This is a genomic window from Paenibacillus sp. FSL W8-0186 (assembly GCF_037969765.1).
Classification (GTDB): domain Bacteria; phylum Bacillota; class Bacilli; order Paenibacillales; family Paenibacillaceae; genus Fontibacillus; species Fontibacillus woosongensis.
Genome location: NZ_CP150207.1, coordinates 2,193,013 through 2,423,698, shown reverse-complemented (window position 1 = coordinate 2,423,698; position 230,686 = coordinate 2,193,013). Strand labels below are relative to the sequence as shown.

The window sequence follows — 230,686 nt, the reverse complement described above, 5'->3', positions numbered from 1 at the left end:
GCCTGCCGGACTCCGCTGTGCGAGAGGCTGTTGAACGGGTGAGAGCCGCGATCAAAAATTGCGGCTATGCCTTTCCCCTTCAGCGGGTAACGATCAATCTGGCGCCAGCCGACCTGCGCAAAGAAGGCTCCGCTTTTGATCTAGCGATCGCGCTTGGCATACTATCTGCGAGCAAGCAGGTTGTATTGCCTGCAAACGAACGGCTCCTCATGATCGGAGAGCTCTCTCTCGATGGCCTGCTTCGCCCCGTCTCCGGCGTCATTTCCATGGTTGACTTGGCCAAACGGCAAGGCTTTGATGCCGTGCTTCTTCCCTGGGAAAATACGGAGGAAGCCATGCTGCTAGACGGAATTTCCATTTACGGCTTGAAACATTTAAACGAATTATCGCCTACTGAAAATGGGCGCTCCAAACCGCATAGTCCTTCGGCCCAGACGAAGGAAGGCCCGCTTGTTATATCATCGTTTGCCCACTTAAAATGCTCCAGCAACGAGACAAGCCGTCCGTCCCATACACCGGGCCTCTTGACGGAGGACTACAGCGATGTCTTGGGACAACTGCACGCTAAGCGGGCCATGACGATTGCGGCCGCGGGAAAGCATAATATTATGCTCATCGGACCGCCAGGCACCGGCAAAACGATGCTAATCCGCCGTCTCCCCTCCATTCTCCCTGAGTTAAGCCAAGATGAAGCGCTGGAAGTGACGAAAATCTACAGCTCCGCAGGGAAATTCAAAGGAGCGGAATCCACACTAATACGCAGCAGACCTTTTCGCTCGCCTCATCATACGATTTCGGCGGCGGGACTCGTCGGCGGCGGCGGCATCCCGCGGGCTGGGGAGGTCAGTCTGGCTCATCACGGGGTTCTGTTTCTCGACGAGCTGCCGGAGTTTGCCCGCAATGCTCTGGAGGTACTGCGCCAGCCGCTGGAGGAACGAAAAGTTACGATAAGCCGGAGCCGGGCCGCCTTCACTTTCCCAGCAAGTTTTCAGCTGGCGGTTTCTCTAAATCCTTGTCCGTGCGGATTTTTTGGCGGCCAGCCGCCGCTCCCGCGCTGCACCTGCAGCCCCTATCGGGTAGCTCAATACCGGGAGCGCATTTCCGGTCCTCTGCTGGATCGTATCGACATGCATGTTGAAGTTCCACTGCCGGCAAATTGGCTGAACGATAAACAGCCCCTTAGCTCGGATGAAATGAGAAAGGCAGTGCTTAATGCACAGGAGCTGCAGCAGCAGCGTTACAAAGGGCTGGAGATCTCCAGCAATAGCGAGCTAAGCGGCAAACTGCTGCGGAAATATGCGCGGTTGAACCGGGAAGCAGCGCAGCTGCTGGAAGCTACTTTTCAATCAATCGGCCTCAGTATGCGCGCCTACGACCGTATCATCAAGCTGTCCCGCACGATCGCGGATTTGGAAGGGGCAGACTGCGTTTCTGCAGGTCATGTTGCCGAAGCGATTCAGTACCGCCAGCTTGATCATAGAATCGCCGATGCGAATGGATAAATCGGTTTATCTATAAATAAAACATAGCCTTGCCGTCTTCAGAAGGGTTCGAGGAATCTGATCTCTCCACCGATGCTGTGACAGCAAGGCTATATGGTTTTCATTCTGTAAGACAAAGCAAACTGCCGTTTAATGCATTCTAGCTTCATAGATGTTTAAGGGGCCCGAAAGGCGGTTTTATTAGAAAGCAGCGGGGATGTGCTCAATGGAAATCATCTCGTCCCCTCTCATCTGCACGGCCAGAACGTCGAAGCGAACCTGCTCGTTATATTGCTGTGTCCTGTGCAGATATACGGCAGCAGTCTCTCTGATTTGCTTCATTTTACGAGGTGTGATAGATTCCGCCGGCGTCCCGAACTGTTCATTATGTACGCTTCTGCTTCTCACTTCTATGATGACAATTACACCCTCTTGTCTTGCGATGATGTCGATTTCTCCTGAACGGCAGCGCCAATTGCGCTCAAGCAGCTCGTAACCTTGTTCCTGCAAATAGCGGGCTCCGGCTTCTTCGGCCAATCGGCCTCTTGCCTTTCTTCCATCCAAAGGGCGTATGCGCTTGCCATTTGGGTCAATATTCATGGGAAATCCCCTTCTCCGCCATTTTATCTGAACGGTATATAAAGCTAAGTATTTCGGCTACCAGCGTGTACAGCTCTGGAGGAATCTGCTGATCCAGATCCAGTTTGGAGAGCACTTCTACAAGTGCGGCATCCTCCTGTACGGGCACGCCGTGCTCTTTGGCCTTCTCCAGTATTTGATCGGCCAGATAGCCGCTCCCTTTGGCCGCAACGACCGGCGCGTCGCTTTGGGATGGATCGTATTTGAGGGCGACGGCTTTTCTGATTTGGTAGGGGCGCTGATCTTCGCTGCTCTCACTCATATCCGATAATCCACCCCTTTATAGGTCGTCGGCGTATACGAAAACGGGGAACCCGGCTCATTTGCGCCCATCGTTTCAGGTTCTACGGAAGGCAGAAGGCCGCTTTTCAGGGATACCAGCTGGTAACCGGCTGTTTGCAGCGCCTCCTGAACCTCCTCCTCCCTGGATTCGAGGAACTGGGCCGTCGTCTCCGCTTCGGTATAAATTTTCAGCATGACCTTCTTGTCCAGCACCTGGACGTCCAGCATGATCAAGCCAAGCGATTTCATTTGCAGATCGAACCAGAGCCGGCAATTGGCCGCATCCAGCTCCCCTTTGCGGCCGCGGCGGGATTCGATATGAACGGCCGCTGTCTGTTCGCCGTCCTCCCCTATGAAGGGAAGGAACAGCGTCACCTGTGCAAAAGGCGCAGTACGGTCCGTATTCAGCAGCAACTGCTGTCCAGTCAGCTGATGAACGAGCTGGCGTGCGGCCTCCTGCAGCGGTGCCGGCACGTCGTCCGCAGCGAGCAATTGCAGCAGTACGCCCTTCAGCGTCTCGCGGGCTGCCGCCTCTGGCAACACGCCGGCCTGCTGCGCAACGGCGCTTGCCGCGGCAGCGCCATGCGCCTGCGCCCCGGGCGCGGCCTGGCCTGCGCCGCCCGCGGCTGCGCCCGTGCTGGCGGCCTGCTGCGTGCCGCTGGCCGCCTCGCCGCGCAGCGCCGCCGCAGGCGCTTGGTCCGGCGCGGCCGCAGGCGCGCTGCCGGCCTGCCCGCTGCCGCCTGGCGCCTCCGGGCCTCCGGCGGCAGCCCGCTGCGCCGCGCCTGCGGCTGGCGGCGCCTCCTGCGCGCTGCTTGGCGCAGCGCGCAGCACTTGCTGCTCGTGCTCCGCACCGAGCAGCTTGAGCATGCGTCCCACCCACGGCTCCGCCTCGGGGGCGGGACGCGTCAGCAGCGCGGGCGAAGGCCCTGCGGGCACTTCGCCTTGCGCTTGCGCCTGCGCTGCAGGCGCTGCTGCCGCAGGCATAGCCGCAGCCGTGCCGGCTGCGGCGGCCGGGCTCTGCTGCGGCGCGCTGCTTGCCGTTGCGCGCTCCGCCGCAGCTGCTCCGCCTGGCAGCGATATCGCGGCGCGCAGCTCCTGCAGCACCTGCTGCAGCTTGCCTGCCAGCGCTTCAGCAGATGGTCCTGCGCTTTGCATTGCAGCCTGCCCGCCCTGCGCCGCTTGCCCGGATGGCAATCCGCCTGCCGGACTGGCAGCAGTTGCCGCCGCATGAGCCGAAGGCGAAGAAGCACTGCCAGCATGAGCCTGGCCTGACACAGCATTGCCTGTTTGAGCGGACGGTGGGCCAGCCCACGCCTGCCCCTGCGCTTGAGCCGGTACCGCCCGATTTCCAGCAGCCTCCTTGGCCCCATTCCCTTCCGCCGAACGCACTAAATTACTTAGCAATTCCTCCAGCGTGGTTAACAGCTCGTGCAGCGGCGGGCCGAAAACAGCCTGGTGCAGCCCCGCCACTGCCTCTCCGGTCAATGGAAGTCCCCGCCCCAGCGCAATCCCAGCTGCTTGAATCCATTCCGACATCGGCACGGCTTGCGGTTTATGTAAAGTTAACTGCTGAAGCGTGTGCAGGCTCTCTTTGGTTAAAGGCAGGCCGCTAGCCCGCATCATCTGCACCAGCTCGCGGTTTGCGGCCGTATCCTCCAGGCCCATAGCGGCCAGGGCGTTCGCTAAAGAAGCAGCGGACATCGGTGCCGCCGTGTTGGAGCCGACAGGTTTTAATACGGCCAACCCGTCAGCTGACGGCTGCTGAACCTGCAGCAGCGTCGTTTCTCCCTGGCGAAGCGGCGTCTCCAGAGCGGCGTGAAGCTTCACGCCCTGCACCTGTATGACCGCTTCCTGTCCATCCTCCGAGACACTTAGCACTGTCCCTCTTACGATTTGCCCCGTTTTAAGTTCTAACGCCCGCGGTTCTCCCGGCCGGGAATCTCCCATAAGACTGCGCATCAGCGGTCCGATATTCATGAGCATCCTCCTGTATTCACATCAATGATACGGAAAACCCGCCTTACTCAAGACGGGTCTAGTAAGAAGCGAAAAACGTTGTGCAATTCGCTTGCTTTTAGAGAAGCTTACTTGCCTTTAAAACAACGTCTGTTCCTGTACGAATAAATTGCGCATAAAGCTCTTGCGATGCATAGGTGTCGGGCCAAGAGCCTGTATCCGCTCCCGATGCAGCTTAGTCGCATAACCTTTATGCGCAGCAATGCCGTATTCCGGATACCGAACATCCCACTCGCCTTCGCATAGTCGATCTCGAGTTACCTTGGCCACGATCGAGGCTGCGGCGATAGACTGGCTTACCGCATCCCCTTTGATCACCGCCAGCTGCTCTATATCGACGTCGACCTTCTCCGCATCGATGAGAAGAAAATCCGGCTTAATTGCAAGCTGCTCTACCGCTTGTTTCATTGCCAGGCGCGTTGCCTGTTTGATATTAAGACGGTCGATAGTTTCCGCATCAATGAATCCCGTGCCTACGGCTAGCGCTTCTTTCATAATCACATCGAATAATTTCTCGCGCTTTTTTGCAGTCAGCTTCTTGGAATCATTAACTTCTTCTAATATTAATCCATGCGGTAAAATAACTGCCGCAGCGACGACATCACCGAACAGACAGCCCCGGCCAACTTCGTCGATTCCCGCAATATACTGGAACGAGCGCTGCCAATATTCTTTTTCATAAGTTAGTAAGTCACTCATTATGCCTCCTTGTATTTGCAAACCCACCGTCCCAACAATACAACAAATCACACAAGCAAATTCCGTTCCCGTGTAAGGTTATATCAGTAATATCGGAAATTGCGCTTCAATTATATAGACTTTAGGCAAAATAAAAGGCCGGGGCGCTTCTCCCGGCCTGACATAAATTTAAGTTTGGATAAGGAGCAGGATTATCGATGAAAGGCAAAGACAAGTGCTAATCAGCATTAAGAACATGACCGTTTGCCGGTGGGTGAGACCCGCCCGCAGCAAGCGATAATGCACCTGGCTCGCATCCGCCTCGTAAATGGACTTTCCTTGCAGGAACCGTTTGATCACAACAAAGATATTGTCGAATATCGGCACGCCAAGCGCCAATACAGGTATAAAGAGCGATAGTACCGTAGCTTGCTTAAATGCCCCATCCAGCGCGATTACCGCTAATATGAAGCCAAGAAACGTCGCCCCGGCATCCCCCATGAAGATTTTGGCCGGTGGCTTGTTGTAGCGCAGATAAGCCAGTGTTACTCCGACAAGGGTGATTGCCATGATGGCAGAAGTCGACTGTCCTTTGGTTAAAGCAACGATAAACAGGGTAATGGCAGAAATGGCCGATAGCCCGCCGGCCAGCCCGTCCAGGCCATCCGAGAAATTAATGACCGTCGTTACTCCGAAAATCCATAGAATCGTCAGAAGAAACTGCAATATGCCCGGCAGCACCACATATTCCCCGGAAAAAGGGTTGAAAAAACCTGTAAACGAAATGCCTGACGCATATACGATCACGGCTGCCGATACTTGAACGATCAGCTTGGGAAGAGCCGGAAAATCCTTGCCTTTCGTCTTGTACCAATCATCGAGCGTGCCGATGATCAGCAGCAAGACTCCGCCGATAAATATCGCCAGTGTCTCCATGTTGAACTCTCTGCCGACAGCTAAATATGTAACAAAAAAGCCAATGAAAATAACATAGCTTGCCGTAAGCGGAATCGGCTCCCGGTGCAGCTTGCGCTCCACATCCTTCCGGGGTTTATCTACGAAATCGAGCCGAAAAGCCAATCTCCCAAACGGAGGAATAAGCAAATATACGATAAGAAACGACATGATTAACGAAATTACGTATATAATGATCAACACCACCATCAAGTATAATCAACAAGATTATACAATCTTAACGGAGGATTGTCGATATTTCTAGGTAACTCGCTGCCCCGGCAGACCCTACTGCGCATCTAATAAAATAACCGCCTTCCCTTGTTGGAAGACGGTCTAAGCATGGATTCAGTATGGGGACTCGAGGGAATATCTTCCTAGCTTCCCGGCCCGAAGCTCGCGCAATAACACGCTGGAAGCTTTCTCAAGATCCACCCTTCCGCCGCTGACCAGACAGCCGCGCTTGCGTCCTACGGCTTCCATCACGGCTACGATTTCATCCGGATTCTCAAAATCCTGCGGGGCCTCTTCGAGTTCGAATCGTTCAGCGAGCGGCTCCCAGTAATACTTCGCTAAATATTTTACCGCAAAAAAGGCAATATCCTCAATGTTCAGAATTTCTTCACGGATCGCTCCAGTCATTGCCAAACGGTAACCCACGTTCTGATCCTCAAATTTCGGCCACAGTATCCCCGGCGTATCCAGCAGTTCCATCTCCGAGCCTACCTTGATCCACTGCTGTCCCTTGGTAATACCCGGCCGATCCCCGGTCGCCGCAATATTTCGCCCGGCCATCCGGTTGATCAGCGTAGATTTGCCGACGTTTGGTATTCCAACGATCAGCGCCCGGATCGCTCGCGGATTTACGCCCTTAGCCAGCTGCTTCTCGATCTTATCCTGAAGCAATTCCCTGGCCATGGCCGGAATTTCCTTGACGCCCTGGCCTGTGGAAGCATCTATAGCCACAGCGGCATAGCCTTCTTGCTTGAAATAATCAATCCATTCGCGCGTAACCGCCGGGTCTGCCAAATCCGCTTTGTTGAGCAGGATCATCCGCGGCTTGCCCTGCAGTATGTCGTCAATCATCGGATTGCGGCTAGACAAAGGCAGTCTCGCATCCACCAGTTCTATTGCGACATCGATCAGCTTCAGCTTCTCCTGAATCTGACGGCGCGCTCTTGTCATATGTCCGGGAAACCACTGTATCGTCATGTCATCACCTCAGTTCCCGTTGCTCCCGCTTTCGGGGATTCATTTATGCTTAATCACTTTAATATCCTTCAAAGGCCAGAACACGAGATCCGCTCTCCCTACAATATCCTTGTAGGGTACGAAGCCGATTCGGCGGCTATCCGTACTGTTGGAGCGGTTATCTCCAAGCACGAAGATATGACCCTCCGGAACCGTGCTTTCTGGAACGAATTCATTCGGGAAATTTCCTTCTGTATTATAAAGCTGATTATTGTTATGCTTCTCATTTACGACATCTTTAATGTAAGTTTCGTCTACGACTTCCCCGTTCACCATAACCGTATCGCCTTCAACCTGAACCGTATCGCCAGGAACGCCGATGACCCGTTTAATGAAATCACGGCCCTGCGAAGGTACATGGAATACGACAACCTCGCCGTGCTTTGGTCCACGGATGTCATAAAGAATTTTGTTAACGATGATTCTCTCGCTTGTATGAAAGTTGGGCTGCATCGACTCTCCATCCACAATAAAAGGAGCAAACAACAGCCAACGGATGACAAGAACCAGTACGACAGCAATTACTATCGCTTTCAGCCACTCTAAAGCCTCGTTTTTTTCTTTACTTGGCGGATCCTGCGCAGCGCCCGATTGACCCGTTTCCGATTGAAATTGCTGTTCCATAGTTCGCAACCTCACTTTGTCATGGAATATGTAGCGTGACGACAGTCAGAAGAAATAGTAAAGGGGCTTGAATAATACAAGCCCCCCTTGATCGTTAACGAATTAACGACGCACTTCTTTAATTCTAGCTGCTTTACCGCGCAGTTCACGAAGATAGTATAGCTTCGCACGACGCACTTTACCACGGCGAGCCACTTCGATTTTATCGAGTTTCGGGGAATGAAGCGGGAAAGTTCTTTCCACGCCAACACCGTTAGAAATTTTACGAACTGTAAAAGTTTCACTGATTCCGCCGCCACGACGCTTAATTACAACACCTTCAAACAGCTGGATACGCTCACGAGATCCCTCGATAACCTTAACGAACACTTTCAAAGTGTCACCGGAACGAAAGCTCGGAATATCTTTGCGAAGTTGTTCTTGCGTAATCGCTTGTACGATATTCATCTATGACTCCCTCCTTCCACTCAGGTGTTCTTGCCTCTTCCGGAGAACCCATTGTTCTCCCTCATCATCCGCAGAGGACCACCGAATTCACAACAAGAAAAATTTTATCACATTTAACCAGCGTTAGCAAGTGAAATTAAAAGCTTCTGACACCTTAATCAATAAGGATAGTTTCTGCATTTTTAAGAAGGGCAAGCCACTAGATTGTTTTGGACTTAGGTTTCACTAAAGACCGGATAGGCATAAATGATATAGCGATCCGGTGCGTGGCCTATAAAATTGAACGGATAGCATGTAGACAACGTAAGTACTTCTTCCCCCATGGATCGGATGACCGTAGTATCATCGGCTTTCACAATTTCACTCTTCTTTATCTCGTATTCGAATTTCCCGTAGGACAATTCGACAATAAAACGATCACCATTCTCCAGCTCACCTATCTTACGAAAGACGGTATCTCGATGGCCTGAAAGCAGGATTTGTTCTCCATCACCAGGAAAAACCGTTGTGCTATAGTGCCCAACGCCTTTAGCCAACATTTCCTCATCCGTTCCTTCAATGATCGGCAGTTTTGCTTTTATTTTCGGTATATGCAGCAGTCCAATTGCGTCTCCCTCTTCAGGAGAAAACTGCCGTCGCAGCTCCGCCTGATGTTGTATTTTCTGAGACTCATCGTTTTTTGTCTTGTCGGTATTACGGAGATAAGTTGCTTCACTCATACTTGTCGAAGGGAATAAGCTCGATTCAACTTCTTGTAAAGATTGTGCGATAGCGAACTCATGTTTATAAATCAGGTATAAGGAACTGACAACGAGTAGCCCTCCGACGATGATAAAAAAGTAGCCTAGCCATTTTCTCATGTACTCGTCACCCCTTGCCAGATGATTTGTCTCCTAATTCGGCTCCAACCAAATATATTAAGCCAAAAAAGCCCTCCTGTTTCCCAAAAAGGAGGAAAACAGGAGGGTAACAGTGCTGTATTCCCATCACCTGAATTCACTAAGGAAAACAATGGCTAGAGACTATTGCATCGCCTTGTCTTTTCTTCTAAGGAGTAACAGGCCTGCAAATAGAATTATAGCTCCGAATAACCCTAAATTATACATGTTTGTAGATGTTTTCGGTAATCTGTTAAGTTCTGAATCCGATGATTCTGCCGAAAGTGTATTTTCTCTAGATTCAACCGGTATATTAACAAGCATAGCTTCATCAGAGCCACTTGCGCCTTCGGATTGGCTCGAGTCTGGCGATGCGGCATTGGAGTTTTCTTCTGAATTGCTGGAAGAAGAGCTATCATTTGTATCTCCTGGGACACCTGGATCGCTTCCACCACCAATGATGATGTCTTCATAAGGATGATACGGTTCGTCCAGGTTGTCCGCGGTTACTTCACCTGTGTTGCGGATCGTCTGGCCAGCTTGTCCTGCTATCACTTCAGCTTGGAACACGATAGTATGCCAATTTGTATCTGTTACATTGCCGAGCTGTCCGCTGACAATGCCGCCTGCGTGGAATCCTTTATCGCTATCTTGCGCATCCGTTACCGATTGACCGTCCACTTTTAAACTACCTGGTACATATTTCAGCCCTGCTGGCAGTTCGTCGGAGATCACCATGTTAGTTACTTGGCTGCCAGAAACCGTGTTACGAGCCCGAATCGTATACTCGATCGTATCCCCGACTTCAATGCTGCCCCCATTCAGATCCTGGGCGAATTTCTCGGATTCAACTACCGGGAAACGCGTAAGATCGTCTGAGCCGCCTCTATTACCATCAACCGGTTCTACTGGATCAACGGGCGGGCCTACTGGCGGATCAACTGGATCAACGGGTGGGCCTACTGGCGGATCAACTGGATCAACCGGCGGGTCTACTGGCGGATCAACTGGATCAACCGGCGGGTCTACTGGTGGATCAACTGGATCAACCGGCGGGTCTACTGGTGGATCAACTGGTGGTTCTGGCTCAACGATAAATTTTTCCGTTGGTGTGCCAGGTTGATTAATGTTGTCACCAGTCACTTGCGCAGTATTTTGGATCATCTGACCACCTTGTCCTGCTTGAATGACGGCCTGGAACTCCAGCGTATGCCAATTCATATCCGTTACATTTCCAAACCAACCGTATACTTCCCCAGTAACAGAATAACCAGCATCGCCGTCTTTTTCATCAGTGACAGATTTTCCATCCACCTTTAAGCTACCCGGAACATATTCCAGCCCTGCTGGCAAGTCGTCCGTTATCACCATATTAGTTACTAGACTGCCAGAAAGCTTGTTGCGGGCACGGATTGTATACTCGATCGTATCCCCGACTTCATACGTGTCCGTGGTTACAGTGTTCGATACAAATTTCTCCGATTCAATTAGTGGATTTCTTGGGTACACCTTCACAACTTCTCTGGGTCTATCCGGCGTTTTAATATTGTTACCATGGACAGAAGCGATATTGATTATATCCTTGCCGGCTTGTCCAGATTGTACAATCGCTTCGAATTGAACCGTATGCCAATCCGTATCCGTGATGTTGCCAAAGCTGCCAACCACTTGACCCGATGCATAATGTCCCTTGTCATCTCCCTCAGCATCTGTTACAGCTTGTCCATCTACTTTTAATGTATCTGGTACGTATTGTAATCCTTCTGGAATGATGTCGCTGATAATAAGATTTTCAACGAAACTGTTTTCGGTCGTATTTCGAGCCTGAATGGTGTAAATAAGCTTATCCCCTACTTCCGGATTGGCCATATCCGTATTTCCAACCGCTTTTTCTTGAATCTTTGCTGTTTTCTCAGATTCAAGTACAGGAGGGTTGGGTTCGAATTTTGATGTTACCCGCGACGCTAAGTCATAAATTAAATCCCCTGTCATAGCGCCTAGGTAAGTGGTACTTTTAGTATCCGGGTCAAGTATATAGAATTTGGGACTAGGATTACCGCCGACCAGCAGCATTTTTCCGCTAGGCAAAAGGCTGATTCCTCTAACCCCCCACTCTATAGCTACACCATCTGAATTAGTTATAGGGACTTTGCGCAAAACGTTCGCAGTCTCTCGATCCAACTGCATAACTAAGCCAACTCTATAAAACCAGAGGTGACCGTCATCATCGGCAACAATATCGCCTCCTAAGTCTACAGCAGAGGTGTCAAGGCCCTTTATTTCGATAGAACTCTTATTGCCGGTACTTAGATCATAAGAACCTAGGAATGGTTTGCCGCCACTTCCATAAGAATAATAATATTTTCCATCATAAATTACAGCATTACCCGCGACACCTTCTAACGTTGTTATAAATTCGGCTTGCCCATCAGCAGCGATTCTGTAAAAGTTAGCTGTTCCAAGGGTACTGGCATAGAAAGTATTTTCTGTCAAAGATAACGCTAATCCGTTTAAAGCCCTCCCAGAGATGCCTGTTATAGAAACGCTTGCCTTAGGAATAGTTGTTGGATTAGTTCCATCAAATTGAAGAAGGGTCAAACCCTGGGCACCATATGAGTCAATATCATTAATCGAAAAAGGTTGCGCAGCTTGGATTTGCGATAGAGAAACAAAGGGCAGCACCATCCCGCTGACGAGTACAAATAAAGATAATTTCACTAGAAAGTGCCTTAAACTGTTTGCAGAGCGAATTTTACTCAAGTGTTTCCCTCCATTTCTTTAGTATTAAATCATCCAAAAATTGGACACCCCCCTTTTCGGATCGATTCAACACGTTATCCACACCTGTAAAATATAGATTGCTTAAAAACTTAATAACGTGTTTTTTAATAAATACGACATATATCTACAAAACTCCTCCTAAATAACTTAAAATGAACATTCATTCCTAATTGACACCACTATTTATTTTTCAAGGCGATATTTTTTAAGTTCCCGATCTTCAATAAAATCTTTAATTGCAAATTTTAACAACAAAAAGACCACCTCCCATGATTTTGAGGAATCCATAGGATTGTGGTCTATAAGTTTAAATTCGTTTTTTACTGTGACTACATTCTTTTCCATCGTGTTTAAAACGCTGGAATCCCTTAATGCATAAGGCTTAATCGGAGTAGCGGGATTCGAACCCACGGCCTCACCCACCCCAAGGGTGCGCGCTACCTGACTGCGCCATACCCCGATTTGTTTAAATATATGTATTTAACCCTTCATATATGAGAAATAATAGCATATTTCATAGGATGATGTCCAATACGCCACCCAACAGGAAGACAAAGAGCGTTCACAATGTCAACTCACTGTAAACGCTCTTATTATGGTCGGACTTATCACCCTATCATCAATCATATGGCAAGTTCTCGTTCAACAATTCAAATTCCGCGTCTATGGGGTCAATTAAGTATTCACTTAACATTCAAGTACCTCCTTCGCTGCAAAAGCTAATTCCGGCGGCCGGCGTAAAATTCAAGGATATCGTCTACCGTCAGCATACGATCGTCTTCTCTTCTTCCATGATCTTGAGACTGCTGTTGCTCATTCTGCTCTGTCTGTTCCATGAAGCTCTGCCTCCCAAACGAATAAACGTGATTAGGTGCCTCTAGTTATTTAACCAGAAGCTTCAACCCTGAAACAGTACTGCCCATCTTATGATTTGTTTTCCAGCAAGAAATATACGTGCATATTCATCATATTCGGCATTCGGCAAACAAGTGTCAGTCCTGCACAAAAAATTATTGAATTGTTTACTTTTTCTAAACCTTTTCCATACCTGGTTTCATATACAATAGAGTGGTAAGTTATTGAAAAAGGAGAGTCACTATGCATCGGTTTAAGAAATATGCTTTGATTTCGCTAGCTTTCATCATCATCCTTTACGCTGTGGCTGTAGCCAATCCCGGTACCGTTCTCTCGCGCAAAGCCTGCAGCTCTTGGAGCTTGGTCAAGGATCAAGCTTTTGTAATGACTCATCCTCGTCAGGACGGCAGCCAGAAGCTTCCGGACAATTTCTTAATCCAGCCCGGCACCGCCGAGCAGGTTCCTGTTCTTATGTATCATTACATTACGCCACAGGCCAACAACGATCAACCGGACAATAATTCGATCATCACCCTGGAAGCCTTCGAGGAAAATATGAATTACTTGCACGAGCAAGGTTACTATACAGCGACTATGGAGGAATTGGAGCAGTATGTGCTTGGCAAAACGTCCCTGCCTGCCAAAACCGTAGTAATTACGTTCGACGATGGCTACCAGAACAACTATATTTATGCTTATCCTATTTTGAAAAAATACGGCTTCCAAGCGACCATCTTCGTCATCGGCAGCAGAATACAGCAAGAGACATCGCCATTTGATCCGGCCAAAAAGAGCTTCCTCTCCTTTGAGGAAATCAAGGCCTCTTCTGATGTATTTGAATACCACAGCCACACGTATGACCTGCATCAAAAAGGGTTTAAGAAATGCGGGCTGGATTATGCCACGGGATTCGATACAAAAAGCCTGACGGCCGATATCGCCAAAATGAAGGAACTTGGCATCGACAGCCCGTATTTTGCCTACCCTTTCGGCGAGAAAAGCACGCAAATGGTTTATTCGCTGCAAGAAAACAATTACCGGATGGCCTTTACCGTCCTCCAGGGCTTCGTTAAACCCGGCGATTCTCTCATGAGGCTCAATCGCCTTACGGTGACCACGGCAACCGATTTTGCGGAGCTGTTGCAAGGCGGGCATTAAGAGACAATTTTGATCAGCGTTCTTCCCAAGAATACAAAACCACGATCAACCGCCAATTTACTATACAAAATGACCCTCGCCGCTGGCGAGGGTCATTTTCGGATCTTTTCTCCATTAAATTTCTATTCCTCATGCTCCGCTCGGATTTCATCCAGCCATTTCTGATCCTTTGGCGTAAGCTCGGCATACTCCAGTAAATCAGGACGGCGCAGCCATGTTCTGCGCAGCGCTTCTTTCCGGCGCCAATCCGCTACGTTCGCATGATGTCCGCTAAGCAGAATATCCGGCACCTTCCAGCCCCTGAACTCCACCGGCCGGGTATAATGCGGATATTCCAGCAGCCCCGTGCTGAAGGAGTCGGTGACTGCGCTGGTCTCGTTTCCAAGCACGCCCGGCAGCAATCGGACGACACTGTCGACGACAACCATCGCTGGCAGCTCCCCGCCCGTTAGAACGTAGTCCCCGACTGACAGCTCGTCCGTGACCAGGTGCTCCCTGATCCGTTCGTCATACCCTTCATAATGTCCGCAAATAAAGATGAGATGCTCCTCCTCGGCCAGCTCCTCCGCTTTGCGCTGCGTGAAGCTCTCGCCCTGCGGACACATCAGGATAATTCGGGGAGCCGGGGCATTCGCTGGCTTGCCGGACAACAAATCTTCGACCGCCCGAAAAATCGGATCAGGCTTCAGCACCATTCCTCCGCCTCCACCGTACGGCGTATCGTCCACCGTACCGTGTTTATTTCCGGCATAATCACGAAAATTAACCGGATTTAAAGAAACGATTCCCTTGTCCTGAGCTTTGCCGAGAATGCTTGTTCCAAACACGCCTGTGAACATCTCCGGAAACAATGTCAATACATCCACTCTCATGCTTACAGCAGTCCCTCCATAAGATGAACTTTAACCAGCTTCGCCTTTACGTCCACGTCAAGCACGACATCATCTATAACAGGAAGCAGGAGCTCCTTGCGCGAAGGCATTTTGACCACCCATACATCATTTGCACCCGGGCGAAGAATCTCTTCTATGACGCCAAGCTCTTCCCCTTCTTCATCAATGACACGGCAGCCGATGATTTCATAAAAATAATACTCGTTATCCGGCAGTTCAATGGACTCCTCTTTGCTGACCTTCACATCAAACCCCTTGAATTTTTCAACCTGATTGATATTGTCGTATGCTGTAAAACGAATGATGAACGTCCCTTTATTAGGGCGTGCAGAAGCCACAGTGACTTGAACCTGTTCCCCGGTTTCCGGATGAACCAGGATCAGCTGGCTGTTCGGGGCGAAGCGCACCTCCGGGAAATCCGTGCTGGAAATCACCTTCAGTTCTCCGCGGATGCCGTGTGTATTAACTATTTTGCCAACTGACAGCAATGAATCCGACATAACGTCCTCCTTGATAAAAAATTTATCGCTTATTTCCTCATAACTCTATTTCCGGCTTCAGCTTCAGCATGTACGAAAAAGGGCTAGGACAGTCATCCTAACCCTCTTTCGTATATTTTTAAGATATGATATCCACGGTGACCCGCTTATCCATCTTAACGGCTGCCGATGCCACAACCGTGCGGAGCGCCTTAGCGATTCTGCCCTGCTTGCCGATCACTTTCCCCACATCGTCAGGATGCACGGACAGTTCGTACACAATCAGGTGTTCCTTCTCTACGACCTCCACACGGACATCGTCCGGATGATCAACAAGAGCCTTCGCAATAACGCCGACTAATTGTTCCATAAAGGGACCCTCCGAATCAGCAATTATTTCTGCTGCTTAAGCTCATGAAATTTCTTCATTACGCCTGCTTTGCTCAGCAAGTTGCGAACAGTATCAGATGCTTGCGCACCGTTTTGAAGCCATTTCAACGCTTTTTCTTCGTCAATGTTTACTGCTGCCGGTTCAGCGACCGGGTTGTAGTAACCAATTTCCTCGATAAAGCGGCCGTCACGCGGGGAACGGGAATCCGAAACCACGATACGGTAGAAAGGAGCTTTATGAGCACCCATGCGTTTCAAACGAATACGAGCTGCCATGAAAATTCACCTCCTTCAAAGAATCAAATCAATCCTATCCTAGCGGCTTAACGGAATGGAAAACGCATTCCTTTACCGGCTTTGGCCTGCATTTGCTTCATCATTTTGGAGCCCTTGCCTTTCGGCCCCATCATGTCGGAGAACTGCTTCATCATCCGGCGCATTTCATCGAACTGCTTGATCAGCCGGTTCACGTCGGCAAGCGTTGTGCCGCTGCCTGCAGCGATACGCTTGCGTCTGCTGTGGTTGATCATATCCGGATTCTGCTTCTCTTCCTTGGTCATGGAGCGGACGATCGCCTCAACACGGCCCATCTGCTTCTCATCGACCTTGATATCTTTCATCTGCTTCATCTTGCCCATGCCGGGAATCATGTCCATAATCTGGTCCAGAGGCCCCAGCTTCTTGACCTGTTCCATCTGCTCCAGGAAATCATCGAACGTAAACTCTGCATTGCGCATTTTGCGTTCCATTTCCTTCGCTTTCTCAGCGTCGATATTCGACTGAGCCTTTTCAATCAGCGAGAGCATATCGCCCATGCCGAGAATCCGTGAAGCCATCCGTTCTGGATGAAACGGCTCAAGCGCGTCGATCTTCTCGCCAAGCGCCGCAAATTTGATCGGGCAGCCGGTAACGGCTTTGACCGATAATGCCGCACCGCCGCGGGTATCGCCGTCCAGCTTGGTCAGCACAACACCTGTCAGCTCAAGCTGCTGGTTGAAGCTCTCGGCCACGTTAACGGCATCCTGACCGGTCATCGCGTCAACGACAAGCAGCACTTCATCCGGCTGTGTCACCTCATGAATCTGGCGGAGCTCTTCCATCAATTCCTCATCAACATGCAGGCGTCCCGCTGTATCGATGAGCAGGTAATCATTGCCGTTGTCCTTCGCATGCTGCAGCGCCTGACGGGCGATTTCCACCGGGCTGTTGCCTTCCGGGAGCGTGAATACCGGCACCTTGATCTGTTCGCCAAGCACCTGCAGCTGCTTAATGGCAGCTGGGCGGTAAATGTCCCCGGCCACAAGCAGTGGGCGATGGTTGCCCTTCAGCAACAGCTTGGCCAGCTTGGCCGAGGTTGTCGTCTTCCCCGCACCCTGCAGGCCCGCCATCATCACGACGGTCGGCGGACGGTTGCTCTTCGCCAGCTTCGCTTGACTGCCGCCCATCAGCTCGGTCAGCTCTTTGTTAACAATATCAATAATGACCATACCCGGCGTGAAGCTGTCCATCACTTCCTTGCCGACGGCCTTCTCCTTCACCTTGGAGATAAATTCCTTGACCACTTTGAAGTTGACGTCCGCTTCTAGCAACGCGAGCCGCACTTCTCTCATAGCTTCGTTGACATCGTCCTCCGATACCTTGCCTTTGCCGCGCAGCTTGCTGAATACGCTCTGCAATCGGTTCGTTAAACCTTCAAAAGCCATCTTCGGTCACCTCCGCTTCAAGGATTAAATACTTTCAAAATGAATACTTCCGGCAAGCCGACAGAAGTCGGCTTATCTTATCATAATTGCTCAGCCTGGTCGAGCAAGTTCCTTGCTTCTTCTTTATGTACGGCGGGCAGCTCGCTACCTGCGATAATTTCTCCCAGCCGGACAAGCACGGCGCTTCGTTCCTCATGCCTATGGAGCAGCCTAAGCTTCTCCTCATAAGCTTCCAGCATGCCTTCAGCCCGTTTGATATGCTCATAAACAGCCTGTCTGCTGATTCCGAACTCGGCGGCAATTTCGCCAAGCGAGAAGTCATCGTGGAAATAATATTTAAGGAACGTCTGCTGCTTCTCTGTCAGCAGCTTCTCATAGAAATCAAACAAAAGGTTGATCCGATTCGTCTTCTCAAGCCTATTCTCCTGACTCATATGGGCACTCCCTCCGTCAAGGAAAAACACTTTACAGCGCGCATCAACGTTCTTTATGATACATAATCAAAAGTGGGATGTCAAGTACTTTCCCTTAACATATGATCAACGCTTTGACTGCGAGCATTTTTCCTCTGAAAAACGTACAAGGCCGCTGTCGTTCAAACGGACAGCGACCTTGCTGGAATAGGGATTTTATTACGATTCGCTGCTATTTAGACCTTACCATTTCGGCAGCAGATACAGTAAAATAGCGAAGAAATGCGTCACACTGCCCCCGAGCACGAACAGATGCCAAATCGCATGATGGTAAGGAAAAGCTCGCCACACATAGAATATCGTGCCCAGCGAATATAGAACGCCCCCGGCTACCAGCAGCACGATCCCTTGCGAAGGCACCGCAGCCGTAAGCGGTCCCCAGGCGATAACGATCAGCCAGCCCATGATCAAATAGAAAAATGTGGACATGAACAAAAATCGTTTGACGAAGAATGCCTTAAACAGCACGCCGAGTATGGCAATGCCCCAAATTACCCCGAACAGGCTCCATCCAAGCGGTCCGCGAATCGCCACAAGCAAAAATGGCGTATACGTCCCGGCGATATAAAGGTAAATCGAGGAATGGTCGAAAAATTCGAACAAATCCTTCACTTTGCCTTCCTTGAAGCTGTGTACGAGAGTAGAGCAAACGTACAGCAGAAGCATGGTAACCCCATAAATTGTAAAGCTGACTACATGCCAGGCCGTCCCCTTCAAGCTCGAGAATACGATGAGCAGAACGAGCGCAGCCACGCTAAGTACAGATCCAATCCCATGGGTGATGGCATTGGCGATTTCCTCCCTGCGCGGATAAGTATGCGTATTAGCCATACTGTATCGCCTCCTATCTTTTTAATATGCTTCTCTCTAGTCTGCCGTTACTCGCCGCTGGTTTCCGCGGCTTCTTCCTCTTCCTGAATCAGGCCGGCAAACAGGCCGTGGACGAATTGCTCAGAATCGAATTTCTGTAAATCCTCCATCTTCTCTCCAAGACCAACGAACTTCACCGGAAGGCTCAGCTCTTGACGAATCGCGACAACGATGCCGCCTTTGGCCGTGCCATCAAGCTTCGTCAGCACAAGCCCGGTCACGCCGCTCTTCTCGCCGAACAGCTTCGCCTGGCTGAGCGCGTTCTGTCCGGTCGTGGCGTCCAGCACCATCAGCACTTCATGAGGGGCATCGGGAATCTCCCGCTGAATGACCCGGTAGATTTTGTTCAGCTCCTCCATCAAATTCGACTTGTTCTGCAGGCGTCCTGCCGTATCGCACAGAAGAATGTCCACGCCGCGCTGTTTCGCCGCCTGCACGGCATCATACATAACCGCCGCCGGGTCGGAGCCGGGCTGCTGCTTGACCACGTCTACGCCGACGCGCTCGCCCCATACCTCTAGCTGCTCGATCGCACCTGCACGGAACGTGTCTCCCGCAGCGAGGAGCACTTTCTTGCCCTGCTGCTTGTAATGGTGTGCCAGCTTGCCGATCGTAGTCGTTTTTCCAACGCCGTTGACGCCAACGAACAGGAATACGCTGATTCCGTCAGGATTCAGCCTCATCTCATTGTCCTCATCGCCGCGCAGCAGCTCCGTGAGCTTCTCGGACAGAATCGGCTGCAGCTCCGCCGCGTCCTCGATCCGCCGTTTCTTCACTTCACTGCGCAGTTCGTCAATCAAGGTCATCACGGTATTTACGCCGACATCCGCCCCGATTAATATTTCTTCCAATTCTTCGAAAAATTCCTCATCGATTTTCTTGCGCCGGATGACGAGATCGGCTACTTTCTCGACGAAGCCTTTGCGGCTTTTCTCAAGCCCGTCCTTAAACTGCTTCGTCACCGCCTCCGTCTTGGAGGCGATGCTATCTTTTAATTTTTTAAAGAAACTCATGAGGTTCCTCCTTAAGTAATCATCCCTGATCCAATATCAAGCTATACTCTCGCTGCTCTAATTATGCCACGGCTAGGCCGCTCAAGCAATTTCCACCGTTTCCTCATCCTCCAGCTTGACGGAGACGAGCTTAGACACCCCGCCTTCCTCCATCGTGACCCCATAGAGCACATCCGCCTCTTCCATCGTCCCTTTGCGGTGCGTCACGACGATGAACTGGGTTTGCTCGGAGAATTCGCGCAAGTACTGGGCGAATCTTGCCACGTTCGCTTCATCCAGAGCCGCTTCTACCTCGTCAAGCACGCAGAACGGCACCGGCTTGACGTGCAGGATGGCAAAGAGAAGGGCCATTGCCGTCAAAGCCCGCTCTCCCCCGGATAGCAGCTGCAGGTTCTGCAATTTCTTGCCCGGCGGCTGGGCGACAACGTCAATCCCGGTCTCAAGCAGGTTATCCGGATCAATAAGGACCAGATCCGCACGGCCGCCTCCGAACAACTTGGTGAATACCGTGCCGAATTCGCGGCGAATCGCATCGAAGGTCGTTTTGAAGCGCTTGGACATTTCGTCATCCATTTCCTTGATGACCTGGTACAGCGTCGCCTTGGCTTCCACAAGGTCATCCTTCTGCTCGCTGAGGAACTGGTAGCGCTCAGAGACACGCTCATACTCGTCAATCGCTCCCAAATTCACTTCTCCCAGAAGCGTAATTTGGCGTTTCAGCTCCTTGACTTCCGCCTGTGTCTGCGGCACATCCTCTGGAACGGCGTAACGCTGCTTCGCAAGCTCAAAGCTGAGCTCATATTCATCGCTCAGCTTGTGCAGAATGTTGTCGAGCTCCACATCCAGCCGGTTCGCTTGAATCTCAGTCTGGCGAAGCTGCTCCTCGACTGCCTTAAGACCAACTCTCTGCTCCTTGGTTTCACTCTCGCCATCTTCCAGCTTCTTCACCAGCACGCTCCGCGAAGCGCGCTCCATATCAAGCTGCTCGCTAGCTCGCTCCTTCTTCAGCTTGAAGTCGTTCAGCTCTTCCCGCTGCTTGACGCTTTGCAGCTCATTTTGCTTCAAGTCGGCCTCGATCGCTTGTAATATGCTGCGGTTCTGCTCCAGTTCCTTCTTCTGAATCTCAAACTCTTCCTGCGAACGCTGCAGCTGTTCGCGGAGGGAATGACACTCCTGATCGAGCTTGCCCTCGCGTACTTTAAGTCCAGTCAATTGATGCTGCAGCTCTTCCTTGACGGATTCATTCGCTTTGCGGGCAAACTCGGCAGCTTGAATCGACTGCCGGATCGTCTGTTCTTCCTTTTCCAGGTCCTTCAGTCTCGTTTCCGCAGAGGCTTTGCTCTTCTCCAGCTCCCCGAGCTCCTGAACATAGTGCCCTTTCTCCTGCCCGTAGAGCTCGAACTGCTCGGAGACGTGCCTCCATTCATGCTCTACTTGCTTAAGTTCACTCGTTTGCGACTGCTCTTCGGTACGCTTACTGTCGCCAGCTTCGCGCAGCTTCTCCAGCTCCTGCTCGCACTGCTTCATTTGACCGCGCACATCATTGAGTCCGCTTCTTAGCTTCTCCAGCATATCCTCGCTTTCGCGAATATCTGCGGCGAGCTGTTCGAGCTGGCGCTTCCGCCCTAACAGATTGCTATTCTTGCGATGCTGGCTTCCCCCGGTCATCGAACCGCCGGCATTAACGACGTCTCCCTCCAGCGTAACGATCCGGAAACGGTATTGGCAGCGCGCCGCCATCTTGTTCGCCCGTTCCAGGTCGCTTGCGAACACGACATTGCCCAGCAGGCTGCCGACGATGTTCGCATAGCGGGGGTCGTGGCCGACAAGCTCAGCGCCGATGCCGATGAAGCCCTCGGCTTCTTCCATCGTTCTCTTGTCTGCCGCGGACATCTGCCGGGGACGTATGACATCGAGCGGCAGGAAAGTAGCCCGTCCAAGCTGGCGCTGCTTCAAGAACGCGATCGCTTGTCGGGAGACAGCTTCATTCTCCATGACGATATGCTGCATCGCGGCTCCAAGCGCAGTCTCGACAGCAAGCTCCAGCTTCTCCGGCACCTGGATCAGCTCGGCTACGGCGCCGTGGACGCCGCCTAGCAGCGATTTACGCGAGGCCTTCAGCACTTCCTTTACCCCCAGGGCAAAGCCGTCGAAGTCCTCCTCCATCTCCTTCATCGTATCCCGGCGAGAAATCAGCGCTTCCCGCCGCTGCTCCCATTTACGTATGTTCGCAGAGCTTTCCTCGGCCAGCTTCTGCAGAGACTGCTGCCGCTCACTCTCCGTAATGTAACGGCTGCGCAGGTCGGAGATTTCCTTGGCAAGACGCTCCAGCACCTTCTCAAGCTCGGTTTTTCTACCTTTGAGCCGCTCCAGCTCATCCCGCCATTTTGCGCCTTCTTCCTCCGACCGGTCCATCCGGCGCTGGACGCTTTCCTTCTGTTGATCGGCATAGCGGATTTCATTGCGTGCTTCGGCCATTTGATTCATCGTTTCGAGCAATTGCCCCTTGAGCGCTTCCTCCTGAGCCTGGCTGATCCCGCCGGTAACACCTACGAGCTTCACTTCCTCGGCCGACAGCTCGGTTCTGAGCTCGTTCAGCTGCTTCTCGGCCTCCGCAAACTTCGCAGACAGGGCATTCAGTTCTTCCGCACGCTGTGCATAGCGCTCTTCATTGACAGCAAGCGACTGGCGCAGTTGCTCCCGGTTCTGAATCAGGTTCTTCTCGCGCTCCCGCAGCACCTCGCCGAAGCCTTCGCTCTTCTCAAAGCTCTCGCTGTACTCCAGAAGCTGCCCCTGCAGCTCATCGATATGCTCCTCCAGTTGGCGAAGCGCCAGCCGGTCGCTCTCCAGCTTAGCATCATGAGCGGATACGATAGTCGATAGCGCAAGCTGCTCCTCCTGCAGTTTGGCCAGCTTGTCGTTCGCCTCGCTCCAGTTCTCGTGGATTTTCTCAATTTGGTGGACATAGAGCGATATTTCCTTATGCTTCAGCTCCTCGCGGAGCTCTTTATAACGGAGCGCTTTCTCAGACTGCTCCTTCAAAGGGCCGATTTGGTCCTCAAGTTCACTGACAAGATCGTGAATACGCAGCAGGTTTTGTTCCGTATCATCGAGTTTGCGCCGTGCATCCCGTTTGCGGCTTTTATATTTCACAATCCCGGAGGCTTCCTCAAAAATCCCTCTTCGATCCTCGGAACGCGTACTTAAAATTTCTTCAATCCGCCCTTGCCCGATAATCGAATAAGCTTCCTTCCCGATCCCCGTATCCATGAACAGCTCGGTAATATCCTTCAAACGGCAGGATTGCTTGTTGATCATATATTCGCTGTCCCCGCTGCGATGAACCCGGCGGGTTACGGTAACTTCGCTGAAGTCGAGCGGAAGAGCTTGGTCCGTATTGTCGAGGGTTAATGAGACTTCTCCATAATTCACCGCTTTACGCGCGTCGCTGCCCGCAAAAATAATATCCTCCATCTTGCCGCCGCGGAGCGATTTGGCACTCTGCTCGCCCAGCACCCAGCGTATGCCGTCGGAGATGTTGCTCTTTCCGCTGCCGTTGGGGCCAACTACAGCCGTAATGCCGCGCACGAATTCCATTTCCGTTTTGTCGGCAAATGATTTAAATCCTGATAACTCGATTCGTTTCAAAAACATACCTTCACGATCACCTCTACCAACTATTGTAACATACAAAAAAGCTTATGGGGACAAGCAAAAAGCCCCCGTGCAGCAAGCAGCGGGGACGATCCTTAAAACATCATATGACTGTCATTCATTCAAAGATTTCAAACGTTCTAGCGCCACTGCGGCAGCCTGCTGTTCAGCTTCCTTCTTGGAACGTCCAGTTCCCTGCCCCAGCGCCCGGCCATCCATGGATACCTCGGAGACGAACTCCCGTTCATGGGCCGGTCCACGCTCCTCAATGATACGGTACTCCAGCACGCCCATGTTGTGATGCTGGGTAAGCTCCTGCAGCTCTGTCTTGAAATCCGTCGTCTGCAGCTTCCCGTTAAGCATGAACTGCGTGAATACATGCTGATGAAGGAAAGCATTAACAGCCTTCAATCCCTGATCCAGATAGAGGGCGCCGATGAACGACTCGAACACATCAGCCAGCAGCGCCGGACGAGTACGTCCGCCGGTTAATTCCTCACCCTTCCCCAGCAATACGTATTTGCCGAACTCCAGGCTTTCGGCAAACTTCACAAGCGATGGCTCGCATACGATGGCTGCGCGAAGCTTGGTCAGTTCTCCCTCTGGACGATCCGGAAACATCCGATACAAATGCTCGGATACTGTCAGCTCCAGGACAGCGTCGCCCAGAAATTCCAGGCGCTCGTTATCCTGATGCTGGCTGAACCGATGTTCATTCACATATGATGCATGGGTAAAGGCCTGTTTCAACAGCTGTCGGTTTTGGAATACAATTTGAAGTTTGTGCTGTAACTGCTTCAGATCTCCACTCAACAGACTGACCCCTTATGCTTCAAATTTCTTCAGAACGATAGTGGCATTGTGACCGCCGAACCCGAAGGAGTTGGACATAGCTACATTGACATCTGCGGCTCTCGCTACATTGGGCACGTAATCCAAATCGCATTCCGGATCCTGGTTCTCCAGATTGATCGTTGGTGCAATTTTGCTGTTCTTGATCGTTAGACCGCAAATCACGGCCTCCACGCCACCCGCTGCGCCTAGCAAATGACCTGTCATCGATTTCGTCGAGCTGACGGCCACTTTGCGCGCGTGCTCTCCCAGCGCCCCTTTGATTGCGATCGTCTCGGAGCGGTCGCCTGCAGGAGTTGACGTACCGTGGGCATTGATATAATCAACCTCACTTACATTAATGCCCGCTTCGCGAATCGCCATCTCCATGCATCGGCGCGCTCCGTTTGGATCCGGATCGGTCATATGATGCGCATCAGCGCTTAACCCGTAACCGATCACTTCCGCATAAATTTTCGCTCCGCGCTTCTGCGCGTGCTCCAAGGACTCCAGCACGAGAACCCCCGAGCCTTCGCCCATAACAAAGCCGTCGCGTCCCGTATCGAACGGGCGGCTTGCTCTCTCAGGCTCATCATTACGGGTCGACATCGCCCGCATCGAGCAGAATCCGGCGAGACCGGTAGGTCTGATCGTTGCTTCTGCGCCGCCGCAAATCATGACATCGGCATCGCCACGCTGAATTAGTTTATACGAATCGCCAATGGAATGAGTTCCGGTCGCGCACGCCGTTACAGCTGTACTGTTTGGTCCTTTCGCACCGAACAGTATTGACACGTGGCCGGAAGCCATGTTCGCAATCATCATCGGAATGAAGAAAGGGCTTACGCGTTTTGGGCCTTTTTGCAGCAAAATGTTATGCTGATCTTCCCAGGTTCCCAGTCCGCCAATTCCCGAACCGATAATAACGCCGACGCGCTCAGGATCAACCTGCTCACCAATCACGAGGCCGCTGTCTTTAATAGCACTCGTAGCCGCCGCCGCTGCAAATTGAACGAAACGGTCCATCTTGCGCGCTTCCTTGCGGTCTACGTAATCTTCGGCATTGAAGTCTTTCACCGAAGCGGCGATCCGGGTCGGATATTCGCTAACGTCGAACGATTCAATCGCGGATACCCCCGATTTTCCCGCCATGAGATTATTCCAGAACGTATCCAAGTCTTGACCGAGGGATGTAACGACTCCCATACCGGTTATTACCACTCTATGCTTCAAACACACTCACCTCGTCTAGATCGCATGTGCAATACAGTAATGTAAATAACTAATGTAAATCTGATGATTTGCTAAGATGAGGAGAAGTCCCGCCTACAAAGGAGGTACGGGACTTTGAATGACATTAGGTATGAGATTGTATGTAGTTTACAACTTCACCTACGGTCGTAATCTTCTCAGCATCTTCATCTGAAATTTCCAAATCGAATTCATCTTCGAGTTCCATGACCAATTCGACTACATCCAGCGAATCAGCACCCAGGTCATCTTTGAAAGACGCTTCAAGCGTCACTTCAGCTTCATCTGCGCCGAGGCGATCCACTACAATGCGTTTTACGCGCTCCAATACATCGGACATCCGGTTCACCTCCTCCTTCGTATTATACGAAAATTAAAATCAAAATGCCATAGAAGCGAGACTCGAAATCACATATACATCCCGCCGTCTACATGCAGGGTCTGCCCCGTCATATAAGACGCTGCGTCGGAAGCCAGGAATACCGCGACTTTCGCGATTTCTTCCGGCTGCCCAAGACGTGCGAGCGGAATATCGCTGAGCAGATTCTGCCGCAAATCTTCCGGCAGCTGATCTGTCATATCCGTCGCAATGAATCCCGGCGCAATGCAGTTCACCGTAATGTTCCGGCTAGCCAGCTCGCGGGCGGACGATTTCGTAAGGCCGATTACACCCGCCTTGGCCGCCACGTAGTTGGCCTGTCCGGCATTTCCTAGCACGCCCACTACAGACGAAATGTTGATGATACGGCCGGAGCGCTGCTTCATCATTGGACGGGTAACCGCTTTGATGCCGTTGAATACGCCTTTGAGATTCGTCTCGATGACGGCGTCGAACTCTTCTTCTTTCATCCGCATAATTAGATTATCTCTAGTAATTCCAGCGTTATTCACCAGAATATCGATTCGGCCCCAAGTATCCAAGGTCTGCTTGACGATCGCCTCGAATTGAGCGCTATCTCCGACATGCCCTTTGACAGCGAACGCCTGAACGCCAAGAGCCTCGATTTCGGCGACGACGCGAGCCGCCGCTTCCTCATTGCCCGCATAATTGACGGCCACGTTCGCCCCTGCTTCCGCAAGCGCCAGCGCAATAGCGCGTCCAATGCCGCGAGAGGCCCCCGTAACCAGAGCTGCCTGACCACTAAGCAATTTCGTCATTGTACTCTCTCCTTTCCTAGGATATACTGAGCCGTTACAGTACTAGACCGTCTATCGCAAGCTACAGCAGCGCGGCTGCCGTCTGCTCCAAGCTCTCCAGGCTATTTACGTTATACGTTGTTACGCCTCGGTTAATTTTCTTGATCAGCCCGGTTAATACGCTGCCGGGGCCGATTTCCACGAAGGTATCTACGCCCTGATCGATCAGCCAAGCAACGCTGTCCTCCCATAGAACCGGCGAATACACCTGTTCCACAAGCAGACGGGAAATCCCCTCCCCCCGCTGCACTGCGCCTGCCGTAACATTGGCTACGACAGGGATCGAAGCGTCGCCAATGGCAATCTGTTCCAGCTTGCCGGCCAGTTTCTCCGCTGCCGATTTCATGAGCGACGAGTGGAACGGGCCGCTAACTTCAAGCGGAATCGCCCGCTTGGCGCCAATTTCCTTGACACGCTGGACGACGGCGTCTACGCCTGCTTTGCTGCCGGAAACTACGATTTGGCCGGGGCAATTGACGTTCGCCAGCTCAACCAGGCTTCCGCCAGCTGTAATGTCAGCGCATAAGGCGGCTAGTGCCTCGCGCTCTCCGCCAAGCACTGCAGCCATTGCGCCTTGGCCGCCTGGAACGGCTTGCTCCATGAACTCGCCCCGCGCCCGTACGGTTGCAACGGCGTCACTGAAACTGAGCGCTCCAGCTGCCGTAAGCGCGCTGTATTCCCCGAGACTGTGTCCCGCTACGAAGTCCGGCTTGATTCCTTTAGCCGCAAGAGCCTGATATAACGCTGCGCTAGTCGTCAGCAGCGCAGGCTGCGTATTCGCCGTCTGCTTCAATTCCGTATCCGGGCCTTCAAAAATAAGGCGAGTCAACGGAAAGCCAAGAATCTCATCCGCCTGCTCGAACAACTGCCGGGATTCCGGCACAGATTCATAGATGTCCTGACCCATTCCTACGCTTTGCGAACCTTGACCCGGAAATACAAATGCCAGCTTACCCATAAATTCGTCAGCACTCCTTCACTCTATAAAGCATGCAAAGAACGTAGTTACGCTCTCTCGCATCATAATCCATAGTATGATTACCAGACAAGCACGGATGCGCCCCAAGTGAGGCCGCCGCCAAAGCCAACGAGAAGCAAGGTGTCGCCTTCCTTCACACGGCCTTCCTCCACGGCTTCCACAAGTGCAAGAGGAATCGATGCCGCCGAGGTATTCGCATATTTATCCACGTTTATGACGCATTTCTCCTCCGGTAGATCAAGCCGCTGCATAGCGGATTGAATAATGCGGATGTTCGCCTGATGCGGAACGAACAGATCGATTTCGCTCTTATCCTTGCCGGCTTTGCGGAGCACTTCCTCCGTCGCCGTTCCCATGACGCGAACGGCAAATTTGAACACTTCCCGGCCGTTCATGTAGATGAAATGCTTGCCGCTGCGTACCGTCTCTTCAGACGCCGGGCAGCGCGATCCGCCGCCTTCAAGCTTGAGCAGCTCTCCCCCCGCTCCTTCGGCCCCCAGATCAAAAGACAGGAAACCTCTGCCTTCCGGAACCTCGCCGAGCACAACCGCTCCGGCCCCGTCTCCGAACAAGACGCAGGTGTTGCGATCCGTGTAGTCCGTTATGCGGGATAAGGCATCCGCCCCAATAATCAGGGCATTGTTGTACATCCCGGTCTGAATGAAGCCGTTGGCCGTAGCGAGGCTGTACACAAATCCGGAGCAGGCTGCGGACAAATCAAAAGCTGCCGCTTTCTTCGCTCCGAGCTTCTCCTGCAAAATGCAGGCCGTGGACGGAAACGTCATATCCGGTGTGATCGTCGCCACAATGATCAACTCGATATCTTCAGCGGCGAGTCCTGCCGATTTCAAAGCCTGAACTGCCGCCTCGTAAGCCAAATCCGAAGTCGCCTGATCCGGAGCCGCAATGTGACGCTCGCGGATTCCCGTCCGCGAAACGATCCATTCGTCGTTAGTCTCTACCATCGTCTCCAGTTCGGCGTTCGTTAACACCCGTTCAGGCACGTATTTACCTGTTCCGATAATGCCTACTGAACGTGATTTCATCATTCTACCACTCGCTTCCCGCTGATTTCCTGTGCTATGCTCTCCGTCAGTCGACTCTGAATTGCTGTTCTGGCCTGCCTTACCGCATTCTTGATCGCTTCGCCATCGGAGGAACCATGCCCCTTAACCACAAGTCCACTAAGACCAAGGAGCGGAGCTCCGCCGTGTTCCTTGTAGTCGAGCGTCTTCTTCATTCCCCGAAGAGAAGGCATTAACATAGCAGCGGCCAGTTTGTTCTTCAGCGATTTGGAGAACTCCTGCTTCAAAATCGAGAATATCGTGCCCGCCGTGCCTTCCAGCGACTTCAGCAAAATATTGCCCGCGAACCCGTCGCAAACCAGCACATCGCAAGCGCCCGTCAGAATATCGCGAGCCTCTACATTGCCGACGAAATGAATTGGAAGCTGCTGAATGAGCGGATAAGCCGCCTTCGTCAGCTCATTGCCCTTCATTTCCTCTGTGCCGACATTCAGGAGACCGACGCGCGGACGGCTGATGCCGTGCACCTTCTCCCGGTAAATGCTGCCCATCAGGGCGTACTGAGCCAGATGCTCCGGCTTCGCGTCCATGTTAGCGCCCAGATCAAGCGCCAGCACCCCCCGCTCGTCCACCGTCGGAATCATCGGAGCCAGCGCTGGGCGCTCGATTCCGTCCATCCGTCCTACGACGAGCAGACCTGTCGTCATCAGCGCGCCCGTGTTGCCAGCGGAGATCATCGCTTCGGCTTCGCCTTCGCGCACAAGCCGGCCCGCCACAACCATAGAGGCGTCTTTCTTGCGGCGCACCGCGCGCACAGGCTCATCATCCGCCTCAATGACCTCTGAAGCATGATGAATCTTCAAATTGGCAGGCACAGCCGAATCCTTCAGCAGCGGTTCGAGCTGCGCCTGGTCACCGACGAGAATAATTTCGATATCATTCCATTCCTTCGCTGCGGCAAGAGCACCTTCGAGCGTACTCTTCGGCGCGTGGTCTCCACCCATGGCATCAATGGCGATTCTCATGCTGACTTCCTCCTTCGTTATTGTCCTCTACCGCGGAGCGGTAAATGACGAAGTTCCCTTGGAACACCATCTCTTCGCCAACGTAGGTGAACACTTCGACCTTGGCCTTGCCCTTGTTGCCGGAAACTGGACGGACATATGCTTTGGCGATGCACTTCTCGCCCAAATGAACCGGACGGATAAACCGGATATCCGCCGAGAATGTGAGCGCAATCTCATCGTTAATGACCGCTACAGCCAATGAGTTGGCCTGCGCAAAAATATGATGTCCCCGCGCGATGCCCGTCCGTGAAAAGACATGTTCCTTGCTTATTTCAAAAATAGATATTCCGCTCTTATCCAACTGCAAATCGACGATTTCACCAATAACCTCATGCAGCGGCAATGAACGCACCTGGTCATAGGATCGTTCCGCCATCAGCTTCATCCGTTCGCGCAGCTCAGGAATACCGAGCTCCATCCGGTCTAGCCGGATCGTCTGGATGCTCACCTTCAGCTGCCGGGTCAGCTCCTGATCTGTGACGAAAGGATTCTCTTCGATCAGTTTGACGAGCTGCTGCTGCCTCGCCCTCTTGGGCAAACGTTCGATGGGTAACACCCCCGAGTGATCACTTTTTTTATGTAAAACGAACCTCTTCGGTTTAGAACCTGGTACTAAGATAGAGTATAAAACATCTCCCTGCAAAAATAAAGAGAATTCATAATCCGCCCTGCAATTTCCATATCCAGCAATAAAAAACAGCACTCCGTGGAGTGCTGTTTAGGAGATATTATCTGGAATTAACCTTTGATAACTTCTCTTGCTTTGTATGTTCCGCATACTTTACATACGTGGTGAGCAAGCTTCAATTCTCCGCATTGTTCACATTTTACCATGCCCGGCACAGCCAATTTGAAGTGCGTGCGGCGTTTGTCGCGGCGCGTCTTGGACGTTCTCCGTTGAGGTACTGCCATGGTTCCCACCTCCTTAATGAAGTCAACCTTATTACGGTGTCACATTGTAATCTCATTTTTTGAAAAAGTCACCTAGCGCTGCCAGCCGCGGATCGATCCGCTCGTTCTTGCAGCCGCAATCCCGTTCGTTCAAGTCCGTTCCGCAGCTGGGACAAAGTCCCTTGCAGTCTTCCTTGCAAACGGCAGCATATGGAAGATTGAGAAGCAATGCCTCTTCAATATATGGATTCAAATCCACCTGATCATCGGCAATCAGCCGGATGTCATCTTCTTCTTCATTCTGCCCTTCTTCTACGGGGGTGTCAATGCGTTTGAAGGTTTCCTCAAATTCGATATCGACTTTATGCTTCAAAGGCTTAAGGCAGCGGGAGCAGGACATGTCCATTTCCGCGGACAGCGTGCCTGTCACCTCAACTACGTTCCCTTCCGCGTACACAGCTGTCAAGTCGCATACAAGCGGACTCATGCCGTGAATGTCATTGCGCCCTTTGACGACATGACTCATATCCAGAGCATCATGCAGCTGCTTCGGCCCGTCGTGAGAGGCCATTTGGCGAAATCTAAAATCCATGAGTATCACTCCAAACAAACAAAAATTATTATACCGATTTTAAGTAAGTTTTGTCAACAGCAAAGCGGGAAACAATAGCTGCCGTCCCATTAATATTACACATACCCGCACAAAACGTCCATGCACATGCTGCCAGAAACGCAAATCGCGTTTTTTAGCGGCCGTTATCGGCCGTCCATAACGAAATTGCCCGGCGCAGCAAAAGCCAAAAAGCTCTATTTTCTTCAAAATGCCCTGGCGAACATGGTATAGTCATAAATTATAAGCCTGTAAAGGTGGTATGCAGCATTGAACGTCGTTGGATTAATCGTTGAATACAACCCGTTTCACAACGGGCACGCCTATCATTTGGCTGAGGCGAAGCGGCTTGCCGAAGCGGAAGCGGTCGTCGCCGTCATGAGCGGCGACTTCCTGCAGCGGGGCGAGCCCGCGATCGTAAGCAAGTGGGCGCGCGCTGAAATGGCGCTGCATGCCGGCGCCGACCTCGTGCTGGAGCTGCCGATCGCCTATGCGGCACAGCCTGCCGAGTGGTTCGCGCACGGCGCCGCAGCGCTGCTGGATGCGACGGGCATCGTGTCGCATCTGTGCTTCGGCAGCGAGGCGGGCACGCTCGCCGAGCTGCAGCCGCTCGCCCGCCAGCTGTCGGGCGAGAGCGGCGCGCTCAAGGCGGCGATCGCGGAGGAGCTCGCCACCGGGGCGAGCTACCCCGCGGCTTACGCCGCCGCTGCCGCGCGCAGCGTGGGCGCCCCGCCGGGGGGCGGCCCTGGCTCCGCTGCCAGCGCAGCTGCAGCGCGAGCGCTGCTGGAGCAGCCCAACAACAGCCTTGGGCTGCACTACCTCATCGCGCTGCAACGGCTCGGCAGCGGGATCGCGCCGCTCACGGTGCGGCGCGAGGGCGCCGGCTACCGCGACGCCGTGCCCGGCTCCGCGAGCATCGCCAGCGCCACCGCCATACGCAGGCTCATTGCGGGGGAAGGCGGCCTTAGCGCCTCCGCTCCCTACATCCCGCCCTATACGGCGGAAATTCTCGCCCGGGAATTCCGCGCCGGGCGGGGCCCTGTCACTTGGGAGAGCTTCGCCGCTCCCTTGTTCCATCGCCTGCTGACGAGCTCACGGGAGACGCTGGCTGAGCATCACGAGGTGACCGAGGGACTGGAATTCCGCATCAAAAAAATACTGCCCCAGCTTCAACAGCTGACCGTCGAAGAGCTTCTAGAGAAGCTCAAGACTAAGAGGTATACGTATACGAAATTGCAGCGTATGATGCTCCATATTTTGCTGCAGCACGGCAAGCTTGCCATGGCCCCGGAGGCGCTGGCCCAAGGCCCAGGTTATTTGCGGGTACTTGCCTTCAGCAGAAAAGGCCGCGAGCTGCTCAAACGAATGAAGGCCAGCGCATCCCTGCCTATCGTGACCAGGGCCGCCGCCTTCTCCCATCCTGGCCTGGAGCTCGACATTCAAGCTGCTGCAGCATATGCGAACGCCATGCCTAACCGGAATGATTCCGAAATATTCCAGGACTTCCGCCAGCCGCCGATCACGATCTAGTTACGTGACCGGCGGCGTTTTTGCGGGCAAATCCTGTAAATACCGCAGCGCATCCTGAACATGCTTGACCGGAACCAGCTTCATCGACGTGCCGATTTCATCCGCCTTAGCCTTGGCATCCTTATAATTCGCTTCCGGCACAAAAAATATTTCCGCCTTCTCCCGGTGAGAGGCGACGATCTTGAACTGCACCCCGCCGATCGAGCCGATTGTCCCGTCCTCGGCAATCGTTCCGGTTCCAGCGACCCGGTAGCCTTTGCTAAGGTCGCCCGGGGTCAGCTGGTTATATATTTCGAGCGTAAACATGAGCCCCGCAGACGGGCCGCCGATCCGGGTGTCGGCAAATTTGACTTCCTTGCTCTTATCCGCGGGCATGACCTTGCGGACCTCGCCAACGCTCACGCCGAGACCGGCCTTGGGCAGGGCCTCATCCTGCCCGATTTCGACGAGCTCCACCTGCTGGCGGATTTCTTTGCCCTCGCGGCTCAGCACGACCTCTGCCTGATCGCCTGCTTTCTTGCCCTGAAGCAGCGCCGGGAGATCCTCAAACCGCTTTACCTTATGCCCCTCAAGCTCGGAAATAATATCCCCGGATTGAAAATCCCCCTTCGGAGCAAGTGTCTTGGACAATCCCACGACGAACACATACTCAGGCACGATTTCATACTTTACGTTTGCCAAGTTGTAGGCCGCCATAATGGCATTCGATTGCGAATTGCTCATATAGAACTGCTGCTGCGTTGCATACTCCTTTTCGTTGCGGTCCGGCTCTTTGCGTACGACCTCAGTGTGGGCTTGAAACTGCGAGGTTGCCAGCATCGCCAGATTAGCATAACTTACGGATACGGTCGTCAGCATGAACGTCCCCTTCTCCTCTGGATCCCCGGAAGGAATCGTTACCATCGGCTTGATTTCCTCCGCCGTGCCCGGCTGATTGATCATATATGGCGTAGGCATATAAACAACTACATACACCACAATGGCAAGCGTAATTAGGTATAACCCCGCTTTTATGACTGCTGATCTGGATTGACGCATCTCTTTGCTCCCTCTCTTTTCACCAAGCGGTGTAACTGATGGTCTTTCAACGGACAGACGAGCATAGACATGTACTAGCCTTTCATATGCTCATAAAGAGGTGAATTCGCCCGATGAATCACGAAAGTTCTCAAAACGGCGGCTTGCTCTCTACGATTCTGCTGGGAATGACCGCCGTCTTGCTAGTTATCTGTATTATTTATGCTCCTAGTCAAGCTTTTGAAGCTTCGAGTCAAGGGCTCGCTCTTTGGTGGAGAATCGTCTTTCCCGCCTTACTGCCTTTTCTCGTGCTTTCGCAGATCCTCATGGCAACGGGATACGCCCACGGGCTCGGCTCATTTATCGATCCGTTCACCCGCCGGATCCTCGGCCTGCCGGGCACACTGGGCTGGGTGCTTCCTCTTGGCATGACTGCGGGATTTCCTGCAGCCGCAGAAGCTGCAGCCGCTTTATATAAACAAGGCAAGATCACCGCATATGAAGCGGAGAGATTGGCGAGCTTTTCGCATTACTGCAGCCCCGTGCTCATCGTCATCGTCGTAGGCACCGCTTATATGAAGCAGCCTGAACTGGGGCTGTTTCTGCTCGGCATACACTGGGCATCGGGCCTAAGCGCCGCAGTCACTATGAACTGGCTCTCTTTTGGCCTTAAGCGCAAGCAAGCAGGCACGGGCTCGGATTCAGAACAAACGGGCAGCCGTTCGGCTGAATCGCGGTGGAAGCTCGCTATGCGCCAAATTGAAGAAGCGCGGCGCGAAGACGGCCGCAGCTTCGGTAAGCTTCTTGGCGATTCTGTTGGCTCGGCCGTGCAAACATTGATGGCGACAGGCGGATATATGCTCATTTTTGCCGTCATTATACAAATCGCTTCCTCTTGGCTGGCGCCGCTCCTATCGCCATCCCTGACATCTAAGCCGATCGCCGCCCTGCTTGAAGTGCATCTTGGATCGTACGCTTTAGCCACGACCGGCTTATCCTCTCCTCTGCCGGCAGCCCTTACAGGCGCCTTGCTCGGCTGGAGCGGGCTAAGCGCCTACTTGCAGGCACGAGCAGCGCTGAAGCCGACCGGGCTTAGCGGCGTTTTTTTTCTGATCAACCGAATCGTTCACGGCATCTATGCCTATGTATTAACCCTCTTGCTTTGGAAACCGATCGCTGCGATGATACCGCTGTCCTTCCCCGCCAACGGCAGCCTGAACGGAACCGCAGCATGGGTACCGGGGGAAGGCCTGCCGCTGATGAAATGGAGAGTCTTCTCCAGCGTCGTCTCCTGGCAGCTGTGCATGCTTGGACTGCTGATCATGCTCGTTTTGTTTGCCGCTTTTCTATGGTCAAAGCATTTCAGGACAAAACGCACTTCCTGACAAGACCTTGACGTTAGCACGGGCGCTGGCCTCAAGAAAATTTATGCTTTAGCAGGCTTGGACTGAAACTTAGTCTTGAGCGCCTCTTCAACTACCTGCGGCACGAGGTCTGACACATCTCCTTGGAAGGCAGCGATCTCTTTGACCACACTGGAGCTTAAGTAGGAATATTTGGGATTGGTCATCATAAAAATTGTCTCTACCTGGCTGTTCAGCTTGTGGTTGGTCGATGCCAGCTGCAGCTCATATTCAAAGTCCGTTACGGATCTAATGCCGCGTACAATGACATGGGCTTGCTTATAGTCCATATAGTTGACGAGCAGATCCCGGAAGCTGTCGATTTCCACGTTAGGCACATGCTGCGTCGCCTTTAGAAGAAGCTCTTTTCTCTCCTCGACCGTAAATAGGGGATTTTTGCTTGTATTGTTCAGTACGGCCACAATCAGCCTGTCGAACTGGCGGGCGGCACGCTGAATAATATCCATATGCCCTTTCGTTACCGGATCGAAGCTGCCAGGGTAGACCGCGATCCGAAGCTCATGTTGTTTCTCCATGGTGATGCTGCTCCTCCTTCTCCATCAAATCCGATTCCGCCCTGTTAGCTTTATCATAGACGTAAATCGTAATTCCCGTCTCTCCATAATCTGTTTTGCGAATCGTTCTAAAATGGCCGAAATGATCCTGATATTCGAAGGAAGATTCGTACTCGAGTACGAGGATCGCCTGATCCTCCAGCAAGTTGAGCTCGTCCATTCGCTCCATCAGCTTGTCCCCATGCTTCAGCCGATATGGCGGATCGAGGAACACAAGATCAAAAGACGCCCCCCGTTTGGCCAGCGTCTTAAGTGCTCTTTCCGCGTCATTCTTGTACACTTCCGCCTGCTCAGCGAATCCCGCGGCCTTTAAGTTTGCTTTCACCGTTTCTACGCTTTTGTAGTCCAAATCCACGAAGATTGCTCTATCCATGCCCCGGCTCAAGGCCTCGATTCCCAGCCCGCCTGTGCCGGCGAATAAATCAAGCACAGTGCCGCCCTCGAAATAAGGGCCAATCATGCTGAATAGAGCCTCCTTGACCTTGTCTGTGGTTGGTCTAGTGCCCATGCCGGGAACAGCCTTTAGCGGCCTGCCCTTCGCGCTTCCCGAAATTACTCTCATCGATATTCACACCTTATTCGGATTACCTGTTGCCCATGCTTTTTACATGGTATGTCGATATCGTACCACAATCAATGGCAGATTGAAATTTGCAAAAACACTGCTGCTATACCAGCCTGTTTTCTTGAAAGAAGACGATAAAAGCTTTCTTAACATTTTTTTCATCCCCCAGGTATAAATCGAACGAACCGGGACAAACTTTAAATATCGACATCACAAATGTCGTAGACAACCGCGGAGAAGACTTACGTTTCCCCATAAGCTCTTCGTCCGGTTTCTCCTCTCCCATGATGGGCGTCCCGCGAGGGGCGCCCGGACAAAAGCCTTCGTAGCGTAGAATTCTACGAGGGCTTTTGTCTTTTTTTTTATGGATAGGGACGTCAAAACCTTGAATGACCCTACGAGAAAATCCGAAGCTATTTTTCGGACTCTTATCGGGCTCTAGGGTGCTTCCGAGTCAAATAGCTGCACTCTAAAATCGCCAGACCCTGGCATATCGTGAAATTTCAAACGCTGATCTCCAGTACCTTTGCTTCGATTAATTTAATAATTTCTGTATGCGTAACATCAGGAACAAAATCACCGTTTAACAAACCCTCTGCAGCCTGCATAAGTACAGAAAGGGATTGTTGTCCAAGGGAATCACTGCTTGCGGCGATGCGTTGATTCAAGACTGGTATGTAAGTGTTCTTGTAATAATCGGGGTCATTGGCGCTAGCAAGCACGAACTCCTCTTTATTTATGTCGAACTCGTAAACATCGTCCCAGCTTAACGTTGGTGGATGGCTATTACTCAGGAAAATCCAAACCGCCTGCAATGAATGGTAGTGATTGTTTTATTTTTTTCGCTATTTTTTGTTTATTAACGTTGATTCCAGCTCTCTTTTCTTTTGTGACTTTCTGTCTTCCTCGATCCGCTCTTCGTTAAAAGCGTTCAAACGGCGTATAATCGTTTCTTCATTATGACCCTCCGAATTAATCATTTAACAATATAAGCTCATCATCTTCAGGTTCTTTATTGGGTTTCATATTTAATTTGTGCAGCTGCTCGATAATTTCCGATAAAGCGATGAAGAATAGTCCGGATAGAAACCCTGAGACCCAATACACAAATGTCACTAGCCATAACCGTTCATAATCGTCGTCACCAATTATAATACCTGCAATTATCCCTGCTGCTATAACCGAAAAGCCAGTCCAAAGCAGTACAACGGCGATCTTATTGTTTTTACTAAACAAAGTTCTCACCACCCTATTACAATATTTTCTTGGTTCTAATCTTCTTAAAACAGCCTTACCAGCAGAACAACAATTGCAATGATAGCTGCCAGGATCAACAAATTGCTAATTTGCCGCCAGAGCCCCAGAACACCGGTGGAATGAAGCTTTTGCTGGTCAGCGTCAAACTTAAGCTTAGCAGCGTTAGGGTTCGTATAAGCCTGAAAATTCTGATGGTGCTCATTTCCATTCATATCCTATCTTCACTCCTTTTAAGAGCTTCCTTTATGGAATATTGTACCACACGCCGCCTTTTTGCCCCTTGTGAATGCAGCATCAAACAATAATCCGCCGGGCAATGCCCGGCGGACCTGCGTTACTAATACTTCAGCTGCAAGATTAGATCCAAGCGCGGGAAACGATAACCAACAGAATGAACAGTACGAGTATTACCCCAGTTGAAGTCCACAGTCCTGCTCCTCCAATTTCGCCCATAGGGATACCTCCTTTGCCTCTGAATAATATAAATATATTCATAGGCGTGATAGGAGGTTTGGGCAAGCTGTAAAACTGTATGCTTATCCTGCATCCGGCTTGTTGAACAATCCTCTGCGGTACATGATCGTAATTAATCGGTAGAAATCATAGCTGCCTTGCTCGGGAGACTGGATCAGCGGATGCTTCTTGTCGTAATTTACGGCGGCCTTCACCGCTTCTTTGGCCCAATCCGGCGTCTTCAAATTGGCCCGCTTCTCAAGCTCCGCGATTCGAACCGCCTGCTGCTGTACCGTCTGTTGGAGTGCTTCAAACTGCTTTTTCTCCTCCGCCGTCATCGGCTCCTCTCCCCCTTCTGCGTCATAATGGTACAAATCGTATTTGTCCATCAAGGCAATCAGCTTCTTCGCGTAATTCGGGTCAGTGGCATAACCTGCTGCCGCAACGTAGCGGGCGGCCTCTTTGCCTGGGCGGCGGAGAATCTGCTGATAGCGTTGGTTCAACAGCAGTCTGGTATGGTCGGCAACGGACTCTTCCCATGATTTGTATTTCCGAAAGGCTGCCTGGATTGTATAGGGTACCCCTGCGCGATATTCAGTCGTAGGCAGGGTAATACTCCCCGCAGAACCTGTCCCTTTCATTCCAAACAGATTGTTTGCCCGCACGGCCAGCGCGCTCGTTCCCCAATTCGATTCGAGAATCGCCTGGGCGATGGTCAGCGCTGCCGATACCCCGCTGCCGCGCCAATCCCTGAGCGCCGCAGGGGCGATTTTTGCGATAAACTCCTCAGGATTCATGCGGATCCCACCCTTGCTATACAATAGAATAAGTTTCTTTCTACAGTACATGATGCTGCAAAGAGGAGCGCTTGGACATCACGGCCTATTTTACTCCATAACCCGGTCAGGGTCGGCTGCTTTTTCAATTTTATGTTCGATTCTCGTGTCGCTGCCGAGATAATATTTCTCCACAGGCAAAAGCTGCTCATCCAGCGAATAGACGAGCGGAGTTCCTGTCGGAATGTTAACCTGCATGATCTCGGTCGCGCTCAGGTTGTCCAAATATTTGACGAGCGCCCGCAAACTGTTCCCGTGAGCCGCGATAATCACTCTTTTGCCTGCCAGAATTTGCGGTTTGATCTCGCGCAGCCAATAATCTTCTACCCGCACAATTGTCTCCTTCAGGCTCTCCGTTACTGGAATGAACTGGTCCGGCACATCCTTATATTTCGGGTCATTTCGCGGATATCTCTCATCATCTTTGGTCAATGCGGGAGGAAGCACATCATAGCTTCTGCGCCATAGCTGGACCTGTTGCTCCCCGTATTTCTGAGCAGTCGTCAGCTTGCTGAGGCCTTGCAGCGCACCATAATGCCGTTCGTTTAGCTGCCATGTTTTATAAGTTGGAATCCACAGCAAATTCATCTCGTCTTGAATAAAATACAACGTCTTGATCGCCCTTCTCAAATAAGAGGTGTATGCAATATCAAAATCGAATTTATGTTCTTTCAGCAGCTTCCCCGCCTCTTTAGCTTCATCGACCCCTTTGCTCGACAAGTCCACGTCCGTCCAGCCGGTAAATAAATTTGATTTATTCCACTCGCTCTCGCCATGCCGCACAAGCACAAGCCTATGCATGGTCTATCTCTCCTTTCCAGGTTATGTTCTACGAATATCTTTACCCTATCTGGGAAACCTAACCCTGTTTCTACTTACCATAACCTATGAGGAGGATGTACCAGCATGAACCAAAACGTAAACCAGCAAATTCGTCAAATCGAACAGACCATTCAGCAATTGGAACAACAAACCCGCCAAGCCTCGGCTATGTATCAGCAGCTTCTCGAGCAGGAGCAGCAAAACGCGATGCAGCTTGAAGAAATCGCCCAACGCGAGCGTAAAACTGCTCAAACGATTCAGTCTGCACTGCAAGGTCATCAAACGGCAATGCATCAATACCAGCAAATTTCGCAGCTGGCTGGGCAGCTCGAGAACATCGTAGGTTCCGGCGTGTCCCATTTCAGCAATCCTTCCAGCTTTGGTCAAACTGGAATCGGCCAACGTTCCATTGGCGGACAGAGCTTTGGCCAGCCTAGCTTTGGACAGCAAGGCCTTGGTCAGCATAACTACGGACAGCAAAGCTACGGGCAGCAAGGCAGCTTCGGTCAAGGAAATCTCAGTTCATCCCCCTCCGGTTCTTCCATGGGCCAAGTCGGACAAATGGGACAAGGGCAAGGCTCCCAAACGCGCAGCTACCAATAATAATAAGATTCAAAAAGGCAGACCAAGAAATCTTGATCTGCCTTTTTCTATTCTTTCTCCCGCCTGCTGCCTCACCAACTACCGCTGCACATCTTTCGTGGTATAATTGGAAAATAATCTTACCCACGGAGGAGAACATGAAATTTCTAATTCTCATCATTCTTTCCTGGTTGACAGGAAATGTATTCCTTTCTTTGCTTATATTTCTGGGCATTTTGTACTTTCTGGACAGGCGCTTCGTCGGCATTTTCCCCAGCTTTACCAAGCCGTTTCGCAGATCGCGCCAAATTGCCCGCTTGAAGCAGCAGCTAACCGTTAACGCCTTTGACATTTCTTCAAAACGGGAGCTGGCCCGGCTTCTGCTGGATCAAAGAAAGTTCAAAGAAGCCTATAATCTTCTTCAAGAAGCCAAATCCTCATCCGAATCCTCAGCAGAGTTCTGGAGTGATTTGGGCGAGGCCCAGTTGGGAATGGGCCAATTGGAAGAAGGAGAACAGCATGTTCTTCAGGCTCTAGCCATCAATGAACGCGTCAAATACGGGCAGCCCTACCTTAGTCTGGCCTTCGCTTTCCGTGAGGAAAACCCGGAAAAAGCACTGCAGTACGCCAAGCAGTTCGGCGAACATTATTCCTCTTCCAGTGAAGCGTATTATTTGCTAGGCAGCCTATACCAATCCTTGAACCGGACGGAAGAAGCCAAGCGCTCCTGGGAGGAAGCGATTGCGATTTACCGGTCTCTGCCCAGATACAAGAAACGCAACGAACGGAAATGGGCCTGGAGAAGCTATTTTAAAAAACTGACCCGATAATCAGAATGTCCTGGCCTCAATTTATATTTTTCATAGCTTCTTCATCTGAAATAGGCATACACGGGATTTCGCCCATGTATGCCTATGATTTGTTGTCCAATTACATGAAATCTTCTTCGTTCTCTTCCGTCTCGTAGGTGCAGCGAAAATATTCCGGTCCTCCGGGATACTTCGTAAATCCCGTTACCTGAAAGCCGATGCTGCGGAAGAAATCAGCGCTGTCCTCATCGGTCTCTGCCAAAACGACAGCAGGCCGTTCAAGCACCATAGCATCAAGAATGATCCCCCGGCCGTACCCCATTCCCCGGTCCTCCGGATGAACGGCGAGATGCAGCAGCTCCAGCACGCCGTTGTCCCCGCTGCGGTAGCCGATGATGCCGATGTACTGTTCTTCTTCTTCGTAGGCAAGCAGCTTGCAATTGCTGTCCGCTGCATACTGCTTCACCGCTTGGCTCAGCTCCTCCTCATCGCCATGAACCGCATATTCAAGCAGCTCCCGAACTTCTTCGCTGGCGATTCGCGGTTTAACGTCTATAAGCATGCCAAGCACCTTCCTTCCTACTTCTCAATAATCTCCGTACGTCCGTCGTCATAGCCAATAATGACCGTGCTAGCGATGCCCACAAACAAGCCGTGCTCTACGACCCCGGTCGTTGCCTTCAGCTCATCGCTCAGCTTGCCCGGATACTCGATCTTGCCGAAAGCCGCATCGGCGATATAGTTGCCGTTATCCGTAACATATAGCTTGTCGCCGTTCATCCGCATTTCAATCGGCACATTATAACGGCTCTGCAGCAGGCGAAGTGTCCATTCGTAACAAAAAGGCACGATTTCAATCGGCAGCTTGAATTGCCCCAAGTGCTCCACCCTCTTAATGCTGTCGGCAATAACGACGAACCGGTCGCTTTGAAGCGCTACCAGTTTCTCCCTCAGCAAAGCGCCGCCGCCACCCTTAATAAGGGCCATATCCGGGTCTGCCTCGTCCGCGCCGTCAATCGCGATATCTAGCCGGTCAACTTCGGCCGCAGGAATAAGCGGAATATTATATTTAGCAGCGAGTTCTTCCGAAGCTTTGGATGTAGCGATCGCCCGAATGCGAAGCCCGGCTGCGACCATTTCGCCGATTTTCTCGATCGCGTAATATGCCGTCGATCCCGTCCCGAGTCCAACCGTCATCCCTTCCTTTACCAATTCTGCTGCACGGTAGCCCGCCGCTTGTTTTGCATTCATGGTTACCCCTCCTGGTCATGTCCCTGTCTATGATATAGCCTGTTCGATAAAAATCACGATTACATCATACCAAACTATGAGGCAAAAAAGAACAGCAAGTCCATGATGAACCTGCTGTTCCGCAATAAAAGCTCTCAGTTCTCGATCGCGGCTTGGATGCCGGAAAAAGAAGCATCCTCGACCTCTTTTCCGTTGACGAACACTGTCGGCGTACCACTGACCTGATAATGCTCGACGATCATGAGGTCTTTTTTGACATTCGCGCTGTATGTCCGGTTGTCCAAATCCTGCTCGAATTTCTCCATGTCCGCTTCGGGAATATAGGTGCGCACCAAATCGAGAATGAACGACTTCGTTGCCCAAATGTCGTCCTTTTTTCCTTGCAGCTCGCTCATTTTCGCATGATACGTCCAGAAATATGTTTGGTTCTGCTGATAGAGCGTCTCACCAGCTAATGCTGCGAGATTGGAGTCCGGCGCCAAAAAAGGATAGTCGATCATATATAATACAGCTTTGCCCGTATCCAGGTATTCCCGCTTCAGCTCGGGAAGAACCTCCTCATTCCATCTTTTGCAGGCCGGGCATTTGTAGTCAGAAAATTCAACAATCGTCACCGGAGCGTTCCTGTCGCCGATGTAGGGCTGTTCCGCTTCATTAAACCCAGCTGGGTTAAATTCAACCGAAACCTGGTCGAAATCAGGAAACTCCGTTGTCGGTCTGCTATCCTTCAGGCTAGTGAAGATTACGATTGCTACGGCCAGCACAGCTATTGCACCAAGCGTTACAAGGCCAAGCTGCCGATTGTTCTTCTTCATCGCTATTCCCCCTCGCTTTATCATCGAATAATCATGGATTGTTCGATTGTACAAGGATTGTACACAGCTTAACGAGGCGGATATATGATAATTCTAACAATAGGCAAGTCTATTTATTGATAAAATGTGAATATTTTGCATTTTAAGGCTGGTGAGCGGGACGAGGCGCTTTTTTCATTTTGCCTTGTTCATTATCTGCTTCCGGTTTGACCAGCGTCATCAGCAGAATTACCGCCACAAGCGACACGCCGGCGATCACAAAGAACAGCGTCATATGCCCTGCTTTTATGAGCAGCGAAACGATCGGCGGCCCTAATGATACACCGATGAAACGCATGCTTCCATAGATAGACGTAATTGTGCCGCGCAGGGACTTCTCTATCCCTTCCGTGATGAGAGCATCGGAGCTCGGAAGAACTATGCCGATGCCAGCGCCGCACACGATCAGACAAGCGATAACAAAATATATATTGTTAAAAAAGCCAATGCCAAAAAGAGCACCTGTGGACAAAACCAATCCTGCAACCCCGCACCACTTCATCAACGTCTTGTCATTGCCGATTTTCTTCCCCGTAAAGTAGGCGGCAAGGCACAGCGCAGCAAGCGGGATCGCCAGCACCAGTCCCTTCAATACCCCCTCCAGTCTATGCTTGGTCTCAAGCTGCTCGGATAGGTAGAAGAGCACGCCAAACACCAGGAACATGCAAATACAGCCAATGGCAAAAATAGCGTAAAGCCAGCGCCCCTTCTCATGGAACAGCTTCTTCACCGTCTTCAAGAATTCGCCCATCGGCATGGCCTCTTCCTTCCGTTCCGGTTCCTTAACCAGGAAAATGACGAGCAGCAGGGAAGCGAGACACAATACAGGAATCGCCAAAAACGGCACGTACCAAATCCAGGCGCCAAGTAATGCCCCAAGAATCGGACTGAGCACCTTGCCAAACGTATTGGACGTCTCAATGATTCCAAGGCTATGACTGACTTGTTCGTCATCGTCAAACATATCGCCAACAAGGGGGAGAACAATGGGAAAAGCACCCGCCGCGCCGATACCCTGCAGCAAGCGGCCGCCCAGAATAATCCAGTAAACCGTCGTCCCCTCCGCAAGCCAACTGGCCACTCCAGATAACGCACCGCCGATACCGGCGATGATCAGGCTTGGAATGATGATCACTTTCCTGCCGAATTTGTCGGATAGATAGCCGGCGATCGGCACGAGCAAAATCGCGACAACCGCATATACCGTAATGAGCATGCTGACCTGGAACGATGAAACCTGCAGCTTGCGGGAAATTTGGGGCAATATCGGAATAATCATTGAACTGCCTAAAGTCATGATCAACGGTATGGAAGCTAGGGCGAACAAATCGCCTTTTTTGTTATCCATCCTTACTTGGCCACCTTTCAACACACGATATACAATGTTAGTGTGGTTGAAAAGTGAAAATATATTCGGACTGTCCTGCCTAAGCCTGGATATAGGCCGACGGGTCGCTCTCCGTAATGAATCGGCTTGGCTCGCCCGCCGAATACACATGCAGCAAATGCATCGCTCTCGTACAAGCGGTATAGAACAATTTGCGCTCTGCTTCTTTGGTGTAGTTGCGGTTTGAACCGTCATAAATGAGTACAGCGTCAAATTCCACGCCCTTTGCCAGATATGCAGGTATAATATGGATCCCCTTCTCGAACGAGAGCGTCGTTTTTTTGATCAGCTTGGCGGGCAGAGCCTGGGCCAGCATTTCATGCACCTGCTCGCTCTGCTCAGCCGTTTTGCAGATGACCGCGATCGTCTCGTAGCCGTCAGCCCGCAAAGACAGAAGATCCCGCTGGATCTCGCGATCCATGTCCTCCCGGTTCTGAAGCACTCTTACGAGCGGCTTCTCGCCTTCGCGGTTGAAGGGGACAATCTCCTCGCCTCCAGCGATCATTCGTTTCGTAAATTCGACGATTTCGCGAGTGGACCGGTAGCTCTGCTTCAGCACGATAAGCTCGCTTTCCGCCGTGCCGTACAGATCGGTCAGCGTTGCCGACTGCTGCAGCACCGAGGCATGGGCATAAATCGCCTGATTCAGGTCCCCGAGCGCCGTCATGCGCGCCCGCGGGAACAGCCTTTTGAGGAAGAACAGCTGAAACGGCGAATAATCCTGGGCTTCATCAATGATAACGTGACGAATATCCGTATTCGAGTGAAAGCCTAATACAAGCTCCTTTAAATAAAGAAATGGCGTAATATCCTCATAGAACATTTCACCCGCCCGGATTTTGTCCACGGTCTGCCGTCCGATCTCGCGCCAATCCTCCGGCAAATCTTCCAGCCCCAGCTCAGCTGCAATTTCCGAATGATCGAACAGCTGCGTATACAGCGTCGTAACGTCGACAAATCGCAATGTCTTCACCCATCTGCGCAGCGGCTTCAATCGATCGCTAACGACCATCCGCCCGAGAATTTCCTTCTCGTCCTCATAGTCGTTAAACGAAGTACCGGCCCCCCGCTGTTTCCGGCGCATTCTCTGATAGGCCCGCTGATAGTCCTCCGCATCAAGAAGCTGGATCTGCTCCTCGACCCAAGGGGCATCCAGCTGGCTTTTCCCGAACGCGGCAAGCTCCTTCAGCAGCCATTCCTTCAACAGTTCACAACGGTTCGCCAAGGTTATCGCCGGATCGTAATCATAGAATTTCCGGGCAATCTCCTCGGCATCTACGACGGTCTGGCCTTGAAAGCGGATCGGGCGGAATTTCATCCCCTTCTTCTCGAGCCATTGTTTGTAGCGATTCACCGCATCCAGATACAGCGAGGACGATTTATAACGTATGCCGCTGATTCTATGCTTGTAATCCTCATCCTCCGTCCCGGTCAGCACGTATTCGATTTGCACGAACGGGTCCTCCAGCTGAAACTCCCGGCCCAACCGATGCTCCAGATATTCCTGAAACGTTGTCTGCTGCATATTCTCTTCGCCGAGCTCCGGGAGCACGGTAGAGACATAGCTGTTGAACATCGGATTGGGGGAGAAAAGAATCATTTGGTCGGCGTTCAAACGCTCCCGATGCTTATACAGCAAATAAGCAACCCGCTGCAGCGCGGCCGAAGTCTTTCCGCTCCCCGCCGCTCCCTGAACGATCAGCATCCGGCTGTGATCGTTGCGGATAATCCGGTTCTGCTCCTTCTGAATCGTCGCCACAATGCTCTTCATCTGTGCGTCCGAGCTTCGGCTCAGCACCTGCTGCAGCATTTCGTCGCCAATCGTGACTCCCGTATCGAACATAAGCTTAATGACTCGCCCATGAATGACGAATTGGCGTTTCAGCGACATCGTGCCTTCGATTTGCCCGGAGGGAGTCATATAAGAAGCAGGACCCGGCACACCGTCATAATACAAATTGGAGATCGGCGCGCGCCAATCATATACGAGAAACTCTTCGTCCCCCTCCTCCAGCAGGGAGGCAATTCCTAGATAAATCGCTTCTTCCTCGCCGCCTTCCTCAGCAAAATCGATGCGGCCGAAATATGGGGACTGCTTGAGACGCTTCATTTTTCCCAAAGCCGCCGAAGCATGAAGATGACTTCTCTCCCGGTCGGATAGAACCTGCGATTGCTGACGCAAGCTCGTCGAAGTCTCGCCAACATCATCCGCTTCACTGAAGTTGACGGTAACTTCGTCCCAGAAGTCCCGGCGCATGCCGACCACATCCTCCCGGACCACCGTCACTTCCGACTCCAGCCTGCGAATGCGCTTCTCAATTTGATCGGCAACGTATTCTACTCGCTTCTGCTCTTCCTGCCAAGCCTTATCCGTTCTATCCAAAGATGATCGCTCCTCTACATTAACTTAATAACAACGGCCCTGCCTATGATGCCGGCTTCGGCATATCGGAATGATCCGCCAGGCGGTTCAGGCGCTGCAATTGGTGCCCATATTCATATATTTGCGCCGAAACGATGGATAATCGAAGAATGCCCTCCCGCTGCTCTGCATAACAATCCAGCATACTCCGCTGGAACTTGTCATTCTCCTGTTCGAACAGCTCCGCTTCTCGGGTATTCGGTTTCAGCTTCCCCTCAAACTTCAGCATAATATGCTCATGGAATTTGATAAGCCTCTCTAGATGCAAATCGAAGGCTTCGTTGTCCTCCGGCGAACGTTCCGCCTGAAAGTAATGCTGTTCGATGGCGTTCAGCACCTCATAGCCTTTGCGAAGCGTCCGTAATATTTGTTTATATACGACGAGCTGGCGGCTGTTGCTGAATTTGGGAGCTTTCAGTTTCTTCTGGTCTTCCTCCATCATTTTATACGTATCACCAATCGAATTTATATTGTCTTCAAGCTCGCGCTTCTGATTGCGGAACACGCTTTCCTTCATTTCACTGGATATCGCCGTGCGAAGCAGAATGGATAATTGCTCAAACGTCTTCTTGGTCTGGCTATCGTACTGCACCCTTGGTTTTGGCGGAAATACGAGAATATTAATGAGGAATGCGGAGACGATGCCGATCAATATAAGCGTAAACCGGGTAATCGCGAATTCCCATTGACCTGACGCCTCCATAACCGCAACAACCGTTACGAGCGTAACCCCGATCGTCTCGTTCATCTTCAGGCGAATACAGATCATAATGACAAGGATGCACACAAGTCCGACCGCAATCGGTTCATTCGAGAACATGGCTCCTCCTGCCATAGCGAGCACCGCGCCAAGCGTATTCGTCTGCAATTGATCGAGCAAATACCGCCAGGAGCGGTATATCGTCGGCTGCATCGCAAAAATAGCAGCAACCGCAGCGATAACGGGCGACGACAGGCCAAACCAGAAAACTACATATAGCGCTAATGTTACGGCAAGTCCGGTTTTGAGCATTCTGGGTCCAAACGTCACACAAACTCCTCCTGTTCCCTTTCCGTTCCTTAATTCATTTTACCCAATTCCTCGTTGGATTCAATTTTTAGGTAATTTTAAGATAAGCTTTCGTTTTTTGGTCAAAACTACATGAGAGAAAGACCCAATCATTCTATACGATGAGGTGAAAAATGTCTATGAGACACATACGCAAACTACTGGAGAAAGGTTTCCTGGCGGCCATCTTAGCGATTGGCGGATATGCCGCTGCCGCTGAAACCACGGTGGCCTATCAGGAACCAACGCCGATTCCCCAAGCTTCACCAGAAGGCGGAAAGGAGCAGCAACAGCCTCGCCATCATCACAAAGGCCATTTCCGGGGCGGGCATATCGTCAAGGATACGGCTGAACTGCTGGGCGTTGAGCCAAAGGTGCTTATCGAAGATCTGAAGCAAGGCAAATCCCTGCTCCAAGTCGTCCAAGCCCGCAAGGGCTGGAGCGAGGCTGAATACGTACAGAAGCTGACGGCAGTCGTTACGGGCCATATCGATAAAGCCGCAGCCGAAGGCAGGCTTAGCCCGGAAAAGGCGGCAACAATGAAAATGGAGCTCCCTGTCAAGCTAAAGAAAATCGTTAACCGTACTTGGAAAAGCTCAAGCAAAGAACATCCCGTGACAGATTATCGCAGCAATAACACGATTCTATGGCACAAAGCAGATTAGCTTAGAACAGAAAAGGCGGGCCAGAAAGTGATATGCTCCCCAAAAAGATTAAGCCTGTTACTGAAAGGGGAGCATTAGCCTAAAAAAGAACATAGCTAAACGGCCTTTAGTCCGATGAAATCAGGACAAAGGCCGCTTAATTAACTTTATGATTTGTAAATGTCTAACGGACCTTGGTTCCGCTATTCGGTGCAAACACCTGCAAAATCGAGGTTAACGGACATAGGTTCCGCTATATCGCTAAAGTGAGTGAAAGTGAGTGGATTGACTCAGAATAAAGTGGTGCTTCTCTGTCCCTTAACCATGTAAAAATGGAGTATTCCCCCTAAATAGCGGATCTCATGTCCGTTAGCAGCTTCTAAGCTCTCGGCACCACGCAATTATCCAGCTTCTTGGCACATCAAGCCCCGCAGCAACATTGTTGCCTAGCTCTTTAGCGTTCAGTTCCCCAATACCGCGGCTGGACCAAGCTGCTTTTCCCATAATTGCTCAGCCATTGAGCACAAGAGACGCTTTATTATGACGTCCTCGTTTTGCAAATCACGTTCCAGTTCCGATTGCAAGTTAACCGTCCTGGACTAGCGCCCCGCTCCTTTGACGGCGGCTTTCTTCCGCTTTTTCGGTTTGGCGGCTCCACTTCCCACCGGAACCTCTAATATATCCAGGAGGAAGATGAACACCGGCACGCCGACGATTAGCCCCCAAACGCCAAAGAAATGCTCCGATACGAGCAATATCATGAACGTGTAGAATATCGGCAAATGCGTCTTGTTCGACATAAATTTCGGATTGAGGAAGTAAGCCTCAAAAGCATGGACAACCGCGATCATGACAAGGACATAGACGATTTTGACCAGCCCGCCGATTTTGAAGGCAATCGCACAAAGCGGAATCAAGGAAATAATAACGCCCATCACCGGAATCAGCCCGAGGATGAAAATCATGATGCCGATGGCCACCAGATTCGGAAATCCGAAAATCCACAGAAAGATCGTGGACAGGATGGCATTCACGGTAGCAATCAAGAACTGAACCTCGATCACTTTGCCAAAGGAAGCGACGAATTTTTTGCCGAAATACTCCAGCTCATTAAACAGGAACCCCGCACGGCTCTCTTTAAATCTGGCCGTAAAGTTCGTGACTTTCTCCTTCTCCAGCAGGAAGAACAAGCTGAGTATGATCGCAATGAAAAGATTCAGGCTCCACTTCCCGATATCAGATACGGTCTTAAGCAGGAAGTTAAAGCCGTTGCCAACATACTTGGACAGATCAATCTCTCTTAACGAATCTACTAGGAAATTCAGCAGGACGTTGTCAGGCAAATTCGTTGGGGGATTATCATAGAACGAAATGACCTGATTGACGAGATCGTTGAACTCATCCAAAAATACAGGCAAATAGTGATACACGGTCGTGACAAGCAAGGTTAAAATTACGGCATATATAAATAGAATCGTAATGCTCCGGTTGATTTTGACGACTTTATCAACATTGCGCGTAATGAAATTATGCAGACGGTTGATCAGATAGGTTAGGATGAAGGTGATCAGCAGCATGTTCAGCATGCTTCGCGAAAAGTAGAGGACTAGAATGACGAAAAGCAAAGCAAGAAACCTGCGGAAACCCGCAATTTGAAATAGCTCTCTAAAAAAAGTCATTATAAGCGACCTGCTCCTTTGATATAGACTATCTAACGACGTATCAGGAATTACGGCATCTTCCGAACGAACTTCCTTGAATTAATCTTAAGTCAGCATACCATTGAAAGCAAGTAAGCGAGAACTGTTTTTACGTAAAATTACTGTTAACAATGCAAACAGTCCTGTCCACATGAAGCTGGACAGGACTGAAACAGATGATTACTTGAACAAAACGGGCTGCACGCAGACCGGCTTCGATACATTCGCGGATTGTCCCGTAAATTCCAACTTGCCTGTACTCTTGTCTATACGGAATACGGCCAAATTATTCGAATCGCGGTTAGCCGCTACGAGATAATCGCCTGCAGGGGTCAAAGCGAAGTGACGCGGATGCCCGCCTTCGCTGGAAATATGCTGAACCAGGCTCAGCTTGCCGCTGCCTTGATCGATGGCAAATACGACGATGCTGTCATGGCCCCGGTTGGAGCCGTACAGGAATTTTCCGTCTGGGGAAATGGCCACCTCCGCCGTCGTGTTCTCCCCGGCGTAGCCTTCCGGCAAAGTCGGCACCGCGTCGATCGCCTCAAGCGTTCCTGCGTCCGCATCAAAGGCGAACAGCGTAAGCGAGGAATTGACTTCATTGATCGAATACAGCCACTTGCCGTTCGGGTGGAACGCAAGATGGCGTGGTCCCGCGCCCGGCGCCGTTTTCGCTTCGCTGTGAAGCACCAGCTTGTCGCTTTGCTCATCAAGCCGGTACACGAATACTTTGTCGAGCCCCAGGTCGGCGACGAGAACATAACGGCTGTCCGGCGTGAACAGTGCGGAGTGCGGATGCGGCCGATCCTGCCGCACCGGGTCTGCGCCTTTTCCTTCATGCTGCCGCTCGTCCGTTTGCTCACCGGCTAGCCCGTCACTCAGCAGGCGAACGAGGCCTACATTGCCCCCATGATACCCGGAGACGACGACATAGCGTCTCTGCGGTTCAAGCTCGATATGCGATGTAGACGGCTGCAGCGTAAGTATCCGGTTCAATTCCGTCAGAGTGCCCGCAGCCGGATCAACCGCAAAGCTCGCGACCTCGCCGATCCGCTCATCGCTAGACGTCTTCGTCTCCGAAATGGCATACAGCTTCCTGCCGGCGGCATCCACTTTTAGAAAGGTCGGGTTCTTCAGTCCGGCAGCCTCGCCAAGACGAGTCAGCTCGCCCGTTGCCGGATTCATCTCCACCACGTAAAGCCCCGGATCAGCGGCTTCGGCATAGGATCCTATGTATAACAATAGTCGTTGTTGTTCTGACACGATGGTCACACTCCTTCTCTATAACATCTTGTCTTCCTATTCTTCCGTACTTTCAGGCAAATGTCCAGTCCGGCAATTGCTGGAAACATTTAAAATTTAAGCCTAAGTACTACACAAACCGCGAAAAATATGTTATACTGCAAGCGCTTCCACAACATCATCTAAAGGGGGATTTTGGAATGATGAATGTCGGACTAGAGGAGAAGAACGTCTACGAGGCCCTCGATCCACATGACGCTTATTTCTTCAAAGTAGGAGGTCATGGCTTAGTTTGTTTCCACGGCAGAAACTACAGTATAAAAAAGAGACTATCTGCTGACCAAACCTCAAAACTAATCTCAGACCCCTCTTTCTACCGCGTAAGCACCAACTGTTATGTCAACCTGAACAAGGTGACGGACATCCAGGACAACGTACTGCTATTTAGGGATCAGATTCATGGCATCAAGACGATCAATGTACCAAGAAGAAATTTGGAGCAGATCAAGCGCCTTCTTCCCGAGCGGAACGAAAGTGTAGCTGAAGTCGGGTAAACTGCCGCCGTTCCATCAGACCAAACAAAAAAGCAGCGCTGTTCCCGCGTCAAAGCGGGAACAGCGCTGCTTTTTTGCTATGCTATATAGTTTCCATAAGCCTTGCGGCCTGCTGCTAGATGATTACTTCGCCGCCTGCTTCACATACAATCTTGCGGATTCCTCCCAAATTTCGCCTGGCGCCAGGCTGAACAGCCCGATCTCATCGGCCGGCAGGCCAACATGAGGCGCATTCACCAAATTGATCTGGGGTTCAGGGCAGAAGAAGCCTTCCTGGCCTCCGTTGTTCCAGATCATCCACTGCTTATAGGATGTTCCAACGTCGTACACGAGCGTCAGACCCAACTTGGAATCCGTCAGCTCCATGCGGTTTCTGCCGTTTTGCGGCACTGCGGTATAATGATTGTCCAGCGAAGTAAAGAAAGGATACACCCCTTCCTTCTTCATCGCTTCTTCCTCAGCGCTCAGCGGCATATGCTTCCCTGTCGGCAGCATCCGTTCGTTCAGCTCCCACCGCTCGCCAATCGTGAATTTCATCCTGTAATCACTGGCCTTGCTTTCCGCTGCGAACGGAGCGTTAACAGCAGTATGGAAGGCCAGCAGACAAGGCATCTCGTTCCCGCCGTCATTGCGTAAGAACACATGCTGCGCCAACCCATGCTCACCCAGCGTATATTTCAGGCGAACGGTAAATTTGAACGGCAAATAACGATAGACCTCGTGCGCTTCATCTACGCTAACCTTGGCGACAACGTAGCTTTCCTGCTGGGTGCTGCCGAACTCTTCTACCTCCCAGGGAATTGTATGTAGGAACCCGTGCAGATGGTTGCCCGTAGCCTCCTCGTTGACTGGGAATTGGTAGGTCGTGCCTTTCCAAGGAAATTTGCCGTCTTCATAACGGTTTGGCGGGAAAAGAACCGGAATCCCGTATACTCCCGGATTGCCGCGGAATTCATCCATCTCCGATTCAGCCGGCTCACGCAGAAAGCGGAAACCGCTTTCGTTATCACGAAAAGCGATCAGGTTCCCGCCTACATTTGGAACAAGCGCCGCTTCGTATTTTCCAGCCTGCAGCCATATGGCCTTTTCGCCTTGATACATGCCTTCATAAGCTTTGAGTTGCGTCATTTAATTACTCTCCCTTCAATAATTAAGCAGGTAATAACAGTATCTATCAAACCGTGGTTCACATCAAGCATCGCGCAGAATTCGCCGGCCAAGCACGAGTGCCAGGACGATCATCGCCGCAGCGACACCTAGCTGCATCCCGAATACCTGAATCCAACGCGGCCAATCCGCGATCCATTCATAAACCTTGCCTCCGAGCAGCGGTCCGAAAAAAGCGGCAACCCCCGTAATCGCCGAATACATGGCCATATACATGGGCCGTTCGCTTTTCGGCGTATCCCCAATCATGAAATTGAACGCCAGCTGGTTAAACCCACCGACACCAACGCCGAACAGCATATGGGCCGCAAACAGCACCGGCAGCTGCGGCAATACCGACAGCATGCCCCAGCTCATGATCGAGACTGCAATAATCGGCAGCGTCCAATACAGCAAGCGCTTGTTGCTGTATCTTGCATTCAGATTTCCCCAAATATAGAAGCTCGACATCATCATCAGTGTTTGTGAGACGTTAAGCAGGGATATCGTCTGATAGTTAATTTTCAGCAGCTCGAGCATCACGTAGGAGTAAAGCGGTACCACCAGGTTTTGCAAGAACAGGAAGCTGGCCAGGAACAGGGTTGCTTTAATAAATGAATTATCCTGCAGCGGCTTGCGCAGCATCGGCAGAAATTTGCTCTCGGCGGAGCGCTCGAACGTCACATCCGGATAGAACATGAACATAATGATATTGGCGATAATGCATACCCAAACGATGATATACAAATACAGAAAGCCCTGGCTTTCCGGGAACCGGTCCAGAATCAGGCCGCCAGTGAACATCGTAAGGGTTCCAACTGCATTCAGGAGCGTATTCCTGATGCCGAAATACCGGCCCCGCACACGTGCGGGCACAATGTCACTGATCAGCGAATTCCACAGCATCCCTCCAACTGTGTTAAACAGGCATGCCGTGACATAAAATGCGATAAATGCGCTAACCCAGTACGGTTTAGGGAACAGAAACGGGACAAGCCCCGTAAACGCCCATAAAATCCGGTGTATGGCAATGAATAATACCAAAGCCCATTTCCGGCTCGTCAGCCGCTGAATTAGAAACGCCACAGCGATTTGAGCAATATTCACAAAGGTCGTAATAGCCAACACGAACCCCAGTTGGCCGGACGTAGCTCCTAAATAAAGCAAATAACCCGTCAAAAATTGACCGCCCAGCAGGGTTTGAAATATGACAGCGGGAAAACCTTCCCAGGTCGCAATAGCTAGGTTTCTACGCTGGAGAGACGTTTTGCGTCGCGTATAAAACTTCAGTTTCAAGCTCTCCCTCAATGATGACACTCCTTCTAATTCCTATTCCCCAACCGCGGACCCATCCAAATATTCGGCAAATCACTCCCTTTTACCGTGTTAGCAGCCAAATTTCCATTCGTTCCAAATTAACAGTATAATAAATACATGGGTTTCTTTCCATACACTTTCTATACATAATGAGAGGAAACAGAGGAGATTTTGGCATGGACGATTTGAAAAAGGCATACGAACAGCTCGGCCTGTCCGAGAACGCTTCCAGAGAAGAAGTAGAACAAGCTTTCGACATGGTGCTGCGCAAATCTCGTTCCCGTAAGGGAGGCGATGAAGCGAACAGCGAATACGAGCGTTCGCTGCGGGCCTACAAGCTGATTACCGAGCATGAGGATCAGCGCAAAATTGAGCAAATGAGCCGGGACAGATTCGCCAAATGGGGAAAATTCGCAGGAACGGCAGAGAAAATCGACGACTTCTTCCGTGTTTATAGAACGCATGTCATCGTTGGGATCATTGCGGTCGTCGTGCTGATTTTTGGTATTAACGCCTTCGCGGATTACCGCGCAGAGCAGAAACGAATCGCGGCACTGCCCCCTCTTGATCTATCCATCTTGTTGATTGGCAATTTCGCGGTGGATGAAGCGAATAACGAAGAAGAAGTGCTGGAGCAAGCGATTCTCAAGCAGTTTCCCGAATGGAACCGTGTAGATTTGCAAATCACTTACGTCCCTGAACAGGGCGAAATGGTCTACCGGCAAAAGGCAATGGCCGTTATCGCTACTGAAAAACCTGACTTATATGTTATTGATAAGCCGACCTTTGATTGGATTTCCGGCGGCGGCGGTTTCAAGAACCTCCAAGCGGAAAGCGAAGGTGTACTAAGCCCCGTGCTGCCTGATCATGCTGCGCTTCGCGCGCAGGCAGAAGAGGATCCGGAGCCCCAAGTATATGCCATTGACCTGACATCCAGCGAGCTGGCAGACCAGCTCCCGCTCTTCAAGAAAGAAATGATCGCAGCGGTAGGCTGGAATGAGGAACGGTATGACAATGTGATATTATTCATCAAGCGTTATCTGGAACATATGAAATAGCAGGAATCATCAGCACGGGGCTGCTTCACGCTTCGTGCTTTTTTGTCATGCTTTTTACGATTGATTTATCTTTGGGCTTCATTTATGATAGGGTCATAAACGCGCGTTTACAGAAAGAGTGATGAATATGCGCAGCGAAGATATCGCTAAGTTGGCCGGGGTATCGCGCAGCACCGTATCCCGCGTCATCAACAATTATCCAAACGTCCCGGAGGCTACCCGGGCCAAGGTGCTTGAGGTCATTGAACGGCATCATTACGAGCCGAACAGCTTTGCCCGCGCCCTCGCCGGCAAACGTACCGATACGATCGGCCTGTTTGCAATCAGCATGAACGAGAAAGAAAATGCCCGTCGAATATACCAGAACAGCTACTTCGCCCCTATCGTCGACTTGGTGGTCGACACGGCGAACGCCCGGGGGTTTTACGTGCTGATTCATACGGTCTATTCACGGAACGACTTTCAAAAAGTAAAGCAGGCCTTCCAGCAGAAACGAATCGACGGCGGCATTCTCGTCGGCACCCAGAAGGACATCGAGCTCGTGCGGGAAATGGTCGGGCAAGGCGCCCCGCTCGTCCTCATCGATTACGACATTGCGGAAATTACGGCTGAACGTCTCGACAAGCATCATTTAGCCATTATCAATTCGAACGACTACGAGGGCACGGTGGAGGCGATGGAATATCTCATTGGACTCGGCCACCGGCATATCGGCATCATTCAGGGACGGATGAATACTTACTCCGGCCGCGAGCGCTACATGGCCTACGAGGATACGCTGCGCAAGCATGATCTGCCAATCGTGAAGAGCAGCATCCTGCAAGGAGATTTCCTGAAGGAGCAAGCGTATGCGGCTGTAATGGATCTGCTGGATTCCGGGGTAGAGCTGCCAACCGCCCTGTTCAGCTCGAACGACGACATGGCGATTTCAGCGATGGAGGCCTTTGCAGAGCGGGGCATCTCGGTTCCTGACGACCTGTCCATCATCGGCTTCGACGATGTGCAGCTGGCCTCCCGCGTCCATCCCAAGCTGACTTCGGTCAGTCTGCCGATCGAGGAAATGTCCAAAGCCGCGGTGGATTTAATAATCCGTATTTGCAGCGGCGAGCAGACGGGCTTCAGCACACTGAGCTTTCCGACCCGGCTGGTAACGAGGGATTCTTGCAGACCGCTGGCGCCCTAGCGCAGCTTTATCAAAGTAACACAGACTCCTCTCCATCCTTAGAGTTAGAGAGGACGTCTTTTGCAATAAAATAAACGCGCGTTCACAAATGAAAGGAGCCATTATTTATGAAATTCGGAACATTTGACGATCAACGCAAGGAATATGTCATTAACACCCCGCAAACTCCTTATCCCTGGATCAACTACCTTGGCAACGAGGAATTTTTCGGACTGATCTCCAATACGGCCGGAGGGTACACGTTCTACCGTGACGCCCGGCTGCGCCGGATTACCCGCTACCGCTACAACAACATTCCGCTGGATACAGGCGGACGCTACTACTATCTGTACGATAACGGCGATTTCTGGACGCCGGGCTGGATGCCGGTCAAGCGCGAGCTTGACTTCTATGAATGCCGCCATGGACTTGGTTATACCTCTATTACCGGGGAGCGGGGCGGCATCTCGGTGACACAGCTGGCTTTCGTTCCGCTTGGCTACCAGGGCGAGGTGCACCGCCTTACCGTCAAGAACACGGGGACCGAAGCCAAAGACGTATCCCTCTTCTCCTTTGCCGAATTCTGTCTCTGGAACGCCCAGGACGACATGACGAACTTCCAGCGCAACTTAAGCACTGGGGAAGTCGAAGTGAAGGATTCCGTCATTTATCATAAAACCGAATATCGCGAACGCAGAAACCATTATGCCTTCTACTCTGTCAACCGCCGCATCGACGGCTTCGATACGGACCGTGAATCGTTCGTAGGCCTGTACAACGGCCTTCATGAACCTCAGGCCGTCACTGCAGGCAAAGCAACGAATTCGATCGCCAGCGGCTGGTCGCCGATCGGCTCCCATGAAGTGAAGCTGTCCCTCGCTCCAGGCGAAGAGCAGAGTCTCATCTTCATTCTTGGCTACGTCGAAAACGAAGAGGATGAGAAATGGGAAGCTCCGGGCATCATCAACAAGAAACCGGCGCTGGCGATGATCGAGCAGTTTGCGACTGACGAGGATGTCGATCGTGCCATGCAGGAGCTTGCTTCCTATTGGGACGGCCTGCTGTCCAAATATCAAATTCAAAGCGACGACGATAAGCTGAACCGGATGGTGAACATCTGGAATCCGTATCAGTGCATGGTTACGTTCAACATGTCCCGTTCCGCCTCCTATTTTGAATCCGGCATCGGACGCGGCATGGGCTTCCGGGATTCGAACCAGGATTTGCTCGGCTTTGTTCATCAAATTCCGGAAAGAGCCCGGGAACGGATTCTCGATATCGCGGCCACCCAATTCGAGGACGGCAGCGCTTATCACCAGTACCAGCCGCTTACGAAAAAGGGCAACAACGAAATCGGCAGCGGCTTCAACGACGATCCGCTATGGCTGATCCTTGGCACGTCCGCCTATATTAAAGAAACCGGGGACATGAGCATTCTTAACGAGCAGGTTCCGTTCGACAGCAATCCGGACAATACGGCCACCTTGTTCGAGCATTTGAAGCGCTCTTATTACCATGTCATCAACAACCTAGGTCCTCACGGCCTGCCGCTGATCGGCCGCGCCGACTGGAACGACTGCCTCAACCTGAACTGCTTCTCCAAGGAGCCCGGTGAATCGTTCCAGACGACGGCCAATATTGAAGGACGTGTGGCGGAATCCGTCTTTATTGCCGGACTGTTCGTCTTCGTCGCTCCCGATTTCGTGAAGCTGTGCCGTCTACGCGGCTTGGAAGAAGAAGCTGCCACAGCTGCAGCCCACATGGAGGCGATGCGTAAAACTACGCTGGAGCATGGTTTCGACGGCGACTGGTTCCTGCGGGCATATGACCACTACGGCCAGAAAATCGGCAGCAAGGAGAACGAGGAAGGCCAAATCTTCATTGAGCCGCAAGGCATTTGCGTCATGGCCGGCATCGGCGTCGAGGAAGGTCTGGCTCAGAAGGCGATGACTTCCGTTGAGGAGCGCTTGGATACAAAATACGGCATCGTTCTGCAGCAGCCGCCGTATTCCAAGTACTACCTGAACCTGGGCGAGATTTCATCCTATCCGCCTGGATATAAAGAAAATGCCGGTATTTTCTGTCACAACAATCCTTGGATCATGATTGCGGAAACAGTACTGGGCAACGGAGACCGCGCATTTGAAGTTTACTCCAAAATTGCTCCGGCTTACCTCGAGGAGATCAGCGATATTCACCGGACGGAGCCTTACGTATATTCGCAAATGATCGCAGGAAAAGACGCGGTGAATCACGGGGAAGCGAAGAACTCTTGGCTGACCGGAACGGCAGCATGGAACTATGTGGCGATTACGCAGGCCATCCTAGGCATTCAGCCAGAGTTTGACGGCCTGAAGCTTGATCCGTGCATTCCTTCTTCTTGGAATGGCTTGCAGGTTACCCGCGTATTCCGCGGAGATACGTTTGAAATCTCCATCAAAAACCCAAGCCATGTGTCCAAAGGCGTGAAGAGCATCACGGTTGACGGCAAAGCTATTGAAGGCAATATTATCGCTCCAATCGGCGATGGCCGCACGCATCAGGTTGAGGTTGTGCTTGGCTAAGCTTACAGCTCTTATCGTTGTATAATCGATAAATATTAAACAGCCCTCCATCCTGTCAAAGGATAGAGGGCTGTTGCTTGTTCCTCTCAGCTGCTATTAAAATTTAGGACTTGGCCGCAACCACTTCAATTTCAACCAGGCCGTCCTTCGGCAGGCGTGCCACCTCAACGGCGCTGCGCGCCGGATATGGCTCGGCAAAGAATTCCGCATAGACTGCGTTAACGGCACCGAAATCGTTCATGTCTTTCAAAAATACAGTTGTCTTCACGACATCCTTCATCCCGTATCCCGCCGCTTCCAGAATCGCCTTCACATTAAGCAAAGAACGCTTCGTCTGCTCTTCTACCGTTGCCGGAAATACGCCGGACGCATCCATGCCGAGTTGTCCCGACGTGAATAGCAGATGCCCGAAACGGACCGCTTGTGAATACGGCCCGATCGCTCCTGGCGCCTCTGTGGTCGCTACTACTTGTTTGTCTTGTTGTTCCATTGGTCTTCTCTCTCCTCTTCTCCATTTGTTTATTTCGCTGTCTCTTCTTCATACTCCCGCAGCATTTCTTGCTGCTGTTCCGGCGTCAGCTTGGCAATGCCGATGCCCGTAAAACCTAAAATTGTGGCGAAGAAAATCCCCGTCCAGCACAGGACCGCCCAAGGCAAATAGTCCAGTGTCGCGACGCCCAGTGTTCCTGCCATATAGGCACCTGCAGCCGTCCACGGCAGTATTGGTTCGATGATAGTCGCAGAGTCTTCAATCGTCCGCCCCAGGTTCTTCGGATGCAGGCCGCGGCGGATATAAGCTTCCCGCAGCATTTCGCCCGGCATCAGGATGGATACTTGACCGTTGCTGGTTACACCGATCATCGTCAAACCGGTGATGATGGTCGTAACGATCAGCGAACCTGTCTTATGCACAAATTTGAGCAGCTTGTTGACGATGAGCTCCAGGGACTTCGTCAAGCTAATCGTCCCGGCGAACGTAATCGCGCTAAAGCAGATAAGCAGCGTCCCCATCATCGAATTCATCCCGCCGCGGTTCAGAAGACGCGGAATATCGGCAATAACGGTGTCAGGATTAAAACCGGCAGCATGCACCATCGTAACATCAAAGCCGTTGATCACGGAAGATACAACATCATGCAGGGTAAAGCCTTGGAAGATCATCGCATTGGCCATCGCGAAAAAGGATGAAAACAGCATGACCGGAATCGTAGGCTTCTTCGTGATCGATCCGTATAAAACAATGAGTACAGGAACCAGAAGCAGCAGATTCCAGTCAAAAATCGTATCCAAGGTCGACATGATCGTACCAACCTTCTCCGGCACTACAGCACCTGCAGCGTTCGCGTTAAGCCCGGTAATGACGTAGACGATGCTGGCAACGACAAACGATGGCAGCGTCGTATACAGCAAATGGCCTATATGCTCGTACAAATTAACGCCTGTGGATAGTGCAGCAATATTCGTCGTGTCGGAAAGCGGAGACAGCTTGTCGCCAAAATACGCGCCTGCGACTACTGCACCTGCCACAGCCGCCAAGTTGACATCCATCCCGGCACCTACGCCCATAAAGGCTACCCCGATCGTTCCCGCGGAGCCCCAGGAGGTACCCGTACAAATCGAAACTACGGAAGTTACGAGAAACGCTGTAATCAATAGAAATTGCGGATTAATAATTTTCAAGCCATAGTATATCATCATCGGAATCGTACCGCCGGCCATCCATGCCCCGATCATAAAACCAACTGTAATCAAGATCAGGATCGCTGGCATCGTCTTGGCTATTTTTTGCGCGATCGATTCCAGAATATCATCGTACTTGTAACCCAGCTTAATGGCGATCAAGCCGGCTACGACCGTAGACGCAATGATTAATGGCTCTGGCGGCAATTCAAACATGACATAGCCCAGGCTGAGGAGCAGCACCATCGTCAATATCGGAAGTAGGGCCAAAAATAACGTCGGTTGTTTTACATTAGGGTTTATGCTCTGCTTGCTCATGATGTATTTTCCTCCTAATATTAGGTCTTCTTCAATGGATAGGCTGCGGCCATCCGCGTCAGGGCTTCTTTAAGCACGCTGCGCGGCGCAGCTATATTAATGCGTATAAAACCTTCGCCCTCTGCCCCAAAGGAGCACCCGAAGCTTACGCTCACCCGTGCCGTTTGTTCAATCCAGCGCTTTAAACCGCTTTCCGCCTGATCGACAGCTCGGCAATCGATCCATAGCAGATAAGTACCTTCCGGTTCAATCACCGTTAGTTCCGGCATATGCTCCTGGATGAACGCCTTGGCATAGGCCATATTGCCTCTTAAATATTTTCGCAGCTCCTCAAGCCAATCATCACATGCGGTATAAGAAACTTCCAAAGCCGGTACCGCGAAAAAGGTCGGGTTATGAATGCCGGCCTGCTGCAAGGCCTGCTTGAATCGTTCCCTGATTGTCTCGTTAGGGATGATGATATTGGAAATTTCCAGGCTTGCCAGGTTAAAGGTCTTACCTGGGGATGTGCAGATGATGCTGCGCTGGGCGATTTCCTCCGACAGCTTGGCAATGACAGTATGTTCATGCCCTTCGTGGATAAAATCGGCGTGAATATCGTCGGAGACGATCAGCGCGTTGTACTTAATGCATAAAGCAGCGATCCGTTCCAGCTCCGCTCTCGTCCACACGCGTCCAACCGGGTTGTGGGGCGTAATTAGGAGCACGATTTTTACCCCTTGCTGCATGCGCAGCTCCATATCTTCGAAATCAATTTCATAATGCCCGGCAACGAGCTTCAGCGGACTTTCTACCAGCACGCGATGGTTTAAAGAAACCGCTTTAGCGACAGGCTGATAAACAGGCGTATGAATAAGAATGGCGTCTCCTTCGTTTGTGAACTGCTGAATGACCAAGGATACAGCCTGTATGATTCGTGGACAGAACACGATCCACTCCAGCGGCACCTGCCAATGATAGGAACGTTCCAGCCAACCCTGCACTGCCTGGTAATAGGAAGCAAATGCATCCGTATAACCGTAGATTCCATGTTTTGCGAACGATTCAAGCTTCTCCATGACTGCAGGCGGGGCCTTCAGGTCCATATCGGCTACCGAAAGAGAAATCATGTCCTTACCCATTGATTCAACAAGACCATCCCATTTTGCACTATTTGTCCCTATGCGTGAAACGACTTCGTCAAAGTTGTATTCCATCCTGCTTCCTCCTTGATGTCCATTACTGGGCAGGTGTCCACCCGTCTATCTCAGCTTCTGCAGGTAACGATACACTGTAGGCTCAGAGATCGACAGCGCGCTCGCTACCTGGGAGACGCCCCCTTTAAGCAAGAATACTCCCTGCTCATTCAATTCTTTCACGATTTCGATTTTCTCATTCGAGGACAGGCGGTCGATCGGCAGATTCATTTTGCTCAGGGCATTGTTAATCATATGCTGCAGCAAATCATCCACATTGCCTTGCAGAAATTCCGATTCTTGAGGTTTGTCCTCAGAAGCCGTGTCCATAGGCGTTGGAAGCGTAAGCGCACCGCCCTGCAGCACATGATTGATCCACTCGGCCGCAACCTCCATATGTGTAATATCGATGTTCAGGCACATCAAGCCTACCAGTGTCCCCTCGGTATTCTTAATGAAATATGTTGAGGATCTGAACTGCTGTCCCCGGGGGCCGGTGGCCTTGTAATTAACGATATAATGTCTATCCCGATATGCTTCCCCCTTTAATATTTTGAGCACCAGATCCGTAGAACCGTCTCCAATTTTACGGCCGCTGATATGTCCATTTTCAATGAAAATGATCGAACGCTCCGGATCGCTGATATCATGAACGACCACTTCGCATTTTGGACCGACAATAGCCGCGATAAAAGAAGCGATCGGAAAATAGGACTCCAGCAGCCGCCGCGTTGCTTCCATGCGTATCCCCTACTCTCGCTTTTTTGTTTGATTGATAATAATTTTCTTATCTTGATAATAATTTATTATCTAATTTCATCATAAAATATGCTTTAAGCGTTTTCAAGTATTTTTTAATTGAAATTGCTGCCAATATCCGCCATCTATTCTGCCAATATCTCGAAAATCGATATATCCCCTTGGCCTTTCGGATGATATAATGGGATAAACATCCTATTTTTATTAAGGAGGGCATCATTCTTATGTCATGGTTCAACAGACTTCCCCTTGGCGGAAAGATTTCAGCAGCCTGCTACGGCATCGCCGCCCTTTTCGGAATACCGACGCTGATTTTGTTCATTCTACAGGGCCACTTATTGACGGGGATCGTCTTGGTTGCCATTCTGGGAGCGCTTACTATCCCACTTACCCGCTATGTTCAGAAAGCGCTTACGGAATCGTTCGATGACATCTCCAACGCCTCGGCCAAGATTGCCAAAGGCGACTTCACTAGCCGGATCAACGAATCGGGAGGCATGGATAATTTAAGCCGATCTTTTAACAGCATGATAGACAGGCTTCGCAAAATTTTGCAGGAGACCTCCGAAATTACCCGTAAAGTCATGGATTCCAGCCGGGCTATTTCGGACAGGAACGAAGAGCTCATTCACGTTATGGGTCAGGTGGCCCAGTCCTCCAACGAACTGGCGATTGGAGCCAACGAGATTTCCGAGGATGTCAGCGACATGACGGAGTCCATCCGTCAGATCGAAGATAAGGTCAGCAATTATACCGACTCTACCAAAGAAATGAATGAACGTTCCCGCGATACGCTGGAGCTCGTCGAGAAGGGGCGGGAATCCGTCTCCAGGCAGGCCGAAGGGATGCGCCGCAATATTGATGCGACACAGAAGGTCGCGGAGTCGATCAACGCGCTCTCCATTAACGCCCAGGGCATTACACGCATTACAGCTACGATTTCGGAAATCGCCGAGCAGACCAACCTGCTATCGCTCAACGCCTCGATCGAAGCAGCTAGAGCAGGAGAGCATGGCGCAGGTTTCGCTGTCGTCGCCCATGAGGTTCGCAAGCTGGCGGAGGAATCCACCGCTTCCACGAAAGAGGTATTCAGCCTCGTTCGGAGCATAGAAAATGATGTGAAGCTGGCCGGACACAACATAAAAATTAACGAAGAGGTCGTACAGCAGCAAAACCTGATGATCCGGGAAGCTGAGCAAATTTTTGCGCAAATCGTGCAAAGCGTGCAGTATATTTCCGAGCAAATCGAAGCCTTCTCCAGAGAAAGCGAGAGCATGCTGGACAGCGCGCAGCATATTTCCCAGTCTATTCAGAACATATCAGCGATTACCCAACAGTCAGCTGCAGGTACGGAGCAGGTATCGGCTTCGATGAATGAGCAAATCCAATCGATCCAGAAGATGGCGGAAGAAACGGAAGCCATGAAAAACGCGGTTTTCCAGCTGCAAAAAACGATACATATTTTCAAATTCTAGATGTGAATGCAACAAAGAAGCCATGGCCTTGGGCCATGGCTTTCTTGTTCCTCAGTTCTTATTGCGAAATCGCTCTTAGGTGCACAACTCTGCTCTCGAAATCGCCCCGAATGGAAGTTATCGGCAAGCCGGCTGCCATCAAACGGTCGCCGCCGTAGATGGTATCCGTATCCCCTAGCTGATAGTCCAGCAATGGATCAAGGCCTTCCAGCTTCACGCGCTTCAGCGGCGCGTTCGGCTCGGCGAGCACATGGAAGTAGAACAGCAGCGCTTCCCTGCGGTCTTCGCTGACGAACATCCATGATGTCTCGTTGCCTTCAAAGGGACTTAACAAACGATATAGGTCGCCCTGCTGTACCAGCCCGCGAATTTCCTTGTAGCTTGCAATTTGGGCTTTGGCAATTTCCACTTCCTCCGGCGTAAATGTCGTCAAATCAAGCTCATAGCCGAAATTGCCGGACATCGCTACGTCCCCGCGGAATTCTAATGATGTCTTGCGGCCGACCTGATGGTTCGGCACCGCCGACACGTGAGCGCCCATCGTCGAGACCGGGTAGACGATACTAGTGCCATATTGAATTTTCAAACGCTCCACGCCGTCGGTATCGTCGCTAGTCCACGTTTGCGGCATGTAGTAGAGCATGCCCGGATCAAAGCGCCCCCCTCCTCCGGAGCAGCTCTCGAACAGAATATGCGGGAATTCACTAGTCAAGCGCTCCATCAATTCATACAGCCCGAGAATATAACGATGAGCCGTCTCGCTCTGCCGCTCAGGGGAGCTGAGCGCAGAGCCGATCTCTGTCATGTTGCGGTTCATATCCCATTTAATATATGAAATCGGCACATTCGTAAAAATTTCACTGAGCCGACCGTATAGATATTCCCTTACATCCGCGCGCGACATGTCGAGGATCAGCTGGTCGCGTGCTTCGGTTCTGCGGTGATTCGGCACGTGCAGGCACCAGTCCGGATGGCTGCGATACAAATCGCTGTCCGGGGAAATCATCTCCGGCTCGAACCACAGTCCGAACTGCAGCCCTTGCCGTTTCACCCGTTCGGCAAGATCCTGCAAGCCGTTTGGCAGCTTGCGGCGGTCCTCAAACCAGTCGCCAAGCGAGCTGTTGTCGGAGTCCCGTTTGCCGAACCAGCCATCGTCCAGCACGAACAGCTCGATGCCTAGCTCGCCGCCTTTTTTGGCGATAGCTTCGATCTTGTCGGCATTGAAATCGAAGTACGTAGCCTCCCAGTTGTTGACGAGAATCGGACGTTCCAGATCCCGGTGCACGCCCCGGCACAGTCTCGTACGATATAACTTGTGGAATGTACGCGACATGCCCCCAAGCCCTTCAGCGGAATAGACGAGCACCGCTTCCGGCGTCTGGAAAGCTTCCCCCGGCTCAAGCCTCCAAGAAAAGTCAAAAGAATTGATGCCCAGCGATACGCGCGTTGTTCCGAATTGATCCACTTCGGCCTCGGCGGCAAAATTTCCGCTATAAATCAGGCTGAAGCCGTACACCTCGCCCTGGCGCTCATTCGTTTCAGGACGGAGCAGCGCGAGAAAAGGATTAAACTGATGCGAGCTCGACCCTCTGCGGCTGTTGATTCCGGTTACGCCCGGCGCAAGCGCTCTTCGCTGAATGTGGCGTTCCCTGGCCCATGCGCCTGATAAATACAGCGCATCATAACGGGCATCAGGCAAGTCAATGGAGGCGCTTAACGCCCGCTCGAGCTGCAGCGCCTCTCCCGCTTCGTTCGCCAGTCTAGCCGATCTTGCGATGGCGCTGAATTGCTCGAATACCGTATAATACAGCGTTACACTTAACCCTGCCTTGGCATCATGCAGCACGAGTTCTAACGTCTCCGCCTCGTTATCCTGCTCCGTATAAACCGCCGGAAGCCCTTCCAAATCTGGCTTCCCGGCTGTGATACGGTGTGATCGGTAGACCAGCTCGGAAATGCGGGTTCCGTTAGACAGCTTGATCTGGTAAGCCGGGCTCCGGAAATCGCTCGTACCATACTGCGGGTACTCCTGCGGCAAAGTATCCAGCGATATCGTTTTGTCGTCCGGAAATGGGTTTGGGCAGAACGACGAGCGCTCCACTCTGTGAAGCAGATCATTTAAATTGCTTCCTTGCCGGAGCTGCGGACCGAAATATACATGTGCAGGCAAGCCCCGCACGAGTTGAATGACGTAACTGGTTTGATGCGATTGCAAATGAAAAATACCGGATGCTTCGTCATAGTAAATAGGCATTCCATTTCCTCCTAATCAATAGCTGATACCCTGTATTCTACTATGTTCTCCAAGTTACGTAACGACAGTAAAGTGATATTCTATATGGAATTTTGTGTCCTAATTTCAGTTTGCCTTTCAGTCTGTGTCATCTTCATGGCGTGGAATGTCTTGATTGTCCGCCGCTTCTGCCTGTCCTGCCTGTTTTGTTCCGGCTGGCGGATTGACTGTATTTTTGCGCTGAAGGCGGTATTCCTTAGCTTTGAGCAGCCGCTTGCGGCGCACCATCCAGATCGGAGCGGCAATGATGCCAAGAAGCAGCAATATGGGCAGGGCGCCAGACAAAATAACGATGATCCATTCCATAGCGACCGATAATGCTTTCAGACTGCTGTCCAAAGCGCTCCACGCCCGGTGGCCGAGCGGTTCCTTGCCCTTAGCGGAGGGATTGACCTGGTTCACCTCCGGCTGATATAGCCGGATTTCCACCGTAGAATAAGCCACGTTCTGGTCAATGTAGCGCATCCGTCCCCGGATTTGTTCAATTTCCGTCTGAATCCGTTCCAGTTCATTAGCGAACTCCACCATTTGACTGCTCTTTGTTGCTTCCTTCAGAAATTGCAAATATCTAGACTCCATCGCCTGCTTCACTTTGAGCCGCGACTCTAAATCGACGTACTCCTCGGAAACATCCTGCCCTTGCATACTGCGCTGCAGCGATTCGTGCTCCATTTTCTCCAGACGGTCCAAAAATGAGGAAAATCCGGACGATGGCACCTTCAGGATGATCGTACCGCCCTGCTCATGCTGAGACTGGTTCTCGGTAAATTCCACAATGTAGCCGCCCGACATGGCCACCAAATTCCGCACCTCGGACTGGGCCTTGCCGTAATCCTTCACTTCCAGTACAACATTTGCCCGGTAAATCAGCTTCTTATTCAGCCCAGCCGGGGCGTCAATCGCCTGCATGCCTGGGCTTCCCCCTGGCACCTGAAAATCGCCAGCCTGCGTAGTGGACGACTGATTTCCTACAGGCGCCTCATTGCTGCCGGCAGCTGGCATGCTTTGCTCGGTTGTTGCTGTGCTCATGCTAACATCCGCGCTCATGCTCATAAGTTCAGACTCTGCGGAAAAACCGCTGTCCGCCTTGCTGTCGGCTGCTTTATTGCTGCTCGCGCTTCCGCACCCGCCTAACAGCAAAGACAATGTCATTGTTCCTATACATAGTACCCATTTCCATTTCTTAATCATTCTATTACCCCCTTTGCACCCTCGACGTTTCCATTGTTTGGAAGGTTGCAGCAAAGCGATAATTAATTAGTCTAGTGACGATTTTTTAGGTAACTAACCCGTTTTGCTTTATGAAAGGTAATATTCTGAACAAATGGTTTCCAAATCAAAAAAGAACAGGATCTAGGCCTGTTCTTCTTTGGTTTGATGATGAATTAATGTTACAGAAAGATAACCATGGACAGGATGAACATAAAGATCACACCTGCGATCATTGGAACCGACGTTCTTTTTACGATCGCGATTGGATCCGTCTTCACCGTACCGGCAACGATCAGCACAACGGCCGCCACCGGCGATACCGCGCGGAACAGGTTGCCCGAAAGTCCCATCGGCACCGAAATTGCAATCGGACTGATTCCTGCTGCATCCGCTAACGGAACCATTAACGGCACCATGGCGAAGATCAAAGCCGTACCGCTGCCGCTAAGAATAACGATCAGCGCCGTAATGGCTACAAGGATCAGCGGCAGAATGAAGTCTAGTCCGTTTCCTTGAATATTTTGCATGGATTGCTGCAGGGCATCGACTAAACCGATAGATTTCAGCCCCGTAACAAAAACGGAAGCGGCAACGAGCAGGGCGACGATCGGTACCGCTCCACCCATTCCTTTAAAAAAGGATTCCGTTTTTTCCAGTACACTTCTGTCGCCTTTATGGCGAATGACTTCGCAGATGATCGCGAGCACGAACGAAACCAAGGTTGCGACCTCTACGCTGAGTTCAATGGCATTGCCTGTCGTAATCTGAATTGCGTAAGTACCCAGCAGCAGAATAATCGGGAAGATCGGCAGAAGTGCGTACACGGTTTTGAACAGCTTGCCGCCTTTGACTTCCATATCCTCCTTGGATTCATGATTTACTTCGGCTTCAGCCTGCAAATGGCTTGCTTTCTTGTCCATTCGCTTCTGCCAGTAATAATGAACCAGTGCGATAAAGAGCAAGGTTGGAATGGATACAATAGCATGATATCTGAACACATAGTCCGTTACCGTCAAGTTGGCGAACATCGCGTGTTTGGCCAACTCCTGGGCGATGGCGACGTTGTCGCTTCCAAGCGGCGTAGGAACGATCGTGGCAGATGTAGCGATGACCGCCGCCGCGGAAAGCGCCGACATGCCCGCTTTTCTAAGAATCGGGAACAAGGTTGCCAGCAAAATGATCGCCAGGTTCGATGCACTCGGAATGACAAGAGACAGCAGATTGCCGAGCAAAAATACGATAGGAACTAGAATGTAAGCCGACTTAATTTTGGAAATAGGCTTCGTTAAAGCGTTGACCGTCACTTCGTTTGCTCCAATGGCGGACATATAAGCGGTATAGCCCCCAAGCAGGAGGATGATGAAGCCCGCAGCCGTAAACGTCTGCTTGAATTGGAGCACGATCACCTGAAGCGGATCCAGCCATAGCGAACCCGTCGATTCGAAATCCTTGATGGCAATCCCGTTGCCCATTGCCGTTGCCACCAAAATCAAAATGATCCCCATGAGAAAAAGAGTGATTTTAATGTCCATTTTCTTGATTAACATGTAAATAACGATAAGTACAGCAACAATCGCTGAGCCGTACATGACTAAATTAGACCCCATAAAGACGTTCCTCCTAAAGATGCAGATTGGGTGCCGATAATACTCAAATCAGATGCAGATCAGAGTATCCAGTGATCAAGCAAAGATTCGTAATGCAGAGCCCGGTTGATCAGGCGTAACTTAGTTGCACTTGCTCAAGCCGTCCAAAAACCACGTTTTAAACATTTGCGGATCGATATCGACACAAACTTTAGCGTTGTTCTCTTGGCCAAGGTATCCTTTCAGATCCACAACAGTACAGCCGGATGTCAAAGAGCCGCTTAACTCTATATCTACAAAAGTATCGGCAACAGTGAACATCTCTGGCTGCAGGAGATAGGCAATGGCACAGCTGTCGTACATTTTCAATCCCGTCTTCATGCTGCCGCCGCGATATTTTTGGAACAGCTGATAGATCATTTGCCCTGTCTCGTTCATGTCCTTCAGCCGCTCACTGTCTTCAGGATATACGAGCGCTTTCAATCCAACGTCAAGACCAACCATGACGACAGGCAGATTGCTATGGAACACGATTTTCGCCGCTTCAGGATCGGCAAATATGTTGAATTCGGCCATGACTCCGGCATTGCCGCGGGCCGTCGATCCGCCCATAATGACTACCTCGGCAATCTTCTCTTTGACTTCCGGGTACATTCGCAGGAGAAGCGCAATATTTGTCAAAGGTCCGATCGGAACTAAAGTGATCGGCTGTTCGCTTTCCATAATGACCCGATGCATCGCATTGACCGCATTTTCCTGCAAAAGCAGCTCTTTCGAAGGCTCTTCGAAATCATAACCGTCCATTCCAGTAGAGCCGTGGACATTGCTCGCATCGATCGGCGCTTTGATCAGCGGTCTGTCCGCCCCCATCGCTACAGGGATGTCCTTCTTGAAGAACTTCAGCAATTTCAAGGCGTTCAAGGTTACCTTATCCAAGCCTACATTTCCGGCTACGGTAGTAATTAAGCGCACATCCAGCTTCTCGCTGTACAAGGCTATGGCTAATGCAACTGCATCGTCGATTCCTGGATCGGTGTCAATAATAATCGGTCTTTTGTTCATTGATTTCGTCCTCCTTGAATAAAGTGGGCAACCTCGTCTTTCGTTGGCATTCCGCTTTGCGCCCCGAGCTTCGTTGTTGATAGGGCAGCAACGGCATTGCCAAATTCACAAGCATCTCGCAAAGTCATTCCTTGGCTTAAGGCAACGGCCAGTCCACCGTTAAAAGAATCTCCTGCTCCAGTCGTGTCTACGACGCTAATGTTATAGGCCGGAACGTTCACCTCCAGGCCCCCGTCCATGATCGACACGCCCTGGCTTCCTTTCGTAACGACCAGCTTGCCGCTGATATCCTCGTCATGAAGCTGCTGCATCAGAAGAGCCTGCTCATGCTCATTAGGCGTAAGGTAGTCCACCTGACGTATCAGCTCAGCTGGCAGCTCCTGAATCGGAGCCGGGTTCAGAATAACGGTAACCCCGTTCTCTTTGGCAATCTCTACCGCCTTTTGCACACCTTCCAATAGTATTTCCAGTTGGACGAGAAGAATATCACTGTGTGCGATAACTTCACGCTTGGATTCTACAAATGACGCGGTTACATGATGGTTGGCTGCCGGCACGACAATAATGCTGTTGTCCTCGTTGTAAACGGTAATCGTAGCAGTAGCTGTATGATCTGTAACCGGTTCCACATCACTTACATCAACACCTTCATTTCTGAGGTGCTGTAAGATGTCCTGACCGAAGCGGTCATTCCCGACACAGCCAATCAAACGAACATCTGCTCCAAGGCGTGCTGCTGCTACTGCTTGATTGGCTCCTTTTCCGCCGGGGTTCATCTGAAATTGCTTGCCAAGGAGCGTCTCACCGATTTTAGGCACTTGAGTTGTTATGGTGACTAGATCCATGTTGATGCTGCCAACAACAGTAATTTTAGGTTTCCGCTCCATTTCTGTCTCTCCTTCTTAGGTTGATTCTCTCTCTATAAGGGTAACATCCAGTACTTTATAGCTCTCTGGATCCGCAGTCTGCTGCTGCTCCATTAAGCTGACCAGCAGTTTGGTCGCTTTCTCTCCCATTTCGTAGATGGGCTGTTCTATTGTGGTCAGTTCCGGCGTTGTCGCCTTGGACAGGCTGATGCCGTCAAAGCCGATGATGGCTATGTCTTCAGGCACTTTTTTGCCAAGCTGATACGCCGCCTTAATCGCACCAATCGCCATAATGTCATTCGCTGCAAAGATTCCATCGATATCAGGATGCCTTTGCAGCAGCTCCAGCGTCGCCTGAATGGACGACTGCATGTCATATTGGCCCTCCGCGATGTATGTCTCGTTGAACCATGGCTCTTCGCCGACAATTTCCATGTAGCCTTCACAGCGTTCTTTCGCATTGAGGACACGGCTGTTCCCTTTGATGTGGCCAATCCTGCGGCAGCCCTTGCTTTGCAAGAAGCGCGTTGCCATCATGGCCCCTTTCTTATTCTCTACGACAATCGTCGGCAGGCCTTTACTAATCACCCGGTCGATACTGACGACCGGAATGTTAAGCCGTTCGATTTGCGCCGCTGTCAGCGTATTGGAAGAAACAATAATACCGTTTACATACTGCTGCTGCAGGACATCCAGGTAATTTTGCTCCTTCTTCTCATCTCCATCCGAATTGCAAAGAATCACATTGTATCCTAACTGAATTGCCGTATCTTCAACCGCTCTCGCGAGCTCAGGAAAGAAGGGGTTCATAATGTCGGGCACGATCAAGCCAATGGTGCTGGACTGCTTCTTGAACAGGCTTCTTGCCACCTCGTTCGGCTTGTAATTGAGCTCTTTGATCGCTTTTTCAACTTTGACCCTCGTATCCTGGCCAACATATCCGCTATTGTTCAAGACTCTGGATACTGTCGCTACAGATACGCCTGCATGCTTGGCAACGTCTTTGATTGAGATCATATGTTCACTCCACTCATAGGTAACCGGTTACACACAAAATATACTCCCCATTTCGCAAGAAGTCAATATGTTTTTATTTTTTGATAACACCTTTGGTACTATGAAAGCCAGAACCAGGCATTCTTTCATTTTCATCTTAACTAGCCTACGAGACCACCAGAAGCCATATTCCGGTGACCTCGCGATGTCTTACAAGACCTGCGCTAGGCCCTGGCTCACATATTTTTCAACTTGTAAAATTCACCCTTGAAGTTCAACAGCTCGTCATAAGTCCCGCTCTCAACAATTTTCCCTTTCTTCATGACAACGATACGGTCCGCATTCTTCACCGTGGATAGACGGTGAGCGACAATAAACGTTGTCCGGCCCTCCATCAGCTGCTCCATCGCTTGCTGTACATGCCGCTCTGACGCATTATCGAGCGCGGAAGTCGCTTCATCAAGGATGATGATTTTCGGATCACGGACCAGCGCCCGGGCAATGGCGATCCGCTGGCGCTGGCCGCCGGACAGCCTGCCTCCATGCTCGCCCACCGAGGTATCCAGCCCATCCGGCAGGCTGTCGATGACATCCTGCAGATTTGCCATCCAAATAGCCTGCTGCAGCTTTTCCTCAGAAATATGGGGGAGTCCATACGTAATATTTTCCCGAATGGTCCCGGAGAATAATATATTGTTCTGCAGCACGATGGCCAGCGTCCGGCGGTATCGCCTCATGCTCAGCTCGTTCATCGGGATTCCATCGACCCATATTTTACCTGACTGCGGTTTATAGAAGCCGATAATCAAATTGAGAATGGTCGATTTACCCGAGCCGGATTCCCCGACAAACGCGACGGTCTCACCCGGATTGACAGTTAAAGAGAAATCCTGAAGGACATGGCGATCCGAGCCTTTGTACTTGAATCCTACGCCTTCAAAACGATATTCGCCCGTAATACGCTCAGGCTTCTGCCGTCCTTTGTATTCCTCGGTCTCATCTGACATGATCACTTCTGTAACGGAATGCAGGGACTCGAAGCCTTTCACAAGATTAGGGTACACGTTCAGAATCGAGCTGACCGAGTTGATAATCATGGCAAAAAAGCTCTGATACATGACGATGTCCCCGATTTCCATATATCCCTGATAAGATAAGTATGCAGTAAAGAACAGGCAGCCGACCTGGAACAATTGAAATACGGCCCAGTTGGTAGAACCGAAGTAAGCTTCCAGAATGTCCAAGCGGTACCCGCGCTCCCGGATTTTCTGCAATGCGTCGTCCACCTTGCGTATCTCCACTTCCTCCAGGCCATGAGCCCGGGTGACTGGAATCATCTCGACGGTTTCGGACACCTTGCCAGACATTTCCTCAATTTTTTTGCGCACTTCGCGGTTTTGCTTCGACATTTTGGAGCGAAAAAAACGTACGAGCGTGACCGCGGTCGGGGCCATAAACACGAAAAATAACGCAACGACCCAGCTATGATACAGCGTAAGGCCGATGACAATAATGAGATTAATGGCTGCCGGAATAAGGCTGGTCATCATCTGACGCGACAAAAAGTCGATGGCTTCTACGTCCCGCAGCACTTTGGACTGGAGCCGGCCGGCGCTCATATCTCCGTGATAGCTTAGGGATAATTGCTGCATTTTCCGCACCAAGGTACTGCGGAGGCCTGCCTCCACATGCCGTACAGCCTTGCTAATGTAGCTGACATGAAGCGTATGCATCGGAATATTCTGCAGGATCACAACAATGATGACCGCCAGATTGATCCAAAACTCACGCATGGAATGGCGGTCAGGGTAACTGACGATATTGATGATATTTGCAGTAACAATCGACAGTACCCATTGAGGGGACGATTTAATCGCATAGCAAAATGCGGAAAGAGCAACCTTGCTGATATGTTCGCGGTACAATCGGCCTAGCAGCCTTAGCGGTTTGATCTTGGCTTCCTGCTCGTTTTCGAACACTTTGGAATAATCAAGCGAAATCTCTGATTTAGCCATGTTGTTCACCTGCTTTTTAGCTTATGATAGGTATATCGAATCAGGCCAATGTAAAGGCCACAATCAAGTATAGAACTCTCCCTATGTAATCTCTATAACATCTTCGGTCTGATTTAAAACGCAAGTTTTAACTAAACCGGACATGAAGGAGCATAGAATCTATGATTACGACTTACTGGATTCTATCCGAAAGGGCATCCGTTAAATGAGGCCATCGTCCCAATGCTCCGGCGTTTTATGGAATGTTTTTATGAGCAGCCGGAAGCAAAGCTCTCTTTGTTCAGCAAATTATATGCGATTCTCGAACAGTTGCAGAACCATCTCTCGATCGGGGTCCGGCAAATGGAGCAGGCATACGGTCCCGAGCTCCCTTCCCTGATTGCCCTGGAAATCCAGAGTCTCGTTCTGGGCGGAAGCGAACCCGCAATGCTCGGGGGACTGCCGCTCCAAGCGGCTAGTCATGTAATGCGAATAACGGCTCGAGCCTTGGGCCCGAGCCGTATCTTATTTTGCCAGTTGCCTTGCCTATTTGCTTTTCCCTTTGCCTTTTCTGCTGTTTCCCTCCGATTCATACCAATCGAAATCATTCCAGCTGCTCTTAATCTGCTCGATCTGCTTCCGCATGCTCGTGCCTTCCAATTCCGCGACAAGTAAATATGTAATTCCGAGAATCAATGCAATTGTACTAAGTATGGTTGGCCCATCACCGACAAAGCTCAACATTTCATTAAAGTGATCTGCGTTCCATGCAGAGGAAGCAGACCCGTAAATTGCTGCAGCCAAGTATCGTATGCCGTACAGGAATGCCGCGATCATTATCAAAAGCATTCCAGTAGTCCTTCTATGCATCATTTATCACCTCAGCATATGTATGTATTTAACCATCGATTCTACTGCTTCGATCTTTCAAGCTGAGTTTTCACATATCCATTCATACTCGAAGGATACGCTTTATCACAACCTCCTTCGGGACCAAACGATGTATGCCTCTGTCCTCATGTCACAATTTTACAAGTAGTTACTGACATTATACAAGGGACTTAGTTCACACTATTCATCCTTGTTTTTCACCAAAAAAAGAGGAAGACAGCGAGGAAAATCCAGCTATCTTCCTATGAAAGCCTCCAATTTTAACAAAATTGAGCCTTATGTGTTCATCCGCTGTAGTCTCAAAGCATTCAAAATGACAGAAACAGAGCTTAAAGCCATGGCGGTTCTGTAATCCATGGGGCTAACAGCCCAAATCCAGCGATCGGAATGCCTAGAGAAATGTAGTCAAACAACCGCTTCCATCGCAATATTCTATAGGGTATATGTCAATTCATAACCACAAGATGGGGAGGAACGCGATGCCGCGAAGCTTGCTCATAACTATAAGCCAGCCCAATCAAAGTCGGCTCGCTAAAGGCCGTTCCCACAAAAGTTATTCCGTGCGGCCCTTTCGTCGTAATCCCCTCCGGGGTTACGACTCCTTCCGCAATAAAGCCTGCAGGCACAGTAATGGAAGGATATCCCGCCCGGGCAGCAAGATCGTTAATATCATCATCCCCCAAAATGAGTAATGCATCCAAATGGTGCTGCTTTAACACAGCATCGATCCCCTGTCTCCCTGCCACTTCGTGATTTCTTCGCTTGCTGTCCAGGTACGCCTGCTCGGTCAGGGTACCACTTGTCCGATTTGATAAAAGCAGCAAGTCCTGTCCATATTTCAACGCGGCTTCCTTATGTTGCTCATTAAAACGGATGACGTCCTCCAACGAACGAACCTTAACCATTTCCGGCAATGTCTTTAAATAGTCGTTTAAAGACTTCTTGAATTCGAAGTTAAGCACATTGAAGTCCCAGTTTTGCCCCTCGCATGGCAGCTCGACAGGATCGATGATCGTTGCTCCCTCAGCCTGAAGTACATGGATGGCTTGTTCGATCAGCGCCAATCTTCCTTCATCAAGCTGCCGATAGTAATTTCGCGGAATGCCGATACGTGATTTTGCGAGTGAAGCGCGGTTGAGAAACGGCGTATAATCCGATAATGCTTGCCTGTTTTTCGACAAAGTCGCAGCATCCCTCGGATCCTGGGCAGTGAGCGCACCCAAAATCAGCGCAGCATCGGCTACCGTACGCGCCATCGGCCCCGGCGTATCCTGCGTTTCTGTCAGAGGAATGATGCCGCGCCTGCTAATCAGGCCCACCGTCGGTTTAATCCCAACAATGCAATTGTGGCTGGCCGGGCTGATAATCGAACCTGTCGTTTCCGTGCCAATCGCTGCGGCAGTCAGGTTAGCGGCAACTGCCGCAGCCGAACCTGAACTTGAGCCGCCGACAAAAATCTCCCCTGGACCATACGGGTTTAACGTTTGCCCGCCTTTTGAGCTGTATCCTGCATACATCGTGCTCGACATGAAATTAGCCCATTCCGTCATATTGGCTTTGCCGAGAAGGACAGCGCCAGCAGCACGCAATTGCGAAGCGACGGCAGAATCCTCCTTCGGTATGGCATTCGCTAAGGCTAATGAACCCGCGCTGGTACGGGTCTTATCATGCGTCCCGATATTGTCTTTCAGCAAAATAGGAATGCCGTGCAGGGCTCCTCTGCTGCCCTGCTCCTTGCGTTCCTGATCCAAAGCTCTAGCTGTATCCATTGCATCCGGATTGACCTCGATTACCGACTTCAGACGAGGATCATAACGATCGATCCGGTCCAAATATACCGCGACCAATTCCTCGGAACTGATCTCCCCTTCCTCCATCGCCCGCTGCATCATCTCGATACTGGCCTCGATGATCCATTCTTCAAGCTGAATTCCCAATGCACGCTCCCCCATTCCTGTAGTACGAATAACTGCCATATATCTTATTTCATTTTGCGCCATTTGCAGATAATAATAAAGTCAATACGAGCACGGCCATTCCCGCAAGCCTCGTCTGTTTCTTATTTAGCCTCTTTTTCACTGCTGTACCTCCCTCTTGTGGAAATTTCACTGTCGTGTCCTCAGATTGCCTCAGCATATTGCATATTCACTAACTATATGCGGATTAGGTCTTGAAAATTGAATATTTCCATGTGAAATAGGCCTCAGACAATACAAAAAAGGCCCTAACCCGCTGCATGCGGGTCAGAGCCTTGCCTATCCATAATGATAAGTTACTGAGGATTCGTCGTCCAGATGCCGGCGGTTTTAACAAAAACACGCTGCGGAAGCTTCAACGTGGCCACCGCTAGCTCAGCAACGTCTTCCGGCTGCATCATCCGGTCTTCGTCACCGATACTCAGGCCGGTATTTACGGCAAGCTCGGTATTAACCGTACTTGGCGTCAGAGCGACAACACGGATATTGTTCTTGCGCACCTCCTGCATAACGGCCTCCGTCAGCCCCATAATGGCAAATTTCGAAGCATTGTATGCGGAGCCGGTAGCAAAGCCTCTTTCACCGGCTGTCGATGCAATGTTAATAATATTCCCTTGATTTTGAGCAATCAGTTTAGGAAGCACGGCTCTTGTCATATAATAGGTTCCCATCAAATTAACCTGGATAATTCGCTCCCAATCCTTCGTGTCCATCTCCACCAGTTTGCCGAATTTGGCAATGCCGGCGTTGTTGATCAGGATATCTATGCCGCCTAACTCGGATACAAGCGCCTCTACGGCTTTCTCTGCGGCCGACTGATCGGAAATATCGGCGGAAGCGATGGCAACCTTAATGCCGTGCTGCTCTCTCAATTCGGATTGCAGCGCCTCCAAGTCGGAAGTCGTACGCGCGATCAGTCCTAAATGAACGCCCTCCTTTGCAAGCGCCTGTGCGATCGCCTTGCCGATGCCTTTACCTGCGCCTGTAATGATGGCTACCTGGTTGTTCAAGCTCATGGTTTATCTCTCCTTTTCAATTCCTAACCCAGAAATGATTATTGGTCATTCCACATCCTATTATAACGAATCGCCTGCGCCTATAACAAATTATGGTTCCCGGAGTTTAAAGGGCGCACTGCTCGATTTCAAAGCCAAGGTCTTCGATCATCTGATGATCCGCATTCACCGCCTGCCCCCCGGTTGTCAAATAGTCACCGACAAACCATGAATTTGCTGCATAGAGAGACAGCGGCTGCAAATGCCTAAGGCTGGATTCCCGGCCTCCAGACACGCGAATTTCCTTGGACGGGCAAATAAAACGGAATAATGCCAGCACTTTGAGCGCCTGCAGAGGCGTGACTTTCTCCTTGGCTTCCAGCGGAGTTCCCGGAATAGGAACAAGAAAATTGACCGGTATTGAGTCAGCGTCAATTTCACGCAGCGCATAAGCCATTTCTACAATTTCGGCTTGGCTTTCCCCCATGCCAATGATTACACCGGAGCAGGGCGACATGCCTGAGGCCTTTACCTTTTCGACCGTCTCCACACGCTGCTCGTAGGAATGAGTCGTCGTAATGGCGGAATAATTGCCGCTGCTTGTATTTAAGTTATGGTTATAGCGGTGGACACCTGCCTCTGCGAGGCGCTTGGCCTGGTCATCGCGGAGCAGTCCGAGGCAGGCGCATATTTTAAGGGGCATCGTGCTGCGGATTTCTGTAACCGCCTCAATTACCTGCTCTAGCTCCCGCGGTGTCGGCCCCCTCCCTGAGGCCACGATACAATACGTGCCAGCCTGGCGAGCCAGTGCTTCACGCGCTCCCGCCAGCAGCGATTCTTTATCGAGCAGGGAGTATTTAGCCACCGGAGCACTGGAAACGATCGATTGCGAGCAATAGCCGCAGTCCTCGGGGCAAAGACCGCTTTTGGCGTTCATGATCATGTTCAGTTTCACTTTATTGCCGTAATAATGGCGCCGAACCTTATATGCGGCCTGCATGATAGACAGAATTTGCCCATCTTCCCCCTGCAGTACGGACAGCCCTTCTTCCATGGTTAGCCGTTCCCCTCGCAATGCTATATCCGCAAGCCGATCCCAGTCTGTCTGGAGTTTCTCTTCCATCTTGTGCATGTTTACTCTACCATCCTCTCTAAATATGTATCGATTGACTACGAATATCCCCGCAACAATTGTCAACCTGCATTTGCTAATTCGGTTGACAATTAATTTAAACGAGAACATCTTACCAGAGATGTTTCGTAGTTGTAAATACCCTCCAGCGATTTCCCCGGAAAGACGTCATTTGCCCCTAATGGTGCACGAAGCTTTTATTCACATAATTGTGAGAATTATTCAACTATAGTTCTAGCTATTCGCCTACGGCTTACATCTATACCAGTAGGTATACAAATGCCGATAGTTCAATTTATCATACAGGCGATTCGCGGAGGCATTGCTCTGCACAACGAGCAGGTAACTTTTTTCAGCCCCGGCTTCTCTCGCCCATTTCAAAATATGCAGCAGCAATTGTTCACCGTAACCCATGTTGCGGTAGGCTTGGTCCGTCACAATGTCATATAAGCCAACATACCCCTGCTCCATGACGGCAAGACCGCACGCGACCGGACCGGAACCGTTCATCAAAGTGAAGAACCCTTGTTTCAAGCGGGAATTTCTCAATAGCATTCTTGTGATCTCCTGCTTCTTTTGTGATAATTGATTCATGGTGGACAGCGTTGCCAGCCAGTTTTCACTCCATTCCTCTTCAATAAGAATCCCCTTCATTTGCGGTTCTCTTATACTGCTAATATCGTCTAAAATTTTCACAGTTGAAGGTTCGGCGATTGTATAACCACGCTGCTCAAGCCGCTGATCCAGCGAATCCGGTCCAAATGGCGTCATCTTGAATATCGTGGTCAGGCCGGCTGACTCATAAATCTTTTCACAATAATCAATTTGCTGTTCAATATTACTATTGCCCCCCGAATAAATGGCTTGAACCGAATTCGATCTCTTGGTGTATCCTTCGGCAAAACGCAGCAGCCAGCCATGATGTACGATCGTTTGCAAAGACGGCCAGGCATTTAAAGCAAGTTCCTCAATTTGTAGTGACATCCGTTCTTCCTCCCCCGAATCCTTCCATTGCTTTCCTGTATTTTATCTTACATTTGAAATGGAAGAAACGGCCATCATATGAATAAGCGCAACAAAAGAGCCGCCCAAAAACGAGCGGCACTGTATCATCTACTTTGCACAACAGCAGACATAGTACTAACATTTACAAATCATGAGTTGGTTTCCATCTGGATCCTTGAAATTAAACCATTGATCATACATGATTTCCGTTGTCAGCTCAACCTGCTTGGATTTCATATAGTCGTAGGCTTCCTTGATGTCATGTGTCTTGAATTGGAATGCCGGCGCTTGGAAGACATTATCTCCGGTAAAAATTTGGCTGTCCAATATGAGGTCAATCCCTTCATTCACAGACAAAATATACAGATGTCCAAACAATATATCGCCATCCGCGGGAACCCCCAAGATATCGCAATACCAATCGCGTGCCTGTTCAATGCTGCTTACAGGGATAAAAATCCCGCCAATTTGACTTAAAATTGGACTGGAACTCATAAGCACAGCCTCCATTTCATTATTTCCCGCGTCATAACAACGCTTTCAACCACTTGTTTTCCATAATTATACACACGCTAGTGGAAGCTGTCACCTTGAAATTTTTACGTTCGCATGAGACCCTTTTATTCTCCTGGGTTATTTTAATTGGGTACTACTGGCTAAATTCGTTTCATCAATTACTCTCTGCCCCTCTACTTCAATTTTATATATGGCTTCGTCCACGGAAAGTGAATTTTGTATAGCCTCCTCAACAATACTCTGTCCGACAACTTTAAATGCATTTAAAATTTCATAATCTATATAATCATAAGGATTATTACTGTTAGTTACAGGATTTAATACGTATAGCGGGCTTAAGTCATGGTGACCCGCTGCTTTAATGAGTTCAGTTCTCGCAGGCAGACCATTGATTAGTTGATTATCAACATTAGCCTTCATTTTCTGAGTATCTCCTGTAATGAATTCGATTAATTTCCAAGCTTCTTCAGCATGATTTGCCGTAGAGGATATCCCGTAAATCTCCTGAATATCATAGTAGTCGCTTTGATCAGACATCCTAGTCGCAACAGGTACGGTTACCATATCCCATTTAATCGTCGGTGCTCCAACAAACTGACTATGAGCATCAAAGTTGTATGCAGTCGAATAAGATTGAATTTCCATAGCAGCTTTGCCAGTTAACATCGGTGAAGGCACAATCTGGCCAGTCATAGTGTCCTCTTGATCATAAACAACATTATATTGAAATAATTGAATAACGTCTGAAAAAATTGTCTTCCACTCATCCGATTGAAAATTAACTTTCAAAGTTTCGGGATTAATAAATTGAAGTCCTTCCGTTTGACCCACCCTTAAAATCATAGAAAAAGCAATCGCTGTATAATAATTTGATTTAAATCCATATATTCGCTCTCCATCAGATCCTTGATTTGGAAATCTTTTGGCTAGATCGAATATTTCTTTCCATGTCATTTGGTTTTTAGGAAATGGAACCCCACTTTTCTCAAAAAGCTCTCGATTATAATAAAGAGCGTGGCTGATAAATGACGGGCTCAGTCCATATATTTCTCCATCTACCTCTGAACGCAATGAATTAACAACTATAGGAGAAAGCTCTGATATTGGAAACGCAGTTTTATGTATATTGCTCTCCAAATTGATTAAATTCCCTTCCTCAACCAATCGGTTGTAGACATGTAGTTGATCTATAAATATAACATCTGTAGAAGGTTCAACGGACTGTTCGTTCATATCTTGATTCACAACTTTTATAGTAATATGTGGGTATTTTTTCTCAAAATCATGAGCATACATTTGGTAAAATTGTTGTTCAGAAGGGTAATTGATTGTGAGAGTAACAAGTTCATCCTGCTTCCCAAACGAACAGCCACTAAGTGACAACAAAAAAATAATGAAGATAACTCGTCCTCTGCCTATCATTACAATCCTCCCACATCATTTCCCTTCAAGTTGTTGCTCAGCTTCTTGCTGTAATGCGTCCAAACCTTCCTGTAATGAAATTGAACGACTGAATATCTTATCTATGATTTGACTGAATAGTTCGGTATCTTCTAAAGTCAGTTCTTTGCTGTCATCGCCTAATTTGGGGGATAATTGATAAAATGGCAGAAGCTGATCCTGATTCAATGTGCTTAATTGTTCCAAACGTGTTGAAAATCCATCATTTGATTGATAGTCCCAGCGTGCTGCTTCGTTGGAAACAAAAAGTTTCAGCATTTCCCAAGCCGCTTCCTTATTGCCAGATGAGTTAACTATCGCATATATTCCTGGAATCCTTATCTCATTTGATTGATCTGGCTGCTCTGGGTCGACAGGCATGGTTACAATAGACCATTTAAAAGAAGGTTTTTCTTGCTCAATTTTCTTATATTCCTCACATGAAATGACGGCCATCGCTCGTTTGCCGGACAGAAATGGAGATAAATAATTATTAAGATCAGCATTTAAATCAAGAGAACCAGATTCGTGGGCTCGAAGAACATTCTCCCATACTGTTACCCAAGAGCTGCTATTCAAGGTTGCTTGATTTGAATGACTAAAGAGTTGAAGTCCTTCTACCCTTCCGATATGCTGTATTAATTCAAAAGGGGTTGAATATCCAATGGATATACCCTTCAATTCGGAATTATTCGTTGAAAACTTGGCTGAAAGTGTCAGAATCTCCTCCCAGCTCATCTGATCATGAGGATATTCGATATTGAATTGATCAAAAAGTTCTTTATTAAATATAATAGCTCTACTATAAAAGGTCGGGGGTAAACCGTATAACTTTCCGTTCCCATATTCTCTTGTTAGTTCAATAACGCTTGGTACAAATTGTTCTAAATCTACTTGGTCTCTTTTGATAAGGGGTTCAATATCGGCAACCAATCCGGATTCTATGAAATTCTTTATTTGGAATGATGGGATATAGATAATGTCAACGGGATTTTGTTTTATCCATGCTGAAGAATCGACTGACTGGATTAGTCCTTTCGTAGATATGATGTTCAACCGCATATTAGGATACTCTATTTCAAGCAAATTCGAGTATCTTTGCTTAAAATGTTGTTCACTCGTATATGCCAAATCAATTACAAGCTTAGCATCCTTGGGAAATGGTTTAGTCGATCTCATAGAGCAACTGGTTGTAATCATTGCTATTAATATAGTAACTGCTATTAGTGGAACTGACTTGATCAAAATAAAACCTCCGTACAATATTTAACTTATATTTCATTTTATTCCAATATTTTCATCTTGTCAACTTGACACGAATAGTCCTTAACGAAATAACGACTAAATAATCCATAAAGTCCACTCCTCTCAATAACTTTTTAAACCAATCATTGCTTCTCGTCCTGATACTACAAAAATGACCCAGCTCTAAGATTCGCTCTTATCTTAGGCTGGGTCATGTAATTGCTGAGCTTTGTTGTATCCCTTAGTATACACCGGATGATTTAATGCGTCATCCTTGGGAAATTAAATGTGCTTACTATTCCTGCTTCCCTAGCACATCTATCAACGCGCGCGGAAGATTGAACTTCTGATTATTGATAATGATGCTGGTGAGGTCCTCACTTGAATGGTCGTCGTTCAGATGCTTGATCGTCTGAACTTCATTCATCAAGCGCTCCATCTGATGATCCAGCTCGTCCGCGGTGTCTGCCGCGTCCTTGAGCTCCTGCAGCAGACGCTCGGGTACGGATTGATTGTATTTATAGAAGATTTTATGCTCCAGGCTGGCCCAGAAATCCATGGCGATCGTGCGAATTTGCACCTCGACACATACCATCTCGACGCGGTCTGACATAAATACCGGAACTTCGATCAGCAGATGCAAGCTTTTATAGCCGTTGGGCTTTGGATTTTTGATATAATCCTTAATTTCCAGCACCTTCAGATCATTCTGCTTCTGCAGCATGTCGCTTACACGATATATATCCGATACAAAGGAGCAGGTGATCCGCATTCCTGCAATATCCTTCACGGTTTCCCGAATCGACTCGAAAGAGAAATCCGCACCTTTGCGATACAGCTTGCTCATGATGCTCTCCGGCGATTTCAGCCTGGTCTTCGTGTGCTCAATCGGGCTATAGTCATGAAGAGATTCAAACTCTTCCTTCAAAATTTCAATTTTCGTCTCCATTTCGTCCAATGCAAATTTGTAAGTCAATAAAAAGCGGGTAATCTCGTTGCGCATCATCTTCAATTGCTCAATTTGTCGTTCGCTCATATGGCTTTCCCTTCCTGCTCATTCACTTTTCTATTATTATAACGAATTCGCATACTCGATGCACGAAAGCGAAGTACTCACAGCGGCTATTGCCGCAAACGATATCCGGACACTGCGCCATGCCGCCCTTGATACCACTGGGCAATTCCAATCATGACGTTCAGCCAGAATCCGCTGGCCAGCAGCGCTCCTGCAATATCGCTTGGATAGTGAACTCCCAGATAGACCCGGCTGATGCAAATCATGACTACCATCAAACAGCTGAGGACAATCAAGAGAACACGCGCCCACTGAGGACGTATATGCCGCCACAAGAGAAAAGTAAGCGCCCCGTACAATGCAAAGGCGGCCATGGCATGACCGCTGGGGAAGCTGAAGCCCGTCTCTTCTACTAAACGATGAACGAAAGGCCGCTCTCGCTGAAAGATCGTTTTCAGCAGCTTATTCAGCAAAGCCGCCCCGCCAAGAGAAGCAGCGAGAAATACTAGTTCCATCCGGTGTTCCAGCACGAAAAACAATATAAGCATCGCCGCAATAGCGATCAGTATCGTAAACTTGGTTGCTCCCAGTGTGGAAAAGAACACCATTGTATGAGTCAAAGACGGCGCCTCAAAACTCTGTACCCATGCGGCCACGTTGAAATCAAAGGGATTGAGCGGTTGCCGGACCGCAAAAAAAGCGATCACGCCAAATCCGGCCAGTGCCAGTAAGGCCCAAACAATGACATACGGACTTACAAGCCGCTGTCTGTGCGAATATCTCATTGCATTTCCTCTCTTCCTGCTTCACTTCCATTAAAGTCACGGTAATGGTATGTTTTCTTCTCTATGCATCTTTACATTCAGAACTAGTCCGATCGCCAACATATTTGTGATCAAGGAACTGCCCCCATAGCTAATAAAAGGCAGTGAAATCCCCGTTAAAGGAACGAGCCCGATATGCATCCCGATATTGACGAAAATTTGGAACACCAGCATGGCCGTAATTCCGATAACGAGATATGCACCAGCCCTATCTTTGCTATCGATAACGATATTGATCAACCGGGTTACCAAGCAAAAATAAAGCAATAGCAGTACGGCAGAGCCCAAGAAGCCATATTTTTCCCCAATCACTACGAAAATAGAATCGGAATAGGCGTAAGGAATATATCCCTGCTCCAGGAAAAATCCTTCGTCCCCGGCCAAGCTGCCGGAGCCGATTGCCAGCATCGCATTTTTGACATGCCATGATTTATCAGGATCGCTGGCAGGATCCAGGAACGTCTGTATTCTGGCCATTTGGTGCGGCTTGATTACCTTGGACAGCAATGCATTATCGGCATAATATAACCAGACGATTGCTCCGATAATCAAGATGACACCGCCTAAGAAAATGAGCATGTATCTTAAGCGGATATTGCCCATCCAAAGCATGCTTAGCAGCACGCCAACAAAGACCAGCGCCGTACCCAGATCAGGCTGCTTGATAATAAACAGCACCGGGATCATAAAAACCAGGCAGATCGGCACCACATCCTGAATTAGACGAAGCTTCCTCCCCTGCTTTCGGCTCAGCATATGGGCGACAAGCAGTATCGTAAATATTTTGGCAAGTTCCGAAGGCTGCAGCTGAAACGATCCTATACTTAACCACCGCACTGCACCGTTGATGTTCTCTCCTTTAAATTGAACATAGGCCAGCATCCCTATCCCAAATGCATAGAGAATATATATCGGCTTGCCGAAAATGATCCTGTAATCAAAAGAAGCCGCAAGCAGCATCAGGATCATGGATAAAGCGATGAGCAGCATACTGTTCTTATGCAGGCCCTCCAGCTTTGTCCCCACTGTTGCCCCATATACGGCTACCGTGCCGATGACATTTAGACAAATAATAATAAATAATGTTGCTTTATCCAGCTTTTTTAGCTTTTCGAGAAAAATCATACTTAACCTCAATTCATCATGCAGAAGCGCCGCTGGAACAGACTAGTTCATCATCTCCCTGAGCTCGATGCTTTCGTGATATCCTTTTCTGTCCTGCAGCTTCAATGTGCCCTTGTCCCATTCATAAATGTCAAGCCCGTTCACACCTGCGCCCAGCGACCAGCCCAAAAGGATTTCTGCGGCCCCATCTCTGTCGATATCACGGATTCCCGCGTAATCCAAACCATGCCCGCTGCCTTCCCCATGCCAAACAATCTGCCATGCTTCCTGCCGACGCATTAGCAGAGCCGCTTTCAGCGTACGTTGGCGGCCAACTTCCTCTTCATATACAACGATAGCCTCATTCTGTCCATCGCCGTCTAGATCACCGTAGGAAATGCCATTATTCGGATTGCCGTCAGGCATAGTAAGCAGCCGAGCTCCATCAGGGAGCAGGGCTAGAAGGCTCGTATGCATTTCATCACCGTCATCAACGGCATTTGGAGCCGTAATGAGGTCGCTTGGCATCGCAGGGATTCGGCATCCGCCCAGCATAAGCATAACTGCGGCCACCAGAAATATGTTCATGAGCTTGTTCCGCATATGGCTTCCTGCTCCTTACTTATTCTTTGTCCTATTCTAAATGGTTTAAGAATCTAAAAGGTTATGAAATAGTTAAAATTCACTTTGCATCCCCGCTCGGAAGATAAACTGTCACTTTTGTGCCTTTGCCGAGCTCGCTGTCAATCTGGAGTTGTCCTTGATGCAGCTGAATGATCTGCTCGGAAATGGACAAGCCCAATCCGCTGCCGCTCATCTTATGATTTCCCTTGTAAAACTTCTGAGGCAATTTCCGGAGGTCCTGCTCCGGGATGCCGGATCCCGTGTCCTCAACGGCAATGATGACCTGTCCTTCAGCCAGGCTAGCCGAAATAACGATTGACCCGCCAGAACCCGTAAACTTCAGCGCGTTGTCAAGCAGATTAATCATGACTTGCTTCAAGCGGTTTGGGTCTGCCGAAATTACAGGAAGCGGCTCCGTCACTTTAACCTCCAGTTCAATGCCTTGCCTTGCGGCTCTAGGCCGCAGCTGTTGTCCGATATTCGTTAAGAACTCTCCTAAGTGAAGTGATGACCGGCTAAGCTCCATTCTCCCGTCTCCAAATTTCGAGAAATCCAGCAGCTCATCGACAAGCTCCGTCAAACGGTCCGTTTCCGACTCAATAATGTCAAGCCCTTCTTCTAGCGTAACCTTGCCTTTCCAGAGATTTGCCCTTAGCGTAACGACCCAGCCTTTGATCGATGTTAGCGGAGTACGCAGCTCATGCGACACCGAGGAGATGAAATCATTTTTGAGCTGCTCTTGCCGCTGTATTGTTCCAGCCATCGTATTCAGCGTATCCGCCAGTGCGCCCAACTCGTCCTTATAAGGCTTCTCTGCTCTAACACTGAAATCTCCATCCGCCATTTTTTCAGCGGCCCGCTTTAAACCGGTAATCGACTTCGTAATCGTCCCGGACAGCACGATGCCAACAGCGGCAACAATTGCAATCACAAGGAGGCCTACCGCAATGAAGATGAGGGCAATCTGCCTCACCGCCTCCTTCGTTTGCTTTAACGAGGTTATGAACCGTACGGCTCCAGCGGTCTGGCCTTTGGCCACCAGCGGATAGGAAACCGCAAGCACCTCCTCCTGCCAAGCCAAGTCCTGGCCGCGCCAAGTATCGGCAAAGCCGGCAATCGCGCTTCGCACATCTGGGAATCCGGTCATATTTTGCCCAAGCCGGAATCCCGAAGTGTCTTGAATCAGCTGCCCGGAGGAGCCGATAATTTGCACCTGCCCCGCAAAATGATGCGAAAACCCTCCCAACAATCGTTCTGCCTGCTGTTCCAAGTCTTCTTCCGCAAAGTATTGCTCATAAAAAGAGGCCGACAGTTCGGCCTGAGTGACCAGGGTGCGCTCGATATTGTGATAATAATAATAGTTCACGGCGGCAATCAGAATGGCCTCAAGGGTGATCACCGTAGTCAGAATGACGAGAAGATAGCTTCCGACCAGCCTTTTGCGAATACCCACATCAATCTTCCTTCCTCCAGCGATAACCGACGCCCCAGACGGTCTCAATCAGTTCGGGCTTGGAGCTGTCCTTCTCCAGCTTCTCCCGCAGCTTCCGTACGTGAACATCGACCGTCTTCGTATCGCCGATAAAATCTTCTCCCCATACTAGATTCAGCAGCTCATTTCTCGATAGAGCCATGTCCGGGTTCTCCATAAACGCCTTTACCATCAGAAATTCCTTGGGAGTCACTTCAATAACTTCATCCTGCTTATAGAGCTTGTTCGAGGTCAAATCAAGGCGGATGCCCCCGGCGTTAAGAACAGCGTGGTGCGACTCGCGCTGCTTACGGGTACGCCGCAGCACCGTACGAATTCTGGCCGTCAGCTCCAGCGGATTAAACGGCTTGACGATATAATCGTCGGCCCCAAGTTCAAGTCCCTTGATTTTATCCAAATCCTGCCCGCGGGCGGTCAAAAATACGATCACGACTTCAGAATCTATTTCTCTCAACCTCTCGCAAACTTCAAACCCGTCGAAATCCGGGAGCATAATATCGAGCACAACTACATCAGGCCGGTGCGCCTCAAAGCTCTTGAGCGCCGTCTCTCCCTCCGCCGCTTCGTAAACTTCGAACCCGCTGCCCTCCAAATTGATGGCGATAAATCGCCGTATATGATCATCATCTTCCACAATAAGCACGTGATTGCGGTTGTCCAAATCCATTTGATCCTCCCTAAAGCTTGTTCAAACCATTATCCTTCCTATTAAAACACTTCTGTCATTGTCATGCAAAATCCCCTGAATTCCTTCGCGAACAAACCAAAAAAAATAACCCAAACGGTCCTGTCAGAACCGCTGGGTTATTATCCTCTGCCGCTTCTACTCCACTACTTCAAAGATGGAGTCCACGATAATCGGCAAATTGTCTCTTACCGAAACCGCCCCGAATACCGACCTTGCGTGGCTTCCCCTTTCCTCGAATACTTCCATGAACAAATCGGAGAATCCGTTCAATACTTTGTGATGCTCTTCAAAGTCGGGGTCCGCATTTACGAAGCCCTGCACCTTGACCGCTCTTTTCACCTTGTCCAATGTTCCCAGAGCCGATTTCAAGACAGCCAGCACTTCGATACCAGTTTGCCTGGCGAACTCGTACCCCTCCTCCGTCGTATAATCGACTCCCAGCTTGCCTTTCGGGTTGCCTCTCGGCCCTTTGCCGGAAACAAACATCAATCCATTGACAATGACGTAATTTGCATACTTCGCAGCTGGATCACTGGCGGCTGGCAACGTAATATTCATTGCTTCCAATCTTTGCTCAATAGAGTTCATAACAAACATTCCCCGCTTTCCTGATGGAGTCAATATGGTCGTTCCATTCCTTGTCATTTTATAATCATTCCGAGGCTTTGAACCGATATAATACTTAAGTATGTATCTACTATGATCATTTATAATTTGCAAGGAGGCTGTACGATGAAAAAAATTGTCGCTCTTGTTGTCAGTCTAGCTTTACTGTTATCGGTTCAGACGGCGGCTCTCGCCCATTCTGGCAGAACAGACGCCAACGGCGGACATAACTGCTCTGAGAAATCGAAGCAGAAGGGCCTTTGCACCGGCTACCATTATCACAATTCCGGCACGACGAATTCAGGCTCGAAATCAACATCCACCAAATCATCCAGTACCTCAACCACGAAGAGCACTTCTACCAAAAGCAGCACAAATAGTAAAAAAGCCACCCCTAACAAGGGATATACCACGGTAGACATTACATTGATCGTGAATGGCAGCATTGTACCTCTGGATCAAAAGGCCGTCACCGTTAACGGAACGGTACTGATCCCGCTGAAAAACATGTTCGATGCCCTCGGCGCCACCTTGGAATGGGATCAGTCTACGAAAAAAATCACAGCCTACAAGGGCGATACAACGGTTGAATTGACCGTGGACAGCACGGCCGCCCGAAAGCAGGACAAGGCGCTTACTTTACAGGCCAAGCCGATTGTCATTAACGGGTATACGATGGTGCCTGCCCGCTTTGCCGCCGAATCCTTCGACGCTGTTGTGGAGTGGGATTCGCAATCAAGCACGATAACCATTACGACACCCTAATCCTGGATTGACTCTCCGAATCCGATCGTGTAGCCGTCCGGGTCCATAATGGAAAACTCCTTCATGCCAAACTCATTGACCTCCAGCAGTTTATGCAGTTTGGCTCCTTTTTCGGCCAGCTCATGATAGAGCTCTTCCACGCCGTAAACCATGGCGAAAATATCCAACGCATCTTCCCGGTGATGAGGGTAATTCGGGGTGATTCGATCTTTGTTTTCTGTTTCATGAAAAATAATTTCCAGCCCGTCCCGTTCGACGAAACCCAGGCCAAAATCGCAGTAGAAGCCAATCGAGCTATAGTACTCAAGTGTCTTCTGGCGATCGGCTACAAACAACACAGGGCTGAGATGCCGGATCGTACTCCTATTGTCTGAAGAACTCACTATCATCACTCCTTCCCCGAAAAATTCATGTTGTTGCGATCAGTTAAGTGTTCTGATCAAACGGTCAATGCATGCTGCCAGCAAAGGATTTAACTCCTCATCGTACATCGTAATCTTCCTTTGGAATACCCTGCCGATAGAATGTCTCTCCATTTCAGCGCTTACCTTGTTCTGCGTTAGGTTAATGATTCTGGTTCTCTTGTCCAAAAAAGCTTGGACTACTTCATACGGCTGACCATTATACGTAAATTCAAACCGCGGGTTCGTTCTTATCATAGTTCTGTCCTTGAGCGAAAAACGCTGCTCTTCATCTCCTTCTTTGCAGGAAATGCTCCATTTGTTCCTTTCGAACCATCTGCTCCTATCCAACAGCTCGATGGCGCACTGCTCGGCTTCAGCCCTGAAGCTTAATTCCCAGCTATCTATGATCCAGCATATGGCCTTGCTGGGAAGATGCTTGAACGTCCTTGTCATACGGCCGCAAGGACTGCCGTTATCGTCTATCAGCTCTACGCAAGCCGCCGACATTTTCAGCACCGGGAGCTTGTAATAATAAACCTTCATTCCTCACGTCTCCATATAAAAAAATGACCCAGGCCAAAATCGTCATTTTGGGGCTGGGTCTGTGCTCTGCAACTCTCTTCCATAATTATACATCAGAACCGCTTCATTCTGAAAGGCTTTACGGCAAATCGCTTAGCCGACGATCAGCTTCTCCAATTCCAGCGGTTCTACATATTGGCCATCCTTGTAAACGCGCATATTGCCGCCGGAAATTTCGTCGATCAGAACGATTTGTGCGCCATCGTCTACCCGGCCGAACTCAAATTTGATGTCGTACAGCTCAACGCCCTTCTTTGCAAGCTCGTCTTTAACGACATGGCCTATCGTTTGCGTCAGCTCTTTAAGCACCTTGTACTCAGCGGAGGATAAAATCCCCAGCATGTCCAGCGCATCCTCCGAAATCGGCGGGTCTTGGCGCTCGTCGTCTTTAATGGTCACTTCCACGAAAGCGTCCAGGGCTTGACCTTCCTCTGCATACATGCCATAACGGCGCAGAAAGCTTCCCACCGCTCTATAACGGCAAATGACCTCCAGGCCTTTACCGAATACGGTGGCCGGTTTTACCGTCATCGTCGCGTTGTTGATATCAGCATCTATATAGTGCGTAGGAATCTCTTTTTCCTTTAATATTTCAAAGAAATACTTCGTCAAACGGAGTCCGGCTTTGCCTGCACCCTCCATCGTTAGCCCAACCGTGTTGGCGCCTGGATCAAATACGCCGTTCTCCCCGGTCACGTCATCTTTGAATTTCAGCAAATAGTTGCCATCTTCGAGAGCATATACGTCTTTGGTCTTGCCTGTGTAGATCAGTTTCATTCGTGCAGATCCTTTCTCGTAAAAAGATTTTAATTACAATATAGCACGCCTGCCTGATCCTGCACCAATTTTTTTATCATTCTCCGGCAAGAAGTAACAGCCTTGCCTTGGGTCAATGGCTCATTTCCGCGATGAGCCCGCACTGCCGGATATCGACAAAGAAAGCCGGATGCTCGCCCATACCCGGGCAAACACGAAACTAAGCAATGGTAATGCTTAACATGTTCTATTTGTATGCCCCACCTTCTATCCCCAATCCTCTTATGTATATCAAACATTTTATTTTACATTTTCCATAAACAGTATTTATATTCTTAATTATTTATAATTTTACCATCAAGACTATTGTAAATATTGTAAATTTTGTTTATTATTGCATTATGTAAGCCCTTTCTTTTTTAGTAATAAAAATCTTTTTAATTAAAAAGAGGGAGGTATGCAACATGAACTATTCTACGAGAGCCAACGTAGGAAAAGCAATGCAATGCTTTCTTGTCCTTTTGTTATCACTGCCTTTGTTCACCTTCGGAGGAAGTTCCACCTCTTATGCGGCATCGGCCAGACAAATGGAGTCGCTCAAACGCAGCGTTGTCGCTGTCAAAGTGAGCAATGGAGTATTCATTAGCTGGCGCTTGTTCGGCACCGAGCCGGACAATATCGCGTTCAATCTATACCGGGGAAGCACTAAGGTCAATGCCAGCCCCATTACAAACAGCACCAATTACATTGACCCGCAAGGGACAACAAGTTCGACCTATACAGTAAGAGCGGTGCTGAACGGGCAGGAGCAGGCGGCATCCGAGACGGCGGCGGTCTGGGGACAGAACTATCTATCCGTTCCGATTCAGCAGCCTCCCGGCGGTACGACGCCAGACGGGGTTGCCTATACCTACAGTGCCAATGACGCGAGCGTAGGAGACCTGGATGGGGACGGAACCTATGAAATTGTACTTAAATGGGATCCTTCCAACTCCAAAGACAATTCCCAGTCCGGCTATACCGGCCCGGTAATCATCGATGCCTATCGCCTGGACGGTACCCGGCTGTGGCGCATCAACCTAGGTAAGAACATTCGGGCCGGCGCGCACTATACGCAGTTTCTCGTCTATGATCTCGACGGGGACGGCAAAGCAGAGGTCGTCTTTAAAACGGCCGATGGAACCGTAGACGGCGTCGGCAGGACGATTGGCAGCGCCAGCGCCGATTATCGCAACTCTAGCGGGTATATGCTCTCCGGCCCTGAATATTTGACGGTATTTAGAGGAAGCAACGGCGAGGCTCTAACGACCGTCAATTATGAGCCCGCGAGAGGCAATGTCTCCGACTGGGGAGACAGCTACGGCAACCGTGTGGACCGTTTTCTGGCCGGGGTCGCATATTTGGACGGGCAGCGTCCTAGCTTCGTGATGGCTCGTGGCTACTATACGAGATCCGTGCTCGTTGCCTACAATTGGCGGGACGGGAAGCTGACTAAGCTATGGACATTCGATTCCAACACATCCGGCAACAGCGCATATGCCGGGCAAGGCAATCACAGCCTTAGCGTCGCCGATGTCGATAACGACGGCAAAGACGAGATCATTTATGGCTCAGCCGTCATTGACGACAACGGCAAAGGGCTGTATACGACAGGCCTCGGTCATGGCGACGCGCTGCATGTAAGCGATTTGGATCCCGATCGCGCCGGGCTTGAAGTATTCGGCGTTCACGAGTCAACCAGCGCAGCATACGGGGCGGAAATCCATAATGCGGCCACGGGCCAAATTTATTGGGGCATCCGTACCGGAGCGGATACAGGCCGGGGACTTGCGGCTGACATCGACCCCCGGACGAAAGGGACGGAGCTGTGGGCTTCCGGCATCGGCCTTTACTCCGTGAAAGGCGCGAAAATCAGCGACGCCACGCCGAACTCTACGAACTTCGCCATCTGGTGGGACGGCGATTTGCTGCGCGAGCTGCTTGATCATACTGGCGGCACAGGCAAAATCGACAAGTGGAATTACAGCCAGAGCACAACGAATCGTCTACTGACGGCTACAGGGACGGCCTCGAACAACTCGACCAAAGGCAACCCGAGCCTTCAGGCGGACATTCTAGGCGACTGGCGGGAGGAAGCGATCTGGCGTACTGCCGACAACACCGCGCTGCGCATTTATACGACCACTGACGTGACTTCCCACCGCATCTATACTTTAATGCATGATCCCGTTTACCGGCTGAGCGTGGCCTGGCAGAACGTTGCCTACAACCAGCCTCCCCACACGGGATTCTATCTCGGAGACGGAATGGGCGCGCCACCGAAGCCGAATATTTTTCTGACAGGTAATTAATTTAATGTTGATTGATCCATTCTAAACCATAGAAAGGAGAATCATCATGAACCAATTACGGCAAGTCCCCCCCTCTCCGGAGGTCACTGCTTATCTGGTTAACGAATATCAAAGAAACTGGAAATCCGCCGGGTTTACTTACAGCCAATTTCTCATTGCCCGGGGATATCAGAACCCTGCCCACAACCATCCGGGAATGGATGACCATGTAACGGGGATACCTCCTGCAGGGGCGGAGCTGATTCACATCCCGCGCAAACCGGTTACCGGGGAGCTGAATGTCAAGGTGCTTCTCGTCGATTTTTCCGATATGCCGGGAGTTCTCCCTAAAGATCACTATGAAGATCTGCTCTTCTCCCGCAATACCCACACAACCGGCAGTATGGCGGATTATTATGACGAAGTCAGCCGGGGGCTGGTGCAAATCCATGGTGAAGTGCACGGCTGGCTCAGGATGCCGCAGACATACTCCTACTACACGAATGGCAACTCAGGCCTTACCGATAAGCTCAACCGGGAATACTATCCGCGGGACGCCAGAAAGCTCGCTGAGGATGCCGTCGATGCTGCACTGGCCCACGGTGTTTCTTTTCCATCCCAACTGGATGCCCTTGACAATGGCACGATTACGGCGTTATTCATCGTACATGCCGGACGAGGAGCCGAGAAAATCCTCCCACCGCTCAGCGGTAACCATATCTGGTCCCATAAATGGCAAATGGTTAAACCCAAAGAAGTTGCTCCTGGACTTACCGCTGCTACTTACTTAATGGTGCCCCAGGAAGCTCTGCTCGGGGTGTGTGCGCATGAGCTTGGACATCTGGCTTTCCAATGGGATGATTTCTATGATCCAAACTATGATGCCGACGGTGACTACTGGGACGGAAATGGGATGTGGGACGTGATGGCCAGCGGTTCCTATGCCGGCAGGGAGATGCGTCCGGTTCATCCGGCAGGTCTGCATAAACTGCAGCATGGATGGATTGAAGGCGAGAAGATTCATCAAAGCCGGAGCGGGCTGACGCTGCTCCCGGTGACATCGGCCGAGGGTAAAGTGGTTAAAATTAAAGGGCCGGGTTACACCAGCAATCAGTATCTTCTGCTTGAGAACAGAATCCGGGAGAAATTCGACGGTGAACTGCCGGGCGAAGGCCTGTTAGTATGGCGAATCGATGAGGATTATGATCAAACCAAAAGCGCTGCCCCCGGCATGTATTTGATCCAGGCCGACGGGAATGAAGACTTGAATGATCCGAATGACCGCAATAGCGGCGACCGGGGAGATCCTTTCCCCGGAAGCAGCAACAATACCGAACTGCTGGATCATGGGAGACTATCCACCTCTTTTCCGGGGCAGCCATCCGGTATATCGCTGAAGAACATTGCCTTTGACCCGGAAACGAAGGAAATTACGCTGGATGTTATCATTGAAGAGAGAATATGAGTGAAATAACAGAATCCGGCTTTTAGCAATTGGTCTGCTAAGGCCGGATTTTTGTTTTTTAATTCATAGCCGCATAAGACTCGGCCGCTGCCGCAAGATAATACGCCAGCCCTGTCTGCTGCCCCTCAAGCATCTGCAAATGGAATGAGTCGCTGAGGAAAAAACGCGTCTGCCCCGCAAAATCCTGAGCCGATACAGCATGGCCGTGACGGTTCATAAATTCCAAATGGCTGCAGATCAGCTCTTCAACTTCCGGGCTATTATGCACTACGCCCGCTTGTAAATTCCGGGCCATTTCGTCCATAAAAGCCTTGGCTTCCCGGGCCTGCTCATTCATGCCCTGAACATCAATCTGCGCCGATTCCAGCTGATTAAAATCATAGCTCTCCTGTAAATGTGTATTGTGCTCTTCCAAAGCTTCCCGCCATTCTTCCTCCCGGTCAAAGCCTTCAAACAACTCTGAATTATCCATAGATTCTCCTTTCTCCATACAATGGATGGAATGCCTCAATGTTGCCATGACTGACTGCAGCCTGTGCTGTCTAGCCAGAAGCAATTCCTCCTGCCGCTTAAGAACGGATAAGCGCTCAGGCGCTCGTTCGAGAAGCTGCTTGATCTGTTCCAATGGAAACTCCAATTCGCGGTAAAACAAAATTTGCTGCAATCGTTCCAACTCTTTTTGTCCATACAAGCGGTACCCTGCTCCACTTATTTCACGGGGCAAGAGCAGACCGATTTTGTGATAATGATGCAGCGTCTTGACCGTTACACTGGACAGTGAAGACACCTCTTTTACCGTGTAGAGCATCTGGCTTCCTCCTTTCAAACCCACTTTACTGCCTCCCCTGACGGGAGAGTCAAGGTCTGCGTGAAATAAATTTTACAGGAGGGCAACTTACTGATTCCTTTTCCACTTCTCATGGACCTTTAGAACTTTCGTCCATAATTCGTCTTTTTCGAGCTGGCTGAAGTGATTTAACGGTTCGTCAAATACATCGCTCAATAGTTCAAACCATTCGGTACGATAGGTAATTTCGCTTTTAGTCAGGCCCTGCTCATCCCGCCTGCTGTATACGCAGCCTCTCAGCTCATTACTGCTTGTCTTGTGCCTGTTTTGAACGAGCAGCAAATTGATCCAGGTTGAATCCGGAGACGAGCTTAAATATTGATGCTTCGGTATAAACTCCTCCATATTCGGAGCGGCTTCAGCATCGATATCCACACCGGAAAAAACTCCCTTCGGATCATGTTCCAACCGCCAGCCCGGAGTTTTGACACTGGATGGAGTAAGCTTATAAGTATGAAAACCCTGCTTATGCTCCCCAAAATGAAGCGGAATCGGCTCATACGGCATATCGCCCAATCCAACATCAACGATCCAGGTTTGGTACGCGTAATTTTCATTGCTTCTATTTTCAATAGGCAGATGAACGGATAGACTTAAATGAAAGGAATTGATTCTCGGTTCATAGCCATGGGGCTGAACCCCGGCCCGGTGCAGCGATACATGATACCCCAGCGAACGCAACAGGTGATGGAATGCCCCGTTCAGATGAAAGCAATACCCGCCTCCACGATAAATGATATGATGAATCAAACTATCGGAATCGATCGGGACAGGCTTGCCGGCAAACAGGTCAATCGTGTGCCACGCAATTCTCTCGACATGGGCACGGTGCAGTGCAAATAAAAATTCCATCGTCGGCTGCTGCCGCTCCATGCCTAACCGGCGCAAATAATCATCGGTTTGTTGTATTGTTAACATAACATCACTCCAGATGCTTTGTTCCAGCCTCTTCCTCTATTCATCGGCTGTGATATGAATTTCTTGGTTGATTTCAAGCTCTATGATCTCAGTATGCCTTTGTCCTTCTTTATCCTGCCAAGTGAGCTCAAGCGAAGTGCTTTCATAATTCGACCTGTCCTTCTCCAATTCCCCATAGGAATAGGGGCTCGTTAATGAGCCAATTTCTCTGACATTATCCAGGATGGACACTTCACCGTTATTAGAGTGAAACTCACTGGAGTATACGACTTCCTTCTCGCCACGGCTATTCACTTCATAGAATTTAATTCCGAGAAAAATACTCTGACTAAGCTCCTCAGGATCTCCCTTGTAATTTAAAGAGGCACGCCCCCTTAAAATTTTGTCCGCCGCAATCATAATCTTATAATCGGTTACATCCCATGCTTTGCCCGTTCCGTGAAGCAAATACAAGCTTGCACCCGAATTATCCGTGACGGCAGACTGCTCCGCATTCCGAAACAAATACAGCCACAAAACATTAGTAATGACGATAATACCCACCAAAAGCCATACGGTTCTTTTCATCTTCTCTCTCCACATTTTATTGTAAAGCAGGAAAACGCCTTCTGCCTCCACTGTACCATCAAAACCCAAATCATTTCCAGAAGTTACAGAAAACAAAACCTCCAGAATCCCTTTTCGTGATCCTGGAGGTTGTAATACGGGGTGATCCATTATTACCCAGTCTTAAAGATGTGCGCAGGAGATCTCCTTACGATTTTTCGTTATCGCCGGTCTCATTATAATACAACTGCGGTACCGCGTTTTGCAGTGAAAGGGGGCGCATATCCTTCCACATTGCTTCGATATAATCGAGGCAAGTACCGCGCGGGCTTTCGCCAAGAGCCACCTCCCAGCCTCCGGGCACCTGAATGAACGCCGGCCAAAGCGAATATTGCCCCTCATCGTTCACGAGCACCATATATACGCCGTCTGTTTGTTCAAATGGATTTGCCATCTGTATATCCCTCCCTGTTCCTGTATGGTTCCGCCATTACTCGGCCTGCAGCTTCGCCAGCAATACCTGGCCGATCTCCGCCAGCGGTCCCGGCTGGCATAAGTCCTTATGGCGGCAAGCGATGTCATGCCTTTCAATCCGTCCTCCGATATAGGGAGCCCACATTTCCGGTTCAATCGGGTCAAACCATTCCGGGATGATCGTCGAATGGAAAAACAGCAGATCCCCCTCGTATTTTTCGGGAACAAAGGCGCTTAAGAGGCGCACCGAATTTTCGTACGTATTTTTCAAATTTAAAATTATTTCCTCGTCCAGGCTGGCCAGCGCACTGCCGTCGCTGCGCAAAATCTCGATCGCCCGCGCAATATCCAGCGGACCGTCCTTGATCGAATCGGGATCATAGCCGCCTAAAGCAAGCAGCGCAATCAACGCCTCGTCCTCGCTGGCCTCGCCGCGCAGCGGCAAATAATGGCTTGGGAAAGCATCCAGCATGGCCAGGAACGCCACTTCCTCCCCCTCGTGCTGCAGCTGTACCGCCATCGCCTGCGCGACATTTCCGCCAAACGACCAGCCCAACAGACGATACGGCCCGTGCGGCTGAACGGTACGGATCTGAGCGATATAATCGGCCGTCATTTCCTCCAGCGTTCCAGGATACTGATCGGCTTCGGCAATGCCGCGCGCCTGCAAGCCGTAAATCGGATAATCCATGCCGAGATGCTTCATCAGACCCGCATAACACCAGCTTAGCCCGCCTGCCGGATGCACGCAGAACAGCGGGATTTCCTTGCCCTCCGTGCGAAGCGGCAGCAGCACCTGAAGCGCGCTCTGCCCCTGATCCGAGTACAGCTTCTCCCCAAGGCCCGCCACGGTCGGAGCCTCGAACAGCAGACCGATGCCAGGCTCCCGGCCCATCGTTTCCCGAATTCGGCTCATGAGGCGTACGGCCAGCAGCGAATGTCCGCCGAGCTCGAAGAATCCGTCGTCGATGCTGACGCGCGGCAGGCCAAGCACCTCCGCGAATAAGTCGCACAGCACTTCTTCCTGGGGAGTTCTCGGCCCCCTGCCTTCCGGCGACAAGGTATACTCCGGTGCAGGCAGCGCCTTGCGATCCAGCTTGCCGTTCGGCGTAAGCGGCAGCGAATCCAGATAGATGATCGCCGACGGCACCATATACTCCGGCAGGATGGAAGCTGCGTAACGGCGCAGATCAGCCAGCGTAAGCTCTGCTCCCGGGCCGGGAACGATATAGGCTGCGAGCCGCTTGTCGCCCGGCTGGTCTTCCCGGGCGATGACCGCCGCTTGCTCTACGCCGGGGCAGCTGGCGAGCACCGCCTCGATTTCACCCAATTCGATGCGGAAGCCGCGAATTTTCACCTGCTGGTCCCCGCGGCCCAGATAATCAAGCGAACCGTCTGGCAGCCGCTTGGCCAGATCTCCAGTCCGATACATGCGGGTACCCGGCGGACCGTATGGATCGGCGATGAAGCGCTCCGCCGTCAGATCCGGCCGTCCCCAATAGCCCTGAGCTAGTCCAGCGCCAGCTACGTACATCTCACCGATGACGCCTGGCGGCACCGGCTGAAGGGACGAATCCATTACATAGACCCGCAAATCCGGGATCGGGCGGCCGATCAGGCTGCTCCCTCCCTGGGATGCACTATTTTTATCCAGTTCAAGATAGCTGACATGCACGGTTGTCTCCGTGATGCCGTACATGTTGATCAGCTTGGGGGCATCGTCCGGGTGGCGCTCATACCAGTCCTTCAGGCGGCCAAGCTCCAGCGCCTCTCCTCCGAAAATCACATACCGCAGGGCAAGCTCCTGTCCCAGTTCCACATTCTCCCGATCCGCCTGCATGAAGGCATAGAAGGCCGACGGCGTCTGATTGAGCACAGTTACCTGCTCCTCGGTCAGCAGCTGCAGAAATTCCGCAGGCGAACGGCTGACTTCATATGGCACGACGACGAGACGGCCGCCATAGAGCAGTGCTCCCCACATTTCCCATACGGAGAAATCAAAAGCGTAGGAATGAAATAGCGTCCAGACATCATCTGCACCGAAATGGAACCAGGAGTCAGTAGCTGCAAATAACCGGATGACATTGTGATGTGGAATAACCACGCCCTTCGGCTTACCCGTCGAGCCCGAGGTATATATCATATAGGCCGGACTTAATGGGGTTACGAGGCCGCTCCGTTCATCCTCGCGCGGGTTATGCTCGGAGCTGTCCCGAAGCCGCTGCTCCACAGCCGGATCGTCAAGCACGATCCTCGGTGTAGGCAGCGTATTCGGCATTTGGCCCGCCGCCTGTTCGTTCGTAATCATATACACCGGCTTCGCATCCTCGACCATCCACTCCAGCCGCTCAGCCGGGTAGTCGGGATCGAGGGGGAGGTAAGCCGCGCCGGCCTTCAGGACAGCCAGCAAGCCTATGACCAGCTCCAGGGAGCGCGGCAGGGCAAGCGCCACCGTTTGGCCGGCGGCCACACCGCCCGCGATCAGCATGTGGGCCAGGCGGTTTGCCGCGGTGTTCAGCTGAGCGTAGCTTAGGCGGTCGCCCTCGCATACCGCTGCAACCGCGTCCGGGAGTTTGTCCGCCTGCGCCTCAAACAGCTCGAACAGACTGGCTTGGGGCGAAATCTCCATACTTCGGCAGGGACGCTCTGAAGCTGTTCCCTGACCAGCTGCAAGGCTAGTCGTTTCGCTGACCGTGACACTTGCATCCATCAGAAAGGCCTGGCGCTCCGCCCGGGTCAGAATATCCGCGTTTGCAATAGGCTGCTCCGGATTTTGTGCCAGCGCCTCGAGCACCTGTATATATCTGTAAGCAAAAGCCTCTGCCGTATGCTGCTCGTATAAATCTTTGCTGTATTCCAGCAAACCGCTTAGTCCGCCCGGGCTGCCATCTGCGCCGCGCCGTTCATTCAGCTCCACCGTCAGGTCGAACTTCGCCGTGCCGGAGCTGACCATCTTCAGGGATGTGGCCGCCCCCGGAAACTGAAGCGGAGCTTCCAGTTCATTTTGCAGCACGAGCATGATTTGAAACAACGGATGCCGCGCGCGCGAGCGTGCCGGATTCAGCACTTCCACCAACCGTTCGAACGGCAAATCCTGGTGCTCATAAGCGGCCAGATCCGCTTCCCGTACCCGGGCGATGAGCTCGGCGAAGCTCGGATTTCCAGACGTATCCGCCCGCAGCACGAGCGTATTGATGAACATGCCCACCAGTCCGCCGAGCGCATCATCATTTCTTCCGGCAATCGGGCTGCCGATCGGAATGTCGTCTCCCCCGCCAAGCCGGGTAAGCAGCGCAGCCAGCGCGGCGTGCAGCACCATGAACAAGCTGGCCTTGTTATCCTTCGCCACCTGCAGCAGCCGGGCATGCAACCCCTCGTCAAGCTCAAAAGGAATCACTCCTCCCTCATAGCTGGAAACGGCCGGTCGTGGACGATCGGTCGGCAGCTCAAGCTGATCCGGCAGCTGATGAAGCTTGTTCTTCCAGAACTCTAGCTGACGTGCATAGAGGCTGCCGGAGTCTCCTTCAACGCCAAGCAGCTGCTCCTGCCACAACACATAATCGGCATACTGCACGGGCAGCGGCGGCCATGACGGCTGCTCTTTCCGGCACCGGGCCGAATAAGCGGCGGACAAGTCGCGTCCTAACGGCGTCAGCGACCAGCCGTCTCCGGCAATATGATGCAGCAGCAGAAGCAGCACATGCTTCTCTGGACCAAGCACGAACAGCTGCGCGCGGAAAGGCGTCTCCGTGCATAAATCAAAGCTGTAGCCAGCGCCGTTTACTATGTTCGCCTTCAGATCTTTTTCGCTCGTCTTTGTGACGATCAGTTTCGGTCTTGCTTGATCTGCGTTTAGAATCAGCTGCTGCGGCACGCCCATCTCGTCAGGAAAGATAGTCCGCAGCGACTCGTGCCGCTCTACCACATCGCCAAGCGCTAGCTCCAGGGCGTCCACATCCAGCGGTCCGGATATTCGGGCTGCCCACGGCATGTTATATGTCGGGTTTGGCCCCTCCATCCGGTACAGAAACCACAAGCGCCGCTGGGCAAAAGATAGCGGAACCTGCTCCGGACGCTCTGCCGGGCGAACGGGCGGCCTCGTCTGCTTCGCCTGATCGAGATACTGCATTAGCCCGGCTACGGTAGGCGTTTCAAATATATGGCGGATGCCGATTTCTGCGCCGAACACGTCGCGAATCCGTGCGGTCAGCCGACCGGCAAGCAGTGAATGCCCTCCCATCTCAAAGAAATCTTCGTCAATGCCGACGCGTGCCCGCCCTAATACCTCCGCGAACAATTGGCATAGCAGCTCCTCCTGCGGCGACCGCGGCGCGAGTCCTTTCGACTGGATCATGTCTGCTGGCGCCGGCAGAGCTTTATGGTCAATTTTCCGGTTCGGCGTCAGCGGCATTTCGCTAAGCTCCACGAATGCCGAAGGAACCATAAACTCGGGCAAATGCTCCGCAGCATAACGGCGCAGCTCGGCGGGATCCATGGTAACAGAGGCAGCAGGCACGATGTAAGCGACCAGCCGCTTCTCCCCCGGACGATCCTCCCGGGCCATCACCGTCACCTGCTCAATGGCAGGATGCCGGGAAAACACGGAAATAATTTCACCTAGTTCGATGCGAACCCCCCGTATTTTGATCTGATGGTCGGCGCGGCCGATATAATCCAGCGAACCGTCCGCTTGCCAGCGCACAAGGTCGCCCGTACGGTACATCCGCATGCCCGGGGCTCCGTACGGATTCGCGACGAAGCGCTCCGCCGTCATCCCCGGCCGGTCCAGGTAGCCGAGGGCCAGCCCGGCTCCGGCGATGTACAGTTCGCCTGCAACGCCGGGCGGAACAGGCTGCAGCACATCGTCCAGCACATAGAGCTGCGTATTCCGAACCGGCCTGCCGATCGCTGGCTTGGCCTCCTCCTCACCCAGCCTTGCAGCGGTGGAGTAAATCGTCGTTTCCGTCGGTCCGTACTGGTTGTTCACCTGACAGCCCAGCGCTTGCAGGCCGAGCTTTAATCCTGCCGGAAGCGCCTCGCCGCCTGAAATAACCGACAAACCTGTTAACGGTTCAGGCCTGCTGGACACCAGCTCCTGAAATAAGGTCGGTGTGGCCTGCAGCAGCGTAATTTTCTGTTCCCGAATCCGCTTGGCCAGCGCGGAAGCATCCAGAATCGTCTCCTTCGGGGCGATATCCATGCAAGCCCCCGTTGTCAGAGGCAGGTAGACCTCCAGTACAGATATGTCGAAGGCGATCGTCGTTACGGACAGCATCCGATCCCGTCCGCTTAACGGGAACCGCTCCCTCATATCCGTGATCAGGTTAACCAGGCTGCCATAGGTCACCATGACTCCTTTCGGCAGACCGGTTGAACCTGAAGTATAAAGAACATATGCCGGATGAAGCGGCGATAAGGGGGAAGTACGCTCGGTATCCTCCGGATTCTGAGCGGAATACTTCCGTAAACTGGCCATCGTATCAGGTGCATCAAGTACCAGACGGGACATCCCGCTGAAACCAGACAGGCTCGATTCACACGCCTGGTCGGTCAAGATGCAGCTCGGCCGGGCGTTGTCAATCATGTAAGCGATGCGATCCGCCGGGTAATCCGGATCGAGCGGCAAATAGGCCGCCCCGGTCTTATGCACCGCCAGGATCGCCGCGGCAATCAAGGGAGAACGGGATAGAGCCAGGGCCACGATCTGCTCAGGCCCTGTCCCCTGTTCTATCAAGTAATGAGCGAGCCGATTCGCCTGTGCGTTCAATGCGGCATAGCTGAGGACTGATTCCTCGCAGGCGACGGCAGCCGCTTCAGGCCTGACTTCGGCTTGCTGCTCGAACAATTCAGCAGGGCCCGGACTTGCGCAGGAGGCACCCTGTTGTTCGGCTTGGTTCCAGCCCTCGAGTACTTGCCACCGTTCATCGGCCAGCAGCCATTCGATATCCATCACCGGACGTTCGGGATCTGCGGCCGCAAATTGCTCCAGCAGACGGATAAAGCGCCGATGGTGCCTCTCCAGCTCCTCCGGGGCATAAACATCCGGATTGCCGTCAAAATCGATCCGCAGTCCGCCGTCCTCAGACCTTAGCCGCACATGAACGAGCAAGTCATCGACGGGTCCTGCCGACAGATTATGAACAATTCCGGGTGCCCCGCCGAAGCTCAGAGCTTCGTCAAAAGGCATCATGTTCAGGATCGGGCCGAACAGCCGCTGCTGCTCGCCCAGCAGCTTGAGCTCGCGCCGCAGATCCTGCTGGCGGAATTTCTGATGCCGTCTGGCAGCCCGCAGCTCTTGCGATACTTGTGCGATCACTTCCAGCGGGTTCATGTCTTTGCGGATCGTCAGGCGCAGCGGAACCAGATTCATGACCATGCCCGGCACCCGCAGTGATGCGGAGCCTAGACGGCACATCATCGTCATGCCGAGAATGACGTCCTCTGCTCCTGTAGCCCGGTGCATGTATACGGCCAGAGCGGCCACCATCATTTCCGGCCAGCTCGCCCCTGCCGATTCAGCGGCCGCCCGCAGCACATTCATGCTGCTCGGGTTCAGCTCGCCGGATTGGCGCAGGAAACGCTTCGCCGTTCGCTGCACCCTGCCGCCCAGGCCCACGGCATCGGGCTGATCGGCAAAACGCGACACCCAGAACTTGCGGTCCTTCTCCTCCTGCTGGGATGCGCAGTATGCGGCTTCCTCCTGCAGCGCCTCCTTCCAGGAACCGAAGCTCCGCCCAATGGCCTCGTCACGGGACAGGGCCGTATAGATTTGAGCCACCCTCCGGGTGAGCAGCGAGAAGCCGAAGCCGTCAATGGCGATATGATGGATTTTCTGATACCAAAGAAAGCAGTCTGGCGCGATCTGCAGAATGGCCTGATGGAACAATGGACCCTTCATTAAATCCGTCGGTATGGCCAGATCCTGCTTCATCCAGGCTTCCGCAACTGCCCACGGTTGCTCCTCCCCGCTGAAGTCCAAATAGAGCAGGCTCCACTCTTCTCCTTCCGTGTCCGCCAGCCTCTGCCAAGGCCCGTCTTCATCTTCTCCGAAGCGAAGCTGCAGCGTCTCCGCTTCCGCGATCACCCGCCGCAACGCCTGCTCAAATAGCTCCAGCCTTAGCGGGCCGCGAATTTCGATATATTCGCTCGTATTGTAAATAGGATTACCCGGGTCAAGCTGCTGAGCGAACCATATTCCGGATTGCGCCCCTGTCAAAGGATAACGAACCTCCGTTTGCACTGGCATGCTTACACCTCCTTCCCCAGCAAAAAATAGTCGACATTAGGAATGGAAGGGCTCATTCGTGCAGAGAGGAGCTGCCACCAATTGTCCAGCGTCGGCCGTTCGGCCAGCTCCGTAAAGGCAATCTCCTCGCCTTCGCGGCTAAATCGTTCGGCCAGGCTCATGATGCGTATCGAATCCAATCCCCACAGCTCGACCAAATTGTCCTGCCCGCCGATTTCTTCAGCTGCCTCCTGCAGCAAATCGGCGACCTGCTGTCGCAGCTGCTCATAGGACGATGGCTTTGCAGCCAAGGACGGGGAAGCAGCGATGTCTTGGCTTGCAGAGGCCGCAGCCTGAAGCGAGGATCGGGCAGATTGTCCCGTCTGATTCGTAGACGGGAGATTCCGTCCGGTTCCTGCAGTTTGGGAAGGGTAACTGCTGGAAAGACTATGCTCCTGCTTGCCTCCCGGCCCATTTGCAGACGTTGCCGCGTTCAACTCGGCCAGCAGCCGCGGCGTCGTCAAAGTGACCGCGCACCGCTCCGCCGCGTAGGTCAGGGCAAGCTTGTGCTTCTCAAGCGAGAAATCCGCAACCGCATCAGCGACAAAAAACGGCTGGATATCCTGCATGAACGCTTCGCAGGAGCTGAGCAGACAGCCGATATGGGCATAAATACCGCTGACGATCAGCTGATCACGCGCCTGATCCCTCATCCATTGCAGCAGATCTGTTCTCTGAAACGCGCTGTACCGCCATTTGGTCATCTGAATGTCCTGTACGCCAGGAGCGACTTCGGCGGCAATTTGCGCCTCAAACGGGTCAGTTCCAATCCCCGGCCCCCAGAAATCCTGCAGCAGGCCGCGCTCGTCCGGACGCTGACCCCCAAGCTGCGCAGAATAGACGACGGGAATGCCCAGCTTCGCGCATTCGCTGCGTATCCGGGAAATATTGGAGAATAGCTCGACAATGGGAGATTCTGCAGTATTGTAAGGCTTCAGGAAATAATTTTGCATATCATGGATAAGCAGTACCGCCCGCTGCGGATCAGGCCGCCAAGCGACTTTGTTTGCGGGAAGCTCCGCCTCGGCAGGCATGGAATAAGGAAAAATGGCTGGGATACCCATGTAGATCATCCTTTCGACGTTGATTTTATCGAATGACCGAAACGACATTGATCCAGAAGAACGTTCATCTTGAAGATGAGCCGTTCATCCGCGCTGCTTCTCTGCTATTAGCTCGCGCAGCGCTTTTTTGCTGACTTTGCCGACCTTCGTCTTCGGAAAAGAATCGATGAATTCGATCCGATCGGGAATTTTAAAGGCAGCGAGACCGCGTCCACGTAAAAAAGCCTTGATCTGCACGCCCGACAAAGGCGTGTCTGCAGCTGGGTGCGGTATGACGAAAGCACAGGTGCGCTCGCCCAAATATTCGTCCGGCATGGCCACCACGGCGGCATCATGTACCCCCGGATGGGCGAGAAGCTGGTTCTCGACCTCCTCGGCGGCAATCTTTTCCCCTCCCCGGTTGATTTGGTCTTTGTCGCGTCCCTCTACGATGAGGTGGCCATCTGAATTGATCCGGACAATGTCACCCGTACGGTAGAAGCCGTCGCTTGTGAAGGCTTTCGCATTATGCTCCTCCGCTCTGTAATAGCCGCGAATCGTATACGGGCCGCGGGTAAGCAGATGGCCGGCCTCGCCAGGCGGCACCTCATTATCCTCGTCATCGACGACGCGGACTTCGTCCCAGGGCGACATCGGCCGGCCTTGGGTATGCACGATGACCTCGTCGGGGTCATCCAGCCTCGTATAATTGACGAGCCCCTCGGCCATGCCGAATACCTGCTGCAGCTGGCAGCCCAAGGTCGGCTTCACGCGCGCGGCCGCCTCGGCGCTGAACTTCGCGCCGCCGACCTGGAGCACCTGCAAATGAGGGAATTCGATACGCTGCCGTTCCGCCGCATCAAGCCATATGAGAGCAAGGGGCGGCACCAGCGCGGTAATCGTGACCCGCTCGCGGAGCAGCAATGGGAAGGCCTCGTCCGGGCTGGCCCCCCGGGCGAGCACGACGCGGCCCCCGGCGTATAACGTGCCCAGCACGCCCGGCGAGCTAAGCGGATAATTATGCGCTGCCGGAAGCACGGCCAGATAGACGCTATGATCATTCAGCCCGCAGATTTCCGCGCTAAGGCGGAGCGAATAAATATAGTCGTCGTGCGTGCGGGGAATCAGCTTGGGCAGTCCCGTCGTTCCGCCCGAAAGTTGAAGGAAAGCGATATCTCCCGGGTGCGGCTGGGACCGCCTGCCGCCCTGCTTCCCGTTCTCATCACGCTTGTTCGCGGAAGTTTCAGCTTCGCCGCCCATCTTCGGCTCTCTCGGCTCTCCATAAAGCTCCTCCAGCGCTACGAACTCCTGCGCTTCACCGGCGACCAGAACATGGCGCAGCGAAGGAACCTCGCGAATGACTTCCCTTGCCAGCTCACGGTAGTCAAATCCCGCATCCTGGCCGGCTATAATATAAGCTTTCGCTTCGGAAAACTCGGATATATATGAAATCTCAAGCCTGCGATGCAGCGGCAAGGCGAATACAGGCAGTGCGCCGATTCGGAATAATGCAAAAATCACTTCAAAAAATTCCGCGATGTTCGGCAGTTGAACCACGACCCGATCCTGCGGTTCAATCCCGATGCCCAGCAATCCTTCTGCAAGGCGGTCCGTCCGGTCGTCCAGCTCCGCATAGCTGATACGGCGTTCGCCACTGACGATGGCAATCCGTTCGCCGTAAGCCTTCGCGCGTTCCCGCAGCATCTCGCCAAACGTTTCTCCGCGCCAGCAACCCTCCTGGCGGTAACGCTCAGCAAATTCTTGGGGCCAAGTCGGGCATCCAGCAAGCATCAATATCCCTCCTTTACACTGCCCCGATAGGCGAACTGCGGATCATGCAGCCCCATGGCCAAAAGCAAGGTGCGGAACTTTGCCGCCGTTTCGGCCAGCTCAGCTTCGGCGCTCGAGTCAGCCACGATTCCCGCTCCGGCATAAAGACGCAGGCTTCTTCCCTCCGCCTCGGCGCAGCGGATCGTGACGATCCATTCGCCATCTCCCTTAGCATCGCACCAGCCAACCATCCCGGTGAAGAAGCCTCGCTCAAACGGCTCTATTTCGCGGATTGTTTCCCTAGCCGGCTCGGTAGGCGTTCCGCATATAGCCGGAGTCGGATGCAAAGACAGCGCAAGATCAAGGACAGAAGCTCCGGGGCTCGCAAGCTCTCCGTAGATGTCCGTCGACAGATGCCACATCGTCTCGGTTTGTACGAGTGACGGACCCTCAGGGACGTTCAGGCTCTTGCAATATGGGCGGAGCGCTGCTTCAACCGCCTCGACGACGAGCCGATGCTCGAACTGGTCCTTCGCCGAGGCAAGCAGCGCGGCTGCTCTGCGTTCATCCTCAGCCGGATCATCGCTCCGGGGTGCGGAGCCTGCCAGCGGATTCGCCCGAATGCTCAGTCCCGTTTTGGTAATGAGCAGCTCCGGGCTGGCCCCGATCAGCGTCCGTACTCCGACTCCCCTTAAATCCGGTTTAGCCCTGCCAGACGCCTTCCCTGACGAGGTACTATCCCCGCCGCCCAAATTAACCGCAAAGGTATAGCCTTGCGGATTGTGGCGGGCCAGGTTGCGGAGCAGCCGGGAAATATCGACCGGCTCAGTGTAAGTCAACTGCAGCGTCCTCGAAAGCACGACCTTCTGCAGCGTGTCCCGGTTCAGCCGATCCAGCGCCTCGTTGACATTTTTCTTGTAATGCTCAGGATCTGGATGCATGCTGACCTCGTATTCGGAATCGGATGAGGTTATTCCGTCAATCCTGTTCCTCCCGATTGCTGCACTGTCTCTATGAGACTCGTATCGATCCTCTCCGCTAAAGCTTAGAGGTCCAGCCCACTGCGTGGACAAAGGCACGATGAGCTCAGCCGGCTGCGCCAAATCGAACGGAATCGCGCCAACGACGATCGGCTCGCCGCCGGCGCGTCCGGCTGCGGCTAGCAGTCCTTGAACCCGCTCAGACAGAGCCTGCGGGGAGCCTTCCCCCGGCTCTGCCCAATATCTCGCCCACTCGCCTTTAGCAAGCAAGGTTCGTCTTGGTGAGGATAAAAAGAAACACAATCCCGACTCGTATTCGTCGAGCAGTTGTGCCGCCGTGTTTGCATATACAGCTCCATGGTTTGCCATTTCCTCCAACATCCCCTTTCCTTCGTTAGACCCCCAATGTTGCCCCTCCGTCAATACATAAATCAAGCATCGTAATATGCCGGGACCGGTCAGACGCCAGAAACAACACCGCAGCGGCAATATCCTCCGGATCGGCGATCCTTCCGAGCGGTATGCCGAGGCGGTACGATTCGGGCGAACCGGCGATGACCGCCTGGACCCCATCCTGCCCGTTCCACAACATCCGCTGCATCGCCGTGTCGGTGGATCCAGGTGATACGATATTGCAGCGAATATGATTGGCGGCCTGCTCCAGACCCAGGCATTTCGTGAACATGGCCGCTGCTGCCTTGGAGGCGCAGTAGGCCGCCATTTGCGTGCGCGGCACTAAGGCTGCATTGGAGCCAACGGTCACGATTGCGCCGGATTTGCGGGGAGCCATGCGTTTCACGACGGAACGGGATACATGAAACACCCCGCTGGCATTCACCGCAAATACCGCCTCCCAATCCGTATCACGAAGCTCCTCGATGCTAGCCATTCTCAGCAAACCAGCTACATTCACGAGAATTTCAACGGGGCCAAGCTCTCGCTCGACCTGGTCGACAGCCGTTTCTACAGCCAGACTGTCCGCAACATCCACTGCGAACGCCTGAGCCTGGCACCCTTGGGTTCGCAGTTCGGCCGCAACCCCCTCGGCACCGGCCCCGTTCAAATCGAGAGCCGCTATAATCGCTCCAGCCTCCGCCAGCGCCCTGACAACAGCCTCGCCGATTCCTTGGGCAGCTCCGGTCACCAAAGCGACCTTTCCTTTGATCCCCGTATATTCCACCTCATCAGCCCTCCCCTGCACTTTTAATTTGCTGGCCTCATTGCCCTATACCTATACCCAACCCGCTACAATTTGCGGCCTCATTCCCTCATGCTTCTATCTGCGCGCATCCCCTTTCACTTAAGGGTGGAATGCAAATTGTAACGCCCGGCTGATTAATGCCGGCAGTACAGTTACATGCCCCTCCCCTTCAAACTCCTGAAAGCTCGCCGTTATCCCTGAACTGGCGTACATCGACAGGCGTTCCGCCAGCCTTTGGGCATTTTTGCTGTTTTGAGAAATATGGTTTAACTCCAGCTCCCCTGCGCCGAGCAGAACCTTCACATTCAAAGCCTCCTGCTGCAGTCGATTGATGAACATTTCCTCGGCTTCGCCGATCAGCGTTTTGTTCCAATGGAACGAAGGGCTGCCGGCAATGTAGCAGGCAAAAGCCGCCGGTCGCGTAAACAGCGTATATAATGCAAACAGCCCCCCGAGCGAATGGCCAAATAATGTCTGTTTGCCTTGGTCGATAGCGTATTTAGCTCCAATTTCCGGTTTCAGCTCTTCCTCGATAAATTGCAAAAAGGCTGCCGCTCCCCCCTGCTTCGGCAGGGGAGTTCCGTCGGGCCGGTACCGGTAGTCCTGGCTTGTTGCCAGCGTGTAGTCGTAATAACGCTCCGCCGGGAACAATTCCCCCGTGTCATAGCCGATCCCTACGATCACCGCAGGAAATACCCCCGTGTTATGGGGACAACTGCCCTGCAGACGTGCGGTTTCGGCCATCGTGCCGAATACGGAATTGGCGTCCAGCACGTAAAATACCGGATATCCCGAAGGGGGAGGGGGCTCGGAAGGCATACTCACCATAATTCGATACTTGCGGCCTTCCACGCGCGAATGCATAAGCCATTCTGCTGTACGGGGAATGACCATTTGTTTGCCGTCAGCCATTTCCTCTTGATCCACCTTTATTTCCGTTATTCAGCCATCAGCTTGACTGTATCGTCGATAATTTTCTCATAAGCAATGAGTCCGCTTCCCAGCCAATATTCATCGTTCACTTCATATACATGGCCTTGCTGTACGGCAGGAATGCCCTTCCAAATGCTGCTTTCCGTCATCTCCTTCATGCGGTCTGTCCCTTGTCCATAGGCATTGATTACGAAGATATAGTCCGCATCCAGTTCCGGCAAGATCTCCAGCGATAAATTCAGGCTGTTCTCGTTCTCGGTCAGCTTGGTCATTTCGATGCCCAAATGCTGATTCAAGACGTATCCGCACAAATAATTGCCGCCCATCACGCTCACACCTTTGGCGGCGAAACGGATAACCGCTACTTTTTTGCCGGCTGCTTTCTTCTCAATGGCTGCCTTGGCCTCGCCGACCTTTTGGTGATAAGACGCCAGTGCTTGCTTGGCCTCCTCGGTCTTCCCTACGAGCTGTCCCAATGTCTCGAGGGATTTCTCTACGTCGCCTGCTGCGTTGTTGAATACGTAGGTTGGCGCGATTTTGGAGTAATTCTCATACACGCCGTCGCCGGCATAGTTGGACGTATGCAGGATGATCAGGTCTGGATTGTATGAGAGCAGCACCTCCGAAGACGGTGCGCCGCCCGAAAAATCAAGCTTCGGCACATCCTGCAGCTCCTCCTGTAAATAGCTATGGCCCAGATTTCCATTCGACCATTGCGCTACCGGCTTGATCCCAAGCTTAAGCAGCGAATCTTCCAGATAGGGCGCAAATACGCGCTCCGGCTGTCCGGATATTTGAATTTCATGGCCGAGATCGTCCTTGAACGTTTGCTCGCCCTGCGGCCCCTCCTGAGCATTCCCCCCGGTTCGGGGAACCTCGGCCGCTCCCTGATTTGTCCCCACCTGCCCCGATGCATTTTGGACGGAATCCGTCCCGCAGGCGGCAAGCATGCTTCCTGCCAGCGCAAGGCATAGCAGCATTAAATAATGCGGTTTAATTCTCTTTCCTGTCCTAGTGCTCACTTTCAACTTGGCTTCCCCTCTCACATGATAATGATTATCATTGAGAATGATTATAGATCATCTTCCCTGGTTAGTACCATGGACAGTATCCTGCAAACGGTATGGACATTTTCCTGTAAACATGAGCAGCGCCTCATCCAGCATGCGGTTTACGGAAATCGCCGAGTATTCAAACCAGGGGTCAGATGGAATCAGATGCACTTGGCCGTTCTGTACGGCCTGCAATTGCCTCCACTGTCTGGAATGCTGCAGAGAGAGCCAGTGGGAACGGGAAGCGGACTCCGCACATACGACGGCCAGGATCCAGCTCGGATTAATAGCCTCCAGCTCCTCAAGCGTAAGCTGCCGATGGCCTGGCATAGAGGCAGAGCAAGCCAGTTCTATTTGCAAGTCCCGGGCCAGCACATCTAGTATTCCGCGGTTCCAATACGTATGGATGCAATCTCCGTAAATTCGCAGTACCAGGATGCTGTCACTGCCTAACGTTCGATTGATCTCGGTTCTCGCTGCCTGGACTTTTAATTCATACTGCCCGATCCACTGCTCCGCTTTCTCCTCCCTCTCCAAAAAACGGGCAAGCAAACGGAGCTGCTCCCGCCATCCGCAGTGCTCCACAGGTACAAAGTAGGTCTCCGCGATGCTGCTGAGCTTAGCCTGCTCGCTCCTTGCGAGGAGGTCAGTTCCGATAATCGCATCAGGACGAAGTCCGGCCAGTTTCTCCATATTGGCTGCAAATGCCAACTGATTGTAAGGTTCCAAAAGCTGTAGATGGGATGTAATCTTCATCCGGTAATCATTGTAATAATAGGCCGTCCATTTGGGATCCAGAGGGGCAGCCACCGGGATAATGTCCAGAGCCAGCAGCAAGCCGGCGATCTCAGGAGAACATGCCGCGATTCGCAGCCTCGCTCGCTTAATGTAGTCAGAGGGGGAGATGCCCACCTCTTTTTTAAATTTACGGCTAAAGTAAAATTCATCGCTGTATCCTACCATTTGTGCAATATCCCGCAGCCTCAGCTGCCCTTCCCCTGAGAGCAAATAGCGCTTGGCCTGATTGATGCGCAGCTCGGATAAATATTTCATAGCGCTCTTTCCGAAGCTCTTCTTGAACAGATCGACGAAATACTTCGGGCTGACGTTCGCCATCTCGGCCAATTGAGCAATCGTTAACGGCTCGTGAAAATGTTCTTCCATGTATTGCTTTATCTCAGACAGTTCTTTCTTGGCACTGGGTTCATCCCTGAGCGAACCTACTGTATATGAAAATAAATCATCTGAGTCCATAAAAATTCCTCCTTAAAATAAAAGAATCATCTTCCAATTGAAAATGATTCTCAATATCATACGTTCTATTTTAACCAATCCTTGCCAACGGTGGCAATAGAAGATCTTCCATACCTTGAGGAATCGGGTACATGTTAATGTTATTGGTACGAAAAAAATATCCATTCACCTCAAGGTAAATGGATAAGGATATTTACTACTATGTTTGGTCCAAATACAGGAATTCAGGTTTTTAGCTTCCTTGTAGAGCTTCCGCCACCAGATCGCCAAATTGCCGGATATCCTGCAGGTAATCATATCCCTCTGGATTGCTTAATGCATTATACATTCGTACAGCTACAGCTCTATGTTTGGGTATTACTAGACAAGTACAGCCGGTGATCCCCAGAACCTGGAATGAGCCTGCCGGTACTCTCTCGCCTATTTGATTCAAAGGAGTGACGCTCTGCAGCCACCAAATGAAACCCTGCCTCGGCAAATGCGGCGCTAACGCGGCAGGCGTCTGTATGCTGGTGATCCGGTCAAAAATCGATTGCGGAAAAACTTGCTCTCCCCGGAATTTGCCTTGGTTAAGATGCAGATTTCCCCAAATTGCGAGTTCGCGAGCGCTTACAAAAAGGTTGCTCTGTTCCCCGGCAGGGCTATCGTTCGGCCCAACCCAGTTATTTTTGTCCTGATAGTAATTATAAATCAAATGCTCGTGGCACTCCGTCCGCCATCCGGTCTCTGCCAGTCCAATTGGTGCAAACAATTCCTTCTGCAAAAACTCGGCGAGCGGCTTGCCCGTTAAATCTCTCACCATCTCCGTCAGAAGAGCAATGCCGTTGTTATTATAAGCCCAGTTCTCACCGGGTAAAAAAGAGCGGGTCAGTTCCCCTTCTTGAAGCTCTAATCCATGCGTATGAGTCAAGCAATGGCGGATCGTTATTCCCTTAACAGCCTCCGCAGCCACATTCGCATAACTGCTTATGTCATCATCGATTCGCCGAATCAATCCCTTCTCAATCAGCAGGCTAATCGCAAAAGCAAGATAAGTTTTCCTTACGGAGGCAACGTTAAACTGTGTCCGGGCATCTACCGCTCGGGAAGATGCAGATTCGCTATGTCTTCCCGAATACCACTCGTTGACCAAACGGTCGTCTTGTATTACAAAAACTGCCGCCGCCGTGCATTTTATCTGCTTCTGAATGTCCAGTACATAAGAGTTCAGCTCATTGAACTCCCCCATCGAATTGCTAATTTCGGCAGCGATAAATTCAGCCATCTCTACATCTCCTTATCCAGGCTTCCCAACTGCTTCCACCATACTCCGGCGCATTCCGGCAGGGTTGACCAGCCATTGCTCCTGATCCGCGCGGCCAGCTCCTCGCCAAAGAAAAATTCAGTATGCTCGATCGCCTCTTCCACGGACGCAAACCTATAGTCCGCCCTGACCCATTGATGCTGGAAGCCGTACTTCTTCTCCAGCAGGGAATAGTAGGAAGTCAGGAATTCCGGCGGGTCGGGCGTTTCCGTTCCTGTACCCATCGTTTCAAATATAATGATTGTCCCGTCGGGTCTTAGAACGCGCTGCAGCTCTGCAATGATCCTTTCCAAATGCGCCTCCCATTCCGGTTGATTCGAGCTCGCAAGGTAACAAATGCTCCACCCCGACACCACTATGTCTCTGGAGGAGTCGGGCACAGGCAGCGATCTGTGATCCGCCTCTAGAGTAATCCAATTGCGGACGTAATTCTGCTCTGTTAATTTGCGGTCCAAAATATCGAGCATAGGCCGGGATGCGTCGGTGCATATGAGCGTTTTGGCTTCGGGGGCGAGAAATGAGGCCAGTCTTCCAGAGCCCGCTCCCAAATCAAGCACGTCCAAATTTCTATAAGGCCGGATTTGCCGGACGATTTCAGATAGATCAGGCTGCCTGCTGATCATCGCTTCATAAGCAGCGGCTTGAGATAAATAAATTTGATCATGATTTGACATGGCTCTTTTCACATCCTATTTCATCGAGATTAAAATTTCTTTCTTGCTTCAAAAGTAATCATATGATCCGCATGCTGAGGAGCAATGCCATATTCATAATTTCCGGAAATGACAATGTCGCTGAACCCCGCTTTTTCAAGCATCATGCTAAACTCATAAACGCCGTACCATCTCACAGGAAATCGCTGAAGTTCCGACTGGATCAAACGCCCATCCTGCCATTTCTCGTACTTTAAGAGCGACACCGTTCTCTGCTCGATTAAATTTAGCTCGATTCGCTTCTCTTCTAATGTAATGATTTCTTCCTTCTCCGTTTCCCATAAACGCGTCTTCACCGTATTCATTTCAAAATCCGTCTCCAGGAAAATATCCGCAATAAATACGCCTCCATCTTCCAGGTGCTCATAGCAGCATTTCAACGCAGCGACGAGATCCTCTCTCGATTCTATTAATTGTAAAGAGCCTCCTGGAATCATAATCGCTTCATAAGCATCTTCCAGATGAAACTGTCGCATGTCGCCTACAAACAAAGTGGGCTGTATCCCCAGCTCGGCGCATTTCTTCTTGCATGATTCAAGCATATACGGCGAGTTATCTATCCCTTCTACCTGAAGACCCGACTCAAGCAATGGAATCAGAACTCGGCCTGACCCGCAGGCTACCTCTAGTATTTTCCCCGAAATTCCTTGCAATCGCTCGGCATAATATTCAATGTCGCCAAATGAATATCCCACAGGCTTGCTCAGTTCATACACCTCTGTGCATAATTCTCCATAAGAGTTCAGCATATCCTCACACCCATCTGTTATTGTGCTGTCATTATTTGTGCCTACTTTATTCCCCGCCAAAATCAAAAATAGCTTGTAATAAAAAAGCCCCAGCCCATAGACGCTCTTATCTAAGGCTGAGGCATACATCTGGCTTGAGCTTCTTCTATTATATATCAAAGCTGCTGCTCAGCAAGAAGCCGATTATTCTGGCGGGATATGCTGAGTAATAAGCCCACGGCAGCCATATTTGTAAGCAGAGCAGACCCGCCATAGCTGATAAAAGGAAGCGGCACGCCGGTCACTGGCAGAATGCCCACCACTGCCCCTGCATTAAGCGCAAATTGAGTGAAGATCATGATGACTATGCCCATGCCTGCAATCAACCCAAATAAATCCTTGCTCTTCAAAGCGATAAGGAATCCCCGAGACAGTAACCAAAAGAACAGTACGATAAACAGGGAAGAGCCGGTAAAACCAAACTCTTCGCCGATAATGGCAAATATAAAATCGGTATGCGCTTCGGGCAAATATTGCAGCTTTTGAACGCTTCCTCCCAGCCCGGTTCCCGTCAATCCGCCATGGCCTAAAGCCATAAACGACTGCAAGACTTGATATCCCGTATTTGAAGGATCGGCAAGCGGGTTTAAAAATGACGTAAGCCGCTGAATGCGATAACTTTTGCTTATGGCCATAAAGGTCAAAAACGGCAAAGCGCCTAACCCAAGCAGCAAAATATGGCGCAGATTGGCTCCTCCGACGATCATGCAGGACAGCGTAATGATGCAAATCAGGGACATCGTGCCGAAGTCTGGCTGGAGCATGACCAATAGGATAACTATGCCGGCTACGACGAGGATCGGCAGAAGTCCTTTTTTGAAGTCTCTGATTCGCTCGCCCTTATTGCTAATGAGTGCCGCTAGGTATAGGATCAAGGAGAGCTTCGCCCACTCGGACGGCTGGAGATTGAAGCTGCCGAGCACAATCCACCTTTTGGCGCCATTGACCGAAGTTCCGATAATCAGCACCAGAATGAGTAGAATCAATGTAAAAAGCAGCAGAATCGGCGCGATTTTTTTCCAGCGTATAAAAGGAATCCCCATCAAGAACAGCATAAGGAACAGACCGATCGCTGCAAATAAGCCTTGCCTGTATATGTAAAACATAGCCTCCTGATGCTTATAAACAGCCAAAGTGGAGCTGGCGCTAAAGACCATAATGAGCCCAAAGCCCACGAGCAAAATCGTTAGAATAAGCAGAATAAAATCCGGTCTGCCTCTTGGTTTGATGTTACTCAAAGCGATATCCCCTCGTCCTTATTGATCATGCTGTTCAGCCGCTGCCGAACTGGAGGATAAGAGCTCCTCGACATATTTCTGCAGACGGTTTTGATCTACGGTTATGACGGACGCGCCTTTGATCTTCTCTTCCCGCAGCATGTCCAGCGGCGGCAGCTGACTGGAGTGGATGGAGTCCTGATTGATCTTATAGCATAATCCGGCCAGCTTCAGCATCGTCCTAGAATCCATATTCGTCTGCACATAAGGAGCGATTTGATTTAAAATCTGCGGCAGATTCACGAGGGTCGTGACATTTTGCATTTTCTTGGCGACGGCCTTCAAGAACTCACGCTGGCGCTCTGTCCGTGCATAGTCTGAAAGAGCATCTTTACGGAACCTCACATATTGCAGCGCCTTGTTCCCGTCAAGATGCTGCATCCCTTCCTTCAAATCGATCTGGTAATGCGATTTATCCGCCGTATCGGTATACTTCATATCTTTTTCAACATAGAAGTCTACCCCTCCGATCGCATCGATCAGCTGAATGAAGCTTTCAAACTCCACAAAAACGTAATACTGAATCGGGATGCCCAGCAAATCTCCCACAGCCTGACTAGCCAGTTCCGGCCCTTCTTTCCCGCCAAAAGCAAGCGCGGTGTTGATGCGATTCTTCCCATGGCCGGGAATCTCGACATACGTATCCCGCAAAATCGAGAACAAATGCACCGTCTTCGAGACAGGATCGATTGAAGCGACCATGATCGTATCCGAACGCCCGGGATCCTCGTCTAGTCTCCCGTCCCCGCCGAGCAGCAGTATGTTCAGCCGCTCTTTCCCTTCCCATACCGGAAGGACATATTCGTCAGGCTGTTGTTGTTCATGCCCGCCCGTCTGTTCATTCTTCTTCTGAATTTGTTGTCCAAAATGAACGAAAGAATACCCGTAATAGCTTATCCCCAGCAGTAATATAATCGCCAGAGGGATGCCCAGCATCCATATCCATCTTCTTCTCCGAGACTTGCCTGTGTCACTCATTTCTATAAATCCTCCAAACTTAAACATACCGGTAACGCATCTTATTTTATCCTGAAGATAAACAGAAAGGGTTATGAATAAGTTAAGATTGACTCTAGACGGCTAAGGCAGGCATAGCGCTAATGCCATATTTCTAACGGACAGGAGATTCGTTATTTACCTGTTTTAAACGGAATCAGCGCGCTAACGGACACACTGGAAGCTATTTAGTTAAAATCAACATTGAACCCATCGATTATATGAAAATAGGGTCCGCTGTGTCCGTTAGGTTCAGAAAAAGCGACTTTTTTGCAAAATAGCTGAGCCAGGGTCCGTAAGAACGCGCAAACCATTTAGCCTCGGCTCTACTGAGCCTTATTTTCTCATATTAATATATATTCGTCCTTAATGTAGAGATTTTAGTTGTATTTACTACCAATTTACCAGTATAATGGAAAGTAATGATAGCGTTATCATTTAATAAATCGAAACCGGTTTAGTGGTATTGCACGCAAGCGCAGCGTGTAAGCAATCCTGCAAGACTAACTTCTATAAAGGAGCGAAAAATCATGTTGAAACGCGGGAAATTATTGTATCTCTTTCTGCTGTTTACTCTTCTGATTTCTTTCGTGCCCACCGGAACTACTAGCGCTGCACCCAACTGGAATCTAGTATGGAGTGACGAATTTGACGGCAATTCCCTGAACTCCGCCAACTGGACGGCCGAAATCGGCACCGGCAGCGGGGGCTGGGGCAACAATGAACTGCAGTACTATACGAACCGCCCGCAGAACCTTCAGGTGACGGGAGGTAATCTTGTCATTACCGCTCAGAGGGAATCCTACGGCGGCATGAATTATACCTCTGCCCGGATCAAAACCCAAGGCCTGAAGAACTTTACCTACGGTAAAGTCGAAGCCAGAATCAAGCTTCCTTCCGGACAAGGCCTGTGGCCGGCATTCTGGATGCTTGGCTCCAACATTACGACGGTCGGTTGGCCTAAATCCGGTGAAATCGATATCATGGAACGGGTCAACAACAACTCCTTCGTGAACGGGACTGTGCATTGGGATGCGAATGGCCATGCGGAATACGGGCGCACGTCGGGAAATTTGGACTTCTCCCAATTCCATACGTACAGCATTGAATGGGATCCGAACTACATTCGCTGGTTTGTGGACGGTGTCCAATTTAACGAGTTCTATATTGCCAACGGCACCGGAAATACGGAGGAATTCCAGAAGCCGTTCTTCATTCTGCTGAATATGGCCGTCGGCGGCAACTGGCCGGGAAGCCCTAATGCTTCAACGCCATTCCCGGCACAAATGCTGGTCGATTATGTACGTGTATATCAAGCTGCAAGTGCGCCAAACATCGTTAGCGGCGGCGTATATACGCTGACCTCCAAAGCGAGCGGCAAGGTGCTGGATGTCGTGGACGTCTCCACAGCGGATGGCGCCAAAATGCAGCAATGGACCAATTACAGCGCGAGCAATCAGCGCTTCAAAGTAGAAAGCACGGGAGATGGGTATTATAAGCTGACCGCCATGCATAGCGGCAAAGTGCTGGACGTGCCAAGCTCCAGTACCGCTAGCGGCGTGCAGCTGCAGCAGTGGACCGATAATGGAACCAATGCCCAGCGGTGGATGCTGGTCGATGCCGGTGGAGGATACTATAAGCTGGTATCCAAAGCTAGCGGCCTGGTCATGGATGTGGCCAGCGCATCGGCGGCCGACGGCGCGGCGGTTCAGCAGTGGACTGATAACGGCACGGATGCCCAGAAATGGCTGTTTACGAAAGTGAATTAACCGGCGGCTGAGCGGCCGCTGCATACACCAGAAACCCTTGGGTCATCCGACCAAAGGGTTTCTCTTTCTTTCATTCATAGGATCATTTACTTGAACCGGCCCCCAAGCTTCATCCTCGGGGCATTCTATGAACTAGCAATTGTCTTGTTACCTGCCTTCCGTTTCTGGTATATCGTAACTTAACCTGATCATGTCCCTGCACGGTATTCCGTTCTCAAAGATCGCCTCATCATAATGCCGGATAAAGAAATCACGATCCACTCCCGTAATTCTGAATCCGCATTTCTGATATAACCCCAGTTGGCTCAAGCTCGAATTTCCCGTGCCGATTTCGACCGTCCTCGCATGTTGTTCTATGGCTTCACCGATCGCACGCAAGACGAGCTGCTTGCCGATACCCTGGCCCTGATACTCCTCGCGTACGGCAATATTCACGATTTCCATTGTCCCTGGACGCGTCCATAGCAATACGAATACGCCGATCGTTTCTAGCCTGTTTGCAGCAATATAGCATCGGCCTCTCTGCAAATATTCCTGCACATTCCGTTTAGAGGGATCGGCAAGCAGTAATAATTCGAACGGGGCATCCTTCATATTTTTGAGCAGCTGAACTGTAAACTCCACAACAAATTTCTCCTTATATGCATGCTTCTGTTTACCCTATTATTCGGAGCTCCGATGTCCAATTCCTTCCTTCGTTCATGAAAAAGATGGCTACGCCAACAAGGGTGCCTGCGGTTAAATAACCGTCAAGGCACCCTTCATATCCCCGATTCGAGACAAATTATTCCTTATTGTCGGCATGTTCTTGCCCAAACGCCGCTTTGGCGTCTTCGACCATTTCCTTGGCAAACTCTTCTCTATCCTTGTCTGGAACCGGCATCTTATTCAGCGAATTCCGCTGCACTTCATATTTGCTAAGGCCTTGTTTCTCCTTGCTCATTTCGCATTCTGCCCCCCTTCTTTGCTTATATAGTCCAATTGTAGGATGCGGATGAGCAAGCCATTTTATGCATCGGCTAAATGCAGCCCATATGCCAAAAAGTCTGATTTTCAAGGAAAAATAACTGTTTCGTGAACCTTTATGGTCAAATAAAAATGCTATGATCTTAAATGTAATTAGCAAATATTTCAAAAATCACGGGTGAAAGGGGGATAATTATTATTGACAAGAAATAACTGTCGTTATTTCTAATTTATTTGTAATCGCTTACACCTTTCTGGAGACTTACTATATTAATTAGAAAGAGGGTATGGCAATTATGCAAAGCAATGTTCATAAACAATCTTTCCTTGTTTTTTTAATTATGGTTATGCTCTTCAGCACTATACTCCCCTTCGGGTCAATTGCGCAGGCAATGGAGCCTGAAGCCCTCAATCCCTTACCGGAGACAGTCACAAGCGCTGTCTATGACGATCCAGTTCCCATGCTGGCTAACGATGAAGTTCGCTTTGATTTTGGTCCCGGTGAAGTTGCAAGCGGTTACATGAAGGTCACTGCTGCTACCCCCTACTCTCAAGAACGGGGTTACGGCTTCGCCGACCCATCCCAGGTTTCCGAGCAGGATCGGGGCACATCCCACCCGCTGAAATCCGATTTCGCTATTCCTAGAGATACAGCGTTTATAGTTGATCTCCCGAGTGGCGACTACACGGTCTCATTAATCGCGGGCGACGAGAGCGGACCGACGGATATCGCCATCACAGCGGAGACGATTCAGAAGGTGCAGCCAACAGCCAAGCTGGCTGGGCAATTTTTGGAGATGGATTTTGATATCGCCTTGATTGATGGACAGTTGAACTTGGACTTTACCGGTTCGGCCCCGAATATCAATGCACTTGTCATCCGTAAGCAGCCGGAGCGCGAGCCGGGCGACCGGCCGGTCGTTTTTCTCGCCAGCGATTCCACGGTTCAGACCTATGACCCTTATTGGCAGCCGCAGGCAGGCTGGGGGCAAATGATCGGCCGGTATTTTACAGACGATGTCCTCATCGATAATCGCGCGATCGGCGGCCGCAGCTCAAGGTCTTTTGTATATGAGGGCAGGCTGGATGAAATATTGCGGGTCATCAAACCCGGCGATTATTTGCTTGTCCAATTTGGCCATAACGACGCAACGATTAGCCGACCGGAGCGTTATACCTCGCCCGAGGATTTCAAAACCTATCTGAAATCCTATGTTCTTGGCGCGAGACAGCGCGGGGCTACGCCTATCTTGATTACCCCTGTCGGCCGGAGGGATTTCAATGCAGCTACAGGCAAGTTCAATGTCAGCTTCCCGGAATACGTGAAATCGATGAAGGAAGTTGCACATGAGCTTGATGTGGAGCTCGTCGACTTAAGCGCGTCAAGTGTTGCATACTACGACTCCATTGGTCCGGAAGCCGCGCGTTCCGTTTTCCTGCACGTTGATCCAGGCGTCTACCAGGCCTTCCCTAACGGTTCCGCAGACGACACCCACTTCCAGGAATACGGCGCAATCCAAATCGCCAGACTTGTTGCTAGCGGAATACAGCAGCTTGGATTCATGCCGCTTTCGGAATATGTAAAAGAGATCGCGCAGCCTGATCATGTGCCGGCCAAACCGCAGGGGCTGACAGCGGGCAGCATTAGCAATGCAGGTGCGGTCCTGAAATGGAACGCGGTTGAAACTGCAGAAATCTACAAGGTTTACCGCAAGCTGGCCACGGAGCCGGAATCAGCCTACAAGATGATCGGTACCTCCACCATTCCCTCTATTACGATCAGCGGCATGACAGAGGGGACTGGCTATACCGTTCGCGTTACCGCCGTTAATGGGCGAGGAGAATCCGAGCCCTCAGATGAAATCCGCATTGGAACGAAATCTGCCCAATATAAGTACGATTTCGGTCCAGTTGGTGCCCCGGTAGCCGAAGGCTATACAGAGGTAACTCGCCAAACGCTGTATACGCCAGAGCTTGGTTACGGGCTAACTTCAAGTGCAGGCATGGACGATCGGGATCGCGGAAGTGCAACCGATGCCCTGCGCCGGGATTTCGTCATTTATTTTGGCGGAAGCTATGAATTCAAGGTCGATGTGCCGAACGGCTCCTACTCCGTCAAAACATATACCGGAGATTGGATCGGCTCGACAAGAACCAATGTCAATATCGAAGGAAAAGATTATGGCACCGTCTCCTCCGGCAAAGAAAATATCGCCGAGAAGGTCTTCCATCAGATTGCAGTGACCGACGGGCAAATGAATCTCGTCTTCAGCGGACAAACGGCTCATCTCAACGGTCTGGAGATCACGCCTATACTGCTTGCGCCGGATTCGCTCCAGTTGGATGAGCTGCAGCTGGCGAACGATCCGGTCACCGCCAAGCTAACCTGGCTGGCAAGCGCAACAGATACGGCTAAATACCTGGTTTACCGCCAAACCGAAGGATCTGCCCATCCCGAGCTGATCGGGGAAACGACCGACACCTCATTTACCGATACAACGGCGGATGTAGGCTTGACCTATGTTTATAGCGTAACTTCAATGGACCATGGCGGATTTGAATCCGTGCCATCGAACGGAATAACTGTAACCATGATCGATCCCAGCCAGCCGCTGGCTCCGGTGCCTGCTGCACTTACCGTTCAGGCGATCCATAAAAATGATGTGACCATCGCCTGGGATACCGTGAAAGAGGCCCGGTTCTATAATGTCTATCGCTCAACCAGACCGGACGGCGAATACACGCTTACTGGGAAAACTAAAACAAACTCTTACACGGACCCGGCCGTGCTTACGACCATCCCTTATTACTATAAAGTTGCATCAGTTAATGCTGGAGGTATCTCCGGGATGTCGGAAATGCTTGAGACCGAGGCGGTAACGACTTTGTACCGCGAGATGGAGTATTTGGACCGGGCTCCTGTGGCGGTAAAGACGAAGGACGGCAACTACATCGGGTGGAGAATGCTTGGACTGGATCCGGACAATATCGCATTCAACATTTATCGCGACGGCATCAAAGTAAACAAAGAGCCGATCGCAAGCAGCACGAATTTCGTGGATATGCAGGGAAAGGAACATTCCAAATATATAATAACGACGGTCACCGGCGGTAATGAAAAGGATGCCACCGATGAGTTCGGCGTATGGCAGCAGCAGTATCTGTCAATTCCGCTGCAAAAACCGGCTGATGCTTATACGAAGGACGGCCAGCCTTATACGTACACTGCCAACGATGCCAGCATCGGCGATCTGGATGGGGACGGTGCTTATGAAATCGTCCTGATGTGGTCGCCTTCCAATGCCAAGGATAATTCGCAGAGCGGCTATACCGGAAACGTCTATTTGGATGCATACAAGCTGGATGGAACGCAGCTGTGGCGCATTAATCTTGGTCATAACATTCGGGCCGGAGCTCATTATTCCCCGTTCCTAGTATACGACCTGGACGGGGACGGCAAAGCTGAAGTCGTACTGAAGACGGCTGACGGAACGGTCGACGGCCAAGGCAAGATCATCGGCGACGCCTCTAAGGATCACCGGAACAGCACAGGCTACGTACTTCTCGGCGACGAGTTCCTCACCGTATTTGACGGCGAGACCGGCGCTGAATTGTCTACCGTCCCCTATGACCCGCCGCGCGGAGATGTGGGGGCATGGGGCGACACGTACGGCAACCGGGTTGACCGCTTCCTGGCCGCTGTGGCCTATTTGGACGGAGAGCATCCGAGTGTTATTTTCAGCCGGGGCTACTATACCCGTACCGTTCTGGTTGCATACAGCTTCAAGGATGGCCAGTTAACGAAGCAATGGCGTTTTGATACGAATGATGAAGGCAACGGAAGCTATGTCGGCCAAGGCAACCACAATCTGTCGGTCGGCGATGTGGACAATGACGGCAAGGATGAAATCATTTTTGGCGCCATTACGATTGATGATGATGGCCAGATTCTGTACAGCACGGAGCTTGGCCATGGCGATGCCCTGCACTTCGGAGATCTTGACCCGACCCGCCCTGGACTTGAGGTATTCGGGGTTCATGAGAGCACGGGCGCCAAGTTCGGACTGGAGATGCATGATGCAGCCACCGGCGAAATCCTCTGGGGCGTATTTACGGGCAAGGATACAGGTAGAGGCATGACTGCCGATATCGATCCGAATTATCCAGGAGAGGAAGCATGGGCGTCGACAATTACGAATGAGGAGCATATTCCGATTACGGGCCTCTATAGCGCACGAGGCGAGTTAATTAGCGAGAAAATCCCGTCCTCCGCCAACTTTGCAATTTGGTGGGACGGCGACCTGCTGCGCGAGCTGCTCGACCACAAATGGAATACCGAAACGAAGACGGGTACAGGTACGATCGATAAATGGGATTACCAAAATAAAACGACCATGAACCTGCTGACGGCTGAAGGCACCTTATCCAACAACTACACGAAAGGAAATCCGGCGCTGCAGGCCGATCTGTTCGGCGACTGGCGGGAAGAGGTCATCTGGCGATCCGAAGATAGTACGGAGCTTCGCGTCTACACCACCGTAGATCCGACGGAATACAAGCTTCGTACTTTGATGCATGATCCAGTATACCGCCTCGCGGTCGCCTGGCAGAACGTTGGCTACAACCAGCCGCCGCATCCGGGCTTCTTCCTGGGCGAAGGCATGGAGCAGCCTAAAGCCCCGCTGATCACTTATGTAGGGGCGCCTAATGAACCGGAGGAGCCGATTAAAGCTACTGGGGCTCCAGGCAAGCCGGCATTAACCGATAATAACGGATACGACACTGGCCTGCTAGACGGCGACTATACCATTACCATGAACATGTGGTGGGGTAATAACGGCAGCGAGTATAAGCTCTACGAGAACGGGCAGCTGATCGATACGCAGAAGCTGGCGGACGATTCTCCCTCCGCACAGATAGCTTCTACGGAAATTACGGGGCGGCCGAACGGCACCTATACCTATACCTATACCTGCGAACTCATCAATAAATTTGGCACGACCGCCTGTGAAGCCCGAACCGTTACCGTTAAACATGCTGCCCCGGCCAAACCGGTACTGTCTGACGATAATTGGGACGGCGACGGCAGCTATCAGCTGACGATGAATTTATGGTGGGGCACGAACGCCACCGTCTATCGCCTGTACGAGAACGGCGTTCTTATTGATACCCAGGATCTCATCGCTACTACTCCGCACGCACAATATGCGGTGACTATGATCGAAGGCAAAACTGCCGGTGAATATAAGTACCAGGTAGAACTGGAAAACAGCAGCGGTATCACGAAAAGCGATATTTTAACAGTTACTGTGAAATAAAGCCGACAGGCATATTCTCTATCAAAAGCCAAGCGGCACTAATGCATTGTCCTTGTGATTCCAAAGAGATGGGGCTGTTCCGAATGAATGAATTCAATTTCGGACAGCCCCGTTTTTATCGTTGAAGTTGTTACTAAAAAGCTAAATATTATACAAGCTGGCAGGAGATGATATTCGTACAAATCGTAATTCTAAATTACATCATTGGCAGTTGTCTTATGCTTCAATCCTATCTGTTTCCGATCAAGTACGCTTTTTTAGCCTTCCCTTTTGCCGCGTTCTTATTTACGCTGCCGTTTCTCATTGTGCAGTATCGCAAGCATGGCTACATCAATAAATTCAGGGGTGTCATTAAATATTTATTTCTGCTGTATTTAATGAACGCTTGCTAAATGATTTGAATGACCTTGCATATAAAATAGGATGCTGGAAGGAGTAATGTTTGCGCAGCCAACGTCCCTAAGAAACGCGATGTCATCAGCAGCATGTATATTTTCCCCAGCTGCTCTTTATACTCTTCCTGGTTAAGGGCCCGATCCGTGATCAATCCTACCTGGGGGTCTATGAATATAGTTAACAGGATCGTCGCGATTCCATTAATCAAACCGGAGGATTGCGACGCCATCGTGCTTAATTCAGGTACCAGGTGGGCCGCATACAAGGAGGAGAGCACGCCCACGGTGTAAATTGCCGTTACGATAATATTTAAGAATATAAATCGCTTGGAAACACCCAAATAGCGAAACTCCTGTAAACGAAACGTTGGTTTAGCGATATAACGCTTTGTATTCCGCAGCTGAGCTACCGTAACACTGGAAATGAGCCGCGGCAGCGAACCCGCAAGCTCCAGCTTCGAGATCACTCTCGCCCAGATATTCACAAACGTAGGAAAGAGAACAATGGCTATAAATGTCCCGACCGAAGCTGCGATCAAGATGATTCTAAGATTATAGAGCACATTAAATGATGGATCAGTCCTGGCAAAATCAATAAACTTCGCAGTTAATGGCGCTTGAATCAAGTTTGCCGTTCTTGAGACCAGCACCATAATACCCGTTAAGGACAATGCAACGGCAATTTTGTTTATTTTCACTCCGGCATACCTTAAAGAATAAGACAACGTTTCCGCGGTATGAATAATCATGGTTAGAAAAAAGCTGGTTATTAAGTAATTGATCATTATTAGTCTCCCTGATTTGTGATTCCATTGCCAATCCCTTGCCGAATCAGGATCATAAGCAAGGAATAGTTTATTATTGCATCCCTCTATTTTATTTGGTCCGAATTATAAATGAATCACGTTCTCAAATTTTGCTCCGAATCCATCCTTACCGATGTGCGGCTCAATGGCCCACTTTTTCCCCCTCAGGTTGACATGCTCATTCTCCAGGCTTATGTATATACGCCTATCCTGGTTATCAAAATCCTCAATCGAATGACCGATATTCCCGCCGGGATCTAAGAGTTGGTACCCTTTTGACTGTATTAAGTGTTTGGAGAATCTAAAAAGTTCCCCAATTGTATCAGATTGTCTCGAAAATGCATACGTCGATTGAAAAATATCCATGGCATCAGCTACTAATCGACTAAACTGCTCACTATACCCAACAATAACTGTCTCGGAGTAGTCCCCCCATCTTCCCTGAGCCATAGGGCTGAAATCAACTAAAACGATATCGTTATCCTTCAATATCACTTCTTCAGAAGGCAGGTGCTTTCCCCTCGTACAATAAACCGTGTTAGCATTAAAATTGACAAGCATAGGATACCAGAGTTCCTCTGCACCTAAAGAGAACATGATCTCTTCACACTTGGCCGCAAATTCTTTCTCGGATATTCCGGGTATTAAATATTGCTTCGACATTTGACACGCTTTTATCGCCAGTTCTTGAACGTCCATGATCATCATTCCTTTACATCGTTCCATACTCTTTCATGCATAACTCTATGAAAGTTCCCTTATTGTGAGGATGGCCACCTCGCAGCTGTAATTACATGATTACACTGTATACAAAAAAGCCCCAACCTGATCTTCTAGGCTGAGGCATTGTTGTTTAGGCTGCTTCCATGATTATACATCGATTCACTATGATTTTAAATGTGATTTGACAACAGTTCATGAACCTTAGATTCAACTTCTTTTACCTTTTGTTGCGGTTGCGGATTAAACCACTGAATTTTCCCCTCATGAAAAATCCCTTGATAGCTATTTCCTTTAAACTGCAGCGTAAATTGTTTACGTTCATGAACTTGGTTTTTAAACATGGATTTTATTCTAATATTGTTTAACATTTGAGTTCCTCCTAATCTATTATGTTCTCTCAGAAGATACTTATATCTTAAGCTCTGAAAATGAGCATAATCGTAAAAACAAACTGAGAAATTGATGAGAAAGCGCTGAGCGGTTGCCTCATTTAAATTAAAAAATGCCCTTCAACTAGCTCTAAGCGCTAGGATGAAGGGCATTTGCATGCAGCTTCAGGCCATCTAATCTTCCCAGGTAATCGACATCACTTCACCAGAGATGGCATTGATTTGGACGATCGCATCCTTGGTATGTTCCCGTTCAACTTCAACAAGGAAATAAGTTAAGCCATCTGACTGCTCTAGATCAATATCATCTACCGTGCCATTTACTTTTTGTAAAGCGATTCGAGCAGCATCCTCCTTCGTCAGAATCTGATCTTTATTGGGGGCTCCTGTCTCCTCGTTGGAATTTGGCAAATGATTTTGACTAGTTCGTGTGAGGTTTTCAATCCCCCCAGTCGTTCGATTCACCTCTAACACATATGTTCCCGTATCCAGTTCAAGCGTAATTTCATATTTATTATCACGCTGGGTTACGTTAACAATATTACCGTTATACTTTTCCTGAACCAGCTTACGGGCTTCATCCGCCGATACAGGACTGGCCAATGACAGCACATTCCCAAACTGAAAGCACGCTAGAGCCAAAAGGATCAACACTCCTACAGCAATACTGATTTTTTTCCATTTACTTCGTCTCATTCATCTCACCTCGGGAACAATATTACACGGTGACTCTGAGAATTTACTGAGTATTTATAGAGAATTCACTATATCAAGCCGAACCTGAGCTGTTGTACCTTGACCTTCAACACTGTCTAACCGGAGTTCAGCACCTATTGCGGCTGCAATATCCTTTGCCAGCGGCAGACCAAGGCCAAATCCGCCAGTCCTTCTTGTTCTCGCCTTATCTACCCGATACAAGCGATCGAACACTTTATCCATCTCAGCAGATGGGATACCGATCCCTCTATCGATAATTTCAATGAGAGCCTTGCCTTGTTCTGTCCTTACGATGACTTGGATAGGTGCTTCGCTATATTTATGTGCATTATCCAGGAGGATATATAATAATTGTTTTAGTTTTTGCGGGTCCGTTCTTACCATAGCGGCAAATTGTAAATCCAAAAAAATTTCCCGCTTATACCCTTGCCGGAACGAACGAACTGAAGCTTCGATCAACTCTGGCAAGGAAATGTCCTTGATCTCCACCTTCCACTTCTCATCCAGTCTGGCATGCATTAGCAATTGCTGCGTCATGTCGATCATACGTTTCGCTTCGGAATGTATGGCTTCTATGGATTCTTCGAACAGCTTTGGATCCTTGTTCCCTCTGCGCTTCAAAAGACTGGCATATGCTTCAATCACGGTTAGCGGTGTTTTTAACTCATGTGAAGCGTCTGCAACAAACTGTTCCTGCTTCTCATAATTCGCCTCCAGCAGATCCATCATATCATTGAAGGTATCTCCTAATTGATAGAGTTCATCCTTGGATTGTTTGGGAAGAGGAATTCGTTTGAACTGACCGCTTTGCTGTATTTCCCGCATCGTAAGGATCATGGAGGAAATGGGCTGGATAATAAAGTTACTCAGTAACCGAATGGATAATAGAACAGGAACTGTAGCTGCCAAGGTAACAATAAGGAGTACGGCCTGGAGTGTTTTTAATATCGCTGCTGTAGACTGGAGATTTTCAGTGATTTGTAGTTCAGTCACTTCACCGGCAGTCCAAATCGCAGGCATCGAAATGAACGCATACGGCACTCCTTTAAATTTGATGATTTTGCGGAGCTCTCCACGGTGATATGTAATCGGAAGTTCAAGAAGTTCCTGCTGATCTGCAGCTGTCACCGAAGCAATTGGTGTACCATCTGGCTTCACAACCCGAAGCATGCCATTTATCGGCACGTAAGCCCGCAGCAATGCACTTGGAAGAATCGATGAGCCCGCTTGAATTCCCTTGCTCGTTTTTACCGCTTCCTCCTGAGCCCGATCTAATTCATGGCTATACATCATGCGGCTAAATGTGAAATAGATGGCACCATTGATCAGGATGAGCAGGCAAATAAAAACAACGGTAGTGTACAGATTAATTTTACTTCTAAGCTTCATCGCGAATCCCTCAGCACATAACCTACGCCCCGAACGGTATGAATTAATGCGAGATCATAGGGCTTGTCGATTTTATTGCGTAAATAGCGGATATAAACATCAACAATATTCGTATCGCCATAGTAATCATAACCCCAGACCCCATTTAGGAGCTGCTCTCTGCTAAGCACTTGGCGGTAGTTCTTCATCAAAAAAACGAGCAGATCAAATTCACGTGGAGTCAATTCAATGGAATCCTCGCCCCTTATGACTTCCCTTGTCACTTCGCTCATTTTTAAATCAGCAACCTGAAGCCATTCTTGATCTAAGTCTACGTGATCTTGTTTATGGTGCAGCCGTAATGTTGCCCGGATTCGCGCTAATACTTCCTCAATTTGAAACGGTTTCGTTATATAATCGTTTGCGCCTAAATCCAAGCCGGATACCTTGTCCTCAACGGAATCTTTAGCCGTCAGCAAAATAACCGGAGTACTCTGGTCCCCTGACCGAATGCGGCGAAGCACCTCAATCCCGCTGACTCCAGGAAGCATGACATCCAACAGCACTAGATCCCAAGGATGTTCACGGAACATCCGCAAGCCTTCAATACCATCATTTGCTTTTCCGATTTGATATCCCTCATACGTTAACTCTAGTTCCAGTAATCGGGCGATTTTCTCTTCATCTTCAACAATCAGAATATGATTCTTTTCCAATGGTATCCCTCATTTAAAAACAATACGAATATGTCACATAGCATGCTCCCCCATCACTTTCCTATGCAATAGAAGTCAACATATCCATAAAAAAAGACGATCGGAAGGAATCACAACCATTCCAAATTTCTAACGGTTGCTAAAGCCGTTAATTAGTCGCAAATGAGCACTTCGATATTCTAACGGTTGTAATCCACATTATTTGTGGAAAAATCATCTTAACTTATTAGATACGTTAGAATTAGCCGCATATACAACCGTTTGGATCTCAAAAAGTGAAAAAACCGCGGATTAACGGCACAGGTAACCGTTAGAACTGTGCAGAAGGCTTTCGGCTACTGTCGTACCAGGTTCGTTAAATGTTGGATGCTGCACAGCAATCATCGAGTAACTCCCAAAAATCTATATCTATTGTGTTCAATAATCTAATCACGTCTTGGCTGTGCCCCTCAGCGGGCAGGCAGTGTGCACTAGGGCTAATTTCTGCATAACAAAAATAGGTTAAGGAGAAGCTACCCCTAATGAATAACACGGAGGTCATGATCGCGTATGAATATGCAAACCTTGGCAGCTCATGAAGCAATGGAGCTTCACGAGATGCTTAATTTCAAAACACTCTGCTTGGCCAAGTCTAAGCTGATGCAGGGCCTCGTTTTTGACCAAGAGCTTAAAGACTTAATGCAAAAGGACGTTGAGCAATCCACGCAAGCCATTGCTGATTTGCAAGCGATCTATGCAAAGGCTCCATTCCAAGCGCCTGTTCCTAAAAACCGCCCCACTCCTATATTAAATTAAAGGAGAACGCCTATGAATAATGATTATTTAGATCCGATCAACGCCTTAAATATGCCAGAAACGGCCGATACGACCTTTGCTATGGATTTCCTTATGCGCGCCAAAGAAGGAGTAAGAAATACCGCAATTGCCCTTACAGAAACAGTATCCTTGGATGCAAGAGCACTGCTGCGCAATCAACTGAGGCAAGGCATCGCGATGCATCAAGAAATTACTGATCTCATGGTACGCAAAAAGTGGTTTCATCCTTATGAGTTAAATGAGCAATACCAGTTGGATCAGCTTTCGGCGAATACTTCGGTCATGATTGGACAAATGAATTTATTTCCTGAAGATACGCGGCGGATTGGGATGTTTGATCGGACGCCAGATCAGCATATGGAGGGGGATCAAGCATGAAAGCCGTAACTTATCAGGGCATTAAAAATATCGCTGTCAAAGATGTGCCGGATCCCAAAATCGAAAAACCGGACGATATGATCATAAGAATGACCAGTACTGCCATCTGCGGATCGGATCTTCACCTTATTCACGGGATGATCCCCAACCTGAAGGAGAATTATATCATCGGGCACGAGCCTATGGGGATCGTGGAAGAGGTCGGCCCTGGCGTTACTAAGTTAAAGAAAGGCGACCGGGTCATCATCCCGTTTAATATTGCCTGCGGAGATTGTTATTACTGTCAGAACCAGCTGGAGAGCCAATGTGACAATTCCAACGAGAACGGGGAAATAGGGGCTTACTTCGGCTATTCCGATTCAGCTGGCGGCTATCCTGGCGGACAAGCTGAATATCTGCGCGTTCCCTATGCTAACTTCACGCATTTCAAGATTCCTGAGAACTGTGAAGAACCTGATGAGAAGCTTTGTTTGATTTCCGACGCGATGACGACGGCATACTGGAGCGTTGATAATGCTGGAGTGAACAATGGGGACACGGTGGTCGTGCTGGGCTGTGGACCGATTGGGCTTCTCGCTCAGAAGTTTGCCTGGCTAAAAGGAGCAAAGCGGGTAATCGCCGTCGATTACGTAGATTACCGCCTGCAGCATGCGAAACGGACGAACAATGTGGAAACGATTAATTTTGAGCATGAGCAAAATGTCGGCAGCTATCTCAAAGAGATCACCCAAGGCGGAGCCGATGTCGTGATTGATGCGGTCGGGATGGATGGAAAAATGAACGATCTTGAATTCCTGGCCAGCGGCTTGAAGCTGCAGGGCGGGACGATGAGCCCCGTGGTCATGGCCTCCCAAGCGGTCCGCAAAGGTGGAACGATCCAAATTACAGGCGTGTACGGCGGGCGCTATAACGGATTCCCTCTTGGTGATATCATGCAGCGCAATATCAACATCCGTTCCGGACAAGCCCCAGTCATTCACTACATGCCATATATGTATGAGCTGATCACTTCAGGCAAAGTAAATCCAGACGATATCGTAACCCATGTGATCCCGCTAAGTGAAGCAAAGCGCGGATACGAAATATTCGACACGAAGACGGACAATTGCATCAAAGTGATATTGAAGCCGTGAGCTCTTTTTGAAACAGGAGGACATCAAATGAACGGATCATTCGCCTTACACGAAACGCTAGAAGTACATGAAATAGCAGCCTTTAAAACAGTCTGCATGACTAAATCCAAGCTGATGCAAGCTCTTGTCTCGGATCCTGGGCTGAAGCAAATACTGGAACATGACGTTCAAATATCTACGCGGCAGCTTGAAGAGCTGGACGGACTGTTGTCGAAATCTCAACAAGGGGGATAAACAAGATGCATCCAATTTTAGAATATATTACAGGAATGAATAAGCTAACGGATGAAGTCATTGCGATGGACTTGCTTATCAACGCTAAAAGCGGGGTTAGAAATTATGCGATGGCCGTTACAGAATGTATAACCCCTGAAATCAAAACAGTGTTGGCAAAACAACTGGAGGAAGCGATCGATACTCATGAAATGATCCTCACTTACATGATGGAACGCAATCTGTACCACCCCTACAATGTAAACGAGCAAATTCAGTTGGATTTGCAGAATATACAAACCGCAATGAATATTCCGACGTAAACCCCAGAGATTAAGGACTGCTTGGTACTACACCCAGACCTCAAGCCACGGCACCCTGTGCCGTTTTTTTGTGATCTGAAGGCAGCATAGCATGCTGCCTATTCATAAATTCCCAGCAAATCATCGATTCGCTTTACCCTCGATATGAAGTGCTCCAGCGTTGAACTCATATTTGATTTAGTTCTAGTCAACAGTGAATCCGGCAATTCTAATAAACAGCATTTTATCCTTGGTCCACAGCTCCTCAAGCTCTTTAGAGTACTCATAAACGGCATTCGGATGCCTTTGCTCCAGCTCTTCTAGAATATTTAGTATCAGGTTTCTTTTCCGATCCCCTTCAAGCGCATTCTGCTCGCTATGCCCGACGGTGTCCAGCTCATGCGTCCTGCTAATTCTCATCTTCGGTAAAATAGGATTTTTGGAATGAATCATCACGCTAAACGTTTTTGCCACCTCGGTTGGCGCAGCAACTACTCCCGGTCCGATAAGACCCTGCTCATGTTTAGTAACTGAATTGTACGCCCATACCACATCAGCTATTTTAAGAATGTTCAAGCCAAACGTAGTGATTTTTATAATCCAATTCTCCATGATAATTACTTCTTTATATGTCTTCGTTCCAGGACGGGATAGCTCGCTGGATATGTAATAAGAGACATCATTAAACTGGCCGTAGATTACAGTCGCTTTATGTATTGGGTGGTATTGTACCTTAAAAATCCTGATTAGAAGCTTGCCAGTAAGCACCAATGCTAATCCTGAAAGCACAACCACTGCCAATAACCATATAATAGACCCCAAATCGATAAAGAAATAAAACCAATCGCCATCGTTCAAATATTCAAGCATTTGTAATGCTGCCTTTATTCCTCCAAGAAAAATCATAGCAATTAAGAGTGGAATAATTAAAACGATGGAAATAAACAGGTTGCGGTTAGTCCGTTTGATATGCGAAGCTAAAAAATCCTGATTCATTACATTTCCTCACTTTTGATTAACATCCTTTATCTTTGATTCTGCCAATTGTATCTTCAATGTTTTCTACGATCCCAAAACGGCCTTTAAAAATATTAAAATTGTAGAAACGATATAAATCGCCGGCTAATAAATCCCCATTATCGAAGGTCGTGTTTGTCTTCTCTGGGATCATCATTTGAAACCCGTGCTCAAAAGCTGCCTTAAGAGTTGTATCTATACAATACTCTGTTTGCATCCCTGTAATTATTAATTGCTCAATCCCCTTGCTATCCAAATATTCTTTTAAATTTGTCCCTTTAAAGGCCGAGTTGAATTTTTTATTGATCACCGTTTCATTTGCGAGCGGACTTATCTCACTATAAATTTGCCAACCCTCCGTATTAGGTTCCAACTCGTCACCGATGGGATCATCGTGCTGGACATAAATGACCTCTACGCTATTTTCACGGCATGTGGAAATTAATCTTTGTATATTGCTGATAACGGCTTCAATTTCAAAAGGTTTAGCTTGCACTAATGCATTTTGGACGTCTACTACTAAGAGTGCTGCATTTTTCATATTCAACGACTCCTTTATAGGGCTAGATATTCTTTTGAAAAACAACTTCGTTTTTCTTGACGTAATGCGACTTGGTGTAGGTCTGCATCGCAGCCTCATTGCGCAGTCCTGTAAGAACTTTGATTGTTATCACGCCCCGCCGTTTCAACTCTGCTTCAATCGCGTGAATGAGTTCAGCTGCTAATCCTTGTCTCCTTGCTCCTTCTCGGACATATAGCTCTGTGATTTCTCCTGCAAGTTCACGATAGCAAAATGATTGATAAGATTGACCACAAGCAAATCCAACAGGTTCATCATTGAGGATCGCGATCGCTACAATTTCGCTTGAATTAGCCAAACATCGCTCGATATCGGCGAGGGAAGCCTCAACGCCATTAAATTCACGATTAAGTTGAGCAAGAGCCTGGGCATCATCAACCACAGCCAAGCGGACATACTTGTTCTGCTTCATGAAGCACCTGCCTTCAATGTTTTTGGGATTAATGAAAGCCGTATTTCTCCTTAAATTTCGGGGACAATTCGCTCCACACATCGAATCTGTTCCCGTCCGGATCCGTAATGATGAAATTTTTGCCCGGGTGCCCTCTATCTTCGATATCTCCGACGTTCAGGCCTTTTTCGAAGAGTTCATGACGAAGCTGGATCAATTCTTCTTCCCCGTTAACTTCAAATGTAAATGGAAACATCAATCCGTCATTAATAGTTTGAAAGTTAGCAGTCAAGCCCCGTTCACTTAGAATCAAAATAAAGCTCTGATGCGCCAGGTTAACGATGGCATGGTTATTTCCTTCGTCTAAGAAAACCAATTCCGCTCCTAGATTTGAGCAAAACCAATTTGCTGAATGCTTAGGATCGGAAACAGGAAGATAAATCGTTCCCACTCTTAATAGTTTGGATGCCACTAGTATTCCTCCATTATTAAAATCTTGGGTAAAAACCGATAACCTTCATCGTTTTGGGATCGATAATAGGAACAATAGGACCTAAAAGCCCATCTTGTTCTGTATTAAATGTGACTGCGATTAATATGGAGTCTGTTTTCTTGATCTGCTCCAGCTTCTTCTTCTGTTCATCCGTTATGGGAATGATCCATTTATCTTTAGATTCGATGAGCTCCACTCTAGCTTCTTCCCACTTTATCGTAATCGTATCGTATTGATTTTTCTCCACGCTCTTCCAGGCTATTTTCCTAATCTCATGCAAATTCAGGCTGGAAACTCCGTTTGACCTGCAGGCTAGAAACAGCGAAATACCGAGGAATAACACAATAATCAAACTGACGACTATTGCTCCGATCCGTATTTTTTTCATTGCACCCGTCCTTATTCGAATTATCGTTATAAAGCACGATTTCATCTATAAATTCTTATATGCTGCCCATCCGCCTGAGGGTAAGTTCTTTGAACGTCAAGCCGAATCTCTCATAATATCCGTCGTGTACCTGCTGATTCACTGCTTTTCATATAAATTAGCACTCCAACCCTCTCCATCGATTCTGCGAATATATTGAAACCCACAATCTCTGTAGTATTGATTAAGCCTAGGATTTTCCGCCATGCAGTCAAGCCTGATCCATGTCTTGCCTTTAAGTCTGATCTGCTGTTCAGCGTTTTTCAAAAGATATTTTCCAATATCTAATCCCCGATATTCCCTATGAACTGCAAATCTATGTATGTATCCGGATTCCGAATTATCAAGCTCCTGCCAAATGAACGGGTCTGACCAGGTCAAAATATAAGTTCCGACAATTTCGTTGTTCCATTCGGCCAGATATACGTCCGATCCATCATTCATAAATTCCAAAACTTGCTCCAAATTAAAATATTCCGGCCTCCATTGGTAGATCCCTTTGGAATTGAGCCATCTAGCCGAATTCTGCCATAAGTCCAAAATAATTGGCGCCTCTTCGTGCAGCGCAGGTCTAACAAGCAGCTGTGTCCTCAGATCATCTCCCAGCACAAGCATTCCCCCTTGTCGATTCCATTAAGGCCAAATATTCCTTTACTTCCTTGGTTGTTCTAAAAATAATGACCTGCTTTTGTTCTTTTACTTGATCAAGCGTTTCTAATATTTTGCCCCTGCTTCTTGTCCTGAAGTTCCAAATCCACCGCAAAAATTCTAAATCGATCTTCTCTTTACAGCCTGCTGCCATATCCTCTCTCGTTCGCCCGTGATTGAGAATTCTGCGTTTAATTGCCCGATAGATGCATAATAAACGCGGAAAATCGAAAAAAAATACGACGTCCGCATCGATAAGCCTCTTATCTAAAGTTCTGGAGTAATTTCCATCCATAATGTAACCATCATGATTCAGTAATTCTTCGATCGTCTGATCCCACTCTTCTTCGGTTGCAGCGATCCAGCCTGCCTTCCAATAGAACGAGTCAAGATGAATCACCGACAGTCCGGTGAGATGTCCTAAACGTGTTGAAAAGGTAGATTTGCCGGAGCCTGCACATCCCAATACAAGCACTTTCTTCATCAAAGATGCCTCCCCGTATAAAAAATAAAAGCCCCAGCTAGCCCTTGTCTTAAGCTGGAGCGACGGTTGCCGGAGCTCACTTCCACAATTATACATCTTCATATCGATTGGCGTAAGACATTGGGTGCATTAATATTAGGCCGAAGGCTGGCCAAAACCGAACTCCCGTTAGTTCCCTCTTAAATGGCGGTGTCAGCCTATTCTTATAAATCAGATGGTCCCGGGCTCCAGCCAGTCCGCTGTGACCAAGCATGCGCTTTGTGCAGTATGCTCCATATCATCGGCCCTTTGCCTTCCACATACTTGGCACGTTCTTGCTTGTACAGCTCCATGAGTCGGTGTTTTTCATGTGCATATCTCACGCAATCCTCCTTGTGTTCTCTTAAATAGTCTCTGAAAAGTAAAGTCATCTGCTCGGCGAAGCTTCCGGCCTGCCTGACGTGGACATGTGTCCTCCTGCTCCCGGGTAACTCACGAAAGTATCTTTTGCTCTTATCCGAATTGTCTTTTCTTAACGTAAATCCAGTATCTTCGATCGGTTTCTTGAAAAGCTGCAGATCATCGAAATTTGTAACGGAGATTTGGATATCGATGATCGGTTTTGCATCTAATCCGGCAACTGAGGTTGAGCCTACATGATCTATTCGAAGCGCCTGTTCACCTAATGCTTCTCTTAGCTTCATTCCTGTCGCTAGAAATAAGCTTCTCCACTCAGGATCATAAGCAGCAATTCTCCACTGCTCCTCCATGTTTACGCTCCTTTCCTTAACGCATGGGCTGCCCTAATTAAATTTGTGCTGCTCTAAATATATGTGCCCCCCTACAGCAAAACACCCCAGTCCTAGATCGCTCTTGTCTAGACTGGGGTGCGGGAGGTCTGAGCTTCTTAATTGGTTATTGCTGTTTAGTCGATTCATGGGCAGCCAGCGCTGCCGCCAGTCCGTGCACATCCAGTCCATCTACAGCAAAAGCACGCCGCACCAGCTCAGGAGGCACGAATTCGTCGTACTTGCCCAGGTATGGCGCTTCGGCGGCATTCAGCAAAGCCTCCGCATCCGTAACCCCGGATAGTTCAGATTGTATGCCTGCCAGAAGCTCCTCGGCAGTCGCTCTTCCTGAAACGACCATATAATACGGCTCCATCGGGACAACTTGACGCAATCCCATCGGCTCAGCAAGATTATGCTTCAGAAGGCGCTCCAAGGTACGGAATTGCTTGCTTCCAGCCCACGGCAAAATAAACAGCGAATCGCCGCCCGCTGGAATAACCGGACTGCGCAGCAGCCCGCTCTCCCGGGCCAGTCTGCGGGCCCGCTCCAATCGGTTGGCTGCACCGGGAGCCAGGTATGGGTACAGCGTCTGTTCCAGCAGAACCTGGCGCATTTTGTGCAGCACCCGCGTATGGACGTCGCCGCCGGCACCAAGCCAAAGCGTATCCACCTTGCCCTTGGAGGATTTGACATAGACAGCCTTGTGCTTGCTGTCGACTTCTTCCACCTTCCACAGCTTGCCGGCCAGCGAGAAGCAATAGCCCGGCGGCGGCACGGTTGTGATGCTGCCGATCTCCTCAGAGCCGTTATAAACCGCATGCTCTTCGTCATCCTTGAACACCGCATAGAATCGGAAGTTGTTTACGATCTTCTCACCGCCAAGCCCGATGATTAAGGCGCCTTCCTCTGTCTGCTGAATATGATCTGTCTGCAGCAAATACCGCAGCAGCTGCTTGAATTCCTCCGGCTCTACGCCGCGAAAAACAGGCAGAGTCAGCACGGCCTGCGCCAGCTCGGCGGGCTTTGCCTCGCCGATGCTTTTGAGCGTGCTCATCGTCTGATGGTAGAGAACGCCAACGGGCTTGCGCCGCAAATCCAGCGGCTCTACCCAGCGCTCGCGGACGTACAGCTCAATGACAGCGATCGCCCGCAGCAGCGTCCACGGCATTCGCGCAGGCAGCTGCGCCTCTTCATCCTCTTCCTCTGCACAGAGGAACATCATTTCCGACGCCTGATCGCCTCGGCGGCCGGAGCGGCCCAGACGCTGCACGAAGCTGGAGCAGCTGTACGGCGCGCCGAGTTGAATGACCCGCTCCAGCTCGCCAAGGTCGATGCCAAGCTCCAGGGTCACCGTCGCTGCCGCCACCGCCGGCCCCGGGCCGGATCGGAGCGCTGCCTCGGTCTCCTCGCGCAGCATCGCCGATATGCTCCCGTGGTGTACGTGAAATACGTCGCGATCCTCCCGCTTCGCGGCGATCCGCCGCAGTTCCAGCGTAGTCAGCTCGGCGTCGGAGCGGCTGTTGGTGAAGACGAGCGCTTTTTTTCGGTGCGTATGGTCATAGATGAAGTTGTAATAATTTTGCTTTGCCAGCTCCAAATGCTCGGCCTCCCGCTCATCCCGGGCGTCCGGGAACGAGAAGTGCTCCACCGACAGCTTCAGCTTCCGTCCGCCTTGGGGAGATACGACCTCCACGGGCTGCGATGTTCCGGCTCCAAGCCAGCGGGCTGCGGCCTCGTAATCGCTCAGCGTGGCGGACAGGCCGATTCGCCGCGGCGAACTGGAGGCCATGCGCTCCAGCCGGGTTAGCTGACTCAGCACCTGGATGCCCCGGTCCGCCCCCATGAACGCATGAACCTCATCAATCATAATGTACCGCAAATCATGGAACAAAGCCGGAATCGCATTCGGCCTGTTCATGAGCAGCCCCTCCAGGGACTCCGGCGTAATTTGCAGGACACCGGAAGGCCGCTGCATCAGCTTGGTTTTCTCCGCCTGGGAGACATCGCCATGCCAGTGCCATACCGGCACCTCCCCCTCCCGCAGCAGATCGGTTATGCGCTCGAATTGATCGTTGATCAGCGCCTTGAGCGGCCCGATATAAAGTATGCCGACGGACCCGGAAGGCCGATGATACAGCTCTGTCAATGCCGGAAAAAAAGCCGCCTCCGTCTTGCCCGACGCTGTGCCGGAAGCGATCAGCAAATGATGGCTCGTATCGAGCAGCACACGGCAGGCCTCGACCTGAGCCTCTCGGAGGCTGTCCCATTGCTTCCGGTAAATATATTCCTGGATAAACGGCGCCAGCCGGGAAAAAGAACTAGATCCGCTCATAACTCAAACTCCGCCAGGAAATCATCCAGTTCATTCTTCGCTCCGTCTTTGCGGTCACCCGTGCCCGCTGCATGCTCCCGTTCCCGCTCGCCCAGCAGCTCCGCGAACGAAAGCTCCTGATGCTGGTGCAGCATATGCAGCACATCCATGAAATCCCGGACCACCTCGCGGGTCGTCAGCAGCTCTTCGGCACCAAGCCGGTTCACCGCCGCCTGCATGAAGGCGATCAGCTGTTCATCCGCAAGCTGAGACGCGTAGCCGAAATGCATGGCATGGATATCCCGCAGCTTTTGCAGCAGAACGAGGATTTCCTCGTGGGACAGCATGTCCAGCTTCAGAATCGGGGAGGTGTATGTCCGGCGCGAACTGCTGCTGTAACGGCCATCCATCAGCCGGGAACGCAGGGCATCATAGCTGAACAGCCCTCTGCGTTCGTCCTCGACGAACTGAGGTGTCCCGCCAAGGTAAATGCCCAGGTACTGGGCTTTCCCCTGCATCGTATCGTTGAACATCGTCAGCAGCTTCTCGTAGTTGCTCTGGCGGGATATGCTATTAGTGATTTTGTACAAATTGACGCCTTCATCCATAAACAGCAGCAGCCCTTTATACCCGATACGCACTGCAAATTCCGCCCACAGCTTCATGTAGTCGTACCAATTATCATCGTCGATGATGACGCCGACGCCAAGCTCTTTGCGCGCCTCCGTCCGGGTTGGGTACTCCCCGCGCAGCCAGCGCAGCGCCGCCGCTTTCTGGTCGTCATCCCCCAGCTTGCAGCCCTTCCAATAGGCAGCCAGCACTTTGGCGAAATCAAAGCCGTGCACCAGATTCTGCATCTCATTGCATACCGCATAAATCCGAAGCTCTACCGCTTCATGCAGCGCCGGATCGCCGGGCCGCAGGCCGGCTGCCTGCATTTGCTCCTGCTGAAGCGTAACGATCCATTTTTGCAGCATCGGCTCCAAGGCACCGCCATCCGGTCTCGTTCGCGTGGACATGTTCGTCATCAGCTCACGGTAGGTAGCAAGCCCTTGTCCTTTGGTGCCGACGAGCCTTCGCTCCGGCGATAAGTCTCCGTCCGCCACCACAAACTCCCGGTCCATCGCATAGTTGCGGATCATTTGCAGCAGGAAGCTTTTGCCGCTTCCATATCGTCCCGTAATCAGGCGGAATGCTGCCCCTCCCTCCGCGATATTGTCCATATCCTGCAGGATCGAAGCCACTTCGGCCTTTCTCCCGACGGCGATATGCTCCAGCCCGACCCGCGGCACGACCCCTGCCGTCAGGGAGTTCACCAGCGCCGTGGTCAGGCGTTTTGGTATTTGTATCTGTTTCATCGGTGTCACCTCGTTTTATGAACATGTTGGATTATGTCAGCTAAGCAGACTCCGCAGCTCTTCCCTGTACTCCAGGGCGATCTCATCACCGTCGAGGAGCAAGTCGCCGATGCACTCCATCGCAATTTCGTTGATTTCGTCCAGCAGCAGCTCGGGCATGGAGCCGGCCTGTTCAGCAATGCCGAGCCGTACCGCCGCGTCCCCTCCATCAAGCAGAGCGGACAGCATTTTGCGATGCGCGGCGGATAAACGGGCGAAAATTTCACGCCACTCCTCCGGCAGCTCCGTCTTCCCTGCCGCAGCTTCGCTATGCTCCACTTCCCCGGGCTCCATCCAGCCCCGCTCAAAATCGAGCTCCGCCTGCTGCAGGCTCTCTGATTGCTCAGGATCCGGCACCTTGCCCGCTTTGGACAGCTTAGCCGGCAGCGCTGTTTCTTCCCTGCTCTCATCTGACACAGGTGCCTGCTCCTCAGTCGTCAGCATATCCCGTACCTCATCCGACTCCCACTGAATCCTTTGCAGCTTCGACGTGTTGATTTTCACTTTAGGGACGAAGGCTCTAGCCTCCTTCGCCTTGCGCTGCTCGAATTCTTTATGCAGGAATCGTGCAACCAGTTGTTCCACGCTAGACTCCGCGGTAATTCCCCGCAGTTTGCCTCGGAATCCCGACAACTCGCGCAGCTTGTTCTCCGTGAGCCTGACAAGCTGGGTTATATACGAGCGCAGCGGGAGATGTGTGCTAATCGGCAGTACGCTTACTGTAACGTCGCGCCCATACAGCTCGTGATCATATACAGCGGTGCGGAACAAGGGCCTGCTGACTTTTTTCTCACGGGGCATAAACCGCTCTAGCAACCTTACGTCCTCGCTTTTAGACAAATAACCATCGACCAGCGCCACCACTTTCGGGGCATAGGCCTGCAAGTCCTTGCGCCCCTGCCCGGTGTAAAAACGGCTCTTCTCCACATCATAGTCGATCATCGTCCTCAGCATATCCCAGGTCAGCACAAGCGGCTCTGCGGTAAATCTGCGTTTCCACTCCAGCTCTTTCAACTCCGCGGATAAATTCCGGGGGAGCTTCTGCAGCGGAGCCAAAGGCTGGACATGCAGCCCGAATACCAGCCCGTAATCGTAAAGCCATTCGCGCACGTACGTGTCCAGCTTCGGATATCGCTCCCGGTAAGCGAGCCAGACCCGCTGCATCTGCTCATGCCCTTCTGCCGGTTCATTTATGCCGATGCCATGAATCAGCTCGTACAGGTACACAAAAAGATAAGACAGATCCGTATCCGGATACCGCCCTGAGCGTACCTCTCCTCGCCAATACAAATACCAGCGCAGCTGCCCCGGCTGCATTTGCTCGTAAGTGGGCCAGTAAGCATGAAAAGGGATAAACTCTGCCGCTTCTCCGCCCTTCCATTCGAGCTCGCGCGCCTGCTCCACAAACTGCCGTTCCCGGGAAACATAGCGGAAATTTTGTCCCCAGTCCACTTCCCGCCCGCCGCGCTCCGGTATTACCACAAAGGGCTCTGCCCGCTTCTGCTCCGGCTGCTCAAGCTCGATCTCTGCAAATGTAAGCTGCTCCCTAGTTCTTCCCTGGCTGTTCACTATACCATCCTGCCTGACCGTTCTTTCGTTCATCGTCCATAGACCTCCATCACGACACTATTATACCATCAAAGCGAAAGCTTGTTCGCATTTTTTAGGCGGATTAGGGGCTATTTTTCCTTATTACGGGCTTCATGCTTCATCTCCTCTAACAGTTCCTCTTCAATCGCTTCATTGCTCATATTGAAATCGTCCTGCTCCACGATTCCTAGCTTTTCTTTAATACGTTGGATGTCGTTATACATTTCACGGTTTCGGATATACATGCTAAGAACCATCCCAAAAATAACGGAAACCAGAAGCAGCACTCCGACCGGACCTATAAATATGGAAACCAGTATGGCAATTATTATGGCAAGCAACGTCCCAATGATAAACATTTTCTATCCCTCCGCATCTGAATGCATCGTGATGTATCTGTATAATAATGTTATTTCATATTGAAGGCTGCTAAATCTAAAAAAAGAGCGACTGTTGTGCTGAATGTTATCCACAAACCTCGCTCTAATGCTATACGATTACTTAGCATGATACATTTACTTTTCTTTTTCTATGGCGTTATATGAGTCTAGTATTTTCTTTTTGTCGATTGTAACCTCAACCTTTTTTGTTTTTTTCTCGCTTGAAGCATACCAACTTTTAGCTGTTTCAAATTCAGATGATTCTAAATCAGGCAATTCGATCATAAACCGATTGTGATCAATCCATTGGTAATTCACTATAGGCCAGGTTGGTTTATCCATATACTCTTTAGCTAACTCGCTTGATTCAAAAGGAACTACTTTCATTTTCAACAAATCAACTGTTATTAATATATGACGGACAATTTCGCCACCTTCATTAAAACCATACTTTAATAATACTTCTTTTTCTTCCGGTGAAATTTTGTAGTCTTGAAAAATACCTGTGGCTAAAGCAACACTTGTGATCTTTGAATCGGTTTTCTTCACCAAAATAGTTGAACATTGCTTATTTCCGCAATTGTACTTTAACAAAATAAAATGACCTTCAGTTGGAATATGAAGTACTTCAAATTGTGTTCGTTCCATTTCTGTCTTGATGTCTGCTTGAGATTCTAGGTAAGCCCTGTATACTGGAATATCTTTAATCACTAAATCCAAATGATGACCATTCTCATCTTTTATAGTCAGCATATCAGGTATAGCTTCCTCCGATGATTCCGCCTCAACAGAACTGGTCATTGCCGTTTTCATTGGAACTGACAAACCGTGTATAGTGATTATTAATGCTGTTGTGCCCAATACAATAATCAGGAAGAGCGCGATTAATTTTTTCACTGCAATTATTTTCTCCTTAATTTTTGCACACCGCTTTTTGTAGGAAAATCATTTCACTTTACGATCAAAAAAAGGGCTATTGCCGTCAGAAAAAAAGGGAGTCCCCATAGAAAAAACATCGAAGAAAACTTGTTTCTAGATTCTTTATCCTCCGCCGTTTCTATCTCTCTATTGGCTCTCATTTGAACCCCGCTAACAAAAGTCCCGTTGAGAACGCCCGCTAGCAGCAGCATGATAACTCCGACTCCGCCCGTAATGTTTATGGCCTGTTGCCATTCCCATAAGAAGCCTATAAACAATGACAATACAACACTGACAATGATTCCGGTCATCAGTTTTTTAATCGTAATTCCCTCCTGCTGCTTCCATGATTATACATCTGAATAACTAGGGATGAAAGGTTAGATGCCCGAGTCCGCTTACACTATATTTTTAGTAAAAATCAATTCGAGCGGAGCATTTTCTTGCATTAAACATCCGGCATCCTTATACCCAAGCTTTCTATAAAAGTGCTGTGCCTCTTCATCGGATTGCGTCGATGTCATGACAGAGCTAAAGCCTTTCTTTCTCATCAGCTCTTCCCAGTAGAGCACGACTTTCTTTCCGTGCCCTTGCCCCCGATATTCTTCATCAATCCAAAGCATGTTCATAAACGGCGTGTTATCCCAGAAATACCCGAACCTCATCCAGCCTATTTCTTCATTTGACTCCCACAATATGAATATCTCATGTTCATTTATTTTGTTCTTAACCAAAGCCTCAGCGATATGTCTATCTCTTTCCACGATATATTTATAGTCTGAATCTGTCGCAGCTTTTATGTCCATAGATTTCGATTTCCCCCTAAATTCATTTATAGAACTGACATATCATTAATTGATTCCCGTCGCAATCGTTAAAAGTAAAATCCGAATGGTCGATGTGCTTGTTTATCGCTGATACTTCGACTCCTCTATCTTGTATAAAATTGTATGTACTCTCAATGTTGTTCGTTGAAAAGCTAAATGTGGCTCTGGCTGCCCGATCGTTCCCATTGGATTTAAATAAATGCATTACATATTGTCCATCTACTGTCAGCTCAGCAAAGTCGTTAAAGTCATGCTCCCCTAAGCTAAAACCCAGAGTATGGCAATACCAATGGCAAGCTGACTCCAAATCCTTAACATAATACATAGCCCCTGTAATTGGTTTGCTGATAAATAAATTCATTTTGGGCATCCTCCTTATTATGATAACTTCCCTAAAAATGGTGCCAAGTTTTATGTGTACAAAACAGCCCCAGCCAAAGATAGCTCCTATCTTAAGCTGGGGCGTTTGTTGTCTGAGCTTCTTCCTTCATTATATATGAATTAAAATAAATAAGGAAAAGAATAAGCAGTTTTGCTTATCCTTTTCCTTATTTATGCGGGCTTATGAATGTTGTTTAGTTATTAACAATGATTGCTTACTGTCGACCAAGTTGCTGCTGTAGTCGTTACAGTCCATGTAATTGTAATCGGAAATGCCTCTTGCTCTTCTGGTATTGCAGCTAATTGTTGCAGCTCCAGCACTTCATTCATTGTTTTCACCTCCTTTCATGAATAAGGTATACTGTCTATGTAACTAATGGAGTATTCATATACCTTGTCTTCGTTACAAATTGATTGATATTTATAACCGGCAGCCAATATAATGGGTTGGATTCTAAAATTCCTTGTAACCCTAATATGATCCCTGCACTTCCAGAGTATAAATCATCAGATAAGCGATAACAGAAGTTTCCTGGAAATAAGCAATGGTTTTCTTTGAAAATAAGGAACAAATTTAATCGATCAATGGCTTGCTTTTTGTGTGTTTCAATACTTCCATAAGTATCTTCCAGCAGAGGTGGTATGAGTAAAAAACCGCCCGCCCCATCAAATAATCCCCCAGTGAAAGTACATCTTATATGATTCAGATTAACTATTAATTTTAATTCGTCCTGATAATGCATCTGCCCGCTTACATGATTCAGATACCAAATCGCTACTCCAATTCCTATAGATCCACCTGCTAGATAAGGAATCAACAATTTTCGATCATTCATCGTTTGCAGAACCTGCAAATCTTCGTCAATATGGGTATTTTTTAAATCAAGCTCTACTAACTCTTGTGCTGCCACATAAAAAGTTGTATTCCTCGTAATCGCATACATCGCTGTAAAAAATAACGATACACCTGACCATCCATCGATAAGCCCAGCAGGATCAGCAGCCCAGTCAGAAACGGTTAAACTTCTATTACCCCCTAAAAAATGGATAATATGACTTGCAATCGATTCAGCTTGCTTTAAATATTGATCATTGTTTTCTTCAAAATATAAACTGATTAAAGCAAGTCCAATACCGGCCAAGCCTGACCTTAATGAAATATCATCATTATTGCCAGTTAAATTTCTAAATAATTCTAAAGCTTTGTCTTTATAACCTAATTCATACAGTGTTGCAGCAATACCTGCTTTGCCAGTAAACAATCCTTGTCCCTGCGATTCTAATTGTTCAGAATGAATGTTATGAATGAATTGTTGTTCAATCCAATGAATCACTTGTTTATCCACATTTCCTGTTCTAAACAAAGCTAGCGCTGCACCAGTCCCCCCAGTAAGTACATTCGTTGCTCCACCAGCGATTTCAAATTGTCTAATATCACCATGAATCAAACCTTGATCTGGCACTAGATTTGCCAACATACCCGCTCTTAGACCTTCTATCAACGAACCTATTTCATCTGGCAACCTTTTTTGAGTATAGTCTATGGGGTCATATTGTTTCTCTTTTGTTACTGATAAATGGGTGTCACATCTGTTTTCGATTTCTCGTAGAAATAAGAAGAATTCACTCCCAAATTCCTGTTTAATCCACTCATTGTGATAAGAGGTTATATGATCTTCAATATTGCTTATCGGACCAATAGGCAACACACAATATCTTAGTATTTTTTTAACTGCATACCAGTCTCGTTCCTTGCGGTTTCTATTTTGATGATCTGAAAATCCCATCGTATGAATTGCCGCCTTCTCTTCACGATCCTTGTGATCAGCAGACTCAAAATCAATAAGTGTCACTTCCAAATCTTTCGTGATCATAATATTGGCTGGCTGTAAATCACCCATGCCAACATTTTGACCATGCATCTCGGTAACAATATCTATTAAACGGAGGGTTATTTGTTTCACTTCATTTAGATATATTTCTTTATCTTTATGGCGATGAAAGGGGTATTTCGCAGCTATCCACGTCTTCATATCAATCCCTTCCACATATTCTTCTACTAGAAATAAATGCTTCCACGATTTAAAATAATCAACTACCTTTACTACACCTCTCACATCGGCTAGCTTCGATAATGCTTCGTATTCCTTTTGCAGCCTGTCGATTGCATCTTTATTTTGTCCGTCTAGCCCTACCTTTGGCCTTGCTTCCTTAATAACTACCTTTCGTTTATCCTCATTTCTTTCAGCGATATAAATCCCGCCGCCATTTGTAAATCGCAGCGCATTTTGGAATTTATATTGTTTAAACTTAGGATTATTTTCATCAGCATCAGAAAAGTGGTTGTTCAACTCTAAAAATTGATCAAAATCTTTAACAAATTCAGGCGCCTGATAATAAGGGGTACGATTATCCGGAATTAGTTGTCCTGTGGGATCCTTGATGCAAAATTCGCCTTTTTCGTTGGAAATTTTTACAAATCCCCCATATCTATAGTATATATTGCTATTCTTCCAGCATTTATCACTTAGAATATAAGGCCCATTTTCTTGATCTTTAACCTTGTCATATAAAATATGAAGTAATTGATAAAACTCTTCATCGGTTGGAGGATATATCGTTATGAATTTTCCGGAGCTTATTCTATTCCCATTTTTGGAGTTAATACTATGTAAGTAGGTTTTATTAAGAAGATGCTTAAAGGTAATTTTACGTTCGATTAAAACTTGGCTTATGTCCGCTAGAATTTGCTGTGCATTTTCCATCGTTGCACTAACATGAATCTTCCAGCCCTGATCCTTAATTTTCTTATTGGCAAAACTATAAATTTTCCAAGGAGAATTTTCCTCTGTTCTAATCAAACAATCTTCAGACAAATGGTTTATCGTGAATTCAGCTGTTTTGTTGCCAGCCTGCAGCTTCTCAAAATATTTAGAATCATTATTTACGTACTTAAAATAAAGATGGTTTTTATCCATCATGGCTGCTCCTCCCTCATTGTAATTGTGCGCTAAATTGCAATTCACAGAATTGCTGATACAATTTATGAGTTCTTTGTAATTCATAGTGGGTTCCTTGGCCTGTTACCTTGCCATCTTCCACAAAAATAATATATTCGGAGTCCATAATCGTAGATAATCTATGAGCTATTACAATCGCGGTTCTACCCTCAATAATTTTCTTCATCGCAGATTGCACTTTTTCCTCAGACTGGCTGTCCAAATTTGATGTTGCCTCATCTAATAAAATGATTTTTGGATCTTTAAGAAACATTCTTGCGATAGCAATTCTTTGTCTTTGTCCGCCGGATAAATGGAGTCCTCGCTCGCCAATATGCGTGTCCAATCCATTAGGCAGCTGACTTATGAATTCCCATGCATACGCCATTTCGCAAGCTTCAATAATTTTCGCCTCATCTTGCGGTTCTAATCCAAAGATTAGATTCTCCCTTATCGTCCCGGTAATTAGACTGTGCTCCTGAGATACATAACCGATTTGAGAACGCCAGGAATGCAATGAGTAATTTTCTATACTTTCACCATCTATATAAATACTTCCGCTGGTTGGTTTGTAAAATCGCTCTAATAAGGAAACAAATGTCGTTTTTCCGCTACCGCTTGGGCCAACTAACGCATAAGTATTCCCGCTCCTAATATTCAAAGTAATGTCCTCTAAAGAAAATGATAAATTTTCCTGAGTGTTATACTTAAAGCTTAAATTGCTAATTTCAATGTCTTTGCAGCTTAGATCTAGATCCTTGCCTTTATTTATATTCTCTTCTTCCTCGGATAGCAGCTGTAAAATCCGTTCTGTTGCCCCCTTGGTTTTCTGCAGCTGAGAGAAGAAAAAACCAAAGTTAGAAATAGGATTGATAATATAAAAAATCAAGGTTAGAAATGCGATAAAAGTTCCTACCGTTAAATGGCCATTCGCTAATTGGACACCGCCATAGCCAATAATGATCATAATAATAATTAACATGATCATATTCAGGAATGGATTTACCGTAGCTGACCATTTGGCTTGCTTCAAACCTAGTTGCATTAAATCGTTAATATTTTTTAATCCTTTATTTATTTGATAGTTTTCAGCAGTAAAAGACTTAATCAACTTATTTTCGGAAATCATTTCGATCGCACTAACATTCAATTTCCCTGTTGACTTTTGCGCTTTTTTAGAAAGATCGGATAACGCTCGGCCTAAAGGAATAAAAAATAACAGGAATATTGGAATCGCAGCTACAATAACTAGGGATAATTCCCAGCTATAATAAAACAGCCAAAATCCACAAAATAATATGGTTAATACAGCATTGATAAATGTAGAAAATGAATGAGTGACCAAGTTGTATATCACGGTAGTGTCACTAACTAATCTACTAGCTATATCGCCGGATTGGTTTCTATCAAAAAAAGCTGTTGGTAATTTCACAATTTTCGTCCAAGTCATTCCTCTTAGATTAGCTACAACCGTTAAGCCAACCTTGCTCAATAAATAACTTGATAGAACACCTGTAATTGTCACACAAACAAAAATGGCTATTAAACCAATTAAAATACCGCGATTCAAGCTGCCAGAGAGGGAATAGGAATCAATGATAATTTTCAAGACATTAGGGATAAATGTGGAAAGTATGGCGCTAGCAGAGCTTATGATACAAGCCACAATAAAGAGTCCTACATGAGGTTTCGATTTATGGATTAGCTCGAAAAAATTTCCCCACGAATATTGACTTTTTGCTTCTTTAGCCATCTTTTCACCTTTTCTATTGTTTATTGGATGCAATAAACCTACTATTAATTGCAATGATCAATTGAATACAATTTAGCAATCAGAAAGAAAAGATAGAGGTATTGGGAGCTGTGAGTATTTTGTAATAAATAGTTCTTATGGTCTTATCACTGTCTTTATAGAGGAAGGTTAGAAAAATTAGGTTTTGAATAAAAACATGATGCATTTATGGGGTAAATTATGAGGTGAATAATCTATCATAACATATGATGGAAATACTATAATTTATTTGTTACTAATTTTAACATACACAATTGCTCAATTCAAGATTATAATTCTATTAATAGTAATTAATTACAATCAATACATCACTAATTCAACGAATAACATTAATATTTAATATCTATGATTCGTGAACAAAAGAATGCTCACTCACGTATGTACCTATCATGAAAGGTCTTGTTTTCAAGGAGGTAAAACATGGATTGCATATCGCCAAAAGAAGCAGCGTTAAAGGTGAAACGGTGGCCTAAAGATGCCATAGCGGCGGGTCGTCGTCATAGCGTTGGGCTTAAATCGGACGGTACAGTGACGGCTGTGGGTGATAATAAATGCGGCCAATGTGATGTAAGCGGCTGGTACGATATGGTGGCAATTGCGGCGGGTAATGTTCATATAGCGACGAATACGGGTAATGCTCATACCATCGGGCTTAAATCAGACGGTACGGTGGCAGCTGTGGGTTGGAATAAGCATGATCAATGCAATGTAAACGATTGGCGCGATATTGTCGCTGTTGCAGCAGGTTGGCGGCATACGATTGGGCTTAAATCGAATGGTACGCCGGTGGCTGCGGGTCTAAATCATGAAGGTGAATGCAATGTAACCAGCTGGCAGAATATTGTTGCGGTCGCGGCGGGTGACTGGCATACCATCGGTCTTAAATTGGACGGTACAGTGACGGCTGTAGGTAATAATCGACACGGCCAATGCAATGTAAGCGGCTGGCGCGACATTATAGCGATTTCGGCGGGTTACCTTCACACCGCCGGACTTAAATCAGACGGCACAGTGACGGCTGTAGGTAGTAATCGGCACGGCCAATGTGATGTAAGCGACTGGTGCGGTATTGTGGCAATTGCGGTGGGTAGTAGTCATACCATCGGCCTTAAATCGGACGGTACGGTGGTGGCTGTCGGTTGGAATGAGTATGGTCAATGTAATGTAAGTGATTGGCGTGATATGGTGGCGATTGCGGCAGGGGCTGCCCATACTGTCGGCCTTAAATCGGACGGTACGGTGGCGGCTGTGGGTGATAATAAATACGGCCAATGTGATATAAGCGGCTGGCACGGCATCCAACTGCGCGGCAATTGACATTCGATAGTAACAACTCCACTTTCCAAGTGAAATATGAGCCGGATCGCTGCTGCGACAAGGGTAACCAACCTAGCGTTATGCGAAGTCAAAAAACACCGGCCATTCTTGATAGAATGGCCGATGTTTAAATTCGGGTTCTATGTTACTTAGAGCTCGGCATGCCTCTAACGATTTGAGTCAATGCTTCACGGACTGGCGTAGCTGGCCGACCGAGCAATTTCTCAAAATCATTGCTTTCGACCTCTAGCCCGCCTTCTCGAATGCCTTGTTGAATGCCTATGAGAAACGGAACAAGGAAATCCGGAACACCTGCACCTTTCATGATGTCAGCGTAGGCTTCGTCGTCAACCTGTTGTACAGGTATGTCTTTACCTAACACTTCACCAAGAGCGGAGGCAAATTGCTCCTGCGTCATGAGCTTGCCTGAAAGTTCGTAGACGGTATTTTCGTGACCATCTTCAGCTAGTACAGCAGCAGCCGCCTCCGCATATTCCTGCTGAAGGGCCCAGCCGACTTTGCCGGATCCGGCAGATGTGACCCAAGGTGCTCCAGCCAGGACGCCTTGAATGCTTGAAATTTCATTTTCCAAGTACCAGTTGTTACGCAAGAAGGAGTATGGAATTCTTGTTCTCAAAATCGCCTCTTCTGTTGCCTTATGCGGTGGTGACAGAAACATTTTGCTTTCTTTCGCGTTAACTAGGCTAGTGTATGCAATAAATTTAACACCAGCGCGTTCAGCTGCTGCAACCGCATTTGTATGCTGCCGAATGCGTGTTTCATTGTCCCCGTCCGCAGAAATGATTAATAAGCGATCGATTCCTGTCAAGGCAGTATCCAGTGTTTTCGGGTGGTCAAAATCGCCTTGGCGAACTTCCACACCGCGAGCCCGGAATCCTTCTGCTTTCTCCGGATTGCGGACACTTACAGCCAATTGATCCGCAGGCACTGATTTCAATAAGGTTTCAACAATTTTTGTCCCTAATTTTCCTGTCACACCTGTAACCAATATCTTCATAATTCGTGTCCCCTCAGGCTAAATAATATCAAGTTTTTATCTCAATACTTTTAATGCACCGCTCCAAGCTACTACTTGATCCAGCATGGCATTCACGTTATCAAGATGCAAATCCTGTGGTTTGAAAACAGAGAAGTTTTCGAAATCTGTAAACAATGACAATGTCGGATGTACGCGAACATCTGCAATCAATAATTCGCCCATGATTCCCCGCAGATGTTCAGCTGCACGAGCACCGCCAGTTGACCCGTAGCTTACGATTCCTGCCGCCTTGTTGTTCCATGCTTCGCGTGCGAAATCAATAGCATTTTTCAATGCGCCTGTGATGCTGTGATTGTACTCTTGAACGATGAATACGAATCCGTCTAGGTTCGCAAGCTTTTCATTCCAAGCTGCAATTCCTGGCTCCGTACCATCGGTTGTGCCCAAAAACGGCAATTTGAAATCAGCAATATCTACGATTTCGTAATTCGCATCCCCGCGTTTGTCAGCGATCCCTTTCACCCATTCTCCAACTTGCGGGCTAACGCGTCCGTCACGCGTGCTTCCTAAAATAATTCCGATGTTTAGTTTTGACATTGTTTTTTCCTCCTTATTTGTACTTCCGAATATTTTGCCCAAAAAACCCATTTTTCCACCGCCAAAATAAATGTTTTTATGAATTGGCCAGTTTCGATGTCAAGCTCTCCTGACGGATCCGCCTCCCTTCGAACATGTGATGAACATAAATCAGTTCATTTGCCTATCATAGCTTCAAACGAATAAATTTAATTAACCGGATAATAGTTAATTACTTTATGTAAGTTATTATATTTATTTTATCTATTTACGTCAAGTATGCATTTATAACTACTTGCTTCATAGATTCGTCTTCGAACTAACATGTAATCTGATTCGGATTTTTCGATTAATTCAACTTTGTCTAGAGTTAGTGTATGTTGCATGAAGGAAATACCTCCTGTTTTAAACATATACAAATTGGATCAATTAGATTCACATATCTGTTTCCAATAGGCCCATGCTTCTTTGTATTCAGGCAAATCATTTGGGTGGTGCTTGATGCTTAACCCTACCCGACAATATAGTTGTATTAACGTTTCCTCTATCAACCTTGATTTTTCTATTCGTCCTTGCTCAAGAAAATTATAGGCCGTAAATAACGTATCCATGTTCATATCATCCGGGGAAGAACAAAATGCATACAGAAAATCATATACTATAGGTCCAACCATAGGCGATGGATCAATTACGCCGATTAGAGTTGAATCATGATATACAAAGTTGTGTACCCCAGTATCCCCATGCAAATAGAATTTCTCTCCTTGCTCCAAGTCATTAGCATATAATTTATCTGCTGTGGATCTAACCAGACTGTAGTCATCGATCGATAATTCATTTCCAATATTGATTTTAGCTTCTTCAATGCTAATTTCATTAAATTCCTTCCAAGTTTGCCGCGGGTAGCCTATTCTTCCCCACATGTCTTCACCCTGATAGCTAGCATATTTATTGAGTAAATTTTGAGTGATTATTCTTAGCCAGTCCTTCTTTTTCCCTCGATTCACATGGGTTGTGCCCTCTATAAAGTTATAGACAATGTATGTGCTGTCTTGCGAAGCAAATAGATTTTTGGGCAATAATACAGAGTCTTTATAAGTATCTAAAAATTGGGCTGCCAACTGAATTTGAAACGGATCATCGTATTTCAGAATATACTTTTCCCCTCTTATGGAGTCTAGTCTTAGAACAAGACCTGAAGTCGTGCCCGACAATCTCACAAATTCAATAATCTCATCATAGATATGATGCAATCGAAATAGTTTGTTAATGTCCTGTATGGTGGGCTCTAGTATCATTAATTCTTCTCCTTATGCTATTGCAGTAATAACCTTACATACTGCTAATATTAAGCCGATTTCCATTCATGTCGTAACAGTAGTTCAGTATTAGTATAAAAGCTTCACGCTTACAATTATAAGTTTTTACGATCTCATTTAAATTCATAATATAGTCCTCCAGTATTTACATACACCATTAGTAATTCCCTCAAGTTCCCCTCGGTTCGATTCAATTACCCTTCTAGAGCGATGGTTAGTCTCATCACAAGTAATCAATACCTTTTCGATTTTTTTATCCCGTGCTGCTTTTAGCAGTTCCTTCAGCATTAATTTTCCGTATCCTTTTCCTCTTTCGCTCGATCTAACCATGTAGCCTATATGTCCTCCATATTGAAGCAGCTCTTCATTAAGACGATGCCTGAGCTTGCCAAATGCAACTGGATATTCATCGATATAAAGCCAGAATATCGTTTGCGGAACACGGCCTTCCTCTATACCAATCCCGTTGGCTTCCTCAACATAATGCAATAAACTCTTAGAAAATGTCTGGTAGTTATCTAACGGAAAAGAGTTTGTAAAGCCATTTTCTGCAAGACCGATTTCTTTGAGCATGTTGTAGACATCATAAGAGTCATTAACAGTAAGCTCTTTTAGTTCAACCTTTATTGGGATCACCTCCCTAATGTCTCAATCATTTCTAAAAAATCTTCCTTGTGATTTATAATCCATTCATAAAACAAATGCAGACCTTTCTGCCCTTCATTTAATTGCTGATACATTTCTGTTTTGTGGTGAGATCCTTTCCACGAACAGCTAGCAGCATAGGCTGGATACATAACCAGCTTAATTGCGTATTCTGAAAATCTTGTTTAGTTAACTTTACTTTCATTCATTGATTTCTCCATTCTCATGTTTTTGAACTGTATCAGAATTATATTAAGTCTTTCTTGAGATAGTAATGTCTACTCCCCCGTGGAGCATCCTCGATAACAGCCATTTCTTTATACCCATACTTCTTATAGAATTCAGGCGCTTGAAAACTAAAGGTATTTAATTTAATAAATGCACACTCCTTAGCTCTTGCAATTTGTTCTGCTTCTTCCAGCAATCTTTGTCCGAATCCTTGCCCTCGATAAAACTCGTCTACCCACAAGATATCTATCTCCATCCAATTCCAACAAATTGCACTATTGAGTCCAGCTATAATTTCGCCATTATCATTCCGCGAACATAAGATAATTTCTTCGTAGATACCGTTTGGTACATGCCTGGAATTAAACTCAATCAGTTTATTTCTAACATAGTTTGCTTCTTCACATGTCCCTTTTAGGATCATCTTTGGGGTTTTAGACATAAAATCCTCCTCCGCAGCAGTCAGCCTGAATTAATAAAACGCCCCAGCCTAGATAGCTCTGATCTTAGGCTAGGACGTTTATTATGCGTGAGCTTATTCCATGATTATACATCTCACAATCGAGAGGCGATAGCGTTATTTTGCGTTTTGATCAATCATATGATAATTATCCGGTGAGGCCCTCCCTTAATATGATTGGCTCTACAGCTTGGCCTAATTATCTCCACGTGCAACGAACTAATCATTATATACGACTTCCGTCCCGGCGATGAAATCATGGATCGCTCTTTTATCTTCTCTTAACCCAACCATGAGTGCACTGATTAAAACACCGATCCCTGCGGTCAGACCATAAACAATACCCGCAATTAAGTTACGCAATAACATCGTTCCAATTCCCGGCGGGGAATGATCACTTATTTTTCTAATTTTGATCCCGCAAATACGCTTCCCACAAGTATACCCACCCCAAAATACTGGCAGTAATAGTGAATACAGAAAGGACAGTAAATTTGTCACGTATTCTTTATTTAATTCACTGCCACTAATGAATAATGTGATTATTGCTAATGAAATACTGACAATGATCGCATCTAATAGTAATGCTCCAAATCTAGCCCAAAAGCCCGCAGCCATACTTCGCCTCCCACCTTCCCCTTGAAGTCACTTCATACATTAGGAAATTCTTTTAAATATGGTTCCTTCATCTTTCTGATTCCCAACTAGATCTTTCTCAGTAATGATTAATGAGGAGAAACCTCCAGCATCATTCGATATGAACTCCAATGACATGCTTATATGATCCAAATAAAATGTATGAACGTCCCTCGGTTTTAATTGCTGATTGCCAAAAATAATTAACTGTTCATTTTGCAACTCAATATGGATGCTGACCCCTAACTCAACATTTTGGAAGCTCCCCACATATTGCATTAATTCTTGCGGACTGAGAATTGGATCAGGCATATAAGTCAGGTTTAAAAATTCCAATATGTTATTGTAATAGCGAGGCCATTCCCACTCCGTATTATCAATCGCTAACCTATTCAGCTTGCATTTTGCATAAGCATCACGAGCTAAAACAGCATATTCATACAAAAATTCCAGGTGCAAATTCTCATCTAATTGGCCGCGATTCACGTAATAAGGCATATGTTTGTATTTCTCATAAGTATGCTTAAGCCAATTTTCCCCGCCCCGTACTGCCATCATTCTATGAATTCCAACAGTAGGATCCTCTTGATAGAGATAAATTAAAGTGCAATTTATTTCTGCCAATCGCAAGTATATTTCTTCTATAAAACGGATGATATCATCTCTATCTGCATCCAAATGAAGTTGTTCAATCATTGGATTCTGGAACAAAACCGACTCCATGACAATGACGGAATGATCCTCAGGTAGAGCTGCCAGAAAGCGGTCCAAGTTGGCAAGATAAATTTCTCTCCATTCTATAGGATCAGTAACTTCGCGATCTAGAAAGATCGGATGCTGAAAAGCAGATTCATGAAAAAGCTTTGTTTCTATTCCATTCCTTTCAGCTTGTAAAGATATAAATCTTGCCGTTGTTGACTTGCCTGATCCGGGTATACCTTCGACAATGACTAGGTGCAATATAGTTCCCCCTTCTTGTTAATTATTCTTTGGTACTTAAAAAATAATGATAAAAATCCTGGTCTTTCATATATCCGTTTCTTTCATATAGTCGCTGAGCTTGTAAGTTATTAACCGCTGTCGACAGTTCTATTCCTTTTGCTTTTATTTGTACGGCGTATCTTCTTGCTTCTTCTAACAGTAGTTGTCCTAATCCCTGCTTCCTATATTCTCTGAGCACAAATAAGTCGTTTAATATTAGAGATCTTTCCAATGAAATAGACGAAAAAACAGGATATAATTGTGCAAATCCACTTATCATATCTTTGCTTATATCTTTTACTACAAAAATGATAGATTCCCGATGTTCAAAACGTTCAAATAAAAATTGATGTGCGCACTCCAAATTGGACTGCTGTCCGTAAAATATGCGATATTCATTAAACAGATTTGATAATTCATCTAAATCTTTAATCGTTGCCTGATAGACATCGTACTTTGAACTCATAGTTCCCATCCTCACTTACTTTTTATCATTATTAAATAATTTCACACCAGAAATAATGCATAAGAGAAACAATAATAATAATCTTAGCCAATCCATTAAAAGCCAAAAGTCGCCGCCATTCACAATACTAGGACTCAACCCATACTCATCTACAAAAATGCCCATATTCCAAAATAGCTTTAATGAAATAATTAGCGAAAGAAAACTCAAGGAAAATACTGCAATGGATAGTACTTTTCTTTTCATTAAAATGATCTCCTTACTATGAGCCATAATTTTTCAGTTACGCTCCAACTGCCAACACTTTGAATTGATAGTTTTAGCAACACTGGAATTATTTTCACTATATTCTTACTTTACCAGACGATCTGATGTTTTTCTATGTAAAAGAAATTAGGGGAAGCCCAAAAATCCCGGCAGGAAAAACCCACCGGGATTTTGTTGAGAGACGGTCATTTACAGCTTCCCATATTTAATTGATTTCCAAATAATCGAGGAAAGCATCCCATGTTCCGTTATCGGCTGTAACTACAAGCTCAACCTCTTGATTTCCGGTTCCATGGCTGACATTATTCAGAGTATACACCGCAGGACTGCTTCCACCGTAGTAGAAGGTTCCCTTCGTTTGTCCGCCGATTTTCAAATCAACTCTAGCCATATTGGAATTGTTCGAGGCACCGCGAAGTGAGAAATTATTCGTGCCAGTCGTGAAATTATGGTTAAATTTCACGGAATCACCGTTGGCGTATAGAGCCACTCCGTTGAACGGCGAGTTGATATTCCCGGTGTACTGTCCGCTTTTGGTCATACTCTCGGCCTCGATCTTCGAACCTGTACCTGGCTGAGGCGTTGTTCCCCCGCCGCCAATGGTCAATGTGTGGCTGTACACATTAGCGCTTCCACTACTTTGATAGCCCTCTACGGTAAGAGCAACTTCATACATCTTACCCATGGTCATGCCTAATCTTTCCCAAGCTTTAAAGTGTTCGCTTACCGAGATGGTCCCGCTTGTGCGCTTAGACGTCCGCACACTCCAATACTGCTTGAAAGTAGCCGTGCCTTTAATGGATGGCTGGTTTACTCGAGTCGTCTCATATATGTCATAAGTTCCCCCGTCAACAGTAACAGTGCCCTTTGGCGAAGCTCCAGGCGGACGCCAGCTGCCCCAGCTATCAACGATATAATATTCTACGAGCGGATCAACCGTCCAGCCATAGACCGTTAAATATGAGTTGCCGTTTGGCTGATAAGTTGCCCCATAGGTTATCGAGATATTTCCAATCTGCTGATGCGTTTGCGTTTCATTAAACCTCTTGCCTTTTCGGAATAAAATATTATTGATGTTGCTCCACTCCGCACTGAACGTGCCTCCATTGCCGAGCACCATCGTTCCGTTTCCGCTATCCTTCCAGTATTCATAGTCGTAACCGCCATGGGTGCCCATCGAATTGCTGGTAACTGTTTGCGCACTTACTGCTCCGGGTAATGTTAACGTGAAGCAGAGCAACAAAGCGGCAATCAACTTCATTTTTCTTTGTTTCATCGTAATTCCTCCCTTTTGGTTTAAACTGCATCTCGTCATCCTATGATGCTGTGCAGACCCTAGCAAATCTCATTTATCACTTCCTTCCAATAATGGGATTGAAAGCGTTTGCATTTATTATTTTAACAGAGGACTCCTTCCTTTTTCTTGTAATAAAATAAAGCTTCTATCGTCAAAACTTTAGTTTTTACCCACAAATCTCATTCATATACACATGACATCCCGGTTGGAAGGATCCAACCGGGATGTACCAAGCGAAACCTCTATTCAATTTAAAATAATGATTGTGTGCTTCAGAGTGTTATTGGATCTCCAGATAATCCAGGTATGCATCCCAGGTTCCGTTATCGGCTGTAACCACGAGCTCAACCACTTGGTTACCTATTCCATGGCTAACATTGTTTAAGGTATAGACCGCAGGACTGCTCCCGCCGAAATAGAAGGTCCCTTTCGTTTGCCCGCCGATTTTTAAATCGACTCTGGCCATGTTGGAGTTGTTCGAAGCCCCGCGGAGTGAAAAATTATGAGTGCCGGTCGTGAAATTGTGTGTGAACTTCACCGAATCGTTGTTGGCGTATAGAGCGACTCCATTGAATGGCGAGCTGATATTTCCGGTATACTGTCCGCTTTTGGTCATACTCTCGGCTTCTATTTTTGTACCTGTGACAGGAGGAGTCGTGCCCCCGCCGTCAGGGGCAACTGCCCGGCCGGTGCTCGGGGAGATCATCCCGGAGCAAAGGCCACGGTTCTTGAGATTTTGCGCAATCTGCGGGATCGCTTGGAGCGTTGCTTGGTACTGGTCATGCATCAGGATCACATCACCGTTTTGCAGTCTGCCTGCTGCGGCTACGATTTGGGCGGTGCTGGCGCCGTTCCAATCCTGGGAGTCAACATTCCAGAGCACTTCGGTAAGACCGTTCTGGGACAAGATAGACTTCAAAGTGGCATTGGTCTCGCCGTACGGCGGACGGAACAGCTTCGGCGCAGACCCAGTAGCCGACTGGATCGCCTGCTGTGTCCGCGTAATTTCCGAAGACATCTGCGAACTGCTTAGAGTAGTCATATGCGGATGTGTATAAGAGTGGTTGCCAACCCACATGCCTGCGCTCACTTGGTCCCGCACCAAAGACGGGTAGTTCTGTGCGTTTTGTCCCGTATTGAACATCGTTGCACGCAGACCAGACTGCTTCAGTGCATTAAGCAGGTTTGTCGTATTACCGGGATTAGGGCCATCGTCGAACGTCAGGCCAACGTAGCCATTCGGGCAGTTGGCATCGGCAGCATTGACAGCGGGCATCATCGGAAGAGAGAACAATGAACCGAAGAGCGCAAGTGCTAGCGCCCCTTTAACTAGTTTTGCTTTGAACATAATAGTACCTCCTCATCATTAAATACGAGTATAGTCACTCCCTTCACTCCTGATCGCTGCAACTCTCTCTATGAAATTAGAGATTTGGCCTCATCTCCTTGTGATTTCAGTATCCCAACAAAAAAGCGCTTTCAAATAAAAAGATTGCTGCTGCTACCTTTTCATCATGAAAGCCGCTTTTTGCCAGGTGTCTCTAGTATAAATGATCAGAATGGCAAATAATATCTTACAATTAAACCATTTTACCCCAATTATCTTAGGGATATTTGTGCTCCAGCTGAAATTTCTATTTTACTGGCTTTATACATTCTACTCTGTTTCCAAATGGATCTCTAAATTCAAATCTTTCAAACCCTGGAATAGGTATTGACTTTAGTGTTTCAATTCCATTTTCTTTTAGCCGGGTTTCCATTAGCTTGATATCTTCTACTTCGTAGGCGAGATGAGCTTTTGTTAATAAACGATCCACTCCTGCTTCAGTACCAATATGCAACTGCTGGTCGCCAACTTCAACCCAAAATCCGCCTCTGTCAAGCAAACTTTCTGGTTTTTGTATTTCTTTCAGCTGTAAAACTCCACAATAGAACTTCCGCGCCTTTTCTTCTTGGCCCTTTGGAATTGTAATCTGTGCATGATGAAATTTGAGTATCATAGTTTGCCTCCTAATTATTGAACCATTTCAAACCTCTTAACAAATCGATATCCATTTATATCAAAACCATTTTTCTTATAAAATTCGTGTGCTTTAATCCGTTCTGGTTTGATACCGCTGGACAAATAAAGGCTATTTGCCCCCTTCTCCTTAGCCCAATTCTCTATAAATGCAAGTAGTTCCTTTCCTATTCCTTTCCCTTGAAGATCCTCCCTAACAACTATAATGGAGATTTGTACTGTAACTCCATCCCCCTCGTAGTAGTGTACTAAGCGAGTACCTATCATACCAACGACTTCATGATCTTGAATTGCCACGAAAGTAAAATACCCCGGATTATTCTCGATCAGTTTCATTCTCTGCTTCATGCTGTCCACATCTGTTGGATAACCTAAATCAGTCATCAAATTAGTTACCGCCTCTAGGTCACCTGATTTATATTTACGGATTAAAACCAACCTTCCATCACCTGCTCTCTTAAAATGGTTAGACTCTCGGCTTTAATATCGTTTTGTCTCGATCTACAGTTGATGTTATAAATTCCTGTTTGATTTCTTGTTTTAGTACCTCCTTAAAACGCTCTCTGCCAATCTGATCAAAACGATTCTGAACTCTTTGTACATGTTCTTCATCCGCTTTAATCTTTGTTTCAATCTCTTCGTACTGCTTAAAAGAATCATATTCCCAGAGGGCAAAAATCTCACTTGTGTTCACATCCACTTCAAGATGCCATCTGCCGATTAGTCTAGCTCCATATTTCAACTGAGATGGTAAGAGAATGTCGTTAAATAATGCATTGAACTCCTCCACGAATGAAGAATCCACGATATATGTCTTTCTCCGATAGATCATTTTTGCACCTGCCATTTACCTAGTTTTGAGATACACCCTCATAGTTTCTTGAAACTCTATCTAGACCGGTTATTATGCTCTTCCATTTATGATTCCTGATGAAAATATCGCCCCCTTTATTTTCCTCATAAAGGATCTCATATTTATTTTCATTTGTTATCCCAGGATATTCATTAATAATAACGTCAATCCATGTTTCAATCATTTCATTGAGACTGATCATTTTGTCTATGTCTTCATCTGAAGGCGTATTAGCGTCATTTTGTTGAAAGAAATATGCAAAGTTACTGGTTACTAATGAACTTTTATTCTTTAATTCCTCATCATCTTTTGTTTTAAAGGTGCTAATATAATAATCCAATTCCTGTGTTAACATTGATGTACGTTGCAAAAGATCCGCTAGAACTGTTTTTGTATTGAAATCTGCTTGACTAGTTAATAGAGAGGTTAAAACTTCTTTAGTAGTGAATATATTACCTATTAATTCACTATAACTATTGAACAGCTCTTGAGAGAGATATTTTTCATATTTAATATTTTTCTGATATTCTTTGTAACCAAAAATAACCAAGCTAAAAATAAAAACAACTAAAATCATTAGTCTCCAGTTAATTTTAATATTTACTCCTCCCTTTGGGCTCCAATATAGGATTTTTTACAAACCTTTTCGAACTGTTCCCCGAATAAGCACCACTGAATTTATCATCATTCGTTCCAAGTGTTCGATCTCAATTCCTGCATCTTCTACCATTTGCAGAATGTCCCTATTTTGATGGCAGCCGACTAATTTTACAGATAGTCCATCAAATCGGTTCTGTAACCATGCGTAGGTCGGATTCGTACTTATACCGTGTTCGAATAATAGAATATTCCCTCTGTCTTTTACCCATGCCTTCATTTTGTCTAAAACCACTTCTGGATTCTGGTATGCGCATAACGACAACGTGGATACGACGGTATCAAAAGAGCTCTCTGGGAATTCCAGCCTCTCCACATCGGACACCAGCAACTCACAATCCATGCCGTATTCTGCCGCGGCCTCTTTCGCCTTTTCAATCATCTTAGGGCTGAAATCGACCGCCGTCACATGAACGCCTTTGGGGTAGAACGGAAAATTGTTACCAGCCCCGACCGATATTTCCAAGACCTTGCCTGCGGCATGTCTCAATAGTCGGCTTCGTTCGCCTGCCATTTGTAGTTTCCTTCGCCGCCTTTCATACGATTTGGCCTGTCGGTCGAAAATGCGCACCCCACTTTGATTGGTCATTGCATAAGCACCTCCCTCTATGTCTAATATCTATTTCACAAAGTTTTGCCGCTTTGCTTTCAACGAAATGCTTGTTAAACATCCTTTGTCACTTCGATCCATTTCGTTACAACTTCAATTAGTTTACCCCTCTTATCCTCCACGTCTTTTGCCGATGTAAAAGTTAAAGTAGCTCTATCCCCGGTCGCCCACTCTAATAGTCCTGAATCATCTTGTAAAAGCCGATCTTTATCCGCATAATCTGTTTTCTTTGATCCACAGTGAAAAACTAACCGAAATCCTTCTTTCCCATGAAAATTGAAAGTGATTCTATCTTGATTATTCACACAAAAACTAGGCGCGTTCCATTTAATATGCTCTGTTATTTGATCATTTGAAGACAAAATGATTTTTCGAACTTCCTCGATTTCCTGTTTTAATGGATGTTCAAGCTTCTCCAGAAACTCTAATACCTGCTCATGGCCCGATGGTTTATTAGATTTATTAAGTTTATTTTTATGATTTAGTTCCATGTTATCCCCCAAGAAAGTGGAGTTTTGCCTATACTAGTTACCTTCCCACCTTACCGAGTCCACAGTTTCATTTACAATTCGAATCATAGCGTCGACGGCAGCGATCGGACATTGGTACTTGATCCGGAGTACATGCCGATCGAACTCGTAGAAAAAAACACCGGCAAAGACAGAATCCTCTTTATATTGATTGTGTTTGCCCCTCAATTCGCCTTTGGAAGTAGTATCGATAAACTCACCGGAGAAGGAGCCATCGTGATCTTGCAGCTCCCTGGCCACCGCTTCATTTAATGAGGTATTCTCCATCACTTCATAAGATATTGTGGCTATTCCCGATAAATCACGCGAAAATAAAATACTATCGCCCTCTACCACTGGTTCGCCCATATCTGTACGCACCGCGAAGGTCACTCCAAAGGGTTCGATCGTGTACTCTGTTCCATCGAACGTCGCGATTTCATGCTCCAATGAGGTTTCCAACTTGACTTCACCACCAACCACAACCGATAACTTCGCCGCGTCAGATGCCCGTGTGTCCGGCTCAGGCGTATGTTCGTCCTCAGCTCCGCCGACCTCGTCAGGCGCTTCCTGGGACACATACTGATTCGTTGGAGATCCATTCTCCAGCGATTGTTCGTCTGGTTGGTGTTTCCCCGTACACCCTGCTGCCAACAATAGGAGTACGGCCACAAGAAGGGGTGATACCCATTCTTTACCCATCGATCTTATCCCCTCTCCGCCACACTAATTCATGTCTGGCCAAGTATCAAGATGAATATCTCGTTCAAATGGAATCCCCCAGTACCTATACTTGATCTTTACTGTTTCTACATCTTCATCATTTAATAATCTTACTCCATAATGAATGGGTGAATTAGAAGTCTGTGTTGTCTGATTAATTTCTTGAGGTGAATTTGAGGGGGATATTGGTTCCTCATTCACTTCGAGGAATTTCACTGAATTTTCAAAATCAATACCGCCACCAACTAGATGTCCGGAATAACTAATGACCAATTGTGCCTTTTCAGTGATTTTGGTTGAGGAAAATCAGTACAATTACAATCATTCCCGCTATCGCCAGTGCAATTATTGAGATAAACAGCTTTATTCTAAGGATTCATATCACCCCCTAATAAATATTTGGGTATTAGGTCGTTCCATTCTATAATTTCATCAGTTCATAAATATTTGTACTACAATTAATTGATTTATTATTTAACTCGTAACAATCATTGTTTATTTTTGCTTTCGAAGTAAATCCAACCGTAGAATGTTATCCAGAATCTACTATCACAAGAAACGTATACGGTTTTGAGTTTCTAGGTAAATAAATGGCCAGAATTACTGCAGCTATCAGAAAAACGGGTAAAAGAGTAAAATATTTTTTCCAGTGCATATCAACACTCCGTTCCACTGCAGTTCTTCTTTCTTTTACGTTTCTACATTTATTTACCGTCTTTCTCATTTCCACGTTTAAAATTTCCGGTCAATTTAGCCATGACTAACTGAGTATCCAGATGATTCTTACCTTCGATTGCTTTTAAAAATTTACCACTCGCCTTGCCAGTAAGTATAGTAACTTGCTTCCCCATCCAGTAAATAAAAATTTTATTATCTTTAGTTATCTTATAGGTGAACACTTCTTCACTAAGTCTATTTCGTTTATCAATGTTACCCATACTATCATTCCAATCTGTTTGTTGTCCGAACTATCTTCCATTATTATACACTACCCATTTCATTAGCAGAGCCACAAAATAAGTTCGATTATATTCACAATGGGATATCCGTGCGTTAATCTCATTGTGTACCAAGTTGTATAAAATGAGGTGAAGAAATGGCACGCCCCCGTGAGTTTGATGTAAAAAAAGCATTGAACGATGCTTTGGAGTTATTTTGGGAGAATGGATACGAAGCAACGACTATTTCGGATTTAGCCAGTAAAATGGGAATCAATCGCCCGAGTTTGTACGCTGCATTTGGGGGTAAGCGCGAGCTGTTTGATATGGCGCTAAATGCGTATCAACATAATTATTTAAACAAACTCCATGATATCTTGGAATATAACAAGTCGGGTTATCGGGGTATTGAGGCCGTATTTATTCGCTTTGTGGAATCAATAAGGAACCCGGCTGCTCAACGTGGCTGCTTCTTTGTTAATTCTATAGCCGAACTGGCTGCCCTAGATGAGGATATTGCCGCCAAAGGACGTGAATTTCAAGAAAAGGTAATCGACCTGTTTGCAAATGCCCTATTGAATGGAAAAAAACATGGCGATATTCCATTAGATTTAGATATTGAAGCTACCTCGCATTTTTTAACCATGTCGTTGGTTGGATTAAATGTTGTAATCAAAACTATGCCTGATGAAAACTATATCAAAAATAACGTGCATATCATCCTAAGTACGATTCAATAATTTTTTTGATCATTATGTACCAACGTGTACAAAATCAAAGGGGTTGAAACGAAATGAAATTGAAGCAATTGACTCGTCATGTTTGGGCAGGCTGTGCTTATTGGCCGGTGCCTGTAATGGTTTGGATCGTTGAGGGTCGCAATGGATTGACTCTTGTCGATGGAGGCCTTCCTTCCATGTGGAATCCGATGCATGAAGCTCTGCACACCACATTCCGCGGTCGCTCTCTAAACCGGATTCTGTTGACTCATGGCCATGGCGACCATGTTGGAATGCTTTATGCGTTAACAGAACACCTGCAATTGCCCATCACGGCACACGAGTTCGAAATTCCATTTCTTAGTGGAGAAAAATCTTACACAACTTTAAGACCAGGAAGCGTAAATAAAGACATCCAACCAGGCGATTTATTTACCATATTTTTCGGTAAACTCCGCAGACCGATAGAAAAGTTCACTGCAAATATGGAGGAATCACTTCAAAGCGGAGCCCTTGTCGCTAGATTGAAACCAAAGTTAACCGCCTGCGCTCATTTTGGAGTGGTTAAGGATGCCTCGATCCAATATATTAATTTGGTTTAGTGGGTTTGGGTTCACGACAGACACCCAATTAGGATTAAAACCTGTCGTCAATCTTCCACTCATTATTATCAAGCAGAATGAAGTAGTTAGTTTCATCTGTCTGATCATTTTCCCATGTTCTCATCACTGAAATTGTCACATCGTTATTTTCACTAGTTTCTATCTTCGTTATGTCAACAGACTTTAGCTGTAACGAATGCTTATTTAATTCATAATAAATTTTTACCATCTCATTTATTGTCTCTTCCTCTGAATAATCTCCTGTGCACCATGAATAAACACGCTTCACGTATGAATCCGTTGCATATATCCTCCATTTCCTAATATCATCAAAATTGTGAAAGTAACCATTAACAGTTTCCTGAAAATTTCCTCCTGGCATTTTTTCAATGCTATACTTTACTTCTATGAATTGTCCTTTTCCACATCCAGTACTAATCATAATTAGAATTAAAATAATAAAAATAGACTTAAAATTCATGTTATTCCCCTTGTTTGATTTCATTTATACTTCTGATCACCTATCACGTTCTTGGATCATTTCGTCAATTTTGCTCGCTATCATCCCGGCACCATAATTAATATTACCTATAATATGTACGTGCATATTGTTTTCTGGATATATTGATGATTGCATGCTTACTCCCGGGTCGCTTCCCATTACATAGTATTTAAAAATGGTGTTGCCCTGCATGGAAATCCAAACACCGTACCCATAATTCGTGCGATCGTTGACCATTACATGTGGAGTCAATAATATATTCGTGTATTTCTGGGACAGCAATTGATGATTCAACAACGCATCCCAAAACCTGCCCAAATCATGAACAGTCGTAAATGCTCCCCCATCAGGGCCGCCCTTAATGGGAACTGAATAAATATTACTCTTCCAAGTATCATCTTCATGGTCTATATACCCAACAGCTGTTCGTTCAGGCAGTTGATCCATGCTAAAATAACCGGAATCTAACATCCCACAGCGCTGAAATATATTCTTCTCAACATATTCTGTAAAATCCAACCCCGTACTCTGTTCCACTACTAAACCTAATACAATAAAACCAGCATTGTTGTATGAGAATCTCTCCCCTGGAGAAAATTTCATTTGTTGATTCTGAAACAAAGGAAGAAAATCGTTGGGCGATTGAATGGAGTACATGGGCAAATCCTTCCAAAGTTCTTCAAAGTCATGCATGAACTCCTCATCAAAATAATCTGGTATTCCTGAACTATGGGTTAATAAATGATGTAGTGTAATTGTAGGATCAAAATTAGGAAAAGAAATATCTAAGCAATCCTTTAAATAGGAATCAAAAGACAGTACCCCCTCTTGCACAAGCTGACATATCGCAATAGAAGTGAATATTTTACAGCCAGATGCAATTCCAAACCTGGTAGAGGAACTATTGGGTATCCGCTCAGAACGATTGGCATATCCATACCCTTGTTCAAAGCTTGTGCCTTCTTTTTGGACTAAAACCGCCCCCGAAAATGGTAGTATCTCATGATGTTGCTGTACTACATTCTCAATGGACTGAAAGATCTTCATTTTATTGCACTTCCTTTCTTTAAGTAAAAGACGTTATCTTACCATTCTGTGATATATCCTGCTTTTCTAAGATAATGTTCGGTAAATGGATTTAAATTTACGATCGGTTCACTCAAAGTAAAAAATTTCAGTTCATGGCTCTCCTCGTCGTTTACTTTCGGATTCCCTTCGATCTCTTGAGCCTCATAAATTGCCATTACATTATAGATTTCATCACCATGAGGATATTTATAGTACATATCTTTACCTGATAAAACCGTTATAAATTTGAACGATTTTGCTGTTAGACCAGCCTCTTCAAAAAGCTCCCGAGCTGCAGCTTCTTCTAAAGATTCTCCCAGCTCTAGTGAACCGCCTATGGTCCCCCAATCATTTGTGTCTGTTCTCCTTTGAAGAAGCAGCTCTCTATTCTCATTGAAAATTAACACGCAGGCCCCCGGCATAATTAGAGGCCTAGACCCTACGATTGCTCTTAAATCCATAATATATCCCATCACACATGACTCCTTTAGTTTGTTATTACTTCCAAATTCGGGTGATACGTCTTTCCCCTTTACGATTTAGAGCAAGCTCAAATACATCCGGATTGCTAAGTTTTCTCCAATCATTAAATCCGATTTCATGATCATAATATTTCAATAGTAATGACAAAAGATTTCCGTGGGTGACTACTGCAATATTCATCTCGCGACGATCGAGTAACTCCTCAATTACGGAAATGCCGCGCATCATGGCCTCCCGTGATGATTCTCCGCCTGCTAACTTCATATCCAACTCTTCAAATGATTCTTTTAATTTCACCATCCAATCGTCGATTTTGTCTGCAGATAAAACCCTCTCGCACAGCCGGTTATCCTTATGGATCGTCAAATTTAAAGTTTCGGCAAGCGGACGTATGGTCGAGATAGCTCTTTCGTATGGACTAGATATGATATAGTCAATCTGCTTTCCATTGAAATACTCAGCTAGTTGATCAGCCTGTAGCTGACCCTCGCTAGTTAATTGCGCATCTGGTTCTTGACCTTCAGCTTTGCAATGTCTGATGAGGTATATACGCTTCACGTGAGATAGATGCCCCCTGAATGTTATTATTTTCAACACCGCGGTTGATGTAACTGAATTGTTGCTTAAGCCTACTTCTTAGAAGTTTACTAATGCTCATATTGATATAAAACGACCCAGCCTATGATAGCTCATATCTTAGGGCTGGGTCATCATTTGTTGTCGGAGCGTTCTTCCGCGATTATACAACGAGCAACTAAAGGGCGGTAGGTATTTATTTTTTTAATAATTCCACAAAACCTCCCCCCCATTTTGTCACCTTATCTCGAAGCTACTGTTGTGATTCATCTGTTTCCCATAACGAATCCCGCGATATGTTAATGTAATCCAGTTGTTTCATTCCATCCAGGAAATCAGGCTTCCGATCGATCATACACATCCCTAAGTCCAAGAATCGCAAATGCTCCAGTTTCTCTAGCTCAAGAGGCAGTTCATGAATGGAGGTGTATTGAATTGTAAGCTGCTCCAATTGCTCAAGGTCTCCCATCTCCGGTGGGATGCGATTAAGACTGATTTCTTCCTTGGGCTTAACCCGGTACCCGGGGGCGGGCCGATCTGAGCTTCCACATTGAATGCAGAGCTCTCTCAGATTCTTAAGTTTGGATATGGATGCGGGAATACTCTCCAAATCAGCCGTCAGGATTTTCAAGCGCTCAAGCTTGCTTAACTCGAACAGCTCTTCGGGCAGACGGTAAAGATCCTGTTCAAAAATTTCTAGCTCACGCAGCTCCGTAAGGTATCGGATTTTCTCAGGCAGCTCTGTCAGCCTATGTCCACTTATATACAGCCGATCAGTCTTATGCTTAATGGCATCATTTAGCAATCGGTCCAGGTTGCGGTGAGCCTTTAATTTGATAAAAAGCCCCGTAATACGATCCATCAGTTCAATAGCTTCTTCCTCAGCTACATCTATACCATACATTTGCTCATGCACAACGGAGTAAAGGAAATCTCCCCCGCCTTCTTTCAAAAAACACAAGTCTTCCGGCAGCTTCGGATAAATCCAATCTGATAAACGGTTTGCCATTTGCTTTAGTAGGCTTCCGCTTTCTTTGCAGCATCTATATAAATAGTAGGTTCCTGCAGTATAAAAGGCGCTACTGCGATACATATTTCTTATTTGTATAACTTCATCTATATGATCTTGAATTACGATGGTCTTTACCAGGTAAGGTTCCAACGCTTTCAGAACGCTTGTATATTGGGTCTGAACCGTATCAATCGGAATTTTCTCCCCTAGCACAAAAATTTCCGAATTCTGTATAGCCAAATCGATAACCTGCTCGTAAGCTTCACCTCTAGGGTCTGTATATAATCTCACCTGATCAATCCCCATTCCATAAATTCTTTATACTCGCCGTAGTATAAATACCTTCGTCGCATATTAAACAATTTAACTGCATTCCATATGCGCATCCACCATCTATCCCAATCTTACCCCGACCAAACCAGATATCCGAGGAATCATGAAGTTCAATAGTTCTAGTATGACCGAATATGACTAGTTTATCAGTTCTTGGTTCCGACTGATGAAACTCTTCCTTAATATACATAAAGTCATATTCAGGTTGTTCTCGCCAATTTATATACTTCGGATTGAGTCCAGCATGAACATAGATATGGTGTAAATCTTCATAATAAAGAGGCAATGATTCTAGAAAGTCTATATGGCTACTAAAATTTACTCGTATATACTCTCTAGCTTGTTCAAAAAGCTCTTCATCCATATTTTCAGAAACAAAATGACAATAGCTTTGGAGGGTTTGCATGCCACCATGTTCCAAAAATTTACCTTGAACCGTCTCACTTTTCGTCCTAACTAGGTCAACCAATCTTTGATCATGATTACCCCTTAATGCAATAACATTGTGGTTGTTTACTAGCTCTTTAACTCGCTCGACAGTTTCTTTGCTTCGTGGTCCTCGATCAACATAATCGCCAAGCAATATTAAATTGTCTTTGGAAGGGTTGTAATGAATTGCATCCAATAAATCATTAAATTGTTCAATACATCCATGGATATCACTGATCATTAAAATTCTACTCATCTTAGCTCCTTAACTTGGCTCTTTCTTCACTTCTACCCCTGCTATCCATTAGGGAAATGTATTCATCTATGGTTCGCTTCTTGCAACTAAGGACGAATGTCCCTAAAGTGAATCTGATGCCAGTTAAATCCATCTATATATTTTCCCATTAGTTACTTCAATTCCATTCAAAGTTGCCCACTGTTTTAATTCCTTTATAACCGTCTCTTCATTATTCCTGAATCTAAAATGTAAACCGGTTGAAATAAATTTATTCCCATATCGTTTTAATACCGATACTCTGTACAAAATAACCTTGTATTATAATTTTCTCAATTTCTTTTATAGAGACTTTTTTACGATTTATCTTGATTTCATTTTTTGTGATTATTAACTCATTCATGTTTCTTAGAATCTTTGTCATTAGTACAATTATTGCTCCAACTTGTAACAGAATACATAATAATAGAATTACAACGAGAACGATTGAATTAGATATGAACAGTAACTTTAACATCAACAGTGTTATTATCATGTAACTTATCATTTGAATATAGATAGACACCGGTAACTTAATATCATACATCTTGTTCATTTTTGGTGTTAACACCCTCTCACTGGTTTCTACAAACCCGAAAGGCTTTCTTCAGCTGCCGGCCGCCCCACTGATAAATCGATGTTTAAAATAATAAATTAACCCTGCTCGTTCAACATCTGAGAAATATAGAGGATTCTTTTCTAACATCTCTTTAATCTCTTCTATATCTCTCCAATGTACTCACTTCGTATCGTCGCCGGCCTCTAGCAGTTCTCCTTCTGCTGAACATATAAAGTACATTCCAGTAGAGTCAATAGGTCCTTTCACTGTCTGATAGACACACGCATCATTTCCTTTTATTAACTCCAATCATCAAAATGTTTCTCAAGAAATTTTAACTCCTTCTTATAGTGAGCTAAATGTCCTTCTTTAACTAGTCTTATAAAGGCCGGATTTTCGGCTGCCGCCCGTTCTGATAGTGTGGTACACATAAAATTTATGCGAGAAATAACCCACTCCTTGAGATCGATCGGCACATTCATGCCATAGGAATCGAAAAAAAGTTTTATTCTTTCCTTACGTATTGAGGCATGATCTTCTTTGTTATATTCAACCACCGCATAATCTTCCTCACCTGGCGAGAACCCTGCAAGAGGAACAGAAGTATACAATGTGTATGCAATATCCCATATACGCGGTCCTGGACCTGCCATATCAAAATCAATAATCCCTACTGGGAGCTTGTCCTTAAACACAACGTTATAAAGAGCAACATCGTTATGACAGACTACTTCATGCAGGGATTTATCCGGATAATTATTTAGGGACATTTCAGATGTTGTAAATCCTGCAGTCTCATCATGGAAGTTTCTTAAAAGCTTTGCCAAATCAACTAACACCAAGTCCGACCACATATAGCCTTCAATTTCAGGGTAATCGTTTCCAGGCACCACACCATCAATGTAAGATAAGATTTCTCTCCCCTTCTCATCTACCCCTAAATATCTAGGGACATACGGACAACCAACTTTCTCAAGGTACTTAAGCAAATCACTCACATATGGGTTTGGTTTAGATTCTCGGCGTACTGTTTCTCCTACCTTTACGACTTTATTAATATTCCCGCCGGTCAAGAGTTCCTCGTGATCTGTCAATGTCTATGCCTCCTTTAAATCACCTATATATCTTGTGCTCTATACACTTGGTTCCCCATATCGAACCAGTATATGCCACAAATACTTTAATTCCTGAAGGACTTCCTCATAACTCCCTCTGTCTTTCCATAATTCCGGATTACGTTTCAAATCGAAGGTAGCAGCCCCGATTACACTTGCATCAATATAACCATTTTGGGCTATCCGTTTTGCTAAGGAGGGCATAGTTGGTCCCCTGAAATCTGAAGGTATTTTGTCTATTTTCATAACAAATCCCATATGCCAATATAGTTCGATGGAATATTTCATACACATTTGTTTAAATATTTCCCCTATATAGGAATCTTTGAACGAAGGATCGGCCACAAGAATTTCTACGTCCTCTTTTAATGTAATATCACCGTGCACCTGGGATTCGATATAGTGATTAAGATTTCGATTAGGCTTTCGCTTTGAAGGGTCCTTAAATGGCTGTTCAAGATTTATTAATAAATGATCGATTAATTTCTTAGGTGTCAGATTCTTTTCACCGATCGCATCATTCCGAAAAAACGCATCTTTAAAAACAGCTGCTAAAATATCCTCAAACTCTTCATACGTGCCTTTCTCTACTGGATCTTGATGAGAGTCCATATAAGTATATGTACTGCGAGTAGAGACATTTGGCGATAGGAGGAAGTAACATGAACCAAACCGGGGAGCGGGTCCATCCGCGTGCAGCATTAAATCAAGCGCCCCGTATTTGGGTCGCTGACTATTAATCACATCATCTAACTGGTAGGCTCCGCCAAACAGCCTTTTTTCCCATGCATCTCTTGGCCCACCCGGATAAGCGGATACGCTGCCATTAGATATACCTGTTTCAAACTGGCTTTTGTATATCCCCTGTTCAAGCAATGACTGAGCCACAGTTTTCATATCCGCTGTTGGCCGGTCAGGATGAAAATGCAGTGCGATTCTAGCATTCGAAAATATCTTTGTACAAGCATTTTCAAAAGTACGCCAAGGGATATTTGACATCCGGAGAATTTCCAGGAGTGATTGTTGAGCAGTGTATTTTCGTGTTCGGGCATACTGAGAAATATAATCGATAGCTTGGCACTGTGAATTTGATAATTTATCCGGCATTGGAACACCCTCCTGTTAAGGGGTAACTTAATTTAGATTGGCCCCATTCCCTCCTTAACAACCTTGATCAATTCATCTTTATTGTCAGGATGACATGCGATTAAATAGGGCTCTTCACTCATTCCGGTAAATGGATTGCCATCAAAGTCAATAACTACTCCTCCTGCTTCTTTTACCATTAAAACGCCAGAATAGAGATCATCCCCTTCGGAATTATAAAGGACAATCCCATCGATATCGCCTTTAGCAAGCATGCACCATTGTAATGCCGGTGCCCATAACCTCATCATTCTCTTAAAATTCAAATCAATATGTCGCCTTAATTGGACTGCTTTCGGATCGTTTTGAACCTTATGTCCTTGGATCCAGCCAATGTTCCCTCTTTTGAAATGATTGCTTCGTTTCACTTTCATTTCTCTACCGTTGCAATAAGCACCTTTATTCATGCAAGATTCAAATAGTCTATCTGTCATTGGCTCGTATACTACACCAAGAACCGGTTCCCTCTTATACAGCAGTGTGATTGAGGTCGTGAACACTGGTAGACCAATTGCAAAATTGTTTGTTCCATCCAATGGATCAATTAACCATAGCCAGTCCGAACTTTTTCCATTGTCGCCTGCTTCCTCACTATGTATTTGATGATCTGGGAAGGTACTGTTTATACCTTTAAGTATAATGGCTTCAGCCATGTGATCTACTTCAGTTACAACATCACCAAAGCTATCCTTTGAACTAATATGTTCAAAATTATCAAATCTTTCTAGGGCAATAAGTCCAGCTTGTTTAATTAATTTCACTGCAAGCTCTCGAGCTAAATGAATAATATCCGCGTTCATGGGTCACCCCTCAAATTTAAAGTTATTTATACCCAGAGTTACTTTATATATGTCTTGTATGCAAGTTTCTATGTATTTGGCTACGCCATCTTCATTATTACTCTCGATCACCGTATCTGCAATTCCTAAAATGTCTACATGCGAGTTAGACACTGCTATTTTCTTGCCACCAACCTCAAATAATCCTAAATCATTGAGATTATCGCCAAATATACAAATATCCTTAGTTTCTACATTCATATGCTTTGCCCACATTTTTAAACCTTCACATTTTGAAGCAAGTGGATGACTGAATTCAAGAAAGTATTGATCTTCTATATAATAGTCTTTCATAATATGGAGGTTTACCTTATCCCTTAACACCGAGCTAACTTCTTCTTTAAGCGGTAATAAATCATCCAGCTCACCAATAAACGTCAAAGCTAATGTCTTTTCATCATCGGATGATTCAAGTTCATCCACTTCCGTGAATCTTGGATCATTGGTACGGCTCTTTAGGAACTCGATCATACCGAAGGAAGTTAATTTCTCGTGATATACACGTTCTTTATTCGTAGAATCCAACAAAAAGTAAAAAGGTGAACAACCATGTTTCTTGCCTGTTTGTATAATCTCATTTGTCAAACCAGCGCTCAAGAAGTATCCATCGATCACCTGGTTTTGAACAACATCAAATAGTAGTGCCCCATTATATAAAATGACTGGATGCTTCCACGCGATGTCAGAGACTACACTATAAGCACTGAATAACCCTCTGGCGGTAGCAAAACTAATAATGTAGTCTTCCTGTATAGCAGAATTAAGAACATTAACCGTAAAGTCAGACATCGTTTGATCGGATCTTAATAGAGTGCCATCTAAATCAGTTATAAAGATTCTGCTCAAGTTTCGCACCTCCTGTGGTCTTTGCATTACACTCCCTTACACCATAAAACACCATCTAACTCCAAACTTATCAATAAAGGATACTAAACAGGGGCTGAAAAAATATGGGGCCAATTGGAGTTATCGTTTTACTTTCTATATTTATTATTTGATAAGCCTCTCGTACTTTGAAAAATTGCGACTATTTCCATAGTTGAGTCAGTTGATGAATCTTCAGACCCACCATAATCACTTAACATTAACCTAGTGCCCAAAATGTTTATTTCTGCGTGAATAATAAACTTTTCAGGCTCTTGTTCAGGGTCGTACATAATGTTGTCAACTTCTGAGCCAAAGGTCTTCTTATAAAGCTCGATAGCTTCAGAACAAGCGCCGTTTAAATAAAGCTGTGGTACCAACATCCGTTAATCCTCTTCAAAATAACCATTTTACACAAAATGGTAGTCTCGTGTTGTCTGGATCGAAATAACTCAAAAAATTAAATATGAATGATATTGTTTTCTCTATACCATGTTCTAAGCTGATTAATGTGAGCCTGATGATAACGACTATGATCAGCAATATGCCATATTCCCCATCGAATGGTTGCTGACTTTTCATTCTCATGCCCGAATGTGACAATTTTACCCAAGTCGGCATCATCTAATTCTTTACATACATCTTCTAACATGGATATAATGCCTTTATAATTAGACAATAGTGTCATTAAAGGCGTCCCTTGGATCATTGGAAGCCTTCCTTTTTCATCTATCATAGGGCCATATTGTTCCTTTAATGACTGAGGAAGTGGTTCTCCCTTTATTCTATAAACCCAATTCAGATCAACATACATAAGATGTTTGATTATTTGAGCGGTACTATTGAATTTGTTATTAGGACCCTTATAGTCTACTTCTTCTTGTGGCATGCCTTCAGTGATGAGTTGTAGTCGCTGGTTATTCTCTTTGACAGCAGAGTACAGGATTCCCACAATGGGTGACATGGTTAACTCACCCTGTAAATCGTAAAGCATTTAAGCACTTCCTCCTTGTTGTTGCAATGTCATCGCCTTAAGGATTTAGGTTCTGATCGGTATTAGAATTTCAACATCTTCTTCTTCCACATTCTCTTCAAAGTAAAAAATCTCTATTGGGAACGTGTTTTCTAGAAATCTCTGAACATACCCTTTCTCACTCATCCATTTGAAAATCCTATCGTACGCCTCGCCAATCGATTTGTTTGTACAATTAATCTTTGCATAGGTTTGGGCAGGCAAAGTGAATCCAATCATCCCTTCCGGAATATCGGTCAAATCACTGACTTCCAAACAAGCAAAATATGTAGCAATAATTCCATTACACATATACGGTGAGAGCAATACTTCCTTGTCCTTGGAATTTATAATTTCACTTCTTCTTTCAACGAACTCCAACTGTACTTTCAGGGCAGCGTCAGGAAATCCACTCGGAAAATTAGCTGTAATGCTCTGACCGATCAACGAATATTCCCGTGTTGTTAATTCACATTTAAATTTCTCAAGTTTTTGTCTTTGCATGATAAATGCCTTCCTTTCCTTTAAGTTTTAGTTATGTCATATCACGTATTGTATACACGAAACGACCCAGCCCTAGATAGCTTTTATCTTAGGCTGGGTCGTTAGTTGTCTGCTTCTTCCATGATTATACATCTAACAACCGAGGGGAGATAGCCCTGCTGATTAAATTCTAATCTTCATATTTGACCATGAGAAAACCGCCTTGGTGAAAAGGCGGTTTTAAGCCCTCGTTCCCCGTTAGTGGAATGAGGAACGAGCAGTATAACATAAATTATTAGAACTTACGTTTATGATAGGGGATACCCTCGCCATCTTCACAATAGGATTTGAGACTATAAAGGAAAATAGCCCAGTTGTAGTTACAGGAGCGATAAAATGGCGTTACTTCTTTCCAGTTCGAATGACGCAAAGTAATAAAAGACTTCCCGTTCTTCTCTTCAATATCAAAGGAAATCATCGTACCAATCCATTCTGGATCTGAATCTATACACTGCCAAACGACTTTTTTATTAGTGATCAATTCTTCTATTCTCATCTTAGTTATGTCATTGCTGCCAAATCGAAATTCATTAACAAACCCAATTTGATTATTAACACTGAGTTCATTGGTCCATATTTCCGACAGTCCCTCAGCAGTGGTTAAAATTTCATACACCTTCGACGCTGGAACATGAACGGTTTGCAAGTGCTCGATATTTGCCATGCCTTACTCCTTTCAAACTGAAATAATTTATGTTTGATGCTTACGATAACATATGATGAATATAATAGTTTCTTCTGGATTGCTATGTTGCAGTTAACAATTATTTGTTCAACTACCCCCGGTTAGCAATCTCCCACTCCGTTCTATCGGATAACGTTAATATACGACCTCTACCTATATTAGTTCAGTATCTACAGCTTCTATCACTTCAAATAAGAATGTCCTATCATTTATGTATTCATTAATGTAAGCCAGTGCATACTTTTGCTCTTCAATTAAACTGGGGATTTCTCTCATATCAGACGAGTGATGACAATAATTTTCAATCATAGTCATAATGAAAAAACACTCCAGATCACGGATGTAATCCTTATTTAGTTTGACTACACTCTCATATCCTTGAATAAGTAACCATCGATGTTTAGGGGTAAGCTCTAATAATGCACCTGACATATCATACAAATAAAATTCGTAGCCGCATCTTCCAAAATCAACGGGGAATGGATGTCCATTGTTAAACACAACGTTCCCAGAGTGGAGATCTGCATGAATTAAGCCATAGTTTCGAGCATCTCGCTGCATACGATCAAATTGATGAATGATCTTATCTATAGCTTTTTGATATAGTTTCCATGAGCTGTCCGATAGAAATCGTGGATAATAACGCTCTAGTTTAGCTACCTCTTGCCTGAAGCTATCACTCCCCCAATGAGGTCGGACAAAATCAACGGGTGTATCCAAATTAGCAGAAGCTTTATGAAGTCTACCTATCATGGCACCTATGTTATATACATGGCTGTCTGTGAACTCACTACTCCAGTGCTCACCCTCAACCCACCTCATTAACGTGACGTATGGTTTCCGATACCATTCTTCTGTCTCACACTCTAAAATATAAGAGCCACAACGGCTTTGAATCCCTTCTGGCACTACCAAATCCTGTACTTTCCTTAATCCATTCAGAAAAACAAGTTCAGACAAAATTTCTTCTTTGTTGACTCTTTCGGAATGAATGCGAAGCAGGTAACTTCCTGTCGTTTCAGTTTCTATTTTATATGTAATCGTATCTGACAATTGAATAAAACGAATACAATTCCAATCAATAGCATCGTTCGTTTTTCTCAAAGGCGAAAATTTCAAGATGACACCAATAAAACCATCAGCATCATCAACCGGAAAATAACCGCCGCCAAAAAAAGCTTCTAATTGAACTATCATCATAATTACAGCGCCTGAAGCACTTCCCTTAAACACATAACTGAATCCCAGTCCCAATCCAAGGGCAATTACAGGACACAAAGTTTGCGAATCTGATCATTTACATTCTCTTGTACGATCCCCCCATGATAGCAAATCACGGTTTGTACATCGAAATCCAAATACTTTCTTAAGGAACACTTCGCGGTCTCTACATCATGAGTGGTAGGGGCATGGACACCGCCTAACGTTCCATTTTCACTGTACATAGAATCGCCCGCGACCAGGATTTTCTCCCTATTTAAATAGAAGCTGACGTGTCCAGGTGTATGACCCGGAGTATGAATAACCGTTATTCCATCAAAGAACGGCAATACCTGGCCGTCCACAAGTTCATGGTCAACACGACCTTTTAACGGGGCATGATCCGGATCCTTGAGTAATGGCAGCTCTGCTTGAATATATGGTTTTTCAAGTCTGTGTGCATACACTTTCAGGCTATCTCTTTTGAATTTCAAAATATCTGGGAGATTTCCGATGTGATCCAGGTCCTGATGTGTCAATAAAACGACATCCAACTTCTGTACCGGAGATCCTGCTTGCGACATTGCCTCTAACAGTTCTTCAAACTGACCCGGGAACCCGGTATCAATCAAAATGGTTACATTTTCATCCATTAGCAATACTGGATGAATAAGGAGACCATGATAGTTTAAACTAAGCATCTTTAACTGGTATTGAGTACCCATTTACCTCACCTCAACATATAAATTGATTTTTACGATATATACATTTGCGTCCACGTACACTTGGTCGGACCAACCGAGCACCATCGTCAAGATGCCGACCTGGAATATAACAATTTCATGATAATAAAAAGGATGAACGTGTGATAGTGCACAAGTTCATCCTTAATGATGAGAATCTTCATAAGTTTACTGCATAATTCTCATAAGGTTTCAACCTCACAGCTCGATTGTCAGCCGCTTGTTTGACGGGATAAATTCCGCTAGAAGTGGTCATCTAACCGTTTGGTAAACGAGACCTATAGCTCCAGAATCAAAGGTCTTGTTTTCGATAAGTTTAAGCTTGATCATCTCCTGGAGACCTTGAAATAAAGGCAATCCACTGCCGATCAGGACGGGAGAAACCGTAATTTTAAACTCATCGATTAAATTAAGCTGTATAAGGTAGTGTGCGAACCTAGGACTACCGATGATGATCATATCTTTGCCTGGCTGCTGTTTGAGGTTCTTGATCTCTTCCTCGACATCTTTCTTCACCAGTCTGGAATTGTTCCATTCGACTTTATCCAGTGTCGTAGAAAAAACGATTTTGGCTGTCTTTTCGATCCACTCGGCATGATTCCGTTCATACTGTGAAGCTGATGGGTTCGAAGGCACAGATGACCAGTAACTGTGCATCATCTGATAAGTCCCACGTCCCCAAATGACAGTGTCGGCAGTACTCAGAATTTCTTTCGCGTGATTCTGCAAATCAGCATCGTAGGAAACCCATCCAATGTCCATATCACCGTTTGGCCCTTCCACAAAACCGTCAAGCGATGCGTGTAAAAATAGAACAAGTTTTCTCATTTTCAGTTCTCCTCTGTTCAATAGGGATATTTCCATAACCTTCATTTTAGGACATTTCAGCTTGGGTTATTTCTTATAGATTGCTAATCTAAAGTGTCAAAAAGTAAAATATAGTACTATTCCACCTTTCGGACTCAAACTATTCATTTGTAATCTTCCGGAGCCGATTTGCTACCCATTCCACATCGTAGCCGGTTTCATTTAAGATCACCGTATTATATAGTTCTTCGAGACCAATGCGGAGCATGTAGCAAGTAATCGTGTTCCTGTCTTCAGAAGTGTCCATATATCTTGTTTTTAGGTGCGCAATGAGAGGCTGAAGCTTATCCTCGTTCCAGAACATAAAATTCGCTATATCATACAGATGGTCCCCGTACAAGGCTAAACTCCAATCAATGATTCCGGAAATGCGTCCCTGTTCGGCAATCAAATTAAATGAACCTAGATCGCCATGGATCAACTGTTTTTTCGTTATTTTTATTTTATCTGCACCTTTCTTTAATTTCCGAACTGCAGCATCAATCACATCGGCATCAAGGCCCTTCTTGTCCAGCTCAGACCAGTTGTAAATATCCTCGTTATAGATCGCTTCAACAAAATCGTTCCACGAAGGATAAGGGGCATTCCCTGTGCTGTCAAAGCGTCCATACCCGATTTCTTCCGATACTTCGATTGAATTTAGGATCGAGAGAATTTCAAGAACAGAAGGAACGATATCGACCAACTCCTGGCTGTTCAGATCGAACATTTTATCCCCTTCGATGAAATCGTATATCGCATAAGGCGGCTGATCTTCTGACCCTTGAATCAGGATTGCGCGTCTAAGCGGCAATACATGATGATACCTGTTATAAACCCATTGTTCTTTCTCGTGTACTTCCTTGCGTGATCCCGTCTTGAATACGTATCGCTGACTGTTCGCTTCGAAAGCGAACGTCTGAGAAGCTAATCCTCCAGTAAGTTCCCTCACTTGAGACGCCTCAGGGTAGTGACCGCAAATCATTGCGTGGATCTCATCCTTCGATCGTTTTGGCAACATGGCCGGCACTCCTTTAAAATAGATTTTGCCAAGCAGCAATTCATCCAAGGAGAGGCCGTAGAGTTGGGCGAGTACAATGATTGAATGAATGTCCGGTACATTTTTGCCGACTTCCCAGTTGGACAACGTTTGCCTTGTAATGTTCATTCTTGAAGCAATTTGTTCCTGGGTAAATCCGGCTTTTCGCCTTCTGAGTTTGAGCTTCTCGCCAATGTTCATCTGCACCTTCTCCTTGAATTTATTGTCTCATATTGCTTTGAAATAGCTAGCAATGAACTCTTGCGTCAACTAGCGGTGTTATCGGATGTTCATGATCAATTCGATTTATGCCTTCTCCCCATTGGTATGTTCCTAACCTATTATTTAGCTTATCGCTCTGCATATTTAAATAGCAAGTTATAGTGCAACCGTAAAAAAACAGCCGCTCTTCCGAGCGACCGTTTTAAATGACTGGACCCTGCTGAGCTTCGTGTTCCTTAATTTGCTGCTTAAGCTTTTGGTTCATCCAAATAATTATCGCATTTGCGAACAGCAGCCCCATGGTAATGAAAAATATAGATCTGAAACCAAAACTGGCTGATATGACACTTCCCATAATCGGGCCTGTTAAATTGCCAATGAATTGACTTGATGCATTTAATCCCTGCGCTCTGGATTGCATATGCTGCGGGGCAAGCTTTTTGATCAGTGTGTTCAGGGAGGGCAGCATTCCTCCAATGAATAACCCTAAGCAGAAACGGCTGGCCAGCAATACAATGATGCTGCTCGTCAGGGCTTGGGGAATAAAGGTCATCCCGCACATGATGAGCGAGAAGATGAGAACAGCTCGCTGCCCGATGGCGTCCCCCATCCTTCCTAATATGGGAGATCCAATTAATGTGCCAATGCCAGCGACTGAAATGACAAGACCAGCAATCAATTCCGTATGGGAACCGTCAGTTAAAGATGCGGCATAGATCGGGATGATGGGCTGTATAGACATCATTGCTAATTGTGTCAGCATGGTAGCAGCAAAGATAGGCAGCAGCGGCAGCATGACAGACCATCCCTGGGCTGGTGTCTCTTTGACTTCTCTCTGCTTCGGTTTATTGTTCTTGACATAAATGCCAACAATCAGAGTAGAGACAAGGGACAGAAGTCCAGTCAGAATAAAAACCGTACGAAATCCAAAAAAGCCGGCCAGCACCCCGCCAATGAGCGGACCGATCAGCATCCCGGCGGTCACCCCAGTTTGAAGGGTCCCTAGTGCTTTTCCTGTATGCTGATCAGGTGTGACCGCGGCTTGCATCGAGACAGCCATCGGTATAAAACCGGATGCAGCCCCGTTAGCCATACGGAGCAGCAGCAAGTGCCATGGCCCGCCTGCGAAACCCATCAGCATCGTGATGATGCTGCCGAATATTCCAGCCCGCATCAGCATCAGCTTATGACCATACCGATCTGCAAAGGAGCCCCATATCGGTTGAAAAAAAATACTAGTAAGTGCTTGAGCTGAAAAAATGAAACCTGACCAAAGCAAAACTTCCGACTCATCTGTGACACCAAGTTCCCCTAGATATAAAGGCAGGAACGGAAGAATCATACTGATGCCTGTTGCTGTACTGAAATTCGCCATCCATAAGATCCATAAGGTACGTTGCCAGCTCATTGAAGCTCCTTTCTGGATCTGTTTCTTAGGCAGGATCCACTTTAAGCGGAACCGACTGAGCTCCCCACTCAGGCCATCTGGTCATCGTGATGTCTCCCGCTAATTCAATATGCTTCGTTCTGACAAGAAGTTCTTTCAATGCAATCTGGAACATCATTCGAGCTAACGGCGCCCCTGGACAGCGATGCGGACCGCTGCCGAATGCAATATGATCCTTTATATTGGGGCGGTTTATCATAAACTGGCCGCTGTTCGGAAAAACCGCTTCGTCACGATTCGCCGAGCTGAACACGACGGCAATCGGTTCATCTTTTCTGATCGTCCGTCCGCCAAGTTCCACATCCCGCGCGGCTGTTCTGGCAAAACCTCGATATGGGGTATAGAGTCTTAAGTACTCTTCAACAGCCGCAGGTATAAGCGAAGGTTCTTTCCGGAGCATACTCTGTACATCGGGATTCTCTGCGAGATGAACGCTGATGCTGCCCATGAAAATAACCGGAGCAATCATCCCTACTACGATTAATTGACGGATGGTTCCTAATATGAGTTCATCCGGAAGCGGCTTCCCCTTATATGTTTTTTGCAGATAGGCGGTTACCACATCAATGGATGGATCATAGGCATTCAGCTTCCGGTCTTCAATAATTCGCCGTGCGATCTCGTACAGCTCCTGACTGTATTTCTGAATATTGTCTTTATCCATGACATGCAGCGCCTTTACATATTGTTGTGTGACCCCGCGGATCGTCATGGACATTTCTTTGGATAAGTTAAAAAATTCAGCAAACACATAGCCTGGCAGTTTGTGCGAGAATTCTTCGCAAATATCCCCGCCTCCCTTTTGAATAAACGGATCAAGCAGATTCACAATCGTGGTTTGCACTCGATCTCTTAAGGCTTCCATCTTCTCGTCTGTAAAGAACGGATCCAGCACTCTGCGATATGGCGTATGCTCTGGCGGGTCTAAATGCAGGGGCGGCCTGCGCCCTGTTGTAGACACTTTAGGCACCACATTCTGCACAGAGGTAACATAGGTTGCCGGATCCTTCAGCACATTGACAACATCTTCATACTTCAACACTGCCCAAAATCCACCTAGATCGTTACTATGTGCGACAGGACATTTTGACCGCAGTTCAGCAAAGGTCTCATGCATGCTTGTGAACGTTTCTTCTGTCACTGCGTCAAAATCATGCGCAACACTTTTATTCATAGATAAACGCCTCCTTAAGCAAGTGAACGTTCTCAAACTATCTATCCAAATAGCTTCTTGGCTTCCTCTAAATTGGTCCACACTCGATTCAACATGGATCTCAGCAGCACTTTTTCTTCCTCGCTAAACCCCTTACTCAGGTTTTCTTCATTCGTCATGATTAAATCAAGCACGACAGCTTCCAGTGCCTTTCCCTCTGGTGTTAAATAAACGAGCTTCACCCTTGCATCTTTAGGATGCAGTTTTCTAAGCACCCAGCCTCTAGCTTCCATACTATCCAGCATTCCTGTTAAGGATGCCCCTCTTACACCGAGGTGTTGAACGAGCTGTTTTTGGGTGACACCCTCCTTCTCCCACAGCAGCTTTAAAATCCAGTATTGTGAGCTAGTGATCCCATGTTGAGCCAATATTTTGTCCATAATATTGGTTAAGTATAGTGATATCTTTCGAAACCATGTTCCGAACCAAGCGCTGGATAGGTGATTGTTATGCATAGAAAGCCTCCTAATGCGAACATATAACAGGTCCCTTTGTTAGGACCCTAACAATTATACTGAAAAAGAAGGAAGCATCCTAAATATATCTTTGATGATGTTGTTAGACTTGCTCCCAGAACTCTCGCTCATCGGAGTTGGGATCCCGATCAAGCTTGCTCTCCTTATTAAATAGCATCGTTTCCCTCTCCTCGCTGCTGTAGGGTGACCAAACTGGCAGGCCTGGCCCGTTAGGGCTTCCCGTCTTAGCAAATGCGATCCAAGCTGCATGAATCTGGTCGGCAACAGCCTGACTCTCAGATGCTGGCCCTGTCAATGCTTTGGACGCATCCAGGTTATTGAACACAAATGGAACCTCAATGCCATGAAAAGCGAATCCTCCAGCTGCTTCCGAAGTCCAGTCAAAGCGATAAACCCAGGTCGGCGCTTGATGTAGATTTCGGTGTTCAGCCAGCTTAATGGCTGGTATATTGAAATCGTGGAAGGTCAGCAAACGGGCAAGCTGATGCAGCAAACTAGGATCCTGATCGTATTTTGTGGAATAAAAGGAAACCGCCTGCTGCAATACATCCCCCACTCGTTGTTTAAATAGTGCCAGCAGCTCTTCATCACTCTTCCCTGCCCATTCCGGGTCCATGTTCGGTGTAACCTCATGCTGCGTAGTTCCTATGATGACAGGTATGTCCTTGTTGAAGCCATCGGCAGCAGCAGCAAGCGGCATTTTGGAGAAGAAGTTATCTTCAAAGGTGGGCTCTAAACCTACGGCTGGTCTTAAGGGCGGTGCTGCTTCCAGGATCTGTTCCGCTGAAATAGTTCTTAATAGGTGCAAATGATCCGCACTGATCTGCAGCTTCTTCAGAATCTCATTCGTAATTCGGCTGGCATCCGATTTGCTGCGGTAAGTTGAAATCATTCCACTTTGAATGATGGCTCGATGAAAGAGTCCCTTCGACTGAGGAAGGGCCAAGTGAAGACCGACACTTCGGCCGCCTGCGGATTCACCGAAAATGGTCACTTGGTTCGGATCCCCTCCGAAGGCGGATATATTCTGCTGCACCCATTTTAGCGCAGCAATTTGATCCAGAATGCCAAGATTCCCTGAATCCTGAAATGCTGTGCCTCCCCATTCATCCAGATAAAGAAATCCCATGGCGCCTAATCGGTAATTGATCGTAACGACAACAAGATCTCCTTTCTCCGCGAAGGATTTGCCATCAAACATGGGATCCGATCCAGCTCCTACCATAAAGCCGCCGCCATGAATCCATACTAAAACTGGACGTCGACGATGATCTGCGCCTGGCGACCAGATATTTAAGGATAAACAATCTTCATCCATTACCTTTTCCTTTATAGGCTGAAGCGAAGCAAATCCATATTCTGTTGCATCACGCACCCCTTGCCATGGTTCAGGCTCTTGCGGCGGAGCATATCGGAGATCGCGGAGGGGAGCTTTCGCATAGGGAATCCCCTTCCAGCAGATCACAGCCCCATTCTGCTCCCCTTTTAATTTTCCATAAGCGCACTCAGCGATTAAATCCACCATTTCCCCAGCTTCCTCCTTTTGAAAACAAAAGATAGCTACAATCTTTCCCAAATGGCCGCGATGCCCTGTCCTCCGCCAATACATAAGGAAGAAATGCCGTATTTCTTGCCTCTGCGTCCTAGTTCGTAAATTAGGGACAGTGATATTCTAGTTCCTGAAGCGCCGAGAGGGTGACCTAAAGCAACGGCTCCACCATTGACATTTCCGATCGCTGGGTCAAAACCAAGCTGCTTTTGGCAAGCCAAGTACTGTGCTGAAAAAGCCTCGTTAATTTCAATCAGATCCATATCCTGTAAAGAGAGACCCGCCTGCTTCAATGCCTTCTGTATAGCCGGGCATGGACCAATGCCCATAATCTTGGGATCTACACCTGCTACGGCCCATGATACCAATCGGGCAATCGGCTTCAGGCCTCGACTCGCTGCATATTCTGCTGAAGTCACCACCACGGAGGCTGCCCCGTCATTAATGCCGCTGGCATTGCCAGCTGTAACCACACCATCTGCCTTGAATTTGGGTTCGAGCTTTGCGAGCTTCTCCATGCTGGTTTGGCGCGGATGCTCGTCGCGATCAACCACGATCGTTTGCTTGCGTTCGCGCACCTCAATCGGAACGATTTCCTCGCCTAGGCGTCCAGCCTCCATGGCGGCTAACGCCTTGTTATGGCTGGATAAAGCATGCTGATCGATTTCTTCCCGCGTCAAACCGTACTGTACGGCCAGGTTTTCCCCTGTTTCTGCCATATAAACCTGGCCTACAGGATCATACAGTGCTTCATACAGGTAGTCCTGCATAGGTGCCTCAAATAATGGAATTCCCCATCTGGCTCCGCGAAGGACGTGCGGAATCTGACTCATATTTTCGGCTCCGCCTGCAAGTGCGATATCGGATTCTCCCGTCATAATCATTCTTGCAGCCTGCGTAATGGATTCCAGTCCCGAACCGCACAGCCGGTTTACGGTAAGCGCTGGAGCCTCTTTAGGAATGCCCGCTTTCAGTCCGACATGCCGAGCCATTAGGACGGCATCCGGGCTGGACTGAATTACATTTCCGAACACCACATGATCAATTTCCTCGGGTTCCACTTTAGCACGTTTTAGTGCTTCTTTTGCCGTGATCGCCCCCAGCTCAATAGCGGACAGATTCTTGAACGCGCCGCCAAATTTAGCAAACGCCGTTCTTGCTCCATCAATGATCACAATTTCATTGCGGCTCATGATCACTCATCCTCTCTATGCAGTTGTGCTTACTCCGCTGTCACGGGGTTGGAGAACGCCCCAATATGCTCAATAGTAATCGTTACTGTATCGCCTGGTTTTATTGGAGCTACACCCTCAGGTGTACCTGTCGCAATAATGTCACCTGGCTCCAAAGTGAGCACATGGGAATAAATTTCTACTAACTCTGCAATCCCGCAAACCATATCTTTGGTATTGACCTGCTGTCTAATTTCACCATTCACCTTGAGATCCATATTGATATTGGTATAGTCGGGAATATCCTCCAGTGTTGTGATCCACGGGCCCATCGGCGTAAAGGTATCAAAAGATTTTCGAAGGCAGCGTTCTTCCTCATTGTGCTCGTCTGGGCGCAGCGTCACATCATTTAAGCCTGTGAAACCAAAAATATAATGCCGGGCGTCTTCAGCCTTCACGTTTTTAGCCTTTTTGCCAATGATAAAAGCAAGCTCAAGCTCATGGTCGATCCGTCTTCCATGCTTGCTGGCCGGAAGGATAATGGGATCATTTGGACCAATAATAGATGTATTCGCTTTCAGAAAAAAACCAAGACCTCTTGCCGTATGCTGCACATTCATCTCCTTTTTGTGGGATAAATAATTAACGGGGGCAGCGACGATTTTCCCGGGGCGGGAAACAGGCTGCCTAAGACGGACCTCTGCGATGTTAAAGGCTTCGCATTCCGTGTATCTCGATTCTATGATTTCCTTATAAGTGTCATAGCTGCGGACCAATTCAACCATGGGACATAGGGTTTTTTTCTCGTTAAACAACAAACCGCCTACGTCATAAACCTTATCGCCTCTTACGAGTCCCAGCTGAAAGTCGTTAAATAATGCAATTTTCACGCTGTGTGCCTCCGTTCGAAATATATCCAGTTATTCGGGTTGAAAGATACGCTCGATGAATTGATTTCCGTTATTTTCTGCGTATGCTTCCTCTTGGTCCAATCCGAGAATTTCGAGCACCGGTCTATCATTCATCGAGAATAAATGAACATCCGTTTGTCCTGTACTATGGTGTTCATGCCAGCTCCACGGCGGTACGATAAAGAAATCTCCTTGGGTCCATTCAAACTTCTCACCGTTAATCACCGTATAGCCTTCCCCCTCCAATACATGGTAGCAGGCACTGTGAACATGACGATGTGCTTTGGTGCCCGTCCCTGCAGCAATTTTCTGCATCGAGGTGCCCAGCCGCGCATCGGCCGAGCCGCCGGTTACCGGATTGACATAATCAATGGCATAGCCATCATAAGGGTCCGCATCCAATCGGGTTAGACCTTCCAGCGCTTGCTTAATATTTGTCCACTTATAATTAATCAAAGGTGAAGGATATCCTCGAACCTTCCGCTCTGAAATAGATCGAACTCCACTGGCATAACGCGCAACGGAGCTGTCTGCAGGCCCGTTCAACGGATAAGTGTCATCATGGTAAGGCTCGAAGAAAGAACCTGTCAGGGTTTTAACCAGCCCTACGTCAAGGCCATCCATCCAGAACACGGGCTCCGTTCCTTCATGCCCGTGATCATGCCAAGTCCAAGGGGGCGTTAGGACCAGATCCCCGCGCTCCATATAAGTTTTTTCACCATTTACTGTAGTAAATGCGTCGCCCTTGCCTTCGATGATAAAACGAATGGCTGCCTGTGAATGACGATGTGAAGGAGCAACCTCACCCGGCAGCAGCAATTGAATGCCTACATACAAAGTATCTGTGGCGTATCCAATTTTGCCTTCATGAATGAGCGATGGATTCTGTAGATAGATGACGCGGCGTTCGCTTTCGCGTCCAAGTGCCAGCAGCGGTCCTGCCTCCAACAAATAGTCGCGAATGGTCTGCCATTTCCACAGATACGGCCTCACTTTATGCGTAGGCTGCTTTGTCACCATGGCACCCAAATTATCCCATAGCGGTCCCAAGTGATCCTTTGCCAGACGGTCTGCAAATTGGTCTAAGGCTTTGCGATGATCAGATTGATTCATTGGAGCCCCTCCTTGTTAAAGAGTAATGATATACTCCGTCAGATTTGCGACGAACAACATACCCCGTGCGTTCCAGATGATCCAGCAAGCCAATCACCTCTGACATGACCAAGAAAAACTGATTTACATAAATGTCCTTGTAGTATAAACGGGCCATACTCCCTGCAGTATCGCAGCCCGCCCGGATTAAATTCATGATTCGTTCCAGCTTGTGCTTGATCCTCGATATCTTGTCTTCGATTACCGGATTAGGCGAATGAATGACTCTCCCATGCCCCGTTAACAAAAGCTGTACATCTAAGGAAAGACAGCGTTCCAATGAGGCTAGCTGCTGTGTCACCGTAGGAATTAATCGGCCGCCGGCATCGGGTTCAATAATCGCATTGGTTGACATATGCTCAATGACCAAGTCTCCAGCAACGGCCCATTTACCATCAGAGTCATACAGCAAAATATGGTCTGGTGCATGTCCGGGCACGTCTATAACCTTAAAATTTAATAGGTTATCGCCTTCTTGAATGAGTTCAATGTCGCCATCGATTCGAAATGCTTCATTTTTAATGAAAGAGGCCCTAAACTTCTCTAATTGTTCAGCAGCTTCCGGCATACCGTCCATTTCACTATAGAGCTTTTCAAAAAAAGCAATCCGATTCCCTAAAAATTCTTTATCGTGGGTAATATACGGGATGGCTAGCGGATGTGCATATACCTTAACCTGTGGATTTAACTTTCGAATCCGGTGAACCAGCCCAACATGATCAGGGTGATGATGCGTGAGAATAATACCCGACAAATCCGCAGCCGAGAAATCAAGCTGCTCCATGGCCTGGTTGAAAGCTCCCCAGCATGCATCATTGTCCATCCCAGCATCTATTAAATAGAGACCTTCAGCGTGATGAACAAGAAAGGAGTTGATCGTCTTAAGCGCAGCATCTGCGGGCGCTTCAATCATGTAAATCAAAGTCTTTCCTTGTTGAAAACCAGTCAGCTTAGACATAGCGGATCCTTCCATTAGTACTTGGTCGAAACCATAGGATGGCCCTGCTTCGGTCCATACGGCCCTTCATCCAGCCAGCGCCCCAACTTTGGAATGAGCGGAGTTAAAGATGCAGCGAGCTCCCTCTTTAAATTCATATAAGGGGAATTTCCTTGAATATGCTCGAGTGCAGTACCTGCAGCATCCCGATTGTATCGGGAGGCCATTAAACGTTCTTCGGCCGCCAGCTCAACAGCTTTTCGGCGATCTGCTTCATTTGCAGCCTTCATCGCTTTCGCAACGCCTCGAACGGAGATGATCGCATCAGGCACACCGGAATTTAATCCGCGCGCGCCAAATGGAGCAAACAAGTGAGCTGCTTCTCCTACCAGCAGAACGCGCCGGCTTTCATCTGTAAACGATTCAGCCACGACTTGATAAAATTGATAAGTGGACACCCAAGTTACGCGCTCTGCATATTTGGGATCCATGACCTTCCTAAGCCATGCCTTCAAGCCTTCTTCGCTGCCAAATTCTTTCGGATCATCACCTTCCAGCAGCTGCAGGTCAACCCGCCATCCACCTTTAAATGGAACGAGAAGTACATTTCGCCCGTCCATCGCTGGATGCTCGTAATGAAATGTCCGCTCCAGCGGTATTGGATTTGCTTCATCTTCTTTAATATCAACAACGAGGAAGGTGTCGTTGGCGCGCGGGCCTTCAAGCTCAATACCTACACCTTTCCTTACAGCAGAGCGGGATCCGTCCGCACCGATCACATAGGGGGCTATCCAGTCCGTTCCGCTCGCCGTCTTTAACCGCACATGTTCTTCCGTTGTTTGTACATCAGTTACCTGCGTATCCCACACGAATTCCACGCCAGCGTCCAAACAAGCCTGGTACATATATTTCTCAATCTCAACTTGAGCCAAACTAGTGAAAGCAGGGATTTCCCCTGGTGTAGGCGCTGGATAATGGCGCACATACACGTCCTTGCCTCGGTATGTTGTCCGCTTAACAGGCCAGATCACTCCGTTCTCTGCTAATTTAAACCCCAGTCCAGGTGAAACTTCTTCAATCAGCTTCAAAGTTGCTTTATGAATATAGATCGCCCGGCTGCCCGGACGAAACCTCCCTTCTTCCTCCGCTTCCAAGATCGTAGCCTTCATCCCTTCATGTCTGAGCGCAAGCGCAGCGACCATCCCCACAGGTCCGGCACCTACTACAATCGCTTCACGATGTTCTTGTTGTGTCACACTGCTTCCTCCATTTCATAGATACTTATCACTCTTGGTTAACCTTATTCAAATTATAAATGGCGACAAACTACAAACCTATCTACACCGTATAGGAATTCTTGCTGGTTTTTTCGGTTATTTCGTACGAAAACCCAATGCAAAGCACGCCCTATCCATTGGATAGGGCGTGTACCTTGTTCAGCTGAAGTCATGTGGTTTTCTTCGATAGACACCGGTCTCTATGGCTGCTTGAATGACCTTTTTCCTCACCGCTTCTACCACTCGCGAATGAAAGACACTTGGAATGATATACTGCTCGTTAAGCTCATCCTCGCTTACGATTGAAGCAATGGCATAGGCAGCAGCCAGCTTCATTTCTTCATTAATACCTGTAGCTTGGCAGTCCAGGGCACCTCGGAATATCCCGGGAAAACACAGCACGTTATTCAGCTGGTTTGGATAATCTGAGCGGCCTGTTGCCATGACACGCACATAAGGTTCTGCCGCTTCCGGCATAATTTCTGGTGTTGGATTAGCCATAGCAAACACGATGGGGTCTTTGGCCATCTTCTTTAAATCTTCTACAGAAATCACGCCTGGCCCAGAAAGCCCTACAAAGACATCCGCATCCTGCATCGCATCGCTCAGCTGGCCAGTTTCATGGTTAGGATTGGTATGTTCGGCATACCATTGAAGCATCGGGTTACTATAGGTTTCGCCTCGATGCAGAATACCTACCGAGCGGGTTGCTCCAACAATATTTTTGACACCCGCTGATTGAAGAATCTTCGTGCAGGCAATGCCTGCAGCCCCCACACCGCTGAACACAACCTTGATCTCATGCATCTGTTTGCCTACAATTTTCAGTGCGTTGATCAGTCCCGCCAACATCACTACGGCGGTACCATGCTGATCATCGTGGAAAACTGGAATATCCAGCTCCTGCCTCAACCGTTCTTCTATTTCAAAGCAGCGCGGAGAGGAAATATCTTCGAGATTTATGCCCCCAAAAACAGGTGCAATTTTCTTCACGATGTCAATGATCTCGTCCGTGTCCTTGGTATCTAGGCAAATGGGGAATGCATCAATGCCGGCCATTTCTTTAAAAAGCATCGCCTTTCCTTCCATGACAGGCAGAGCAGCTACCGGGCCAATGTCACCTAATCCTAATACCGCAGTTCCATCTGTAATTACTGCGACTGTATTTCGCTTAATCGTCAGTGAATACGCTTTCGAAGGGTCCTCATGCAAAGCTGTACATACCCTTGCAACACCTGGTGTGTAGACGTGTGATAGATCATCACGATTCTTAATCGGTATTTTGGAGTTAATTTCAAGCTTGCCTCCCAAGTGCAGCAAGAAGGTTCGATCCGACACATTAATAATTTGGACACCCTTTACTTTCTTCAGTTCATTGACTAACTGACTTTCATTAGCCGGATTGAACACAGAAACCGTGATGTCCCTAACCATGGACATTTTCCCCCGACTCACTGTATCCACAGCAACGATTTCGGCACCTACTTCATGAATGACCTTCGCTATATCAATAAAGGGAAGGTCTGATTCAATGTCCAACCGAATAATGATAGTGTAGCTGCCCCTTGTTTGGCTATTCATCGCCTGACAACCCCCTGATTACTTTCAATTCACAATGTGCTGCGCGCCTCTGGAGACTAATACACATAAAAAGACCCATCCTTCACCCCTAGAGGAAGATAGCCCAGGCTCAATAATTCAAAAAGCTTAGCAATGGGACTAGGGCGATCACATACAGCACTGCATGAAATGTGAAGGCAGGTGATATACAATACTGCGGCTACAACATGCGAAATCACTATCTTTCCCTGCTCTTCAAACGCCTTGAATGCCCCATCATATATAGCGTGGAATAAATGCTCCGGCACATCATTCATGATGAACGACACATCCTCTTTTATTCCCTTTGCCTGAGCAGCATCATAGATCTGCTGAGGAATGTCATACAGGTGAGGCCACATGGGATCGTGGACCAGATTATAATCTTGAATGAAACCCGCAATCTCTTGCTTTTCCAACCAGCGAACGGAAACCTCGCCCTCTTCAATCGAAGTAAATAAATCCTGTATAGCCGCTTCTGCCATGAATCTGTTATTCATCGGTGATTCAAACCATTTGTTTTCTACCAGCCTTGAAACGTACTGGTCCAAGTCGCGGCCCTGATCCGTAGATATGATCGATTCCGGCCATTTCCCCACGACACTTCCCATTTAGATCGCCTCCCATAATTTTCACTTATCCTTATAAACAGGTTTTCGCTTCTCAACGAAAGCACGCATGCCTTCTTCGCGGTCAGCTGTCACGAAAGTTTGTTCAAAGCAAGCCGCTTCATGTGTCAGAGCACTGGATAAATCACTATTCACTCCAATACTCATCGCCGTCTTCATCATCCGCATAGCTACTCCAGGCTTATTGGCCAGCTTGTTCGCCCAATCCATGCAGATGTCAAGCAGCTCCTTCCACTCTGCCACTTTATTTACCAAACCAATTGAAAATGCTTCCTCTGCGTTGATGATATCTCCAAAATATAAAAGCTCCTTGGCTCTTGATGGACCAATCAAACGCGGTAATCGCTGTGTTCCGCCACCTCCCGGAATGGTCGCTAGGTTTATTTCCGGCAATGCAATCTTGGCATTGTCCGAACAAATTCTAAAGTCACAGCATAATGTCAGTTCCAGGCCGCCGCCCAATGCAAGCCCATTGATGCCTGCAATGACCGGAATCGATAGATTTTCCAGCTTATCAAAGGCCTTGCGAGAGGTTTGATTCATCTTTTTGATTTCTTCAGCATCCAAGTTCGCCATTTCTGATATGTCTGCCCCCGCCGCAAAGGCACGTTCCCCTTTTCCAGTCACAATCAATACCTTAATTGAAGAATCATTCTCAATGTTGACCAGGATGCGGTACAATTCTTCAAACGATGTATAGTTTAAAGCATTCACGGGCGGTCGATCCAAGTAAATGACAGCAACCTTATCGACAATCTTTAACTCAAGCGTTTCAAACTCCAAGGCTTCTAGTTCATGATTCATAGCATGATTATTCGCAACCATATTAGCGCCTCCAGTTCTTGACACACCAAAGATAGATATTGTAATTATAAAACCTCTTAGAACAAGCTAGAACATCCACGGTGAATGAAATAAGAGTGTTCTTTTTATCCATCATATAGGGCAACCGGACTTTGCATAAAAATGGAGAAGCCCGATCATGTAGGGCTCCTCCAAAGAAAATCAGCTTTCCTCATTAAATAAGTCATATAGTTTGTATGCCAGCATTAAATTAAAACGCTGTTCTGCATGATCTATATTAATCCCGACAATTTCCCGAATTCGTTCCAACCTATACTTTAATGAACTGCGGTGGATAAACAAAAGGTTCGCCGCGTCTTTGATATTCCCGTTCGTCTGCAAATAGACTCTCAATGTATCGAATAAATCTCGATTTTTACCATTCCCATATTCAAGCAGCGGGTTTAGATATGTTTTCAAGAACAGCGGAACAACCATCGGATCACCCAAATGATACAGCACGGTATAGGATCCCAGCTCATCGAAGCGCATATAACCCTTCTCAGCAAATCGACTGTACAGAATCACAAGCGTCTTTTGGGCTTGTTTGTAGCACAAATAGTAATCCTCAATTTGGTTAGCTTCCTGACTGATACCTATATGTACGGATAGATGCTGCTCCTCGGAGCTAACCATCTTTTTCACACGCTCATAAAAGCGTTTCCAAAATTCGTTAGCAGCGAAGATCTCTTTTGGGACGATCACCATATAGTATCCATCTTTACGAGTAAAAATAATTCCCGGATACATCCGAGTCATATAGTCACGTATGCGTTCCCATACCCAAGTCTTCTTTGCGTCTTCCTCCAGAAGGTTCGTGTTGTGCTCCTCATTTGATTTGAAATCAAATTCAAATGAGAACAAACCAATACAATGCGGCTCATTGATGTTCCAATTTAGAAGGTTCGTGTACTCGAGTATTTTCTTGCGATCTTGTATTTTCTCAACAAATAATTGATTAAAAAAACTATCCCGTACTTGTTCACGCACATCAAGAACCAGTTTCTGTTTGATAAACTGAACCGCACACACGTTAAGGGCGTGATTCAATGACATTCTAAGGACAATATCCATGTGACTCTTAGGAATTAAAAGCCCTAAATATCCCAGCGTATCGCTGCCGCTGGCCACTCTCCATAGGCCTAGCTCTAAATGGCCATCAGCAGTAAACCACTGTTCCACTTGTCCAGCTTTTAATATGGCCTTCTTCTCCCTGCCAATTAAGTCCAGCACATCCTCCATACGCATTTCATCATGCTCCTTGAACTTATGAGAAGTTAAATGGAGAAAGCGGTCGAGCATCACAACCGAACAGTTAATCATGTCGGACAAGAAGTTGGAAATTCCAGCGAAACCTTCATCATCTATCGTTTGTTTGACTAACTCCTGCTGGTGCTGCATATAGGTTTGCAGCCTGTTTTGTCGGTCCACTTCACTCATGTACAGCCTTGCATTTTCGATTAGGGTTGATACATGTGACGCGAGAAATTGGAGCAGTTCCAAATCTTCATTTGTGAAATAACCCTGAAGCTTCTCATTGACATGAAGTACACCAATCAGCTTTAAATTCACCATGAGAGGGATCGTCATCTCCGAGGCCCCGCTTTTCTCCAAGTAAGGGAAAAAGGGCTTCAAATCATATACATCCAGCATATCGATTTTTCGCGGCGGTTTAGTTCCGCCATAACTCGGAGGCTGCAGAAGTAAATTATTAGTATGTTCATCATACAAATAAACAAAGGCTTCTTTGGCATTCGTACCTTTACCTGCACGCTCTACAATATTCTCTACGATCTGTTCAATAGAGGACCCTCCGAGATAATTATTCTCTTTTAGCCAGGCCAAGCCTTCTATTTTCTTGTTTTCATTCTCTCTTTGCTGAGCTAGCTGCAAGGAAGTCGCAATATCCTTACCGTACTCTTCAAACAGCTTCTCTGCTCCAATCACGAGCGGAACAAACGAACGAAAACCGATGACACAAAACCCTAAGCTGCTGTCCTCCTCCAGCCTGATGGGGATTGTAAACCAGGTTTGAAATCGTTCTTCTTCCAAGCCTGTGAGGATGGGACATTGTTCTTTGTTGTCCAGGACATCAAATAACGAGCTAATGGGCTCCAGCAATAATCGAGGATGACAACGTTTGGCATTCAAGGGAAAATCGGCTTCAAATCGAGCAGCATCTCCCTTATTGGCTTTTAGCCTCAACATATCATTTTCCAAGTAAATAATGGACATGTAGTCGCAAGCATACTGTTGATGAAAAGAATCGATTAAATAGTGCAGCGTTTCATCTAAGGTGTCAAATTGAACCATGCGTCGTGCGGTTTTTCGTAAATGCCCATCAATCTTATCCATAATATGCTTGTTCTTTTGTACATCCATCATGCCGCTCCCTCCCCATCCCATAGAAATATTCCATCACCGTAATAGAATAATCCTAATGTTTTTGGACAGCGCTTACAAAACTTTATTATAAAATAGAATCGCTTGGCGCAGATGACAACGTTTAGGTATTATGATCATTCGAATTACCTTTATTTTAATCTATTATAAATCGAAAATCACGTTAAAATTATATGCACTATGCACTAATTAATTATGTCTCTTTCCTGCACTGTAAACTAAATATAGACTGGATCGAGCTTTTCAACAGAACAAAACAACCTAGCGAGCTAGATTAGCTCCGCTAGGTTGTGACTTATAGATTAAATTAAATGACGCTGGTTGCAGAATTGCATGATGTCCTCTACGATTTCAAGGCGAAACTCCGGTCCTAAATTCCCATGGTTTGCATCAGAGTATAAGACTAGCTTGGAGTGCTTCACCGCCTTGCAAGACCTTACCATGTCTTCCGGGGTACTAATATCGTCCATCATTCCGCCGATCATCAGAGTAGGAATCTCGATATTTCCCAGAATTTCAATCAACGCTTCTTCGGTTTTTACCTTTGGAAATGGCTTTCTAGGATTAAGAATCGCAGCCTCCTTCGGCATGTTGATCCAAAAATTTCTGTACTGCTCTGCTGCAGCCCATGCTAAATGCTTCGTTTCCTCGTCATCAGCCCGCTCTGCTATTCGTCTAAACATCTCTGTGTTTCCAGCCGTCATCTTCTCAGCGTATGGCCTCCATGTTTCCCGACTTTCCGCCGCCATGATCGTATTCATCCGCGCAGAGCCTGTCTCCTGACCGTCTCTCTTATGGGGTCCGCCTACAATCGGGAAGAACGCACGAAGCCGTTCAGGATGATTCATACAAAGGTGCCACCCAATACCCGCGCCGTGGGAATAGCCCGTATAGAAAAAAGACTGGATTCCCATGAAATCCGCAAAATCGCAAACGTCCTGCGCCCACACATCATACCAGGCCTCCCCCAAATCCTCATGAACTGGCGTGGAGGGGGCATATCCCCGTATTTGGATGTTGAATACATGAAAACCCTGCTTTGCAAGATCAATCGTGTAATGCAGTTTATTGTTTGTGTATTGCTGTGCTTGAATTAAATATCTGTCTCCTGAACCAAACTCATCATAATATAACTCAACATCTTTTAATTTAATGATTGGCATATGTTCAAGCCTCCTCTAGCCAGACAAATTTCCTCTGTAACAGCGGGACCTCGGAGTCAATCGTTGCAGCACTTCACTTTCCAGCGCATGACCGGTCCTCACTTAAATCACACCGGCCTGCTTAAGCGCCTCTAAATCCTCTTCTCCCAGACCAAGCAGCTCTTTATATACTTCCTTGTTGTCCTGACCAAGCAGTGGTGCCGGCTTCACTTCTAGTGGAGATGCCGAGAGCTTCATGGAGTTGCCCGGGATCACAAGTTTGCCGCGAACGGGATGGTCAATCTCAACCATCGTACCGCGCTTGCGAAGATATTCATCGTTAGTAATATCAACGGTGGATAGAATGGCTGAGATGGGCACATCCGCTTTGCCTATAATATCCATAGCTTCGTGTTTCGTATATTGCATGGTCCACTCGCTGATCATAGCGTCTATTTCCTCTTTATGCTCATACCTGGATTCCGGAGTAGCAAATCTAGGATCATCCATCATGTCTTCCCGACCAATGACCTTTAGCAAGCGCTTCCACTGCGGGCTGCTAGGAACACGAGAGGTGTAAATAAATACATAGTCATTAGGGCCTCCAGGCTTACAAGGATACACATTGCATGGCGCTACAGCTGCCATAGGCATTTCATTGCCCACTCTGGGAGTTTCCTTCCCGCCTGTCATGAACTGGCGCCCCCAGGCAGAACGGCTGAAATTGATCATGACATCCTGCATAGCTACTTCTACCTTTTGGCCTTCACCTGTCATTGTGCGTTGATAAAGTGCGCCAAGAATGGCAATAGCACAGTGGTAGCCTGCTCCGCTGTCCGCAAAATTAACACCTGCATGCATCGGCGGTCCGTCTTTTTCACCTGTCACACTCATCACCACACCGGCGGCCTGCCCGATGGCATCAAATGCTGGAAAATTGGCGTAAGGACCATCCGCCCCAAAGCCTTTAATTTGTGCATAAATCATTCTCGAATTCAGCTCGCGGACGGTTTCGTAATCAAAGCCTAATCGTTCAATAACACCCGGCGAAAAATTCTCAACCATGACATCCGCTTTTTCAATCATTTTGTAGACCAGCTCTTTGCCCTCTGGCTTCTTCACATCCACAGTGATCGATTTCTTATTTGAATTTAATATAATAAAACCGTAGGAGTCTGCCCCTTTTTGATCTGCCGAGGCACCTCGCCCCTGTTCTCCCGTGCCAGGACGCTCGAGCTTGATGACGTTGGCGCCCAGCCACGCTAAGGTTTGAGTACAGACCGTTCCGGCTTCAAATTGTGTAAAATCAAGCACGGTTACGCCTTCTAACGCTGATTTACTCAATATCCTAACCCCCTGTTCATCATGATCATGCCCTAACCTTTACTCGTTCCTCCAGAAATTGCTCAAGCTCCTTGATCATAGCCGAGTCATCCCATGAACGCGCATCAACCGGGTCAGCCCGCAGCTGAAGAACAGGAATGCCTGCAGCTTCAAACGCCTTTTTAATAAAATAAGTTCCTCCAGCTCCCTGTGTGCAGCTGTCTGAAATGAGATGAACCACACCATCAATCTGATTCAGCTTGGCTTCCTTCACATACCAATCGCTATTCCAAGGCGGCATATGCAGCATGTCTTCCATGCCCACAAAACGGCTGGCCAAGGTACGAAGAGAATCCTCACCATATCTCGCGTAAGCATCGGCTGCAAGTCCAAGATAGATGGACCAAATGAAAGATGCCCCATATTTCTCCTCGAAGTGCTGATAAAATCCGAGATTGAACCATAAGCCGCGTCCCACCCAAGCCAAGCGAATTCTCTCGTTCGGGTTAGCCGCCTCCTTGCGCTCTACCAAATCACTGACTTCCTCGTAAAGCGAGCGTGCGATATCCACAGCCCACTCGGTACCTCGCTGCCATTGAGGCACCATTACGGTTTGTACGGTGTCCGTGATACTGACTGGAGCCGGAATGGTTCGCGCTATAAGATCACGCGTTTTCTTGTTGTATTCCGCCTGTTCATTCACTAATTTCATGACCTCTTTAAAACGGCTTTCACTGAAGGTTTTGCCCGTGTTCGTTTCCAGAAAGCGAATCAATCCTTTAAAGTCCTCCACCATTAAATCTAAACGATGGGGTTCGAACAGTTCATCCCAGTTTCTTCTCGCCTTGGTCCACCATTCGTCCGGGATCTGCAAAGGAACCGTATTCTCCAAAGGATAGAAGGGCACGCCGTATTCCTGGGCCAGCAGTTCAAATATTTTTGCCTGGGAATCGCAAGTCAATCGAGTTATAGCTACCGTAGGTTTAGGCAGTCCGCCCCAAGGGCCTTTTTCCGGCTCCGGATCAATGGCTGCAGCTAGTGCTAGCGAACAATAGCGGCACAAATCCTGACGGTAACCGCACTCATTCAACAAATTAAGATAGTACGGGGCCATTTGCTTTGCTGAGCAGACAGCGGACCACCACTGATTGACAACATAGGGAATATCCATCGCTCGAAGAATTTCCTGAGGGACATCCGCATTGACGATAGCCAGCGGTTCGCCGGATTCCACTCTCTCCTTCAACCCCATAAACCATTCTTTCTGATACGCTGTGGCTCTAGCGGCTGTTTTTAACTTTTTAACACTCGCGCGGGAGCCGGATGCTGGTGCGGCAGTGTTCGCTTGTTCAGTCATCTTAAGAACGTCCCCCCTTCTTGACGGCAGATATGAATTGAGTTATTTTCCTCTTTGTTTCCTCCGGAACCGGACCATAGGGCTGATCCTCCAGCATCAGCACGGAGATCCCTTTTGCCTCCAATGCTTTGCGCTGGGAGGGATAATCCCAGGAGATCGCGTCATGTTTCTCGTGGACATAAAACACAACAGCTTCGGCTTTCGACTGCTCCACTGCATTCGTTAGATCCTTCACTCGCCGGGATACCGTCGCTTGGCCGGACACGGGAGGTCTTAAATGATAGCGGTCAACAATACCGTCAATGGGATTAACACTCTCATCCACGAGATCCTTCACATGGCGAAAACCCATCTCATGGTCCTCGCCTGCGACTAGTCCCCCACAAGCTTCAATCACCTCATATAGAAACGTGTGATCCTGAGGGCTTCCTGTTACAAACACGGGAACACCCGCCAGTTCACTTCCGGACCTGGCTTCTTCCAGGAATTCAGCGAGTAATTCATTACAAAGCTGTCTTGGCATCACCATCGATGCACCGATCAGCTTCAGCATTTGCGTTCCGCTGACCTTCGGGGCTGTTGGCTGCCTGAGCTCGTTGAGTTCATGCAGCAGCCTTCTAGTCCGGTTACAAACCGATACAGCCTCCTGAAGCGCTTGCGTATTGATTTCTTTACCTGACCAGCCCTCGACCTCCCGGATCAAAGCGCGTAATCGGTCCCGGTTATACATCCCGCTCATTCTAAAGGGGGTATGTAGAAAATCGAAAAAGTAAAGCGGCGGCACCGGCATGTGAGGTTCCATTTTTCTAATGGCCCTTAAATAATAATAGGATCGAATCACTGCGTCGGAAGAATTCGATATGACTATACGATCCAAAAATGTGCAGCTGCCATTTACAATTTGTTCAAACTGAGAAACCGTAAGCGGATCAAAGCCTTTCTCCAAATATTGTTCTGCCAGCGGAGAGTTAGCCTCTGGATTGCCGAACACTTGAACCGGCAAAATACCTCCCGCTATTAGAACTTCCTCGGGTACATCCGAACCTATACAACCGACGGCAAGCCGGCCTTGTTTTTTCCACTCAATAACGGTTTCTTTGCTGTGCCGATAAGCTTGTTCTATCGTTTCATACGCACGTGACTTTATGGCCACATAGACGCCTCCTAACCTGTTGTTGTGATGTTTATATGCTTACGGAATCACTGGAAGTTCAATATGAGATGGATAATTGGAGTCATGATAAATCGTTTGTTCTGCCACCACACCGACCGCATCTTCTCCGATCGAATGTCCCGTGTTCATGTTTCGATCAAATAAGGGAAAATTGCTGCTCGAGACATGAATCCGAATACGATGTCCCTTGCGAAACACATGACTGGTATTGCCCAAATTAATCGTGTATTTAATGACAGCACCAGGCTCAATTGGTATTTCCTCATAATTCCAATCTCTGTACTTTGCTCGCTGGATTCCTTCAGCAATGAGCAGAGAGCGGCCATCTGGCTGAACATCCGTCAGCTTTGCCGTAAAGTCTGTATCTTTGGCCGTAGTACTTGCATATAAAATCATTTGTAGCGGGCCTGTGACTTCAAGATCCTCACGCAACTCGGACGTGCTGTAACAAAGGATGTCCTCCCTTCGCTCGATAACCGTTTGATCTACCGGGCCTGGCACCATGCCTCCCATGGCTAACAGTTTTCCACCTACCGTTGGTACCGGCAGAAGCGGGTTATAGAAAAAAGTATCTGCGGGCTCGATCGAAGGTGCCTCACGACTCAACACGCCATCACCCTGGCTGGTGTTTGCTCTCCCGCTGCTGTGAAAGTACAAGGATTGCCACTGCGTTTCCGGCAGCGGCCAAGAGTCTGCTGTTCTCCACTCATTCCGTCCCATCACAAAATAACGCACAGCAGGAATGTCCACCTCTTGTTCCAGGAGGTATCGGTCATAAAATTGAATGATATGCCGCCTTAGTTCCGACTCATTCGCTGAGGTGGGGCCAAATTCCATATTGCCTAAAAATGAGCGCACGCTCCCGTGATCCCACGGCCCGATCATCAGGTGCTGAGAGGTTTTGGCGCGTTCCGAGCCGCCAAACTCCTTAACCTTCAAATAGTTATTCACAATCGCCTGCTCCAGCTGGTCAAACCATCCGCCAATATGCATCCCAGGGATACGAATGTTCTCATACCGCTTCCGCTGCAAAATCTCTTCCTTTGTCGGCGGATGAAGGCGCTGCTCAAGCATGAGCCGAATGGGTTCAAATTGGGCAAGCGGAATTTCCTTAAAGGGCAAATAGTTAATCACCCAGTAGGGGTCCCGCAGGGCATGATCAAGATGTTGTCGAAGCTCTGTGACATTTTCACCCTGCTGCTCTAATTTATCTACCAGATCTGCAGCGGTTAATGGCAATGCGTTGGCTGCGGAGTAGAAGGAAACTGCACCGGTTTCTGGCGGCGGCGCTATATTCGTGCCAATGTCTCCAATATACGGTGAGAACGCTTTTAGATGGGGTGGACTTGCCATCGCTGTAATCCACTGCATGGCCGTTAAGTAAGAGCCTCCGGCCAGCCCCACCTGCCCGCTGCTCCATGGCTGAACCGCGATTTGCTCTACCGTATCATATCCATCCAAAGCTTCCACCTCGAACATGCGATGACGCTCCCAAACTCCATCTGAAGCATACCTGCCTCGAATGTCTTGAACGACTACGGCGTACCCCGCTTGCGCCATTGCCAGCGGATTAACTAATCCTTGGTTAAACCCGGTTTTATTATATGGCGTTCTAACTAGAATGACAGGAAATCTGCCTGCACCCTCTGGCTTGTACACATCCGCTCTTAATAGCGTGCCATCCCTCATTTCGAACGGAACATCGGTTTTAATCTGAATGGATCCATGCACAGTCATTTCCACTCCCATGTATGAAAATTATATTCCAACGAAACCGCTTACAATTAATTCTAAGGGGGGATCATGGCGAAGTAAACGTTTACAGGGGACTAAAAGAGGTAATGTCTTCCCTGCACGATGCACTAACTTTTTTCGTCCACATAAGAAGCCTCGATCTGCCGAAGAGGCAAATCGAGGCTAGATTTACAGTGATTATTTTTCGATCTTTGCGTCTTCAGGTCTGAAAAACGTCATGTAAGTCTCATTGATGCCGGTATCTTTGACATACGGCTTGAATATGGCCGGGGATGTTGTCACGTATTGCGGATAAGCCAAGGCATACTCATCATAGGCCAGTTTTTGAAGCTCGTGACTGATTTTAATTTTGGTATCTTGGTCGGGAGCCGTTCTCGCCTCCTGAAGCAGCCTTGTTACATCTTCTGGTTGGTAGACATTATTGGCGTATAAAGGACCGCCTGGCGCAAAATTTCTTGACATATAAAGGGCTAAGTCTGCATCACCTCTAAAGTTGTAGGTAATAATCCCTTCCCAATTGGCTTCTGCCCCGGTCAGATCCTTATATTTGCCGAATTCGACCATTTCAATTTGTGCATCAATGCCAACCTCCTTGAGATAGGCCTGCACGGCAGTTAAGCGATCACTATCGCCTGAACCGCCTATTAATTTGGTTTTAAACCCATTTGGATATCCCGCTTCTTCCAATAGCTGTTTTGCTTTCTCTGGATTGTAAGGCTGGCCTTCCACCTCTGGATTGTAGGACCATGACGTGGATAATCCCCATTGATTTGTATTCAGCACGGTATCGCCAAAAAGTGATTTTGTAATAGCTTCAGAGTCTATTGCATGCCCCATCGCCTTACGTACTCTGACATCGGCAAAAGGAGATTTCGGATTCGCACTGTCTGTGATAAATCCACTGGCGCCTGCACCTAAACCTGATTCAAGTCTAACGATTACCGCTTCTTTTTCCAGTTCCCTCACCGTGTTGGACGGAGCTAGCAGCAATCCGTCTACATCCCCTGTTTGGAAAGTAGCCGATGCAATCATCGGATCTTTAATAATATGGAATTCTAACCCATCTAAGTATGGTTTTCCTGCCTGCCAATATTCTTCGTTCTTCTTATATTTAATTACAACATCTTGTTCGAAGCTATCCATGACGAAAGGCCCTGTACCTACCGGCTGTTTCGAAAAAGCGTCCTTTCCTAACTTCTCAAAGGAAGTTGGAGACATGATCCACAAGAAGTTCGTTACGGTCTCAATCATCGTGCTGTCCCAGCTTTTGAGATTTAATTTTACAGTATGTTCATCGATGACTTCTGCGGAAGCCAGGTTGCTGAATTCACGCTTCTCCACGGCAAGCAGCTGGTCCAAATTCCACTTCACAGCTTCCGCATTAAAATCGGTACCGTCATGGAATTTAACGCCTTGCTGTAATGTGTAAGTAATCGCCTTTCCTTCCACATCCTGCTCCCACTTTTCTGCAAGCCATGGCACAAAGTTACCGCTGCTGTCAAAGCGCGTCAGGGTCTCAAGAGCTGCACCTCCAACGATGACTTCTTCAATGGTTCTGGCTTGGGGCATATTCCCTATATTCACGGGTCCATTACTAAAAGCTAATCTCAGCACGCCGCCGCTTCCTGCAGACGGATTCCCGGAAGCTTCATTCTCTGTTTTCTTGGAATTACCTGTATTACCGTTGTTGGCAGATCCGCTTTGTTTACTGCCGCATCCTGCTAGAACGAGTACAACGGATAAGCATATGACCATGGTTAAATGCAATTTTTTCCTAAAGACTGACATTTTCATCCCCCTTATTTCCCATTATTCAGGTAACTTTGATACGTTTATAATATAAAGCAGCGACCTATTCACATCCCCCTTTGGAATCGCTTCCAAATTGATATTTGTTCTAGAGTGACATTTCTCACTTAATGCAATTTTAAGAAAAAACCTCGCAGCATTCATACGTGCATGGTATACTAATTTCATTTTTATTTTTACACCACGATGAACGATTTTATTTTCCGCTAGGCAGCGCTACAATCTCATTTCCGTCCCATTCATACGATGTATTTAAGCCGGCCGCTTCCGTTATTTTTCTTAAGTATTCGAACATTTCTTGGCCTTTTTGAGTTTGGCCTACCAGCTCAGGCTGACCAGTCTTGTTGACATAACAAGGAATGACAGCAGTGCGTATAAGCCCGGACGCATCGATTGTGCATTTGGCAAACATCGTGAATTTGGCTTCAGGATGAAAGGGATAGTTCTTATATTCCTTGTCAGGCTCAAATCCAAACAGCGCCTTTCTTCGCTCGGCCCAGTTATCAGGCAGCGGGCCCGTATGGAGTGCTTCCATCGGCAGATAAACAAAGCCATTGCACAACCCATGATAAATGGGCTTGCCTTTATACCATTCCACACCTTTTAATATATGGGAGTGATGCGAAATGATCAGATCCGCGCCAGCATCAATCGCTTCGTAGGAAACTTGATATTCATAATCGACCAGCTTCGCCGGCGTGTGAACCAGACCTTTATGAAGCGCAACCACCACAAAATCACACTCTCCCTTGAGCTTGTCGATATCTTCCTTCATCCAGCCCATGGTTTTGGGCTCGGCATAGGTGTGAACCTTCGGCGGACCGCCAGGATTGGCGTGATCAAGCTCATAATGAGTAACAATATGAATATAGGCATTGCCGGCTCGCTCTTGGCCAGCCCACGTCTCTTGTGGACCTACACAATTATAGTTTAGAAAACCTACGCGAAGCTGCTTTCGTTCCAGTACGGCAGGCCTTCGCGATTCGGCTAGATTCATCCCTGCGCCAACATAATGAATGTGATGTGCATCCAGCCACTGGATGGTGTCTTCAATGCCTTCCTTTCCATAATCCATCAGATGATTGCCCGCTAAGGTCAGCACATCGAATCCGGCATCCGCGATAGGCTTGAGATTCTGCGGCGTCCTGCCCAAGGCAGCAGCATGTGCAGCTCTATCCGTATGCGTGACCTCTAACTGACCTACTGTAATGTCTGCAGCCTGAAGCAGCGGACGTGCATGATCGAATAAATACTCGCAGTCTTTTCCCAGAATGATATCGCCTGTAGCTATAATATCAATCGTTTGATTATCCATTGGCTTGAATTCCTTTCTTCTCTGTCGATTTTCTGCCGGCCATGATAAATAGGAGCAGCGCTATAGTCAGCGGTACAACGGTTAATAGATACATCATGGAATAACCTACATAACTGGCTGCGATCCCTCCAAGCATCGGCCCCAAGCCGGCTGCCAAATCGAGCCCCAAATAAAATGTGCTGATCGCCGCACCGCGGCGCTGTGGTGGAGCTTTATGAACAGCCATGGAATTCAGAGTGCTTTGAGTAGCCCCACTGCCGATCCCTAATACAAAGGCTGACATCAGAAACATCAGCAAAGAGTCCGCGAAGAAAAGCAGTAACATGGACAGCATCTGAATAATAATGCCTGGTATGATCGCATATCCAAAGCCTTTTCGATCAGCCAGCCGGCCGGCGGCAGGTCTGGACAAGACTAGAACGAGTGCAAACACAGTGAAAAACAAACCAATATGTTCGACCCGGCGCTCCAGGCCATAAACGGCTATAAAACCGGAGGTGACACCAAAAGTCATGCCAGAGAAACAGCCTACCACGGCGGGTTTGACAGCTGCCCGTTCAATCAGATGAATTCCACCCTTCAGCGCCTCCACAACACGGATATCATCTATCCGCTTCTCATAGCGAACCAGCAAGGCCAGAAGGCTGCCGATTGCACACATCCCTGCAGCGGTGAAGAACATGACGTTAAAATCCCACTTGTTGATAAGATACAGACCCAGACTTGGCGCTATAGCCATGGAGGCAACCGTGCCTAAACCAAAATACCCAATGCCTTCGGTCATTCTATTTTTCGGAATAAAATCAACTGCAATCGTGTTCGCTGCGGTTGTAACAATGCCGATCCCAATCCCATGCAGCAGCCTAAGTAATGAAAGCAATAGAGCTGAGCTGGCGAAAGCATATAATATAATTGCCACAATGGAGATCAATTGTCCTGCCAGATACGTATCCCTTCGATGACCCGAATCTAGTACTTTTCCGGCAAAAGGCCTTGATATCATAGCAGTCACTACAAAGATCCCCGTAACAATGCCTGCAATATCTTGTGCATACCCTAACTGCTTAAGGTAAATCGGAAAAATAGGGGTCATGCTTAAATAGCTATTCACCACAAAACAATTGGCAAGCATGATGAATATGAAATTTGCGTTCCATATACGCCTTGGTCCGCTTGCTGCCAGATCGGATTCATTCATTATAAAACCCCTCTATCCATTAAATCTTGACTAACATCCTTGACTTGTTCGAGGTTCATAACACGCTCGACGAGCTGGTCGATGTGTTCATCAGATAGCGGCCTCTCGGCATACCTTGCACAATCCCGAAATTTAGTCAGCAGCATCTGCTCGCTCATGGGCTGCTCAGGATGTCCAAATGGTTTGTCAACCTTTACGTAAAATGCTCCCCGACCGGTTATTACTTTCAATGCACCGCCTACCGCTTCAGCACGAGCTGCTGCATGATCAATCTGATATCCCACTTTGTCCGCCAGCTTCAAGACCTGCTCGTTTTGTAATGCTTCAGCAGCGAAATGATCCAATCCTACATTCCCGTAATGCAAAGCTGTTGCTGTAACAAAGGGAAGGCTGAATTTCGCGTCAATCGCTGTGGCAGGCCGGCGCTTGGACTGTGCTGGCTCACATAACATTTGAAACACAGGGTTTACAATCACTTCTACAGCTGTAATCTCCTCCGGCTTAATCATATATTCGTTCCGAATTCGCATGGCTGCTTCAATGAAAGCGTGTGTTCCTCCACAGCTGGGCCAAGGCTTAAAAGACACGTTAGCACCCTCAAAAACGGACCCGAGATTCTCTACTAATCGCAGCAGGTTGTATCTTCCTCCAGCAAAAGCATGAAAAAATCCCATTCTCCCTTCGAAAGGTTCCGTAAAACCGCTTATCCCCTCTACAGCCAGCATGGAGGACATAACTCCGGCTTTAGCCGAAAATGCGTCACGTACGGATCGAATTAGGGATTGAGAGTTGTTAACCAACTCTGCACTGCAGGTTGACTGACTAAGCACAAGTGAGAAGGCGTCTAGATACTGCTGCTCGTTCAAGGAGAGCAGTTTGCCCGCTGAAGCTGCTGCACCAAATGCACCCAAGATCGGCGGCATATACCATCCCGTTTCCAGCAAGCTGTGTTCGATCGCTAACCCTAGACGACAGGTCAGATCATTCCCCAAAGCTACCGCGGTAATGAGTTCCTTCCCGCTGATCTGCCCTGCAGCTTCTGCCACTGCAATAGCTGCCGGTATCGTGGCCGCGCTGGCATGCACCAGAGCCTCGTCATGTCCTTCCTCGAAATCCATCGCATGCGCCATAGCCCCGTTTACAAAAGCGGCTTGCAGTGCAGGAACTTTCATTCGATAACCAATCATAGTGCTTTGGCGGGGCCCCCCGCTTTGAACGGCTAACTTCACAAAAGCTGAACAGCCTTCGCCTAATGTATTTGCTGCCAAGATAACACCCAGGGTATCTAATATTGTTCTCTTAGTCATCTCTACTGTGCAAGGAGATAAATCTTCGTAGCGGACGCTTGAAATATGCTTAGCTAATTCTCCTGATAGGCTCACTCGACTAGCTCTCCTTGCAGCAAAACTTCATTGCCTTGAACAGACACATTCAGCATCAAGCCTTGATCCTCCGAAATATGCTTAAGATAAGACAGAACCTCATCAAATCTTTGATCTTCCGCCGACAAGATATGTGGATCCGAATATTCATCGATCATAACAGGCAGAAAGGCAACCTGCTCTATACCCTTTGGACTGATAAGGCATTTTACCATAATTGATTTTAAAGAATCCTTGGGTAATGTTCTGCTCCCTTGTTTGAAATCAGGATGAAGTGCTGCAATCTCTTTGTGCGACTCTTTTTGCTCCAAATTTTCTGCGAATGTGAAGGGCGATTCTAACGCAAAATTAGCAAGACTGTAAAAGATGGCCTTTCCTTTGTACATTTCAATTCCCTTTAGAATATGAGGGTGATGTCCCAAAATCAGATCGGCACCCGCATCGATCGCAGCGTAAGCCAATTCCTTCTGATAATCGGCTATAACAGCGGGTACAAAATGAATGCCCCAATGCATAGAAACAACTACAACATCAGAACGCTTCTTCGCTTGTTGAATGTCCTCCAGCATGCCCTTCATATCTCCCGAATGCGCATAGGTATGCACTCTGCAGGGCGTGCCTGGTTGATCATGCTCAATTTGTTCATACAACGTATGAGCACGAAGTGGAGCACATCCCGGGCGGTCTGATTCGGCCCAGTATCCTTGTGGCAGAATAGAATTATAGGCCAGAAATGCAACTCGAGTCCCCTTGACCCGCATGATCGCAGGTGCTCTTGCTTCATCAATATGGCGGCCTGCTCCGATCACCTGAAGCTGCTGCGCTTTCAAGGCATCAAGTGTGTCCTGAAAGGCTTCGATCCCCCAATCCATACAATGGTTGCTGGCAAAAGAGACGACATGAAAGCCAGCCTCACGGATCGCTTCAGCCGAAGAGGGGTCAGCCCGCATGGACAATCGAGCCTGAGGCAGCGGAGAGCCTCTTCGGGAGAGCGCTGGCTCAAGCTGACAAAAGGCAAGATCGCCTTGTTGAATGAAAGGCGCCGTATATTGAAATATGGAAGATGGCTTCTCTCGATTAGGTCCCACATCGCCAACAGCATAGAATTCCAATAAATCTGTCATTCGTTCTCCCCCTTGCATATCACTGGCGGCATAAGCTAAGCCTGCTGCTTTGCCTTATCCCACGCGATTCGGATCTCGCGGTCAAGGTCAAATTCAAGTCGACTATCACGGTTTAACAGCATCGTTGGCCGACGCTTCAGATCGTATGCAGGCCAATCTGGAATTTCCTTGTTATTTGGGTTGCCATTTCGTGCAAACGCTGCCCAGGTCGTGTACATTTGAACCGCCATGACATGCCCGTCCGAATCTTCGGCCGTATTAAATATATAAGGGAGTTCGGAGCCGTGCGTAGCCAGGCCTGATTTGGGGTCAGGATAATCATATCTGAACAGCCACGCAGCTGTACCGTGACCCGCTTGCAGCTCGACCAACCGTGTGGCGGGCATAGCAAATTCATTGCGAATGAGAAGCTGAATCAGCTTTTCAAGGACATCATCGCCCTTCTGCTCCAAATATAAAGGAGATACGTCATCCCAGACGCTTCCTATTTTCTTTTGAAAATATTGCAATATTTCATCTTCGCTCATACGCTCCCAGCTCGGGTCAAACGTTCTTGTGAAATCGTTTAAAGTGTACCCGGCCATAATTGGAATATGGATGGCATCTCCTGCAGCCACCGCTTCAAGCGGCATGTTCGGCAAATACTCGCCATCTATATTCGGTTCCATCCCGTTGCCGGCATGGGGCTTTGGTGCTGCTTCAAGGATAGCTTCAGCGGTGATTTCGTGCAGCTCTGATAGATTGTTTTCTGATATACCTAATTTTTCCAGCATGACCTCGGCCAGCTTAGCGGCGTTGTCAGCTGTTCCAATTGTTTGAATGCCGCCGCTGTGAATGATGGCTTTTTGAAACAAACCTCTCGCTGATGGCATCGACAATAGCAGTCCGACACTTCTCCCGCCTGCAGATTGTCCAAATATCGTAACGTTGTCAGGATCGCCACCAAATGCTGCAATATTCTCTTTAACCCATGTTAGAGCGGCTACCTGGTCGAGCATGCCGCAGTTTCCTGATGCCGCATAGTCCTCCCCGCCGATCTGCCGCAGCTGTAAAAACCCGAAGGGACCCAAACGATAATTCATCGTTACCAAAACAACATCATTCAATTCAGCCATTGCTGTGCCATTAAAGCGAGGGTCCGAACCTGATCCGACCGTAAAAAAACCGCCGTGAATCCATACCATAACGGGACGTTTCTTATGATCTGCGGCTGGAGACCAAATATTGAGATATAAGCAGTCTTCACTGTAGCCTTCTGGTGCTGCTTCTTGGCCCCATAGCAGCGGCTGCATTGCCCTTGGAGCAAACTGCTGTGCTTCCTTGATACCCTCCCACGGTTCTGGCGCTTGCGGCGGCCTAAAGCGCAGCTTTCCTAACGGCGGCTTCGCATAGGGGACACCCCGCCAAGCAAATACCCGCCCCTCTTGCGCACCTTGAAGCTGGCCGAACTTGGTAGTTACCAATGCTGCAGTCATCCTCATCACTCCCATTCTAAGTTCATTAATGGCACCTACAATAATGCAGTAAGCTCATGAATGTCTTTGACTGAATCTAAGTTTAGAACGCCGTCTACAATATGACTTAATTGCTCGTCCGACCGCGGGATCATCGCAAGCCGTGCGCATGCCTTAAATTTTGCAATCAAATCATCCAGACCTAATGGGTGGGTGGGATCACCGTAAGGGGTCTCTATTACGGTACTGAATACCTGATCCTTCGTGTGAATTTCAGTAAAGCCCCGAAGGGTATCCTTTAAACTCATGGAATGATCAATTTCATAGGTTACCATAGCCGCAATACTTAGCACTTCCGAATCTTCTAAAACCTCGGATTTAAAATGATCCAGACTAACCGTCCCATGATGAATCGCAACCCCAATCGCATATGGAATACTAAACTTCGCGTTTATAGGCGAACTCGGACGCTGTTTGGCTTCCAAAGGCTCACACAGCATTTTATTGACAGGGCTGACCACAGTTCTGATTGCCTCAATATCCTCAACTTGCACACTATGCTCTTGCATGATCTTTAAAGCCCCTTCGATATAGGGGTGTGTACCGCGGCAGCTAGGCCAAGCCTTAAAGCTTACATTTGCCATTTCATACACTGCTCCCAAGTTCGCAGTCATGGCTTCGGCATCGTAATTGCCTTTGGCATACGCGTGGAAAAAACCAAGCCTCCCTTCAAACGGCTGTTGAAACCCTGTTACCCCTTCCTTTGCCAGCTGAGCCGAGAGTACGCCGGACTGCGCAGCAAAAGCATCCCGAATGGAGCGAATGACCGACTGCGGATTCTGAGTTAATTCCGCGCTGCATGTCGCCTGACATAATGTTAAAGATATGGCATCCAGCATCTGCTCCGTCGACAAACCTAAGACTTTGCCAGCTGCAGCCGCTGCGCCAAAGGCGCCGAAGACCGGAGGCATATACCAACCTGCTTCCAGCAAATTATCTTTGATTGACAAACCCAATCTGCATACCAGCTCACTGCCAAGCGCTATTGCCGTTATCAGTTCCTTGCCGCTGACCTGCCCGGACGCTTCAGCAACGGCAAGCGCAGCAGGAATCGCTGCCGCATTGGAATGAACGAACGCTTTGTCGTGGGTGTCTTCAAAATCCATCGCATGTGCCAGTGCACCATTAGCGAAGGCAGCCATATGTGCGGGCCGCTTCGCCCCTATGCCCAGAATTGTGCTTTCCTCATGTCCGCCATTTGCAACAGCCAGCTTCAGCATAGGCGCACAGCCATCCCCTAAGGTAGTCGCTGCGAGCATGACCCCAATCGCATCGAGCAAGCTTTTTTTGGCGGTTTCAATGACATGAACTGGCAGATCTTCATATTGCGTCTTCACAATAAAATCGGCAACTTCTCGAGATAACTGATTCATTTATTCCTCCAGCTTGATTTGCTCTGGCGTCCATTGAGGCGCATTAAAGTTCGCACCTTTAACATAAGGTTGAGTCGCAGAGATATTCTTTGTGGCGTAGATCCAGAAAAACGCAGCATGATCATCCGTTGCTACCTTCTGCATATCATGAATCATGCTTTTCGCTTTGGCCGGATCAGGCTCATTCGAGGCTTTGCCTATGAAGTCCTGAAGCTCATCCGGATTGTAAACCACCGGCAATCTTGCTGCAGAAACACCCGGTCCCAACAGCCGGGCATATGCCCCCAGCTCATTAGGCACTATGGTAAATGGTACAATGGTTAATCCATTCTTCCATCCACCCTTTTCAGGACCGCCTGTCAGCATCTCGAAATACTTCCCTTGGTCAACCAGCTCAACCTTGGCCGTGATCCCTACTTCCTGCAGAAATGCCTGCACTGCTGTTAATATATCCGAATAACCGGGGGTGTTTTGTGCATACAACGTAGTGGCAAACCCATCTGCATATCCTGCCTCTTTCAGCAAAGCTTTGGCTCTCTCAGGATCATAGGGATATCCTTTAACATTGGGATTATTAGCTGTACTGGCCTCTGTCGCCAGCTGGAAGGTTGCTTCGTGATAACCATAGCCCATGGTCTCGGCAATAGCTTCAAAATTAATGGCATGCCAAACGGCTTGCCTTACCTTCACATTCGAATAAACTGAATCTGAATGCGCACTGTCCGGCAGCAGGCCCAGCACGGATGAGGCTAAATCAGAGGCCTCTATATTGTATTTATCAGCTTGCTTCAATTCGTTCGCATCCTTCGGACCGAGGCTCATAATCGCATCAATCCCGCCCGTTTCGAAAGAAGCCTTCTGAGCAAACGGATCCACGATCACTTCGATCACAAGCTTATCCAGCTCAGGAGTTCCCTGCCAATAACCTTCAAACCTCTTAAAGACTATACGCTGGTCCCGATCCCAGCTGACAAATTGATATGCACCCGTACCGATCGGATTCATCTCAGCCCAGGCTTCTCCATTCTCCTCTACTGATTTTTGCGATACCATCATGCCAGGAATGCCTGACAAATTTTGAAGCAGCATACCGTCAAATTCTTTCAAATGCAGCTTCACTGTATAGTCTCCAGCCGCTTCAACAGACTGAACTTTAGCTAATTCTGCTCTTTCGGTCGCGATATACCGGTCCAAGTTCCATTTCACAACGTGAGCATTGAAATCGGAACCATCATGGAACTTAATTCCCTGCTTTAATTCAATTGTAATGGACAAGTTATCGTCTGCGATGTTATAGCTTTCAGCGAGGTAAGGTTCGGGTTCACCCTGTTGATCCCGTCTGAATAGCCTTTCAACAGCCGGCGCAGCGTAATTCGGATCAGACTGTTTCATAAGCGTAGGCGGGTTCCCCAAAATGATGGCATCCTCTGATACAGCAAACGTGAAGGTCCCGCCTGAAACTGATCGGTCAGCCTGGCCTGGATGTTGTTCTGCGGGTATGTTCTCAGTTGAAGCATTCGCTTCAATCCCTGTGTTGACTGACGCACTTTTATTGGTGCAGCCCACCGCGAGGATAATCATGCATGTAATCAAACTCATCACCAAGGCTATTTGCTTTCGAGCCACCATAGATGAATCCCCTCCATTTGATTAGGTTCCTAACCATTAGCAAATATAAAAGATTAAGCCACTTAGATGTGGCTTAACCCTATTCAATTTAATGCATTTTAGCTGATTCAGGCGTCCAATCTGTCAGGAATGTCGTTGTCATGCCATCACCTTCGACGCCTTTAGCTTTGATCGTAGTGTTTGCGCCCAAATAAAGGGGGATGGCTGATACCTTCTCCCCAAATAGCTTCTGCTGAAGCTCAAGTACTGCAGTTTTATACGTTTCAGAATCAGGAACCGTCCTGGACTGTTTCATCAATTCATCTAATTCTGGATAGGTCTCAACGCTGCGGGCATTGGTGCCGAAGCTGGCCAGATTTCGAATCATATCCCATGATGTGTCGGGTGCGACCCTGAACACATATCCAATTAAGCCTTCCCAACTGCCGTCTGCGCCTGAAATTTCTCTAAATTTCGCTCCATCCACAGGTGCCAGTTCAAGCTCAACTCCAATATTCCCCAGATAAGATTGAATCGCAGTGTACAAGTCTGCACTTTCTGGGCTGTTCGCAAAAATGACCTGGGTTTTAAACCCGTCAGCATACCCGGCATCTACTAGCAATTGTTTCGCTTTATCTGGATTAAACTCCGGTTTAATCTCATCATTATAGTGGTCCAGACCAGGAGAGCTGTATTGTGAAGTGGCTGTACCGTAGCCAAACGCCAATGTTTTTACGATGGCTTCTCGATCAATCGCCAGCGACAGAGCTTGACGAACTCTTTCATCCGCCCAAGGGGAGTCAGGATTTCCTCCAGATGGATAGATCGCTGGCCCGAACGCACCAAACCCGGAGAACTTAATAACTTCAAAGTTGGCTTGAAGATCCTGAGCCACTTTTGCTGAAGTGTTATAATAAACATCTGCCTCTCCAGCAGACATTGCAGCTGAAGCCGTCTGCGAATCTGTGATCATCTTCCACTCTACGCCATCGAGATAGGGCATACCTTCCTGCCAATAATTTTCGTTCTTCTTAAACTTTACAGAAACACCTTTGACAAATTTCTCCATTACAAAGGGTCCCGTCCCGACCGGATTTTCCATCGCCCAATCCTTGCCATGTTCATTAAAAGCGGTAGGCGAAGCCATTTTAACAGCCGTTAAGATGGTATCCATCATGCCAATATCCCAAGTATTTAACTTGATCACAACGGTAGTCGCATCGGGAGCTTCAATGGATTGTGTATCCGTTTCATTGAAGTTCGGTTTTTTTGACAGCCTATATTGTTCCAAATTCCACTTTACAGCCTCTGCATTAAAATCTGTGCCATCTGAGAACTTAATGCCTTCTTTAATTGTAATGGTGATGGTGTTCGCGGCCGTATCAATCTGCCAGCTATCTGCCAAGAAAGGGGTCAATGTCCCCTTGGTGTTGTATCTGCCCAATGTCTCAAGAGCTGTTGCACTGACCATAAGGTCACCAATCGAGCGAATTTCGGGGTTATACCCCAGCGCCTTGATCGCATCATCTCCAATGATGATTCTTAATGTTCCGCCACTTTTCTTGCTTGCAGTCGTTTCCTCCTGCCGTTCAGATTTCGTGTTCGTTTCCGAATCGGTATTTGGCTGGTTCCCCGATGCGTTTTGATTCGCCGAACTTGTGCAGCCGGATAAGACTAGAGCCATTATGAAAAAGCACAACATGAAGTAATTGTTCATCCATTTCCGCTTCAAATGAATACACCCCCTGCATCACTGTGAATACGCTTTCATACTCATCATAATCAACACAAGGGGTTTACTAACATATCCACGATGTACGAATAATTAAAATTGAATTAATAAACGATGCACAAATATTGCAAATACAAAATGACCATTTAAAAACTCCGGCTTGTATACCGGAGCTATGGCGATTGTGTTTGTTCAAACTTTGATACAAGCTACTCCATGGTCGGCAGCAACAGACTTCAGAGGTGGCTCCATCTCTTTACATTCACTCGTCGCTAATGGGCAGCGATTAGAAAAGCTGCAGCCCTTGGGTTTGTTAAGAAGGCTCGGCACTTCGCCTTTGATCTCCACATGCTCACGTTTCTCCTCTATGAACGGATCAGGGATAGGTACTGCAGAAAGCAGCATTTGGGTATAGGGATGCTTGGGACTCTCGTACAGGGTTTTCCAATCCGCAATTTCAACGATCTTACCCAAATACATCACGGCTACGCGATCACTTATATGACGTACGACGGAAAGATCATGGGCAATAAACAAGTAGGTTAATCCCAGTTTCCTCTGAAGATCCTCCAACAGATTAATAATCTGAGCTTGAATGGATACATCCAGAGCGGAAATTGCTTCATCACACACGATAAAGGACGGGTTGCTGGCAAGAGCCCTCGCAATTCCGATCCTCTGCCGCTGACCTCCACTGAACTCATGCGGCATGCGATTCCGAACATCCGGATTCAGACCAACCATTTCGAATAATTCGACCAATCTTTCTTCGTACTCTTTGCGGGACTTCACCATTTTATGAACCTTAAGCGGTTCGCCTACGAGATCCGCTACGGATTGTCTTGGGTCCAGCGAGCTAAACGGATCTTGAAATATCATGGGCATGTCACGACGTAAAGGTCTCATTTTGCTTAATGACATTCTGGTAATGTCATGATTTTGGAACACGATACTTCCATCCGTCGGTTCATACATTCTCAGAATCGTGCGTGCCACTGTGGTTTTACCGCATCCGCTTTCTCCGACAAGCCCCAATGTCTCCCCTTTTCGAATATCAAAGCTTACATCATCTACAGCTTTTATATCCGCAACCTTGCGGCTTAATAGCCCTTTGGTTACAGGGAAGTACATCTTTAGATTCTTGACCTCTAAAATCGTTTCTTTCTGTTCACGAGGTATTTTCTGCTGCAGTTCTGCTTGTAAAGTGGCAGACACTTCATTCTTAGCCGCTTCAACATGAGAGCTGCCGATCTTCCATCCGGAATTTTCAATTTTCACATAACAAGCTGCGGAGTGATTCTCCCCCACTGTCATTGGCGAAGGCGCTGGATTACTGCTGCAGACTTCTGTCGCAAACTCACATCTAGGCAAGAAGGCGCATTGCTCCTGCTTGTTCGCTAGGTTTGGCGGAGAGCCTTCGATCGATAACAACTTCCGATCCTTCGGGTCATCCAAACGTGGAACCGCCTTCATGAGACCGATGGTATATGGATGTTTTGGATTTTTGAAAATTTCCTTAGTCGGGCCTGATTCCACAATACCGCCTGCATACATGACATATATTCGCTCTGCGTATCTGGCAACAATGCCCAGATTATGCGTAACCAGAATCAAGGAGGTATTCGTCTTCTTTACGACATCTTTCATCATTTCCAACAATTGCGCTTGTGTCGTCACATCGAGAGCAGTAGTAGCTTCATCGGCGATCAACAGCTTCGGATTACATGATAAAGCCATCGCGATCATAATACGCTGACGCATCCCTCCGCTAAATTGGTGCGGATAGTAATCCACACGATGCTCGGCATCGGGTATACCTACCATGTTTATTAATTCGACAGCACGCTTTCTAGCTTCTGCTTTGTTCAAACCCATGTGAAGCATAACCGATTCGGAGATCTGCTTTCCTACCGTCATAACGGGATTCAGCGAGGTCATCGGCTCCTGAAAGACGACTCCAATTTTGCCGCCGCGCACATTTCTCATTTTTTCACTGTTCGGCTTGTAGCTCAATAAATCCTCGCCATCAAACATGACACTCCCATCAACTATTCGTCCTGGGGGCGTGGGAATTAACTGCAGGCCCGAGTATTGGGTTACCGATTTTCCGGATCCACTCTCCCCTACAAAAGCGACGATCTCCCCTTCATCAATATGGTAGGACACGCCGTCTACCGCCTTGATGGTCGAACCATCACTGGAAAAATAGGTCTTTAGGTTTCTTACTTCAAGAAGATGGTTCATATGTTACCCCCCTGATTGCTATGTTAAGGTTCATATCTGACTCCCCCTTATTCCGCACCGCGAAGTCTTGGGTCGAGTGCATCCCTAATTGCGTCCCCTACTATATTAAATGCTAGTACCACAATCACTATGGCTACACCTGGAGCTAGAGACAGCACGGGGTTGGTAAGCAAATAACGATAACCGTCGTTTACCATAGAGCCCCATGAGGCGCCTGGCGGCACAATCCCCAAGCCCAGGAAGCTTAGTCCAGCTTCGGCCAAAATAGCCATCCCTAAATTCATTGTAATTAATACAATGAGCGGTGAAATACAGTTCGGCAGCACATGAACCAGCATATTTCTTAAGTTGCTTATGCCTGTAATCGTGCCTGCTATGACAAAATCAGCTTGTTTCACAGACAGCACTTGTCCTCGCATCAGTCTCGCGTACGCAGGTACGATGGCCAAACCTAGCGCTATGATCACATTCACTATACCGCCCCCAAGCACGGCCCCGATCGCCATGGCCAATACAATCATAGGAACGGCAATGACAGCATCCATAAATCGCATCAATACCGAATCAAGCCATCCGCCAAAATAACCTGACACCAACCCTATACTCATTCCCAGCACTCCAGCAATGATGACAACTACAAATCCAACAATTAAAGATATTCTTGTACCAAAAATGATTCGGCTGAGCACATCTCTACCCAGCATGTCAGTGCCTAATAAATGAGTAGAGGATGGCTGTATTAAGGAATTGGACAAGTCCTGCTTATATGGGTCATACGGCGCAAACAGCGGCGCAAAGATAGCAACTAATATAGTAGCAATCAAAATAAATAGGGCAATCACAACAATTTTTCGAGCCAATAATACTCGAAAGAACCGGTGGGTACTGCTGGTTTGCGGTGGGAGTTCATGTAAGGCTGCCGGTGCTATAGTTGATTCAGTTGTCATATCCCTCACTCCTTGTCTTATTTGTAGCGAATTCTTGGATCAATAAATCCATACGCGATGTCTACGGCTAAATTCCCAAATGCTACAACGGATGCAACGATCAGAACCACACTCTGAACCACAATATAATCTTTGCCAAAGATAGATTGAACCATGAGCCGTCCCATGCCCGGAATATTAAATACTTGTTCGATGAACACGGAGCCTCCAACCAAATGAGCAAGCCCCATACCAAGCAAGGTAATGACAGGAATCAGCGCATTTCGCAAAGCATGCCCCAAAACTACTTTTCTTTCTGACAATCCTTTCGCTCGGGCAGTCCGTATATAGTCCTGACGAATCACTTCAAGCATAGACGAGCGCGTTTGACGTGCAAGTGAAGCAAGTGAACCCAGGGATAGCAAGACAATAGGCATAATGCTTTGATGCATACTTCTCCAGAAATCATCAAAAGGCGAGGTGTACCCCTGTACTGGCAGCCAGCCCAGCTTCAGGCTGAACAGGTAAACCCCAAGAATGCCCAGCCAGAACACAGGTACCGCCATCCCCATATTTGCAGTCACTGTAATAAGGGAATCCACCCAGCTTCCACGTTTGACAGCAGCGATAATACCTGCTGGAATGCCAATCATGATCGCTAGCAGGAAAGACAACAATCCAATGTGAAATGAAATCGGGAGCCGCTGCTGGATCAGCGCATTCACACTTTGATTGTAAGCTATTGAATTTCCTAAATCTCCGCGAAGGACATTCGTTACCCAATTCATGTACTGGATAGGAAGCGGCTTATCGAGCCCAAGTTCCTGTCGAAGATTTTCTATTTCTTCTTGAGATGCATAATCTCCCAGCATAATGGAAACAGGATCACCTGGCAGAAGGTGCATTATCATGAATACAATAATGCTTACGAAGAAAAGTATAAGTAACGTTTGTAGTATCCTGCGCACAATGAAAGTAAACATGATTCAGTTCTCCTTATCATTTAGTATCAGCGCTTCCGCACCATCTGACTTTTTATCATTTTATATGTGAACGCTTACAAATTATACATTCATCATGTACTAAAATCTTCACCTTCAATACAACACGATACACGAATTCACTCCTGGTTAGAAGTAACGTACGCTCTACCATGGATCCATACCATAACAGGCCGCTTCTTGCTATCGGGTGACGGAGACCATATGTTCAAGTTCAGACAATCCTCATTCATTTCTGCGCCTAATGAGATGCTTCTCCATGTGGAGCAGCGTACTTTTCCATACTTGGTTTCAACGATTGCACCGATCATAGAAATCCCCCTATATCCAGGATGTTTACCGAAAAGGAGCAAGGGCCGTTCCTATACATGAGAACGCCCCTTCCCCCATTCTTAATGTGTTAGACTGGTTACCGCGTGGCTGTTTCGGGTGACCAATAGGCAGCATGTGTTTGATTTAAACCTGTGCCCTGTACATTATTCGTTTTAACGATCGGCATGGAGCTTATAAACATGTTGACAGTCAACTGCTGTTCATCCGTGATCAATTTCTGCAATTGATGCGTATAATTTTTAAGTTCATCCAGATTTTTCGCTGTTGCTGACTGCTCCAGCAAGTCATCCAATGCCTTTGGCGGCTCGATCGATTTATACATGAATCCATTGGAGCCAAGCATGATATTCAGTACAGTAGGGACCTCGGTATCCATTTTTGAAGTCAGTTTGATGATCCCATCCCAACCTCCATCAGGCCCTCTAATGGATGTGAACTTGGCGCCGTCAACAGGATTTAATTTAAGCTTGATCCCCACATCGGCTAAATAACCTTGTACCGCTGTCATCATTTGCGTATCAGCTTCTGATTGCGCATAGGTCATGTCAGTCGTAAAACCATCCTCATAGCCTGCTTCTTTAAGCAGTGCCTTCGCTTTCTCAGGATTATATTCCAAACCTTTCACATCAGGGTTGTAGGTCCACGCATTGGAAGCGGCCCACTGGTTAGTTTGAACCACGGTTTCCCCATAAATGGTATTAATGATGGCCTTGATGTCTATCGCATGACCCACAGCTTGACGGACTTTGATATCTCGATAAGGAGAATTTAGATCAACCGTATTAAAGGCCAGGTGCACCCCAGCTGAACCAATCCCGTTCTCCAGCTTCAGAATATCAAATTGACCGGCTAAATTCTTAACCGTAGAAGCGGAAGGTTCTAATAAAATATCATAATCCCCCTTCTGCATCGCTGCTTCTGCAGTCATGGGTTCCTCAATGAAATCAAATTGAATCCCTTCCAGTTTTGGAAGCCCTTCCTGCCAGTAGTTCTCATTCTTCTTAAATGAGATGGATTGACCCTGATTCCACTCCTCCATAATGAAAGGCCCTGTACCTACCGGACTTAAATTCACGGCATCCTTGCCCTGTGTCTCAAAGGCTGCCTGCGAAGTCATTGGCACGACAGCAATCACATTAATCATACTCACGTTCCAATCCGCCAAAGTAATCTGCACGGTATGCTCATCGATGACTTCTATCGAATAGGTATCCGTTTCGTTAAACACTGGTTTTTTTGCAATTCTATACTGATCTAGATTCCACTTTACAGCCTCGGCATTAAAGGGGGTACCATCATGGAATTCAATACCCGTTCGCAATTTTAAGGTGATCGTTTTTGCAGCCTGGTCTTCCTCCCAGCTTTCCGCAAGATGCGGTGCAACGTCTCCTGTTTCGGTGTAGCGCCCAAGCGTTTCAACAGCAGGCGCGCTTAGCAGGGTTTCTGTCCTTGAGATAATATCCGCAGGGTGACCAAGTGCTCTTGGCATCGGTCCGGATATTATTTTTAGCACCCCGCCGCGTGCCGCGGTCTCAGTCTGATCGGCTGGTTGTTCAGAATTCGTGTTGTCCTCTTGCTGACTGGCAGCCGGAGCATTCGAGCAGCCCGCAAGAGTCAGAAGGAAGAGCAGAAACAATAGAGCGCTGACATTCAACCTTTTATAGGTACTGCCTGCAAACATATGGATCACCAACACTTTCCTATTTTATTTTCAAGCAACACAGATTTCTGAAAGCGCTACCATTGATTGTAACCCAAGCATAAGATATTTGATATTCCAAAGACACTTGCACTGTGTAGGAAAATAAAAACGGAGATTTGTGAATTGTAGATAAACCTTCTGCTCATAAAAAAAGAAGTGCCTAAAGGCACCTCATGGTCAACAGAGCAGCAATGTCAAGCAGGGGTCAATTTCATAGGTGCGGCCAGTACACCCCATTCCGCCCAAACGGTCATCTTGACTTCTCCGTTTAAGGCAATAGCCTTCGTATGCTCCAAGCCTTTTTCGATGGCGAACCGAACCATCATACGGGCAAGCGGGCTTGCAGGACACTTATGAGGTCCCCCTCCGAAGACAATGTGCTGGCTGATATTCGGCCGATTCAGAATAAATTGATCACCATCTGGAAAGACATCCTCATCCCGGTTGGCCGAGAAGTAATTCAAGGCAATCGGTTCGTCCTTCTTAATAAGCTGTCCCCGGATCACTACATCACGTTTTGCTGTTCTGGCCATACCTCGATACGGCGTAAGCAATCGCAGATATTCCTCAGTTGCTGCTGGAACAAGACTCAGATCATTCCGCAGTTGTTCCTGGACATCTTTGTTCTCGGCTAAATGTACAAATATACTGGCAATCAGCACACTAGGGGCAACCATACCCGCAACCAGCATCGCACGCGTAGCTCCTAATATCATATCATCCGTATAGTAAGAGGCATCCTTGCCTTCCTTAGCCTGGAGCAGAGCACTTACAAAATCCTCTTCAGGATCCATCGGCTTTTCTGCTCGGTCTTTAATAATCGTTCGTGCAATATCATACAGCTGAAAACTGAGCTGTTTCACCGTGTCTTGGTCCTTGTTCGCAAATGCAAAGATGGATTGTACATAAGCGGTGCTAATTCTTTTAATCTCCTTGGACAGTACCTTGGAAATGTTGAAGAATTGAGCAAACACTAAGGCAGGTATTTCATGGGCGTATTCAGAGGAGATTTCGACTTCCCCTTTCTTAGCTAGAGACTGCATCAATTCGTCGATATCCCGTCCGATCCTGGGTTTGATTTTTTCCATTTTCTCTACTGTAAAAAACTTGTTGATGAGCCGGCGATAAGTGCTGTGTTCAGGCGGATCGAAATGTAGAGGAGGACGCCTTCCAGTAAAGGCTACCTTCGGAACAACATTTTGAACGGAGGTGGTATAGGTATGGTAATCCCTCAGCACATGAACGACATCTTCGTGCTTTGACAGAGCCCAAAACCCTCCCCATTCATTGCTGTGGGCTACGGGACATTTGCTGCGCATTTCCTTATACAAGTCCTGGGCGCTTGTAAATGTTTCAGGCGTGCTGTGATCAATCGGATCAAAATCATGATCAAACCGCTTATCTAAAATTGGCGTCTCAAATAAAGCTTCCTCAAATTTCTCTAATTCACCCTTTTCTGTCCCGTTCTGATCACTCATTCGAATCCCTCCTTTTAAAACTAGCCTACTTTTACGATAATAGCAGCTCCGTTGTCACCAGCTGCGCAGCCTGTGGCTAGTAAGTATCCCCCGCCTTTCATTACTGTTTCCTCGATCGCCTCGATCAGCAATCGGCCGACGGTTGGCGCTTGAGGATGACCAAACACCAGCGAGCTGCCATAATTATTAAAATGCATGGCGTTGATGCCAAGCTCTTGTGCCAAATACAAATCATTTACAATAAATGGATTATGGCTTTTGATCGTCGTGAGATCTTGAACTGACACCCCCGCTCGTTTCAGCGCCATCTTTACCGCTGGCACCGGGGCAGCCGGCATTGTCCCCTTCTCTGCTCTGGCATACCCATATGAAATCACTTGAATAGGAATGCTTGAATCTGTGCTTAGTCTTGCCGCATTGTCCTGCGAGGTTACAATAATCCCTACATTACCGTCGGCAGGATGCGTCTGTCCTCCAAACGAAATAATCCCATCCTCCGTTGCAGGACGAAGTTTTCTTAAAGCTTCCATAGAGGTTTTAGTTACACCCTCATCGGTTTCCAGCACCCTGGTTTCCCGCTTCGATACTTGAATCTCCACAGGAAGCATATAGCGTTTATGGAAGGCCCGGTCATCCTTCATTGCTTCATTATATTGCTCGTACCTGCGGAGCGTCAGCTCGTCGGCCTGCTCCTTTGTAAATCCGTGCTCTTTTGCAATTCGCTCCGCCGTATGCACCATTCCAATGCCCGTAGATGGATCTCCAGCCATGTTATCCATATTCCAATTTTCGGAAATGACTTCACCCCCGGGTCCTTTCGGATTAGGCCAGATTGTATGCGGACCGTTGGAGCAGCGATCCACTAACAGGCAATAAGCTGTATTCGCATTCCCCAGTTCCACCGCAGAGGCTGCATTGAACACTGCAGTGGTTGAGGTTGCACAGGCATGCATTAAAGTCTGCCCAGGAATATCTGGGGCACCCATTAATGTAGATGCCCAGGATGCCCCGTAAAAAACACCTTTTTGCCCAATGGTGATACCCAAATAAAGATAGTCCAATATCTCATTCGGATCCCATCTTCTAGATTCGAACCATTTTTTACTGCTGCGGGCGCCTAATTCTATAGAATTCTCATTTTGGAGTGCACCCTGCCATTTGCTAAAAGGAGTTGAATAATACCCGCCATAGGGAATGAAGGCTTTTTTAAACATACTCAGGGTCAGGCACTCCTTCCACCGATTTTTGTTTTAAATATAGGCCGCTCGCCGGATGCTGCAGCCAACAAGCCGCTGAGTGCATCCTCTGTTTTAAAGATATCGGTTAATCCCGCCAACTCCAGCTCGATGCCATCGTCAATGGTCATATTTGTCTGCTGATCAATCAGCTCGTTCATCGTCTCTAGTGCAATAATACCTTTATAGGAGATGGTTTTGGCTAATTGTGCCGCTAGCTCTTGGCTTACACCCTGAACAGGTTCGCCATCTAATAGCCGCCTAACATTCTCATCGGAGAAGGCTTTTTGTAATTCCAGATATGAAGCAGGAATCTCCCGTTCCGCATATTTGTCAGTCTTCTCACGCTGCACAAGCACTTCAATCGCTGCTTCAATTTGTTCCATCTCTACAAGCTCTGTAATGAT

Annotated in this window: 222 protein-coding genes, 1 tRNA gene and 1 pseudogene (2 of these 224 running past the window's edge); 26 read left to right on the top strand and 198 right to left on the bottom strand. The window is 48.0% G+C overall.

Annotation, left to right across the window (positions count from 1 at the left end):
- Positions 1-1,502 carry the 3' portion of a YifB family Mg chelatase-like AAA ATPase gene (locus MKX50_RS10890; protein ID WP_339159614.1) on the top strand. Its footprint begins 103 nt before the window's first position, so the window shows 1,502 of its 1,605 coding nt (coding positions 104-1,605); its start codon lies beyond the left edge, outside the window; it ends in the stop codon at positions 1,500-1,502.
- Between the two features lie 180 nt (positions 1,503-1,682).
- Here the strand turns inward: MKX50_RS10890 and MKX50_RS10885 are convergent, their stop codons facing one another.
- The 12 genes from MKX50_RS10885 to MKX50_RS10830 all read right to left on the bottom strand — a co-directional run bounded on the left by MKX50_RS10885 (position 1,683) and on the right by MKX50_RS10830 (position 12,491).
- Positions 1,683-2,081: a YraN family protein gene (locus MKX50_RS10885; protein WP_213588634.1), complete on the bottom strand. Its 399-nt coding sequence runs from the start codon at positions 2,079-2,081 to the stop codon at positions 1,683-1,685.
- Positions 2,071-2,382 carry an EscU/YscU/HrcU family type III secretion system export apparatus switch protein gene (locus MKX50_RS10880; RefSeq protein ID WP_155610890.1) on the bottom strand — a complete coding sequence of 104 codons (312 nt, stop codon included), beginning with the start codon at positions 2,380-2,382 and terminating at the stop codon, positions 2,071-2,073. The genes MKX50_RS10885 and MKX50_RS10880 overlap by 11 nt, the downstream gene beginning before the upstream one ends.
- Positions 2,379-4,379, bottom strand: a complete 2,001-nt coding sequence (locus tag MKX50_RS10875) for a flagellar hook-length control protein FliK (protein ID WP_339159612.1) — start codon at positions 4,377-4,379, stop codon at positions 2,379-2,381. The genes MKX50_RS10880 and MKX50_RS10875 overlap by 4 nt, the downstream gene beginning before the upstream one ends.
- A 117-nt stretch (positions 4,380-4,496) precedes the next feature.
- Positions 4,497-5,117: a ribonuclease HII gene (locus MKX50_RS10870; RefSeq protein WP_213588636.1), complete on the bottom strand. Its 621-nt coding sequence runs from the start codon at positions 5,115-5,117 to the stop codon at positions 4,497-4,499.
- A gap of 168 nt (positions 5,118-5,285) precedes the next feature.
- Positions 5,286-6,260 (bottom strand): MraY family glycosyltransferase, encoded by a 975-nt coding sequence (locus MKX50_RS10865; RefSeq protein ID WP_213589411.1) that lies wholly within the window; start codon positions 6,258-6,260, stop codon positions 5,286-5,288.
- Positions 6,261-6,398: 138 nt separating this feature from the next.
- Positions 6,399-7,262 carry a ribosome biogenesis GTPase YlqF gene (gene ylqF / locus MKX50_RS10860; protein WP_213588637.1) on the bottom strand — a complete coding sequence of 288 codons (864 nt, stop codon included), beginning with the start codon at positions 7,260-7,262 and terminating at the stop codon, positions 6,399-6,401.
- 39 nt (positions 7,263-7,301) lie between these two features.
- The gene (gene lepB, locus MKX50_RS10855) at positions 7,302-7,925 is read right to left on the bottom strand and encodes a signal peptidase I (RefSeq protein ID WP_213588638.1); all 624 of its coding nucleotides are present in this window, start codon (positions 7,923-7,925) and stop codon (positions 7,302-7,304) included.
- Positions 7,926-8,027: 102 nt separating this feature from the next.
- A complete protein-coding gene (rplS, locus tag MKX50_RS10850; protein ID WP_155608904.1) occupies positions 8,028-8,372 on the bottom strand; it encodes a 50S ribosomal protein L19 in 345 nt (114 codons plus the stop codon).
- Between the two features lie 215 nt (positions 8,373-8,587).
- A complete protein-coding gene (locus tag MKX50_RS10845; RefSeq protein WP_213588639.1) occupies positions 8,588-9,232 on the bottom strand; it encodes a class D sortase in 645 nt (214 codons plus the stop codon).
- A gap of 162 nt (positions 9,233-9,394) precedes the next feature.
- Positions 9,395-12,010 carry an isopeptide-forming domain-containing fimbrial protein gene (locus MKX50_RS10840; RefSeq protein ID WP_339159610.1) on the bottom strand — a complete coding sequence of 872 codons (2,616 nt, stop codon included), beginning with the start codon at positions 12,008-12,010 and terminating at the stop codon, positions 9,395-9,397.
- A gap of 204 nt (positions 12,011-12,214) precedes the next feature.
- Positions 12,215-12,442 (bottom strand): hypothetical protein, encoded by a 228-nt coding sequence (locus MKX50_RS10835; protein ID WP_213588641.1) that lies wholly within the window; start codon positions 12,440-12,442, stop codon positions 12,215-12,217.
- Positions 12,418-12,491: transfer RNA gene (locus MKX50_RS10830), tRNA-Pro, on the bottom strand. The genes MKX50_RS10835 and MKX50_RS10830 overlap by 25 nt, the downstream gene beginning before the upstream one ends.
- Positions 12,492-13,129: 638 nt before the next feature.
- Between MKX50_RS10830 and MKX50_RS10825 the strand changes: the two genes are divergently transcribed.
- Entirely contained in the window at positions 13,130-14,044 is a 915-nt protein-coding gene (locus MKX50_RS10825; RefSeq protein ID WP_213588642.1) for a polysaccharide deacetylase family protein, read from the top strand.
- Between the two features lie 122 nt (positions 14,045-14,166).
- Here MKX50_RS10825 and trmD read toward each other — a convergent pair whose 3' ends face one another.
- From trmD to MKX50_RS10730, 19 genes are all read right to left on the bottom strand, one after another.
- On the bottom strand, positions 14,167-14,916 hold the full coding sequence (gene trmD, locus MKX50_RS10820) for a tRNA (guanosine(37)-N1)-methyltransferase TrmD (protein WP_213588643.1): 750 nt from the start codon (positions 14,914-14,916) through the stop codon (positions 14,167-14,169).
- Positions 14,917-14,918: 2 nt separating this feature from the next.
- Positions 14,919-15,437, bottom strand: coding sequence for a ribosome maturation factor RimM (gene rimM, locus MKX50_RS10815; protein ID WP_213588644.1), 519 nt, complete (start codon positions 15,435-15,437; stop codon positions 14,919-14,921).
- A gap of 118 nt (positions 15,438-15,555) precedes the next feature.
- Positions 15,556-15,786: a KH domain-containing protein gene (locus MKX50_RS10810; RefSeq protein ID WP_019638108.1), complete on the bottom strand. Its 231-nt coding sequence runs from the start codon at positions 15,784-15,786 to the stop codon at positions 15,556-15,558.
- Positions 15,787-15,809: 23 nt separating this feature from the next.
- On the bottom strand, positions 15,810-16,082 hold the full coding sequence (gene rpsP / locus MKX50_RS10805; protein WP_019638109.1) for a 30S ribosomal protein S16: 273 nt from the start codon (positions 16,080-16,082) through the stop codon (positions 15,810-15,812).
- Between the two features lie 47 nt (positions 16,083-16,129).
- Positions 16,130-17,509, bottom strand: coding sequence for a signal recognition particle protein (ffh, locus tag MKX50_RS10800; protein WP_213588645.1), 1,380 nt, complete (start codon positions 17,507-17,509; stop codon positions 16,130-16,132).
- Positions 17,510-17,589: 80 nt separating this feature from the next.
- Entirely contained in the window at positions 17,590-17,943 is a 354-nt protein-coding gene (locus MKX50_RS10795) for a putative DNA-binding protein (RefSeq protein WP_213588646.1), read from the bottom strand.
- 222 nt (positions 17,944-18,165) lie between these two features.
- Positions 18,166-18,813 (bottom strand): hemolysin III family protein, encoded by a 648-nt coding sequence (locus MKX50_RS10790; protein ID WP_213588647.1) that lies wholly within the window; start codon positions 18,811-18,813, stop codon positions 18,166-18,168.
- Positions 18,814-18,860: 47 nt separating this feature from the next.
- On the bottom strand, positions 18,861-19,865 hold the full coding sequence (gene ftsY / locus MKX50_RS10785; protein ID WP_213588648.1) for a signal recognition particle-docking protein FtsY: 1,005 nt from the start codon (positions 19,863-19,865) through the stop codon (positions 18,861-18,863).
- Between the two features lie 81 nt (positions 19,866-19,946).
- Positions 19,947-23,519, bottom strand: a complete 3,573-nt coding sequence (smc, locus tag MKX50_RS10780; protein ID WP_213588649.1) for a chromosome segregation protein SMC — start codon at positions 23,517-23,519, stop codon at positions 19,947-19,949.
- 114 nt (positions 23,520-23,633) lie between these two features.
- Positions 23,634-24,332: a ribonuclease III gene (gene rnc / locus MKX50_RS10775; RefSeq protein WP_213588650.1), complete on the bottom strand. Its 699-nt coding sequence runs from the start codon at positions 24,330-24,332 to the stop codon at positions 23,634-23,636.
- Positions 24,333-24,344: 12 nt separating this feature from the next.
- Positions 24,345-25,583: a beta-ketoacyl-ACP synthase II gene (gene fabF, locus MKX50_RS10770; RefSeq protein ID WP_213588651.1), complete on the bottom strand. Its 1,239-nt coding sequence runs from the start codon at positions 25,581-25,583 to the stop codon at positions 24,345-24,347.
- 124 nt (positions 25,584-25,707) lie between these two features.
- Entirely contained in the window at positions 25,708-25,941 is a 234-nt protein-coding gene (gene acpP, locus MKX50_RS10765; RefSeq protein WP_019638123.1) for an acyl carrier protein, read from the bottom strand.
- Positions 25,942-26,009: 68 nt separating this feature from the next.
- Positions 26,010-26,759 carry a 3-oxoacyl-[acyl-carrier-protein] reductase gene (fabG, locus tag MKX50_RS10760; protein WP_155608917.1) on the bottom strand — a complete coding sequence of 250 codons (750 nt, stop codon included), beginning with the start codon at positions 26,757-26,759 and terminating at the stop codon, positions 26,010-26,012.
- 61 nt (positions 26,760-26,820) lie between these two features.
- The gene (fabD, locus tag MKX50_RS10755; protein ID WP_339159599.1) at positions 26,821-27,756 is read right to left on the bottom strand and encodes an ACP S-malonyltransferase; all 936 of its coding nucleotides are present in this window, start codon (positions 27,754-27,756) and stop codon (positions 26,821-26,823) included.
- 80 nt (positions 27,757-27,836) lie between these two features.
- Positions 27,837-28,826 (bottom strand): beta-ketoacyl-ACP synthase III, encoded by a 990-nt coding sequence (locus MKX50_RS10750; protein WP_213588653.1) that lies wholly within the window; start codon positions 28,824-28,826, stop codon positions 27,837-27,839.
- Positions 28,823-29,827, bottom strand: a complete 1,005-nt coding sequence (gene plsX, locus MKX50_RS10745; RefSeq protein WP_213588654.1) for a phosphate acyltransferase PlsX — start codon at positions 29,825-29,827, stop codon at positions 28,823-28,825. Before plsX ends, MKX50_RS10750 begins: the two co-directional genes overlap by 4 nt.
- Positions 29,811-30,407, bottom strand: a complete 597-nt coding sequence (gene fapR, locus MKX50_RS10740) for a transcription factor FapR (protein ID WP_055108504.1) — start codon at positions 30,405-30,407, stop codon at positions 29,811-29,813. Before fapR ends, plsX begins: the two co-directional genes overlap by 17 nt.
- Before the next feature lie 200 nt (positions 30,408-30,607).
- On the bottom strand, positions 30,608-30,781 hold the full coding sequence (gene rpmF, locus MKX50_RS10735) for a 50S ribosomal protein L32 (protein WP_055108505.1): 174 nt from the start codon (positions 30,779-30,781) through the stop codon (positions 30,608-30,610).
- 52 nt (positions 30,782-30,833) lie between these two features.
- Positions 30,834-31,352 (bottom strand): DUF177 domain-containing protein, encoded by a 519-nt coding sequence (locus tag MKX50_RS10730; RefSeq protein WP_213588655.1) that lies wholly within the window; start codon positions 31,350-31,352, stop codon positions 30,834-30,836.
- Between the two features lie 288 nt (positions 31,353-31,640).
- Here MKX50_RS10730 and MKX50_RS10725 point away from each other — a divergent pair, with 288 nt between their 5' ends.
- Positions 31,641-32,900, top strand: coding sequence for a nucleotidyltransferase (locus MKX50_RS10725; protein WP_339159593.1), 1,260 nt, complete (start codon positions 31,641-31,643; stop codon positions 32,898-32,900).
- On the opposite strand, the gene MKX50_RS10720 is transcribed toward MKX50_RS10725, so the two are convergent.
- The gene (locus MKX50_RS10720) at positions 32,901-33,938 is read right to left on the bottom strand and encodes a SepM family pheromone-processing serine protease (RefSeq protein WP_339159592.1); all 1,038 of its coding nucleotides are present in this window, start codon (positions 33,936-33,938) and stop codon (positions 32,901-32,903) included. It abuts the gene before it with no gap.
- A gap of 113 nt (positions 33,939-34,051) precedes the next feature.
- Here MKX50_RS10720 and MKX50_RS10715 point away from each other — a divergent pair, with 113 nt between their 5' ends.
- Positions 34,052-35,302: a nucleoside recognition domain-containing protein gene (locus MKX50_RS10715; protein ID WP_339159589.1), complete on the top strand. Its 1,251-nt coding sequence runs from the start codon at positions 34,052-34,054 to the stop codon at positions 35,300-35,302.
- Positions 35,303-35,343: 41 nt separating this feature from the next.
- Here MKX50_RS10715 and coaD read toward each other — a convergent pair whose 3' ends face one another.
- From coaD to gpmA, 9 genes are all read right to left on the bottom strand, one after another.
- Positions 35,344-35,856: a pantetheine-phosphate adenylyltransferase gene (gene coaD / locus MKX50_RS10710; protein ID WP_213588659.1), complete on the bottom strand. Its 513-nt coding sequence runs from the start codon at positions 35,854-35,856 to the stop codon at positions 35,344-35,346.
- Complete coding sequence (rsmD, locus tag MKX50_RS10705; RefSeq protein ID WP_213588660.1) at positions 35,840-36,457, bottom strand: 16S rRNA (guanine(966)-N(2))-methyltransferase RsmD; 618 nt, start codon at positions 36,455-36,457, stop codon at positions 35,840-35,842. The genes coaD and rsmD overlap by 17 nt, the downstream gene beginning before the upstream one ends.
- 506 nt (positions 36,458-36,963) lie before the next feature.
- Positions 36,964-37,275 (bottom strand): hypothetical protein, encoded by a 312-nt coding sequence (locus tag MKX50_RS10700; RefSeq protein ID WP_339159587.1) that lies wholly within the window; start codon positions 37,273-37,275, stop codon positions 36,964-36,966.
- A gap of 30 nt (positions 37,276-37,305) precedes the next feature.
- Complete coding sequence (locus tag MKX50_RS10695; protein ID WP_339159586.1) at positions 37,306-37,440, bottom strand: hypothetical protein; 135 nt, start codon at positions 37,438-37,440, stop codon at positions 37,306-37,308.
- Entirely contained in the window at positions 37,433-37,696 is a 264-nt protein-coding gene (locus MKX50_RS10690; protein WP_213588662.1) for a hypothetical protein, read from the bottom strand. The genes MKX50_RS10695 and MKX50_RS10690 overlap by 8 nt, the downstream gene beginning before the upstream one ends.
- 44 nt (positions 37,697-37,740) lie before the next feature.
- Positions 37,741-37,929 carry a hypothetical protein gene (locus MKX50_RS10685; RefSeq protein ID WP_213588663.1) on the bottom strand — a complete coding sequence of 63 codons (189 nt, stop codon included), beginning with the start codon at positions 37,927-37,929 and terminating at the stop codon, positions 37,741-37,743.
- A 145-nt stretch (positions 37,930-38,074) separates the two neighbouring features.
- The gene (locus tag MKX50_RS10680; protein WP_155608945.1) at positions 38,075-38,170 is read right to left on the bottom strand and encodes a dihydroorotate dehydrogenase; all 96 of its coding nucleotides are present in this window, start codon (positions 38,168-38,170) and stop codon (positions 38,075-38,077) included.
- A gap of 83 nt (positions 38,171-38,253) precedes the next feature.
- Positions 38,254-38,967, bottom strand: coding sequence for a glycoside hydrolase family 73 protein (locus MKX50_RS10675; RefSeq protein WP_339159584.1), 714 nt, complete (start codon positions 38,965-38,967; stop codon positions 38,254-38,256).
- Between the two features lie 90 nt (positions 38,968-39,057).
- Entirely contained in the window at positions 39,058-39,807 is a 750-nt protein-coding gene (gene gpmA / locus MKX50_RS10670; protein ID WP_213588665.1) for a 2,3-diphosphoglycerate-dependent phosphoglycerate mutase, read from the bottom strand.
- 105 nt (positions 39,808-39,912) lie between these two features.
- Between gpmA and MKX50_RS10665 the strand changes: the two genes are divergently transcribed.
- Positions 39,913-40,431 carry a hypothetical protein gene (locus tag MKX50_RS10665; RefSeq protein WP_339159583.1) on the top strand — a complete coding sequence of 173 codons (519 nt, stop codon included), beginning with the start codon at positions 39,913-39,915 and terminating at the stop codon, positions 40,429-40,431.
- A gap of 137 nt (positions 40,432-40,568) precedes the next feature.
- Complete coding sequence (locus tag MKX50_RS10660) at positions 40,569-41,240, top strand: tetratricopeptide repeat protein (protein ID WP_213588666.1); 672 nt, start codon at positions 40,569-40,571, stop codon at positions 41,238-41,240.
- Positions 41,241-41,340: 100 nt separating this feature from the next.
- On the opposite strand, the gene MKX50_RS10655 is transcribed toward MKX50_RS10660, so the two are convergent.
- The 6 genes from MKX50_RS10655 to MKX50_RS10630 form a co-directional block, all read right to left on the bottom strand.
- A complete protein-coding gene (locus MKX50_RS10655) occupies positions 41,341-41,781 on the bottom strand; it encodes a GNAT family N-acetyltransferase (protein ID WP_213588667.1) in 441 nt (146 codons plus the stop codon).
- 17 nt (positions 41,782-41,798) lie between these two features.
- The gene (gene rpiA, locus MKX50_RS10650) at positions 41,799-42,470 is read right to left on the bottom strand and encodes a ribose-5-phosphate isomerase RpiA (protein WP_339159580.1); all 672 of its coding nucleotides are present in this window, start codon (positions 42,468-42,470) and stop codon (positions 41,799-41,801) included.
- Between the two features lie 134 nt (positions 42,471-42,604).
- Entirely contained in the window at positions 42,605-43,285 is a 681-nt protein-coding gene (locus MKX50_RS10645) for a thioredoxin domain-containing protein (protein ID WP_339159579.1), read from the bottom strand.
- Positions 43,286-43,427: 142 nt separating this feature from the next.
- Positions 43,428-44,672 (bottom strand): MFS transporter, encoded by a 1,245-nt coding sequence (locus tag MKX50_RS10640; RefSeq protein ID WP_213588670.1) that lies wholly within the window; start codon positions 44,670-44,672, stop codon positions 43,428-43,430.
- Positions 44,673-44,751: 79 nt separating this feature from the next.
- The gene (helD, locus tag MKX50_RS10635; protein ID WP_339159578.1) at positions 44,752-47,094 is read right to left on the bottom strand and encodes an RNA polymerase recycling motor HelD; all 2,343 of its coding nucleotides are present in this window, start codon (positions 47,092-47,094) and stop codon (positions 44,752-44,754) included.
- Positions 47,095-47,137: 43 nt separating this feature from the next.
- Positions 47,138-48,163 (bottom strand): aromatic acid exporter family protein, encoded by a 1,026-nt coding sequence (locus MKX50_RS10630; protein ID WP_213588672.1) that lies wholly within the window; start codon positions 48,161-48,163, stop codon positions 47,138-47,140.
- Between the two features lie 152 nt (positions 48,164-48,315).
- Here MKX50_RS10630 and MKX50_RS10625 point away from each other — a divergent pair, with 152 nt between their 5' ends.
- Positions 48,316-48,846 carry a hypothetical protein gene (locus tag MKX50_RS10625; protein ID WP_213588673.1) on the top strand — a complete coding sequence of 177 codons (531 nt, stop codon included), beginning with the start codon at positions 48,316-48,318 and terminating at the stop codon, positions 48,844-48,846.
- 578 nt (positions 48,847-49,424) lie between these two features.
- Here the strand turns inward: MKX50_RS10625 and MKX50_RS10620 are convergent.
- Positions 49,425-50,504 (bottom strand): AI-2E family transporter, encoded by a 1,080-nt coding sequence (locus MKX50_RS10620; RefSeq protein WP_213588674.1) that lies wholly within the window; start codon positions 50,502-50,504, stop codon positions 49,425-49,427.
- Positions 50,505-50,705: 201 nt separating this feature from the next.
- Complete coding sequence (locus tag MKX50_RS10615) at positions 50,706-51,788, bottom strand: lactonase family protein (RefSeq protein ID WP_213588675.1); 1,083 nt, start codon at positions 51,786-51,788, stop codon at positions 50,706-50,708.
- A 179-nt stretch (positions 51,789-51,967) separates the two neighbouring features.
- On the opposite strand from MKX50_RS10615, the gene MKX50_RS10610 reads away from it, so the two are divergent.
- Positions 51,968-52,321, top strand: coding sequence for a LytTR family transcriptional regulator DNA-binding domain-containing protein (locus MKX50_RS10610; RefSeq protein ID WP_213588676.1), 354 nt, complete (start codon positions 51,968-51,970; stop codon positions 52,319-52,321).
- A gap of 123 nt (positions 52,322-52,444) precedes the next feature.
- Here the strand turns inward: MKX50_RS10610 and MKX50_RS10605 are convergent, their stop codons facing one another.
- Both MKX50_RS10605 and MKX50_RS10600 read right to left on the bottom strand, forming a co-directional pair.
- Complete coding sequence (locus tag MKX50_RS10605; RefSeq protein WP_339159576.1) at positions 52,445-53,449, bottom strand: aldose 1-epimerase; 1,005 nt, start codon at positions 53,447-53,449, stop codon at positions 52,445-52,447.
- A 63-nt stretch (positions 53,450-53,512) separates the two neighbouring features.
- Entirely contained in the window at positions 53,513-54,775 is a 1,263-nt protein-coding gene (locus MKX50_RS10600) for an MFS transporter (protein ID WP_339159575.1), read from the bottom strand.
- Between the two features lie 185 nt (positions 54,776-54,960).
- Here MKX50_RS10600 and MKX50_RS10595 point away from each other — a divergent pair, with 185 nt between their 5' ends.
- From MKX50_RS10595 to MKX50_RS10585, 3 genes are all read left to right on the top strand, one after another.
- Positions 54,961-55,842, top strand: coding sequence for a molecular chaperone DnaJ (locus tag MKX50_RS10595; RefSeq protein WP_213588678.1), 882 nt, complete (start codon positions 54,961-54,963; stop codon positions 55,840-55,842).
- 127 nt (positions 55,843-55,969) lie between these two features.
- Positions 55,970-57,025, top strand: a complete 1,056-nt coding sequence (locus tag MKX50_RS10590; RefSeq protein WP_213588679.1) for a LacI family DNA-binding transcriptional regulator — start codon at positions 55,970-55,972, stop codon at positions 57,023-57,025.
- A 107-nt stretch (positions 57,026-57,132) separates the two neighbouring features.
- Positions 57,133-59,568, top strand: coding sequence for a glycosyl transferase (locus tag MKX50_RS10585; protein WP_213588680.1), 2,436 nt, complete (start codon positions 57,133-57,135; stop codon positions 59,566-59,568).
- A 103-nt stretch (positions 59,569-59,671) separates the two neighbouring features.
- Here the strand turns inward: MKX50_RS10585 and MKX50_RS10580 are convergent, their stop codons facing one another.
- From MKX50_RS10580 to MKX50_RS10565, 4 genes are read right to left on the bottom strand one after another with little or no spacing between them, the layout of a single operon-like run.
- Entirely contained in the window at positions 59,672-60,058 is a 387-nt protein-coding gene (locus tag MKX50_RS10580; protein WP_213588681.1) for a RidA family protein, read from the bottom strand.
- Positions 60,059-60,087: 29 nt separating this feature from the next.
- Complete coding sequence (gene nhaC / locus MKX50_RS10575) at positions 60,088-61,566, bottom strand: Na+/H+ antiporter NhaC (RefSeq protein ID WP_213588682.1); 1,479 nt, start codon at positions 61,564-61,566, stop codon at positions 60,088-60,090.
- Between the two features lie 20 nt (positions 61,567-61,586).
- A complete protein-coding gene (locus MKX50_RS10570) occupies positions 61,587-62,762 on the bottom strand; it encodes a MalY/PatB family protein (RefSeq protein ID WP_339159572.1) in 1,176 nt (391 codons plus the stop codon).
- Positions 62,763-62,807: 45 nt separating this feature from the next.
- The gene (locus MKX50_RS10565; RefSeq protein WP_213588684.1) at positions 62,808-63,482 is read right to left on the bottom strand and encodes a PAS domain-containing protein; all 675 of its coding nucleotides are present in this window, start codon (positions 63,480-63,482) and stop codon (positions 62,808-62,810) included.
- A 242-nt stretch (positions 63,483-63,724) separates the two neighbouring features.
- Here MKX50_RS10565 and MKX50_RS10560 point away from each other — a divergent pair, with 242 nt between their 5' ends.
- Entirely contained in the window at positions 63,725-64,975 is a 1,251-nt protein-coding gene (locus MKX50_RS10560; RefSeq protein ID WP_339159569.1) for a methyl-accepting chemotaxis protein, read from the top strand.
- Between the two features lie 58 nt (positions 64,976-65,033).
- On the opposite strand, the gene MKX50_RS10555 is transcribed toward MKX50_RS10560, so the two are convergent.
- The 23 genes from MKX50_RS10555 to MKX50_RS10445 form a co-directional block, all read right to left on the bottom strand.
- The gene (locus MKX50_RS10555) at positions 65,034-67,229 is read right to left on the bottom strand and encodes an alpha-galactosidase (RefSeq protein ID WP_213588686.1); all 2,196 of its coding nucleotides are present in this window, start codon (positions 67,227-67,229) and stop codon (positions 65,034-65,036) included.
- Between the two features lie 117 nt (positions 67,230-67,346).
- Positions 67,347-68,459 (bottom strand): DUF4349 domain-containing protein, encoded by a 1,113-nt coding sequence (locus MKX50_RS10550; RefSeq protein ID WP_213588687.1) that lies wholly within the window; start codon positions 68,457-68,459, stop codon positions 67,347-67,349.
- 200 nt (positions 68,460-68,659) lie between these two features.
- Positions 68,660-70,087, bottom strand: coding sequence for a C4-dicarboxylate transporter DcuC (gene dcuC / locus MKX50_RS10545; protein WP_213588688.1), 1,428 nt, complete (start codon positions 70,085-70,087; stop codon positions 68,660-68,662).
- Positions 70,088-70,207: 120 nt separating this feature from the next.
- Positions 70,208-71,128, bottom strand: coding sequence for a ribonucleoside hydrolase RihC (gene rihC / locus MKX50_RS10540; protein WP_213588689.1), 921 nt, complete (start codon positions 71,126-71,128; stop codon positions 70,208-70,210).
- Entirely contained in the window at positions 71,125-72,015 is an 891-nt protein-coding gene (gene rbsK, locus MKX50_RS10535) for a ribokinase (protein WP_213588690.1), read from the bottom strand. The genes rihC and rbsK overlap by 4 nt, the downstream gene beginning before the upstream one ends.
- Positions 72,016-72,030: 15 nt before the next feature.
- Positions 72,031-73,011: a LacI family DNA-binding transcriptional regulator gene (locus MKX50_RS10530; protein WP_213588691.1), complete on the bottom strand. Its 981-nt coding sequence runs from the start codon at positions 73,009-73,011 to the stop codon at positions 72,031-72,033.
- Between the two features lie 215 nt (positions 73,012-73,226).
- On the bottom strand, positions 73,227-75,005 hold the full coding sequence (locus MKX50_RS10525) for an ABC transporter ATP-binding protein (protein WP_339159566.1): 1,779 nt from the start codon (positions 75,003-75,005) through the stop codon (positions 73,227-73,229).
- Positions 75,006-75,293: 288 nt separating this feature from the next.
- Entirely contained in the window at positions 75,294-75,467 is a 174-nt protein-coding gene (locus MKX50_RS10520) for a hypothetical protein (protein ID WP_339159564.1), read from the bottom strand.
- Between the two features lie 63 nt (positions 75,468-75,530).
- Positions 75,531-75,833 (bottom strand): hypothetical protein, encoded by a 303-nt coding sequence (locus MKX50_RS10515; RefSeq protein WP_244996302.1) that lies wholly within the window; start codon positions 75,831-75,833, stop codon positions 75,531-75,533.
- 488 nt (positions 75,834-76,321) lie between these two features.
- Positions 76,322-77,851, bottom strand: coding sequence for an amidase family protein (locus MKX50_RS10510; protein ID WP_339159562.1), 1,530 nt, complete (start codon positions 77,849-77,851; stop codon positions 76,322-76,324).
- A gap of 296 nt (positions 77,852-78,147) precedes the next feature.
- Positions 78,148-78,867: a 3-ketoacyl-ACP reductase gene (locus MKX50_RS10505; RefSeq protein WP_339159561.1), complete on the bottom strand. Its 720-nt coding sequence runs from the start codon at positions 78,865-78,867 to the stop codon at positions 78,148-78,150.
- A gap of 106 nt (positions 78,868-78,973) precedes the next feature.
- Positions 78,974-79,978 (bottom strand): biotin synthase BioB, encoded by a 1,005-nt coding sequence (gene bioB, locus MKX50_RS10500; RefSeq protein ID WP_213588695.1) that lies wholly within the window; start codon positions 79,976-79,978, stop codon positions 78,974-78,976.
- Positions 79,979-80,224: 246 nt separating this feature from the next.
- Positions 80,225-80,962 carry a GNAT family N-acetyltransferase gene (locus tag MKX50_RS10495; protein ID WP_339159559.1) on the bottom strand — a complete coding sequence of 246 codons (738 nt, stop codon included), beginning with the start codon at positions 80,960-80,962 and terminating at the stop codon, positions 80,225-80,227.
- Between the two features lie 156 nt (positions 80,963-81,118).
- Complete coding sequence (locus MKX50_RS10490; protein ID WP_339159558.1) at positions 81,119-81,478, bottom strand: VOC family protein; 360 nt, start codon at positions 81,476-81,478, stop codon at positions 81,119-81,121.
- 138 nt (positions 81,479-81,616) lie between these two features.
- Positions 81,617-82,921, bottom strand: a complete 1,305-nt coding sequence (locus MKX50_RS10485) for an ABC transporter substrate-binding protein (RefSeq protein ID WP_339159556.1) — start codon at positions 82,919-82,921, stop codon at positions 81,617-81,619.
- A 15-nt stretch (positions 82,922-82,936) separates the two neighbouring features.
- Positions 82,937-84,184 carry an extracellular solute-binding protein gene (locus MKX50_RS10480; RefSeq protein ID WP_339159555.1) on the bottom strand — a complete coding sequence of 416 codons (1,248 nt, stop codon included), beginning with the start codon at positions 84,182-84,184 and terminating at the stop codon, positions 82,937-82,939.
- Positions 84,185-84,479: 295 nt separating this feature from the next.
- On the bottom strand, positions 84,480-85,220 hold the full coding sequence (locus MKX50_RS10475) for a GTP pyrophosphokinase family protein (protein WP_155608982.1): 741 nt from the start codon (positions 85,218-85,220) through the stop codon (positions 84,480-84,482).
- A gap of 86 nt (positions 85,221-85,306) precedes the next feature.
- On the bottom strand, positions 85,307-85,984 hold the full coding sequence (locus MKX50_RS10470) for a phosphatase PAP2 family protein (protein WP_339159553.1): 678 nt from the start codon (positions 85,982-85,984) through the stop codon (positions 85,307-85,309).
- Between the two features lie 36 nt (positions 85,985-86,020).
- On the bottom strand, positions 86,021-87,148 hold the full coding sequence (locus tag MKX50_RS10465; protein ID WP_339159551.1) for an FtsW/RodA/SpoVE family cell cycle protein: 1,128 nt from the start codon (positions 87,146-87,148) through the stop codon (positions 86,021-86,023).
- Positions 87,149-87,190: 42 nt separating this feature from the next.
- On the bottom strand, positions 87,191-87,730 hold the full coding sequence (locus tag MKX50_RS10460) for a hypothetical protein (RefSeq protein ID WP_213588702.1): 540 nt from the start codon (positions 87,728-87,730) through the stop codon (positions 87,191-87,193).
- A gap of 79 nt (positions 87,731-87,809) precedes the next feature.
- A complete protein-coding gene (locus tag MKX50_RS10455) occupies positions 87,810-89,252 on the bottom strand; it encodes a HAMP domain-containing sensor histidine kinase (RefSeq protein ID WP_339159550.1) in 1,443 nt (480 codons plus the stop codon).
- The gene (locus MKX50_RS10450) at positions 89,206-89,910 is read right to left on the bottom strand and encodes a response regulator transcription factor (RefSeq protein ID WP_213588704.1); all 705 of its coding nucleotides are present in this window, start codon (positions 89,908-89,910) and stop codon (positions 89,206-89,208) included. The genes MKX50_RS10455 and MKX50_RS10450 overlap by 47 nt, the downstream gene beginning before the upstream one ends.
- A gap of 156 nt (positions 89,911-90,066) precedes the next feature.
- A complete protein-coding gene (locus MKX50_RS10445) occupies positions 90,067-90,519 on the bottom strand; it encodes a RidA family protein (RefSeq protein ID WP_213588705.1) in 453 nt (150 codons plus the stop codon).
- A gap of 144 nt (positions 90,520-90,663) precedes the next feature.
- On the opposite strand from MKX50_RS10445, the gene MKX50_RS10440 reads away from it, so the two are divergent.
- Positions 90,664-91,302 carry a copper amine oxidase N-terminal domain-containing protein gene (locus tag MKX50_RS10440; RefSeq protein ID WP_213588706.1) on the top strand — a complete coding sequence of 213 codons (639 nt, stop codon included), beginning with the start codon at positions 90,664-90,666 and terminating at the stop codon, positions 91,300-91,302.
- On the opposite strand, the gene MKX50_RS10435 is transcribed toward MKX50_RS10440, so the two are convergent.
- The 3 genes from MKX50_RS10435 to MKX50_RS10425 form a co-directional block, all read right to left on the bottom strand.
- A complete protein-coding gene (locus tag MKX50_RS10435) occupies positions 91,299-91,685 on the bottom strand; it encodes a VOC family protein (protein WP_339159548.1) in 387 nt (128 codons plus the stop codon). The two genes, MKX50_RS10440 and MKX50_RS10435, sit on opposite strands and share 4 nt — an antisense overlap.
- Positions 91,686-91,724: 39 nt before the next feature.
- Positions 91,725-92,249 carry a hypothetical protein gene (locus MKX50_RS10430; protein WP_213588708.1) on the bottom strand — a complete coding sequence of 175 codons (525 nt, stop codon included), beginning with the start codon at positions 92,247-92,249 and terminating at the stop codon, positions 91,725-91,727.
- 132 nt (positions 92,250-92,381) lie between these two features.
- The gene (locus tag MKX50_RS10425) at positions 92,382-93,065 is read right to left on the bottom strand and encodes a phosphoribosylaminoimidazolesuccinocarboxamide synthase (protein WP_339159547.1); all 684 of its coding nucleotides are present in this window, start codon (positions 93,063-93,065) and stop codon (positions 92,382-92,384) included.
- Between the two features lie 566 nt (positions 93,066-93,631).
- Here MKX50_RS10425 and MKX50_RS10420 point away from each other — a divergent pair.
- A complete protein-coding gene (locus tag MKX50_RS10420; RefSeq protein WP_244996340.1) occupies positions 93,632-95,395 on the top strand; it encodes a rhamnogalacturonan lyase in 1,764 nt (587 codons plus the stop codon).
- Between the two features lie 46 nt (positions 95,396-95,441).
- A complete protein-coding gene (locus MKX50_RS10415) occupies positions 95,442-96,839 on the top strand; it encodes a M6 family metalloprotease domain-containing protein (protein WP_213588711.1) in 1,398 nt (465 codons plus the stop codon).
- A gap of 58 nt (positions 96,840-96,897) precedes the next feature.
- On the opposite strand, the gene MKX50_RS10410 is transcribed toward MKX50_RS10415, so the two are convergent.
- The 17 genes from MKX50_RS10410 to MKX50_RS10330 form a co-directional block, all read right to left on the bottom strand.
- Entirely contained in the window at positions 96,898-97,647 is a 750-nt protein-coding gene (locus tag MKX50_RS10410; RefSeq protein WP_213589415.1) for a MerR family transcriptional regulator, read from the bottom strand.
- An 87-nt stretch (positions 97,648-97,734) separates the two neighbouring features.
- Positions 97,735-98,604, bottom strand: a complete 870-nt coding sequence (locus MKX50_RS10405) for an arylamine N-acetyltransferase (RefSeq protein WP_213588712.1) — start codon at positions 98,602-98,604, stop codon at positions 97,735-97,737.
- A gap of 36 nt (positions 98,605-98,640) precedes the next feature.
- Positions 98,641-99,171 (bottom strand): hypothetical protein, encoded by a 531-nt coding sequence (locus MKX50_RS10400; protein WP_339159545.1) that lies wholly within the window; start codon positions 99,169-99,171, stop codon positions 98,641-98,643.
- Positions 99,172-99,358: 187 nt separating this feature from the next.
- On the bottom strand, positions 99,359-99,604 hold the full coding sequence (locus MKX50_RS10395) for an MbtH family protein (protein ID WP_213588714.1): 246 nt from the start codon (positions 99,602-99,604) through the stop codon (positions 99,359-99,361).
- 36 nt (positions 99,605-99,640) lie between these two features.
- Positions 99,641-106,870: an amino acid adenylation domain-containing protein gene (locus MKX50_RS10390; protein WP_339159544.1), complete on the bottom strand. Its 7,230-nt coding sequence runs from the start codon at positions 106,868-106,870 to the stop codon at positions 99,641-99,643.
- A 2-nt stretch (positions 106,871-106,872) separates the two neighbouring features.
- Positions 106,873-107,973 carry an isochorismatase family protein gene (locus MKX50_RS10385; protein ID WP_339160078.1) on the bottom strand — a complete coding sequence of 367 codons (1,101 nt, stop codon included), beginning with the start codon at positions 107,971-107,973 and terminating at the stop codon, positions 106,873-106,875.
- An 84-nt stretch (positions 107,974-108,057) separates the two neighbouring features.
- Positions 108,058-109,743 (bottom strand): (2,3-dihydroxybenzoyl)adenylate synthase, encoded by a 1,686-nt coding sequence (locus tag MKX50_RS10380; protein WP_213588717.1) that lies wholly within the window; start codon positions 109,741-109,743, stop codon positions 108,058-108,060.
- On the bottom strand, positions 109,743-111,071 hold the full coding sequence (dhbC, locus tag MKX50_RS10375) for an isochorismate synthase DhbC (RefSeq protein ID WP_213588718.1): 1,329 nt from the start codon (positions 111,069-111,071) through the stop codon (positions 109,743-109,745). The genes MKX50_RS10380 and dhbC overlap by 1 nt, the downstream gene beginning before the upstream one ends.
- Positions 111,072-111,096: 25 nt before the next feature.
- Entirely contained in the window at positions 111,097-111,882 is a 786-nt protein-coding gene (locus MKX50_RS10370; RefSeq protein ID WP_339159543.1) for a 2,3-dihydro-2,3-dihydroxybenzoate dehydrogenase, read from the bottom strand.
- Positions 111,883-112,002: 120 nt separating this feature from the next.
- Positions 112,003-112,815, bottom strand: a complete 813-nt coding sequence (locus tag MKX50_RS10365; protein WP_213588720.1) for an alpha/beta hydrolase-fold protein — start codon at positions 112,813-112,815, stop codon at positions 112,003-112,005.
- A gap of 26 nt (positions 112,816-112,841) precedes the next feature.
- The gene (locus tag MKX50_RS10360) at positions 112,842-113,816 is read right to left on the bottom strand and encodes an ABC transporter substrate-binding protein (RefSeq protein ID WP_339160075.1); all 975 of its coding nucleotides are present in this window, start codon (positions 113,814-113,816) and stop codon (positions 112,842-112,844) included.
- Positions 113,817-113,915: 99 nt separating this feature from the next.
- Positions 113,916-115,142: an AraC family transcriptional regulator gene (locus MKX50_RS10355; RefSeq protein ID WP_213588721.1), complete on the bottom strand. Its 1,227-nt coding sequence runs from the start codon at positions 115,140-115,142 to the stop codon at positions 113,916-113,918.
- Between the two features lie 232 nt (positions 115,143-115,374).
- A complete protein-coding gene (locus tag MKX50_RS10350; RefSeq protein ID WP_339159539.1) occupies positions 115,375-116,406 on the bottom strand; it encodes a serine hydrolase domain-containing protein in 1,032 nt (343 codons plus the stop codon).
- A gap of 2 nt (positions 116,407-116,408) precedes the next feature.
- Complete coding sequence (locus MKX50_RS10345; RefSeq protein WP_213588722.1) at positions 116,409-117,119, bottom strand: class I SAM-dependent methyltransferase; 711 nt, start codon at positions 117,117-117,119, stop codon at positions 116,409-116,411.
- Between the two features lie 29 nt (positions 117,120-117,148).
- The gene (locus tag MKX50_RS10340) at positions 117,149-117,907 is read right to left on the bottom strand and encodes a class I SAM-dependent methyltransferase (RefSeq protein WP_339159537.1); all 759 of its coding nucleotides are present in this window, start codon (positions 117,905-117,907) and stop codon (positions 117,149-117,151) included.
- 155 nt (positions 117,908-118,062) lie between these two features.
- Positions 118,063-119,184, bottom strand: coding sequence for a putative lipid II flippase FtsW (gene ftsW, locus MKX50_RS10335; protein WP_213588724.1), 1,122 nt, complete (start codon positions 119,182-119,184; stop codon positions 118,063-118,065).
- Between the two features lie 18 nt (positions 119,185-119,202).
- Positions 119,203-120,201 (bottom strand): LCP family protein, encoded by a 999-nt coding sequence (locus tag MKX50_RS10330; protein ID WP_339159534.1) that lies wholly within the window; start codon positions 120,199-120,201, stop codon positions 119,203-119,205.
- 548 nt (positions 120,202-120,749) lie between these two features.
- Between MKX50_RS10330 and MKX50_RS10325 the strand changes: the two genes are divergently transcribed.
- Positions 120,750-121,988 carry an RICIN domain-containing protein gene (locus MKX50_RS10325; RefSeq protein ID WP_155609013.1) on the top strand — a complete coding sequence of 413 codons (1,239 nt, stop codon included), beginning with the start codon at positions 120,750-120,752 and terminating at the stop codon, positions 121,986-121,988.
- 147 nt (positions 121,989-122,135) lie between these two features.
- Here MKX50_RS10325 and MKX50_RS10320 read toward each other — a convergent pair whose 3' ends face one another.
- Both MKX50_RS10320 and MKX50_RS10315 read right to left on the bottom strand, forming a co-directional pair.
- Complete coding sequence (locus MKX50_RS10320) at positions 122,136-122,582, bottom strand: GNAT family N-acetyltransferase (RefSeq protein WP_213589419.1); 447 nt, start codon at positions 122,580-122,582, stop codon at positions 122,136-122,138.
- 190 nt (positions 122,583-122,772) lie between these two features.
- Positions 122,773-122,931, bottom strand: a complete 159-nt coding sequence (locus tag MKX50_RS10315; protein WP_213588726.1) for a hypothetical protein — start codon at positions 122,929-122,931, stop codon at positions 122,773-122,775.
- A 415-nt stretch (positions 122,932-123,346) separates the two neighbouring features.
- On the opposite strand from MKX50_RS10315, the gene MKX50_RS10310 reads away from it, so the two are divergent.
- Positions 123,347-128,272, top strand: a complete 4,926-nt coding sequence (locus MKX50_RS10310) for a GDSL-type esterase/lipase family protein (RefSeq protein ID WP_339159531.1) — start codon at positions 123,347-123,349, stop codon at positions 128,270-128,272.
- 218 nt (positions 128,273-128,490) lie between these two features.
- Positions 128,491-128,661, top strand: a pseudogene (locus tag MKX50_RS10305) (VanZ family protein); the annotation flags it as partial.
- On the opposite strand, the gene MKX50_RS10300 reads toward MKX50_RS10305, so the two are convergent.
- From MKX50_RS10300 to MKX50_RS10275, 6 genes are all read right to left on the bottom strand, one after another.
- Positions 128,661-129,452, bottom strand: a complete 792-nt coding sequence (locus tag MKX50_RS10300; RefSeq protein WP_213588727.1) for a lipid II flippase Amj family protein — start codon at positions 129,450-129,452, stop codon at positions 128,661-128,663. The pseudogene MKX50_RS10305 and the gene MKX50_RS10300 sit on opposite strands and share 1 nt — an antisense overlap.
- A 105-nt stretch (positions 129,453-129,557) precedes the next feature.
- Complete coding sequence (locus MKX50_RS10295; RefSeq protein ID WP_213588728.1) at positions 129,558-130,172, bottom strand: M24 family metallopeptidase; 615 nt, start codon at positions 130,170-130,172, stop codon at positions 129,558-129,560.
- Between the two features lie 194 nt (positions 130,173-130,366).
- The gene (locus tag MKX50_RS10290) at positions 130,367-130,564 is read right to left on the bottom strand and encodes a DUF5342 family protein (protein WP_213588729.1); all 198 of its coding nucleotides are present in this window, start codon (positions 130,562-130,564) and stop codon (positions 130,367-130,369) included.
- A gap of 195 nt (positions 130,565-130,759) precedes the next feature.
- A complete protein-coding gene (locus MKX50_RS10285; RefSeq protein ID WP_213588730.1) occupies positions 130,760-131,281 on the bottom strand; it encodes a PepSY domain-containing protein in 522 nt (173 codons plus the stop codon).
- 54 nt (positions 131,282-131,335) lie between these two features.
- Positions 131,336-132,691: an ATP-binding protein gene (locus MKX50_RS10280; RefSeq protein ID WP_213588731.1), complete on the bottom strand. Its 1,356-nt coding sequence runs from the start codon at positions 132,689-132,691 to the stop codon at positions 131,336-131,338.
- On the bottom strand, positions 132,688-133,386 hold the full coding sequence (locus MKX50_RS10275) for a response regulator transcription factor (RefSeq protein ID WP_213588732.1): 699 nt from the start codon (positions 133,384-133,386) through the stop codon (positions 132,688-132,690). The genes MKX50_RS10280 and MKX50_RS10275 overlap by 4 nt, the downstream gene beginning before the upstream one ends.
- Positions 133,387-133,935: 549 nt before the next feature.
- Between MKX50_RS10275 and MKX50_RS10270 the strand changes: the two genes are divergently transcribed.
- Genes MKX50_RS10270 through MKX50_RS10250 form a run of 5 tightly spaced genes read left to right on the top strand, consistent with a single transcriptional unit; the run spans position 133,936 to position 136,249 of the window.
- Complete coding sequence (locus tag MKX50_RS10270; protein WP_155609018.1) at positions 133,936-134,181, top strand: spore gernimation protein GerQ; 246 nt, start codon at positions 133,936-133,938, stop codon at positions 134,179-134,181.
- A 12-nt stretch (positions 134,182-134,193) separates the two neighbouring features.
- Complete coding sequence (locus MKX50_RS10265) at positions 134,194-134,580, top strand: spore coat protein (protein WP_213588733.1); 387 nt, start codon at positions 134,194-134,196, stop codon at positions 134,578-134,580.
- Positions 134,577-135,713, top strand: a complete 1,137-nt coding sequence (locus MKX50_RS10260; RefSeq protein ID WP_339159524.1) for a zinc-dependent alcohol dehydrogenase — start codon at positions 134,577-134,579, stop codon at positions 135,711-135,713. The genes MKX50_RS10265 and MKX50_RS10260 overlap by 4 nt, the downstream gene beginning before the upstream one ends.
- A gap of 27 nt (positions 135,714-135,740) precedes the next feature.
- Complete coding sequence (locus MKX50_RS10255) at positions 135,741-135,947, top strand: hypothetical protein (protein WP_213588735.1); 207 nt, start codon at positions 135,741-135,743, stop codon at positions 135,945-135,947.
- A 5-nt stretch (positions 135,948-135,952) separates the two neighbouring features.
- Positions 135,953-136,249 carry a spore coat protein gene (locus tag MKX50_RS10250; RefSeq protein ID WP_339159523.1) on the top strand — a complete coding sequence of 99 codons (297 nt, stop codon included), beginning with the start codon at positions 135,953-135,955 and terminating at the stop codon, positions 136,247-136,249.
- 183 nt (positions 136,250-136,432) lie between these two features.
- On the opposite strand, the gene MKX50_RS10245 is transcribed toward MKX50_RS10250, so the two are convergent.
- From MKX50_RS10245 to MKX50_RS10155, 19 genes are all read right to left on the bottom strand, one after another.
- Positions 136,433-137,224, bottom strand: a complete 792-nt coding sequence (locus tag MKX50_RS10245) for a hypothetical protein (RefSeq protein WP_339159522.1) — start codon at positions 137,222-137,224, stop codon at positions 136,433-136,435.
- Between the two features lie 19 nt (positions 137,225-137,243).
- A complete protein-coding gene (locus tag MKX50_RS10240) occupies positions 137,244-137,786 on the bottom strand; it encodes a cysteine hydrolase family protein (RefSeq protein WP_339159520.1) in 543 nt (180 codons plus the stop codon).
- Positions 137,787-137,808: 22 nt separating this feature from the next.
- The gene (locus MKX50_RS10235; RefSeq protein ID WP_339159519.1) at positions 137,809-138,237 is read right to left on the bottom strand and encodes a GNAT family N-acetyltransferase; all 429 of its coding nucleotides are present in this window, start codon (positions 138,235-138,237) and stop codon (positions 137,809-137,811) included.
- A 28-nt stretch (positions 138,238-138,265) separates the two neighbouring features.
- Entirely contained in the window at positions 138,266-138,667 is a 402-nt protein-coding gene (locus tag MKX50_RS10230; RefSeq protein WP_339160073.1) for a VOC family protein, read from the bottom strand.
- A 37-nt stretch (positions 138,668-138,704) separates the two neighbouring features.
- A complete protein-coding gene (locus MKX50_RS10225; protein ID WP_339159518.1) occupies positions 138,705-139,097 on the bottom strand; it encodes a hypothetical protein in 393 nt (130 codons plus the stop codon).
- Between the two features lie 138 nt (positions 139,098-139,235).
- Entirely contained in the window at positions 139,236-139,751 is a 516-nt protein-coding gene (locus MKX50_RS10220; RefSeq protein ID WP_213588738.1) for a GNAT family N-acetyltransferase, read from the bottom strand.
- A complete protein-coding gene (locus MKX50_RS10215) occupies positions 139,732-140,268 on the bottom strand; it encodes a DNA topology modulation protein (RefSeq protein ID WP_213588739.1) in 537 nt (178 codons plus the stop codon). The genes MKX50_RS10220 and MKX50_RS10215 overlap by 20 nt, the downstream gene beginning before the upstream one ends.
- Before the next feature lie 203 nt (positions 140,269-140,471).
- Positions 140,472-141,017 (bottom strand): GrpB family protein, encoded by a 546-nt coding sequence (locus MKX50_RS10210; RefSeq protein WP_339159517.1) that lies wholly within the window; start codon positions 141,015-141,017, stop codon positions 140,472-140,474.
- A 145-nt stretch (positions 141,018-141,162) separates the two neighbouring features.
- Positions 141,163-143,370: a DEAD/DEAH box helicase gene (locus MKX50_RS10205; RefSeq protein ID WP_339159516.1), complete on the bottom strand. Its 2,208-nt coding sequence runs from the start codon at positions 143,368-143,370 to the stop codon at positions 141,163-141,165.
- Positions 143,367-144,707 carry an ATP-binding protein gene (locus MKX50_RS10200; RefSeq protein WP_213588742.1) on the bottom strand — a complete coding sequence of 447 codons (1,341 nt, stop codon included), beginning with the start codon at positions 144,705-144,707 and terminating at the stop codon, positions 143,367-143,369. Before MKX50_RS10200 ends, MKX50_RS10205 begins: the two co-directional genes overlap by 4 nt.
- A gap of 36 nt (positions 144,708-144,743) precedes the next feature.
- The gene (locus MKX50_RS10195; RefSeq protein WP_339159515.1) at positions 144,744-146,348 is read right to left on the bottom strand and encodes a TerB N-terminal domain-containing protein; all 1,605 of its coding nucleotides are present in this window, start codon (positions 146,346-146,348) and stop codon (positions 144,744-144,746) included.
- A gap of 77 nt (positions 146,349-146,425) precedes the next feature.
- On the bottom strand, positions 146,426-146,695 hold the full coding sequence (locus MKX50_RS10190) for a hypothetical protein (protein ID WP_213588744.1): 270 nt from the start codon (positions 146,693-146,695) through the stop codon (positions 146,426-146,428).
- A 156-nt stretch (positions 146,696-146,851) separates the two neighbouring features.
- Positions 146,852-147,613 carry a hypothetical protein gene (locus tag MKX50_RS10185; protein WP_213588745.1) on the bottom strand — a complete coding sequence of 254 codons (762 nt, stop codon included), beginning with the start codon at positions 147,611-147,613 and terminating at the stop codon, positions 146,852-146,854.
- A 53-nt stretch (positions 147,614-147,666) separates the two neighbouring features.
- On the bottom strand, positions 147,667-147,945 hold the full coding sequence (locus MKX50_RS10180; protein WP_213588746.1) for a DUF5316 domain-containing protein: 279 nt from the start codon (positions 147,943-147,945) through the stop codon (positions 147,667-147,669).
- 87 nt (positions 147,946-148,032) lie between these two features.
- Complete coding sequence (locus MKX50_RS10175; protein ID WP_213588747.1) at positions 148,033-148,440, bottom strand: GNAT family N-acetyltransferase; 408 nt, start codon at positions 148,438-148,440, stop codon at positions 148,033-148,035.
- A 22-nt stretch (positions 148,441-148,462) separates the two neighbouring features.
- Entirely contained in the window at positions 148,463-148,822 is a 360-nt protein-coding gene (locus tag MKX50_RS10170; RefSeq protein ID WP_213588748.1) for a VOC family protein, read from the bottom strand.
- 221 nt (positions 148,823-149,043) lie between these two features.
- Positions 149,044-149,172, bottom strand: a complete 129-nt coding sequence (locus MKX50_RS10165; RefSeq protein WP_196427031.1) for a class III lanthipeptide — start codon at positions 149,170-149,172, stop codon at positions 149,044-149,046.
- A gap of 35 nt (positions 149,173-149,207) precedes the next feature.
- Positions 149,208-151,823 (bottom strand): class III lanthionine synthetase LanKC, encoded by a 2,616-nt coding sequence (gene lanKC / locus MKX50_RS10160; protein ID WP_339159510.1) that lies wholly within the window; start codon positions 151,821-151,823, stop codon positions 149,208-149,210.
- 13 nt (positions 151,824-151,836) lie between these two features.
- A complete protein-coding gene (locus MKX50_RS10155; protein WP_339159507.1) occupies positions 151,837-153,594 on the bottom strand; it encodes an ABC transporter ATP-binding protein in 1,758 nt (585 codons plus the stop codon).
- A gap of 459 nt (positions 153,595-154,053) precedes the next feature.
- On the opposite strand from MKX50_RS10155, the gene MKX50_RS10150 reads away from it, so the two are divergent.
- Positions 154,054-154,950, top strand: coding sequence for a chromosome condensation regulator (locus MKX50_RS10150; protein ID WP_339159506.1), 897 nt, complete (start codon positions 154,054-154,056; stop codon positions 154,948-154,950).
- Between the two features lie 145 nt (positions 154,951-155,095).
- On the opposite strand, the gene MKX50_RS10145 is transcribed toward MKX50_RS10150, so the two are convergent.
- From MKX50_RS10145 to MKX50_RS10050, 20 genes are all read right to left on the bottom strand, one after another.
- Positions 155,096-155,968 (bottom strand): SDR family oxidoreductase, encoded by an 873-nt coding sequence (locus MKX50_RS10145; RefSeq protein ID WP_339159504.1) that lies wholly within the window; start codon positions 155,966-155,968, stop codon positions 155,096-155,098.
- A 36-nt stretch (positions 155,969-156,004) separates the two neighbouring features.
- Positions 156,005-156,598: an NADPH-dependent FMN reductase gene (locus tag MKX50_RS10140; protein ID WP_155609036.1), complete on the bottom strand. Its 594-nt coding sequence runs from the start codon at positions 156,596-156,598 to the stop codon at positions 156,005-156,007.
- Positions 156,599-156,951: 353 nt separating this feature from the next.
- On the bottom strand, positions 156,952-157,824 hold the full coding sequence (locus tag MKX50_RS10135; protein WP_339159502.1) for a hypothetical protein: 873 nt from the start codon (positions 157,822-157,824) through the stop codon (positions 156,952-156,954).
- 144 nt (positions 157,825-157,968) lie between these two features.
- The gene (locus MKX50_RS10130) at positions 157,969-158,481 is read right to left on the bottom strand and encodes a GNAT family N-acetyltransferase (protein ID WP_339159500.1); all 513 of its coding nucleotides are present in this window, start codon (positions 158,479-158,481) and stop codon (positions 157,969-157,971) included.
- Positions 158,482-158,737: 256 nt separating this feature from the next.
- Positions 158,738-159,160 (bottom strand): GNAT family N-acetyltransferase, encoded by a 423-nt coding sequence (locus tag MKX50_RS10125; protein WP_213588752.1) that lies wholly within the window; start codon positions 159,158-159,160, stop codon positions 158,738-158,740.
- A gap of 237 nt (positions 159,161-159,397) precedes the next feature.
- On the bottom strand, positions 159,398-159,796 hold the full coding sequence (locus MKX50_RS10120; RefSeq protein ID WP_213588753.1) for an RDD family protein: 399 nt from the start codon (positions 159,794-159,796) through the stop codon (positions 159,398-159,400).
- A gap of 39 nt (positions 159,797-159,835) precedes the next feature.
- Positions 159,836-160,774 (bottom strand): hypothetical protein, encoded by a 939-nt coding sequence (locus MKX50_RS10115; RefSeq protein ID WP_339159496.1) that lies wholly within the window; start codon positions 160,772-160,774, stop codon positions 159,836-159,838.
- 22 nt (positions 160,775-160,796) lie between these two features.
- Positions 160,797-161,261 carry a GNAT family N-acetyltransferase gene (locus MKX50_RS10110; RefSeq protein WP_339159495.1) on the bottom strand — a complete coding sequence of 155 codons (465 nt, stop codon included), beginning with the start codon at positions 161,259-161,261 and terminating at the stop codon, positions 160,797-160,799.
- A gap of 15 nt (positions 161,262-161,276) precedes the next feature.
- The gene (locus MKX50_RS10105; protein WP_339159494.1) at positions 161,277-161,507 is read right to left on the bottom strand and encodes a hypothetical protein; all 231 of its coding nucleotides are present in this window, start codon (positions 161,505-161,507) and stop codon (positions 161,277-161,279) included.
- Between the two features lie 226 nt (positions 161,508-161,733).
- Positions 161,734-162,804 carry a glycoside hydrolase family 11 protein gene (locus MKX50_RS10100; RefSeq protein ID WP_213588756.1) on the bottom strand — a complete coding sequence of 357 codons (1,071 nt, stop codon included), beginning with the start codon at positions 162,802-162,804 and terminating at the stop codon, positions 161,734-161,736.
- Positions 162,805-163,105: 301 nt separating this feature from the next.
- Positions 163,106-164,173 (bottom strand): polysaccharide deacetylase family protein, encoded by a 1,068-nt coding sequence (locus tag MKX50_RS10095; RefSeq protein ID WP_339159492.1) that lies wholly within the window; start codon positions 164,171-164,173, stop codon positions 163,106-163,108.
- 286 nt (positions 164,174-164,459) lie between these two features.
- Positions 164,460-164,825, bottom strand: coding sequence for a VOC family protein (locus tag MKX50_RS10090; RefSeq protein ID WP_213588758.1), 366 nt, complete (start codon positions 164,823-164,825; stop codon positions 164,460-164,462).
- Positions 164,826-164,839: 14 nt separating this feature from the next.
- Positions 164,840-165,283: a GNAT family N-acetyltransferase gene (locus MKX50_RS10085; protein ID WP_339159490.1), complete on the bottom strand. Its 444-nt coding sequence runs from the start codon at positions 165,281-165,283 to the stop codon at positions 164,840-164,842.
- A 28-nt stretch (positions 165,284-165,311) separates the two neighbouring features.
- Positions 165,312-165,692, bottom strand: coding sequence for an NIPSNAP family protein (locus tag MKX50_RS10080; RefSeq protein WP_339159488.1), 381 nt, complete (start codon positions 165,690-165,692; stop codon positions 165,312-165,314).
- Between the two features lie 4 nt (positions 165,693-165,696).
- Positions 165,697-166,275: a hypothetical protein gene (locus MKX50_RS10075; RefSeq protein WP_213588761.1), complete on the bottom strand. Its 579-nt coding sequence runs from the start codon at positions 166,273-166,275 to the stop codon at positions 165,697-165,699.
- 57 nt (positions 166,276-166,332) lie between these two features.
- A complete protein-coding gene (locus tag MKX50_RS10070) occupies positions 166,333-166,944 on the bottom strand; it encodes a class I SAM-dependent methyltransferase (protein ID WP_213588762.1) in 612 nt (203 codons plus the stop codon).
- 74 nt (positions 166,945-167,018) lie between these two features.
- Positions 167,019-167,456, bottom strand: coding sequence for a DUF1801 domain-containing protein (locus tag MKX50_RS10065; protein WP_339159485.1), 438 nt, complete (start codon positions 167,454-167,456; stop codon positions 167,019-167,021).
- 33 nt (positions 167,457-167,489) lie between these two features.
- On the bottom strand, positions 167,490-168,176 hold the full coding sequence (locus tag MKX50_RS10060; protein ID WP_213588764.1) for a hypothetical protein: 687 nt from the start codon (positions 168,174-168,176) through the stop codon (positions 167,490-167,492).
- A gap of 24 nt (positions 168,177-168,200) precedes the next feature.
- Positions 168,201-168,470 (bottom strand): hypothetical protein, encoded by a 270-nt coding sequence (locus tag MKX50_RS10055; protein WP_339159483.1) that lies wholly within the window; start codon positions 168,468-168,470, stop codon positions 168,201-168,203.
- 431 nt (positions 168,471-168,901) lie between these two features.
- Positions 168,902-169,135: a hypothetical protein gene (locus MKX50_RS10050; RefSeq protein ID WP_213588765.1), complete on the bottom strand. Its 234-nt coding sequence runs from the start codon at positions 169,133-169,135 to the stop codon at positions 168,902-168,904.
- 158 nt (positions 169,136-169,293) lie between these two features.
- Between MKX50_RS10050 and MKX50_RS10045 the strand changes: the two genes are divergently transcribed.
- Complete coding sequence (locus MKX50_RS10045; protein ID WP_213588766.1) at positions 169,294-169,875, top strand: TetR/AcrR family transcriptional regulator; 582 nt, start codon at positions 169,294-169,296, stop codon at positions 169,873-169,875.
- A gap of 53 nt (positions 169,876-169,928) precedes the next feature.
- Positions 169,929-170,456, top strand: a complete 528-nt coding sequence (locus tag MKX50_RS10040) for an MBL fold metallo-hydrolase (protein ID WP_213588767.1) — start codon at positions 169,929-169,931, stop codon at positions 170,454-170,456.
- A gap of 34 nt (positions 170,457-170,490) precedes the next feature.
- On the opposite strand, the gene MKX50_RS10035 is transcribed toward MKX50_RS10040, so the two are convergent.
- From MKX50_RS10035 to MKX50_RS09775, 53 genes are all read right to left on the bottom strand, one after another.
- Positions 170,491-170,961 carry a hypothetical protein gene (locus tag MKX50_RS10035; protein ID WP_213588768.1) on the bottom strand — a complete coding sequence of 157 codons (471 nt, stop codon included), beginning with the start codon at positions 170,959-170,961 and terminating at the stop codon, positions 170,491-170,493.
- A gap of 12 nt (positions 170,962-170,973) precedes the next feature.
- On the bottom strand, positions 170,974-172,005 hold the full coding sequence (locus tag MKX50_RS10030; protein ID WP_339159480.1) for a serine hydrolase: 1,032 nt from the start codon (positions 172,003-172,005) through the stop codon (positions 170,974-170,976).
- A 38-nt stretch (positions 172,006-172,043) separates the two neighbouring features.
- Positions 172,044-172,499: an NUDIX hydrolase gene (locus MKX50_RS10025; RefSeq protein WP_213588770.1), complete on the bottom strand. Its 456-nt coding sequence runs from the start codon at positions 172,497-172,499 to the stop codon at positions 172,044-172,046.
- Positions 172,500-172,524: 25 nt separating this feature from the next.
- Positions 172,525-173,067 carry a histidine phosphatase family protein gene (locus tag MKX50_RS10020; RefSeq protein ID WP_213588771.1) on the bottom strand — a complete coding sequence of 181 codons (543 nt, stop codon included), beginning with the start codon at positions 173,065-173,067 and terminating at the stop codon, positions 172,525-172,527.
- A gap of 271 nt (positions 173,068-173,338) precedes the next feature.
- Positions 173,339-174,094 (bottom strand): leucine-rich repeat domain-containing protein, encoded by a 756-nt coding sequence (locus MKX50_RS10015; protein WP_339159478.1) that lies wholly within the window; start codon positions 174,092-174,094, stop codon positions 173,339-173,341.
- 298 nt (positions 174,095-174,392) lie between these two features.
- A complete protein-coding gene (locus tag MKX50_RS10010) occupies positions 174,393-175,115 on the bottom strand; it encodes a metallophosphoesterase family protein (RefSeq protein ID WP_339159477.1) in 723 nt (240 codons plus the stop codon).
- 876 nt (positions 175,116-175,991) lie between these two features.
- Positions 175,992-176,786 (bottom strand): aminoglycoside phosphotransferase family protein, encoded by a 795-nt coding sequence (locus tag MKX50_RS10005; RefSeq protein ID WP_339159476.1) that lies wholly within the window; start codon positions 176,784-176,786, stop codon positions 175,992-175,994.
- Positions 176,787-176,825: 39 nt separating this feature from the next.
- Positions 176,826-177,914 (bottom strand): DUF3626 domain-containing protein, encoded by a 1,089-nt coding sequence (locus MKX50_RS10000; RefSeq protein WP_339159474.1) that lies wholly within the window; start codon positions 177,912-177,914, stop codon positions 176,826-176,828.
- A 32-nt stretch (positions 177,915-177,946) separates the two neighbouring features.
- Positions 177,947-178,753, bottom strand: coding sequence for an inositol monophosphatase family protein (locus tag MKX50_RS09995; RefSeq protein ID WP_213588777.1), 807 nt, complete (start codon positions 178,751-178,753; stop codon positions 177,947-177,949).
- A gap of 3 nt (positions 178,754-178,756) precedes the next feature.
- On the bottom strand, positions 178,757-179,638 hold the full coding sequence (locus tag MKX50_RS09990) for an HAD-IIB family hydrolase (RefSeq protein WP_339159473.1): 882 nt from the start codon (positions 179,636-179,638) through the stop codon (positions 178,757-178,759).
- A gap of 128 nt (positions 179,639-179,766) precedes the next feature.
- A complete protein-coding gene (locus tag MKX50_RS09985; RefSeq protein ID WP_339159471.1) occupies positions 179,767-180,039 on the bottom strand; it encodes a hypothetical protein in 273 nt (90 codons plus the stop codon).
- 77 nt (positions 180,040-180,116) lie between these two features.
- The gene (locus MKX50_RS09980; RefSeq protein ID WP_339159468.1) at positions 180,117-180,650 is read right to left on the bottom strand and encodes a DinB family protein; all 534 of its coding nucleotides are present in this window, start codon (positions 180,648-180,650) and stop codon (positions 180,117-180,119) included.
- A gap of 45 nt (positions 180,651-180,695) precedes the next feature.
- On the bottom strand, positions 180,696-181,172 hold the full coding sequence (locus tag MKX50_RS09975; protein ID WP_213588781.1) for an effector binding domain-containing protein: 477 nt from the start codon (positions 181,170-181,172) through the stop codon (positions 180,696-180,698).
- A gap of 274 nt (positions 181,173-181,446) precedes the next feature.
- A complete protein-coding gene (locus MKX50_RS09970) occupies positions 181,447-181,875 on the bottom strand; it encodes an SRPBCC domain-containing protein (RefSeq protein ID WP_213588782.1) in 429 nt (142 codons plus the stop codon).
- Between the two features lie 174 nt (positions 181,876-182,049).
- Complete coding sequence (locus MKX50_RS09965) at positions 182,050-183,129, bottom strand: phosphotransferase (RefSeq protein WP_339159466.1); 1,080 nt, start codon at positions 183,127-183,129, stop codon at positions 182,050-182,052.
- Between the two features lie 32 nt (positions 183,130-183,161).
- On the bottom strand, positions 183,162-183,821 hold the full coding sequence (locus tag MKX50_RS09960; protein WP_339159464.1) for an MBL fold metallo-hydrolase: 660 nt from the start codon (positions 183,819-183,821) through the stop codon (positions 183,162-183,164).
- A 270-nt stretch (positions 183,822-184,091) separates the two neighbouring features.
- Entirely contained in the window at positions 184,092-184,667 is a 576-nt protein-coding gene (locus tag MKX50_RS09955) for a dihydrofolate reductase family protein (protein ID WP_339159462.1), read from the bottom strand.
- 139 nt (positions 184,668-184,806) lie between these two features.
- Positions 184,807-185,925 (bottom strand): phosphotransferase, encoded by a 1,119-nt coding sequence (locus tag MKX50_RS09950; RefSeq protein WP_339159460.1) that lies wholly within the window; start codon positions 185,923-185,925, stop codon positions 184,807-184,809.
- Between the two features lie 223 nt (positions 185,926-186,148).
- Positions 186,149-187,354 (bottom strand): MFS transporter, encoded by a 1,206-nt coding sequence (locus MKX50_RS09945; protein WP_339159458.1) that lies wholly within the window; start codon positions 187,352-187,354, stop codon positions 186,149-186,151.
- A gap of 25 nt (positions 187,355-187,379) precedes the next feature.
- On the bottom strand, positions 187,380-188,567 hold the full coding sequence (locus MKX50_RS09940; RefSeq protein WP_339159456.1) for a cytochrome P450: 1,188 nt from the start codon (positions 188,565-188,567) through the stop codon (positions 187,380-187,382).
- Positions 188,568-188,608: 41 nt separating this feature from the next.
- Entirely contained in the window at positions 188,609-189,061 is a 453-nt protein-coding gene (locus tag MKX50_RS09935) for a MarR family transcriptional regulator (RefSeq protein ID WP_339159454.1), read from the bottom strand.
- A 103-nt stretch (positions 189,062-189,164) separates the two neighbouring features.
- Positions 189,165-190,607 (bottom strand): carboxylesterase/lipase family protein, encoded by a 1,443-nt coding sequence (locus MKX50_RS09930; protein WP_339159453.1) that lies wholly within the window; start codon positions 190,605-190,607, stop codon positions 189,165-189,167.
- A 35-nt stretch (positions 190,608-190,642) separates the two neighbouring features.
- Positions 190,643-191,824, bottom strand: a complete 1,182-nt coding sequence (locus MKX50_RS09925) for an acetyl-CoA C-acetyltransferase (protein ID WP_339159451.1) — start codon at positions 191,822-191,824, stop codon at positions 190,643-190,645.
- A 29-nt stretch (positions 191,825-191,853) separates the two neighbouring features.
- Positions 191,854-192,693 carry a fumarylacetoacetate hydrolase family protein gene (locus MKX50_RS09920; RefSeq protein ID WP_339159449.1) on the bottom strand — a complete coding sequence of 280 codons (840 nt, stop codon included), beginning with the start codon at positions 192,691-192,693 and terminating at the stop codon, positions 191,854-191,856.
- A gap of 30 nt (positions 192,694-192,723) precedes the next feature.
- Positions 192,724-193,827, bottom strand: a complete 1,104-nt coding sequence (locus MKX50_RS09915; RefSeq protein ID WP_339159447.1) for a cupin domain-containing protein — start codon at positions 193,825-193,827, stop codon at positions 192,724-192,726.
- Positions 193,814-194,824, bottom strand: coding sequence for an MBL fold metallo-hydrolase (locus MKX50_RS09910; RefSeq protein WP_339159445.1), 1,011 nt, complete (start codon positions 194,822-194,824; stop codon positions 193,814-193,816). The genes MKX50_RS09915 and MKX50_RS09910 overlap by 14 nt, the downstream gene beginning before the upstream one ends.
- A 14-nt stretch (positions 194,825-194,838) precedes the next feature.
- Positions 194,839-196,059 (bottom strand): FAD-dependent monooxygenase, encoded by a 1,221-nt coding sequence (locus MKX50_RS09905; RefSeq protein ID WP_339159443.1) that lies wholly within the window; start codon positions 196,057-196,059, stop codon positions 194,839-194,841.
- 180 nt (positions 196,060-196,239) lie between these two features.
- Positions 196,240-197,661, bottom strand: coding sequence for an NAD-dependent malic enzyme (locus MKX50_RS09900; protein WP_339159441.1), 1,422 nt, complete (start codon positions 197,659-197,661; stop codon positions 196,240-196,242).
- Between the two features lie 56 nt (positions 197,662-197,717).
- Positions 197,718-198,290 carry a hypothetical protein gene (locus tag MKX50_RS09895; RefSeq protein WP_339159439.1) on the bottom strand — a complete coding sequence of 191 codons (573 nt, stop codon included), beginning with the start codon at positions 198,288-198,290 and terminating at the stop codon, positions 197,718-197,720.
- A gap of 21 nt (positions 198,291-198,311) precedes the next feature.
- Positions 198,312-199,091 carry an enoyl-CoA hydratase-related protein gene (locus MKX50_RS09890; protein ID WP_339160071.1) on the bottom strand — a complete coding sequence of 260 codons (780 nt, stop codon included), beginning with the start codon at positions 199,089-199,091 and terminating at the stop codon, positions 198,312-198,314.
- Positions 199,092-199,313: 222 nt separating this feature from the next.
- Entirely contained in the window at positions 199,314-201,536 is a 2,223-nt protein-coding gene (locus tag MKX50_RS09885) for a helix-turn-helix domain-containing protein (protein ID WP_339159437.1), read from the bottom strand.
- A gap of 320 nt (positions 201,537-201,856) precedes the next feature.
- Positions 201,857-202,717 carry an alpha/beta fold hydrolase gene (locus MKX50_RS09880; protein WP_339159435.1) on the bottom strand — a complete coding sequence of 287 codons (861 nt, stop codon included), beginning with the start codon at positions 202,715-202,717 and terminating at the stop codon, positions 201,857-201,859.
- Between the two features lie 102 nt (positions 202,718-202,819).
- On the bottom strand, positions 202,820-204,040 hold the full coding sequence (locus tag MKX50_RS09875) for a CoA transferase (RefSeq protein WP_339159433.1): 1,221 nt from the start codon (positions 204,038-204,040) through the stop codon (positions 202,820-202,822).
- Positions 204,041-204,065: 25 nt separating this feature from the next.
- A complete protein-coding gene (locus tag MKX50_RS09870; RefSeq protein ID WP_339159431.1) occupies positions 204,066-205,376 on the bottom strand; it encodes a 2-hydroxyacyl-CoA dehydratase family protein in 1,311 nt (436 codons plus the stop codon).
- A 1-nt stretch (position 205,377) separates the two neighbouring features.
- On the bottom strand, positions 205,378-206,529 hold the full coding sequence (locus MKX50_RS09865) for a 2-hydroxyacyl-CoA dehydratase family protein (RefSeq protein WP_339159429.1): 1,152 nt from the start codon (positions 206,527-206,529) through the stop codon (positions 205,378-205,380).
- Positions 206,530-206,568: 39 nt separating this feature from the next.
- Positions 206,569-208,287, bottom strand: a complete 1,719-nt coding sequence (locus MKX50_RS09860) for a CocE/NonD family hydrolase (protein WP_339159427.1) — start codon at positions 208,285-208,287, stop codon at positions 206,569-206,571.
- Positions 208,288-208,482: 195 nt separating this feature from the next.
- Entirely contained in the window at positions 208,483-210,093 is a 1,611-nt protein-coding gene (locus tag MKX50_RS09855; protein ID WP_339159424.1) for an ABC transporter substrate-binding protein, read from the bottom strand.
- A gap of 217 nt (positions 210,094-210,310) precedes the next feature.
- The gene (locus tag MKX50_RS09850) at positions 210,311-211,429 is read right to left on the bottom strand and encodes a CapA family protein (protein WP_339159422.1); all 1,119 of its coding nucleotides are present in this window, start codon (positions 211,427-211,429) and stop codon (positions 210,311-210,313) included.
- Entirely contained in the window at positions 211,422-212,627 is a 1,206-nt protein-coding gene (locus tag MKX50_RS09845) for an MFS transporter (protein ID WP_339159420.1), read from the bottom strand. Before MKX50_RS09845 ends, MKX50_RS09850 begins: the two co-directional genes overlap by 8 nt.
- Positions 212,627-214,009 carry an MmgE/PrpD family protein gene (locus MKX50_RS09840; RefSeq protein WP_339159418.1) on the bottom strand — a complete coding sequence of 461 codons (1,383 nt, stop codon included), beginning with the start codon at positions 214,007-214,009 and terminating at the stop codon, positions 212,627-212,629. Before MKX50_RS09840 ends, MKX50_RS09845 begins: the two co-directional genes overlap by 1 nt.
- The gene (locus MKX50_RS09835; RefSeq protein ID WP_339159416.1) at positions 214,006-215,133 is read right to left on the bottom strand and encodes a CapA family protein; all 1,128 of its coding nucleotides are present in this window, start codon (positions 215,131-215,133) and stop codon (positions 214,006-214,008) included. The genes MKX50_RS09840 and MKX50_RS09835 overlap by 4 nt, the downstream gene beginning before the upstream one ends.
- Before the next feature lie 35 nt (positions 215,134-215,168).
- A complete protein-coding gene (locus tag MKX50_RS09830; RefSeq protein WP_339159414.1) occupies positions 215,169-216,608 on the bottom strand; it encodes a carboxylesterase/lipase family protein in 1,440 nt (479 codons plus the stop codon).
- A 35-nt stretch (positions 216,609-216,643) separates the two neighbouring features.
- The gene (locus MKX50_RS09825; protein ID WP_339159412.1) at positions 216,644-218,020 is read right to left on the bottom strand and encodes an MmgE/PrpD family protein; all 1,377 of its coding nucleotides are present in this window, start codon (positions 218,018-218,020) and stop codon (positions 216,644-216,646) included.
- Positions 218,021-219,619 carry an ABC transporter substrate-binding protein gene (locus tag MKX50_RS09820; protein WP_339159410.1) on the bottom strand — a complete coding sequence of 533 codons (1,599 nt, stop codon included), beginning with the start codon at positions 219,617-219,619 and terminating at the stop codon, positions 218,021-218,023. It lies immediately after the preceding gene.
- A gap of 118 nt (positions 219,620-219,737) precedes the next feature.
- Positions 219,738-221,360, bottom strand: a complete 1,623-nt coding sequence (locus MKX50_RS09815) for an ABC transporter substrate-binding protein (RefSeq protein WP_339159408.1) — start codon at positions 221,358-221,360, stop codon at positions 219,738-219,740.
- Between the two features lie 192 nt (positions 221,361-221,552).
- Positions 221,553-223,604 carry an ABC transporter ATP-binding protein gene (locus MKX50_RS09810; protein WP_339159406.1) on the bottom strand — a complete coding sequence of 684 codons (2,052 nt, stop codon included), beginning with the start codon at positions 223,602-223,604 and terminating at the stop codon, positions 221,553-221,555.
- Positions 223,605-223,651: 47 nt separating this feature from the next.
- Entirely contained in the window at positions 223,652-224,551 is a 900-nt protein-coding gene (locus MKX50_RS09805) for an ABC transporter permease (protein ID WP_339159404.1), read from the bottom strand.
- 17 nt (positions 224,552-224,568) lie between these two features.
- A complete protein-coding gene (locus MKX50_RS09800) occupies positions 224,569-225,513 on the bottom strand; it encodes an ABC transporter permease (RefSeq protein WP_339159401.1) in 945 nt (314 codons plus the stop codon).
- A gap of 137 nt (positions 225,514-225,650) precedes the next feature.
- The gene (locus tag MKX50_RS09795; protein WP_339159399.1) at positions 225,651-225,842 is read right to left on the bottom strand and encodes a carboxylesterase family protein; all 192 of its coding nucleotides are present in this window, start codon (positions 225,840-225,842) and stop codon (positions 225,651-225,653) included.
- A gap of 98 nt (positions 225,843-225,940) precedes the next feature.
- A complete protein-coding gene (locus MKX50_RS09790; protein WP_339159397.1) occupies positions 225,941-227,545 on the bottom strand; it encodes an ABC transporter substrate-binding protein in 1,605 nt (534 codons plus the stop codon).
- A 215-nt stretch (positions 227,546-227,760) separates the two neighbouring features.
- Positions 227,761-229,044, bottom strand: a complete 1,284-nt coding sequence (locus tag MKX50_RS09785) for a cytochrome P450 (RefSeq protein ID WP_339159395.1) — start codon at positions 229,042-229,044, stop codon at positions 227,761-227,763.
- Positions 229,045-229,064: 20 nt separating this feature from the next.
- Positions 229,065-230,258 (bottom strand): thiolase family protein, encoded by a 1,194-nt coding sequence (locus MKX50_RS09780; RefSeq protein ID WP_339159393.1) that lies wholly within the window; start codon positions 230,256-230,258, stop codon positions 229,065-229,067.
- Positions 230,259-230,266: 8 nt separating this feature from the next.
- A protein-coding gene (locus tag MKX50_RS09775) for a 3-hydroxyacyl-CoA dehydrogenase NAD-binding domain-containing protein (RefSeq protein ID WP_339159392.1) crosses the window boundary here: on the bottom strand, positions 230,267-230,686 show its final stretch. The gene runs 1,641 nt beyond the window's last position; only the last 420 of its 2,061 coding nucleotides appear in the window; the start codon falls outside the window, past its right edge; the stop codon is at positions 230,267-230,269.

Bases quoted from the DNA above. Each gene is read 5' to 3' on its own strand.
- MKX50_RS10340 (WP_339159537.1), bottom strand. From the start codon at position 117,907: ATGCTGAACTCTTATGGAGAATTATGCACAGAGGTGTATGAACTGAGC.
- MKX50_RS10000 (WP_339159474.1), bottom strand. From the start codon at position 177,914: ATGCCGGATAAATTATCAAATTCACAGTGCCAAGCTATCGATTATATT.
- MKX50_RS10385 (WP_339160078.1), bottom strand. From the start codon at position 107,973: ATGGGTATCCCAGCCATTTTTCCTTATTCCATGCCTGCCGAGGCGGAG.
- MKX50_RS10095 (WP_339159492.1), bottom strand. From the start codon at position 164,173: ATGTTCAAAGCAAAACTAGTTAAAGGGGCGCTAGCACTTGCGCTCTTC.
- rplS (WP_155608904.1), bottom strand. From the start codon at position 8,372: ATGAATATCGTACAAGCGATTACGCAAGAACAACTTCGCAAAGATATT.
- MKX50_RS10170 (WP_213588748.1), bottom strand. From the start codon at position 148,822: ATGAATTTATTTATCAGCAAACCAATTACAGGGGCTATGTATTATGTT.
- MKX50_RS10225 (WP_339159518.1), bottom strand. From the start codon at position 139,097: ATGAAAAAAATACGGATCGGAGCAATAGTCGTCAGTTTGATTATTGTG.
- MKX50_RS10145 (WP_339159504.1), bottom strand. From the start codon at position 155,968: ATGAAGATATTGGTTACAGGTGTGACAGGAAAATTAGGGACAAAAATT.
- MKX50_RS10355 (WP_213588721.1), bottom strand. From the start codon at position 115,142: ATGGACTCAGATGATTTATTTTCATATACAGTAGGTTCGCTCAGGGAT.
- lepB (WP_213588638.1), bottom strand. From the start codon at position 7,925: ATGGAACAGCAATTTCAATCGGAAACGGGTCAATCGGGCGCTGCGCAG.
- fabD (WP_339159599.1), bottom strand. From the start codon at position 27,756: ATGGGTAAGCTGGCATTTGTATTTCCGGGTCAAGGTTCGCAAAGCGTA.
- MKX50_RS10425 (WP_339159547.1), bottom strand. From the start codon at position 93,065: ATGAAACTGATCTACACAGGCAAGACCAAAGACGTATATGCTCTCGAA.
- MKX50_RS10040 (WP_213588767.1), top strand. From the start codon at position 169,929: ATGAAATTGAAGCAATTGACTCGTCATGTTTGGGCAGGCTGTGCTTAT.
- MKX50_RS10470 (WP_339159553.1), bottom strand. From the start codon at position 85,984: ATGAGATATTCGCACAGACAGCGGCTTGTAAGTCCGTATGTCATTGTT.
- MKX50_RS10430 (WP_213588708.1), bottom strand. From the start codon at position 92,249: ATGAAGGTTTATTATTACAAGCTCCCGGTGCTGAAAATGTCGGCGGCT.
- MKX50_RS09925 (WP_339159451.1), bottom strand. From the start codon at position 191,824: ATGAGCCGCAATGAAATTGTGATCATTGATGGAGCAAGAACGGCGTTT.
- MKX50_RS10660 (WP_213588666.1), top strand. From the start codon at position 40,569: ATGAAATTTCTAATTCTCATCATTCTTTCCTGGTTGACAGGAAATGTA.
- MKX50_RS10255 (WP_213588735.1), top strand. From the start codon at position 135,741: ATGAACGGATCATTCGCCTTACACGAAACGCTAGAAGTACATGAAATA.
- MKX50_RS10195 (WP_339159515.1), bottom strand. From the start codon at position 146,348: ATGAACGAAAGAACGGTCAGGCAGGATGGTATAGTGAACAGCCAGGGA.
- MKX50_RS10190 (WP_213588744.1), bottom strand. From the start codon at position 146,695: ATGTTTATCATTGGGACGTTGCTTGCCATAATAATTGCCATACTGGTT.
- MKX50_RS09945 (WP_339159458.1), bottom strand. From the start codon at position 187,354: ATGAGCTGGCAACGTACCTTATGGATCTTATGGATGGCGAATTTCAGT.
- MKX50_RS10320 (WP_213589419.1), bottom strand. From the start codon at position 122,582: ATGAAGGATGCCCCGTTCGAATTATTACTGCTTGCCGATCCCTCTAAA.
- MKX50_RS09825 (WP_339159412.1), bottom strand. From the start codon at position 218,020: ATGAATCAGTTATCTCGAGAAGTTGCCGATTTTATTGTGAAGACGCAA.
- MKX50_RS10260 (WP_339159524.1), top strand. From the start codon at position 134,577: ATGAAAGCCGTAACTTATCAGGGCATTAAAAATATCGCTGTCAAAGAT.
- MKX50_RS10300 (WP_213588727.1), bottom strand. From the start codon at position 129,452: ATGATCAATTACTTAATAACCAGCTTTTTTCTAACCATGATTATTCAT.
- MKX50_RS10010 (WP_339159477.1), bottom strand. From the start codon at position 175,115: ATGAGTAGAATTTTAATGATCAGTGATATCCATGGATGTATTGAACAA.
- MKX50_RS10440 (WP_213588706.1), top strand. From the start codon at position 90,664: ATGAAAAAAATTGTCGCTCTTGTTGTCAGTCTAGCTTTACTGTTATCG.
- MKX50_RS09785 (WP_339159395.1), bottom strand. From the start codon at position 229,044: ATGAGTGATCAGAACGGGACAGAAAAGGGTGAATTAGAGAAATTTGAG.
- rpmF (WP_055108505.1), bottom strand. From the start codon at position 30,781: ATGGCAGTACCTCAACGGAGAACGTCCAAGACGCGCCGCGACAAACGC.
- MKX50_RS09790 (WP_339159397.1), bottom strand. From the start codon at position 227,545: ATGTTTGCAGGCAGTACCTATAAAAGGTTGAATGTCAGCGCTCTATTG.
- MKX50_RS09805 (WP_339159404.1), bottom strand. From the start codon at position 224,551: ATGACAACTGAATCAACTATAGCACCGGCAGCCTTACATGAACTCCCA.
- MKX50_RS10075 (WP_213588761.1), bottom strand. From the start codon at position 166,275: ATGATTTTAGTTGTTTTTATTTTTAGCTTGGTTATTTTTGGTTACAAA.
- dcuC (WP_213588688.1), bottom strand. From the start codon at position 70,087: ATGGGGTCTAATTTAGTCATGTACGGCTCAGCGATTGTTGCTGTACTT.
- MKX50_RS10395 (WP_213588714.1), bottom strand. From the start codon at position 99,604: ATGGCAAATCCATTTGAACAAACAGACGGCGTATATATGGTGCTCGTG.
- plsX (WP_213588654.1), bottom strand. From the start codon at position 29,827: ATGAGAATCGCCATTGATGCCATGGGTGGAGACCACGCGCCGAAGAGT.
- MKX50_RS10870 (WP_213588636.1), bottom strand. From the start codon at position 5,117: ATGAGTGACTTACTAACTTATGAAAAAGAATATTGGCAGCGCTCGTTC.
- MKX50_RS10445 (WP_213588705.1), bottom strand. From the start codon at position 90,519: ATGAACTCTATTGAGCAAAGATTGGAAGCAATGAATATTACGTTGCCA.
- MKX50_RS10640 (WP_213588670.1), bottom strand. From the start codon at position 44,672: ATGGATAACAAAAAAGGCGATTTGTTCGCCCTAGCTTCCATACCGTTG.
- MKX50_RS10405 (WP_213588712.1), bottom strand. From the start codon at position 98,604: ATGTTAACAATACAACAAACCGATGATTATTTGCGCCGGTTAGGCATG.
- MKX50_RS09880 (WP_339159435.1), bottom strand. From the start codon at position 202,717: ATGCCAATCATTAAATTAAAAGATGTTGAGTTATATTATGATGAGTTT.
- MKX50_RS10105 (WP_339159494.1), bottom strand. From the start codon at position 161,507: ATGAAAAGAAAAGTACTATCCATTGCAGTATTTTCCTTGAGTTTTCTT.
- MKX50_RS10415 (WP_213588711.1), top strand. From the start codon at position 95,442: ATGAACCAATTACGGCAAGTCCCCCCCTCTCCGGAGGTCACTGCTTAT.
- MKX50_RS10015 (WP_339159478.1), bottom strand. From the start codon at position 174,094: ATGGCAAACCGTTTATCAGATTGGATTTATCCGAAGCTGCCGGAAGAC.
- MKX50_RS10550 (WP_213588687.1), bottom strand. From the start codon at position 68,459: ATGATTAAGAAATGGAAATGGGTACTATGTATAGGAACAATGACATTG.
- dhbC (WP_213588718.1), bottom strand. From the start codon at position 111,071: ATGGCAAACCATGGAGCTGTATATGCAAACACGGCGGCACAACTGCTC.
- MKX50_RS10565 (WP_213588684.1), bottom strand. From the start codon at position 63,482: ATGGAAGCAACGCGGCGGCTGCTGGAGTCCTATTTTCCGATCGCTTCT.
- nhaC (WP_213588682.1), bottom strand. From the start codon at position 61,566: ATGAGCAAGCAGAGCATAAACCCTAATGTAAAACAACCGACGTTATTT.
- MKX50_RS10290 (WP_213588729.1), bottom strand. From the start codon at position 130,564: ATGTTAAACAATATTAGAATAAAATCCATGTTTAAAAACCAAGTTCAT.
- ylqF (WP_213588637.1), bottom strand. From the start codon at position 7,262: ATGACGATACAGTGGTTTCCCGGACATATGACAAGAGCGCGCCGTCAG.
- bioB (WP_213588695.1), bottom strand. From the start codon at position 79,978: ATGCACAAGATGGAAGAGAAACTCCAGACAGACTGGGATCGGCTTGCG.
- MKX50_RS09930 (WP_339159453.1), bottom strand. From the start codon at position 190,607: ATGGTGGATTTAATCGCTGAGTGCGCTTATGGAAAATTAAAAGGGGAG.
- MKX50_RS10530 (WP_213588691.1), bottom strand. From the start codon at position 73,011: ATGATCTCAATCAAAGACGTTGCCAAGCATGCAGGCGTATCTGTAGCG.
- MKX50_RS09975 (WP_213588781.1), bottom strand. From the start codon at position 181,172: ATGCAAAGACAAAAACTTGAGAAATTTAAATGTGAATTAACAACACGG.
- MKX50_RS09860 (WP_339159427.1), bottom strand. From the start codon at position 208,287: ATGACTGTGCATGGATCCATTCAGATTAAAACCGATGTTCCGTTCGAA.
- MKX50_RS09845 (WP_339159420.1), bottom strand. From the start codon at position 212,627: ATGAATGAATCCGATCTGGCAGCAAGCGGACCAAGGCGTATATGGAAC.
- MKX50_RS10655 (WP_213588667.1), bottom strand. From the start codon at position 41,781: ATGCTTATAGACGTTAAACCGCGAATCGCCAGCGAAGAAGTTCGGGAG.
- MKX50_RS10140 (WP_155609036.1), bottom strand. From the start codon at position 156,598: ATGGGTTTTTTGGGCAAAATATTCGGAAGTACAAATAAGGAGGAAAAA.
- MKX50_RS10825 (WP_213588642.1), top strand. From the start codon at position 13,130: ATGCATCGGTTTAAGAAATATGCTTTGATTTCGCTAGCTTTCATCATC.
- MKX50_RS10585 (WP_213588680.1), top strand. From the start codon at position 57,133: ATGAAATTCGGAACATTTGACGATCAACGCAAGGAATATGTCATTAAC.
- MKX50_RS09955 (WP_339159462.1), bottom strand. From the start codon at position 184,667: ATGAGAAAACTTGTTCTATTTTTACACGCATCGCTTGACGGTTTTGTG.
- MKX50_RS10065 (WP_339159485.1), bottom strand. From the start codon at position 167,456: ATGGAACTAAATCATAAAAATAAACTTAATAAATCTAATAAACCATCG.
- MKX50_RS10590 (WP_213588679.1), top strand. From the start codon at position 55,970: ATGCGCAGCGAAGATATCGCTAAGTTGGCCGGGGTATCGCGCAGCACC.
- rsmD (WP_213588660.1), bottom strand. From the start codon at position 36,457: ATGAGAGTAATTTCGGGAAGCGCGAAGGGCAGGCCGCTAAAGGCTGTT.
- MKX50_RS10645 (WP_339159579.1), bottom strand. From the start codon at position 43,285: ATGAAGAAGAACAATCGGCAGCTTGGCCTTGTAACGCTTGGTGCAATA.
- MKX50_RS10110 (WP_339159495.1), bottom strand. From the start codon at position 161,261: ATGAGTTCAAAGTACGATGTCTATCAGGCAACGATTAAAGATTTAGAT.
- MKX50_RS09970 (WP_213588782.1), bottom strand. From the start codon at position 181,875: ATGGCAAATATCGAGCACTTGCAAACCGTTCATGTTCCAGCGTCGAAG.
- MKX50_RS10265 (WP_213588733.1), top strand. From the start codon at position 134,194: ATGAATAATGATTATTTAGATCCGATCAACGCCTTAAATATGCCAGAA.
- MKX50_RS10605 (WP_339159576.1), bottom strand. From the start codon at position 53,449: ATGACGCAACTCAAAGCTTATGAAGGCATGTATCAAGGCGAAAAGGCC.
- MKX50_RS10205 (WP_339159516.1), bottom strand. From the start codon at position 143,370: ATGAGCGGATCTAGTTCTTTTTCCCGGCTGGCGCCGTTTATCCAGGAA.
- MKX50_RS10520 (WP_339159564.1), bottom strand. From the start codon at position 75,467: ATGACTAGCCGCTTGGAGCGGCAGTCCCCCGAGCATTGCGGGTTCGCT.
- trmD (WP_213588643.1), bottom strand. From the start codon at position 14,916: ATGAGAGTGGATGTATTGACATTGTTTCCGGAGATGTTCACAGGCGTG.
- MKX50_RS10460 (WP_213588702.1), bottom strand. From the start codon at position 87,730: ATGCGGAACAAGCTCATGAACATATTTCTGGTGGCCGCAGTTATGCTT.
- MKX50_RS09935 (WP_339159454.1), bottom strand. From the start codon at position 189,061: ATGCATAACAATCACCTATCCAGCGCTTGGTTCGGAACATGGTTTCGA.
- MKX50_RS10045 (WP_213588766.1), top strand. From the start codon at position 169,294: ATGGCACGCCCCCGTGAGTTTGATGTAAAAAAAGCATTGAACGATGCT.
- MKX50_RS09810 (WP_339159406.1), bottom strand. From the start codon at position 223,604: ATGAACCATCTTCTTGAAGTAAGAAACCTAAAGACCTATTTTTCCAGT.
- MKX50_RS10200 (WP_213588742.1), bottom strand. From the start codon at position 144,707: ATGAAACAGATACAAATACCAAAACGCCTGACCACGGCGCTGGTGAAC.
- MKX50_RS09980 (WP_339159468.1), bottom strand. From the start codon at position 180,650: ATGCTTTACGATTTACAGGGTGAGTTAACCATGTCACCCATTGTGGGA.
- MKX50_RS10380 (WP_213588717.1), bottom strand. From the start codon at position 109,743: ATGCTTGCTGGATGCCCGACTTGGCCCCAAGAATTTGCTGAGCGTTAC.
- MKX50_RS10270 (WP_155609018.1), top strand. From the start codon at position 133,936: ATGAATATGCAAACCTTGGCAGCTCATGAAGCAATGGAGCTTCACGAG.
- MKX50_RS10150 (WP_339159506.1), top strand. From the start codon at position 154,054: ATGGATTGCATATCGCCAAAAGAAGCAGCGTTAAAGGTGAAACGGTGG.
- rbsK (WP_213588690.1), bottom strand. From the start codon at position 72,015: ATGGAGCGGAAACCTAAAATTACTGTTGTTGGCAGCATCAACATGGAT.
- MKX50_RS09780 (WP_339159393.1), bottom strand. From the start codon at position 230,258: ATGTTTAAAAAAGCCTTCATTCCCTATGGCGGGTATTATTCAACTCCT.
- MKX50_RS10100 (WP_213588756.1), bottom strand. From the start codon at position 162,804: ATGAAACAAAGAAAAATGAAGTTGATTGCCGCTTTGTTGCTCTGCTTC.
- MKX50_RS10165 (WP_196427031.1), bottom strand. From the start codon at position 149,172: ATGAATGAAGTGCTGGAGCTGCAACAATTAGCTGCAATACCAGAAGAG.
- MKX50_RS10245 (WP_339159522.1), bottom strand. From the start codon at position 137,224: ATGAATCAGGATTTTTTAGCTTCGCATATCAAACGGACTAACCGCAAC.
- MKX50_RS10610 (WP_213588676.1), top strand. From the start codon at position 51,968: ATGATGAATGTCGGACTAGAGGAGAAGAACGTCTACGAGGCCCTCGAT.
- MKX50_RS10180 (WP_213588746.1), bottom strand. From the start codon at position 147,945: ATGACCGGAATCATTGTCAGTGTTGTATTGTCATTGTTTATAGGCTTC.
- MKX50_RS10865 (WP_213589411.1), bottom strand. From the start codon at position 6,260: ATGGTGGTGTTGATCATTATATACGTAATTTCGTTAATCATGTCGTTT.
- MKX50_RS10580 (WP_213588681.1), bottom strand. From the start codon at position 60,058: ATGGAACAACAAGACAAACAAGTAGTAGCGACCACAGAGGCGCCAGGA.
- MKX50_RS09960 (WP_339159464.1), bottom strand. From the start codon at position 183,821: ATGGGTACTCAATACCAGTTAAAGATGCTTAGTTTAAACTATCATGGT.
- MKX50_RS09800 (WP_339159401.1), bottom strand. From the start codon at position 225,513: ATGTTTACTTTCATTGTGCGCAGGATACTACAAACGTTACTTATACTT.
- MKX50_RS10515 (WP_244996302.1), bottom strand. From the start codon at position 75,833: ATGCTTTTGATAATGATCGCGGCATTCCTGTACGGCATACGATACTTG.
- MKX50_RS10490 (WP_339159558.1), bottom strand. From the start codon at position 81,478: ATGAGTTCCAGTCCAATTTTAAGTCAAATTGGCGGGATTTTTATCCCT.
- MKX50_RS10060 (WP_213588764.1), bottom strand. From the start codon at position 168,176: ATGGGTAAAGAATGGGTATCACCCCTTCTTGTGGCCGTACTCCTATTG.
- MKX50_RS10685 (WP_213588663.1), bottom strand. From the start codon at position 37,929: ATGAATGGAAATGAGCACCATCAGAATTTTCAGGCTTATACGAACCCT.
- MKX50_RS10665 (WP_339159583.1), top strand. From the start codon at position 39,913: ATGAACCAAAACGTAAACCAGCAAATTCGTCAAATCGAACAGACCATT.
- MKX50_RS10485 (WP_339159556.1), bottom strand. From the start codon at position 82,921: ATGATAGGCAGAGGACGAGTTATCTTCATTATTTTTTTGTTGTCACTT.
- MKX50_RS10875 (WP_339159612.1), bottom strand. From the start codon at position 4,379: ATGAATATCGGACCGCTGATGCGCAGTCTTATGGGAGATTCCCGGCCG.
- MKX50_RS10220 (WP_213588738.1), bottom strand. From the start codon at position 139,751: ATGCTTGTGCTGGGAGATGATCTGAGGACACAGCTGCTTGTTAGACCT.
- MKX50_RS10070 (WP_213588762.1), bottom strand. From the start codon at position 166,944: ATGACCAATCAAAGTGGGGTGCGCATTTTCGACCGACAGGCCAAATCG.
- MKX50_RS10495 (WP_339159559.1), bottom strand. From the start codon at position 80,962: ATGTCACTACAAATTGAGGAACTTGCTTTAAATGCCTGGCCGTCTTTG.
- MKX50_RS10570 (WP_339159572.1), bottom strand. From the start codon at position 62,762: ATGGAATACAACTTTGACGAAGTCGTTTCACGCATAGGGACAAATAGT.
- MKX50_RS10810 (WP_019638108.1), bottom strand. From the start codon at position 15,786: ATGGAACAATTAGTCGGCGTTATTGCGAAGGCTCTTGTTGATCATCCG.
- MKX50_RS10365 (WP_213588720.1), bottom strand. From the start codon at position 112,815: ATGGCTGACGGCAAACAAATGGTCATTCCCCGTACAGCAGAATGGCTT.
- MKX50_RS09985 (WP_339159471.1), bottom strand. From the start codon at position 180,039: ATGTTGGTACCACAGCTTTATTTAAACGGCGCTTGTTCTGAAGCTATC.
- gpmA (WP_213588665.1), bottom strand. From the start codon at position 39,807: ATGCATAGGCTTGTGCTTGTGCGGCATGGCGAGAGCGAGTGGAATAAA.
- MKX50_RS10880 (WP_155610890.1), bottom strand. From the start codon at position 2,382: ATGAGTGAGAGCAGCGAAGATCAGCGCCCCTACCAAATCAGAAAAGCC.
- MKX50_RS09850 (WP_339159422.1), bottom strand. From the start codon at position 211,429: ATGGATAATCAAACGATTGATATTATAGCTACAGGCGATATCATTCTG.
- MKX50_RS10555 (WP_213588686.1), bottom strand. From the start codon at position 67,229: ATGCCTATTTACTATGACGAAGCATCCGGTATTTTTCATTTGCAATCG.
- MKX50_RS09830 (WP_339159414.1), bottom strand. From the start codon at position 216,608: ATGACTGCAGCATTGGTAACTACCAAGTTCGGCCAGCTTCAAGGTGCG.
- MKX50_RS09885 (WP_339159437.1), bottom strand. From the start codon at position 201,536: ATGATGGATGTACAAAAGAACAAGCATATTATGGATAAGATTGATGGG.
- ftsY (WP_213588648.1), bottom strand. From the start codon at position 19,865: ATGAGTTTCTTTAAAAAATTAAAAGATAGCATCGCCTCCAAGACGGAG.
- coaD (WP_213588659.1), bottom strand. From the start codon at position 35,856: ATGGAGAAACAACATGAGCTTCGGATCGCGGTCTACCCTGGCAGCTTC.
- MKX50_RS09995 (WP_213588777.1), bottom strand. From the start codon at position 178,753: ATGAACGCGGATATTATTCATTTAGCTCGAGAGCTTGCAGTGAAATTA.
- MKX50_RS10730 (WP_213588655.1), bottom strand. From the start codon at position 31,352: ATGGATTTTAGATTTCGCCAAATGGCCTCTCACGACGGGCCGAAGCAG.
- rihC (WP_213588689.1), bottom strand. From the start codon at position 71,128: ATGAACAAAAGACCGATTATTATTGACACCGATCCAGGAATCGACGAT.
- MKX50_RS10795 (WP_213588646.1), bottom strand. From the start codon at position 17,943: ATGAGTCAGGAGAATAGGCTTGAGAAGACGAATCGGATCAACCTTTTG.
- MKX50_RS10390 (WP_339159544.1), bottom strand. From the start codon at position 106,870: ATGCCAGTGCAAACGGAGGTTCGTTATCCTTTGACAGGGGCGCAATCC.
- MKX50_RS10505 (WP_339159561.1), bottom strand. From the start codon at position 78,867: ATGAGCTTGAACAACCAGGTAGCCATCATTACAGGCGCAGGTAAAGGC.
- MKX50_RS10675 (WP_339159584.1), bottom strand. From the start codon at position 38,967: ATGAATCCTGAGGAGTTTATCGCAAAAATCGCCCCTGCGGCGCTCAGG.
- MKX50_RS10295 (WP_213588728.1), bottom strand. From the start codon at position 130,172: ATGGACGTTCAAGAACTGGCGATAAAAGCGTGTCAAATGTCGAAGCAA.
- ffh (WP_213588645.1), bottom strand. From the start codon at position 17,509: ATGGCTTTTGAAGGTTTAACGAACCGATTGCAGAGCGTATTCAGCAAG.
- MKX50_RS10715 (WP_339159589.1), top strand. From the start codon at position 34,052: ATGAATCACGAAAGTTCTCAAAACGGCGGCTTGCTCTCTACGATTCTG.
- MKX50_RS10790 (WP_213588647.1), bottom strand. From the start codon at position 18,813: ATGGCTAATACGCATACTTATCCGCGCAGGGAGGAAATCGCCAATGCC.
- MKX50_RS10720 (WP_339159592.1), bottom strand. From the start codon at position 33,938: ATGCGTCAATCCAGATCAGCAGTCATAAAAGCGGGGTTATACCTAATT.
- MKX50_RS10155 (WP_339159507.1), bottom strand. From the start codon at position 153,594: ATGGCTAAAGAAGCAAAAAGTCAATATTCGTGGGGAAATTTTTTCGAG.
- MKX50_RS10240 (WP_339159520.1), bottom strand. From the start codon at position 137,786: ATGAAAAATGCAGCACTCTTAGTAGTAGACGTCCAAAATGCATTAGTG.
- rpiA (WP_339159580.1), bottom strand. From the start codon at position 42,470: ATGAATGCAAAACAAGCGGCGGGCTACCGTGCAGCAGAATTGGTAAAG.
- MKX50_RS09855 (WP_339159424.1), bottom strand. From the start codon at position 210,093: ATGTCAGTCTTTAGGAAAAAATTGCATTTAACCATGGTCATATGCTTA.
- rimM (WP_213588644.1), bottom strand. From the start codon at position 15,437: ATGTCGGATTCATTGCTGTCAGTTGGCAAAATAGTTAATACACACGGC.
- MKX50_RS09870 (WP_339159431.1), bottom strand. From the start codon at position 205,376: ATGACTGAACAAGCGAACACTGCCGCACCAGCATCCGGCTCCCGCGCG.
- MKX50_RS10750 (WP_213588653.1), bottom strand. From the start codon at position 28,826: ATGATGAAATCACGTTCAGTAGGCATTATCGGAACAGGTAAATACGTG.
- MKX50_RS10280 (WP_213588731.1), bottom strand. From the start codon at position 132,691: ATGAAGCTTAGAAGTAAAATTAATCTGTACACTACCGTTGTTTTTATT.
- MKX50_RS09910 (WP_339159445.1), bottom strand. From the start codon at position 194,824: ATGTCTAAGCTGACTGGTTTTCAACAAGGAAAGACTTTGATTTACATG.
- MKX50_RS10345 (WP_213588722.1), bottom strand. From the start codon at position 117,119: ATGTCAAATCATGATCAAATTTATTTATCTCAAGCCGCTGCTTATGAA.
- rpsP (WP_019638109.1), bottom strand. From the start codon at position 16,082: ATGGCAGCTCGTATTCGTTTGAAACGCATGGGTGCTCATAAAGCTCCT.
- MKX50_RS10215 (WP_213588739.1), bottom strand. From the start codon at position 140,268: ATGAAGAAAGTGCTTGTATTGGGATGTGCAGGCTCCGGCAAATCTACC.
- acpP (WP_019638123.1), bottom strand. From the start codon at position 25,941: ATGTCCGATGTATTGGAGCGCGTAAAACGCATTGTAGTGGATCGCCTC.
- MKX50_RS10625 (WP_213588673.1), top strand. From the start codon at position 48,316: ATGTCTATGAGACACATACGCAAACTACTGGAGAAAGGTTTCCTGGCG.
- MKX50_RS09795 (WP_339159399.1), bottom strand. From the start codon at position 225,842: ATGATCGGTGCAATCGTTGAAACCAAGTATGGAAAAGTACGCTGCTCC.
- MKX50_RS10620 (WP_213588674.1), bottom strand. From the start codon at position 50,504: ATGACTTTTTTTAGAGAGCTATTTCAAATTGCGGGTTTCCGCAGGTTT.
- MKX50_RS10420 (WP_244996340.1), top strand. From the start codon at position 93,632: ATGGAGTCGCTCAAACGCAGCGTTGTCGCTGTCAAAGTGAGCAATGGA.
- MKX50_RS10285 (WP_213588730.1), bottom strand. From the start codon at position 131,281: ATGAGACGAAGTAAATGGAAAAAAATCAGTATTGCTGTAGGAGTGTTG.
- MKX50_RS10235 (WP_339159519.1), bottom strand. From the start codon at position 138,237: ATGAAGCAGAACAAGTATGTCCGCTTGGCTGTGGTTGATGATGCCCAG.
- MKX50_RS10035 (WP_213588768.1), bottom strand. From the start codon at position 170,961: ATGAAATCAAACAAGGGGAATAACATGAATTTTAAGTCTATTTTTATT.
- MKX50_RS10350 (WP_339159539.1), bottom strand. From the start codon at position 116,406: ATGGCTGAATTTATCGCTGCCGAAATTAGCAATTCGATGGGGGAGTTC.
- MKX50_RS10310 (WP_339159531.1), top strand. From the start codon at position 123,347: ATGGAGCCTGAAGCCCTCAATCCCTTACCGGAGACAGTCACAAGCGCT.
- MKX50_RS10210 (WP_339159517.1), bottom strand. From the start codon at position 141,017: ATGGAGGAGCAGTGGAGAATTGCTGCTTATGATCCTGAGTGGAGAAGC.
- MKX50_RS10400 (WP_339159545.1), bottom strand. From the start codon at position 99,171: ATGAAAAGAACCGTATGGCTTTTGGTGGGTATTATCGTCATTACTAAT.
- MKX50_RS09915 (WP_339159447.1), bottom strand. From the start codon at position 193,827: ATGAATCAATCTGATCATCGCAAAGCCTTAGACCAATTTGCAGACCGT.
- MKX50_RS10450 (WP_213588704.1), bottom strand. From the start codon at position 89,910: ATGGATTTGGACAACCGCAATCACGTGCTTATTGTGGAAGATGATGAT.
- MKX50_RS09820 (WP_339159410.1), bottom strand. From the start codon at position 219,619: ATGAGTTTGATTACATGCATGATTATCCTCGCGGTGGGCTGCACCAAT.
- MKX50_RS10885 (WP_213588634.1), bottom strand. From the start codon at position 2,081: ATGAATATTGACCCAAATGGCAAGCGCATACGCCCTTTGGATGGAAGA.
- MKX50_RS10120 (WP_213588753.1), bottom strand. From the start codon at position 159,796: ATGGCTGCGGGCTTTTGGGCTAGATTTGGAGCATTACTATTAGATGCG.
- MKX50_RS09895 (WP_339159439.1), bottom strand. From the start codon at position 198,290: ATGGGAAGTGTCGTGGGGAAATGGCCGGAATCGATCATATCTACGGAT.
- MKX50_RS10845 (WP_213588639.1), bottom strand. From the start codon at position 9,232: ATGAGAAAATGGCTAGGCTACTTTTTTATCATCGTCGGAGGGCTACTC.
- MKX50_RS10330 (WP_339159534.1), bottom strand. From the start codon at position 120,201: ATGAGTGACACAGGCAAGTCTCGGAGAAGAAGATGGATATGGATGCTG.
- MKX50_RS10695 (WP_339159586.1), bottom strand. From the start codon at position 37,440: ATGATTAATTCGGAGGGTCATAATGAAGAAACGATTATACGCCGTTTG.
- MKX50_RS10410 (WP_213589415.1), bottom strand. From the start codon at position 97,647: ATGCTCTACACGGTAAAAGAGGTGTCTTCACTGTCCAGTGTAACGGTC.
- smc (WP_213588649.1), bottom strand. From the start codon at position 23,519: ATGTTTTTGAAACGAATCGAGTTATCAGGATTTAAATCATTTGCCGAC.
- lanKC (WP_339159510.1), bottom strand. From the start codon at position 151,823: ATGATGGATAAAAACCATCTTTATTTTAAGTACGTAAATAATGATTCT.
- MKX50_RS10025 (WP_213588770.1), bottom strand. From the start codon at position 172,499: ATGGGATATATTATGGATTTAAGAGCAATCGTAGGGTCTAGGCCTCTA.
- MKX50_RS10135 (WP_339159502.1), bottom strand. From the start codon at position 157,824: ATGATACTAGAGCCCACCATACAGGACATTAACAAACTATTTCGATTG.
- MKX50_RS10090 (WP_213588758.1), bottom strand. From the start codon at position 164,825: ATGATACTCAAATTTCATCATGCACAGATTACAATTCCAAAGGGCCAA.
- MKX50_RS10465 (WP_339159551.1), bottom strand. From the start codon at position 87,148: ATGATTTTTCTCGAAAAGCTAAAAAAGCTGGATAAAGCAACATTATTT.
- MKX50_RS10595 (WP_213588678.1), top strand. From the start codon at position 54,961: ATGGACGATTTGAAAAAGGCATACGAACAGCTCGGCCTGTCCGAGAAC.
- MKX50_RS10680 (WP_155608945.1), bottom strand. From the start codon at position 38,170: ATGGGCGAAATTGGAGGAGCAGGACTGTGGACTTCAACTGGGGTAATA.
- MKX50_RS10030 (WP_339159480.1), bottom strand. From the start codon at position 172,005: ATGAAGATCTTTCAGTCCATTGAGAATGTAGTACAGCAACATCATGAG.
- MKX50_RS10050 (WP_213588765.1), bottom strand. From the start codon at position 169,135: ATGGGTAACATTGATAAACGAAATAGACTTAGTGAAGAAGTGTTCACC.
- MKX50_RS10080 (WP_339159488.1), bottom strand. From the start codon at position 165,692: ATGGCAGGTGCAAAAATGATCTATCGGAGAAAGACATATATCGTGGAT.
- MKX50_RS09900 (WP_339159441.1), bottom strand. From the start codon at position 197,661: ATGAATAGCCAAACAAGGGGCAGCTACACTATCATTATTCGGTTGGAC.
- MKX50_RS10315 (WP_213588726.1), bottom strand. From the start codon at position 122,931: ATGAGCAAGGAGAAACAAGGCCTTAGCAAATATGAAGTGCAGCGGAAT.
- MKX50_RS10360 (WP_339160075.1), bottom strand. From the start codon at position 113,816: ATGCTGCTATGCCTTGCGCTGGCAGGAAGCATGCTTGCCGCCTGCGGG.
- MKX50_RS09950 (WP_339159460.1), bottom strand. From the start codon at position 185,925: ATGAACATTGGCGAGAAGCTCAAACTCAGAAGGCGAAAAGCCGGATTT.
- MKX50_RS10125 (WP_213588752.1), bottom strand. From the start codon at position 159,160: ATGTCTAAAACCCCAAAGATGATCCTAAAAGGGACATGTGAAGAAGCA.
- MKX50_RS10525 (WP_339159566.1), bottom strand. From the start codon at position 75,005: ATGGCTAAATCAGAGATTTCGCTTGATTATTCCAAAGTGTTCGAAAAC.
- MKX50_RS10510 (WP_339159562.1), bottom strand. From the start codon at position 77,851: ATGGCAGTTATTCGTACTACAGGAATGGGGGAGCGTGCATTGGGAATT.
- MKX50_RS10250 (WP_339159523.1), top strand. From the start codon at position 135,953: ATGCATCCAATTTTAGAATATATTACAGGAATGAATAAGCTAACGGAT.
- MKX50_RS10560 (WP_339159569.1), top strand. From the start codon at position 63,725: ATGTCATGGTTCAACAGACTTCCCCTTGGCGGAAAGATTTCAGCAGCC.
- fabG (WP_155608917.1), bottom strand. From the start codon at position 26,759: ATGACGAAATTGCTTAGTGGTCAGGCAGCTCTGGTTACGGGGGCCTCT.
- MKX50_RS09940 (WP_339159456.1), bottom strand. From the start codon at position 188,567: ATGAATAAAAGTGTTGCGCATGATTTTGACGCAGTGACAGAAGAAACG.
- MKX50_RS10475 (WP_155608982.1), bottom strand. From the start codon at position 85,220: ATGAGCGAACGACAAATTGAGCAATTGAAGATGATGCGCAACGAGATT.
- MKX50_RS10325 (WP_155609013.1), top strand. From the start codon at position 120,750: ATGTTGAAACGCGGGAAATTATTGTATCTCTTTCTGCTGTTTACTCTT.
- MKX50_RS10175 (WP_213588747.1), bottom strand. From the start codon at position 148,440: ATGGACATAAAAGCTGCGACAGATTCAGACTATAAATATATCGTGGAA.
- MKX50_RS09835 (WP_339159416.1), bottom strand. From the start codon at position 215,133: ATGACAGATTTATTGGAATTCTATGCTGTTGGCGATGTGGGACCTAAT.